General features: G+C 45.5%; 193 protein-coding genes, 9 tRNA genes, 1 rRNA gene, 1 other RNA gene and 7 pseudogenes (2 of these 211 cut by a window edge). 47 read left to right on the top strand and 164 right to left on the bottom strand.

Translation table 11 applies throughout. The features are described 5' to 3' along the window. Positions 1 to 969 carry the 5' portion of an ABC transporter substrate-binding protein gene (locus tag ACBP55_RS02275; RefSeq protein ID WP_464649452.1) on the bottom strand. The gene continues 375 nt to the left of window position 1, outside the view, so 969 of the gene's 1,344 nt are visible here — the first part of the coding sequence; the start codon lies at positions 967 to 969; its stop codon lies off the left edge, out of view. A 434-nt stretch (positions 970 to 1,403) separates the two neighbouring features. Beyond that, positions 1,404 to 2,795 carry a class II fumarate hydratase gene (gene fumC, locus ACBP55_RS02270; protein ID WP_464649450.1) on the bottom strand — a complete coding sequence of 464 codons (1,392 nt, stop codon included), beginning with the start codon at positions 2,793 to 2,795 and terminating at the stop codon, positions 1,404 to 1,406. Between the two features lie 204 nt (positions 2,796 to 2,999). Between fumC and ACBP55_RS02265 the strand changes: the two genes are divergently transcribed. Further along, entirely contained in the window at positions 3,000 to 3,392 is a 393-nt protein-coding gene (locus tag ACBP55_RS02265) for an acyl-CoA thioesterase (RefSeq protein WP_464649448.1), read from the top strand. Between the two features lie 12 nt (positions 3,393 to 3,404). Here ACBP55_RS02265 and ACBP55_RS02260 read toward each other — a convergent pair whose 3' ends face one another. Then, entirely contained in the window at positions 3,405 to 3,974 is a 570-nt protein-coding gene (locus ACBP55_RS02260) for a pyridoxamine 5'-phosphate oxidase family protein (RefSeq protein WP_464649446.1), read from the bottom strand. Positions 3,975 to 4,269: 295 nt separating this feature from the next. Here ACBP55_RS02260 and ACBP55_RS02255 point away from each other — a divergent pair, with 295 nt between their 5' ends. Together ACBP55_RS02255 and ACBP55_RS02250 are read left to right on the top strand one after the other, a co-directional pair. Further along, complete coding sequence (locus ACBP55_RS02255) at positions 4,270 to 4,437, top strand: hypothetical protein (protein WP_154669594.1); 168 nt, start codon at positions 4,270 to 4,272, stop codon at positions 4,435 to 4,437. Positions 4,438 to 5,500: 1,063 nt separating this feature from the next. Continuing rightward, positions 5,501 to 6,121 carry a DUF3298 and DUF4163 domain-containing protein gene (locus ACBP55_RS02250; RefSeq protein ID WP_464649444.1) on the top strand — a complete coding sequence of 207 codons (621 nt, stop codon included), beginning with the start codon at positions 5,501 to 5,503 and terminating at the stop codon, positions 6,119 to 6,121. A 2-nt stretch (positions 6,122 to 6,123) separates the two neighbouring features. Here the strand turns inward: ACBP55_RS02250 and ACBP55_RS02245 are convergent, their stop codons facing one another. Further along, entirely contained in the window at positions 6,124 to 7,110 is a 987-nt protein-coding gene (locus tag ACBP55_RS02245) for a TRM11 family SAM-dependent methyltransferase (RefSeq protein ID WP_464649442.1), read from the bottom strand. Positions 7,111 to 7,163: 53 nt separating this feature from the next. After that, positions 7,164 to 8,033, bottom strand: coding sequence for a LysR family transcriptional regulator (locus tag ACBP55_RS02240; RefSeq protein ID WP_464649440.1), 870 nt, complete (start codon positions 8,031 to 8,033; stop codon positions 7,164 to 7,166). A 127-nt stretch (positions 8,034 to 8,160) separates the two neighbouring features. Here ACBP55_RS02240 and ACBP55_RS02235 point away from each other — a divergent pair, with 127 nt between their 5' ends. The 3 genes from ACBP55_RS02235 to ACBP55_RS02225 all read left to right on the top strand — a co-directional run bounded on the left by ACBP55_RS02235 (position 8,161) and on the right by ACBP55_RS02225 (position 10,597). Beyond that, positions 8,161 to 9,228 (top strand): branched-chain amino acid aminotransferase, encoded by a 1,068-nt coding sequence (locus tag ACBP55_RS02235; RefSeq protein WP_464649438.1) that lies wholly within the window; start codon positions 8,161 to 8,163, stop codon positions 9,226 to 9,228. Between the two features lie 317 nt (positions 9,229 to 9,545). Next, positions 9,546 to 10,199 carry a lysoplasmalogenase gene (locus tag ACBP55_RS02230; RefSeq protein WP_464649436.1) on the top strand — a complete coding sequence of 218 codons (654 nt, stop codon included), beginning with the start codon at positions 9,546 to 9,548 and terminating at the stop codon, positions 10,197 to 10,199. Positions 10,200 to 10,201: 2 nt separating this feature from the next. After that, positions 10,202 to 10,597: a hypothetical protein gene (locus ACBP55_RS02225; RefSeq protein ID WP_464649434.1), complete on the top strand. Its 396-nt coding sequence runs from the start codon at positions 10,202 to 10,204 to the stop codon at positions 10,595 to 10,597. Between the two features lie 137 nt (positions 10,598 to 10,734). Here the strand turns inward: ACBP55_RS02225 and ACBP55_RS02220 are convergent, their stop codons facing one another. The 3 genes from ACBP55_RS02220 to ACBP55_RS02210 all read right to left on the bottom strand — a co-directional run bounded on the left by ACBP55_RS02220 (position 10,735) and on the right by ACBP55_RS02210 (position 13,419). Further along, a complete protein-coding gene (locus ACBP55_RS02220) occupies positions 10,735 to 11,151 on the bottom strand; it encodes a YkvA family protein (RefSeq protein WP_464649432.1) in 417 nt (138 codons plus the stop codon). 352 nt (positions 11,152 to 11,503) lie between these two features. Further along, positions 11,504 to 12,379 (bottom strand): N-carbamoylputrescine amidase, encoded by an 876-nt coding sequence (aguB, locus tag ACBP55_RS02215; RefSeq protein ID WP_464649430.1) that lies wholly within the window; start codon positions 12,377 to 12,379, stop codon positions 11,504 to 11,506. A 5-nt stretch (positions 12,380 to 12,384) separates the two neighbouring features. Beyond that, positions 12,385 to 13,419, bottom strand: coding sequence for an agmatine deiminase family protein (locus ACBP55_RS02210; RefSeq protein ID WP_464649429.1), 1,035 nt, complete (start codon positions 13,417 to 13,419; stop codon positions 12,385 to 12,387). Between the two features lie 232 nt (positions 13,420 to 13,651). On the opposite strand from ACBP55_RS02210, the gene ACBP55_RS02205 reads away from it, so the two are divergent. Continuing rightward, positions 13,652 to 14,287 (top strand): FMN-dependent NADH-azoreductase, encoded by a 636-nt coding sequence (locus tag ACBP55_RS02205; RefSeq protein WP_464649427.1) that lies wholly within the window; start codon positions 13,652 to 13,654, stop codon positions 14,285 to 14,287. Between the two features lie 418 nt (positions 14,288 to 14,705). Here ACBP55_RS02205 and ACBP55_RS02200 read toward each other — a convergent pair whose 3' ends face one another. From ACBP55_RS02200 to ACBP55_RS02185, 4 genes and pseudogenes are all read right to left on the bottom strand, one after another. Further along, positions 14,706 to 15,443, bottom strand: coding sequence for a metallophosphoesterase family protein (locus tag ACBP55_RS02200; protein ID WP_464653208.1), 738 nt, complete (start codon positions 15,441 to 15,443; stop codon positions 14,706 to 14,708). Positions 15,444 to 15,463: 20 nt separating this feature from the next. After that, on the bottom strand, positions 15,464 to 16,447 hold the full coding sequence (locus ACBP55_RS02195) for a hypothetical protein (protein ID WP_464653585.1): 984 nt from the start codon (positions 16,445 to 16,447) through the stop codon (positions 15,464 to 15,466). Between the two features lie 64 nt (positions 16,448 to 16,511). Further along, positions 16,512 to 16,619, bottom strand: a pseudogene (locus ACBP55_RS02190) (hypothetical protein); the annotation flags it as partial. An 11-nt stretch (positions 16,620 to 16,630) separates the two neighbouring features. Next, complete coding sequence (locus ACBP55_RS02185) at positions 16,631 to 17,302, bottom strand: hypothetical protein (RefSeq protein ID WP_464649425.1); 672 nt, start codon at positions 17,300 to 17,302, stop codon at positions 16,631 to 16,633. A 303-nt stretch (positions 17,303 to 17,605) separates the two neighbouring features. Here ACBP55_RS02185 and tnpB point away from each other — a divergent pair, with 303 nt between their 5' ends. Together tnpB and hmpA are read left to right on the top strand one after the other, a co-directional pair. Next, positions 17,606 to 18,739 carry an IS200/IS605 family element RNA-guided endonuclease TnpB gene (gene tnpB / locus ACBP55_RS02180; protein WP_464649423.1) on the top strand — a complete coding sequence of 378 codons (1,134 nt, stop codon included), beginning with the start codon at positions 17,606 to 17,608 and terminating at the stop codon, positions 18,737 to 18,739. Positions 18,740 to 18,953: 214 nt separating this feature from the next. Next, positions 18,954 to 20,168, top strand: a complete 1,215-nt coding sequence (hmpA, locus tag ACBP55_RS02175; protein ID WP_464649421.1) for an NO-inducible flavohemoprotein — start codon at positions 18,954 to 18,956, stop codon at positions 20,166 to 20,168. Positions 20,169 to 20,193: 25 nt separating this feature from the next. On the opposite strand, the gene ACBP55_RS02170 is transcribed toward hmpA, so the two are convergent. The 3 genes from ACBP55_RS02170 to ACBP55_RS02160 form a co-directional block, all read right to left on the bottom strand. Continuing rightward, complete coding sequence (locus ACBP55_RS02170) at positions 20,194 to 20,697, bottom strand: Crp/Fnr family transcriptional regulator (RefSeq protein ID WP_464649420.1); 504 nt, start codon at positions 20,695 to 20,697, stop codon at positions 20,194 to 20,196. A gap of 83 nt (positions 20,698 to 20,780) precedes the next feature. Further along, positions 20,781 to 21,275: a hypothetical protein gene (locus ACBP55_RS02165; RefSeq protein WP_464649418.1), complete on the bottom strand. Its 495-nt coding sequence runs from the start codon at positions 21,273 to 21,275 to the stop codon at positions 20,781 to 20,783. Positions 21,276 to 21,373: 98 nt separating this feature from the next. Next, a complete protein-coding gene (locus ACBP55_RS02160) occupies positions 21,374 to 22,552 on the bottom strand; it encodes an ROK family protein (RefSeq protein ID WP_464649416.1) in 1,179 nt (392 codons plus the stop codon). 172 nt (positions 22,553 to 22,724) lie between these two features. Here ACBP55_RS02160 and xylA point away from each other — a divergent pair. Beyond that, positions 22,725 to 24,043 (top strand): annotated as a pseudogene (gene xylA, locus ACBP55_RS02155) (xylose isomerase). Between the two features lie 555 nt (positions 24,044 to 24,598). Here xylA and ACBP55_RS02150 read toward each other — a convergent pair. The 35 genes and pseudogenes from ACBP55_RS02150 to ACBP55_RS01980 all read right to left on the bottom strand — a co-directional run bounded on the left by ACBP55_RS02150 (position 24,599) and on the right by ACBP55_RS01980 (position 74,727). Further along, a complete protein-coding gene (locus tag ACBP55_RS02150) occupies positions 24,599 to 25,369 on the bottom strand; it encodes an MgtC/SapB family protein (RefSeq protein WP_464649414.1) in 771 nt (256 codons plus the stop codon). Then, positions 25,366 to 27,618, bottom strand: coding sequence for a glycoside hydrolase family 88/105 protein (locus ACBP55_RS02145; protein WP_464649412.1), 2,253 nt, complete (start codon positions 27,616 to 27,618; stop codon positions 25,366 to 25,368). The genes ACBP55_RS02150 and ACBP55_RS02145 overlap by 4 nt, the downstream gene beginning before the upstream one ends. Before the next feature lie 14 nt (positions 27,619 to 27,632). After that, entirely contained in the window at positions 27,633 to 29,369 is a 1,737-nt protein-coding gene (locus ACBP55_RS02140; RefSeq protein ID WP_464649411.1) for a hypothetical protein, read from the bottom strand. Positions 29,370 to 29,381: 12 nt separating this feature from the next. Continuing rightward, positions 29,382 to 30,329 carry a sugar phosphate isomerase/epimerase family protein gene (locus ACBP55_RS02135; protein ID WP_464649409.1) on the bottom strand — a complete coding sequence of 316 codons (948 nt, stop codon included), beginning with the start codon at positions 30,327 to 30,329 and terminating at the stop codon, positions 29,382 to 29,384. Between the two features lie 110 nt (positions 30,330 to 30,439). After that, positions 30,440 to 31,462, bottom strand: coding sequence for a Gfo/Idh/MocA family protein (locus tag ACBP55_RS02130; RefSeq protein WP_464649407.1), 1,023 nt, complete (start codon positions 31,460 to 31,462; stop codon positions 30,440 to 30,442). A 27-nt stretch (positions 31,463 to 31,489) separates the two neighbouring features. Continuing rightward, the gene (locus ACBP55_RS02125) at positions 31,490 to 32,569 is read right to left on the bottom strand and encodes a Gfo/Idh/MocA family protein (protein WP_464649405.1); all 1,080 of its coding nucleotides are present in this window, start codon (positions 32,567 to 32,569) and stop codon (positions 31,490 to 31,492) included. Positions 32,570 to 32,697: 128 nt separating this feature from the next. Continuing rightward, on the bottom strand, positions 32,698 to 34,377 hold the full coding sequence (locus ACBP55_RS02120; protein ID WP_464649403.1) for a type 2 periplasmic-binding domain-containing protein: 1,680 nt from the start codon (positions 34,375 to 34,377) through the stop codon (positions 32,698 to 32,700). Between the two features lie 57 nt (positions 34,378 to 34,434). Next, entirely contained in the window at positions 34,435 to 35,307 is an 873-nt protein-coding gene (locus tag ACBP55_RS02115; protein ID WP_464649401.1) for a carbohydrate ABC transporter permease, read from the bottom strand. 20 nt (positions 35,308 to 35,327) lie between these two features. Next, positions 35,328 to 36,182: an ABC transporter permease gene (locus ACBP55_RS02110; protein WP_464653207.1), complete on the bottom strand. Its 855-nt coding sequence runs from the start codon at positions 36,180 to 36,182 to the stop codon at positions 35,328 to 35,330. A gap of 389 nt (positions 36,183 to 36,571) precedes the next feature. Next, positions 36,572 to 39,341 (bottom strand): annotated as a pseudogene (locus ACBP55_RS02105) (alpha-mannosidase). A 26-nt stretch (positions 39,342 to 39,367) separates the two neighbouring features. Beyond that, positions 39,368 to 40,417 carry a family 20 glycosylhydrolase gene (locus ACBP55_RS02100; RefSeq protein ID WP_464649399.1) on the bottom strand — a complete coding sequence of 350 codons (1,050 nt, stop codon included), beginning with the start codon at positions 40,415 to 40,417 and terminating at the stop codon, positions 39,368 to 39,370. A 36-nt stretch (positions 40,418 to 40,453) separates the two neighbouring features. Beyond that, entirely contained in the window at positions 40,454 to 41,407 is a 954-nt protein-coding gene (locus tag ACBP55_RS02095; RefSeq protein WP_464649397.1) for a carbohydrate ABC transporter permease, read from the bottom strand. A gap of 15 nt (positions 41,408 to 41,422) precedes the next feature. Then, positions 41,423 to 42,319: a carbohydrate ABC transporter permease gene (locus tag ACBP55_RS02090; protein WP_464649395.1), complete on the bottom strand. Its 897-nt coding sequence runs from the start codon at positions 42,317 to 42,319 to the stop codon at positions 41,423 to 41,425. A 1-nt stretch (position 42,320) separates the two neighbouring features. Further along, complete coding sequence (locus ACBP55_RS02085; RefSeq protein WP_464649394.1) at positions 42,321 to 44,921, bottom strand: DUF5696 domain-containing protein; 2,601 nt, start codon at positions 44,919 to 44,921, stop codon at positions 42,321 to 42,323. Positions 44,922 to 44,996: 75 nt separating this feature from the next. Beyond that, positions 44,997 to 47,060, bottom strand: coding sequence for a YIP1 family protein (locus tag ACBP55_RS02080; protein WP_464649393.1), 2,064 nt, complete (start codon positions 47,058 to 47,060; stop codon positions 44,997 to 44,999). Positions 47,061 to 47,075: 15 nt separating this feature from the next. Continuing rightward, the gene (locus ACBP55_RS02075; RefSeq protein ID WP_464649391.1) at positions 47,076 to 47,948 is read right to left on the bottom strand and encodes a carbohydrate ABC transporter permease; all 873 of its coding nucleotides are present in this window, start codon (positions 47,946 to 47,948) and stop codon (positions 47,076 to 47,078) included. A gap of 6 nt (positions 47,949 to 47,954) precedes the next feature. After that, positions 47,955 to 48,878 (bottom strand): carbohydrate ABC transporter permease, encoded by a 924-nt coding sequence (locus tag ACBP55_RS02070; RefSeq protein WP_464653206.1) that lies wholly within the window; start codon positions 48,876 to 48,878, stop codon positions 47,955 to 47,957. Positions 48,879 to 48,944: 66 nt separating this feature from the next. Continuing rightward, positions 48,945 to 51,896 carry an extracellular solute-binding protein gene (locus ACBP55_RS02065; protein ID WP_464649389.1) on the bottom strand — a complete coding sequence of 984 codons (2,952 nt, stop codon included), beginning with the start codon at positions 51,894 to 51,896 and terminating at the stop codon, positions 48,945 to 48,947. Between the two features lie 75 nt (positions 51,897 to 51,971). Next, entirely contained in the window at positions 51,972 to 53,360 is a 1,389-nt protein-coding gene (locus ACBP55_RS02060) for an ABC transporter substrate-binding protein (protein ID WP_464649387.1), read from the bottom strand. Positions 53,361 to 54,230: 870 nt separating this feature from the next. Then, the gene (locus ACBP55_RS02055; RefSeq protein WP_464649385.1) at positions 54,231 to 55,379 is read right to left on the bottom strand and encodes a GntR family transcriptional regulator; all 1,149 of its coding nucleotides are present in this window, start codon (positions 55,377 to 55,379) and stop codon (positions 54,231 to 54,233) included. 110 nt (positions 55,380 to 55,489) lie between these two features. Continuing rightward, positions 55,490 to 58,102, bottom strand: a complete 2,613-nt coding sequence (locus tag ACBP55_RS02050) for a transglutaminase domain-containing protein (protein ID WP_464649383.1) — start codon at positions 58,100 to 58,102, stop codon at positions 55,490 to 55,492. 824 nt (positions 58,103 to 58,926) lie between these two features. Beyond that, positions 58,927 to 59,946 (bottom strand): LacI family DNA-binding transcriptional regulator, encoded by a 1,020-nt coding sequence (locus tag ACBP55_RS02045; RefSeq protein ID WP_464649381.1) that lies wholly within the window; start codon positions 59,944 to 59,946, stop codon positions 58,927 to 58,929. 77 nt (positions 59,947 to 60,023) lie between these two features. Continuing rightward, a complete protein-coding gene (gene iolB, locus ACBP55_RS02040; protein WP_464649379.1) occupies positions 60,024 to 60,848 on the bottom strand; it encodes a 5-deoxy-glucuronate isomerase in 825 nt (274 codons plus the stop codon). Between the two features lie 17 nt (positions 60,849 to 60,865). Continuing rightward, positions 60,866 to 61,909 (bottom strand): inositol 2-dehydrogenase, encoded by a 1,044-nt coding sequence (gene iolG / locus ACBP55_RS02035; protein ID WP_173187876.1) that lies wholly within the window; start codon positions 61,907 to 61,909, stop codon positions 60,866 to 60,868. Beyond that, positions 61,909 to 62,778 (bottom strand): class II fructose-1,6-bisphosphate aldolase, encoded by an 870-nt coding sequence (gene fba / locus ACBP55_RS02030; protein ID WP_464649377.1) that lies wholly within the window; start codon positions 62,776 to 62,778, stop codon positions 61,909 to 61,911. Before fba ends, iolG begins: the two co-directional genes overlap by 1 nt. A gap of 27 nt (positions 62,779 to 62,805) precedes the next feature. Next, on the bottom strand, positions 62,806 to 64,251 hold the full coding sequence (locus ACBP55_RS02025) for a CoA-acylating methylmalonate-semialdehyde dehydrogenase (RefSeq protein ID WP_464649375.1): 1,446 nt from the start codon (positions 64,249 to 64,251) through the stop codon (positions 62,806 to 62,808). A gap of 30 nt (positions 64,252 to 64,281) precedes the next feature. Continuing rightward, positions 64,282 to 65,293: pseudogene (iolC, locus tag ACBP55_RS02020) on the bottom strand (5-dehydro-2-deoxygluconokinase). Positions 65,294 to 65,300: 7 nt separating this feature from the next. After that, complete coding sequence (gene iolE / locus ACBP55_RS02015; RefSeq protein ID WP_464649373.1) at positions 65,301 to 66,209, bottom strand: myo-inosose-2 dehydratase; 909 nt, start codon at positions 66,207 to 66,209, stop codon at positions 65,301 to 65,303. Between the two features lie 24 nt (positions 66,210 to 66,233). Further along, positions 66,234 to 68,099 (bottom strand): 3D-(3,5/4)-trihydroxycyclohexane-1,2-dione acylhydrolase (decyclizing), encoded by a 1,866-nt coding sequence (iolD, locus tag ACBP55_RS02010; RefSeq protein ID WP_464649371.1) that lies wholly within the window; start codon positions 68,097 to 68,099, stop codon positions 66,234 to 66,236. Between the two features lie 184 nt (positions 68,100 to 68,283). Further along, positions 68,284 to 69,840: a response regulator transcription factor gene (locus ACBP55_RS02005; protein WP_464649369.1), complete on the bottom strand. Its 1,557-nt coding sequence runs from the start codon at positions 69,838 to 69,840 to the stop codon at positions 68,284 to 68,286. Beyond that, positions 69,837 to 71,639, bottom strand: coding sequence for a sensor histidine kinase (locus ACBP55_RS02000; RefSeq protein WP_464649368.1), 1,803 nt, complete (start codon positions 71,637 to 71,639; stop codon positions 69,837 to 69,839). Before ACBP55_RS02000 ends, ACBP55_RS02005 begins: the two co-directional genes overlap by 4 nt. 154 nt (positions 71,640 to 71,793) lie before the next feature. Beyond that, positions 71,794 to 72,009 (bottom strand): YiaA/YiaB family inner membrane protein, encoded by a 216-nt coding sequence (locus ACBP55_RS01995; protein WP_268633527.1) that lies wholly within the window; start codon positions 72,007 to 72,009, stop codon positions 71,794 to 71,796. 42 nt (positions 72,010 to 72,051) lie between these two features. After that, a pseudogene (locus ACBP55_RS01990) lies at positions 72,052 to 72,252 on the bottom strand (YiaA/YiaB family inner membrane protein); the annotation flags it as partial. Between the two features lie 1,229 nt (positions 72,253 to 73,481). Continuing rightward, a complete protein-coding gene (locus ACBP55_RS01985) occupies positions 73,482 to 73,943 on the bottom strand; it encodes a hypothetical protein (protein ID WP_464649366.1) in 462 nt (153 codons plus the stop codon). A gap of 10 nt (positions 73,944 to 73,953) precedes the next feature. Continuing rightward, positions 73,954 to 74,727 carry a hypothetical protein gene (locus ACBP55_RS01980; protein WP_464649365.1) on the bottom strand — a complete coding sequence of 258 codons (774 nt, stop codon included), beginning with the start codon at positions 74,725 to 74,727 and terminating at the stop codon, positions 73,954 to 73,956. A gap of 109 nt (positions 74,728 to 74,836) precedes the next feature. On the opposite strand from ACBP55_RS01980, the gene ACBP55_RS01975 reads away from it, so the two are divergent. The 8 genes from ACBP55_RS01975 (at position 74,837) to ACBP55_RS01940 (ending at position 84,674) form a co-directional block, all read left to right on the top strand. Beyond that, positions 74,837 to 75,418 carry a TetR/AcrR family transcriptional regulator gene (locus ACBP55_RS01975; RefSeq protein ID WP_464649363.1) on the top strand — a complete coding sequence of 194 codons (582 nt, stop codon included), beginning with the start codon at positions 74,837 to 74,839 and terminating at the stop codon, positions 75,416 to 75,418. A 61-nt stretch (positions 75,419 to 75,479) separates the two neighbouring features. After that, positions 75,480 to 77,354, top strand: a complete 1,875-nt coding sequence (locus ACBP55_RS01970; protein ID WP_464649361.1) for an alpha/beta fold hydrolase — start codon at positions 75,480 to 75,482, stop codon at positions 77,352 to 77,354. A gap of 164 nt (positions 77,355 to 77,518) precedes the next feature. Further along, a complete protein-coding gene (locus ACBP55_RS01965) occupies positions 77,519 to 78,811 on the top strand; it encodes a glycosyl hydrolase family 18 protein (RefSeq protein ID WP_464649360.1) in 1,293 nt (430 codons plus the stop codon). A gap of 549 nt (positions 78,812 to 79,360) precedes the next feature. After that, positions 79,361 to 80,524, top strand: a complete 1,164-nt coding sequence (locus ACBP55_RS01960; protein WP_464649358.1) for an Ig-like domain-containing protein — start codon at positions 79,361 to 79,363, stop codon at positions 80,522 to 80,524. 59 nt (positions 80,525 to 80,583) lie between these two features. Further along, positions 80,584 to 81,957, top strand: a complete 1,374-nt coding sequence (locus tag ACBP55_RS01955; RefSeq protein ID WP_464649357.1) for an Ig-like domain-containing protein — start codon at positions 80,584 to 80,586, stop codon at positions 81,955 to 81,957. Between the two features lie 144 nt (positions 81,958 to 82,101). Continuing rightward, a complete protein-coding gene (locus ACBP55_RS01950) occupies positions 82,102 to 82,491 on the top strand; it encodes a hypothetical protein (RefSeq protein ID WP_464649356.1) in 390 nt (129 codons plus the stop codon). A 159-nt stretch (positions 82,492 to 82,650) separates the two neighbouring features. Continuing rightward, the gene (locus tag ACBP55_RS01945) at positions 82,651 to 83,751 is read left to right on the top strand and encodes a carbohydrate kinase (protein ID WP_464649354.1); all 1,101 of its coding nucleotides are present in this window, start codon (positions 82,651 to 82,653) and stop codon (positions 83,749 to 83,751) included. 8 nt (positions 83,752 to 83,759) lie between these two features. Further along, positions 83,760 to 84,674, top strand: a complete 915-nt coding sequence (locus ACBP55_RS01940) for a pseudouridine-5'-phosphate glycosidase (protein WP_036633519.1) — start codon at positions 83,760 to 83,762, stop codon at positions 84,672 to 84,674. Between the two features lie 621 nt (positions 84,675 to 85,295). On the opposite strand, the gene ACBP55_RS01935 is transcribed toward ACBP55_RS01940, so the two are convergent. The 8 genes from ACBP55_RS01935 to ACBP55_RS01900 all read right to left on the bottom strand — a co-directional run bounded on the left by ACBP55_RS01935 (position 85,296) and on the right by ACBP55_RS01900 (position 93,818). After that, positions 85,296 to 86,561, bottom strand: a complete 1,266-nt coding sequence (locus ACBP55_RS01935) for a CehA/McbA family metallohydrolase (RefSeq protein ID WP_464649352.1) — start codon at positions 86,559 to 86,561, stop codon at positions 85,296 to 85,298. Positions 86,562 to 86,570: 9 nt separating this feature from the next. After that, a complete protein-coding gene (locus ACBP55_RS01930; RefSeq protein WP_464649350.1) occupies positions 86,571 to 87,431 on the bottom strand; it encodes a carbohydrate ABC transporter permease in 861 nt (286 codons plus the stop codon). A 9-nt stretch (positions 87,432 to 87,440) separates the two neighbouring features. Further along, positions 87,441 to 88,316: an ABC transporter permease subunit gene (locus ACBP55_RS01925; RefSeq protein WP_464649348.1), complete on the bottom strand. Its 876-nt coding sequence runs from the start codon at positions 88,314 to 88,316 to the stop codon at positions 87,441 to 87,443. 73 nt (positions 88,317 to 88,389) lie between these two features. Next, on the bottom strand, positions 88,390 to 89,808 hold the full coding sequence (locus ACBP55_RS01920; protein ID WP_464649346.1) for an extracellular solute-binding protein: 1,419 nt from the start codon (positions 89,806 to 89,808) through the stop codon (positions 88,390 to 88,392). Between the two features lie 26 nt (positions 89,809 to 89,834). Beyond that, positions 89,835 to 90,881, bottom strand: a complete 1,047-nt coding sequence (locus ACBP55_RS01915) for a LacI family DNA-binding transcriptional regulator (RefSeq protein WP_464649344.1) — start codon at positions 90,879 to 90,881, stop codon at positions 89,835 to 89,837. Between the two features lie 251 nt (positions 90,882 to 91,132). Continuing rightward, entirely contained in the window at positions 91,133 to 91,708 is a 576-nt protein-coding gene (locus ACBP55_RS01910; protein ID WP_464649342.1) for a nitroreductase family protein, read from the bottom strand. 114 nt (positions 91,709 to 91,822) lie between these two features. Beyond that, positions 91,823 to 93,052, bottom strand: coding sequence for an MFS transporter (locus tag ACBP55_RS01905; protein WP_464649340.1), 1,230 nt, complete (start codon positions 93,050 to 93,052; stop codon positions 91,823 to 91,825). A 58-nt stretch (positions 93,053 to 93,110) separates the two neighbouring features. Then, positions 93,111 to 93,818: a FadR/GntR family transcriptional regulator gene (locus ACBP55_RS01900; protein ID WP_464649338.1), complete on the bottom strand. Its 708-nt coding sequence runs from the start codon at positions 93,816 to 93,818 to the stop codon at positions 93,111 to 93,113. A gap of 800 nt (positions 93,819 to 94,618) precedes the next feature. Here ACBP55_RS01900 and ACBP55_RS01895 point away from each other — a divergent pair. Then, entirely contained in the window at positions 94,619 to 96,226 is a 1,608-nt protein-coding gene (locus ACBP55_RS01895) for an S-layer homology domain-containing protein (protein WP_464649336.1), read from the top strand. A gap of 116 nt (positions 96,227 to 96,342) precedes the next feature. Beyond that, positions 96,343 to 96,738: a hypothetical protein gene (locus ACBP55_RS01890; RefSeq protein ID WP_464649334.1), complete on the top strand. Its 396-nt coding sequence runs from the start codon at positions 96,343 to 96,345 to the stop codon at positions 96,736 to 96,738. A 60-nt stretch (positions 96,739 to 96,798) separates the two neighbouring features. Here ACBP55_RS01890 and ACBP55_RS01885 read toward each other — a convergent pair whose 3' ends face one another. Genes ACBP55_RS01885 through ACBP55_RS01875 form a run of 3 tightly spaced genes read right to left on the bottom strand, consistent with a single transcriptional unit; the run spans position 96,799 to position 99,660 of the window. Then, positions 96,799 to 97,593, bottom strand: coding sequence for an energy-coupling factor transporter transmembrane component T family protein (locus ACBP55_RS01885; protein ID WP_464649333.1), 795 nt, complete (start codon positions 97,591 to 97,593; stop codon positions 96,799 to 96,801). Then, entirely contained in the window at positions 97,584 to 99,059 is a 1,476-nt protein-coding gene (locus ACBP55_RS01880; RefSeq protein WP_464649331.1) for an ABC transporter ATP-binding protein, read from the bottom strand. Before ACBP55_RS01880 ends, ACBP55_RS01885 begins: the two co-directional genes overlap by 10 nt. A 4-nt stretch (positions 99,060 to 99,063) precedes the next feature. After that, positions 99,064 to 99,660: an ECF transporter S component gene (locus ACBP55_RS01875; RefSeq protein ID WP_029198521.1), complete on the bottom strand. Its 597-nt coding sequence runs from the start codon at positions 99,658 to 99,660 to the stop codon at positions 99,064 to 99,066. 469 nt (positions 99,661 to 100,129) lie between these two features. On the opposite strand from ACBP55_RS01875, the gene ACBP55_RS01870 reads away from it, so the two are divergent. Beyond that, complete coding sequence (locus ACBP55_RS01870) at positions 100,130 to 100,861, top strand: DUF3105 domain-containing protein (RefSeq protein WP_464649329.1); 732 nt, start codon at positions 100,130 to 100,132, stop codon at positions 100,859 to 100,861. Positions 100,862 to 100,868: 7 nt separating this feature from the next. Here the strand turns inward: ACBP55_RS01870 and ACBP55_RS01865 are convergent, their stop codons facing one another. Next, positions 100,869 to 101,651 (bottom strand): AraC family transcriptional regulator, encoded by a 783-nt coding sequence (locus ACBP55_RS01865; RefSeq protein WP_464649326.1) that lies wholly within the window; start codon positions 101,649 to 101,651, stop codon positions 100,869 to 100,871. A 123-nt stretch (positions 101,652 to 101,774) separates the two neighbouring features. Here ACBP55_RS01865 and pyk point away from each other — a divergent pair, with 123 nt between their 5' ends. Further along, the gene (pyk, locus tag ACBP55_RS01860; RefSeq protein ID WP_464649324.1) at positions 101,775 to 103,187 is read left to right on the top strand and encodes a pyruvate kinase; all 1,413 of its coding nucleotides are present in this window, start codon (positions 101,775 to 101,777) and stop codon (positions 103,185 to 103,187) included. A gap of 691 nt (positions 103,188 to 103,878) precedes the next feature. Here the strand turns inward: pyk and ACBP55_RS01855 are convergent. Beyond that, positions 103,879 to 104,742 carry a YihY/virulence factor BrkB family protein gene (locus tag ACBP55_RS01855; protein ID WP_464649322.1) on the bottom strand — a complete coding sequence of 288 codons (864 nt, stop codon included), beginning with the start codon at positions 104,740 to 104,742 and terminating at the stop codon, positions 103,879 to 103,881. Between the two features lie 72 nt (positions 104,743 to 104,814). Between ACBP55_RS01855 and ACBP55_RS01850 the strand changes: the two genes are divergently transcribed. Further along, positions 104,815 to 107,133, top strand: coding sequence for a UvrD-helicase domain-containing protein (locus tag ACBP55_RS01850; RefSeq protein WP_464653205.1), 2,319 nt, complete (start codon positions 104,815 to 104,817; stop codon positions 107,131 to 107,133). Between the two features lie 614 nt (positions 107,134 to 107,747). On the opposite strand, the gene tpx is transcribed toward ACBP55_RS01850, so the two are convergent. The 3 genes from tpx to trxB (ACBP55_RS01835) form a co-directional block, all read right to left on the bottom strand. Beyond that, a complete protein-coding gene (gene tpx / locus ACBP55_RS01845; RefSeq protein ID WP_464649320.1) occupies positions 107,748 to 108,272 on the bottom strand; it encodes a thiol peroxidase in 525 nt (174 codons plus the stop codon). Between the two features lie 74 nt (positions 108,273 to 108,346). Continuing rightward, positions 108,347 to 108,658 carry a thioredoxin gene (gene trxA, locus ACBP55_RS01840; protein WP_464649318.1) on the bottom strand — a complete coding sequence of 104 codons (312 nt, stop codon included), beginning with the start codon at positions 108,656 to 108,658 and terminating at the stop codon, positions 108,347 to 108,349. Between the two features lie 113 nt (positions 108,659 to 108,771). Further along, a complete protein-coding gene (gene trxB / locus ACBP55_RS01835; protein ID WP_464649316.1) occupies positions 108,772 to 109,701 on the bottom strand; it encodes a thioredoxin-disulfide reductase in 930 nt (309 codons plus the stop codon). Between the two features lie 280 nt (positions 109,702 to 109,981). Between trxB (ACBP55_RS01835) and ACBP55_RS01830 the strand changes: the two genes are divergently transcribed. Beyond that, positions 109,982 to 110,902 (top strand): peptidyl-prolyl cis-trans isomerase, encoded by a 921-nt coding sequence (locus ACBP55_RS01830; protein WP_464649314.1) that lies wholly within the window; start codon positions 109,982 to 109,984, stop codon positions 110,900 to 110,902. Between the two features lie 51 nt (positions 110,903 to 110,953). Here ACBP55_RS01830 and pdaA read toward each other — a convergent pair whose 3' ends face one another. The 4 genes from pdaA to ACBP55_RS01810 form a co-directional block, all read right to left on the bottom strand. After that, the gene (pdaA, locus tag ACBP55_RS01825) at positions 110,954 to 111,688 is read right to left on the bottom strand and encodes a delta-lactam-biosynthetic de-N-acetylase (protein ID WP_464653204.1); all 735 of its coding nucleotides are present in this window, start codon (positions 111,686 to 111,688) and stop codon (positions 110,954 to 110,956) included. 132 nt (positions 111,689 to 111,820) lie between these two features. Continuing rightward, positions 111,821 to 112,939 (bottom strand): HD-GYP domain-containing protein, encoded by a 1,119-nt coding sequence (locus ACBP55_RS01820; RefSeq protein WP_464649312.1) that lies wholly within the window; start codon positions 112,937 to 112,939, stop codon positions 111,821 to 111,823. Then, positions 112,939 to 113,367, bottom strand: a complete 429-nt coding sequence (locus ACBP55_RS01815; protein ID WP_464649310.1) for a response regulator — start codon at positions 113,365 to 113,367, stop codon at positions 112,939 to 112,941. Before ACBP55_RS01815 ends, ACBP55_RS01820 begins: the two co-directional genes overlap by 1 nt. Beyond that, positions 113,360 to 114,910 (bottom strand): sensor histidine kinase, encoded by a 1,551-nt coding sequence (locus ACBP55_RS01810; protein ID WP_464649308.1) that lies wholly within the window; start codon positions 114,908 to 114,910, stop codon positions 113,360 to 113,362. Before ACBP55_RS01810 ends, ACBP55_RS01815 begins: the two co-directional genes overlap by 8 nt. Positions 114,911 to 115,071: 161 nt before the next feature. On the opposite strand from ACBP55_RS01810, the gene ACBP55_RS01805 reads away from it, so the two are divergent. Next, a complete protein-coding gene (locus tag ACBP55_RS01805) occupies positions 115,072 to 115,707 on the top strand; it encodes a response regulator (RefSeq protein WP_464653203.1) in 636 nt (211 codons plus the stop codon). A gap of 48 nt (positions 115,708 to 115,755) precedes the next feature. On the opposite strand, the gene lepB is transcribed toward ACBP55_RS01805, so the two are convergent. From lepB to ACBP55_RS01785, 4 genes are all read right to left on the bottom strand, one after another. Beyond that, positions 115,756 to 116,313, bottom strand: coding sequence for a signal peptidase I (lepB, locus tag ACBP55_RS01800; protein ID WP_464649306.1), 558 nt, complete (start codon positions 116,311 to 116,313; stop codon positions 115,756 to 115,758). Between the two features lie 35 nt (positions 116,314 to 116,348). Next, the gene (locus ACBP55_RS01795) at positions 116,349 to 117,020 is read right to left on the bottom strand and encodes a hypothetical protein (RefSeq protein ID WP_464649304.1); all 672 of its coding nucleotides are present in this window, start codon (positions 117,018 to 117,020) and stop codon (positions 116,349 to 116,351) included. 76 nt (positions 117,021 to 117,096) lie between these two features. Continuing rightward, positions 117,097 to 117,870, bottom strand: a complete 774-nt coding sequence (locus ACBP55_RS01790; protein WP_029196983.1) for a hypothetical protein — start codon at positions 117,868 to 117,870, stop codon at positions 117,097 to 117,099. A gap of 75 nt (positions 117,871 to 117,945) precedes the next feature. Beyond that, positions 117,946 to 118,404 (bottom strand): hypothetical protein, encoded by a 459-nt coding sequence (locus tag ACBP55_RS01785; RefSeq protein WP_464649302.1) that lies wholly within the window; start codon positions 118,402 to 118,404, stop codon positions 117,946 to 117,948. Between the two features lie 229 nt (positions 118,405 to 118,633). Between ACBP55_RS01785 and ACBP55_RS01780 the strand changes: the two genes are divergently transcribed. The 3 genes from ACBP55_RS01780 to ACBP55_RS01770 all read left to right on the top strand — a co-directional run bounded on the left by ACBP55_RS01780 (position 118,634) and on the right by ACBP55_RS01770 (position 119,989). Beyond that, entirely contained in the window at positions 118,634 to 119,041 is a 408-nt protein-coding gene (locus tag ACBP55_RS01780; protein ID WP_464649300.1) for a DUF1761 domain-containing protein, read from the top strand. A gap of 169 nt (positions 119,042 to 119,210) precedes the next feature. Next, positions 119,211 to 119,570 carry a hypothetical protein gene (locus ACBP55_RS01775; protein ID WP_464649298.1) on the top strand — a complete coding sequence of 120 codons (360 nt, stop codon included), beginning with the start codon at positions 119,211 to 119,213 and terminating at the stop codon, positions 119,568 to 119,570. A gap of 41 nt (positions 119,571 to 119,611) precedes the next feature. After that, the gene (locus ACBP55_RS01770; protein ID WP_464649297.1) at positions 119,612 to 119,989 is read left to right on the top strand and encodes a hypothetical protein; all 378 of its coding nucleotides are present in this window, start codon (positions 119,612 to 119,614) and stop codon (positions 119,987 to 119,989) included. A 438-nt stretch (positions 119,990 to 120,427) separates the two neighbouring features. Here the strand turns inward: ACBP55_RS01770 and ACBP55_RS01765 are convergent, their stop codons facing one another. From ACBP55_RS01765 to ACBP55_RS01750, 4 genes are all read right to left on the bottom strand, one after another. Next, positions 120,428 to 123,985 (bottom strand): Npt1/Npt2 family nucleotide transporter, encoded by a 3,558-nt coding sequence (locus ACBP55_RS01765; protein WP_464649295.1) that lies wholly within the window; start codon positions 123,983 to 123,985, stop codon positions 120,428 to 120,430. Positions 123,986 to 124,122: 137 nt separating this feature from the next. After that, a complete protein-coding gene (locus ACBP55_RS01760; protein WP_464649293.1) occupies positions 124,123 to 124,563 on the bottom strand; it encodes a DUF6526 family protein in 441 nt (146 codons plus the stop codon). Beyond that, a complete protein-coding gene (locus ACBP55_RS01755; protein WP_029196992.1) occupies positions 124,560 to 124,787 on the bottom strand; it encodes a hypothetical protein in 228 nt (75 codons plus the stop codon). Before ACBP55_RS01755 ends, ACBP55_RS01760 begins: the two co-directional genes overlap by 4 nt. Before the next feature lie 76 nt (positions 124,788 to 124,863). Then, positions 124,864 to 125,619 carry a GTP pyrophosphokinase gene (locus ACBP55_RS01750; RefSeq protein ID WP_036633739.1) on the bottom strand — a complete coding sequence of 252 codons (756 nt, stop codon included), beginning with the start codon at positions 125,617 to 125,619 and terminating at the stop codon, positions 124,864 to 124,866. A gap of 248 nt (positions 125,620 to 125,867) precedes the next feature. Between ACBP55_RS01750 and ACBP55_RS01745 the strand changes: the two genes are divergently transcribed. Beyond that, the gene (locus tag ACBP55_RS01745) at positions 125,868 to 126,674 is read left to right on the top strand and encodes a hypothetical protein (RefSeq protein ID WP_464649291.1); all 807 of its coding nucleotides are present in this window, start codon (positions 125,868 to 125,870) and stop codon (positions 126,672 to 126,674) included. 153 nt (positions 126,675 to 126,827) lie between these two features. On the opposite strand, the gene ACBP55_RS01740 is transcribed toward ACBP55_RS01745, so the two are convergent. The 6 genes from ACBP55_RS01740 to ACBP55_RS01715 form a co-directional block, all read right to left on the bottom strand. After that, positions 126,828 to 127,370, bottom strand: a complete 543-nt coding sequence (locus tag ACBP55_RS01740; protein WP_464649290.1) for a DUF3231 family protein — start codon at positions 127,368 to 127,370, stop codon at positions 126,828 to 126,830. Positions 127,371 to 127,514: 144 nt separating this feature from the next. Continuing rightward, positions 127,515 to 128,450 (bottom strand): DMT family transporter, encoded by a 936-nt coding sequence (locus ACBP55_RS01735; RefSeq protein ID WP_029196998.1) that lies wholly within the window; start codon positions 128,448 to 128,450, stop codon positions 127,515 to 127,517. A gap of 112 nt (positions 128,451 to 128,562) precedes the next feature. Next, complete coding sequence (locus tag ACBP55_RS01730; protein ID WP_464649287.1) at positions 128,563 to 128,742, bottom strand: hypothetical protein; 180 nt, start codon at positions 128,740 to 128,742, stop codon at positions 128,563 to 128,565. Between the two features lie 247 nt (positions 128,743 to 128,989). After that, positions 128,990 to 129,412: a DUF6526 family protein gene (locus ACBP55_RS01725; RefSeq protein ID WP_464649285.1), complete on the bottom strand. Its 423-nt coding sequence runs from the start codon at positions 129,410 to 129,412 to the stop codon at positions 128,990 to 128,992. 24 nt (positions 129,413 to 129,436) lie between these two features. Beyond that, positions 129,437 to 129,901 (bottom strand): SRPBCC family protein, encoded by a 465-nt coding sequence (locus ACBP55_RS01720; protein ID WP_464649283.1) that lies wholly within the window; start codon positions 129,899 to 129,901, stop codon positions 129,437 to 129,439. Between the two features lie 14 nt (positions 129,902 to 129,915). Then, positions 129,916 to 130,323 (bottom strand): ArsR/SmtB family transcription factor, encoded by a 408-nt coding sequence (locus ACBP55_RS01715; protein ID WP_464649281.1) that lies wholly within the window; start codon positions 130,321 to 130,323, stop codon positions 129,916 to 129,918. 148 nt (positions 130,324 to 130,471) lie between these two features. On the opposite strand from ACBP55_RS01715, the gene ACBP55_RS01710 reads away from it, so the two are divergent. Next, positions 130,472 to 131,122, top strand: a complete 651-nt coding sequence (locus ACBP55_RS01710) for a transmembrane-type terpene cyclase (protein ID WP_464649279.1) — start codon at positions 130,472 to 130,474, stop codon at positions 131,120 to 131,122. Positions 131,123 to 131,266: 144 nt separating this feature from the next. Then, the gene (locus ACBP55_RS01705) at positions 131,267 to 131,440 is read left to right on the top strand and encodes a hypothetical protein (RefSeq protein ID WP_154669612.1); all 174 of its coding nucleotides are present in this window, start codon (positions 131,267 to 131,269) and stop codon (positions 131,438 to 131,440) included. A 101-nt stretch (positions 131,441 to 131,541) separates the two neighbouring features. On the opposite strand, the gene ACBP55_RS01700 is transcribed toward ACBP55_RS01705, so the two are convergent. After that, on the bottom strand, positions 131,542 to 132,186 hold the full coding sequence (locus ACBP55_RS01700; protein ID WP_464649277.1) for a GGDEF domain-containing protein: 645 nt from the start codon (positions 132,184 to 132,186) through the stop codon (positions 131,542 to 131,544). 237 nt (positions 132,187 to 132,423) lie between these two features. Between ACBP55_RS01700 and ACBP55_RS01695 the strand changes: the two genes are divergently transcribed. Together ACBP55_RS01695 and ACBP55_RS01690 are read left to right on the top strand one after the other, a co-directional pair. Continuing rightward, positions 132,424 to 133,575, top strand: a complete 1,152-nt coding sequence (locus ACBP55_RS01695) for a glycosyltransferase (RefSeq protein WP_464649275.1) — start codon at positions 132,424 to 132,426, stop codon at positions 133,573 to 133,575. A gap of 54 nt (positions 133,576 to 133,629) precedes the next feature. Then, positions 133,630 to 134,274 carry an SGNH/GDSL hydrolase family protein gene (locus ACBP55_RS01690; protein WP_464649273.1) on the top strand — a complete coding sequence of 215 codons (645 nt, stop codon included), beginning with the start codon at positions 133,630 to 133,632 and terminating at the stop codon, positions 134,272 to 134,274. A gap of 798 nt (positions 134,275 to 135,072) precedes the next feature. Here the strand turns inward: ACBP55_RS01690 and ACBP55_RS01685 are convergent. From ACBP55_RS01685 to ACBP55_RS01660, 6 genes are all read right to left on the bottom strand, one after another. After that, positions 135,073 to 135,180 carry an IS3 family transposase gene (locus ACBP55_RS01685; protein WP_464649271.1) on the bottom strand — a complete coding sequence of 36 codons (108 nt, stop codon included), beginning with the start codon at positions 135,178 to 135,180 and terminating at the stop codon, positions 135,073 to 135,075. Between the two features lie 95 nt (positions 135,181 to 135,275). Continuing rightward, positions 135,276 to 136,454, bottom strand: a complete 1,179-nt coding sequence (locus tag ACBP55_RS01680) for a phospholipase D family protein (protein WP_464649269.1) — start codon at positions 136,452 to 136,454, stop codon at positions 135,276 to 135,278. Between the two features lie 1,098 nt (positions 136,455 to 137,552). Then, a complete protein-coding gene (locus ACBP55_RS01675; RefSeq protein ID WP_464649267.1) occupies positions 137,553 to 138,395 on the bottom strand; it encodes a hypothetical protein in 843 nt (280 codons plus the stop codon). Then, positions 138,388 to 139,209 (bottom strand): hypothetical protein, encoded by an 822-nt coding sequence (locus ACBP55_RS01670; protein WP_464649265.1) that lies wholly within the window; start codon positions 139,207 to 139,209, stop codon positions 138,388 to 138,390. Before ACBP55_RS01670 ends, ACBP55_RS01675 begins: the two co-directional genes overlap by 8 nt. A 64-nt stretch (positions 139,210 to 139,273) precedes the next feature. Further along, the gene (locus ACBP55_RS01665; RefSeq protein WP_464649263.1) at positions 139,274 to 139,645 is read right to left on the bottom strand and encodes a helix-turn-helix domain-containing protein; all 372 of its coding nucleotides are present in this window, start codon (positions 139,643 to 139,645) and stop codon (positions 139,274 to 139,276) included. 626 nt (positions 139,646 to 140,271) lie between these two features. After that, positions 140,272 to 140,793 (bottom strand): AAA family ATPase, encoded by a 522-nt coding sequence (locus ACBP55_RS01660; RefSeq protein ID WP_464653202.1) that lies wholly within the window; start codon positions 140,791 to 140,793, stop codon positions 140,272 to 140,274. 567 nt (positions 140,794 to 141,360) lie between these two features. Between ACBP55_RS01660 and ACBP55_RS01655 the strand changes: the two genes are divergently transcribed. Further along, positions 141,361 to 141,933 (top strand): recombinase family protein, encoded by a 573-nt coding sequence (locus ACBP55_RS01655; protein WP_464649261.1) that lies wholly within the window; start codon positions 141,361 to 141,363, stop codon positions 141,931 to 141,933. A gap of 284 nt (positions 141,934 to 142,217) precedes the next feature. Here the strand turns inward: ACBP55_RS01655 and ACBP55_RS01650 are convergent, their stop codons facing one another. Both ACBP55_RS01650 and ACBP55_RS01645 read right to left on the bottom strand, forming a co-directional pair. Next, complete coding sequence (locus ACBP55_RS01650) at positions 142,218 to 143,117, bottom strand: DUF6994 family protein (RefSeq protein WP_464649259.1); 900 nt, start codon at positions 143,115 to 143,117, stop codon at positions 142,218 to 142,220. Positions 143,118 to 143,346: 229 nt separating this feature from the next. After that, on the bottom strand, positions 143,347 to 144,165 hold the full coding sequence (locus ACBP55_RS01645; protein WP_464649257.1) for a hypothetical protein: 819 nt from the start codon (positions 144,163 to 144,165) through the stop codon (positions 143,347 to 143,349). A gap of 170 nt (positions 144,166 to 144,335) precedes the next feature. Here ACBP55_RS01645 and ACBP55_RS01640 point away from each other — a divergent pair, with 170 nt between their 5' ends. Both ACBP55_RS01640 and ACBP55_RS01635 read left to right on the top strand, forming a co-directional pair. Then, on the top strand, positions 144,336 to 144,701 hold the full coding sequence (locus tag ACBP55_RS01640; protein ID WP_464649255.1) for a hypothetical protein: 366 nt from the start codon (positions 144,336 to 144,338) through the stop codon (positions 144,699 to 144,701). An 18-nt stretch (positions 144,702 to 144,719) separates the two neighbouring features. Beyond that, positions 144,720 to 144,848: pseudogene (locus ACBP55_RS01635) on the top strand (IS630 family transposase); the annotation flags it as partial. Positions 144,849 to 145,128: 280 nt separating this feature from the next. Here ACBP55_RS01635 and dpdD read toward each other — a convergent pair. From dpdD to ACBP55_RS01580, 11 genes are all read right to left on the bottom strand, one after another. Next, the gene (gene dpdD, locus ACBP55_RS01630) at positions 145,129 to 147,366 is read right to left on the bottom strand and encodes a protein DpdD (RefSeq protein ID WP_464649253.1); all 2,238 of its coding nucleotides are present in this window, start codon (positions 147,364 to 147,366) and stop codon (positions 145,129 to 145,131) included. After that, a complete protein-coding gene (dpdK, locus tag ACBP55_RS01625; protein WP_464649251.1) occupies positions 147,363 to 147,869 on the bottom strand; it encodes a phospholipase D-like domain-containing protein DpdK in 507 nt (168 codons plus the stop codon). Before dpdK ends, dpdD begins: the two co-directional genes overlap by 4 nt. Then, positions 147,862 to 152,328, bottom strand: coding sequence for a protein DpdJ (dpdJ, locus tag ACBP55_RS01620; protein ID WP_464649249.1), 4,467 nt, complete (start codon positions 152,326 to 152,328; stop codon positions 147,862 to 147,864). Before dpdJ ends, dpdK begins: the two co-directional genes overlap by 8 nt. A 10-nt stretch (positions 152,329 to 152,338) precedes the next feature. Further along, positions 152,339 to 152,992 (bottom strand): hypothetical protein, encoded by a 654-nt coding sequence (locus ACBP55_RS01615; protein ID WP_464649247.1) that lies wholly within the window; start codon positions 152,990 to 152,992, stop codon positions 152,339 to 152,341. Beyond that, positions 152,979 to 156,233, bottom strand: a complete 3,255-nt coding sequence (locus ACBP55_RS01610; protein WP_464649245.1) for a hypothetical protein — start codon at positions 156,231 to 156,233, stop codon at positions 152,979 to 152,981. The genes ACBP55_RS01615 and ACBP55_RS01610 overlap by 14 nt, the downstream gene beginning before the upstream one ends. Beyond that, positions 156,233 to 157,054, bottom strand: coding sequence for a hypothetical protein (locus ACBP55_RS01605; RefSeq protein WP_464649243.1), 822 nt, complete (start codon positions 157,052 to 157,054; stop codon positions 156,233 to 156,235). The genes ACBP55_RS01610 and ACBP55_RS01605 overlap by 1 nt, the downstream gene beginning before the upstream one ends. A gap of 20 nt (positions 157,055 to 157,074) precedes the next feature. Continuing rightward, on the bottom strand, positions 157,075 to 159,675 hold the full coding sequence (gene dpdF, locus ACBP55_RS01600; RefSeq protein WP_464649241.1) for a protein DpdF: 2,601 nt from the start codon (positions 159,673 to 159,675) through the stop codon (positions 157,075 to 157,077). Further along, a complete protein-coding gene (locus tag ACBP55_RS01595; RefSeq protein ID WP_464649239.1) occupies positions 159,659 to 162,967 on the bottom strand; it encodes an SNF2-related protein in 3,309 nt (1,102 codons plus the stop codon). Before ACBP55_RS01595 ends, dpdF begins: the two co-directional genes overlap by 17 nt. A 615-nt stretch (positions 162,968 to 163,582) precedes the next feature. After that, the gene (locus ACBP55_RS01590; RefSeq protein WP_464649237.1) at positions 163,583 to 166,762 is read right to left on the bottom strand and encodes a hypothetical protein; all 3,180 of its coding nucleotides are present in this window, start codon (positions 166,760 to 166,762) and stop codon (positions 163,583 to 163,585) included. Continuing rightward, positions 166,759 to 167,496, bottom strand: a complete 738-nt coding sequence (locus ACBP55_RS01585; protein WP_464649236.1) for a hypothetical protein — start codon at positions 167,494 to 167,496, stop codon at positions 166,759 to 166,761. The genes ACBP55_RS01590 and ACBP55_RS01585 overlap by 4 nt, the downstream gene beginning before the upstream one ends. Continuing rightward, positions 167,462 to 168,400 carry a queuine tRNA-ribosyltransferase gene (locus tag ACBP55_RS01580; protein ID WP_464649235.1) on the bottom strand — a complete coding sequence of 313 codons (939 nt, stop codon included), beginning with the start codon at positions 168,398 to 168,400 and terminating at the stop codon, positions 167,462 to 167,464. Before ACBP55_RS01580 ends, ACBP55_RS01585 begins: the two co-directional genes overlap by 35 nt. Before the next feature lie 392 nt (positions 168,401 to 168,792). Between ACBP55_RS01580 and ACBP55_RS01575 the strand changes: the two genes are divergently transcribed. Next, positions 168,793 to 169,086 carry a hypothetical protein gene (locus ACBP55_RS01575; RefSeq protein ID WP_464649233.1) on the top strand — a complete coding sequence of 98 codons (294 nt, stop codon included), beginning with the start codon at positions 168,793 to 168,795 and terminating at the stop codon, positions 169,084 to 169,086. Between the two features lie 75 nt (positions 169,087 to 169,161). On the opposite strand, the gene queE is transcribed toward ACBP55_RS01575, so the two are convergent. From queE to dpdA, 5 genes are all read right to left on the bottom strand, one after another. Further along, entirely contained in the window at positions 169,162 to 169,890 is a 729-nt protein-coding gene (queE, locus tag ACBP55_RS01570) for a 7-carboxy-7-deazaguanine synthase QueE (RefSeq protein ID WP_464649232.1), read from the bottom strand. Further along, entirely contained in the window at positions 169,887 to 170,327 is a 441-nt protein-coding gene (locus ACBP55_RS01565; protein ID WP_464649231.1) for a 6-carboxytetrahydropterin synthase, read from the bottom strand. The genes queE and ACBP55_RS01565 overlap by 4 nt, the downstream gene beginning before the upstream one ends. Positions 170,328 to 170,332: 5 nt before the next feature. Then, on the bottom strand, positions 170,333 to 170,992 hold the full coding sequence (queC, locus tag ACBP55_RS01560) for a 7-cyano-7-deazaguanine synthase QueC (protein ID WP_464653201.1): 660 nt from the start codon (positions 170,990 to 170,992) through the stop codon (positions 170,333 to 170,335). Positions 170,993 to 171,129: 137 nt separating this feature from the next. Continuing rightward, positions 171,130 to 171,939: a hypothetical protein gene (locus ACBP55_RS01555; RefSeq protein WP_464649230.1), complete on the bottom strand. Its 810-nt coding sequence runs from the start codon at positions 171,937 to 171,939 to the stop codon at positions 171,130 to 171,132. Positions 171,940 to 172,000: 61 nt separating this feature from the next. After that, complete coding sequence (gene dpdA, locus ACBP55_RS01550) at positions 172,001 to 174,010, bottom strand: tRNA-guanine transglycosylase DpdA (RefSeq protein WP_464649228.1); 2,010 nt, start codon at positions 174,008 to 174,010, stop codon at positions 172,001 to 172,003. 411 nt (positions 174,011 to 174,421) lie between these two features. On the opposite strand from dpdA, the gene ACBP55_RS01545 reads away from it, so the two are divergent. Continuing rightward, positions 174,422 to 174,832 carry a DUF6979 family protein gene (locus ACBP55_RS01545; RefSeq protein ID WP_464649227.1) on the top strand — a complete coding sequence of 137 codons (411 nt, stop codon included), beginning with the start codon at positions 174,422 to 174,424 and terminating at the stop codon, positions 174,830 to 174,832. A gap of 312 nt (positions 174,833 to 175,144) precedes the next feature. Here ACBP55_RS01545 and ACBP55_RS01540 read toward each other — a convergent pair whose 3' ends face one another. The 6 genes from ACBP55_RS01540 to ACBP55_RS01515 all read right to left on the bottom strand — a co-directional run bounded on the left by ACBP55_RS01540 (position 175,145) and on the right by ACBP55_RS01515 (position 180,405). Beyond that, positions 175,145 to 176,332 (bottom strand): replication-relaxation family protein, encoded by a 1,188-nt coding sequence (locus ACBP55_RS01540; protein WP_464649225.1) that lies wholly within the window; start codon positions 176,330 to 176,332, stop codon positions 175,145 to 175,147. 1,637 nt (positions 176,333 to 177,969) lie between these two features. Beyond that, positions 177,970 to 178,272: a hypothetical protein gene (locus tag ACBP55_RS01535; protein WP_464649223.1), complete on the bottom strand. Its 303-nt coding sequence runs from the start codon at positions 178,270 to 178,272 to the stop codon at positions 177,970 to 177,972. A gap of 27 nt (positions 178,273 to 178,299) precedes the next feature. Then, positions 178,300 to 178,494 carry a DUF7695 domain-containing protein gene (locus ACBP55_RS01530; protein WP_464649221.1) on the bottom strand — a complete coding sequence of 65 codons (195 nt, stop codon included), beginning with the start codon at positions 178,492 to 178,494 and terminating at the stop codon, positions 178,300 to 178,302. Between the two features lie 89 nt (positions 178,495 to 178,583). After that, positions 178,584 to 179,069 (bottom strand): hypothetical protein, encoded by a 486-nt coding sequence (locus ACBP55_RS01525; protein WP_464649220.1) that lies wholly within the window; start codon positions 179,067 to 179,069, stop codon positions 178,584 to 178,586. A 16-nt stretch (positions 179,070 to 179,085) separates the two neighbouring features. Then, positions 179,086 to 179,718, bottom strand: a complete 633-nt coding sequence (locus tag ACBP55_RS01520) for a hypothetical protein (RefSeq protein WP_464649218.1) — start codon at positions 179,716 to 179,718, stop codon at positions 179,086 to 179,088. 240 nt (positions 179,719 to 179,958) lie between these two features. Then, positions 179,959 to 180,405, bottom strand: coding sequence for a hypothetical protein (locus tag ACBP55_RS01515; RefSeq protein WP_464649216.1), 447 nt, complete (start codon positions 180,403 to 180,405; stop codon positions 179,959 to 179,961). 278 nt (positions 180,406 to 180,683) lie between these two features. On the opposite strand from ACBP55_RS01515, the gene ACBP55_RS01510 reads away from it, so the two are divergent. Further along, positions 180,684 to 180,905 (top strand): helix-turn-helix domain-containing protein, encoded by a 222-nt coding sequence (locus tag ACBP55_RS01510; RefSeq protein ID WP_464649215.1) that lies wholly within the window; start codon positions 180,684 to 180,686, stop codon positions 180,903 to 180,905. A 76-nt stretch (positions 180,906 to 180,981) separates the two neighbouring features. Here the strand turns inward: ACBP55_RS01510 and ACBP55_RS01505 are convergent, their stop codons facing one another. Beyond that, positions 180,982 to 181,809 (bottom strand): hypothetical protein, encoded by an 828-nt coding sequence (locus ACBP55_RS01505; protein ID WP_464649213.1) that lies wholly within the window; start codon positions 181,807 to 181,809, stop codon positions 180,982 to 180,984. A gap of 231 nt (positions 181,810 to 182,040) precedes the next feature. Here ACBP55_RS01505 and ACBP55_RS01500 point away from each other — a divergent pair, with 231 nt between their 5' ends. After that, complete coding sequence (locus tag ACBP55_RS01500; RefSeq protein ID WP_464649211.1) at positions 182,041 to 182,214, top strand: helix-turn-helix domain-containing protein; 174 nt, start codon at positions 182,041 to 182,043, stop codon at positions 182,212 to 182,214. Positions 182,215 to 182,405: 191 nt separating this feature from the next. Here ACBP55_RS01500 and ACBP55_RS01495 read toward each other — a convergent pair whose 3' ends face one another. Beyond that, positions 182,406 to 182,708: a hypothetical protein gene (locus tag ACBP55_RS01495; RefSeq protein ID WP_464649209.1), complete on the bottom strand. Its 303-nt coding sequence runs from the start codon at positions 182,706 to 182,708 to the stop codon at positions 182,406 to 182,408. 264 nt (positions 182,709 to 182,972) lie between these two features. On the opposite strand from ACBP55_RS01495, the gene ACBP55_RS01490 reads away from it, so the two are divergent. Beyond that, on the top strand, positions 182,973 to 183,422 hold the full coding sequence (locus ACBP55_RS01490; RefSeq protein WP_464649207.1) for a JAB domain-containing protein: 450 nt from the start codon (positions 182,973 to 182,975) through the stop codon (positions 183,420 to 183,422). A 206-nt stretch (positions 183,423 to 183,628) separates the two neighbouring features. After that, a complete protein-coding gene (locus tag ACBP55_RS01485; RefSeq protein ID WP_464649205.1) occupies positions 183,629 to 183,913 on the top strand; it encodes a hypothetical protein in 285 nt (94 codons plus the stop codon). A gap of 234 nt (positions 183,914 to 184,147) precedes the next feature. On the opposite strand, the gene ACBP55_RS01480 is transcribed toward ACBP55_RS01485, so the two are convergent. The 15 genes from ACBP55_RS01480 to ACBP55_RS01410 form a co-directional block, all read right to left on the bottom strand. Further along, positions 184,148 to 184,528, bottom strand: coding sequence for a hypothetical protein (locus ACBP55_RS01480; protein ID WP_464649204.1), 381 nt, complete (start codon positions 184,526 to 184,528; stop codon positions 184,148 to 184,150). A 235-nt stretch (positions 184,529 to 184,763) separates the two neighbouring features. Beyond that, positions 184,764 to 185,069, bottom strand: a complete 306-nt coding sequence (locus ACBP55_RS01475) for a hypothetical protein (protein WP_464649202.1) — start codon at positions 185,067 to 185,069, stop codon at positions 184,764 to 184,766. Positions 185,070 to 185,097: 28 nt separating this feature from the next. After that, positions 185,098 to 186,219, bottom strand: a complete 1,122-nt coding sequence (locus ACBP55_RS01470) for a site-specific integrase (RefSeq protein WP_464649200.1) — start codon at positions 186,217 to 186,219, stop codon at positions 185,098 to 185,100. 212 nt (positions 186,220 to 186,431) lie between these two features. Continuing rightward, positions 186,432 to 186,795, bottom strand: a transfer-messenger RNA (tmRNA) gene (gene ssrA, locus ACBP55_RS01465). Between the two features lie 166 nt (positions 186,796 to 186,961). Then, on the bottom strand, positions 186,962 to 187,444 hold the full coding sequence (gene smpB / locus ACBP55_RS01460; protein ID WP_047679001.1) for an SsrA-binding protein SmpB: 483 nt from the start codon (positions 187,442 to 187,444) through the stop codon (positions 186,962 to 186,964). 95 nt (positions 187,445 to 187,539) lie between these two features. Next, positions 187,540 to 190,440, bottom strand: coding sequence for a ribonuclease R (gene rnr / locus ACBP55_RS01455; protein WP_464649198.1), 2,901 nt, complete (start codon positions 190,438 to 190,440; stop codon positions 187,540 to 187,542). 38 nt (positions 190,441 to 190,478) lie between these two features. After that, complete coding sequence (locus ACBP55_RS01450; RefSeq protein ID WP_173187740.1) at positions 190,479 to 191,195, bottom strand: alpha/beta hydrolase; 717 nt, start codon at positions 191,193 to 191,195, stop codon at positions 190,479 to 190,481. Positions 191,196 to 191,352: 157 nt separating this feature from the next. Continuing rightward, positions 191,353 to 191,589, bottom strand: a complete 237-nt coding sequence (gene secG, locus ACBP55_RS01445; RefSeq protein WP_464649195.1) for a preprotein translocase subunit SecG — start codon at positions 191,587 to 191,589, stop codon at positions 191,353 to 191,355. A 106-nt stretch (positions 191,590 to 191,695) separates the two neighbouring features. Then, positions 191,696 to 192,406 (bottom strand): M50 family metallopeptidase, encoded by a 711-nt coding sequence (locus ACBP55_RS01440; protein WP_464649193.1) that lies wholly within the window; start codon positions 192,404 to 192,406, stop codon positions 191,696 to 191,698. Positions 192,407 to 192,434: 28 nt separating this feature from the next. Then, positions 192,435 to 193,727 (bottom strand): phosphopyruvate hydratase, encoded by a 1,293-nt coding sequence (gene eno / locus ACBP55_RS01435; RefSeq protein WP_056833536.1) that lies wholly within the window; start codon positions 193,725 to 193,727, stop codon positions 192,435 to 192,437. A 35-nt stretch (positions 193,728 to 193,762) separates the two neighbouring features. Further along, complete coding sequence (gene gpmI, locus ACBP55_RS01430; protein WP_464649191.1) at positions 193,763 to 195,301, bottom strand: 2,3-bisphosphoglycerate-independent phosphoglycerate mutase; 1,539 nt, start codon at positions 195,299 to 195,301, stop codon at positions 193,763 to 193,765. Position 195,302: 1 nt separating this feature from the next. Continuing rightward, the gene (gene tpiA, locus ACBP55_RS01425; protein WP_029196000.1) at positions 195,303 to 196,055 is read right to left on the bottom strand and encodes a triose-phosphate isomerase; all 753 of its coding nucleotides are present in this window, start codon (positions 196,053 to 196,055) and stop codon (positions 195,303 to 195,305) included. Between the two features lie 68 nt (positions 196,056 to 196,123). Beyond that, a complete protein-coding gene (locus tag ACBP55_RS01420) occupies positions 196,124 to 197,305 on the bottom strand; it encodes a phosphoglycerate kinase (protein WP_029195999.1) in 1,182 nt (393 codons plus the stop codon). 122 nt (positions 197,306 to 197,427) lie between these two features. Continuing rightward, positions 197,428 to 198,435 carry a type I glyceraldehyde-3-phosphate dehydrogenase gene (gene gap, locus ACBP55_RS01415; RefSeq protein WP_029195998.1) on the bottom strand — a complete coding sequence of 336 codons (1,008 nt, stop codon included), beginning with the start codon at positions 198,433 to 198,435 and terminating at the stop codon, positions 197,428 to 197,430. Positions 198,436 to 198,522: 87 nt separating this feature from the next. Beyond that, complete coding sequence (locus tag ACBP55_RS01410; protein WP_464649189.1) at positions 198,523 to 199,545, bottom strand: sugar-binding transcriptional regulator; 1,023 nt, start codon at positions 199,543 to 199,545, stop codon at positions 198,523 to 198,525. A 305-nt stretch (positions 199,546 to 199,850) separates the two neighbouring features. On the opposite strand from ACBP55_RS01410, the gene ACBP55_RS01405 reads away from it, so the two are divergent. Further along, positions 199,851 to 199,922, top strand: a tRNA-Arg gene (locus ACBP55_RS01405). 285 nt (positions 199,923 to 200,207) lie between these two features. Further along, entirely contained in the window at positions 200,208 to 200,789 is a 582-nt protein-coding gene (gene clpP / locus ACBP55_RS01400; RefSeq protein ID WP_029195996.1) for an ATP-dependent Clp endopeptidase proteolytic subunit ClpP, read from the top strand. A gap of 728 nt (positions 200,790 to 201,517) precedes the next feature. On the opposite strand, the gene ACBP55_RS01395 is transcribed toward clpP, so the two are convergent. The 23 genes from ACBP55_RS01395 to ACBP55_RS01285 form a co-directional block, all read right to left on the bottom strand. Next, positions 201,518 to 203,287 carry a stalk domain-containing protein gene (locus ACBP55_RS01395; protein WP_464649187.1) on the bottom strand — a complete coding sequence of 590 codons (1,770 nt, stop codon included), beginning with the start codon at positions 203,285 to 203,287 and terminating at the stop codon, positions 201,518 to 201,520. Between the two features lie 208 nt (positions 203,288 to 203,495). After that, positions 203,496 to 203,765: an HPr family phosphocarrier protein gene (locus ACBP55_RS01390; RefSeq protein ID WP_028555561.1), complete on the bottom strand. Its 270-nt coding sequence runs from the start codon at positions 203,763 to 203,765 to the stop codon at positions 203,496 to 203,498. Between the two features lie 149 nt (positions 203,766 to 203,914). Next, positions 203,915 to 204,847, bottom strand: coding sequence for a DNA-binding protein WhiA (gene whiA / locus ACBP55_RS01385; protein ID WP_029195994.1), 933 nt, complete (start codon positions 204,845 to 204,847; stop codon positions 203,915 to 203,917). 5 nt (positions 204,848 to 204,852) lie between these two features. Beyond that, positions 204,853 to 205,836, bottom strand: coding sequence for a gluconeogenesis factor YvcK family protein (locus ACBP55_RS01380; RefSeq protein WP_464649184.1), 984 nt, complete (start codon positions 205,834 to 205,836; stop codon positions 204,853 to 204,855). Positions 205,837 to 205,867: 31 nt separating this feature from the next. Then, positions 205,868 to 206,755 carry an RNase adapter RapZ gene (gene rapZ, locus ACBP55_RS01375; RefSeq protein WP_029195992.1) on the bottom strand — a complete coding sequence of 296 codons (888 nt, stop codon included), beginning with the start codon at positions 206,753 to 206,755 and terminating at the stop codon, positions 205,868 to 205,870. 76 nt (positions 206,756 to 206,831) lie between these two features. Then, a complete protein-coding gene (locus tag ACBP55_RS01370) occupies positions 206,832 to 207,779 on the bottom strand; it encodes an ROK family glucokinase (protein ID WP_029195991.1) in 948 nt (315 codons plus the stop codon). 230 nt (positions 207,780 to 208,009) lie between these two features. Beyond that, complete coding sequence (gene trxB, locus ACBP55_RS01365; protein ID WP_029195990.1) at positions 208,010 to 208,957, bottom strand: thioredoxin-disulfide reductase; 948 nt, start codon at positions 208,955 to 208,957, stop codon at positions 208,010 to 208,012. A 180-nt stretch (positions 208,958 to 209,137) separates the two neighbouring features. After that, positions 209,138 to 210,874 carry a tetratricopeptide repeat protein gene (locus tag ACBP55_RS01360; protein WP_029195989.1) on the bottom strand — a complete coding sequence of 579 codons (1,737 nt, stop codon included), beginning with the start codon at positions 210,872 to 210,874 and terminating at the stop codon, positions 209,138 to 209,140. A 309-nt stretch (positions 210,875 to 211,183) separates the two neighbouring features. Beyond that, positions 211,184 to 212,134, bottom strand: coding sequence for a ribose-phosphate diphosphokinase (locus tag ACBP55_RS01355; protein WP_464649180.1), 951 nt, complete (start codon positions 212,132 to 212,134; stop codon positions 211,184 to 211,186). A gap of 75 nt (positions 212,135 to 212,209) precedes the next feature. Continuing rightward, positions 212,210 to 213,016: a histidinol-phosphatase HisJ gene (gene hisJ, locus ACBP55_RS01350; RefSeq protein ID WP_464649178.1), complete on the bottom strand. Its 807-nt coding sequence runs from the start codon at positions 213,014 to 213,016 to the stop codon at positions 212,210 to 212,212. Positions 213,017 to 213,042: 26 nt separating this feature from the next. Further along, positions 213,043 to 213,696 carry a bifunctional phosphoribosyl-AMP cyclohydrolase/phosphoribosyl-ATP diphosphatase HisIE gene (hisIE, locus tag ACBP55_RS01345; protein ID WP_056833522.1) on the bottom strand — a complete coding sequence of 218 codons (654 nt, stop codon included), beginning with the start codon at positions 213,694 to 213,696 and terminating at the stop codon, positions 213,043 to 213,045. Further along, a complete protein-coding gene (gene hisF / locus ACBP55_RS01340) occupies positions 213,693 to 214,451 on the bottom strand; it encodes an imidazole glycerol phosphate synthase subunit HisF (RefSeq protein ID WP_029195985.1) in 759 nt (252 codons plus the stop codon). Before hisF ends, hisIE begins: the two co-directional genes overlap by 4 nt. Positions 214,452 to 214,732: 281 nt before the next feature. Continuing rightward, entirely contained in the window at positions 214,733 to 215,344 is a 612-nt protein-coding gene (gene hisH, locus ACBP55_RS01335) for an imidazole glycerol phosphate synthase subunit HisH (protein WP_464649176.1), read from the bottom strand. 2 nt (positions 215,345 to 215,346) lie between these two features. Continuing rightward, positions 215,347 to 215,955, bottom strand: coding sequence for an imidazoleglycerol-phosphate dehydratase HisB (gene hisB / locus ACBP55_RS01330; protein WP_464649174.1), 609 nt, complete (start codon positions 215,953 to 215,955; stop codon positions 215,347 to 215,349). Then, positions 215,955 to 217,241: a histidinol dehydrogenase gene (gene hisD / locus ACBP55_RS01325; RefSeq protein WP_464653200.1), complete on the bottom strand. Its 1,287-nt coding sequence runs from the start codon at positions 217,239 to 217,241 to the stop codon at positions 215,955 to 215,957. Before hisD ends, hisB begins: the two co-directional genes overlap by 1 nt. Positions 217,242 to 217,387: 146 nt before the next feature. Next, positions 217,388 to 218,023, bottom strand: a complete 636-nt coding sequence (gene hisG / locus ACBP55_RS01320) for an ATP phosphoribosyltransferase (protein WP_464649172.1) — start codon at positions 218,021 to 218,023, stop codon at positions 217,388 to 217,390. 114 nt (positions 218,024 to 218,137) lie between these two features. Beyond that, positions 218,138 to 219,355, bottom strand: a complete 1,218-nt coding sequence (locus tag ACBP55_RS01315; protein WP_464649170.1) for an ATP phosphoribosyltransferase regulatory subunit — start codon at positions 219,353 to 219,355, stop codon at positions 218,138 to 218,140. Between the two features lie 208 nt (positions 219,356 to 219,563). Beyond that, positions 219,564 to 220,058, bottom strand: a complete 495-nt coding sequence (locus ACBP55_RS01310) for an acyltransferase (RefSeq protein WP_464649168.1) — start codon at positions 220,056 to 220,058, stop codon at positions 219,564 to 219,566. Further along, positions 220,055 to 220,714 carry a pyrophosphatase PpaX gene (gene ppaX, locus ACBP55_RS01305; protein ID WP_464649166.1) on the bottom strand — a complete coding sequence of 220 codons (660 nt, stop codon included), beginning with the start codon at positions 220,712 to 220,714 and terminating at the stop codon, positions 220,055 to 220,057. Before ppaX ends, ACBP55_RS01310 begins: the two co-directional genes overlap by 4 nt. Further along, complete coding sequence (lgt, locus tag ACBP55_RS01300) at positions 220,692 to 221,663, bottom strand: prolipoprotein diacylglyceryl transferase (protein WP_464649164.1); 972 nt, start codon at positions 221,661 to 221,663, stop codon at positions 220,692 to 220,694. Before lgt ends, ppaX begins: the two co-directional genes overlap by 23 nt. A gap of 47 nt (positions 221,664 to 221,710) precedes the next feature. After that, positions 221,711 to 222,652, bottom strand: coding sequence for an HPr(Ser) kinase/phosphatase (gene hprK / locus ACBP55_RS01295; protein WP_029199454.1), 942 nt, complete (start codon positions 222,650 to 222,652; stop codon positions 221,711 to 221,713). A 175-nt stretch (positions 222,653 to 222,827) separates the two neighbouring features. Then, positions 222,828 to 223,958 (bottom strand): ABC transporter ATP-binding protein, encoded by a 1,131-nt coding sequence (locus ACBP55_RS01290; RefSeq protein ID WP_029199455.1) that lies wholly within the window; start codon positions 223,956 to 223,958, stop codon positions 222,828 to 222,830. A gap of 111 nt (positions 223,959 to 224,069) precedes the next feature. Beyond that, entirely contained in the window at positions 224,070 to 225,185 is a 1,116-nt protein-coding gene (locus tag ACBP55_RS01285; protein ID WP_464649162.1) for a PucR family transcriptional regulator, read from the bottom strand. Positions 225,186 to 225,626: 441 nt separating this feature from the next. On the opposite strand from ACBP55_RS01285, the gene ACBP55_RS01280 reads away from it, so the two are divergent. From ACBP55_RS01280 to ACBP55_RS01270, 3 genes and pseudogenes are all read left to right on the top strand, one after another. Then, positions 225,627 to 226,223, top strand: a complete 597-nt coding sequence (locus ACBP55_RS01280) for a gluconate 2-dehydrogenase subunit 3 family protein (RefSeq protein WP_464649160.1) — start codon at positions 225,627 to 225,629, stop codon at positions 226,221 to 226,223. Continuing rightward, positions 226,220 to 227,783 (top strand): annotated as a pseudogene (locus tag ACBP55_RS01275) (GMC family oxidoreductase). Before ACBP55_RS01280 ends, ACBP55_RS01275 begins: the two are co-directional and overlap by 4 nt. 93 nt (positions 227,784 to 227,876) lie before the next feature. Next, entirely contained in the window at positions 227,877 to 228,179 is a 303-nt protein-coding gene (locus ACBP55_RS01270; RefSeq protein ID WP_047678943.1) for an MTH1187 family thiamine-binding protein, read from the top strand. A 116-nt stretch (positions 228,180 to 228,295) separates the two neighbouring features. Here the strand turns inward: ACBP55_RS01270 and ACBP55_RS01265 are convergent. The 9 genes from ACBP55_RS01265 to ACBP55_RS01225 all read right to left on the bottom strand — a co-directional run. Next, positions 228,296 to 228,368: transfer RNA gene (locus ACBP55_RS01265), tRNA-Lys, on the bottom strand. Between the two features lie 9 nt (positions 228,369 to 228,377). Then, positions 228,378 to 228,459: transfer RNA gene (locus ACBP55_RS01260), tRNA-Tyr, on the bottom strand. A 46-nt stretch (positions 228,460 to 228,505) separates the two neighbouring features. Further along, a tRNA-Phe gene (locus ACBP55_RS01255) sits at positions 228,506 to 228,578 on the bottom strand. A gap of 45 nt (positions 228,579 to 228,623) precedes the next feature. Further along, positions 228,624 to 228,700 (bottom strand) — tRNA-Asp (locus ACBP55_RS01250). Positions 228,701 to 228,726: 26 nt separating this feature from the next. Then, positions 228,727 to 228,802, bottom strand: a tRNA-Thr gene (locus ACBP55_RS01245). Between the two features lie 13 nt (positions 228,803 to 228,815). Further along, positions 228,816 to 228,891: transfer RNA gene (locus ACBP55_RS01240), tRNA-Val, on the bottom strand. 16 nt (positions 228,892 to 228,907) lie between these two features. Continuing rightward, positions 228,908 to 228,984 (bottom strand) — tRNA-Met (locus tag ACBP55_RS01235). 27 nt (positions 228,985 to 229,011) lie between these two features. Next, positions 229,012 to 229,103 (bottom strand) — tRNA-Ser (locus ACBP55_RS01230). Positions 229,104 to 229,179: 76 nt separating this feature from the next. Beyond that, positions 229,180 to 230,686: ribosomal RNA gene (locus tag ACBP55_RS01225) — 23S ribosomal RNA — on the bottom strand; it runs 1,409 nt beyond the window's last position.

Raw genomic sequence — 230,686 nt, 5'->3', positions numbered from 1 at the left:
ACTGTAAGGCTTAGATCCTGCTTTACCTGCTGGCATAACAGCAAAACCAACCTTATCGGAGACTTGGGACTTCGCTGGATCTATCGCATTTTGGTACAGCGAGTTCGCATCCGTCAAGAAAGCAACTTTCCCTTGAGCGAAAATACCGAAAGCTTGCGGCCAAGACATATTGAGTACGCCTGGTGGCGCATAATCTTTAAGCAGAGTGCCGTATGTTGTGAATGCTTTGATCGCTTCTGGCGTGTTAATCGTCGCCTTATCGCCATTCGTGAAGTCTGCACCTTCGGAATATAAGAAGGAAGATACTTGCGTAACAAGCGGTGAACGTTGGCCCCTAGCCACAAAGCCGTACATTTCGTTTTTCGGATCATGCAGCTTCTTCACAGCAGCTTGCAGCTCATCTAATGTTTTAGGTACAGCAATGCCGGCTTTTTGCAGCAGATCCTTGCGATAGTACAAAATTTCTTGCTCCGTGATGATCGGAATACCAGCTAGCTTCGCATCAACTGTTGTGGAACCAACAGCGGATTTAGCGAAATCGGCAAAGTCATAATTCTTCGCTTTTTGAGCGTAATCATCGAGCGGTTGAAGCCAACCGTTTTTATAGAATAATTTGCCTTCTTGCAGCGGACGATACATGAAAACGTCTGGTGTTGCAGAACCGGATGTAAATTGTACCGTTAATTTTTGTGTCAGCTGATCCTCGAAGAAGCTCTCCACGTTAACCTTGATGCCCGTTTCCTTCTCGAAGTCAGGAAGCAAAGGCTTGATTGCCTCCGCCCAAGGATGGTTCGCTGCTACTAAAGAAATCGTCTTTCCTGCAAAAGGCTTCGCATTAGCGGCGGTTGCGCCTGGTGAAGCTGCTGGCTGTTTCGATGTCTCCGGCGTGCTTCCGCACCCTGCAACAACCGTTGCTGCCATGATAACTGTCGTTCCGACACCGACCCATTGTTTCAATGATTTTTTCATCTGATATGTGACCTCCCGTAAATCTGAAATGTATGTGCTTACATCTCTAAGATTACTTGATTTGTATATTCTGTTGATATAACGAAAATTAAACATGCATAACTACATGTGAAGGGAAAAGGTGGAGAAATGGATATGGCCCTTTAACGAACCTAGCCGCGCTTATGGGCGAGCAAATCACTGCTTTTTGAATCCAACGAATTCCAGCGACGTTATTGGTGTAAAGATCAGGGAGATCGTGCTTCTTTGTTGTAAATAACGCTCCTGGGGTTCGTAAAAACTTTAAATCCATCCGTTTTGTTCAAATAAGCCTTTTTCAGTTCGTAAGCCACACGTCGGTTCATGCTGCAAGCCACTGACAACAAACTGTAAAAAGGCTGCGCAGCAGTTTTTACACTGCTGCCCAACCTCTTAATAACACCAATCGGAACCGCTCATGTTGCTTTCGGATGCACCATGTCTTCCGGACGTACATAGCTGTCAAACTGCTCAGCCGTTAAGTAGCCGCTGCGCACGGCTGACTCTTTCAGCGTCAGCCCTTCTTTGTGGGCTTGCTTCGCGATGCTGGCCGCTTTCTCATACCCGATATACGGGTTGAGCGCTGTGACCAGCATAAGGGACTGCTCGAGGTTGCGCTGAATCACCTCGCGATTCGGCTCCATGCCAACGAGACAGTTATTGTTGAAGGAACGCATGCTATCAGCCAGCAGCCGCACGGACTGCAGGAAGTTGTGTATGATCACGGGCTTGAACACGTTCAGCTCGAAGTTGCCCTGGCTGGCGGCGAAGCCGATGGCCGCATCGTTGCCCATCACTTGGCAAACGACCATCGTCATCGCTTCGCTCTGCGTGGGGTTGACCTTGCCCGGCATGATCGAGCTGCCGGGCTCGTTCTCCGGGATCGTGATTTCACCGATCCCGCAGCGGGGACCGCTCGATAGCCACCGCACGTCGTTGGCTATCTTCATTAAGTTCGCCGCCAACGCCTTCAGCGCGCCGTGGGCGTAAACGATCTGATCATGGCTGGTCAGCGCATGATATTTGTTCTCGGCCGAGACGAAGCGCGTGCCCGTCTCGCGAGACAAAGCCTCGGCGACGCGCGCGCCGAACTCGGGATGCGCGTTCAGCCCGGTGCCGACGGCGGTGCCGCCGATCGCCAGCTCGCGCATCGTATCAACGCTGCTGCGCACCATGCGCGCCGTCTGCTCCAGCATCGCCCACCAGCCGCTAATCTCCTGTCCCAGCGTCAGCGGGGTGGCGTCCTGCAGGTGGGTGCGGCCGATCTTCACGATGTCAGCGAAGGCCGTCATCTTGCTGTCGAGCGTAGCCTGCAAAAGCTCCAGCGCAGGCAAAAGCTCCTCCTCCACCGCGATAACGCCAGCGACATGCATCGCGGTAGGGAATGTATCGTTCGAGCTTTGCGAACGATTCACATCATCGTTGGGATGTATGCGTTCCCCGCCATCCCCCAGCAGTTCGCTACCTCGGTGAGCAATCACCTCGTTGACGTTCATGTTCGACTGCGTCCCGCTGCCCGTCTGCCAGACGACGAGCGGGAACTCGTCGTTCCAGCGGCCTTCCACGATTTCATCGGCCGCCCGCGAAATCGCCTCCGCCTTCTCCGGCGTTAACCCGGCAAGCTCGCGGTTCACCTGCGCGGCTGCCTTTTTCAACAAGGCAAAAGCCCCAATCAACCGCACCGGCATCCGCTCCGTGCCAATCTTGAAATTCTCAAAGCTCCGCTGCGTCTGAGCCCCCCACAACTTATCCACAGGTACTCTGATTTCACCCATCGTATCCTTTTCAACGCGATAATCTTGCGCCATTATGTACCGCCTCCTGGTCCTAGCTTCATATGCAAATGCAGATAAAATAAATTAACCAATCTACTGACATCATCAAACACGCAAGCCATAGTTTACCCACATTATGGTGCAGTATGAGCCATTTGCTGGTTTTCACACCCCTAGACGAGCTATAATGAACAAAAACACCTGCCCATGTCAGGTGGAAAGAAGGAGCTCATTTTCTTGGAATCCAAACTGGATATTATCGTCAGATCAACGGAAATTGATGTGAATGGACACGTCAATAATGCCAAATATTTGGAGTACCTGGAATGGGGGCGCGAGGAATGGTATGAGCAGTCCCAGCTATCCTATGAAACCTTTGGCGCGATGGGAATTCAAACCGTCACCGTGAACATCTCCATCAATTATAAAAAAGAATGCAAACAAGGAGATCAACTCACCGTCACCTGCCGCCCTGACAAAATGGGACGCTCCAGCTTTGTGCTGAAGCAAGAGATTTTCAACAAGCAAGGCGAGCTCTGTGCTGACGCCCTTGTGACCAGCGTAACGATGGATAGCGTGACGCGTAAAAGCCGAGAAGCGCCGGAAGCGTTGCGGAAGCATTTTGCATAAATAAATGCGATCTTAGACAGTGTCTGTGGATAACTTTTGACCGATTGTCGTCAGCAGTCCGTCCATGCTTGTTACGTTTTTTTCTTGCCAATAGTCATTCAGCCCTTGCTCGCCTTGTTTCGTCGCCCAATTCTGCAGGGTATTCCGCTCTCCTTCATAGGTATAAAAGGGAACACTGTAACCGCATGATGTTTTGACTTCATGGACCTGGACGACGATGATTTGCCGAGCTCCAGGCAGCAGCGTAAAGCGCGGAGACAGTTTCTCCCACTCTGGGGTCCCCGGCAAAACAACTTGCCCCTTCCCGTACAGGCGCAGTATCATTGGAGGTCCTTCCACGGCCGTGAACATCAACGTAATTCGTCCATTCTCCTCTAGATGCGCACTTGTCTCATTCCCGCTCCCCGTTAAGTCCAAATAAGCCACTTCATTCACTGACAAAATACGCAGCACATCATGACCCTTCGGAGAAAGATTAACGTGTCCCTCCGCCGATAGCGGTGCCGACCCCACAAAGAAAATGTGCTGCTTCGCGATAAATGCTTCATGCTCCGGCAGCAGCGATTCGAAAGATTTCCCCATACGCGACTCATCGCCTTTCCATTTTCTTCTATTATGCGCTCCCTTACGATATTTGTGAAATAGTTAAAATAGACATTCTTTATAGTCTTTACCTATGATTGTTAGCTTCAGTATTCTAATATTAAATAAACGGCCTGTATGTTTACTGGAAAATTGAGACATACTTAGTTAGTCAAAGATAAACGGCCAACGCTGTCCTTCCGGACGAGTACGTTTGTCAGGGTTGATGCCGAGTAAGCTAAGTTGCCAACTTATCCTTACCTAATCAACTGAAACTTAGAGGAGGTGATTTCAAATGTCAACGACCAACAGCAGTGATGATGTGGTGAGCCATGGCATTAATGCCGCACAGGCCAACGCGGAAGATAGCGAATCTAAACAAAAATTGGAGGAGTTAAACTCCATGCTCCAAGGTACAGCAACAAACTCCAGTGCCAATGAAGAGACGTCCTCACAGGAGTAGTCTGCCGCTAATCACTTTAGATGGTTAAGAATTAACATCGTTTGATAAGTACTATAAAAAGAGCTATTCCTGCTGGTCTATTGAGACCGAGGAAGAGCTCTTTTTTGGTATTAAAGGAGGCTAGGCGGATGAACTGAGTGAACCCTGCTGCTAATTTCGAGCCTTAGGGTGCTTTAGCTACTCCACTTCGCCACACTTGTGCAGCCCATACTTCTAGCCTTCAACTTCTGCACTCCACCTTGGGATACACCACTTCGTCAAACTTCTGCTGATCTACTCCACATTTGCAATACACTTCTACACACTTTTACTTTTCCATCTGCCCTCAGACAGCTGAATTCCTGCATCCTTCTACTTTATTACTCCCACTGCTTCCGATTATCTCTTCCACTACTCCTCAACCTCTACCTCTCCGCGATCCATTTTTCACTACTCACTTCGAACACAACTACTTTCCCACTTCCCTAATGCAGCTATATACCTCCATCCTTCTACATCTCTACTCCCTCTTGTACCGCCTATATCTCCTCCATTCCTTCACTCTTCTACTTCACTCTTCTACTTCACTCCTCCACATTTGCGCTACTCACTCCTGCACACAACTATTTTCAATTACCAGCTACCTTCCTTCATCCTTCTACTTCTCCACTCCACGTTGCACTACTTACTTCTACACACCCCTATATCTCCGCTTCCCAAGTACAGCTACACTCGTCCATCCTTCTACATCTCTATTCCTTTTTGTACTATTCCTCGCTTCCTCTACTCCTCTATATCTCTACTCCACCTGATTCTCTCCTCCAATAAGAGTCTCTAGGGACTGCTATTTCTACATTTTCATCTTCTTTAATCGAAATAACAGCCTTGAAAGACTCTTATTATCGAATAAAAGTGAGTTTTAGTTGAGAAATAGGGGAAATAGAAGTCTTCTAGGGCTTCTATTCTTCTGATCGTTGTATTTTATTCATCAATAGGAGCCTTTAGAGGCTCTTATTCTCCAACATACCTGAGAACATAGAACCAAACGCCCATGGGCCGAATAAATTGTAGGAAAAATGTTGGGATGGATGATGGAATGGTCGGATTGGATCAACCCGTTAGTATACAGACGAATCAAGTGCTTCGTCATCAATTGCAGCTGAAGTACCCATCTGTTGTGCATCACACGCCATACAAGGCGGAGCATGCCATGAACACAGCGATTGTTTACGCCGTTAATAAGCTGCTTCACGAGCAAGGCTATCCGCAAAATCCATTGGCAGACGTCACGGCTTACTATGAGCTAAAGACGAATGAACGGAACGTTCTCAGTCTGACTTTATGGAATTATACGTTTGCGGGAGGTGCTCATGGACTTACGGTCCAAAAAGGATTGACCTTTAACACAGAAACAGGCAAAGCCTATGCGCTCAAAGATCTGTTTAAGCCCGGCAGCGATTACGTCGCTAAGCTTAGTGCCATCATTAAAGCTGAGCTTAAAACGCGGGATATTCCTTTGTTGGTCGAATTTAATAGTATTAAACCAGATCAGGATTTTTATATTGCCGATAAATCTTTGGTCATCTACTTCCAAGTTTATGAATTGGCCGCTTACGTCTACGGGTTTCTGTATTTCCCTATTTCTGTGTATGCCATTCAAGATATCATTGACGAAGATGGCCCGCTTGGCAAAATGCTTTCATAACGTTACATGCAGACGATAATTTGTCTGCTGAAGTTGCCTTTATGGACGGCACAGCGCTCGACAATGCGGAAGCCAGCTTCCGCAAGAAGCGGATCGATCTGCTCCGTCGTAATGATCACTGCGCGCTCAGCTAGCCTGCGGGCGGATTGCAGCATTTGCAGCTGCTCATCTTCCGGCAGCTTGGAGCAGAGATTATACGGCATGTCCAGGATGAGCGCATCATAGCGACCCTGGTCCTGCGGGCTTTTCGGGGACACTGGCTGCGCCGCCCCCATCTCCTGCTCGCCCGCTGGGCTCAGGGTCCGCATGTCCGCGAGTCTGACAACATTCGGCATGCCGAAGTGGTCGAGATTCACCCGCGCGCCGCGAACAGCCAGCGGGTTGATGTCGCAGCCCACGATGTCGATCCCCATCGACATCGCCTCCACCAGCACCGTGCCGATGCCGCAGCACGGGTCAATGACTCGCGTGCCCACGACATCGGGCACGGCAATGTTCACCACCGCCCGCGCTACGCGCGTACCTAGGGCGGTGGAGTAATTCTGTGGCTTCTGCTGATGCTGAAGCCACACGGCTTCGCCGTAGCTGCAGTGGCCGAACAACCATCGGCCTCCCAGCTCCGTCACGGCGAACCATTGCTCCGGCCGTCGCATCTCGGCTTTGCCGCGAAGATGCCGGCCTATTTCGCGAGCGACCTCGCGCTGGCGGTCCGTACTGACCGCAGCGTCCGTCTCCGCGAACGCAACCTTGAACGTTGACTCCAGCACGGTCAACGTTGCCACTTGCGAGGCCAGCTCCGGCAAGCTGCCGGCCTCGAACAGCACATCCAGCCGCAGCTTCAGGAACGGGCTGCGGCTTGGCTCTACCCTTCGCGCGCTTACGGCGTAGCGCGCGCCCAGCACGGCCTCTGCGCCCAGTAAGGTGCGCAGCTCCAATTGACACAGCGCCTGCTCGTCTTCGTGGCAGGCGTATACGTATATATGCTTCATGGTTCATCCCTCATTTTTTACAAGTAAGCACTTTAGCTCCATCACTTTATATCTTATAAGCCTGCATCAACTGCTTCATAAACGTATCCATCGTCTTGCAAAGAAACATATCTTTCCGATAAACAATCCCAACGTCCTTCTGAGGGGCCAGGAGCTATGATGGGAATACTTCGAATGGCGCTGCTGCGGATACTGTCCACGTAGGACCCCGGCAAAATAGCGCCTCCCACATTGTTTATAGCCATCTGAAGCAGAGACTCCAAGGTAGAGAGCTCTAGCGCCGGCTTCCATTCAAATCCAGACTGGTCACAGGCATCATCCATCATCTGCCGAACATAAAACTTTTTCTGGAGCATGGCGACCGGCAGTTGAGCCAGTTCCGCTAAACGGATCGCCTTCAACTCGGCAAGCGGATGCTTGTCAGAGATCACGAGAGACAGCTTTTCATTGTACAAAGGAATACACCGAAGCTGCTCATCTTCATCAGGCAGAAAAACAACACCGATATCAAGCTGATTGCTCAGCAGCCCCTCCTTCGTCTCCTCGGTAGCGAGTTCGATCACGGATAGCTCAATTTTCGGATATAGCGCATGGAAGGCCATGATGGTCTCCGTGAGCAAGTGATTGCCGGAACAGCCTATACGCAGCCGTCCCCGCTGCATGCCTTGTATTTCATCAATAGCTGCCTTGGCCTGATCTAACTCGTGGAACATGTTCCTGCTGTGTTTGTGAAGAATCTCGCCTGCTTCGGTTACGTAGACTTTCTTCCCGATTCGCTGAAAAAGCGGCGACCCTACCTGATGCTCTAACAAACGAATCTGCTGGCTCAGTGTAGGTTGGCTAATACCCAGCTTTTCTGCGGCCTTCGTGAAGTGAAGTTCCTCGCAAACGGCTAAAAAATAGGTCAATAAGCGATGCTCCATCTTGATACGCCCCCGATCATAGCTACTGACTATGATGGTAATTGAAAATTCGCAATTGATCAATGATTGTTATTTTTCTATAGTAAAGGATAACAATAATGATTGTAACGAAAGGTGGTTGAAGGCGATGCATGGACAAATTCGAATCGAACGCAATCCGAACGGGAAAACAAAGCCTGACTTGGAGGATCTCGGGTTCGGGCGTTATTTTACCGATCATATGTTTATGATGGATTACGAGGAAGGAAGCGGCTGGCAGGACCCGCGTATTGTTCCTTATGGACCGATATCCCACGATCCGGCAGCGATGGTTTTTCATTATGGGCAAGCTGTGTTCGAAGGGCTGAAGGCTTTTCGTACGGAAAAGGATGAGATCGTTTTATTTCGACCTGATCAAAATGCAAAGCGGCTAAACCGTTCCAGCGACCGGCTGCAAATGCCCCTAATGGATGAAGAATTCGTCGTAGACGCTATTCGAACCCTCGTTCGTTTGGATGCCGATTGGGTGCCTCGAAAGAAGGGCTCCTCTTTATATATTCGTCCTTTTGTGATTGCCACCGAAGTCGGGTTAGGCGTGCGCGCCTCTTCGCGCTATTCGTTCGTTATCATTATGTCGCCGGTTGGCGCCTATTATGAGGAAGGTCTTCACCCCGTCAACATCCTTGTAGAAAGCCATTATGCCAGGGCCGTTCGAGGGGGTACAGGCAATGCCAAAACAGCTGGCAATTACGCTGCAACGCTCAAAGCACAAGCCCTCGCCAAGGAACATAACTGCGCTCAAGTGCTCTGGTTGGATGCCATCGATAAGATGTATATCGAAGAAGCGGGCAGCATGAATGTCTTTTTCAAAATCAACGGGGAAGTTGTGACTCCAAGTCTCAGCGGCAGTATTCTGGAGGGGATCACTCGGAACAGTATCATTCACTTGTTAAAAGAGTGGGGTATTCCGGTTTCGGAGCGGAAAATTTCCATCCATGACATTGTCAAGGCTTTTGAAAATGGGACACTCGAGGAAGCCTTCGGCACCGGTACCGCAGCGGTCGTCTCGCCGATTGGCAGTCTGCTTTGGAACGGAATGCTTATGAGCATTAATCAAGGAAATATCGGCGAGCTGGTTGCGCGGCTTTACGATACGATTACGGGTATTCAGTACGGAAGAATTGAAGATTCTAACAATTGGATGATCTCTTGTTGAGCACCAATTTGTTGATGGAGTAACCTTTTGTCAAGGATAAGCTGCTATAATTAGTAAGCCTCTCCTCCCCCATTACTCGAAACACAAAATTTCTTTTTTATAAGCCGTCCCGTGGTCATTGAACCATGGGATGGCTTTTTGTTATCTAACGAAGGGATGCAGCTTCGGCTTGCGTGCAGATAAGTCGACAATTTGTCCTTTTTTTCTCTTATTTTCGAGTAAATTTCCACTTCTATACCCTTTGATATATGTGCATTTTGTCACTTTGAACTATACTCCTCAAGTAGATAATCGATAATTGGAAAGGTGGTTTGGATATGAATCGAAAGCTTTTATTTGCCGCTATTATTTGTTCAGGCGCAGGTTACCTTTTCGCATTAGCAGGTGAAAATATGACAGCTCGCTGGATCTTAAAGCCTGGCACTATCATTCTCATGATCTTATTCGCAACAACCATACGAAACGTAACTACAACCTATAAGAATTTAATCATTTCAGGATTATTTCTCTCCGCCATTGGCGATAGTTTCTTATTACTTTCAGGAAACTCATGGTTTACGTTCGGATTGGTCGCTTTTTTGATCGCCCATCTCGTGTATGTCAGTGCTTTTATGACGCGCTCTCGATTTTCTCCTTTTCACTTGCTTGCTCTTATTCCAATATCCATCTACGCCTTCTTGCTCTTGCGCGGGCTGCATGGAGGCATTTTTGCAAGCGGAAATAACGGATTATGGATACCGGTATTGGTCTATGTCATCGTAATTTCAATCATGATTTGGAGTGCTGTTATTAGCAGAAACCGTGTTGCCATCGCAGGCGCCATTCTATTCTTCCTCTCCGATTCGCTGCTTGCATGGAATATGTTTGTCACGTCGGTTTCGTGGGCGGGTTACGGGGTGATGATCTTGTATTATACGGCTCAATTTCTGATTGCTAAAAGTATTGGTCAAGGGAGAGATGGAGAAACATGACGATGAGGAAAACCAAAGGATTCATAAGCAGGAAGCTCACTGCTGGAGGGATTGCCGCAGTGATGGCGTTATCATCATTGACGGTACTTCCGGGTGTGGTGAGTGCTGGGACGACTGGAAATGCACAAATTACACTTACGGACTTTGTCGACGGCAGCAGGGTTCAAAATATTACGGCCATCAACGGAATGGTTACGGACCCGGACGGAACCGATACGATCGGCAATGTAGCTTTTACTCTAAAACGGGTCAAAGATGATAATTATATGTGGTTTAACGCGAATCATTGGGAATGGAAATCAGGCTGGATTTCTCCACTCATTGCCGTAATTAATGGTCCCTCCGGAATGACCATGCAACCCGTGCAGAGGCAGTCACTACAATTGTTAACAGCATGAAATAAAAATCATATTAATTATCTGGTCAATGGGGCTGTCTACTCGGAAGAGAAGGCAGCCCCTTTAGGTATTTCGACCTTCTCGGACACTCGGAATGACGATCGATTGGGCAGCCCCCTCCTTTTACACCTTATCCATCATTCTGTCTCCTTCTCTTTCTCCTCCACGAGCTGTCCATCGATATCGATAATATCTTTGCTATTAACAACGTCATCACCGAGTAGATCCCTCAGCTTGTTCTTCGCTTTGAGCTTCACATCGGCATCAATACTCTTTGCGACAGCTGCCAAAGCAAGCCCCAAAACGCTCAAATCATCCACATACCCAACAATAGGCAGCAAATCAGGGATGATATCTAAAGGCAGAATGAGATAGCCTAACGCGCCGTAGATTTGAACTTTGGCTTTAAGAGGCGTTCTTGGACTTTCTACTGCGTAAAAGAGCAGCAGGCCGGTGTAAATAACTTTACTGCCTGCCTTTTTTGTGCCCTTTTTCAGCTTTGACCAGAAGCCGTCGGTTGAGAAATATTTTTCATACTTGGTAGGGTCCATCATCCTGTCACTCCAATCACCTTTTTTTCATAAACACCTATAACGCCAACATCATTTCCCACTTCAACTAACTCCTTCTTTGAATATATCCTAACTTTCCAGATAAATCGAATTATAACGAACTTGATCAAAATCCCCATTTCATCTCGCTCGATTCTTCCAACGGGTCAGCTGCAAACAACCCAGGAAGAGTTCGATTTAAACAAATAAAACCCCTTCTCACTGAGAGGGGTTCTTTGCTTTTAGTGACTTGGAAGTATCCACGTAAAAAAGGACTACTCCCCGAGGAGCAGCCCTAACAATGCTACCTAGCCAAACACTACTAAAATCCCCTTCAACAATGGCAAAAGCACGATTACAGTACCTGCTCACCATCGTAAGTAGCAATTTTCTTGTAAAGATCCGGACGGCGGTCGCGGAAAATACCCCACTCGATACGCTGAACTTCCAGCTGATCAAGGTCGAATTCGGCAACAAGCACAGTCTCTTCGTCGCGGCCAGCTTCCTCAATCATATTGCCCTGCGGGCCTGCGATGAATGATGAACCATAGAAGTTGATGCTGGATTCCTCATCTTCTTCCTTACCGATCCGATTCGATGCGATAACCGGCATCAAGTTTGCCGCGGCATGGCCGCGCATGCACATTTGCCAGTGATCCTTAGAATCGATCGAACCATCCTGCGGCTCGGAGCCGATAGCGGTTGGGTAGAACAGCAGCTCTGCACCCATCAAAGCCATAACCCTTGCGGCTTCTGGGTACCATTGATCCCAACATACGCCTACACCGATTTTGGCATAGCGTGTTTTCCAAACCTTGAACCCGGTATCGCCAGGGTTAAAATAGAACTTCTCTTCATACCCTGGACCGTCAGGGATATGACTTTTGCGATAAAGGCCAAGCACTTCGCCATCGGCATCGATAACCGCTAACGAATTATAGCGCGCGTAATTCTTTTTCTCATAAAAGCTTATTGGCAGTACGACCTGAAGCTCTTTGGCAATTTCACGAAAATGCTTGATTGCTTTGTTGTTCTCCAGCTCCGTCGCGTAATGATAGTAGTCGGACTTCTCTTTTTGGCAGAAATAAGGTGTCTCAAACAGCTCTTGGATCAAAATAATTTGAGCGCCTTTCGCGGCTGCTTGGCGAACCAAGGTCTCTGCTTTGCGAATGTTTGCTTCTATATTATCGGAACAGCTCATTTGCGTTGCTGCTACTGTGACTTTTCTCAATGAAATCACCCTTTCTTGCTAGCTGGCATTTGCTGCGTCGTGCAGTGAACGTTGCCGCCTTCTTTGATAATGGACATGCCGTTAATGGTGCGGATTCTGCGATCTGGGAAAGCTGCGCTTAGCACCTCTGCCGCCTTACGATCTGTCTCTTCTGCAGTTCCGCCGAACACCGGCAAAATAATGCCGCCGTTTACGAAATAAAAGTTCAAATAGCTTAGCGTCAGACGCTGTTCTTCAAAGAACGTTAAAGGAGGCTGCTCAATCTGGATAATTTCAAAAGAACGTCCCTTAGCATCCGTCGTATTGCGCAGAATTTCCAAATTCTCTTGTGTAATCGCATAGTTGGCATCCGATGGATCGTTGCAGACCTGCAAAATGATTTTGCCTGGAGCCGCGAAGCAAGCAATATTGTCGACATGACCGTCCGTTTCATCGCCGTCCAACCCTTTATTCAGCCAGATAATCTTCTCGACGTTGACGAAGTCTTTCACATACGCTTCGATTTGTTCACGGCTTAGGTCTGGATTGCGGTTCGTGTTCAGGAGACATTCCTCCGTTGTCAAAAGCGTCCCTTCTCCATCCACATGAATGGAACCGCCTTCCATGACGAGTGGAGCGTCAAAACGCTTCACACCGTGATGCTCCAGAATTTGCGGAGCCACGTTATCATCAAGATCCCACGGCTCATATTTGCCGCCCCACGCGTTGAATTTCCAATTCACAGCCGCGATTTCCTGCTGTTCATTTAACAAGAACGTCGGCCCGTTATCACGAAACCAAGCATCGTTATGCGGAATGATCAGAAAATCAACGTTCGTCTCGTCGAACATAGCCTTTACATCCTCAGCATCCGCCGGGTTCACGATCACTGTCACTGGCTCGAACTCAGCAATGGCCTTGGCCAAATCTGCATAGCCTTTTGACACAACCGCATGATCCTCTGGATAAACCATCGAAGATTGAACCGGCCAAGAAATAAATGTACGTTCGTGTGTTGTCCACTCTGCTGGCATTCTATAGTGTAAATCCTTAGGTTTCATCTCATCCATCTCACTTTATATAAATTTGTTGGCAGCCATATGAAGAGCTAATATTAAAGTAAAATTGCACCGTCTTTCATCATATACCAAAAGGAGCTTAGGCTCAATGTACATAGGTTTACAAATTTAGCAATCGTTAAAAACCAATTTGCTCTGCCCTGCATATTTTGATTGCTTTTAATGAACATTATATATGGCTTTAACATGCAACCAAATGAAAGGGCGGATTACATTGGCAACTGTTTTACACATCACAGCACATCCCCATGACCACCAAACATCATTCAGTATGGCTGTAGGAAAAGCCTTTATTGATACCTATCGGGAAGCCAATCCTAATGATGAAGTCATCCAACTGGACTTGTACAGCATTCAAGTGCCTCACATTGATGCCGACGTATTCAGCGGGTGGGGAAAATTGCGAGGCGGTCAACAATTCTCAGATTTGAGCAAGGAAGAACAGTCAAAAGTAGGTCGACTCGGTGAAATAACGGATCAGTTTGTAGCAGCGGATAAATATGTATTCGTTACGCCAATGTGGAATTTTTCTTTCCCACCGCTTATGAAAGCCTATATCGATGCGATTTGTATTGCCGGAAAAACGTTTAAGTACACAGAAACGGGCCCTGTAGGCTTGCTGCCTGACAAAAAAGCGCTGCATATCCAAGCAAGCGGCGGCGTTTATTCGGAAGGACCTGCTGCCGCTATGGAAATGGGACATCGTTATATAAGTACCATCATGTCATTCTTCGGCATTACGGATTTCCAAGGAATTTTTGTTGAGGGGATGGCTCAGACACCCGACAAGGCTCCGCAAATTAAAGAGGAAGCGATTAGCCGCGCGCAAGCATTAGCTAAAACGTTCTAACAAACAAGGATAAACGACTCCGTCGTCCCACTGGGACGAGCGCGTTTGTCAAGGTAGATGCGAAGCAAAAGTATAAAACTTATACTTTCTTATCTACTGATAAAAGGGGCTGTCCCATAGGGTGTTCATCTTTGGGCTGCCTCTCCTTTCACTGTTGTAATACATGGAAAACCTACCGTTAATTTGGTTTTTTCCTAAAAAAAGTTTAGTTTACATGGAAAATCTCCCGTTATTTCTGATGTTTTCTCGAGGAATAGCGATTCCCCTAAAAATTAGAGGGAGGTTTTCCAGTTATATGACCGTTTAGAACAATTAACGCCAAATTAACGGGAGGAATTCCTGTTAGATTTCGCTCCGTATCGAAACAACAAAGAGGCTGCTCGCTAGGTTTTAACCTTTTGAGTAAGCCTCTTCTTTTTTACTCTTTCGTCTTTTTGCCGCGATATTGTCCTGTCCGCAATTCCAAGATATAAGCATCCGAATCCGGCATCCGCTCATCCTTCGCTTGCTGGACAGCGAGTTCAATGTCGTAAGGCACTCTCACATGCTGGATATTGAACGCTGCGGGCTGTTGGCTATGGTAGTTTCCTTCTAAAAGAACATAAGAAGCTTGTGTCAAATCCAGTGGATTCCCTACGCTTCCTGTATTGAAAAGCATTTTACCCCTAAGAACCTGCAAATAGGCGTTGTGAACATCACCATAGCCTGCCACGTCGGCTTGCAAAGGCTCCCTGCACAGGTCCGAGGACTCGAACATCGACATTCGGCTTTCCATCGGGTCCCATGGCTGAATACGTTCATACACGCTTCTAGGCGAAGCATGGAATAACCTCACGAATTTCCCGCTCATCCAGAACTCATAGCAAAAAGGCAGCCCTTTCAAATATGTCAACCGTTCGCGCCCAAGCCTAGTCTGCGTCCAAAGTAAAACCGGATCTTCGGTAGGATTACCGATGAAATCATCCCAGTTTCCCATAATAACCGTTTGGCAAACTTCCCGCACGTGATCAACAACGAGATCCGAGTGCGGTCCCTTCCCTACTAAATCCCCTAGACAAATGATCTCTGTAACATGTCGATGCTGAATATCCTTCATAACCGCTTCGAATGCAGGCATATTACCATGGATATCTGAAATAATGGCTAATTTCTCCACCAACCCACCTGCCCCTCGTGTCAATAGTTTTCATTGCGTGAAACAGATATTTCCCTCCCGCTCGCTCTGCCCACTAAAAACGGATACATGAGGTACAACCCAACCACATATAACAGGGCCGCTATATAAACAGGAAGTAAATGAACAAAGTCTATGTAGCCAATGTGAAAATGCACTAGCAAACCGGCAGCAAATCCGGGTAGTCCTCCCCAGAGAAACGTCCACCACAACCAACTCTCGCCTTGGTTGATTCCCCATAAAGCGGAGGCTGTAATCGCTACCGCGAGTGAAAAGAGCGCTCCGCCAAATCCTGCCCGGTCATGGGCAATGAGCGGAATGATGTGATCGTTCCAAGCAGCAAACTGCTGGACAGTCAGGCCGAGATAAGCTAAATCTGTTGGTACGAACACGGTAGTGATACCGACGAAAGATATCGTCAAACCTCCTATGGCTAAACCAAATCCGAGTACAACGAAACAGCATTGCCCCCACTGCGCTCTGCGCCAAACAGAATCATTCAGCATGCCTGGCTTCTTCCGGGAGGGATGATCTTTCAAGCCGCGCAAGGTCAGCAGCAACATTGGCAGAAGCACGGCCGCTGCCGCGGCATGAAGAGGATCAAAATAGCCATAGCCGAGGTAAAGAAAGAAGCTGCTGAAACCTACGGCACACGAAGTCATTACGGCCGTTCGCGCCCAGTGAAGCCCGCTTCGCAGGCCATGATGAGCCAGTTGATAATAAAAGATACCTATTGAAATCATCGTTCCCGCTAAGGTAATGCGATCATGGGACATGAAATGTATAATATGCCCATTAAAATGGTTTATGACACTTCGGCTCACGCCAAGAAAAGTTTCGTCGTAAGGCAAGAGGACGCTTGTGGACGCAATGAGCCATGCAAGTACACCACCAATGATCATGCCGATACCCAGCAGGCTCATCCAGCCCCAATTGGCCCAGAATGAAGGCGGTCTGGGGCTCAGGTGTTTGCTTGATGCGATCATAAATGATCGCTTCGTTGACTCGCTTGGGCAGCCCTGGCCCCGCGTACACAAGCCCGCTGTGCAGCTGGACGCTATTCGCTCCAGCTGCCAATAGCTCTAGCGCGTCCTGCGGCTGATGAACGCCGCCGGCAGCAACAATCGTGCTCCGCTCGCCGAGCGACTCCCGGAGCAGCCGGACCTGGCTCAGCTGCGCCCCGAGCGCCTCCGCACCGCCGCCGACGCGTTCGCGGCGGGTGCCCGGCTCGCGCAGCGCTTCGCCGACGACGACACCGCTGAAGCTCGCGGCGGTGTCGGTGAGTTCACGCAGCATCCCGATGGGAGCTGGCTGCGGCAGGTAGAGCAGCAGCGGCTTCCCCGGGCCGCTGCTAGTGCTATAAGGCGTACCTCGCGGAGGTACGCCATGGCTTCCTCCGATGGCCAGCCTTCGGCGAGGCCATCGATGTAGAACCCCGCCGCGTACGGCGCCAGCTTCGAGAGCAGCTCCTGCTGCTCGAGCAGCGCCTCGCGCGGCGAACTGCCCGGCATCGGCCGCAGCCGCACGAAGTGCGGCAGGCGATGCCCCGTGCCCTTGCGCAGGCGCTGGACGATCGCGTCCGCGCCGTCATTGACATAGCCATCGGGGTAGACGATGGCTTCACACACAGCGTCGCGCTCGATCGGCGCGTCATTGAGCACTTCTCGGACCGTCACAGGTCCGATCTCGATGAAGCCGAACCCGAACTGGGCCAGCGCTTTGTGCGCAGTCCCGTGCGGATCAAGCGTGCCGCTCAGGCCGATGGGACACTGAATCAGCACCCCCGTCAATTCATCCTCGAGGATTGGCGACAGCTCCATGTGGCCCATCGTTTTGATCACGAATGTCCCTCCTGGGACATGGCTTAATCCGCCTATGGCATGAAGGGTCAAGTTCCGGGCTATGCGTCCCGGCAGTTGAAATAGCAACGGACGAAATATCGCGTGATAAGACCAATCAGGCATCGATATGTACTCCTGTATTTGTTTATTTTATTAATATTATACTAGAATGCCCCTTCCTCTGCAGGGAGGAAATAAATCGATATCGATAAGGGCAACTTTCTAATATACGACTATTCATAAGAACGTATGTTTGCTATATTGATAGTATAACAATAATAGGAAGAAATGAGGTGAGGTGACTTGCTCATCCATAAGGCATTTAAGTTTCGTCTGTATCCGACTGGTGAGCAGGCTGCACTCATCAACAAAACTATTGGCTGTTCAAGGTTTATATTCAATCGGTTTCTGGCTCTGTGGAACGACACCTACCATGCAACGGGGAAAGGTATGTCTTACCGTACTTGCTCAGCAGAACTACCTATGCTCAAACAAGAGTTAGCATGGCTTAAAGAAGTCGATACTATCTCACTTCAATCGGCAATTCGTCATCTTGCTGATGCTTATGAACGGTTTTTTAAAAGGCAGAATGCTGCTCCTATCTTCAAAAGTAAAAGGAATCGGGTTCAGTCTTATCAGACAAGGCATACGAACGGAAATATAGCGGTGATGGACAACCACATCAAGCTGCCCAAGCTTGGACTTGTGAAGTTTGCCAAAAGCCGTGAGGTCGAAGGGCGATTGCTGAATGCCACGGTTCGACGTGTGCCGAGTGGCAAGTATTTTGTATCTCTCCTTACCGAGGTTATGGTTCAGGAATTTCCTAAGACAGGGCAACAAGTTGGTGTCGACGTGGGCTTGAAACATTTTGCCGTTCTCTCTAATGGGGAAGTTTTTACGAATCCAAGGTTTTTCCGCACCTTGGATGGGAAGCTTGCCCAAGCGGGGCGGAAGCTGTCAAGGATGGTAAAAGGAAGTTCGAATTGGAACAAGCAACGAATCAAGCTTGCTTTTATTCACGAGAAGATAAGCCATGCAAGAAAGGACTACTTGGATAAAATCTCCACGCATCTTGTCAAAAACCACGACCTAATTGCGATTGAAGATTTACAAGTAAGTCATATGATTCAGAATGGGAAGTTAGCCAAAGCCATTAGCGACGTATCTTGGTCTATGTTTCGCAGCATGCTAGAATACAAAGCGAAATGGTATGGACGCACGGTAATCGCTGTGGGCAAAACCTTCGCCTCCTCACAGCTATGCTCTTGCTGTGGATACCGAAATAAAGAAGTCAAGAGTCTTAACATACGTGAATGGTACTGTCCTGCATGTGGAATACATCATGACAGAGATGGTAACGCTAGCCGCAATATCTTAGCTGAGGGGAAAAGACTTGTAAACCATACACAAACCGTAGGAACTACGGGGTTAGCCTAATCCATTAGAATCCAGTAGGATTCCGTACTTAGGAATCTCCTTCCTCTAAGCTTGGCGTAGGGAGGAGAGGTTCAACCAGTATACCTCGGATTCAGCATCATGCCTATGACACAGATTGTTGCTATTCCCTGTGATTATAATCACACAGGCTTCATCGTCTTGTTCACTATACTTAAGGCATCAAGTTAATCAAAGTGAAGTGAGGCGATCCTTTATGTTAACCGAGCAAACCATCCGCATTATTAAATCCACAGTGCCCGTACTGGAAGTTCACGGTGTTACCATAACTAAACGTTTCTATGACAGGTTGTTCACAGCTCATCCTGAGCTGCTGAATCTATTCAATCATGCGAACCAAAAACAAGGCCGGCAGCAAACCGCTCTAGCCAACGCCGTGTATGCGGCAGCCCTCCATATTGATCGGCTCGAAGCCATTTTGCCTGCAGTGAAACAAATTGCCCACAAGCATCGCAGCCTGGGCGTCAAGGCGGAGCATTATCCGATTGTCGGCCAACATTTGCTTGCAGCCATCAAAGAAGTGCTTGGCGATGCAGCAACCGACGAAATTCTTCAAGCTTGGGCTGAAGCCTATGGGGTCATAGCGGATGCTTTTATCAGTATTGAAGCCGAGATGTATGATACGTCTGAGCAACAACCCGGTGGTTGGAAAGATTTCAGACCGTTCCGAGTCGAACGCAAAAACAAAGAAAGCGACGTCATCACTTCCTTCTACCTGGCACCCCAAGATGGGGGCGCACTCGCAGCATTTGAACCGGGGCAGTATGTAAGTATCCGAATTCAGATTCCTGGGGAAGAACATACTCATATTCGGCAGTACAGCCTTTCGTATGCGCCTGGTGAGATTTACTATCGGATCTCTGTAAAACGCGAGGACAACAATCCTGCTGTTCCTGCGGGCAAAGCTTCGGTTTATCTGCACAGTCAGGTGCAGGAGGGCGATGTGCTGTGGTTGTCCGCGCCTGCTGGCGATTTTACACTGGATCAAAAGGATACTCGTCCTGTCGTACTGATCAGCGGCGGTGTTGGGCTTACGCCAATGGTCAGCATGCTTCATACTCTTGCAACCACGTCACCGAATCGTCAGGTTACCTTTATCCATGCGGCTCAGAACGGTCAGCACCACGCGCTTCGCAGGGAAGTTGAAGAACTCGCCTTGCAGCATCCGCAAGTGGCTGTTGCCTGGTGCTATCAGCAACCGACGGAAGCCGACGCAGCCGAGCAAGCTTTTCATAAAGAAGGATATATCGATTTGCCATGGCTCCAAAGCATTGTACCGACTGTGGATGCTAGCTTCTATTTCTGCGGACCCGTACCGTTTATGAAAGCAGTGAACCAAATGCTCCGTGAATGGGGTGTTCCCGACTCGGACCGCCACTATGAATTTTTTGGTCCTGCGGGCACTCTGTAAAACGAGCGATCTGATTTCTCATAAATTAAGGTTTTACATTCTCCCTAAGTAGACGATTCACGGTCTCCCGGCGAAGCCCGATGAACTGACCGATTTCCTCCTGCGTTAGCACATCTGTCAGCTTCAAGTCTCCCAGATAATGCTGGAACCAGCGTTCGAGCTTCATCAGCTTGGCAGCGGGAGTCACTTCTGTCAGTTGATCAATACGCTGCTGCATCATGCGCAGTTTATCCTGTAATTGTCGCGCAATCGTGCGGAATTGCTCCGGGCTGCGATCCAGCTCCTCGTACCACTGCGCAGCAGGAAGCACATCTATGTCACAAGTGACAAGCGCTATCGCAGTACCGTAGTAAGGACTCGGACTAATGAGCGAATGATGTGGAATCGTCTCGCCTGGCACAATGATATTCACGAGTGTCGTATTACCGTCCTCGTGAGCACGGACAATTTTCAACAGTCCGGTTTGGAGTTGGTACAGTGGACCCGTGTCCCCTTGACGGAATAGGATTTCTCCTTTGTGCAGTTTCATTTTTATTCTCCTTTATTATGAAAAAAAGCGACAGCATTCACCTGCTGATCGCTTTTTGTTTATGATTGCTAGCTGCTAACCAGCTATAGCTCTTTTTTTAACGGCTCCAGCTTCGTGCGAAGCGGCGAAAGTGCCAGTGACAATCTGGCAACCCAATTCAACTGCTCAACCTTGCCAATGAGCCAAATCGATCCCACCAGCCCTAAGAGAGAAACGAGGACAGCTGCAGGCAGTGCCCAGAATGAGACTGCATGCGCAAAATAGGGAATGAACGAAACGGACAGAATCGGGGCCGCGTTCCATTTGAACCACTGAATGAGAAAGATGGTAAGGATAGCTGTTATGAAAAATGATATGGCGCCGTGGCTTATCGCATACATGGTGCTGCCTAAAGTTACTGATATGATAGCGCCCATTGTGATGCGTCCAATGTCCTTAATTTGGTCCACCCTATGCATAAAAAGGAAGCTGAATGCCCCGAGTGTCGGATAAAACACCATCTTCATCGATGGGAAATGGTAGGAAGCCCAGTATGCTCCCATGAGGTAGCAGCACATCACTAGTGAACGTAGAAACATCGTTGGTTCCCGTCCTTTGTTCTCGAATTTTTGGCACTTTTCTCATTGTACAAAAGTGCCATCCTTCGGTCAACCATATGGAAGGAATCCCCTCTAGCTTAGTTCCGATCAACCGAAACCGTTGTCTCCACGAAAAATGTGGCCACCGCAAAAGATGCCGCCCCGAGCACCGTCGACCGATCGCTCAGCTCGCTGAACGCCACTTTCAGCTGCTTGCGCGGATGCGGCAGGGAACGCTTTTCAAGCAAGGCCAGCAGCGGTTTCATCAGCCAGTTCTCGGCACTTGCCAAGCGGCCGCCGAGAATAATATATTCGGGATTGTATCCGTTGATAATATTAACAACGCCAACACCGAGATAATAACCAAGGCGCTCAAAAAGCGCGATCACTTTAGGATCTCCCGCTTCGGCTTTGCTCAGCAAAGTCTCCAGATCCACAGCGTCATCGTTAAGCTCACGTCGTGCCTGCGTGAGGAGCGCGTGCTCGGACGCATACAGCTCCCAACAGCCCAAGCTGCCGCAGCTGCATTTGGGCCCGTCGTGCTGGATCGAGATGTGCCCGATCTCACCGGAGAAGCCAGTCGCCCCGCGGTACAGCTCGCCCTTAATGATGATCCCGGCACCGATCCCGATGCCGATCGACACATACACCAGATTCGCCGTGTCTTTACCGGCTCCGAATTGTTTCTCCCCCACAGCTCCTGCGTTCGCTTCGTTATCAATAACAACCGGAATATTGAACGTCTCCTCAATTTGCTGCTGCAAAGGCACGTTCTCCCAGCCCAGATTCGGCGCGAACAGCAGATTGCCGTTCTCATCACAAATACCCGGCACTCCGATGCCGATTCCTATAATCCCGTAGACGCTCTCCGGTGCGCTTTCGATCAGCCCGCGGATGGTCGTTGTCAACAGCTGGACGACCTTCTCAACGGAAGCATTGTCATGCTGCACTCTTACCTCGCGGATGATCTTACCGCTTAAATCCGTCAGTACCGCGAGAATATCAGTAACCCCTAGGTCTACCCCGATGGCATAACCAGCCGTCCCATTAAAAAGCAGCATCATCGGCTTGCGCCCGCCGCTTGATTCACCAACGCCAATCTCTTCGACGACGCTGCTCTCGATCAATTCGTTCACAAGACTCGACACCGTCGCCTTGGTCAGCCCTGTAATTTCTGCAATCCGTGCGCGGGATATTGGAGAATTCGTGCGAATATGATGTAGTACGATGGATTTATTTATTTTTTTCACGAGATTCAAATCGCCTGTTTGCTTCATGTTTGCCCCCATATTACTCTAATGGCTTGTCGCTCTTTTCTAATGAACTGATTTTAACATGAAAGAGATTTTCATGCATTAACTAAGTTTGTTTAATGAATTTACAAACTATTCATTTGGTGCTATGATGACTGCATAAGCATTTATTCCTTAATTTATGGAGGCTGAATTCATGAGCTATTTTGACAACATTCAACCGATTAAGTACGAAGGCCGCACATCGACGAACCCGCTTTCTTTTAAATTTTATAATCCTGATCAAGTTATTTTAGGCAAAACCATGCGTGAACATATGCGTTTTGCAATCGCTTACTGGCACTCTTTTTCCGCCAATGGCTCCGACCCTTTTGGCAGTGGCACAGCGATCCGCGCTTGGGACCAATACTCGGCCTGGAGCTGGCCAAAGCTCGCGTTGACGCTTGTTTTGAGCTGCTGAACATTCTGGATGTCGACTACTTCGCATTCCATGACCGCGATATCGCGCCTGAAGGCAGCACGCTGCAAGAAACGAATAAGAACCTCGACGAAATCGTTGCCCTGATCAAGGATAAAATGACATCCAGCGGCAAGAAACTACTCTGGAATACTGCTAATATGTTCACTAACCCGCGTTTCGTTCATGGCGCTGCTACGACGAATAATGCGGACGTATTTGCTTACGCTGCTGCCCAAGTGAAGAAAGCCTTAGATCATGCCAAAGAGCTTGGCTCGGAAAACTACGTTTTCTGGGGCGGACGCGAAGGCTACGAGACTTTGCTTAATACGGACCTTGGCCTGGAGCTTGATAACCTTGCTCGCTTCCTGCACATGGCGGTTGATTATGCCAAAGAAATCGGCTACGACGGTCAATTCCTGATCGAGCCTAAACCAAAAGAGCCATCCAAGCACCAATACGACTTCGATGCGGCTACGACGCTATCTTTCTTGCAAAAATACGACTTGCTGCCGTATTTCAAATTAAACCTGGAAGCCAACCATGCTACGCTTGCTGGTCATACCTTTGAGCACGAGCTTCGAGTCGCGCGCATCAACGGTGTTCTTGGTTCCATTGATGCGAACCAAGGTGATCTGCTGCTCGGTTGGGATACCGACGAGTTCCCGACAGATCTGTACTCGACGACACTCGCGATGTACGAAATCCTCCTGAACGAAGGCGGCATCGGACGCGGCGGCGTGAACTTCGACGCCAAGGTTCGCCGTACTTCCTTCGAGCCTATCGATGTCGTCTACGCACACATCGCAGGCATGGACGCCTTCGCTCGCGGCTTAGAAGTCGCTGCCAAATTGATCGAAGACCGCGTATTCGATAACATCCTCGACACGCGCTATGCTTCCTTCAAGTCCGGCATCGGCGCCGACATCGTATCCGGCAAAGCGGATTTCAAATCGCTTGAAGCTTATGCGCTTGAGAACAACAGCACCATCGTGAATCAATCCGGCCGTTTGGAATTGATTAAGGCGACGGTTAACCAGTACCTGATTAACTCTTAATTGTCGAAAATCTCGCTCCAGCCGTTAGGCGTGAGCGGGATTTTTTTGTCTGACTGATACCTTGTGTGGATAACTCCTCTTCTCTCTGCAATGATGTTTTCCATCGCTAACGTTATAGGGAACGCGGAAACTTGCCTCCTTAGCGTTATAAAACACGCTTAAACTCGAGGGAAATGACCATTTCACTCCTAGCTTCTCTCTGTAACGATGTTTTTCATCGCTAACAGATGGGCAACGCGGAAAATTCCCTCCTTAACGATATAAAACACGCTTATAGTCGAGGAAAATGACCATTTCACTCCTAGCTTCTCTCTATAACGATGTTTTTCATTGCTAACAGATGGGCAACGCGGAATCTTGCCTCCTTAACGATATAAAACACGCTTATAGTCGAGGGGAATGATCAATCGGGGCAGGAGGCAACTCGCAAAATAGCCCTCGAGCGCGTGAATTGTTGTAAAATTTGCAACATTGGTAACCGCTAACCTCAGATTATCCCTCGTAAAAATGGAAAAGATCTCTGATCGAAGAGATCAGAGACCCATAATGCTAGAATCACAAGCCTACCTTTTCCCAGGCCACCTTTTTATGAAAAATAAAGTTCGCAGCTTCCATCCTAACAACGATATCCAGAGCGGCAATTTGTTCGTATGCGGCAAGCAGCTTCTCGTGCTTCGGACATCTTAAGCTGAAGATCAAGTGCATCATTGGGGTATTCGCGGTATTCCCTGATACAAGGGAAGATTCACTTCCTGGCATCATCTTTAGATTGGTGACTTGGATACCCTGTTCACCAAAACGGGAGGTAACCAAGCTGAGAAAGCCGGGATGTTCATTGATCATGATCTCTATTTCGTGAGTTCGACGATGCCTTAGGAAATGCTTCTCCCACTTATTCAGGAGATACAGACTAATGAGTACTAAAAAGGTGCATACCAACGCCCCAGTAATAAAACCTGCACCTACGCTCAAACCGATAGCCGCTACCAACCAAACGGAAGCCGCGGTAGTCAACCCTTTAATAACACTGCCGTTTCGCAATATCGCGCCTGCGCCAAGAAAGCCGATGCCGCTGACAACCTGTGCAGCCAAGCGGGACGGGTCTATGCGGACGTTGGGTTCATTTACAAAGTCAGAGAATCCGTACTCCGATAGCAGCATGATGGTGGCGGAGCCTAAACAAACTAAGATGTGAGTACGAAAGCCCGCTGCATGATTGTTCAATTCCCGTTCAAGACCAATCAAACCACCCAGAACGACCGCCAATACCATTCTTACGATCAAATCCAAATGACTAATTTGCCACACGCTGCTTACAGTCGTCATTTATGCATCATTTCAAGCGGATGCGACAGCCATCGCTTCAGCTTCACGACTTCTGTCCCAGCCAGCATCATAATGCCAACCCCGTGGTTGTCATTGGTTACGGTGAGCAGGTCCTTTTTATAATAATCAGCGGTAAAGGCATACCGCGAGCCGCTGCAAACGCCATGCACGTTGCCCTGAGCGTCGATGGCCAGCCGGGTCAAACCGTCCCATGCCTTCAGCGAGGCATGGATGAACCGATCAGGCTGCTCCAACCAGCCGAATCGCACGCCTCTCGCAAAGGCATAAGCGAACATTGCCGTACACGATGCTTCCTGATAGGCGTCGGGATCGTTCAACACCTGATGCCACAACCCGCTTTTAGCTTGCAGATCGGCATATCCCGAACACAGCTCGTTAAAGAAATGCACTAACTCTGGGCGAGCTTCATGCTCTGCGGGCAGAACCTCCAGCACTTCTGTCAGCGAGAAGAGTGTCCATCCATTCCCACGCCCCCAAGGAATACCGGTAGCCATGCCGTATTTGAAATCAAATACATGCGACATAATGCGCTGATCCGGCATGTACAAATACTTGCGGAATAACAGAAATTGCTTCGCTGCTTCATCCAGTGCCTCACTGTTACCGGTTATCCCCGCATATCGGCACAGGAACGGCGTGCTCATGTAGAGGTCATCGGCCCACATCGTATTTTCCGAATATTCATCCTGACATATCCGATAAAAGGCACCGTCTTCCTTACGCTCCAACCTCACGAGTATGAAGTCGGCAATTCGCTGCGCTATCGGCATGAAGCCCGGATCCTTGTCTTCCTGATAGGCTTCTAACATCGCGGAACCAAAGGAGCCGCAGTTATCCAGCATTTTCATCATGACTAACTGTTGATTGATTGCTGGGAACCCGTACTTCTCTCGATCCCATAAAGAGTATTCGAACATGTCTGTGCAGCTTTGAACATGATCGAGGGCATACCCGATAATATCAGGCCGCTCCAGCAACCGACCTGCTTGCAGAAGCCCATAAATGGTAACGCCAAGCGGATAATCCCAGCGGGCATAATTCGTGACGTTGCCGACGGTCCACTTATTGCTCAGCATGGCATTCTCATAATAAGGACGTATCCAGGCGTCTGGACGGTCTAACTGCCAGTACGTCTTATCGCCTGCAGCAACTGAATCTGAACCTTTCGCATAGACGCGATCAGTTCGGACCAAATCCTCATACGCAAGCGCAACACTTGCGTCCAGTGGCCCCACATAGAACCACGGCTCAGCGGAACCGTGAACCTTCCGAGGAGCATTAAAGGGGACAACTTCCCCTCTAACGTAGGCATGCAGCGTCAAGCCCCAAGCGTTATTTCCACAAATACTGCGAATCAACAGATCATGTTTGCCAAAAGAAAGCGGCACCTCCACCTGAAAGCTGCCTTCTTTTGCGAGCTCTACTACCTGCTTCCCATCCAGCCAAACGGTTAACGGACCTGTCGTATGCCCCTTCAACAGGCAGGGTTCTTCACCTAAGCCCACCTTGTCCAATTTGGTCCAAGCATACGCTTGCTTACCGGGTTGTAAGCCGAATAAGCGCTCGCAGACAGGCTTCTCAAGCTCATCTTCACTCCACTCACAGGACGGCAACCAACGCAGTCCGTGCTCTTTCTCTGACGCCAAACCATCTGGCAGCGGACTACCCTCGAATAGATCCGTGTCGACTGGTGCAGAGTACACCCATCCCGCCTGACCACTTCTTTCGGCAAACGGGGTAAGCACATTCAAGATCCGTACCTTGGCTTCATCAGACCCGAATAAGCAGCCAAAGCCTGCCGCCGTATGCTTAGCTTTGATAAAAAGTCGGTTCCAGCCTTTCACAAAGTTCAGATTAAGTTTAACGCTGGCATCTGGCTTAATTTCATCGATCACGTTGGAGCGATAGGCGCGCTCATCATTGAAATAGAACTCAATCGGCCCCAAACAGCGGAACAACACATCCAGATTTCGTTCACCATCACTCCATACTAAACCAAACGCATACGCAAATTGGCCTGGTCTTGCTTCGGGAAATCTCTGCCCCAGATTTAAATCAAACATCCCATCCTCGTTTTGCAAAACGCCAGATCGGTAAAAGGTCCTAAAAGCAAATGGAACGGGCGGATTAGCCCCAATGTAGCGGTCCGCAAGCACCTTCAATGTTCGGTTAACATCGTCTCCTAAGCGGGACTGTATACTCTCTTGTTCATTAAAATAAGTCGTCATATCGGCCTTCCTTTCTACAGTAGTCGTACCGTAAATGTCCGGTCGAACGGCGTCACGAGGTTCACATGGACGTATTTGCAACCGGTCGGATGTTGATCTTCACGAAGCACAGGCAGCAAATGCTCGTAGGCGCCTGTTGAAATCTCAATCGCATCTTCATCCACCGCATATTTCATAGATCCACTTTTCAAGAAATATTTTCCTGCCTCGTCTTGGGCGAGATCACTGCCGCTAACCGTACCCTCATCTCCAAAAATAAAGGATAACTGCGTGAAAACATCTTCTCGCTCATCAGAAAGGATACGAATCTTCCATTCCGCGTCTCCTTGTGTAATTTCCGCTTGAAACTCAAGGGTTTGCAGATGTGTCATCGGCCGATGCTGATGCGGAAGCAAGTACCAAGGACTGAGTGTCGATCTCTCCGCGGACTCCGGCAGAAATTGTCGCGGAATCGGTCCGTTGTATCCTTTTTCCAATACGATTCCTAGCTTATAAACGCCTTCCTCCGCAGTTAGATGTGCGAACTTCACAATCCCAGGTGAGAAAGATGTAGACAACTTAATGCCCAGCAGCCTAACTTTTCCATGGCGAAGGGAGAAGAATGACGGCGTTTGCGGCATAATCGTCACGCTCTGATCAAGATCTCGAATGCGCACAAGCGGAGCGCCGAAGGCTAAGTGCATGCTGCTGTGTTCAATTCTCATATGGTGACCCACGCCATCGATCTGCGTTAAATGCTCATTGATCGGATGGTGCTCATTGATTACTTGGACATAACGATCAGGAAGCGGAGTACGCTCCAAATCGGAAATATCTGCTTCGGGATACAGCAATAAACCCAAGAGCGCATTGTTATTTACCGCTTCCGCACGCTTTATAAAGGTACCTGCATAGTCTGACATCGCAGCGAACAAAGGATCTTTATCATGCGCAGCCATTAAACGATAAATCAGCAAGTAAGTCGCCATATCAAACGTCTGTCCGAAATCCTGGCGTCCTGAATAATCGGTTACCACCTCACCGGATGGATGGATCAAATAGACCATCATGCGCAGATTGCGACGCACACATTCTAATAATTCTGGACGGTTTAGCACACGCCCCGTGTGGTATAAAGCAATATCGCTGACGGCATTATAGATGCCATTGCTGCGCTCCGTCCATTCGCCGTCATGTGTGATATCCATACCTTCTGCCAACCATTCATCCGCTCTTGCTACCAGCTCAGGCATTTGGAAAATCTCATACAGCAGCGAAAGTGCCGCAGTAATAACCCAGCGATGGTTCGGTGTATGACATCCGCCTGTCAGCATAGCAGGGATCGTACGCTCCAAAAAGAGCTTCAACTTTGCGGAGGAAGGCTTCACAGCCGCCCAGTCATGCGCCTCAAGAAGTTGATAAATTTGCGTAATCCCGCCTACAACAAAAGCTGTATCTGGTGGAGAGTTATAGTTTGTTGAACCTAACGAGATCGTACCGTCGGCATGCTGGCGGTTCAAAATAAAATCCGCTGCTTTGTCGAAAGCGGCCAAAAGTGTCTCATCATGATAGTAACGTGAATCTGGATTAACGATAGCCGAAGCCCATACAGCCAAAACGTTTGGCGTGCTGAGATGATTAACACGCGCAATGCCCGTTTCGTCGATGATGCCGCCGTAATATTTGGATGTAGGATCAAGCACCTGCCGCTGCAGCGTAGCTGCTGTATGTTCGTCATAAATGTGTACTAACTGTTTATAAGTAGCGTCCATGCTGATCACCTTTTAACCTTTCATAGCTGCAATTTTATTTGTAATAAGCCTGTGGCTTTCATCAATCTCATCTGGCCGGCAAACAGCCTTCAGTTCATATACCTTGACTTTGGCAAAATCAATTGCCTCCAAAAAATGATCAAAATATTGCAGATCCTTGCTGTGTACATAAGGACACCAGTGATCGGAAAGCTCTAGCGTTTCATGGATGTGTACGCCATAAATATAGCGTTTCACTTCCTGCAGCTCCTTGAGATTATCGTACAAGCCCATCCGATCCATCATCATGGCGTGACCGATGTCGTACCATAAGTAAACCGGACTGCCTTTCAGGTTATCGCAAATGGTTTTCGCCTCCATCAAGGTCGGCATCTGATAGGACCTTGAGCGTGTTTCGATGCCAATGGCTACTGACCATCCTTGTTTGGCTGCATGCTCGCTTACTTCCTCCAGACTGTCTTGAATCCGCTTGGTGTAGAGCGGGCTCAACCGCTCCCGTCTTTCGGACATGTCCTTCCAAAGCTTTTGATATTCCGGTGAATCCTTTCCGTGATCCCTGTACAGCTTTTTCAAATCCGAATCAATGTTATATTCAAAAGGCACTTCACCTGGATGTACGACAACGGCCTTCGCTCCATAGCGGTTCGCATAGTCCATAGACCGGATCAACAGTTCCACGGATCGCTTGCGCTTCACCTCATCATCGAAACCCAGCATAACCGAGTCCGTATCGTAATCCTTATCATTGATGAAAGGAAACACATTGTGGACACTGGATACGCCAATCTCCCCTTTATCGATCATCGGCTCAATCGTCTTCATCATCTCTTCCGTCACGTTATAATTCAGTTCAACATTGTGAAAGCCGAGCTCTTTGATCTCCTCTATCATGTTCCTTCCAATCGTATGCTTCTTAATATTCCAGCAGGTAGAAAATGAGTATTCCCCTTTATCCAGCATGTCTGTTCCTCCTTAGAGCTTTGTTGTCATCATTTCCTTAAAAAAAGAAAAGCCAGATTACCCTTATTTCTTTGCAGGGAATGATCTGGCCTTTCCTCAAGAAAGTCTCTTTATTCCGCCAGGTCACTCAGCCTACATACAGCACCTGAGCGTGCCGATAAAGTCGAAGCTTCCATTAAACGGGTCAAATCAAGGGCTATTTGTATATTTTCAGAAGCCGTCGTTCCATTTCGAATATGTGCCACCCATTGTTCAAAGGGAGAAGGGAGATTCGCCGGCAAATTCGTGACCTCTTGCCACCCTTTTGTTGCTTCACCTTCCAGCTTATGGCTTCGGACTAACAGCTTGTCATCCGTTCTCGTATACATAAGGCTGCCTTCCGTTCCTTGCACCTCAATATCAAATTGGGAGTAGTTATTCACGAAACCCGCTTCAACAATGCCTATAGCCCCATTTGAATAACGTAAAGTCGCTACCGCACTATCCTCTACCTCTCGCTCCGTGATATAACCGAAGCTTGCACTGACACTTTCCGGTAAGCCCAGGAATAAGCGCGTCAAGTACATCGGATGGCAGCCAAGGTCCATCAATGCCCCTCCCCCACTCTCCTCCAAATTGAAGAAATGAGATGGGAGTGAACCATTCGGATTTTTCTCTGTTCGCAAAGCGCCGTTATGAGCAAGCCGTATACGAACCGTCGTTACAGTGCCAAGCTGACCACCCCGAATGAAGTTATGTGCAGTTTGTGTGAACCAGGTATATAGCCGGGGGAGAGAAACTGTTAGTTTGACCCCAGCGGTCTCAACAGCAGCCAATATCTCATTACATTCCTTCGACGTGGTAGCTATAACTTTCTCAGTGAAGATATGCTTTCCCGCTTTGGCTGCTGCGATGATGACATCCCGGTGCCGATTCGTCGGCGTATCCACAATAACGGCATCGATATCCGGATTGGCCAAAAGCGCATGCAGATCCTCATAAAAGCTAACACCAAGCTCCTCTGCCTGTTGCCTTCCTCGTTCGGGAACTTCATCCCATACAGCCACGATTTCGGTACCCGGGTGCTCGGCGGCTAGCCGTGCATAATCCTTGGCATGCACATGCCAAAAGCTCAACATCGCAACTCTAATCATGAAAGAATGGCCCCATTTCCGGTTATTTTAGTCAAAATAAACCGCTTTTCCCGTTCTATTGGATTCGTAAATGGCTTCAAGAATTTCAGAAACGACACACGATTGTTCTGGCGTTACAACAGGATCCTTATCGTTCATTACAGCGTCAATCCACATGCGGATTTCTTTATCCTGCATACTCTCTTTTTTGCCATCGTAGAAGTCTGCGCCTTTGGCTTCGAACTGGAGTTGGTTGACGTATAAACGACTGTGGTTTTCACCATTTATGCGTAAACCATCCTGCATGTCGGCACCGCCTTCAGTACCGCAAAGCGTACATTTCGCTTCCTTCGTATCCAATGTATTTAAGGCCCAACTCGCCTCCACCATCACCGTCGCGCCATTTTTCATCACGATCATCGCAAAGGCGGAGTCTTCCACTTTGAATTTCTCAGGATCCCAGGGACCCCAGGAATTAGCGGCATTTTCTTTCCGGGAAAGCTTATGATAAGCGGTGCCAAGCACCACCTTAGGTTCGTAGTTATTCATCATCCACAGCGTCAAATCGAGCGCATGCGTTCCAATATCGATTAGCGGGCCTCCGCCTTGTTTGTCTTCATCCAGAAATACACCCCAAGTGGGAACTCCACGTCTACGAACAGCATGCGCCTTGGCAAAATAGATCTCGCCCAGATCGCCGTCTTCTATCACCTTTTTCAAATACTGACTGTCCGCACGGAAGCGGTTGTTGTAGCCAATAGTTAGCTTCTTACCTGTACGTTTAGCAACTTCAACCATTCGCCGAGCATCAGCGGCGGTTTTGGCCATCGGCTTTTCACACATGACGTGTTTGCCTGCTTCCATAGCTGCGATCGATATCTCTGCGTGCGTATCATTCGGGGTACAGATATGAACGACGTCAATCGAAGAATCAGCAAGAAGCTCATAATAGTTCTCAAATACCTTCGCTCCGGGAGCACCAAACTTCTCGGCCGCTTGGTGCGCACTTGCAGGATTGACATCAAAAAAACCAATAATTTCTACTTGCTCAATTTTACTTAAGCTGGGTAAATGTTTACCTGTTGCAATGCCGCCACAGCCAATGATAGCTACCTTAACCTTATTCATTCCTAGTTCCCCCCATAATGCGATCACCGACTCTAAGCTGACGAATAATGAATGAAGCTGGACATCTTAGCGATGTCTGCATGGGCAGGCACTCGCATATCCATGTCCAGCTCCCTCATTTAAATCAGTTACTTCACTTGCTCCATTTGCTGTCTCGCAATTGCCATAATATCCTTAGCAAGGAACGCTTTATCTTTATTTTCCGCATACCATTTGTTCATAAAGTCTTCAAGCTGCTTGCCGCCGGCTTTATCCCATGCCGCTTGTGCGTCTTTAATCGCTTGTTCCGGGCTGTATTTCGCACCGCTGATGATGGCCTTAACAAAAATGTCGTTTTGCTCTTTAAGAATTGTTGTATTAAGAGTTTGGAGATCAGCAGGATAGACCGGCATATGTTCCCCATGAGTCATTCCAGGGTATTGTCTTTGCGAATCGAAATAAATTTTCTGAAGTTCTTTATACATGTCCGAACCGGCTTTCTGTTCTGGTACTGCAGTATTAAATCCGTTTATCGTAAAGTTGCACTTATCTGTTCCTGAAGAGTAGAACATTTCGTAGTCTAAAGCGTAGCCGACTTCATTTTTCGATTTCGTTGGATCGATGGTCTCACGGCAGCCATTGGCGCTCTTCTTCCAATGTGTCCCTTCGTCTCCGTTAATAATCTTCAAAGCGGTTTCCGGTTTCATCATGAAGTCAAGATAGCGGCCGACAGCTTCCGGCTCCTTCGCCTTGGCGCTCACAACAGTCGTCATTTGCACAGGATTATCAACACCGCCGGTAAATGTTCCAAGCGGCGATTGCGGGTAGCCTAACGGAGCAATTTCCGCGCCTGCCACATTTTTCTTCAGAGTAGCAAAGTCGTTCATAACAAGATCATACATGCCACCGGAAAATTTAACGTAAATGCCGATTTTACCATTCAGGAAGTCTTGTCTTGCCTTTGCACCGTCTTTATCATTGATGTAATCTTTATCGATAATGCCATCGTCATAGAGCTTCTTCTTGAAGGTCAGGGAGGCCAACTGATTGTCCCACAGAGGGATTACTTTTCCATCCTTAGTTCCCCAGGCAATCAAATCTTTTGACGAATTTTCACCGAAAATCTCGTTGATGGCTTGTTCAGAATAGTAGCTCATATTCATCCCGTACGTATCTTTCTTGCCATTGCCGTCAGGATCTTGCTCAGCAAATGCTTTGGCTACTTTCATAAGTTCTTCCGTTGTTGTCGGCATGCTCAAATTCAGCTTTTTCAACCAGTCGGTACGAATCAATAACATGTGCTGTATGACTGCTTCTTTTACTTTACCGACTTCATACAGCTTGCCGTCCGGTTTCGTCCCCGCTTTCTTCAACTGAGGATACTGGTCCAGCAACTTCTGGTACTCAGGCATGTATTTTAAGATGTCGTCAATGGGAAGCAGCTGCTTTTGATCGTATAGGCTGTTACGAAACGGCGTACTGTACTCGTTCACAATATCAGGCGCAGAACCGGAGGCAAAAAGAACATTCAATTTTTTCGTAGACTCGCTTCGGAGGACAGAAATGTATTTCACATTCACAGGACCGTTTTGATTGATCCATTTGCTCCAACGATTTTCCTCGTAGTTCCCCTCTGACGCAGGAACCCCTCCCCGATCATACATGGAAACGGTAACATTTCCGCGTTTGGCAGCTGCTGACTCCTTCGGAGCATTCGTAGCTGTAGTACCGGCTGCCGCTCCTTCTTTCTTGTCGCTGCTGCAACCTACAAGCGTTGCTCCTAATGCTACAACCCCTATTGTCATTCCCATCCACAGCTTTCTTTTCATGCGCAAACCCTCCTGTTTATATTGAAAAGTTTTGGTAAACGTGGAACCCCATTTGGTTTAACCCTTAACAGAACCAAGCATAACGCCTTTGACAAAATATCTTTGCAGAAACGGATAAACGATCAGCATCGGGACCACCATAACGACAACGCCGACAGATTTGACCATTTCCGTAGCAACCATTTGCTGCTCCTCTGATACCAGGGAAGGTGAATTCAAGATATCGTTCTTTTGCAGCATCGCTTGGACAACGACCGTCAAATTCTGCATGTCACTATTATTGATGTACATCAGAACGCTCATAAATGCATTCCAATAGTTAATTCCATAGAACAAGGCTAAAGTAGCCAGCATCGGAAGCGATAGCGGCAATACGATTCGAATGAGGAGCGACACGTCGCTGCATCCGTCAATTCGCGCTGCTTCTTCCACTTCATGCGGTATATTCTCAAAGTAGCTTTTCATGAGCAGCATATTATAGGTGCTGATAAACCCGGTGAGCCACAGAGACCAATAGGAGTCGATTAAAGATAGGTTCTTTACAACGAGATAGGTAGGGATCAACCCTCCTGAGAACAACATTGTAAACACCATGGCAAGCACAAATTTGCGTCGTCCTATCAAATAGCTTCTCGACAACGGATAGGCTGCCAATACCGTTCCCGCCATACTAAGTGCAACACCGATAATTGTAATGATAATGCTATTTTTAAAAGCAGAGAAAGCCGGACTTGTTAGAAAGAAAACCTTATATGCCGTAAACTGCAAGCCTACCGGCCAGAAGAAGACATGTCCAGAATCTACGGCCGAACGCTCACTCATTGATAGCGCTATGATATGAATAAATGGCAGTAAACAGGTTAAGGCAATTGCCCCGAGTACAACATAATTAACTGCGTAGAAAACTTTTTCACCTTTTGTCGCTTTCATGCGGACGCCCCTCCTCGTTATCAGAATAAAGCTTGGTCAAACTTGCGGGCGATCCTGTTAGCTACCAGTACGAGCGTACAGCCAATGACGGATTCGAACAGCCCCATCGCCGTAGTTACGCTAAATTGCGCATTTCCCAAACCTATTTTATAAATATAAGTACTTATGACTTCCGACACGTCAGCAACCGCTGAGTTCTGTAGATTATAAATCTGGTCAAAGCCGACCTCCATCAATTGACCCATAGCCAAAATGAGCAGCAGGATGATCGTGTGACGAATGCCTGGAATCGTAATGTGCCAAATTTGCCGCCACTTCGTAGCGCCGTCCATACCTGCTGACTCGTAAAGGGCAGGATCTATGTTCGTCAGAGCGGCCAAATAAATAATTGTGCTAAACCCCATTTCCTTCCAAACCCCCGAACCAACGAATACGGCAATCCAGGATTTCGACTCGTAAAGGAAAGTTATAGGCTCAATATTGAATAGCTTGAGCACCTTATTGATCGAGCCGTAGTCGGTTGCAAATAAGGACAACACGAGACCTGCGACAATGACCCAAGAGAAAAAGTGCGGCAGATAGACGATCGTTTGAACCCATTTTTTAAACCATGTCTTTCTTACTTCATTGAGCAGAATGGCCAGGAAGATGGGAACGGGGAAGCCAACCGCCAAATTCAAAAAGCTGAGCCAAAAGGTGTTCCATATAATTTGGAGCGTACTGGCGCTGGAAAACAAAACTTTAAAATTTTTCAGGCCAACCCATGGACTGTGCAAAATACCATCTGCAAAATTGTAATTTTTGAAAGCAATAACAAGTCCGCCCATCGGCCAATATTTGAACAGAATGTAGTAAGCAATGACAGGGAAAAGCATGATAAAAAGCGGAATGTTTTGTTTCAATCTTCTTCTTCGTCTCAATTGCAAAGCTTTATGCTCGCTTGTCGTTAAAGGTAGTCTAGGACTTCATTGATATTTCCGTTCAAGGCTGCTTCACTCCTTACTTCAATGTAATAAACCTATCATAAAAGTTTTGATCCAAAAAACCCTTAAAAAATTATAGAAGAATCTATAATTTCATTGGGTATGACTTTCGTTTGTTAATCCGTTCCGTGTATCTAATGTTGTACATTCTACAACTTGCCTACCCAATTCTCTCAAAAACCCGAAAACAAAACACCAGGAAAATACAGTAAAGTAAAAAAAGACTATTTCATGTACGGACTCGGCATCCGCTTCTGAAACAGTCTTTTCTCTTATCATTTTCATGATCGCTCAAAACTAATCGTAACGATTTCTGCTGGACGAACGGCAACAGATAGACGCTCCGATCCCTCCTGCTGCAGACGATCCAAACGCCGTTCCAGAATATCGCTCTTATACGCATGATGGAACTTCTCAGGGAGATCTAACTTCAGAGCTCTTTCTTGTGCAGAGATGTTATACCAACGTACAATCAGATCTCCTGTCTCCTCGGAAACTTTCATTGTGGAGAAGACCATAGCTTGACCTTCCCAGCCCGCCAAAAGCGTAAACCGACGGCAGTTCTCCGGTATGAACCTCGGTTTGCTTGACCGACCAAGGAATTTGATATTGATGGGCAGCCTGTATAGCACCCAAGCCATGAACTCGCGGATCTTCTTCAGTCGTCTCGACAGGCACTGCATAAGGGATAACCGATAGGTGCACGGTATGCTCACCGATACACTGCGCTTCTGGCGTTGGGAAGTATCCCCAGTCTCCTAATTCACCTACCGCTCGAAGCAGGGTAACCGCGATGGTTTGGCCGCTATCTTCTCGAACGATCTCGTATTCGTTCAACCCGCGGTTGGCGATTGCAAGCCCCTGCCGCGCCCTCGCCACGGTTACGAATGCCTGCTGGTGATGACAGTTGCTCGGATTTTTCCATTCGGCTGTCGTTGTATTGCTCCGCTCCGGCACTTCAAAGATGGAGTCAGCAAAATGGGTGTCTGCTTCCAATCCAGTAGGAAACAGCATTCGCAAACGGTGATCTTTGGCTTGATTGTTAAAGGTTGAGGCAATATCAACGCGCTTTCCGTCTCTATCTAAGGATACGACGGTCGTGATTTTCAAAACAATCTTTGCATCAGATCGCGCCGACTTGCGCCCAGTAAACCAGACCAGTTCTTTCCTTTCCGTTTCCAGCAATTCCTCTGCAGATGCTGGTATATCCAGCTCGTGAACGATCTCTATGCTAGCTCGGTAAGGCGCGTCTTCCTGAATACGAATGGATGCCGGCACACCTCGTGTAGTCAAGGCCGTGTCTCCGTTTGCTTGGCGATACATATACTCATTGCCGATATCTCCCGTATTCTCGTAAACGCCCAAGCCTTTGTAGACCGTTCCTTCAAGCTTCTCCGTTACCGTAAACGAGCCGTCGTCAGCGACTTGGACACTTATATAGTCATTTTCCATCGCGTGTGTACCAACGATTAATGAAGTCGGCGAAAGATGCTGCTTTAATGAGGCATCGCAAGTCAACGCATACGTTTTGTAGCCCAAAGCAGGCACATTAGCCGCTTCGAAGGTCACACGGACGGCGCGGGCGAAATAAGGTTGCCTGAACTTATCGTCAGGTAAATCATATCCAAAGTGAATGCCCCTATCCTCTAATCCAAAAGGAATAGGATTACCCTCCACATCGACCAACACAACATCGTCCAAGCTCTTCTGCTTCACGTCCTGTCTCATATCCCGGAAATCCCTGCCATCACGGAAGTAAATCCTGTTTAACTCCAACTGCACGGTTACTGTGCCACTGCGTTCCCACCCTGTCGTATTCGTTACCAGAAAAGGCGCCGCTTCTTTACCGTAACGGGCAAACACAGACGTATCCACTTGTTCTGCCAACCAAGTCAGGCTGTCCAGAACGATCGATTCGGCTACATGCTTGCTTTTCTCAAAACGGGTCATCATTTCGGCATGTACTTCGTCGACACTGCACCCGCAAATACTGTCATGCGGATGGTTCTGCATCAACGTTTTCCAAGCATAGGTAAACAGATGATGGGGGTATGGACACCCTGCTTGGTAAGCAAAGGCAGCCAAAGGCTCCGCCACTTTTTCCAAGAGTGTCTGGCCTTCTTGATTTTTCTGCTTAATATAAACGCGGGAAGATGCCGTATTTACGAGCGTAGACCAGCCGTCGGTATGCTGGCTTCTCAGCTCTCCGCGAATGACGGATAGATCACTCGGAATCGTCCGATTCACATCACTTAAATAATCTTCAAAATTGGAATGGATGAATCGGATGTCCGGGTACAGCTTCTCGGCAGATCTGATCGCAGCGGCCAAATCGGCCTGCACAGGCTGATGATCGCAACCGTTCATGAACAACCAATGCGGCGTAGAAGCATATCGGGATACTTCTGTTAGTTTACGATCCCAATACTTGGCTGCCGCTTCTGGATTCACAGGGATTTCATTCCCGTTGCTGTACCAATTGGCAAATAAAATACCCAGCACCTTGGAGCCGTCAGGCGCTTCCCAAAACATCTCTGAATACGGCGATTCATACGCCTGCGTTTCTGATACTTCGTTGTTAAATCCCGTCGGCTTCACACCGCGTCCGAACACGGCGTTCTCGATGTCTGCTTGCCGCAGCAGTTGCGGTGCCTGCCCCATGTTGCCGAAGGAATCCGGGAAATAACCCAACTTCGAAATGACCCCATAAGCTTTGGCATCGCGGTGGCCAATTAACAGATTACGCACATTCGCTTCACTGCTCGTTAGAAATTCATCCTGCAGTACATACCACGGGCCGATGCGGATACGTCCTCCGCGAATCAATTGCTCTAGCGTCTCCTTCATTTCCGGCCGTACCTGCAAATAATCCTCTAAGATGATCGTTTGTCCGTCCAGATGAAAGCTGCGGTATTCCTCATCTTGACTAAGCGTTTGAATCAGCGTATCCATTAACTTGATCAACAATACGTGATGCTTTTCATAGGGCAAATACCATTCCCTGTCCCAATGTGTATGCGAAATGATATGTACAGTTTTGGACTGTGTCATGGCACTGTCTCCATTTCTATTTAATATCAGCTCTTTGCTTCAAGATGCTCTGTCCGTTGTCGGAGCGCCTCCATGACCGTTTTCAGTGTAGCTGCAATGCCCCGAATATCGCCCGTATCTTCGCCTAAATCCCCATCTCCCAGCAGTGCCGTCACCAGCTTCTCGCCGTTGGCATTCCAGCCGGTTACCAGCATACCGGGCATACGATCAATCGCCCCCCGCTCTTCCGCTTGGCGGATAGACTGCTCGAGCAGATCAAGGGCCGCTTCCGGTGTTTTCCAACAGCTGGGCCAAACTTCAAATCCTTTGTCCAGCAAATGCCCAACAGAAGGATAAGCATCCAATTTATCGTAGTGCCAATCGCACAATATAATATCCTTCGGAATAAGATCCACAGCCGGCCAAATGCCGTAAATGTCGCCGTCCCACTCTGTATAGCCCATGCCACTCGCGTCAATCAACCGGTCCGCCCACATGAGCATCTGTACCTTCCGATTGCCGACCAAATGCTCGTAGTAATCGTTCGTCGATTTCGCAAACAATTCGGCCTTATTCTTCCCTCGGCACCGTGGGCACCCATCATCGGCGATGGCGAACACTTCGTCCATGCCAACGTGCAGCGCATCCGCTTCAAAAGCATCGATCAGCTCATCCATCAGATCGAACACGAGCGGATTAAGGTCCGGATGGGATGGACACCAGCTCGGGCAGTAGAAATCAGGCCACTTGGCATCCGTTGGTACATGCGGGGTTTCGTCGAATTCCGGATGCGCCCGCAAGAGCGAATTCCTCGCTCCTCCCCAACCTTGATGTCCCAAACAATCAAACAAAGGAATCAAACGGATACCGTGCCGCTTGCATAAGGCGGACAGCTCCCTCGCATCTTCCTTCGTCAAGCTGCCACCCGATACTTCCGGATGCGATTGGAATTGAAACGATGTGTTGCATTCCAATATCAATACATTAACGCCCATAGGCGCCAACGCTTCCTCAATCACTCGCTTTAAATTCCCAACATCCTCATGCGATCCGAAGCGCATATGGAATCCTTTGAGCTGCCATCCATTTTTTTGCATATGTTATCCTCCAGCCTATCCGTATCTTTATTTTTATTAACCGACTAAGCCTGTTCGCTCTACGCTTTCCACGAAATAACGCTGAACGAACAAATATAAGGCAATCAAAGGTCCCATCATCAGCAGTACGCCCGTATTAAGCAGCATAGACTGGTACACCGGATCCGGCTCTTTACCGAGGGCTGGCCCCATATCCGTCAGCTGTGTGGAAAGCACCTTCACTTTACTCAAAAACAGGGATACATAATAGCTGTCGTTCCACTGCCATACAAACGAGAACAAAACGACAGTAACAACCGCAGGAATGGCGTTAGGCAGCATAATGCTGTAGAAGGTTTTGAAAATTCCCGCTCCGTCCGCGAGGGCGGCTTCTTCGATTTCTTTGGGAATACCCCGGAAAAACTGACGGAATATATAAATATAAAGTCCGTTTTTCAGCCCCATCGCGGTGCCAGAAGAAATAAGAAACGGCCAGAACGTGTCGATCAGATTGATACTGCTCTTTCCTGAAAATAGCCCAACTAATCCGAAAAGATCAAAATACCGGTATGTTAAATAGAGCGGAATCATGATCGTTTGAGGCGGCACGACGATGGTGAAAATGACCAGACCAAACAACAGCCCGCTGCCTTTAAATTTCAATCTCGCAAAAGCGTATCCCGCCAACGCGCAAGAACACAGCTGAATCAATGTTGTCGTAGACGAGATAAGGAACGTATTCCATAGAGCTGACAAATAGTTGGTTGCTGAGATCGCAATCTGCAAATTTTCGAGTGTAAAATGCCGGGGAATCCACAGCACAGTTGGATCATAAATGTCGATTCGACCGCGAAAGGCAACCGATAGTCTTAAAAAGATGGGAAACAAAATAATATAGCAAAAGCCGAGCACCAAGACGGAGCGTATGATCTGCCATGTCCAATTTTTCGCCTTTTCCAGCGGATTGCGCCTGCTAATCCATCCGTCCATACGTACAGCCTGCGATTTCATAGTCCTATCCCTCCATCAGTCGTAATAAAATACTTTTCTTGAGACAAGCGCAGTGGAGATAACAAGGATGATAGCCACAACAATGAAGTACACCCAGGACATTGCCGCACTTAAACCGAAATCAAAGGTTTTGAACGCCGTTTGCGAAATGAGGGTATTGATTTTATTCCTGCTGAAAGAATCAATAATGGAATAGACCAGGTTCGTTAATATCAGCGGGGTCATCATCGGAAACGTCACTTTCCAAAAAATCTCGTATCCCGTTGCTCCTTCGATTTTCGATGCCTCGTACAAGGAAGGGGAGATCGATTGAAGCCCAGCCAAGAAAATCAAAATTTGCACACCAGAAGAGCTGATAATTTCATAAATCCGATCTACAGCGCCAGTGATGTAATTGACTATGAGTGGAGCCATGCCCGAATCCAGCAGCATTTTTTTGAGTTCGAAGCTTTGCAGCATATTAGAGCCTTCTCCGCTCCCGCTTCCACTGAGAACGGAACCTCCCACGAAGCTGCTGATATCCAAATTAGCAAGGGCGCTCGATGCCAGAATGACCGGCAAGAAGAAGATCGCGCGCGCAAGGGCGCGCCCTTTGAATTTCTGATTCAACAGCACCGCTGCAAACAAGCTGAAAATAATGATAATCGGCACATTCACAACCATGTTGACGACACCTTCCACCAATAATCGGGGATAATCCGGATTGGAGGTAAATAAGCTGGTGTAGTTGCTAATTCCTTTTGGCAGTACGGCAAAGCCGCCCTCTACCATTTGTATGGAACTTAAGCTGAATCGGAACGATTGAATGAGCGGCAGCAGAAAAAGCATGACCATCCCCAAGATGAGTGGAGATACGAACAAAACGCCGTACCACGCTTTCGTCTGTTCTAACGATAATCTTTTTTTCCGCAAATCACTCACCCCCTACCCAGTAGCTCATGGCCTCTAGCTGTTTATTGTTCACCTGTACCGCAGCGTTGTTGTAATTGATAATAATCTTCTTCCCATTCTCGAAGGTCGTTTGAACCACACCCTCTGCCAATTTACGGTGATCGGTAATCACATAGGACCGAACCTCGTTCAGCACTGTGCCAGCCTCTTTGTAGAAACCTGCCGCTTGATCCAGCCAATCCCCGTAATGCAGCGCATATAGCTCGTTATAATCCGAATCCTTAACCGCTGATGAATCGCTGTAGTACCACTGGTAATAAATATCGGATCCCGTCTCTAGCGCTTTCAACAGGGAAACGCGTGGATGAGTTGCGCTCTGCATATTAAACGGCTCTCCAGCAAGATCATAAAAACCATGGAGCACAATCTGATAAAAGGGTACGTCTTCATCGGTCAGATTCAGGCGACTGCTTTTGGTCGGAGCATTCACAATGACATTGGCATACGGTAGGCTGTAGGCATTGCCGCCATTTACCATTAGATTTTTGGCCTGCTGCTTCAGCTTATCGGTTCCGCCAACGGCCATGTTTAGCGCTTCCTGCCGGTTAATCGGATGATCCGGGTTAAAGTCTGAGTTCACTTCATTGCCTAAATCCCTAAGAGATAAGCCTGTAAGGCCAAGCTTCGCATAGTCGGAGACAAATCCGTCCACTGTTTTTGCCAGCGCAAACGGCGATAACAAGTAATGTGAAAACTTCGTTGAATCTTTGACATACATGACAGGGTCATACTTGTAAACTTTGGCCTTCTGTCTGTCTAGAAAGGAAACTGCATCTGAAGCTCCTTTATATTTTTCAAGAAAAGCTACATCCGGGAAAAAACGAATGTTTTCTTTTGACGCATAATCGATCAGCTTACTGAAACCCTTCTTACCGCCTAACTCACCGACCACTTTAACCTCTGATGGAGATGTATGCCGAATCCCGTCATTAAACCAGCCGACATAGCGGAGCCCGATATCCTTAACTCCTTTTTCTTTCAGAGCTGTTAACATCGTCTGCGTTTCATCAAAGGTCGTCAGCGCTTCTGTTGATTGATACGGAATACCGACAAAAGACGCTTGTTTCTGGAACGCCCCCTCTACCTCAAGCAGGAAAGGACTTGCCTTCGCAGGCTCCAGCTTTTTCAGACCGTGTTTATTCACCAAATACTCCCTGTACTTGCCTGCCATAGCCGTATAGTTGGATGCAGATCCTGACAAAAAGTCATATCGAATCTGATAATCTCCTTGAAACGGCTTCTGCCCGAACATCGGTACGGAGCTCTTTTTGGTTCCGGACGTTAACGTATAGAAGTCCATATCCATAACTCTAAACTTCCCGCCAACTGTGTTGTAGGAATCGTTTCTGCCGGCGATGTCTGCCGTGATATTGGCCATTGCATCTCCGCCTTCAATCATGCCGAGCATAGCGTGGTCGTTCTGCTTGATGCCGAAGACGGGCAGTCGCGTGATCTCGTTCGTTTGAACCTTTTCTTTGACGTCGAAAGTGCCATCGGAACCGTAGACCGGCAGGTTGTAGGCTTCTGCGCTCTTTTTGTTGTTATTCAGATGAATCAAGGCGCCAGACCCGTCAGGGACAAGCATGTAACCGTCCTTCTTCTCGTCCGCAGCCCCGAAATATTTGAACAGCTGAAGCATGGCAATCGGATAAGCATTCGTATATTGAAGCTCCTTGCCGGCTGTCTTCACAACAAGATGCTCTCCGTCCAAGGTGATCTCAAGCGGAACCGTAAATCTCGGACCTTCCTCTTGGGCACTAACTCCCGCCCCATTGTCCTTATTGTCCTTGACGGCTTCCTCGTTCGTATAACCGATTGCCTCTAGCTTCTTGGACAGCTCCTCCGCCACAAAATCCTGCAGCTTGCGCACTTCATATACTTGCTTCTGTTCATCCAATTTGAATTTGAAAGCGACATCCTCACGAGTGTCCTTATCCGGCAGCTTCCCCAGAATGCGCTCCTCAAACCGCTGTTTACCGATCACCTTAGGAATATTGCCGTAATCTTTCGGAATATTTCCCAGCTGGTATACGATTTTAATCCCTTTATCCACGCTGCTGATTTTAAATTGTTTCTTTTTTACGCTGTCGTCGTAGCTGTTGAACGTATTCAACTGCCCTTTTTCGTTGTAATAGGTAATTAACAGTTGAGAAGATAGCTCTGATTTATACAAAGGCGATGCCTTGGGATCCTTCTCTCGATCCACTGGATTGGAAAACCAGATATAGCCGTCTCTTTTGTCCTTGATAGCAATCTCGGCCGTCTCGCGTTTGACGTAAAGCATCAGAGTTTCGTTCTGAACCACCAGCTCCATGGCTTGAAGAGCCTTCTGCTCCTCGGCCGTATTGGACGATACAGCAGCCATTCCACTTGCAGCACGAACCTCCGCGCTTGCGGCAGTTACGGGATTTCCTTTACCTGCTTGATCTGGAAGAACCGATTTGACCTGGGATTGAGCTTCCGCCATGCTTACAGTTTGATCCTGCGAGTAAATCATGATCAAACTGCAGGCCACCAAACCGGCGCTCAGGATGCCAAGGGATATTTTCATCTTGCTGGACACCTTCATCCCTCCTTAGAGCTTTCCGAAGGAAAACTTTCTTCGTAAGCATAATCTTAGTTAACCTATCGTGTGCCGCTAAAATCTGAATGAGAGTTCGCGGTAAATGGATGTGATAAAATTAATCATTTGCTGAAGCATGCTGAAGAACAATACCCCAAGGAAGATGATGATACCAATGACAACAAGCGTCAGAATCATCGTGACCACCGTCTTGGAAGCTGAATATTGATGGACCGTCATGGTACCTACGAACAGCAGCCAGATGAACCAGATGATTGCAATCGCATCAAGCAAATAATAAAACGTGCTTTCGCTTCCAGTAATCACATTGCTGTAAAGCGTCTGCGGGAGATAGATCAGGACGAACGGCATCAGCGCATAGCCTGTAGCCATTACGATTTCTTTAAACTTGCCTTCCCCATCCATCAAAGTGGTCAATGACCAATTCGCAATACACCAAAGCAGAAACGGAAGAACGATGAATTTCAGCTCATTGAGACTGTTCAGTTCGAGCGGATTGTTCATATTAACGACAAAACCGCTGTACTGTCGCTTCAAAATGGTGAAGAGCACGAGGAGAAATAAGCAGACGATTACAACTTTTAACCTGCCTTTTTGATCGTACTTCATCTCCCAAAATCCGTTAAATGGATGCACCATCGTGTAAAAAGGATTTTTCAACACGCCGATTTCCGTGTAATGCTTACCGCGCATTCTTCGGCCTGCAATCTTAACCGTGGTATAACCAAGACCGAAGACAAGCGCAATACCGAGCACGATGGTACCGAAATGCGCGAAGACAACTTCTTTCCGGTATCGTTTGAAAGCTTCGGAATAATAGTCACGGTTATTTCCCAACTTGAAATAACTCATCGCCCCGCGGTTATCGCCATTTTTCAAAAGCGATTTACCGATCCCGATGTAGGCTACCTCAAAGTTGCCGTTCATTTGAAGCACCTGCCGCCATGAAGCAGTAGACGCATCCGTTTGCCCATTGTAGAGCGATGTCACTGCATCACGTATCAGGCTTCCATAGCGTGTAGGCTGGAATACGGACAAACGGTTATTGTCCTTATCGAGCACCAGCACCTTGTCCCCGAGCATCGAGATCGCCGAAGGCGTACGGAATTTCCCCTGTTCGCTGCCCAGCCCGCCGAATTGATATAACAGATTGCCATCTTTGTCGTAGGTGAAAATACGGCCCCTTTTTAAATCCAAAGCGCTGTACATGCCGCCCTCGTCCTTGGCAATATCGATGAAAATGGAGCTCCCAGGCGCGCTGCCAACGTCCAGTGTATGAATATCCCCTTTGGGCGGGAAATAGCCTTTATCCCGTAAAATATCCACACCAGACGGATTCAGACGTTTGATCGGGTGATCCGATTTCTCCTCCGAAGTCGTCGTATACATAAATCCGTCATCATCAATCGCCAAGTTATTAAATTCAAGCGGAATGAATAACTGCATCTGTTCGCGCTGCGCTTTGGTCGAGATCCGTTTCCAGAACAAATCTACGGGATTGAACTTCACGCGATTCGTGCCGATAAATCCATTGAAAACGCCATCGGTATCGAACTCCATTATCCCCTCATAGGATCCGCGACTAATAACATAGATCCGCTGGGACTTATCGATAGCCAGCTTGGTTGGCATGTAGGGGAATCCTTCACGCAGCAGGGAAGATTTCGGTTCCTTTATCACACGCACCAACGCTCCCGTGCTGGTCAATTCAACCAGCCTTTTGTTTTGCGTGTCGGCGATAAATAAATGATCATTGGTCCCGTTGTAGAATACGCCTTCCGGCTTATTGAATGTTTCCTTGCTGCCGTTATTATTGAACCCGGAAATCACCTGAACGGCCTGAAACTGATCATCCAAGACGACGATCCGATCATTCCCGGTATCCGCAAGATAGATGTGACGGTCGCTGCCGACGAATAGATCTTGAGGTGACGACAGATTGCCTGTCTGCAGGTCTGTGCCATACATAACTTTTTGCAGCTCATAGGGACTAGGAGCCGGAACGGTCTGTCCCCAAAAATTATAATTGTACGTATCGTTGTCAGGTGCGGCAATTACAGGAGCGGCCATACCGATGAAAAGCGCAACGGCAAACATCAGGATAAGTATTCTTTTCAAGTGGCTCCCCCCTGTTTACTCTTTCAGACCAGAAGTGGACATGGTTTGGATGATGTTGCTTTGCGTCACAATAAACACCGTGATCGGCACCGCCATCATAAGCAGCGTAACGGCTGAAACCGGCCCCGTCCGCACCAAACCGCCGCTGGCTATTTGCCCGAACACATAATCAACGGTCTTTAACTGCTCGCTGTAAATATATTTGTGGCTCGTCACGGAACCATTCGTCCATAAATTTTGCAGGGAAAAAATGACCAGCGTCAGCCACGCAGGCTTAACGATCGGCATAACAATCTGCCAAAAAATCCGATATTCGCTGGCACCATCGATTTTCGCCGCTTCTAGTAGAGAGTCTGGAACTTGCTCCATAAACTGCTTCATCAGATACAATCCAAGTGTCATGCCGAAGGAAGGCAAAATGATGGCCCAATAGGTATTAACCAAATGAAGCCAGGAAATGGTCATATAGTTTGGAACCTGTGTGACATAAGCCGTAAACATAAGCGACATAACGACCAGACTGAACAAGAAGTTTCTGCCTGGAAACTTGATTTTGGCCAGTGGATAAGCAGCTGCAGAAGCCAAAACTACATGCCCCACAGTACCAACAATGGCAATAAAAAATGTGTTGAACACATAGCGAGAGAACGGCACCCATGAATCGGAAAAAATGTTAACCAAATCCGTGAAGTTTTTGAGAGTCGGATTTCGCACTAACAGCTTAGGTGGAAACACGAAGATTTCGTCGATCGGTTTAAAAGCATTGCTTATGGTAAAAACCAGCGGCAGCGCCATAAAAAAGGCTATGCCGCCGAGCATCAGGAACAATAAAATATCAACCGCCCAAGAGCGGTTCAATCTCTTTGGCATTTTCAATGACAGCTTCATCCCGGATCATTCACCCACTTTTCCTAGCAGCTTACGCGTCAAGAAGTTTGTTGCAAGCATGATGGTAAACAAGACAGTCGCGATCGCGGAGGCGTACCCCATCTCGAAACGGATTGAGCCGTAATCGACTAAGTGGGTCACAATCGTATGTGCTGCGTAATCTACGCTAGGGAAGCCGATCATATAGATCGATATTTCCGCTACGGAGAAGGCAAGCGTGATTTGAATGACGGCGCCGAATAACAGCTGCGGCCGCATGGCTGGCAGCGTGATGAACCACAGCTCCTGCCAGCGGTTCCGCACCCCGTCGATAGCACCAGCTTCATAAAGCGTGAGATCCACGTTTTGCAGACCAGCGATAAAGGCTAGAAAGGATGTTCCCAAACTGAGCCACAGCTGTACGAGGATTAGAATCCCGAGTACGAACCTCGGATCCTGCAGCCACTGGATCGGCTCCAGGATCATCCCCCATTTGATCAAAAATGAATTGGCATACCCGTAAGAATCGCTGGCAAATAAGGTTTGCCAGATCAGGTACGTGTTACCTGAAATCGAAGGCGCATACAGGATTAGCGTGAGCAAAGCACGCAGCTTAGGCCGCAGCTCATTGATCAGCCAGGCGAACAGGAAGCAAGCCATGTAGCTGATCGGCCCTGTAATTAATGCAAACAGGAGCGTATTTTTGAGTGCGATCAAAAAGATGTCATCCTGGACGAACAACCTCGCGAAGTTTTGCCAGCCCACCCATTTGGGCGGTTCGAGCATATTGTAGCTAGTAAAGCTTAAACAAACGGACATTAATACGGGAAATACCGTAAATGTACAGAAAATTAGAAAATAAGGTGCTATTAGCGCATAGGCATGCTTATGCTTTTTGATATTACTGCCCAGTCGGCCGAGTTTACCTCGGAGCTCCGAATTGGATTTCATCACGGTTTTTCCAGTATCGCGTGGCATACTAGGGTTCACTGCAGACTGTTGTTTCATGGCGCCCCCTCATTTCTCGTAGGGAAGATTGAACTCTTTCCGTTTTAAAGCGATTTCGTCGTTGATGTAACGAACGTAATAATCCATCGTTTCGCGCGGATCGTCACCCTGCACGACGACTCTGCGAAAGGCATTATCAATGTTGCGCCCCGTCAAATAACCGCCCGAAACTTCGGGTATCCCTTTCACCCACTTCATTTGCTCCTTCAGTCTACTGAAATCTTTGGAAGGCCACGGCAAAGCGGCTAAAGCTTCCATATTGGCTGTCGGATACCTAGCCGAAGAACCCATGCGAATTTCCATTTGACGTCCAAAAGCGATTTGAGTCTCTTTGCTCGTCCACCATTCCATAAACTTCCAGGCTGCCTCTTTGTTTTTCGTACGTTTGAACATGACGACGCCCGATCCCCCGCTGCCGACATCACGACGAAGGGATCCGTCCGGCTTTTTCGTGCCTGGAACGGGTGCAAATTCCCACAACCCTTTAATTTCCGGGGCAAAGACTGACAGCTTGTTGTACATCGTGTAATCGGCGATGCCAATGGGCATTTCCCCTGTACGGAAACGGTTGGCGAAATCTGCTGCGATCGGAATTTTATAATTCACATAAAAATCGGTCCACCGCTTGAACTCTTTGATCGCCGTTTCCGAATCGAGTCCGCTGGAAGTGCCGTCTTTTTGATAAAACTGGCCGTCATGCTGGTACAAAAACATAGCTAAGGACGGGTTTGGCGGCAGCGTAATGATATTGGTCGTCTCCAAATCGTTACCAAACGTGTTCAACGGTTTTTGCGGCAGCCCGAACTGCAAGTTGTGCTTCTGCAGGATAGGCAGCAGATCGTACACGTCTTCCCAAGTTTGCGGAGGCTTCATCTTCAGTTCATCTTCCAATATATCTTTCCTATAGAAGAGGACTGGGAAGGTTTGCGTTTCCGGCAGCGCATAATAGCTTCCTGCATACTCGTACGGAACCATCGCACTCTCGCTAAAGCGTGATTTCACGCTGTTGAAATCTGGAAACACCGATAGATCCTGCATCGCGTTGCGGCTTGCATAATTGACAGGCAGATCATTGGGAGCCTGCAGCGCTACATCCGGTCCTTTACCGGCTACCGTAGAAGGCAGCAAAATATCAGATCCTACTAACTTCAAATTGATTTGTATCCCCGTCTTGGGCGTGAAGGTCTCATCAATCAATTTCTTGATGGTCTGCGCTTGGTCACGTGCTGAGGTCACCCAAACCGAAACCGAATTGGCTCCTTCTTTCGTATTCGATAACTGATCGTAATTTTCAAAAAAGGAAGCGAAGAACGCTGCTGAGCTGCTTTTGAATTTCTGCCATGCTGTGGCTTCCGGATTCGGCAGCTTGGCTTTCGGTGAGCTTAGCGTCAGGTAATCGATTGCGAGCGGTTGTTCATTCACCGAAAGCAGCCACGCCCCTAGTCCCCCTACATTGGTTTTGAACTGATCAATCCGAGATGGCACCGTATCCGGTCTGTCTGCCATATCACTGAGCTGATAAGCCAGCGTATTCAACATCGCGGTTCGCTCGTCGTTCTTTCCATCCTGCCCTTGAATCAACTTCGTAATTTTATGAAGCAAGTCGCTTTGTTTACGAAACTCCCCCGTCATTTCAGGAATTCTTTGCTCAAGCTGATAATCCCTGAACGAATCGGGTACCGTCCCCGTAAAGCTAATAATTTTACGATACATGGCATTCAAGTCCAAAATACTCGTTTCCACCGCATTCAAAATCGGTGCTAAATCCCCCAAGGTCACTTCGAGGCGGACTTTATGCTTGCCCTTCGTGAAATGAAACAAGTACGGATGCTCAGCATCTTGGCCGATCACCGTCATCTGCCACTGACTGTTGTATGGAAAACCAACCTGTTGAAGCTCTTGAAAGGGCACTTTGCCGTCGATGTACATCGTTCGAAGCGAGGCCATCCCGCGCAAATAGTTCTGATGATTTTTCACAGCTATTTGATATAACCCGTCATCCGGCACATCCAATTCCCATTCGATCCATTGGCCAGGAAGCCGCCAAGCCCACCCGCCCATGGCATTGTTCCGCAATTTCGATGCGTGATACGGCTCAACTGCGGGACTGGAGCGATCATTGTAAGGCAAAAGTGTTGGAGAGGATTTATATAAGGCGCGTTCACCTGGAACTTGCAGCATCACATCTTTCGCAAGCTGGTAACCTTTTTGCGTATATGTGCTCGCCAACGTATCATACGAAGGCGTTGTAGCCGAGTTTGTAAGTTTAAGTGAGTGAATAACGAGCGGTTCTCTTACCGAAGTAAACGTTAGGGTGTGCTTGCCTTTTGAAAAATAAAACAGGTACGGATCTTCATTAAATCCTGTCGCATCCTTTAATAACGATGTCTGCCACATCGGCTCTTCCACTTGCGTTGGTACCAAATCATTGCCCTGCTCGTCACGCTCGAACTCATTCTTATCGTTCTTCCAAATGCGTTGGAACGTCATGCTTTTCGCCTCGGCAAAAGGGACCGAACCGTCAATCCGCAATTCTCTTTCTATATCCGAATCTTTCCCGCTTACCGTGTAGTAATGGATGCCAATGTTGTACATACCCTCTTGCTCGACTGTAAATTGCCATTCAATGGAACCCGTATCCGAAGTCAGAATGGACTTCCCGTTTTCCCCTTGATAATTGTCTTGTACGGAAACGTTCATGCCTTGAGCTGCACTGAATTGTTCGGTAGGGATAATGGTTTCAGCGCTCGGACGCGCCGATTGTTTATATCTAGCCAAATATTCCGCATAGCTGCCTTTTTTATATGTATCTGCCAAAGCTGACAGCGCTGTACTGCTTATAGGACGCTCTTCCGCTGAAGCAATTTGGCGGGAACCGCCGCCGAGCCACTGATACGGTACGAACCCGGTTGCAAAAAACAAAACGAATATGAGGAACACTTTGGCGAATGCTCGGCGCATGGGTTTTCCCCCTTTATTTAAGCTTTGCCCCTAATCCCTGCTTGCATGGAATTAGGGGCATGACATCATGCATGTTTATTTGCTATCCTCAAGCAGTTTGCTGATCTTTGCTTCGAATTGCGGCTTCACTTTGTCTACCGCCGTTGCAGGGGATACTTTACCTTCGGTGATGTCCTTCACAATACCTTCGAACAGTTTCTCTCCATCAGGAATTCCATAGTAAGAAATGTAATTAATGTTATTACTCATTTGCTTACGAGTATCCATGGACTCTTTGTTCGGGTAGGACTGCTGCCAAGATTGCTCGGAAAGCTTTCTGCCTTCTTCATTCAAGCTGATTTCGTCCATAATATGTAGAGCAACTTCCGCATTCTTCGAATACTTGGATACCATCCACATGTTGCCGAATGGCGTGTAGGACACATATTTGTCGGCTTTAGGACCTTTCGGGAAGAAAACGTAACCTAGTTCTTGGCCCTTCATATTATCCTTCAAACCACCGAGTTCCCAGCTGAAACCCGCGTACATGACACCTTTGCCCGCTACGAACTCTTTGCTTGCATCTTCTGGAATCGGCTGTTCAATCGATTTATCCACGTTGAACAGATCCGATGCGTATTGCAGCGCTTGCATAGAATTTTCACTGTTCAATGAGAACTTGATGGCTCCGCTCGCATCTTTATCCACGGCCCCTTTGTTCGTGTAAACCAATTGCTCTGCGAAAGCCTTCACTTTGCCATAAGCGCCTGTGATGCCCCAAACATCGGTTTTACCATCACCATTCGTATCCTGCGTTGCTTTTTTGGAGAACTCACGGAACTTTTCCCAAGTCCATTGACCTTTTTGCTGCAGTTCATACGGATCTTCCAAACCAAGCTTCTGCACTAACGTTTTATTATAGAAGATACCGTATGGGGACGGAGAGGAATCAACCAAGCCATATTGATGGCCATTGTAGCTGCCGCCTACCCTCATCCAATCGATATATTTCGGATCGGATGGTTTGATCCATTGGTCGATCGGCTGAACAAATCCCTTGTTCACAAGCTGTGGGAACGACCAGAATAATTCCAGTCGTACGATATCCGCGAACGGCTGTCCAGAAAGCGAAGTGGTCGTGAAATTCTCCACGTATTTTTCGTAATCCCCGAATTTAACAAATTCGATTTTACAGTTGTATTTCTTTTCAGCAGCTTCAATTAATTTGATTTGCGCTTCTTCTGCTGGGCCTTTCTCTTTCACTGTTCTGGGGTCGGCTCCGTCATACCAGGCACCAATTTTAATGCTTTGACCTTTCAAATCGACTTTCTTTTCTTCCGGTTTCGCACTTTGCGGTGCCGCTGTTGCTTGTGCGGTTGCTTGTGGGGTCGGCGTGGTTTTGGTAGCTGTACTCTGAGAACAACCGACTACACCCGCGACCAACGTAAGAGCTGCTGGAATTGCAAGTAATTTAAACGCTTTCATTCGAACCCCTCACTATCCTTTGGATTTGAAAAAATTAAAACGCTTACAATACGATCTCTTTACAAGAACGAGTTGAATCTCATTGTGTACATCCGAGTTATGTATGCCAACCAAAATCGTTCAATGGATGTTTAATTCACCTAATTCAGGAAAATCGACACAATTAGATATATCTTTAACCTCGTTCTTTAATAAGATTATAGCGAAATGACCTATCTTTGTAAATAGTTAATATATCTTTTGTTAAAATAAACAACTTTGGTTATACTCAATTTGCCCAGTGCACAATAATGGGCTTATGCTGTCCTTGTTGCGCGTGTTTAGTTGATGCAAAATAAGCAGTGACTAAGTGACGTATGATTACTTTGATTGTGTATAGGCAAACTGCGCCAAAGTAATGTAAGGCTTGCTTTGGGCGTGTAATGTTGTACTTCGTACAACTTCAGGCTACGTAAGTTTCGACCTAGTGGCGTTATGCCTACTTTGGGCGTGTAAGTTGTACTTCGTACAACTTTAGACAACGCAAGCTTCGACCTAGTGGCGTTATGCCTACTTGCCTGTGTAATGTTGTACTTCGTACAACATTTTGCCATCTAATCTGCGTTTTCCACGCGATTGTTGTAAAAAATACAACAATTTCGGCCAAAAGCAGCTCATTAGCCTCTAAAACGAGCAAATTGTTGTACGACATACAACAATCCTTAGCTTGCCCAGAAGAAATGAACGAAATTGTTGTACGAAGTACAACTTCGTGAATCCTGGGCGCGCTTGACTTCCTAGCTCACCTTACCACCCCTGATCCATAAATTCCGGGCGTGTAAATATAAAACCTTCCCGTAGGCATACCTGACACCCGGGAAGGTTCGTTATTTAAAGCTGTACGGCTGGAAGATCAGTCGTATAAGGATTCGGGCGCGGCCCCGTGGAGTCGCGTTCTATCCACCGTACTGGAGTCTTAATTTTGTATTGTTCGGTATCCGCGTTCTCAATCCTCCGAATGATGATTTCCGCCGCTTGACGCCCAATCGAGTAATAATCTTGGCCGACCGAAGATAAGGGAACTTCGACATGCCTCGCAATTTCATGGTCGTCAAAGCCCGCTATGGATAGCTGTTCCGGAACTCCAATTCCCATTTCCAAGGCGATTTTGAGCAGATCGACAGCAAGATGATCATGCTCAACCTGAAGAGCGGTAACCTTCATCTGCCTCAATTTCGAAATCAACGATTTGTAAAATCCTTTCGCGTTTGCCCCACTCAACTCACGATAGAAATCCGTCAGCACGAGATCCGAATCGATTGACATCTTATGGTCTTTTAGCGCTTTGCAATAACCGAGATACCTGTCTCTGACAGAACTGCGGTATTCAATGCTGACGCTGGAAACAAAAGCGATCCGTTCGTGTCCGAGTTCAATCAATCTTTTGGCCGTCATATACCCACCTTCAAAGTTGTCGGATACGACACTGCTGATAGGCAAGCTATCGAAATATTGATCGATCGTCACAATCGGATAATCATTCCAATAAAGTGCATTGATTACATCGATGTTACTGATCGTGCTAATTGGATACACAATGATACCGCTCAGGCCGCTTTTCGGCACCTTGGCCAGTATCTCTTTTTCTTTTTCTTTTTTCCAGTTGCTGTTGTGTATGCTCAAATAATAGCCTTTGGAGTCCAAGTAATCATGGGCTCCTTTGATATAATCAAGCTCACTTGTAGCCATATATGGCAAAATCATCGCGATGATGGGGTGCGTTGCGTTAGGAATCCCCGTATCAACGGCATCTTCCGGATATTTCACGTAGCTTCCGCTGCCACGCTTGCGGTATATCATGCCTTCCCGCTCCAGCTCGATCAGGGCGCGTTTGGATGTAATCCGGCTGACGCCGTACTGCATCGCAAGCTCAACTTCGGTCGGAAACTGCTGCTCAGGCACATACTCCCCGGATCTTATCTTTTCTTTCAAATCGCTCAAAATCTTCATATAAAGCGGCTTACTATCCAATTCCAACACATCACTTCCAGTTGTCCAGACATCTCTTAGACAATTTGATATAAAAATATATACCAACATTGTAAATTAAATATACCAAATTATCAAGCATGCTTATTAGGCCCAAGGAACTATTCATCCAACTGCCTTACAACTTGCAGCGCCTCTTTACCGATACCCAGCTTATAGCCGGCAGACAGATACCGAATGCGGCACTCGCGGTCCACCACAAAAACAAGCGGAAGATTGGATTGAAGCTCCGTCTGGATACCAGACAACACGGTTTGCAGGCCTTTGCTTGAGACGTCTTTTGCAAAATGTGTTTCGGCAGGTAAGCCTTCGTAAGCGTTCGGTTGAAACGCAGCAGTCACTTTATCATCCTCAACAACCAGACAAATGGATCCACTCCAATCGTCATACTCCTTAGAAAGCTCTCGGAGTTCCCGGATCAAATGCTTCGTAGGTTCCCTATCCGGATCGATCCAAGCCATGAGTAGACCGCGCCCTCCGGCCAATTCGCCTAGCGCACTTCTTTTACCATTGAAAAATGAGAAAGACAAATCCGGATCAACCTCACCTAATACAGGTGCTTGCACGGATTCTTTGGTAAAAGCAGGTATAACTTCCGTAGTTCTATCTGGCCATACAGTAAACATCGCGAATTGGACCCTAGCCGTCCCATCCGGCAATCGCGTACCTGTCGTTAACCGGTAACTGCCGGACTTCACAACAAGCGGCTCCTCATAGAAGTCCTTTTTACCTGCGGTGAATTGAAGCGTCTTGTACTGGCCATTTTCAAAGCGCGCCAAAGAAAAGTTCCGGAAATATTCCAAGTCATTATCGGCTGCGGCATTTGCCATGAACTTGATGCTCCCTATTTCCTTGTTATCTGACAAGTCTGTCGGTTCCTGGTCACACTGCTGTGCAAATGCAACGTCCTTCCACGTCTCACCAACTAGAAATTGAGGACTCCGTTCGCTCGGTTCAAGACGCGCAGGGATCCCTAAGCTTCGAGCCAACGCTACGAAAAGAATATCTCGGCTCAAACGGTCTCCTTTTTGCAAGCGGAAGCTCCCGGTGGGTGTTGCCATTCCCTGATAATAATTCAAATCTTCCACAATCTCAAAGTGCTCCGAAAGCCAATCAACCAACTTGACTGGATCCTCCCGGAAACTTCGTTGCTCCGAATCTGTGAATTGTTCTTGAAAGAAATTTCTATAAGGCCTTATCATTTCAAAATGAACTCTTGGACAAAGGATGTAACGCATAAACGTCTCTTCCTCATATGCATCTTTAAAAACAGCGGACTGGATAAGATGATCGGCTAACGTTGACCCGAAGGTATCCGTCAAATCTTTAACGTTCAAACTCTCCAGCAGTTTCAAAGTCCATTCGCCGTATTTCGGCGTATATTCTTGTAAAAAAGCAGCGATTTCTTGACTATTACCACGCGCCTTCTCCAATATGTCCCTGACCCTGCTCGCAGGCAAGGACAACTTTTTCGCCAACTCATCTCCCTGAAGGGCATCTACGAAGGAAGCTTCATATTTTTTCCTGATGCTCGCGCCCTCCTGAATACGACGGTTGTTCTCTTGTTTTTCGGCTTCGGTGATAACGTCTTCCGCTGCATCCGGCAGTTCCGGCGGGGGAACCATGTCGAAGACGCTGGTCCCATCCTGCGGCAGTTTATCAGACAATTGAATGTCGAACATATCGGCATCCTTCACACTAATCTTTTTCGTCGCCCAAAGGTTACTCGAAACCGAGTGAATCAACAAATCACCAAGGCCAGCGGTTAAGAAAGCTTCCCCTCGCTCGTCTGCCGGTATTGTAGCAATAGGAGAAAAATCAGCATAGTTGTACACTTGGAAAATGACAGTGGCCCCAGGCACTGGGTTTCCCTTCTCGTCTTTGACCCTGATCGTAATCTTTTTGCTTGGAGCGTAAGGTCTCAGTAAATTGATTTCAGAGTACCAAGGATGTGCTAATGTAAGCTCCTCCGGACCTGGATAGTTGGCTGCAACGCGAGTATTGACGAGCATCGCCCGCTTAGCCGGCCCCCGAAACCACCCCTCATTCAGCCGAGGCTCCGGCTCGCACGCGCCAAGGAAATACCATTTCCCGTCAGCCCACGCCTCCACCCAAGCATGATTGGAATCGCAATGCGCCCATCGCGGTGTATAACACTGGCGAGCAGGAATACACAAACTTCTTAGCGCTGCCACCAGTAGAGTCGACTGTTCTCCGCACCTTCCCAGCGTATTGCGAACCATCGTCAGCGGGGAAACCGTTCGCGGGTCGCATCCGACATAGGTTGCTTTCTCATGGCACCAGTGGTTGATTTCCAATATGGCCTGTTCCATCGAAAGATTCTTAACCCGATCATGCAATTGCCCGAAGAACCATCCCCGGCTGTCCTCGATGTTTTCATTATTGACTCGGTATGGAAGCACAAAATGCAGAAACTCGTGATCGGGCACACGTCTTCCCCATTCCACATCTTCACGGATTTCAAGCGTAGTTCGCACATGGTTTAAAAAGAGACATCCCTCATAATCCGCCAAATCGTTCAGCGGCATGTACGCATATAAAAATTTAAGAGCCCACGCTTCTTCTTCATTCATCGGCTTCTCAAAAATGTCAAAAAGCTCCTTCTCCCTGGCTTGCGCCAACCCCCGCTTGAATCGCATTTTTTCTTCGATTCTCGTGATCGTAGTGCTGTCTAACGAAAAAACATTCGTCATCGTTGTGCCCACTCCCTTAGTCGTTTTATAAGTGCCACATTCATAATGATATATCTTTTTAAATATATACTACAATATAGTATATCTAATTTGTATAATTTTTTTATGTCACACTCTGAGGTTTATTTGGGAGCCTGCTGCTGAGTTCTGTGACTCTGCCAGCTCAAACGTGATTATTGGTGGGAGTGGTCTCCCAAGTAGATATATCTGGTTGCCTGATAATACGAAAAGGCTGCTTCAGCCGTCCTTGGGCGTGTGAGTTTTGACCATTGCCATGCGGCGACACACAACGCGCTCCCAAGATTCGCGTAGGCTGCTCGCAAGACGCATTCGCGTGCTAATCCGTGTAATGTTGTATTTCGTACAACAATAGGCAAGCTAATCTGCGTTTTCCTCTCGATTGTTGCAAAAAATACAACATCTTTAACCAAAAGTAGCTCTATGGCACGGAAATAGGCTAAATTGTTGTACAGCATACAACATCTCAAGCTTTCACAGAAGAAATCGAGGAAATTGTTGTACGTTATACAACTTCGCGAATCTTGGGCGCGACTGACTTGCTAATTCTCCATATAGCCACCTACCCAAACAAATGCTTATGCATACAACCACATTCTCACTCAAACAACAAACAACACCAAGAAAACATAGTTACTTATCTAACCGATTAGGCATGTTCCCACAATCTCCCTCATCTCAGCATTATCCACAACTAACCATGCATGCCAAAATAGGACGAAGCTTAAGCCTCCTCCTAGCCCAACTTAAAATACAAAAAAAGCCGCCTCCCACAAAGGGAAGCAGCTTAATAAGCTACAAATATACTACTCACAAGCCATTGGAGCCGCAGTTGATTGCCTAACAATCAGCTCTGGGGGCATCACAACACGCTGCTTGGCTTTCGCTTCTTTCTTCAATTCCTGGATTAGCAAATCCACGACCATTTTCCCCATCGGCTCAATCGGCTGAGCGACAGTTGTAAGCGGCGGATCTGTGACGGAAGCCAGAATCGTGTTATCAAAACCGATCACGGACAGCTCCTCTGGCACGCGCAAGCCAAGCTGTTTAGCCGCCTGAAGCGCACCAATAGCGAGCAAATCGTTACAACAGAACAGCGCGGTCGGCCGATCAGGGCTCGATTGTCCCAGCAGTTCAAGTGCTTCACGCTTTCCATCCGCTACAACGTAGTGGCAATTACGTACACTGTTTGCCGGCAGCTGAATCCCTGCTTCTTCCAGCTTGCTCTTGAAGCCGCGCACCCTTTCGCGGCTGCTGCTTACTTTCGAGTGCTCAGCCAGAATGGCCATGCGTCGATGACCCAAATCGAGTAGATGCGTTGCTGACAACGCACCTCCGACAAAGTCATCCACCACGACAGTATGAACGTCGAGATCAGGCATTTCCCTCGCGATCATAGCAATGGGGATCGCTCTCTCCATCAATGGAGTCAGCATGTCTTTATTATCCATCCCCGTACCGATGATCATGGCATCCACGCTTTTTTGCTGGAGCAAATTCAGATATCGCTCCACCCGTTCATCTTTATTGTCGCTGCTGCAAATGACCAAACTATAGCCCATATGATGGCCTTGGTCCTCTACTGCTCGAGCAATTTCAGCAAAAAAAGGATTGGAAATATCAGGAACAAGCAGACCTAATGTATAGGTCTTTTTACCAGTCAGCGCTGACGCGATAACGCTAGGCTGATAATTGAGCCGTTCCATAATTTTTATGATTTCACCGCGTCGTTCTTCGCTTATTTTTCCTTTGCCGTTCATGACCTGCGAGACCGCCGCAATGGACACACCGGCCTCTCTTGCCACATCATAGATGGTTGCCTTCATCCTACTACCCCATTTTTCTTGAAGGATACTGTTTTTTCTTCCATTATGAAGGGGCTGACGAGAACTTGCAAACCGGCTTACGCTTCGCGCGGCTTCGTCATAATCCAAGCATGTTCCGGATCATTATGAAACTTCCATGTTCGGGTAGGTCCCGCCATAACATTCAGGTAATACACATCATAACCTGGAGGCGCCGAAACAGGGTGATAGCCACGCGGAACGAGCACAGTTTCGCCATTCTTAACAATCAGCGTCTCATCAAGCGACCGGTCGTCCGTGTACACTCGTTGAACCGCAAAGCCATGCCCCGGATCGACGCGATAATAATACGTTTCTTCCAGAAACGATTCGTCCGGAAGCGCATCGCGATCATGCTTATGGGGCGGGTAGCTCGACCAGTGCCCATTCGGTGTGAAGACTTCAACCACAAGCAAGCTATCCGCAGGCTCCTGCTCTGGCAATATGTTATGGATTTGGCGCTCAATATTGCCATAACCGCGCGTTTCAACCCCTACCTGGTCAGGTGCAATCAGACGTGCCTGATGGTTGCCAGCGCCAGGAGCGGAGCAAATAGCAAGCTCCACCGCTGTCAGCGCGATGACTTCGTAGCGATCATCATTTGGTACATAGACGGAATATGGCGGGATTTTCTCAAATACGCTCATCCGCTGCCCAATATTTTTCCACTCTGCTTGCTTGGTAAGCACATCGGCTTTACCAGTGAGCAAGACCAGACAAACTTCCAACCCAGCTGTCTCACGGCTCAAGATTTGCCCCTCCGCAAGCTGCACAACTTCGAAACCAACATACTTCCATCCGGCTGATTCCGGAGTCACTTTTAAAAGGCTGCCTTCTTCATTCGGGGAGGAGGCAGGCGTTACGATCAGTTTGGACCTGTTCATGTTAACGTCTCCCTCCCTTATTGAGATACCGAGGTCTGTTTAAGCAAATCTAATGCCTCGCTCACTTTCACCGGCCGGCCCAAACGGGAAGACAGCTTAGCAGCTAACGCGATCCGCTCAGCCTGCATACCGTCATAACCGCTCACAGGCACAGGCTTATCATTCAACAGACAATCGATGAAAATCTGTGTTTCTTCCATATAGGCAGCTTGATAGCGTTCCAGGAAGAAATGCAGCGGCTTTTCGCTAACAATAGCATCCGCCGTACTAATTACAGCCGTGTTAGGGTGATCGTTAGCAACAGCTACACTACCTTTGGAGCCAAATACTTCAACTCGTTGGTCATAGCCGTATACCGCTTGACGGCTGTTATCAATGACACCGAGAGCACCATTCTGGAACTTCAGCGTTACGATGGCGGTATCGACATCGCCGTGCTCGGCGAATACCGGGTTAATAAGCACATTGCCCTGCGCATATACTTCCTCAACCTCGCTTCCCGCTACATAGCGGGCCATGTCGAAGTCATGGATCATCATATCCATGAAAATGCCGCCCGACACCTTGATGTAATCAGCGTGTGGTGGATTCGGATCACGGGACGTGATTTTCACGATATGCGGATCGCCGATTGTTCCTCCTTGAACAACCTCGCGAACGCGCTTGAAGTTGTGGTCAAATCTGCGATTGAAGCCGATTTGCAGCTTCACACCTGCCTGATTAACCGCTGCAATAGCCGCTTCGGTTTGGGTGATATCCATGCTGATTGGCTTTTCGCAGAAAATATGTTTACCCGCCAGTGCTGCCAGTTGAATGAGCGGGACATGTGTATCCGTGGATGAGCAAATAAAGATGGCGTCGATGTCAGGGTTATCAATAAGCTCATGACTATCCTTTGTAACCGTCTTAATCTGACGTGAAGCAGCCCATGCCTCTAACTCAGGACCGGCAAACAAATCACTCACCGCGATGATTTCAACTTGAGGTATTCTCAGCAGATTGTCTGCGTGGATTTTACCAATTCTGCCTGCACCAATGATGCCGATTTTAATTTTATTCATTATGCGTTCCCTCCCGCTTTGCCTGTTGAACCGAATAATTGAATTTTAGCTCTAACGGAGGCGATGATCGCTTCCCGTGCTGGCACTAAATAGTTCCTTGGATCGTATGCCTCCGGATGCTCATTCAAGAACGAACGGATAGCGGCTGTACAAGCGATTTGATTATCGGTATTCACATTGATTTTGGCCGTACCGCAAGCGATCGCTTGACGGATCTCTTCATCTGGCAGACCGCTTCCGCCATGAAGCACAAGCGGCAGTCCAGTCAGCGTTCTAATTTCCGCCATACGATCGAAACCGAGCTTTGGCTGTCCCCGATAAGGACCGTGAACTGATCCAAGAGCAGGAGCTAAACAATCGATCCCTGTCTCCCTCACTAAACGAACACAGTCCTCGGCAACAGCGTACATGCCTTCGGCTTCGTCTACGACTAAGTCATCCTCGCGTCCGGTAATCCGACCCAGCTCCGACTCCACCGATACACCCAGCACATGAGCGGCTTGTGTTACTTGACGAGTAACCTCAATATTGTGCTCTAACGTATGATGTGAAGCATCGATCATGACAGAGGTAAATCCGGCATGGATCGCACGGATACATAGGTCATAGCTGGTTCCGTGGTCTAGATGAAGGGCTACTGGCACGGTTACCCCATAGTGCTCAATCAGCGATTTCACCATTCCTACAATACAGTTCAGTCCGCCCATATAAGGGATATAAGCCTCACTTACGCCTAGAATGACAGGCGCTTGTTCCTGCTGAGCAGCCTGTAAGATCGCTTGTGTAAATTCTAGGTTATTCAAATTAAACTGTCCGACCGCATATTTGCCTGCCAAAGCCTGCTGCAGCATCTCTTTCATTGACACCATGAAGTTCACCTCTCCCCGAACCCGCTATTACCAGCGAGCTGTGACCATTTTCTTACGCGTATAGAACTCCACGCCGTCCGTCCCATTCGCGTGCAAATCGCCGTAGAACGATTTTTTCCAGCCAGAGAAAGGGAAGAAAGCCATCGGTGCAGGAACGCCTAAGTTAATGCCGAGCATACCGGCATCGATATTTTCACGGAATTGGCGTACATTGCTGCCATCCTTAGTGAAGAGACATGCGCCGTTGGCAAAATCGGAGCGATTGGAAAGCTCGATCGCTTCCTCGAGAGTAGCCACTCTAATGATGGAGAGAACAGGAGCAAAAATCTCGTCCTCCCAAATTTTCATCCCGCACTCGACTTGGTCAAAGATCGTAGGTCCCACGAAATAACCTTGCCCCTCAGAAGCGGCGTCCTTACGTCCATCGCGAACCAGAAGCGCTCCTTCGGTTTCGCCGATTTCGATATATTTTAGCGTTCTTTCTTTATGCTGACCGCGGATAACAGGCCCCAAGAAAATGCCTTCCTCCAAACCATTTCCAATCGTAATCTTATCAGCAGCTTCAAGCAGCTTGCCGACTAGCGTATCGCCCACTTCTCCAACCGCCACCACGACGGAACAAGCCATACAGCGCTCGCCCGCAGAACCAAAGGCTGCATTAACGATTTCTTTCACTGCAATGTCCAAATCGGCATCCGGCATAACGATCGAGTGGTTTTTAGCTCCTGCGAGTGCTTGAACGCGTTTGCCATTGGCAGAAGCTGTTTTGTAAATATATTCGGCTACTGGCTGGGAGCCAACGAACGAAATGGCTTTAACTTCTTTATGTTCAAGTAGGCCATTAACCACGTCATGAGCGCCATGAACGATATTGAGCACACCAGCTGGTAAGCCCGCTTCATGGAACAGCTCAGCCAAGCGGTTTGCCAGATGAGGTGTGCGTTCGGATGGCTTCAGCACGAAGGTATTACCGCAGGCAATCGCAAGCGGGAACATCCAGCAAGGCACCATCATTGGAAAATTGAAAGGCGTGATACCGCCGATAACACCGATCGGATAACGGTACATACCGGATTCAAGATTGGACGCGATGTCTGGAAGCTGTTTGCCCATCATTAGCGATGGAGCCCCAGCGGCGAATTCTACGCACTCGATGCCGCGAAGCACTTCTCCGTAAGCTTCGTTGTAGCTTTTGCCATTTTCTTGCGTAACGATCCGCGCCAGCTCTTCCCAATGCTCCACCAGAAGCTGTTGGTATTTGAATAATACACGTGCTCTACGCGGTACAGGTGTGCGGCTCCAGGTCTGGAATGCTTCTTGAGCCGTACGAACCGCATGATCCACATCATCTTTCGTAGAAATTGGAATATGTGCAAGAATCTCTTCTGTTGCAGGGTTATATACCGGTTCTGTTTGTGTGGCTGTTGAAGCGATCCATTCGCCGCCGATCCAGTTTTTCAAAGTTGTTGTCATATGTGGACTCTCCTTAGTGGTTCGAATTAGTTAAGATGCTGTAATTTCACCGCGGTTGCAGCGCTCGATGTAGTCATTTACTCGATCCGTTGTCGGCATCGCATCAGAGCAGCTGTGACTGGAGATCACGATACAAGCTGCGGCACTGCCGTATTCCATACTTTTCTCAATCGTCCAGCCTTGCATGATGCCATAAATATAGCCAGTCTGCATAAGAATCACCTGCGCCAAACGTTTTGACCACCTTAGCCGGGAAGCTCTTGGCACGATGACCTACACCGTCTTGCGTATAAGCGATAGAACCTTCTTTGCCATGTTTGATAATGACAATTTTCGCTGAATAGTCGAACCATTTAGCAGCCGTGATACGGTCATTTTTCTCTGGATTATTTTCAAAACGTTCCATCATATCGAATTCTTCACGGGTACCCAGAATAATGTCACATTTCTCGGCCGCCAGATTGTAGTAAGCGGCTGTCTCTTCTGATGTCTTCCATGTGTATGGACGGTAATCCAGATCAAAAATGATGACGGCTCCATGCTTCTTCGCGTATTCCAGCGCCTGAAAGACAGCTTCGCGGGACGGGCTTTGCGCAAGTGCTGTACCAGAGATAAGCAATACCTTCGCTTCAGCAATCAGCGATTCTTGCACTTCCGAAGGTGTCAGCAGCAGGTCAGCCACATTGTCGCGATACATAAGGATGCTGCATTCCGTTGGGCTTTTGATTTCTGTAAAAGCTAGTCCGGTAACCGCTCCGGTATGATCAGTCACGACATTCGTTGTTTCGATGTTGTTCCGCTCTAAATAATCAGCGATGAAACGTCCCATTTGATCGTTGGCGATTTTGCCAATAAAAGCCGTTTTCATGCCCAATCTCGCCATGCCAATCGTAATGTTAGCGGGTGAACCCCCCACATATTTAGTAAAAGTCATGGTCTCTTCCATGGGACGATTAATTTCATTCGCATTCAAATCTATGCATAGTCTACCAATGGCTACAAAATCCAGCGGCTTCGACTGCGGAAAGGAAACATAGGTCATCAGATCGTTACCTTCTTTCTTGTGGAATGAGGGATTCTATATGTTGAAGTGCTTTCTTAGCGTATTCATAAGGGTTGTGTGCAGCCGGATCCTGCTCGCCTTCCAACATCGCCCATCCCACATATCCTTGAGATAGCAGCTCCTCAAATATAGGAGCAAAGTCGATACAGCCGTCACCAGGAACTGTGAACACCCCTTTGCGGATACAAGTCACGAAGTCGACCTTCTCGGCGCGCGCTTCATCTAACACGGCTTGCCGAATATCCTTCAAGTGGATATAAGCAATTCGCTTCTCGTGCTTGCGCAGCACAGTAAGCGGGTCTGCCCCGCCATAATAGGCATGACCGGTATCAAAGAGCAGGTGCACCAGAGAAGGATCCGTGAGCTCCATCAGCTTATCGATTTCCTCCGGACTTTCAACAACCGTTCCGCCATGATGGTGATACGTCAGTTTCAGACCGTACTCCTGCGCGATGGCTCCCGCAAGGTTCAGTCCTTCCGCTAAGCTTTGCCAGCCGGCTTCATCCAGACGAAGAACTTCCTTCTCGTTCGGGGAGCGGCGCGGGTCGAAATGGAGCGAGCCTCCGACTTCCGCTGTGCTGATGACCGTACTGCCCATTTCTTTGAGAAACTCTACATGTTTCCTATAGGCTTTCAGTTCCTCGTCCCTGTAAGCAGGATCAGAGAATAGCACGGATTTCCACTGTGACACTAGGCGTATTCCCCGCTTTTCCAGCTCCTGCTTCAGAACTGCAATATCGGTCGGATATTTGCGGCCCATCTCGGTACCTGTCAGCCCTAACGCCTGAATATCATCTAAAATCTGTTCATATGTGGTATCAGCGCCATGTTCTTTGACGTCTTCTCCCACCCAGTTGATGGGATGAATACCTAGCTTAAATGGCAGATCTATCATAGAAATGTTCCCTCCCCGTTATCGTTAAATGGGTCTCGCCGCTTGTATGTTTTTCTTCATCTCTTCGTGCGCTGCAATCACTTTCTCGCTCTCGGAAACTTCAGGAACACCTACCTGCCACCAGGATTCATAACCCTGTGTGTTGGTTCCGGGAACAACAGGAATTTCGATCAGCGTCGTGACCGTTTCTTCCTTCGCTTTAAGCAGCGCTTCCTTTAGTTCTTCAGGTGTGTTTGCTTTGTACGCCTTCGCGCCTAAACTGCGAGCATGTGCTGCGAAATCGATTGGCATATATTCGCCTGTCAACTTGCCCGAAGCGGCTTCACGATATCGAAACTCATTCCCGAAACCGTCGCTGCCGTGACCTCTTTGCAGATTATGGATGCATTGGAAGCCATGATTATCGAACAGCAGCACGGTAAATTTCCGGCCTTCTTGGAGGCTCGTGACCATCTCGGAGTGCAGCATCAAGTAGCTTCCATCACCGACCACGGCATAGACCTCGCGATTCGGCTCAGCCAACGCCGCCCCGAAAGCGCCGCTAACTTCATAGCCCATGCAGGAGAAACCATACTCCATGTGATAGGTTTTAGGCTCCGATGAACGCCATAAACGGTGTAAATCCCCCGGCAGGCTCCCCGCTGCGCATACAATGACAGCTGAAGGATCAATCGTTTGATTAATCACCCCAAGCGCGCGGGTTTGGGCAAAGCCCTCTTCACATTCCGCATTGTATAAACGGTCAACCTCGCCATCCCATTCCGCCTTCAAAGAACCTATGTAACCGGTCTCGTAACCGCTAACAAAGCGCTGCGCCGTCAAAGCATCTTTCAGTGCACTTAACGCTTCCTTCGCATCAGCCGTAATGCCGATCCCGCTCAATTTCGAAGAATCAAACCCGCTGACATTTATATTAATAAACTGCACCTTCGGATTTGCAAAAGCCGATTTAGATGCCGTTGTAAAGTCGGAATACCGCGTCCCTATGCCGATAATCAGGTCCGCTTGCTTCGCCAGCACATTCGCTGCGAGTGCACCTGTAACACCAATAGCACCAACATTCAGCGAGTGGTTCCAAGGCAACGAGCTTTTACCTGCCTGCGTTTCTGCTACAGGAATCCCAAAGGCAGCTGCAAATTCCATTAGTTCTTTCGTCGCGTCCGCATAAAGGACTCCGCCGCCTGCAATAATCAACGGACGCTGTTTGCCTACCATGCAGGCCACAGCACGATTCACTGCTTCTCTTGCTGGTGGACGTCTATCTAGATAGTGAACTTTCTTATCGAAAAAGGCTTCCGGATAATCGTACGCCTCTGCCTGCACATCTTGAGGTAAAGCTAGCGTAACCGCTCCTGTTTCTGCAGGATCTGTTAACACTCGCATCGCCTGTACAGCCGCGCTCATCAACTGCTCTGGGCGAACAATTCGGTCCCAATATTTACTGACGGATTTGAAAGGATCGGTGGCCGACACCGTATAATCACCCACAACCTCTAGCTGCTGGAGCACTGGATCCGGCTGTCTTGAGGCAAAATTGTCTCCTGGCAGCAGCAGCACCGGAATCCGATTGACTGTCGCTGTTGCCGCGGCGGTCACCATATTCAGAGCACCTGGTCCAATCGAAGTCGTGCAGGCATAGATTTGCCGACGGTTTTGCTGCTTGGCGTAAGCCGCCGCGGCATGGACCATCCCTTGCTCATTCTTGCCTTGTATATAAGTAAGGTCGCCTGCGCTCCGTTCCAAGGCTTCTCCAAGTCCTGTCACATTGCCATGACCGAAAATCCCCATGACACCACGTACAAACTTGGTCTCTTGTCCATCCACAGACACGTACTGTTGGTCCAGAAAACGCAGCAGCGCTTGTGCCATCGTTAGTCGAATCGTACTCATGACCATCTTCCTTTCACGATAAAGGTTAAGCGCTTAATCTCTCAAGGTTAAGCGCTTAATCCGATAGTACAACATATTGATTTCGACCGCAATGCCTTTTACAAAAAAAACTCTTGGGCGAAGGATTGATGTTGTGCCTTACAGATTTGTCCACCCTATTTAACCTTGGATTTAGCGCTTAACCTTATGGCATAGCTCGGCTATTCCTGTATTCCTTGGGTGACATTTGGAACTGCTGTTTGAAGACATTCGTAAAATAGTTCGGCTCGTCAAACCCGATGGCAGAAGCGATCTCGAATATTTTCATATCGGTATTTCGGAGCAGCAATGCCGCCTTATCCATACGGAAACGGGTAACGAAGCGCGTAAAGCTTTCACCTGTTGCCTTTTTAAACACGACGCTAAAATAGCTTGGATTTAAATGAATATGCGAGGCCACATCGGTCAAGCGGCATTCTTCATTGTAGTGCTCCTCAATGTACTTGACGGCTCTCTCGATCAGATTGTCACTTTTGGCCGCCTGCCAGTTGTTAAATTGCTGCTGGAAGCTCTTCACTTGCTCCGCAGCCCAATGGAGGACTTCTTCAGAGGTCCAATGCGTCTGCGGCATTTCGTTAGGAATCCTGGCTAGCGCATTGTTATCGTCGGGATCAAATTGCTTCTGAATCGTCCCAAGCATAGCAATGGAGAGAGATAACGCCCCTATTCGCATTTCCTCTGGCGATGAATGGGTCAGCTCCGCCAGCACCCGATCCAAAAGAAGCTGAAGACTGTCCTCCTGACCAACCAGGATGGCAGACATCAGTTGAACTTCCATCTCTCTAACCCTCGCTTGGTTTAGTGATAGCATGATTCCCGATCCTATCTCACTTCCACTCTCAGGAAGACTGTCAACAGATCCGTAGACAATTCCTTTGGTCAAATTATACAAATCCGCTAACTCATTAGCAGAAGGAGCGAGCCCCATTGAAATCATATGCAAACGAATTTTCAAATACTCGAAGGAAGCTCTTTGAATGGCTTCTTGCAAACTCTCTTCGACACCATGATGTGCCGAAACCAGTACAAAGCTGTCATGCTCCACCAAAAGAAGCTGAGCCTCCAGCCCCGCTCCATTCAGCAGCTCTAGGGCGATATTGGAGAACGCAAATTGCACCAGACTCATGTCGCTTTTCCCATACGCTTTATTTGCCAAATCCTCACTGTTCATTTGCAGAAGCCACAGCTCCTTACCAGCCAGACCCTCCGTTAACCTTGCTGCTATGTTCTTCTCATAAGGCAAGTCCAGCAAAGCCGCTCGAAGCTCCTGATCTTGCTGGAGCCGCAGCTGCACTTGCTGCTGCTGCTTCTGCGCATATTTTACATAGAACCGCTCGGATGCCTTATTCATCACCTGACGAACATCCTGTTCCGTGCATGGTTTGGTCAGAAAATCCAACGCACCATGTCGAACGGCCGCTTGTGCATACTCAAAATTTTTGTAGCCCGTCAAAATGATGACAAGCATGTCGGGATAGTTCTGCCGCAAATGCCCTACGAATTCGATCCCGTCCATGATGGGCATTCGGATATCGGTCAACACCAAGTCAGGCTTAAGCTCGTCCAGCATCGCTAAGGCATCCTGCCCGTTGCTAGCTTCGCCAACCACTTCCCAACCCAATTCTCTGCCCTCTAACATCTTCATCAGCCCTTTTCGAAAATTCGGCTGGTCTTCCACAATCAATACTTTCCCGATTCTCATGCTGCTGAACCTCCTGTCTCGACATTGTTTACAAAAGGCAAAACAAGGCGCATAGTGGTACCGCTTTCAATCACGCTATTGATCTCCAAACGATAAGGCGTCCCGTACACCAGCTCGATTCTCCTTACAACACTGCGAACCCCGAGACTTTCTCGCCCATCTGAACGCTGTGGCAAAGACGAGCCCTCGAAGCCAAGTATTTGCGAAATGGCCACTTCGTCCATACCGCAGCCATTATCCGTTACTTCTATCTCCAGAAAGCCATCGCGACTGCTCGCTTTAATCAACAACACTTTATGCGACACTTTGTTGCGAAAGGCATGCATAAACACGTTTTCTACCAATGGCTGGAGAAGTGACCGCATAACCTGGCCATTCAGAACGTCATCATCCGCTTGAATAATCGTCTCCAAGTCCGTTTCAAACAGCTCTTTCTGCACCTTCAAATAGTTACGGATCTGCTGAAATTCTTCCCTCACAGTGGTTAGCGTACGCACAGGCATCAACGAATATTTGAGCATCTCCGATATAGCCGCGATTAAGGCTGCCGTTTCGATCTCGTCTTGCAGATAAAGCTTCCAATAAATTTCGTTAAACATATTATGCAGAAAATGTGGATTCAGTTGGGCCTGCAGCGCTTTAAGCTCCGCCTCCTTCTCACTTAACTGCGTCAAATACACTTCCTTGATCAGCCTTCCGACTTGTTCGGCCATTGCGTTGAAGCTCTCTCCGATATAAGCCAGTTCATCTTTGGTTCGAATCTCGATGCGCGTATCGAAATCGCCCGATCTTACCTTGCGCAGACCCTGCAGCAAATCCTTGAGCGGCCGCAGCAGATTGCCCGTGGAGAGTACGATCAACACACTAGTGAGAAGGATGCTTATTAGGCCAGAGTAAACAATTTTCTGGAATAAATCTCGATTCTTGCTTTGAATAGCCGTAAGCGATGTTCCGCTGACCAGCTTGAAGGAAGTCACCTCGGACTGTCCTTGAACGAACAAATGCTGATCCATGATCTGAGTTTGACTCAAATTTTTCAGCCGTTCCCGTTTATCTACCGAGCTTTCCGGCGTATTACTAAATAACAGCTCATTATTCTTATTGTACAAATAGACTTCGCCCTCTCCATTCTTCGTCAGTTCCTTGAGAGAACCTGAGAAGAACGACTCGTCAAAAGCCATCACGAGCACACCGTACGTGTTCAAAGCGCTATTTTTCATCCAACGAGCCACAATGATTGTGTTTCTGAACCCGCTTGGTTCCACAGAGGATGATAATGGCATATTGATCCATACTAGGTCCCCGTAAGTGTCGTTGATTTTGGATCGGATTGTACTGAATACGCTCTCACTCGGGATATTAATGGCCGAGGTGGTATAGCTGAAATAAGAAGGATTCCCTTTGAGGTCATACAAGTACATACCTGTAATATATGGCGCATCGGATTTGATCTGGAAAATCTGTTCTTCGATTTGCTTTTTGTTGTAATACAAATTAAATGGATCGGAATCTTCGCTCGAATTGATCCGTGTGATGACCTTTTCGATTTCAGGGTTAAATACGACCGTTTGGGAGATCCGTATAACCTCCTGTACTTTCAGGTCCATCTTCGCCAGTGCCTCTTCGTTCGTACTCGAAAACTGCTTGCTGATTTCTTCCTCAAAAAGCGACAAATTATAGCGATACGTTAAATAGCCCGTTACGCCGAAGGCAAGCAAAATGATGACGGATAAGCTGAGAATCAGTTTTACCCTGAAGCTCCGGTTAATGCTTAGTAAAAGTCGACTCCATGATCTCATCTCATTTACCCCTATATCTTCGTATTGACCAATCCCTTGACGACATTATAGCAACATCATTCGTGTTCCTGCCATCCTTTTTGACTTGTAGGAAAAAATTGAAAAAAGCTTAATTCATCGATCATGAACTAAACTTCTTGGCAAAGCGCTGTTTCTACAGCTCTTCGAATTTATTTTCTAATTTAGTATCAACCGGCTGCAGGAGCTCATCATCGTTATTGTCACGCACTGTTTTCTGGAGAACAAAGGAGGACATCGTCAGGAACAAGGCCGTAACAGCGTAATAGCCTTTGACAGAAAGCAGCTGCTCTAGATTAATAATGCCGATAAACATACCCAGAAGTGCTAGAGCAAACGAGCTCCAGGCCAAAAAGGTGAAAGCCGCTGTATTGCGTTTGCGTGAACCGTAGCCATCCTCCAAATTATCACGAATAACCTTCTGCAAGACAAAAGCCGACATCGTGAGGAATAACGCGCATACGGCGAAATAACCCTTAACACTCAGTGATTCTTCCAACGTATAAATCCCGATGAACATCGCCAGGAATGCCCCAATGAAAGATGCCCATGCCATAAAAGTAAATGCTGTCGTATTCCGTCTCCGCTGATCCATCATCTCAAAAAGCCCCCTGTGGTTGCTGTGCAACGCTTTAATGTCTTGCTCTTGCTTCTCAGTATAGGAGAAATTTCCCATTCCAGATAGTACTATTTACCAATAGTACCCAAAAGCTCTGGCATACTAAAACGCGGTTAATATGGTTCTTGTGCGGTGCTAAACGCGTTACACCGCTCAAGACGTATATGTTTGAGCATTCGTTAGCTTGGTACGGGTAATGTTGTACGTTGTACAATATTTTGCAAGCTAATCGACATTTTTCACGCAAATGTTGCAGAAAAGAGTCGATTTCATAATAATAGTCCGATTTTTCCACAAGGGATCAATTCGGGAGAAATGCGAAGTTGGATAAGAGCCTTTAGAGACTGCTATTTCTTCATTTCCACCGTATTTCGTAAAAATAAGAGTCCCTAGAGACTCTTATCCGTCAAGTAAAGTGTGAAATCGAGAGAAAAGCAATCGGATAAGAGCCTTTAGAGACTGCTATTTCTTCATTTCCACCGTATTATGTAAAAATAGGAGTCCCTAGAGACTTTTAACGTTCAAGTAAGGAGCTAATTGCACAATAAAGCCCAATTTTCCTACAAGGCGCCTTAAAAATCGTACAAGCTATTGACATTCAAATGAAAAGAATTTATCCACTAAATGCCCTGATTTGTAGTACTTAAACGGAGAATAACAAGATATCTTGGCACCCAATGGATATCTTGGGTAGGTGACTGTTTTTTGTACGTTGTACAACTTGGCTGCTTAATTTCCTATTTCTACTAGAAACAACCCAACACAAAACAAAACAAATCAAACAGACAAGACAACAAAACAAACCACCTGCACCAAGAAAGGCATGGTCGCTTACTGAATGATTATGCATGTCTATTATCTCACTCAAACCACAAGCAGCACTAAGAACGCATAGACACCTACTGAATGATTGCACATGCACTTGCACATGCAACCACAGTCTCATTCCAAAAAAACAAACCAAGAACACATAGTCACTTACCGAATGATTATGAATGTCTCCACAGTCTCACTCAAACAAACAACACCAAGAAAACATAGTCACTCATCAAAAATTTACGCATTCCCCCACATTCTCACTCAACTCAGCAACAACGCAAAACAGGGATAAGCTTCCGCCCCTCCTCTAACCCCAACACATCAAAAATAACCCGTTCGAGCGTTCACTCACCTCGGGGCTTATCTGGTTTCTGCACAGCAAAAATTCATTCACATATGGCTACTCCAAAGGCATGATGCTCCCAGAAGACATCCTGAATTTGCTCGGTTGCCTCTTTATCACAAGCGACGAGCACAACAACTTCCGTCATCTTGTTTCGAGATGGGAGATTCGTTTTCGCTTTCTTCTTTTTTTTATGAGCGATATCAATAAAGACCCCAATCGTGAAGCCCGCAGCTGCGCCAATAAGGCCCCAAAGAATGGCCCCTCCTTTTAAAATAAAGCCATAGGTAGAGCCAACTACCGTGAGCGCCGTCGCTAGGGCAGTCCCCGCATCAAATAAACTTACGCCATCGGAGCGATGGATCGTGTCGAACATCTTCGGTTTGTTAGGCTTCCCCTGTAATGAAACGGCATAAATGTGTTCCTTTGGAATGCCCGCCTCTTCAAGAGCAGTAATCGCCAGCTCCAAATAGATCGAATGTTCAAATGATGCTATTACATGCATGGTGTCACCCTCATTTTCGAAGCGAAGATTTAGGAAATGGAAATTGCGGATGCTGATAGCCCTCTTGCAGCATGCAAGCCTGCTCGTGATCAAACAGCTTGTTATATTCAACCGTATTTACATACGCATCGTAGACGGAAAAACCGTAAAGTGAAGGTAAAAATAAGAGCCAATGCATATTCACCACACTAGCTGACTGTGTTAAGTCCCACATGAGTAAATAGTGAATTCCTTCGAGCAAATGAGAGAAATAGCAAAGCATAATCCAGTTCACTAATATAAAAAAAGCATTGATAATCCGATGGGAGTAAAGCTGTCCCACTCCCGGCATTAACAGGGACCAGACCATCGCTAACCATGGCGAGCGTTTATCCAGATAGTTAATTTCCATACCGCCCATTTTGAAACAATCCATGGGGGCCTTTTCCCTCTTGGCCAAAATATACTGATGATTCATATCCACGGACGTTCGATAACTGTCGTAGATTGCAAATAAATAAACAGGCGCATAAAGCGACATCCACCGAATATTCAGCACCTCATTGGCTTTCTCGAATTGACCAGTGAAGGTGTATACAATTGCTTCGTTCAAATGCATCTGTGAATTAATCAACATTTCCCAGCCAATGAGAATAAAGCCGCGGAAATACTTGGATAGCAGTAAATGACCAAAGCCCGGAAAGGCTGCGGCCCACCATGCAATAATGAGTGGATTGCGCAAATGCAATTGGGTAATCCCTAATAAACCGACATAGGCAATTTGACGGCGTGGCTTGGTTCTCATGTGCAGCATCCTTATGAATCAGTTTCCAATAATGCTATTATCTTCTTTCAAATGTAAGATATACATTTCGGATTTGACAATTGATTTTTAGTACCGTATAGTACTATTTATGAAAAAACAAAAAAAAATAACCAACCGTGATCTTGTGATGCAGGCGGCAACGGACTTGTTCCTGACAAAAGGCTACTTAGCAACCAGCATGGACGAAATCGTTGCCGTGAGCAAAGTGTCCAAAACGAACATTTATTATTATTTCAAAAGTAAAGAAGACTTGCTGACCGCAATTATCGAACAACTTATTCACACCTACAACGAGATGATCCAGAAGACCGTGTCACGTTCGGAATTAAGTGTGCAGGAGCGCTTCACTGCTCTCCTACAAGTGCTGACAGGGCTTGAATGGACTTCCATAGCCGGATGCCCGTTTCTCACCCTGTACACACAGATGCCTCAAGATGCAGATGTATTGCGGGAAAAAGTGAGCGCTTTTTTCCGGGAACAAATGCTTACGGTGGAAGCCCTGCTCATCGAGGGCGTTCATAATAAGGAGTTTTCATCCACCCTGCCGACAAAAGCCACGGCTCAATTGATCGTTTCGACGATTGAAGGCGGACTGTTCCTGCAGCATGCAAGCCAAGATCCAGCCATGTTGGATCAAACTCTTTCTACTTTAGCCTTGTTGCTAAAGTAATTTTTTTAATCCTAATTAGTACTATTTAGTACTAAAAATAACGAGAGGCAGGTCTATTTAGATGACACATATTTTCATCACAGGCGGTACAGGGTTCATAGGAACACAAACGTTAGCGCAGCTATCCCGTGAGGTTCATACCGTTTCGGTGCTCGTTCGTTCCAAAGCTCGATGGGAGCAGATCCGCAAGCAGCTGGATGGGCTCATCGGTAATGGTCAGAGGGAAACTAACGCGGGAAATGAGCGAATTTCCCCGGTTATCGGAGATTTAAGCTTGCCGGGCTTTGGATTAAGCGAAACGGACAGGGCGTTGGTACTGACGGCAGATGTGATCATTCACGCGGGTGGACCGATGGATATTCGGATCGGGGAGTCCGAGGCCCGTGCGGTTTTCGTGCAAGCCGCCGAGGAAATGCTAAGTTTGGCTTCGCAAATTCAAACGAGCAAGGGGTTGCAGCATTTCATCCATATTGTCGGCTTCAAAAGTCCCTATACCGATGATAATATCCACAATCCAGCACCGATCATCGCTAGTTTAGAGCAGGAATCCCCTTACGAAGCCATGAAATTCCTAGCTGATTTGCGCATTCGCCAAGGAGCGAAGCAGCTAAGCTTCCCTCTATCTGTCGTCCATCCAAGCGTACTGATTGGCAGCTCAGAGCACGGGGATACCCCGCAAACCGGCGGACTCGGTATTCTCGTACGGGCCACAGCGCGTAAGTTGATGAGCATCACACCCGGCGGTCACTCCCATTGGCTGCCCCTCTTTCATGTTGATCACGCCGCTGAATTCATTAGCGCTCTGGCGATGGAATCGAATCCCGTTAACCAAACCTACTACTTGCTGGATGAAAAAAAGCAAAGTCCATCGATGACAGAGCTTGTATCGGGCATAGCCAAGGAACTTCGTGTCAGTAAACCATGGGGAGCCATCTCCCCCAAATTGTTGTCGAAGGTTCTTGGGAGTCCACTTGGACAGAAAATCGGAATTCCCAAGGAATCCCTCGATTTCATCGTGGATGTCAATCAGGACTATCCCCTAACTGCGGCACAAGACATGCAGCGAAAATACGGATTGGAGCACGCGATAAACGCCTCGATTATGCCGCACACCATCTCGGATCTCGACTTTCGTCTCGTTCACTCCCACCCTCAGGCAGAAGGATATATGCGGGGTAAAAGAGGGCCTTTGGCTACGCTGGAACGGGCGGGATCAGAGAAAGGGAAGGCTCCGATCTTGTTCGTTCATGGCACTCTAAGCGGAGCTGACTGCTTGCTCCCGTTGGCCGAGCAATTCCCTGAGTCTGCCGTCTGCCTGGTCGATCTCCCAGGCTTCGGCCGTTCGCCCTATCACCACCGTCCCGATGTGATAGAAGGACATATCGAATCGCTTGTCCAAGCGATTCGGTCGTTCGAGACCCCGGTTACGCTCGTGGGGCACTCGCTGGGCGGCCTGCTCGCCGCCCATGCCTACGCCCGCGTACCGGAACAGATCCACAGGCTGCATCTGCTGCAGCCTGCTCTGCACAGCGCGGCGCGGAGGTACCGCAGCGCGCGAATCAACGAAGCCGCGCTGCGCATGCTGCGCGCGGCTAGCTTGCGGAAGCAACTGCTGGCGCAAAGCTGCTTCACGGACATAAGTGACATACCGCCTGCGTATGTCACTTATGTCCTGGCCGAGCTGCAGTCGCCGCGTGTGCGGAAGACGACTGCGGAGACCCTCTCTGCGCTGACGCGCGCAGAGAGCTTCACCCAGCTGCAGCAAGGTGCGCAGCTGCTGGGTGTGGCATCGATCCTGTGGGGAACCCAGGATCGGACGTACCAGCTGCCGGAGCGCTTTCGCTCCGCGCGCACGGTGGAGATAGCGGCTGCTCACCACTTCCCCATCTCGCATCCAGCGCTGACCGCTCAGCTTCTGAGGCAGCAAGGTCTATAATCGCAAGAACTCGATTCTCTCTGCCGCAGAACGGCATGGATCTCAATCGAGTTCTTCGCTTTTTTCCAGTAGACATACACCCATCTCCTTCCCTTCGAATAAGGTAAAGAAAAAAGTAGGCTCGGAAGTAACGCCTTTGCTTACGAAGAAAGGGAGGAATCCTTATGCAAATCCACGTTGTCCAGAAGGGACAGACGTTATACCGCATTGCGCAAACGTATGGCGTGTCGGTAGATACAATCGCAACAGCCAATGAGATGACCCCCAGCCAATCCCTGGTCATCGGACAGGCATTGGTCATTCCGATTGCTGGCTCGTACTACTGGGTACAGCCGGGTGAAGGGCTTTATATGATTGCCCGAAAGCTAGGAATCGATCTGCATACCCTTGCCTCCGTCAATGGACTAACCATGTATCAATCTTTACCTGTGGGCTTTCGCCTTTATATCCCGCCAACCCCGCGTAAACAGGCAGAAGTGAATGCCTATTTAGAACCTCGCGGGACTGACGTCTCGCCCGTCCTCATTCAATCCGCCAAGGAAGCAGCCCCTCATCTGACCTACTTAGCTCCATTCAGCTTCCGTATTAAACGGGACGGCACTCTCCAAGCCCCGCAGCTGGACGATCTTAGCGGGATTGCCTCGCAGAATGGCGTCACCATGATGATGGTTGTGACCAATCTCGAAAAGGACCAATTCAGCGCTGAGCTCGGACATATCATCCTCACGGACGAAACCGTTCAGAATCATCTGCTTCAGAACATTAAAAGCACTGCCAAACAATATGGATTCCGCGATATCCATTTCGACATTGAGCATCTGTTCCCCGATGATCGTGATGCCTACAATCGCTTTCTTCGTAAAGCGGCGGAACAAATCCATCAAGAAGGCTACTTAATGTCAACGGCGCTCGCGCCAAAAACGAGCGCCGCTCAAGCCGGCGCCTGGTACTCTGCGCACGATTACAAAGCGCATGGCCAGATCGCCGATTTCGTCGTCATCATGACGTACGAGTGGGGCTACAGCGGCGGCCCGCCTATGGCCGTTTCCCCCATCGGTCCCGTGCGCAAAGTGCTGGAGTACGCCATAAGCGAGATGCCCGCTTCCAAAGTCATGATGGGCCAAAATCTGTACGGCTACGATTGGACGCTGCCCTATGTCAAAGGCGGTCCCTTTGCAAAGGCTGTCTCTCCGCAAGCGGCTATTGATCTGGCCCGCAAGTATCATGCGCAGATCCTATACGATTACACGGCGCAAGCTCCGCACTTCAACTACTGGGACGATGCTGGTAAAGAGCACACGGTCTGGTTCGAGGATGCTCGCTCCATTCAAGCGAAATTCCGCTTGTTGAAAGAGCTTGGCTTACGAGGCATTAGTTACTGGAAGCTTGGTCTTAAATTTCCGCAAAACTGGCTGCTGCTTGAGGAAAATTTTAAAGTCGTGAAGCGCACTACTTAAATGTAATAGGAGAAATACAATTATGCCAAGAGGCTGACTCAAAAGGTTAATAACCTAGCGAGCAGCCTCTATTTTGTTTCGATACGGAGCGTAATCTAACAGGAATTCCATGTAGTGCAACAGTGAAAACAGAGGCGCCTAAAGATGAACGCCTTATGGGACAGCCCCTTTTGCTCATTCTCGGAATCGGACAAGCGCTTACTGAAGCTGATTCAAAGGTCTGTGATTTGCACTTCCGCGAAAAATGTCGATTGATTGCAACTTTTGTCCAAAGTCAACCGTCTTAGGTAAAGTAAATTCTACCAATAGGTCTAACAATATAATAGATTTGTAAAATATATATTAAACGCACGTAAGAAAATTGTTTTTTAGTTTATTTAATTGTTTTTACGTTGCACTCGAAGGAGCTTGACCATTATTAACCGCCGATGAATTCGGGTATATTTTGTGACTACTATTCAAATTCCCGATGTTTATTCCGATAATAGTCAAGTTCCATAATTTTCATATACATAATCATTGAGGAACTTAATCGGAGGGAAACAGAGCATGAAGTCCAGACAAAGCAAGTGGTTATCCTTGGTATTCATTTTCATTCTAGCTGCGCAATCTTTATTGACAGGAACCGCCTTTGCAGCTGATGAGATTTCTAAACTCGTCCTGAATAAAAACGAACTTGCCATGCAAGTCGGAGATACAGCCAATCTGACGGCAACCGCTATTTTCGTAAGCGGCTCTACGGAGAATGCAACCGTCAAAACCGATTGGAACTCAGGTTCGACTGATGTTGCCTCCGTCTATGCAGGTGTGGTAACAGCCAAAAAAGAAGGCAAGGCCGTAATAACAGCCACGTATATGGGTAAGACCGTAATTGTTAATGTTGATGTCAGCAAAAAAGTAAAATCGTTAACCAAAGATAAACAGTCCCTGGCTCTTCGCCTGAATGCGACTGATCAAGTTAAGATTACAGCTTTTTACGATGACGGCACGTCCGAAGATGTAACGAGCAAGGCTGATTACACTGTGGATACGAGCTCCATTGTGACGGTAACGAACGGTTTAGTGAAGGGACAAAATCCCGGCAGTGCCTCGATTACGATTAAATACATGAATCAATCTCTGACATTGCCAGTCGATGTTGAAGTTGTAAGACGTATTGATGCTCAGAAATCAAGTGTATCTTTGTTGTTAAACGGAACAGAGAAAATTAAACTGATGGCAACCTACCCAGACGGTACCATCGACGATGTTTCCGACAAAGCCGTATGGACAACAGATAAAGCGAACGTAGCTGATGCGATTAAAGGTACAGTTACCGGTTACAGTGTCGGTACAGCTAACCTGACTGCAACGTATGGTACCAAGTCGACAACGATTAAAGTCGATGTGGATAGCACAGTTAAACTTTCCTTAGATAAACCAAATATCTTATTAAAGAAAAATGCGACAGAAACTCTCAAACTAGAAGCTACTTATGCCGACGGAACTACGGCTGATTTTACAGACCGGGCCGAATGGGCTTCGAGTGATGCAGATATCGTACAAGTGACAAAAGGTAAGCTGTCCGCCGTATCCATCGGTGAGGCAACGATTTATGCCAAGTACGGCGATAAAGTGGTCACAGCTAACGTAGACGTTGAAGTTCCTCGCCGTTTAGTTGTTAGTACGGACCTTCTCTCCTTGCAAACAGGTCAGGAGTTCCCCTTATTCTGACTGCCACTTATGCCGATGGTACAAGCGACAATACCATCGCAGCAAACGCGACTTGGAGCGTGGATAACGACGCCGTTGCATTTGTCAGTAAAGGTTTAGTTAAAGGTTATAAATCCGGTGAAGCTATAGTAACCGCTGAATACGGCGGCAAAAAAACGACAACGAAAATCGAAGTCGATATCCCTACCATCATCAAACCAAGTAAGAAAATCGTTAATTTACAAAAAGGCGGGTCTGATAAGGTCACGTTGACTGCTTATTTTAAAGACGGAAGAGAATTAGATGTTACTTCCAAAGCAGAATGGACGACCAGCTCCAAAGATATCGCTGAAGCTCGCGGCGGAGACATAACAGGGATCTCTACCGGCACAGCAATGATCACAGCGAAATACGGTACACGCACTACAAGCATTCAAGTTTCGGTTGGCGTACTAAAAAGTCTAACGGTCAGCCAAGAAAAACTAGTGATGAAAAAAGGCGATTCCGTTACTTTAACAGCAGAAGCCATCTATACCGATGATACAAAAAACAGCAACGCAGCCGCAGATGTCATCTGGACAAGCAGTAATGTCAAAACAGCCACTGTTGACGGGGGTAAAGTCAAAGCTTTAGCTTCAGGAGAAGCGACCCTGACCGCGCAGCTGGATAGCAAAACAGTGACCATAACCGTCCAAGTCGATATGGCCAGTGATCTATCAGCGAGTGTCGCCAATCTAGTTTTTGACATGAATGAAACAAGATCTATCGTACTAACGGCTACAGATGCTAGCGGCGCAGCCCGCACTGTAACTAATGAGGCTGAGTGGAAATCAAGCAGCCCTACCATCGCGTCTGTATCCAAAGGTGTTGTAACGCCGGTTTCCCGAGGTAAAGCAACCATCACGGCAACTTATGGCGGTAAAAGTGTCTCCATTCCAGTCGAAATCGGCGTGATTCAGACACTAGTCGCTGACAAATCTTTCATCGTCACCAAAAGCGGCGAGCAAGTACAAGTGAAGTTAACCGCTACTTTAGCGGATGGCACTACCAAAGATGTTACGGAAACAGCAACCTGGAAAGTCATGGCCTATAAACTGGGTACCGTTACAAATGGGCTTTTCACCGCTACGGGTTCAGGTAAAACAACGATCACCGGGTCTTTCGGCGGCAAAATGGTCGCTATTCCCGTGGAAATCGATTCACTGAAATATTTGAAAACCGACGTCGTCAAAATCGAGCTGCAAGAAGGCAAAACGGCGCAGATTGAGGCGTTGGCTACCTACACAGACGGGTCCGAAGAAGATGTAACCAAACCTGCCCTATGGACATCGTCAAACATCATGATTGCTGATGTGAAGGATGGTATCATCCGAGCAACCGGCAAAGGTTCAGCTAGAATTACAGTCACGTATTCCAACATGAGAACGACTGTACAAGTGACAGTCACGAAGTAATACCAAAGAAACCGTTGTTTCCCGCATTGGGGGACAGCGGTTTTTCTCAATTTCAAAGAAAGATGCATAAGTTCTTGCATTTAGGGGAATATATCCATACCTGCACTTACAGAACCAATTCAACAAGTCTTGGAGGTATGGATCATGGTTTCCAGATTTCTGAAGCTGGGTATGATTTCTTTTTTGTCAATCTCGGCTCTCCTTGGGGCGCATCACTATCGTACGCATTCCCCTAGCCAGCAAATGATTTCGCAAGTCGATAGTAGGGAAGCCGCCAAGCAAGGCTCACCGACTTTCTTTGACACGAATCCGTTCGGCATGCCTGGCGCGGATGCTAATTTGCGTAAAATGGGCAGCATGAACAGTCATGCAGCTGGTTATGGGCTTACACCCCCAACGTCGATGAAGGCTTTAAAGATCCATACCCAAGAAGCAATTGGAGCAAATGACAAAGCGTCGCCTTGGTGGAATTACCTAGGACTGCTCGGTTTAATCGGACTGCTCGGACTCGGCAAACGTTCCCCGACTTCTTAGTGTGAAATGTGAAGGTTGGTTAAAGAGGCCTTGTTCCCGGTTTAGGGGAAGGCTTTTTTCTGTTTCGTTATATCGTTTACGGACATTTGTTTATACTATAGACATTTGTTTTAAAATGCGATAAACTAAAGATGTTATTCGTTTGAAAGGAGGCTTTTCATGGATCGTGAACAGCAAATTTTAGCACTGATACGTCAAAACCCATTCATTTCCCAAATTGAAATAGCTAGTGCCGTTGGCATTTCCCGATCTGCTGTTGCCGGCTATATCGCAGCGTTGACCAAGAAAGGTACGATCCGAGGCCGAGCTTATGTCACATCTGAAGAGCAAACCGTCATGTGTATCGGCGGCGCGAACCTCGACAGTAAAGCAACCAGCAAGACGGCCATTCGACTGGCCTCCTCGAATCCGGTAACGGTCACCGAGTCCTGCGGCGGTGTGGCGCGCAATATCGCGGATACATTAGCTGGGTTATCCTGCCGGACTTCACTCGTAACCGTTGTCGGTGACGATAAGGCTGGCAAGTGGGTGCTTGAAGAAACACGAAAGAGCGGTGTCGACGTCAGCCAAACGATTGTCCTGCAGGGTGAGAACACGGGGACTTACACGGCGCTGCTCGATGCCACGGGCGAGATGTTTTTGGCTTTTGCCAACATGGAAATATACGATAAATGTACACCACAGCTTTTGATGGACAAATGGTCCCATATTGCCGCTTCACAGCTCGTCATTGCTGATACGAATTTGCCTGCGGATACGCTCCAAGAATTAATTAAGCGCTGTAAAGAAGAAGGCATCACGCTATTCATTGACCCTGTCTCTTCCGAAAAAGCGAAAAAGCTCCCGCAGGAGCTTCATGGCGTTACAGCCATTTTCCCAAACCTAGAAGAAGCCCGTCTGCTTGCTGGTTCCTCCCTAGAAACAGACCAAGACTATGGCAAGCTGGCTAGAGCTATTCAGGCACGGGGTGTGAAACACGTATTCATTACACTTGGCAGCGCGGGTGTCATGTATGTTGGCGAGGAAGGCGAGCAGCTCTTCCCTCCTATTCCTACCAAAGTGGTGGAAGTAACCGGCGCAGGCGATGCTCTCGTCGCAGGTATCGCTTATGGTGTGATGCATCAGTATACCTATATGGAGGCCTGCTCCTATGGTTTGGCTGCGGCACATATTACGCTTCAAACCGATCAATCCGTAGCCAGTGAGCTAACCGAAGAACGACTGTTACAAACTATACAATCGATAACTAAAGGAGACTGATCCCTATGATGAACACATCCTACCTAACATTTACCGACGAAGTGAAAGATGCCCTCGCGAACAATAAACCAATCGTAGCCTTGGAAACAACGATTATTTCCCACGGGATGCCTTACCCGCAGAACATTGAAATGGCCAAAAAGGTTGAGCAAATCATCCGCGACAACGGTGCTGTTCCAGCAACGATTGGGATTATGGATGGCAAAATCAAGATCGGCTTAAACGAGCAGGAGCTTGAGGCTTTCGCGACAACGGCCAATGTGGAAAAAGTTAGCCGTCGGGACTTCCCTTACATCCTGTCGTCCGGCAAAATCGGCGCGACGACCGTAGCCGCAACGATGATCGGCGCGGCGCTTGCCGGCATCGAAGTGTTCGCTACCGGCGGTATCGGCGGCGTTCACCGCGAAGGTGAAGTGACGATGGACGTCTCCGCCGACTTGACGGAGCTGGCTCAAACGAACGTCGCTGTCGTCTGCGCAGGCGTGAAGTCGATCCTCGATATTGGCCGTACGCTCGAGTATTTGGAAACCCACGGCGTACCCGTGGTTGGTTTCAAAACGAGCGAGTTCCCGTCCTTCTACGCCCGCGAAAGTGGCTACGGCGTTGACTTCCGCCTCGATGAGGCAGCCGAGGTTGCGGCTATGCTGCGCACCAAGTGGGAGCTGGGCCTAGCCGGCGGCGCCATCATCGCCAATCCGGTCCCCGCGGAATCCGCGATGGCCCATAACGAGATCGAAGGCGTCATCCAGCAAGCGCTGGCTGAGGCCAAAGATCAAAACGTGACCGGCAAGAAGGTCACGCCTTTCCTGCTAGCGCGCATCAAACAGCTGACCGAAGGTCGCAGCTTGGAGACGAACATCGCGCTCGTTTACCACAATGCGCAAACGGCCGCGCAAGTTGCGGTTGCCCTTAAAAACAAATAAGCCCTCGCTTACAAGGATAAACGACTCCGTCGTCCCACTGGGACGAGCGCGTTTGTCAAGACTGATGACGCGAAGTGTAATAAAACTTATACTTTCTTATCTACTAAAGAAAGACCTGAGGCTTTGCCTCAGGTTCTTTGTGTGCTAATCCATATGTTTGAGCTTGGGCAGGGAATTGGATATAGGGCTCCAACCGCCAATATCCGCTTTCTCCATGATCATCTTCTTTTCTCTGCAGACCGATTTTGGAAGCTGTCGCAGAGCTAACGAACCGTGCACACGCAATTGTCCTCATCATGCGCATACTCGAATGGCTAACGAATCGCAGCCTCGTTACGTTAGCGAAAAAGCGTGATTTGGGGCTGTCTTTCCTGCAATAGCGTTTTCTCGATTCGTTAGACTATCAAAAGCCCGCTTTTGGGCTTCATAACGTTTTCTGAGTTCGTTAGCGTTTGTCCACAATGAATCGACAGCCGACTTTGCACAATTTGCAGAAGTTTTTGAATGGCCACCTTAGAAAGAGGATACCCTTAAGCTCTACCTCGAAACTTATACTTTCTACTCAAAAAACGAGCCCCCAGAAATTCTGGCGGCTCGTTTTTTTACGTATGATGGCTAGTCTTAATCCAAATACAGCGCATTGCTTACAGAGGCAAGAAGCATTTCATGCACCTCAACAAAATACCGCCATACCTCTGCCCGATAAAAGCTTCGGTCTGCCAGTTCACCAAATAACTCAAGTGAATGCTCGTTGTAAACGACACATGAACGCTCGACACCTTGATTCGAGATAAGCTTTACCTCATCCCCTGCAAGCAGACCCGACACTACAAGCTTTACATTTCCCTTACGCTCTGGTGCGTCCATCGGCACCACATCGCCCATATGATACTTCCCTAAACTCAACTCCATGACCGGACCTTCTGGGGAGTAGCTTAGAAAAACGCGCCCTGTATCGATCCCATCCAGAATGCCGTCCACGGTACGAGAGGATCCATACACCCAGGTTGTAGGAGAACTGTGACTGACGTAGCCTCCAAACCGGTGCATATCACTGCCGCCTACGGCGATGAGGCGTTTGCCCATGCAAAGCTGCCCATGCCACCAATCAAGTGTCTTACGGTTGGCTTCCCGCCAAGGCCCATTCCAGATTTCCACCCAATCATAATCGACCATCCAGTCCCATTCCCAGCCGCAGTTCGGACAATGGGGATGGTTCAGCACAACACGCGCGCCATTTGATCTTGCCTCACGTATACGTGCCTGCACCTGCTCCGAGCTAGTCGCACGGAAATCTCCCACAGGCTTAACAACACCTAAGAAGTTCGCATGACCGTGATTGGTCGTCAATTCCATACCGGGAATTAAAACAACGCCCGTTTCATGCGGATAAGCAAGGTTTTGACTGTACGTATTATGATCTGTCATCGCTAGAAAATCACAGCCCAGCTCTTCCATAATCCGTGCATTCTCGGATAATGTCAGCGCTCCGTCACTATGGACGGTATGCATATGCAGATCGCCTTTCAGCCAGCGCCCTTCCTTGGGTGTGCAGGCAACCTTCACAGTTACAGTGCATCCTGCCGGTGGAATCCGGTACGTGCCGAGCAGCACACACCACTCCCCATCCATCAAGTACCCAGGTACATATCCGGGAGTCGCCTTTTCAAGCCCAACATAAAACTCCGTTCGGGCTCCCCCGCTCCAGCCTCTTACTTGATCCGTATCCTTTACACCGAGATCAATGACGCAGTCGCCGGGTCCATGCGCTTCCACTTCTACACTAACGTGAATACGTTCCATGCCTGAGGCTACTTGAAAAGGAACCTCCAAATAACGATCGGCTTCCTCACTTGTAATGAAACGAGATATCGTCACGATGCTCATTGGCTCCTCCTATTCTTTCGTAGCGCCGACCATAAGGCCTGTTACGAAATATTTTTGCACAAATGGATAAATAACTACCAATGGAATCAAGGCCAGCATGACACCTGCCATCCGAACATTAGGCGTCATAAACAAGTTGCTGCTGGTTGAGTCGGACTGAATGACGAGCGAGCGCAGCGCTACCTGCAAAGTAAACTTTTTCTGATCGGTGATATAGAGCAGTCCAGGCGTTAATTGATTCCAACGGGAGACGAATTCGAACAAAGCTACGGTAGCCAGTCCCGGTTTAGCAAGCGGCACATACATCGTGGAAAAAATGCGAAACTCACCAGCTCCGTCGATTTTAGCGGATTCCGCCATTTCGTACGAAACAGCTCCAAAGAAATTTCTCATTAGCAAAATACTGAAACCTGAAACCAAACTATATAAAATCAACGCATTTACGGAATTCAATAAGCCCAACTCTTTATTTACAACGTAAAGGGGGATCATCACGGCTTCATTCGGAACCATCATGGTTAGCAAAATAAAGCTAGTGATCAGCTTGCGCCCAGGCAGCCCCTTGTGCAGCAGCACATACCCGGCCATTGCACATAGCAGCACGTGGACAAACGTACCCACCAACGTCACCAGCACATTCAAACCGAAAGGTCTCCACAGCTCAATGCGCTGCCACACTGTGCGGTATCCTTCTAGGCTCGGCTCAGAAGGCCATAACCGAATACCGCCATGCATGGATGAAATGTTAGAGGATATGGAGATGACAAAGGTGTTCCATATAGGCAGGATCATCGTCGCTACAAGCAGCAGCAGGAAGAGGCTGTTTACTACATGGAAGGACAAGTCCCTGCTGTTCAACGATTTATTCATAACACGACTTCACTCCTCGTCATAACGAATCAATTTGCGGGTTGCGAATACTAAGATCAGCGTTGCCAATACAACGAGAAAGCCAGCGGCTGAAGCGACGCCCATTTTGAACTCCAGAATTCCTTTTTGATACGTATACGTCATCAGGACATCCACTTTTCGGGCAATAACAGGATTACTAAGTATGATCATTTGGTCGAACATCCGGAGCATCCCGATCATATTCAGCAAGGTCACAACCTTCATCGTCGGAATGAGCTGAGGCAAGGTTACATAGCGAATCTGCTGCCAGCGTCCAGCTCCATCCATACGCGCGGCTTCATACAAAGAAGGGGAAATCGTCACGATTGATGCCAAATAAAGAATACAGGTGAAACCCATTTCCTTCCAAGTGTTCGTTAAGACCATCAAAGCTTGAGCATAGTCGACTTCCGCAAAAAAATGAATCGGTTTCGCAGCACCCAGCAGCTTCAACAAATCATTAACAAATCCTCCATCCGGAGACAGCATAATGATCCAGATGCCTCCTACAACAACCCAGGAGAATAAATGTGGCAAGTAAATAACCATTTGCGTCAGCTTCTTAAACCACGTTTTAAGCACTTCATTTAAAGAAAGAGCTGTAATAATCGGGGCAAAAAAGCCTACAATCAGCATCCCGATTCCAATCACTAAGGTATTCTCCAAGACGCGCCAGAATACCGGATCGTTCCAAACCACAATGTAATTCTGAAGACCAACGAACGGGCGAGTTCCAATAATCCGAAAATTTTGCATGGAGATTTGCAAGCCCTTGATGAGCGGGTAATAAGAGAAAATTAAAAAATAAATCACAACGGGAATCATCATGAGATACATTACCCGATAACGTGCCCATGCGGTCACTAGACGTCCCCCCTTATCCATGAAAAGTAAAGCGGCAGCTTAGGGAGTTACTCCCCGCCTCCGCTCACTCAATTTAGTCAATTAGTTTAGCTGCTTTAAGCTCATCATTCATTTTTTTCACAGCGTCTGCTGCCGGCAATTTGCCCATCATCGCTTGGAAAGCGTAATTGGTTACGATTTTTTCAGCGCTCGGCCAGTCTTTCGTGGAGTTTTCAATCGTTGCATTATTGTCGAAAATAACTTGGCGGCCTTCAAGCGCGCCTGGCAGCGTACCAATCGGATTCTTAAAGTTCGTGTTGTTCGGGAACGGAGCACCATGATCCATACCATGCTTAACTCCCTCATCCGTTAGCGTGTATTTCCCGTCTTTAACGGTGTAATCATCGCCTTCAATCCCTAATGTGCTAAGGATGTTACCCTTCTCGGAGTGCCAGAATTCTAAGAATTTCATCGCTGTATCTGCATGCTCGGCATTCACTGGAATTCCCCAAACACTTGGGTCGCCGCGGCGAAGCATGACTTTGCCATCTGGACCTACGGCCCCAGCGATTGCTTTGGCTTTAAAGTTAGGATCATCCGTTTTCTTCATATTATTGAACAAACCTACCCATGCATCCCAGTACGTGACCATCCCAACGCGATTCGTCAAGAAGAGCTCTCTCATTTTAGCAGAATCATTGGTCGCGAAGTTCGGGTCTAGAATCCCTTCCTTGTACAGCTTCGCAAACCACTCATAAATCGGAACTGCTGCTTCTGTTGCATAAGGAATCGAGCGCTTGCCACTAGCATCAATCACATATTTATATTTCACGCCTGCTGCGCTCATAAACCCTTGAATATCGTATAACCCAGCCGTGGACAAGCCATAAGTATCGTCCTTACCGTTGCCGTCTGGATCTTTTTCTTTGAATGCCTTCAGTACTTGGTAGAAATCCTCTAAGGACTTCGGCTGCTGCAGCTTCAGCTTGTCCATCCAATCTTGACGAACGGTAGGCAGCGTGCCGCCTTCTGATTTATTAAATACACTGAAGATCTGACCATTTTTATAAGTGATCATGTCCCATTCCTTGGTTGGAATGACTGTAGGATCGGATAAAATCTTGGAAGCTTTGATCTTATCGTTTAACGGCATCAGCGCGCCTTGATCAACAAGAACATCCATATTGCCTTTACCCATATAAATGAGGTCATATTTTTCGCCAGCAGAAATCGCTGCGTATAGTTTCTTATCATAGTCAGCTGCTGGCTTCTCGATGGTAACCTTTATACCAGTCAATCGTTCTACTTCCTTCTCAAACAGGACATTCTCTTCCGGCGTCTTGCCCCCAGCAACATTGCTCAGAATGCGAAGAGTTTCTTGTTTAGCCGGCTTGGCAGTTTCGCTACTAACGTTTGTTGCGGCTGTTTTATCGGTATTCGTACTGCAAGCAGTGGCTAGTATACTTGTCGATAATACGACGGCTGCGATCATTCCTGCTTTTTTATTGAACATGGGTAGGGCCTCCTATTGGTATCTATCTATTTGTGTGGTTTTATGGTGCTGAAATCTCTCGCCCGGGCACATGAGCCTCTATAAACTAAACTGGCAGGAATCAATATGCGTTTGGCGATGGCATTGGGCTGACGGCACTGTTCGATGAGCAGCTTGGCTGCCTCGCTTCCCAGTATCTCCCCATTGAGCCTGACTCCTGTAAGAGGTGGCTTGAATTCAGGCGCGAAGACGGAATCATCGCTGAAAGCAAAGACAGAAAGGTCTTGCGGTATTTGCAAATTGAGCTCCGCAGCCGCTTGGTATACCCCTAAAGCCACCTTATCTGTATCCGTAATGATGGCTGTAATATGCGGATATGCTGCTAATAGCTTCTTGGTCATCTGGTAGCCGTAGACAGTGGATGTTAGACTGCTATCTTTGTACACAATGAGCTTTGCATCAACGGACAGCTCGGCTTTATTGTAGGCTCTGTAGTAACCATGCTCGCGGTCTTGAGCGACCGTTCTTTTCTTCGGAGCATTGAGGAACGCGATATGAGTGTGACCTAATTGCAGCAGGTACTCGGTAACGATTTGTCCCATCCCAATATTGTCGTTATCCACATAAGAGACACTGGATTCGAACTCCTCCTGTGGTCTTCCTATCACGACTAGCGGCACGTTGCGCTTGATTCGCTCGGAAATTCTCTCATCATTGGAGGCGGGATCCAGAAGAATATCGCCATCTACCGGGTCTGTAGACAAGTGCTCCACTTGACTGGAGAATTCGGCAGACAGGGTGTTTACCAGCAAACGATAGCCCTGGTTATAACACTCTCTCAACACACCATTAAAGAGGCCAAGATGGAACTGACTGAATTTCACTTGCTCACCGGCCATATTTAACCCGATGATATTCGTTTTCTTATTAGCTAAACTGCGAGCCCAGTAATTGGGTCTATAATTTAAATCTAAAGCTGCCTCCAGTACTCGCTGCGACACTTCCTTGCTGATCGGCCTTTTTTTGCTAAACACATTGGAAACTGTACTCTTGGATACTCCAGCTACTTTTGCAACATCATCTATGTTGGCCATATGAGCTCGCCTCACTTCTCTTTCATATTAAACCGGTTTTATCAACAGAGTTTTAAATAGAGCTTAATGATTTGTAAAGGAAATAAGCGCTTTCGATGATTGTTTTAATCAAAAATCAAGGAAATTCAAGCATTTTCTTGCAAGCAATGCTGACAAATCATGAAACCGGTTCGACGATTTGTTTACACAAAAAGAGAAAACCGCCAGGGAATATCCCCTGACGGTTCTTTTAGGTTCGACAAAACTTTACCTTACTCGCTTACCCATGTCGTCTTCTGTTCAAACGGCACCCGCTGCGCCTTAGGAGGAGCCATGTCTGGATAGCCGATGTAGATGAATCCGACCAGCTCCTCTTTTCCTGCCAGACTGAACACCTCGCGCATCTTCGGATGATACGTAGGTGCGCCCGTCCGCCATATCGCCCCTAGGCCAAGTGCGTGCGCTGTAAGCAACATATTCTGCACGGCGGCATGCGCTGCCGCATATTCCTCTATCTCCGGAACTATAGGCTTCTCCGAAGGGGTTACGGCCACGGCAATAATAACAGGAGCACGGAACGCTTTCTTCTCCTGTGCGCTTTTCAGCTTGGATAACTCCTCCTCAGAAAGCGTCGGATCCGCTTCTGCGGCGGCAACCTCGGCGTAGCCTCGGCCCAACAAACCTCTGCCTTCACGGGTCATAACCCAGAACCTCCACGGCTCTGTGTGACCATGGTTAGGCGCCCATGTGCCTGCTTCAAGGATTTCTTCGATTAGCTGTTTGTCCACAGGATCCTGTTTGACCTTCCCGATACTGCGGCGCTGGCGAATCGCTTCTTTCATATCCATGAATCCCACTCCTATCCCTTTTGCTATTACTATCTCTATTGTTGCACGACCCAAGCTCCCTCTGCAAACCTGCACTGGAAGCATAGTACTTTTAGCTATTGCTACCTTAGTGGGTTATGCTTTCACTGCCGTTTGCGGCAGCTCAATATCATGCAAATTCAGCTTTTTATCTGTCGGAAGGAAAGCAGCCAACAACCCAATTAATGGTAAAAATGCGCAAAGCTTAATAACAAAAGAAATGCTTGTTGCATCCGCCAGCGTCCCCAGCACAGCGGACCCGATCCCGCCCAAACCAAAGGCCAATCCGAAAAACAATCCTGATACCGTACCTACTTTGCCTGGCAGCAGCTCTTGTGCATAAACGACAATAACGGAAAAACCGGATAACAAAATAAACCCGATACACGCACAAAGGACACCTGCCCAGAACAAATTGGCATATGGCAGAAGCAGCGAGAACGGCGCAGTGCCTAGAATAGAGAACCAGATCATATTGCGTCTCCCAAAACGATCCGCTAAAGGTCCACCCATGAACGTGCCTACAGCTCCGGCAGCAAGCAAGGTGAAAATGAAGAGCTGCGCTCTTTCGACCGAAAGATGGTCATGTTCAATCAAATAAAAGGCGTAGAACCCTGTCATACTGGCCACATAAACAAACTTGGAGAATAGCAGCATGATTAGAATAAATATCGCGTACGCCACCGTTTTACGAGGGAGTTTCTTTCGGACAACCCCAGTTTTGTTAGATGTGGATGGGCGGCTACCCGCCTTTCGATACCATTTGGCAACGAAAAACTGAACAATAATCCCCGCAGCCGCGACAAATGAAAACCAGATGATACCGAATTGGCCAAACGGTACAAAGATAAGGGCTGTAAAGACAGGAGCCAAAGCCTGCCCGATGTTACCGCCTGTTTGGAATATCGACTGCGCCAATCCTCTGCGAGGCCCAGCAGCCAAATAAGCTACACGCGATGCTTCCGGATGAAGGACAGAGGAACCCAGACCTACCAGGATAACGGCTAAAATAACCTGAGCGAACGAAGACGCCACAGCCAAGACAATCACGCCTATAAGAGAGAAAAACACACCTGCAGGCAGCAGAAATGGCTTCGGTTTCGCGTCTGTGTACAGACCAATCAAGGGTTGAAACATCGAGGCCGTCACATTCAGTGTGAAGGCAATCCAACCAATTTGTGTAAAACTGAGCTGCAGCGAATTATGAAGAATCGGAAACACAGCGGGGATAACGGATTGAATCGCATCATTCAACAAATGAACCAAGCTTATTGAAAATAAAATAGCATAAACGGTACTATTACGAGCATTGTTTGAAACGGACATGTGATCTCAAACCCCTTTCATCATATCATCTGACGTTTATAATTAAAGGAGAATAAAGCTACTCCTGGTTAAGATACTTTTTAAGCTGGCTGACCGTATCGTCTAGATTTTGCTTCGTCCAGTACTCGGCAGCCGATACATCCTTGGCTATAATTGCTTGATACATATTTTCGTGCTGGAGATTGTGGGGATCATGCGGACTCTCGACGCTCACCAATTTGTAAGACGTTTCTAGGAGAACGGTTGAGAAAGTCCGGTATAAGTCGATAGCAACGCTGTTTTTGCTCGCGATGGCGATGGACAGATGGAACTTCACATCAGAGTTCAAATAGGTGCTCGTATCGCCTTTCTCCAGCGCTTCCGACCGTTGATCCAGTGCGCTTCGCATCTGTTCGAGATCATATTCATCGCGGCGCTCCGCGGCTAATCGGGAGATTTCCAGCTCGAGCATCCTCCTTACCTCATAAACCTCCAGAATCTCGGCTCTGCGAAGCCTATGGTCAAGCGGCTCCTGCATACCCGTATTAGCCGTCAAAAAAGTGCCGAAGCCCTGCTTCTTTTCGAGCAGACCCGCGTGCACAAGCACCCTGACCGCTTCACGGACCGTCGACCGTCCGACACCGAATTGCTGCATCAGCTCGGGTTCAGTAGGAATCTTATCGCCGGGCTTCATTTCGCCTTCCGATATTTTCTTCTGCAATTGATTAACAACATCGTCAACCAATTTAGGCCGGTTTAACGGCTGGAATGACATTTTCGAATTCATCAGATCATCTCCTGTTTAAAAGAGTATAGCATAGCTGCTCTCGGATTTTCATCCTTTTTTTTTTACAATGTGACTCTGTAAAAAGACCTCGGCCTAGTAAGAGCGATTAGCGGATGCTGCATCGAAAAATGAGGAGCTACGGCCTATATGTTTACGCCTTCAATTGCTTATCCATGCTATTGTTGTATTTTGTGCAACTTTATGCAAGTTAATTGGCATTTTTCACCCAATTGTTGCAAAAAATACAACAATTTTCTTCAAAAGTAGCTCATTAGCCTCTAAAACGGATAAATTGTTGTACGATATACAACAATCCCTAACTTTTCAGAAGAAGTGAAGGAAATTGTTGTACGTTGTACAACTTTCCATCGAAGTAAACATTTGGGAGCCCCTTTTTTACCTATATGTATGAGACATATTTGTCTTTTTAGCGTGTGAAAACAATCGAAGTTACCTTAGGTGTTTTGGATGTTTCCTCATGCGTATTTGCGCACCATCGAAACTTCTACATTAATCAATCTCATTTTTCATTCTTTTCTATCATTTATCATTCTCTTCTATCATTCTCACGTATCATTCTCATCCATCATTCACATTATCGATCTCATCCTATCATTCTAGTTCTCATACTCATCCATCATTCACACTCCACCCAACCGAACCACCTTAGCACTCTCCTGTCGAGACTGCCAAGAATTTGACAATGACGTACTCTATCATGCAAGGTATAGTTATAGCAACACAACATGAACGATAGTTTGCTAGATTCAAAATAAAATAATTAACCCTTGGGAGGTACTATGAAATCCACGAAACTTACGATGATCGCGACGGCCGCTATGGCTTTCTCCTTATTTGCATCAGCTTCACTTTCGCTTCCAGCTTCCGCTGCAGCCAAAACTAGTGCTGATTTTACTGATTTGGCCGGTAGTGATGCCGCGCTGAAAACTAAGATTGATGCGATGATAGCAGCTGGTGTTTTTGAAGGCGTCTCGGACAGCACATTTGGCATTACGCAAAATATGACTCGTGCTCAATTTGCTAAAGTAGCCACATTGATTTACAACATCACTGTTGATCCTACAGTTAAGGTGTCCAGTTTCTCTGATGTTAATGCCAATGATACAGCCAACGGCTGGGCCATTCCTTATATTGAAGCAGCCAAAAAAGCAGGCCTCATAGACGGTGTTACAGATACCACTTTCCTTCCCGGCGATTCGGTAACGACAGCTCAGCTGGATACTGTATTGCTTAAAGGTTTAGGCAAAAAGATTTCCATGACTGGCTCACCTTGGTACGCAGATGCTGTGAAACAAGCAACAGAACTTGGCATTCACCCTGCTAGCAAATCTGGCGACCAGCCTGCCAATCGCGCTGACCTTGTTCTAAGCTCCTACACAGCTCAGCAAGTTTTTGGGAATCAAACACGTATTTCGATTACAAACACACAAGCCTCTTCTTCCGACAATAAGAAGGTTCAAGTTACTTTCAATAAAAAAGTGGATGCTAGCAAAGCAACACTCACTTTGAAAAATGGTACAACCGTAGTCCCTACGACAACTGAGTGGGCTAGCGATGGCCAATCGGCAACATTAACAGCCAACCTAGCGCTGGCTTCAGGTGACTACACGGTTACGCTTGGCGGACTCGACGCTTCCACAGTCCAAACAACAACTGGCAGCTTTAGCTTTACTGCTCCTAGCACAGGGAACATTTCGATTAACGGCACCTACACATTAGCCGGTGTGCTCGACAGCGGTCTAACAGATGCAGCCACAGGATCAAACGGTCTAGTTAGCAAAGCAACAGCTGAAGATCCAACACTAAGTAAATTAGCTAAAGAAATTGAAATTAAAGTGACATCGGCTGGTGGAGATCCTATTGCTATCCCTGGGGTTGTTCAATCCGTTCATTCCTCAGATCCTAGCATTGCTAAAGTTGGTCTTACCTCAGACCATCACGCTTACGTTCTTGGCAACAAGCCGGGAACTGCTGACATCAGTGTCATTGTCCAAATTGGAAATGGCGACGCTAAGCAATTACACGTAACTGTCACGGTTAAAAACGACCCGATCACTACCAAGGAAATAAAAGCAGGACAGACCTCCATTGAAAAGACGGTAACAGGAAGCGTTTATACCTTCAATGCTTATACGGAAATGGATCTATCCATCACTGATAACTACGGTATTAAGTATAAAAGCGCGGACATTAGTGGCTATAATTTCGCACTAGGCACCCTTTTCATCACGAATGATATTAAAGGAAATGCCGGTGGAACTGTAGGAACCGTAGCAGTTGACGCGGCTGGAAACGTTACTGTAACTGGTAATGTGACTTCCTTCGAATTAACCGCCGTAACTCCAACAGGTGAAAAAGCAACAAGCTTCGTCAACCTCACTCACTAAGAATACCTAATAGAGCAAAAGGCTCCCCACTCGGGGAGCTTTTTTGTGCTGCACATTCGCCTACATTCCACATATATTGCTAGTGCTCATTATTTTTCAGAAAAGGGGACCTCGAGATGTACAACGACTCATCCTTTTACCCCCATCCCTATCCTCACTATCAAAGTTATCCTGTACAACCCTACCAATATGCACCCTATTGGGTATGGGATCGAGATTATCCGCATGTAGATACGAAGGTACTCTCACATTCAGCTGCAACCTCTCAGACCCTCCTTCGAGACGCCTCTCTCTTAGTCCAAAAGCTGGCGGACCCAGCTATAGCCGGCCAATTGATGAGCAATGCCCAGAAAGGCAATCAGAAGGAAGTGGATCGTCTTATCCACACTCTGGGTATTGAGTCCATCATACTGACTAAATTTACACCAAGTGTTGTTCATTTCACTATCGATCCTCGCGTACCGGATAAACAGTGCTGTGAAATAGTATTGTCCCTTAAATGGGGCAAATGACAAAAACAAAGAGCAATCGAAACCAATATGTTCGTTGGCTTGGATTGCTCTTCATAGTTCTTATCGGACGTCCGCTGCGTTCAACAATGGCCATACTCTCCCCAGCCAATTAGCTAGAATGACAAGCAAAATCCAATAAAAGATATAATAAAGATCTAGCATCGAATAGGAAGATACATAATAATAAGTCCGTTTTTTTTGTGATGAAAAACGCTTCGCTTCCATGGCCACAGCCGTCCGGTGGGCACGGCGAATGCTCTGGGCAAGAAGGGGAATGGCGTACATTCGCAGCGTCGTATACCATCCGGTGATGGGATTACGCTTCTTCTTGCCCCGAACCTTCAGCGCATAGCGGAGGGTTTGGAATTCTTCGAGCACGAGCGGCAGCATGCGCATTGCTGCGAGGAAGCTGTACGCATATTTCGGCGCGACTTTCCACTGCTGCATCATGGCATAAAATAGGGCAACCGGCCGTGTGGTCAAGCTGAACAGCAGCCCGACTGCGGCAACCTGAAGGCCCCGGAAGCCAAGGTGGATGCCGCGGTAGAAGCTTTCTTCAGTGATTCGGATGAAGCCCAGCTGGTACCACAGCGTATCTCCGCTGCCGAACATCATCATCCCCGTGGAAGAGGATAGGAAGATAAGTAGGAACGGTGAAGCATACAACAGCAGCCGCTTCATAGGATGGCCGGAGAACAAGAAGAGCGGCACAAGTGCGCCCAAGGTCAAATACATCATAGCATTCAGATTATGCGTGAACACGACAACTATAAACAGAAAGATGGACAGGATAAGCTTCACACCTGGATTCACCCGGTGCAGCCAGGTTTCACGGTACGCGAATGTTATTTGCATAGCATCGCTGCTCCTTCCGGAGCATGTGCGGCGGAGGCCAGCAGCTTCTCAACTGGCCATTCCTTCACATGCCCATCTTCAACCCGCCAAACGCGCGTGGCGCAGCGTTTCACAATCTCCGGATCGTGCGTGACCATCACGATCACGGTTCCACTCGCCCGCAGCCGCTCCAGCTGCTGCAAGATGCGCAGCGTGCCGCGCGCATCAAGCCCGAAGGTGGGCTCATCGAGCAGCAGAATGCGTGGGCCGCGCACCATCGCGGACGCCACGCTTAAGCGCCGCTTCTGGCCCATCGACAGCTGGAACGGATGCCTCTTGCGCAGCGCGAGCAGGTCGTACTCCCTAAGCAGTCGCTCTATAGCCGCCTGCTGCACATCCCGCCCCTGCTCCGCCTCTGGCAAGGAGTAGGCCAGCTCTTCCTCCACCGAATTCGTGACGAATTGGAATTCGGGGTTCTGGAACACAAAGCCGACTTGCTCCGCAAGCTGCTCGACTTTGCTGCCCTTAACTCCCTCGATCCAGCAGCTGCCGTGGGTCGGGATGAGCCGCATGATCGCTAGCAGCAGCGAGCTTTTGCCCGCGCCGTTGGGGCCGACAAAGGTAATCCAGTCGCCAGGATAGACGCTCAAGTTATCCACAGAGGTCTTGATCTGCCCTCCGCGCAGCCCTACATAATCGCGAAGGATCATGACCGGCCCCGCAGTCTGAACGACGGAGGTTGTTTTTAGCTCCATCTCATTATCGTCCCAAACCCCAGGGTACCAAATCCCGTACTCGATCATTTGCTGTTTACAATCTACGAACACCTCTTGAGGCGGACCATCTGCTAAAAGCCCTCCCTCGGGTGACATGACGATCAAGCGGTCGATGAATCCCAGGATGCCGCTTATTTTATGCTCCACGATAACCAGTGTCTTCTCAGCACTAATCCTTCGAATCGTTTCCCAAACCTGCTCAGTGCCTTCTTCATCCAGAAGCGCCGTAGGCTCGTCAAGGAACAGCACTTCCGGCTCTAGCGCGAGCACGCTCGCAATAGCCAACCGTTGTTTCATCCCTTGCGACAAATTCCCAATCAAGGTATGGGTATCCTCTAATTGAAGCCCCACCAACTCCAGATAATACGCGATAAGATCAGGCATCTCCTCACGAGGGACTTGTAAATTTTCCAAGACGAATGCAATTTCCTCATCCACATAAGGCATGCAGAACTGTGTCTCCGGATCTTGAAAGACATAACCAGAGCGGCTTGGTGTGTGAATGCCATCTGCCTTGAGCGGAATCTCTACAATGTCAGGCACTATACCGCTTAGCACTTGAAGCAGTGTCGATTTGCCACAGCCACTCGGCCCTAGAAGCAGTACCTTCTCCCCGGGCTCAATTGAAAAGGAAACCCCCTGAAATAACAGGGGGGCGTCCTCTCCGGGATATTTTAACCTCAGATTCGTAACGCTCATTCCTTCGCTCATCACGTTACCCCAATACGTCGTAGTCTTTCTTTGAAACAGGACGAACTAGACTAAGCACACCTGTACGAGCCAATGCACCCGCTAAGTAGTACGCGAATACGCCGGCGATCAAAGCGCTGCCCAACAGACGAAGTCCAATAAACAGACAGTAGTTCCAGAACGTGAGCTGATCAATATAGCCATAGTAATTGTCCACGAGCAAGGAAAGCACTGCGGATGCGAAGGACGCTAGGATCGTCACGCCCACATTGGCACGGCGGTACAGGAATAGCGCAAAAATGAGTTCAGCGCCAAGCCCCTGCAGCAACCCATAGACAAGCGTCGAGACACCCCATGAGCCGCCAAAGAGAGCCTCAATCGTCGCAGCCGCAACTTCAGCCAATAAAGCAACGCCGGGCTTGCGAATAACTAGAAATGCGAAGGTTGCTGCCATAAACCACATGCCATAACTCAGCTGCTCCGCGTGAAGTCCGAAAGGTTTCAAAATATCATACATCGGCCCCCATACGCGATAAATCACCCCAAACACCGCTGCGATCACAATGGTGATCAAAATATCCGTCAATTTCAAACCCTTTGCTGCTGTTTCTTTTTGTGCCATCTGTTTGTTCGACTCCTTTTCATTTATAGATGTGTAAAATGAGATAGGCGAACACGAAAAAAAGCCCACCGGGTAGCGGCAGGCATAAAATTAGTGCAAAAAGGCACTTCATTCTCTACGCTGGCATTACCCAGATCAGATTAACGGTCAGTGGCATAGGGCCACTATCTCAGCCTGACTTCATCAAGCACCCGTGTTGCTATTCATTTGGCTTAACTGTAGCGGATTGCCAACTTTTTGGCAATCCTTTTTTTGGGGCATTCGCTCTATTTATCAATTAAATGCTGCAAATCATGTGTCAATCCGTTCAGCTGGCGAATTATTACATCATTCAACATGGGTCTGAATAATCCTCTATTTCAAATGATAAAGGACATGATCTTTACGCAAAAATTGACTTCTAGCCATCAGTATAACTACAATATGTAGTGTGATATTTTAAAATTTATCTAAAAGGGGATCATTTATCATGGATCATTCAACTATGCAGCACGGACCTGATTTTATGGCTATTTTGCTCTACATAGGATTGGCTATATTTGTTTTGTCGATTATTGGCTATGTGTTGGCCGCGCAAGCGCACAAACAGAACTCTAGTCGATTGAAAAAGGCGGAGAAACAGGTTCTGAAAAAAAAGCAAAAGACCTTGCTGCTTCTCTCTCACACTCTTGTTATTATCGCGATATGTTGTGTGGGGACATCACTTATTCAGCAAAATTCCAGCAAATACAGTGTAGAAAAATTGAATTTTAATGCTCCTATTCAGGTTGTGACCGACAAAGATTACGGGCGAGGACATGCAGACGGGACACTCTCTTATGAAATGAAAATCCCAACTTCTGGTACACACAGTCCTCATGACTTAAAGTTCGGCTTTTATAAGGAAAGACCCTCCTATGAAATGCTTGTTCATAATTTAGAGCACGGCGATATCATTATTCATTACCACCCTGATGCTCCTAAAGAACTGCTGGATCGTCTCGACTATTTGACGCATTTCAAGAAAGCCGGCGCCGGTGTACTAGCTGTTCCGAATCCAGATGTACCCAGCGATCAGGAGGTCGTCGTGACAGCATGGACGAAAACGATGCAGCTTACAAAGTTTGATGAAGCAAGTGTAGGAACGTTCATCTACCAGAACATTGATAAAGGACCTGAACAAATCCCTTCGGAAGTACGCCGGGGCGGCGGTACGATGTAAGTAAATACTACTTGCGAATCGTTTCACGGTCGGATACTAAATCCGTTGGCACTAAGCCGGTTAGACGCCTGAATACACGGTAAAAATAAGACGGGTCATTGTACCCGATGAACTCGGAGATCTCGGTCACTGACAGCGCAGAATGTCTAAGCATGTAGATGCCTGTTTTGATCCTAGTCGCATGGACGAACTCGCTGATTGTTTGACCTGTCACTTTGCGAAAAAGCGTCGCCGTGTAGTTCGGAGATCGGCATATGCACGCGGCAAGCTCGTCTTTGGTCACGCGCTCGCGATAATGGTTCTGAATGTAGCCTTTCATTTGTTCCACTAGTTGCGCAGTAGCGGTCGTTGTTGTATCTTGGTCCCACTCTCTATGGAGATGGACAAACAGCTCTTTGAGCAGTGCTTCACACAACGTTTGGTAATAGGCTTGCTTATCTTGCCACTGCTGATGAATAAGGCGCAAACGATCAACAATCAACTCGTATTTACCCGTTAATCGACTAGTATAATGCGGCAGTTGGAGAAGTGGGAACAGCTCATCTGCTGCATCAGCGTTGAATTGAACCACGTACTTTTCATGGATCTGGGTCGGTACACTTCTTCCGTAAAAGGGAACTTGGCTCGGAATGAGCAGCCATTGCCCTTTCTCAACTACCTGCTTCTTCTCATTGATCCAATAGACACATCGGCCATAGGTAACGAGAATGAGCGTCCAATTGAGGCATCCCTCCAGCTCTTCCTTGTACCAATTGCTGCTCTTGTCATACGTAAAGGCTATCACCTGCATTATGGCACCTTCCTACATACTATAGTACATATATCATACTATAGTTCATAGAACTTCGGCTCATTTAGGCATATAATGAAGCCAAAATTCATTCGTTACTATCGAAAGGAAGTCCTAAACACCATGCGTAAAACAAAAATCATTTGTACCATGGGACCCGCTTGTGATTCCGTCCCTACTCTTAAAGAATTAATTCGTGCGGGCATGAGCGTCGCCAGATTGAATATGGCTCACGGCGATTTAGATGAGCATCGGGGACGCATTCAGCGCGTACGTCAAGCAGCTGCCGAGCTTGGTGTCATCATCCCTATTCTGATGGATATTAAAGGTCCGGAAATCCGCATTGGTCAATTGAAGGATGCTTCCTATGATTTGCAAAGCGGCGATCACATTGTGCTTACGACTGAGCAAATTATCGGCGATTCCAAACGTGTTTCTGTGAATTACCCTGGCCTTCCGCAGGATGTTAAGCCCGGGAATCTGATTCTTATCGATGACGGCTCTATCGAGCTACGTGTAGAAATGATTGACGGTACTGAAGTTACTTGCAGCGTCTTGAATCAAAGTGTCTTGAAGCAGCGTAAAGGTGTTAATTTGCCGGGCGTGCGCACCTCCCTACCGGGTGTAACTGAGCGCGATGTGATGCATATTAAGTTCGGAATTGAAGAGAATATTTCCATCATCGCGATGTCTTTCGTTCGTAACGGAAACGATGTTAGAGAAGTTCGCGGGATTTTGGAACAGCATGGCGCAGCGTTTACGCCGATTATTTCGAAGATTGAGAACGAAGAAGGCATGACGAACTTCGCTTCGATTCTTGAAGCTTCCGACGGCATCATGGTCGCGCGGGGCGATCTCGGCGTTGAGATTCCAACGGAGGAAGTTCCGATTGCGCAGAAAGACATGATTCGCGCGTGTAATTTAGCAGGCAAACCTGTTATTACGGCAACGCAAATGTTGGATTCCATGCAGCGCAACCCTCGTCCAACACGCGCAGAAGTGAGTGATGTGGCGAATGCGGTGCTTGACGGCAGCGACGTTGTCATGCTTTCAGGCGAGACAGCCGCAGGCAAGTATCCCGTCGAGTCCGTGACGATGATGGCGACGATCGCCGAGCGCGTCGAGCAAACCATGGAGCGCAGCTCCTTAATCGACGCGCAGCTTCAGTCGAACAACGAAGTGACTGAGGTGCTGTGCCAAGCGGTCGTGTCATCCGCTAACAAGCTGCACGCTGCAGCGATCTTGACGCCAACGGAGAGCGGCTTCACCGCTCGGATGATCGCGAAGTACCGCCCGGAAGCGCCGATTATCGCGGTGACTTCCAATGAATATGCGATCAACTACCTGAGCATGGTGCAGGGCGTGATCCCGATCCTTGGCGAATTCTGCGACTCCACCGACGCGATGATCCGCTCTGCCATCGGGCAAGCTGAGACGCTCGGCTACGTGAAGAAAGGCGACCTAACCGTTGTCTCGGCCGGTATCCCTGTGGGGAAATCAGGCACAACGAATCTGTTGAAGGTTGAACGGGTTTAAAATAATCGTCTGGTGTGTCTTTCACCAGACTTTCTGTTAAAGACACCTAAAAGGTGTCTTTTTTATTGAGCAGCTTGGCGTGCATCTTCCGCGAAATTCGCCATGATGAGAATTATTCGCTGCCACGGGGAGATTTTTCATCTTCAAACTTATTCGCCATAGTGCCTCCATAAGAATATGTACAAGACAAAGGTCTCCGGGACCATCATGGCAAACGCTAAGGTCTAAAGTAACATAACCTGCACTTTGTACATCAAAATGATTGTTAAACGCCTTTGGAGGGAATTACCTGCAAAATGTGCAGCTAATTTCGCCCAAAAGGCTGAAAACCCTCGTTTTCGGGAGAATTTGATGTAGGAAATGCAGGTAATCTACGCAGTAAGTAAAGTTGACGTGGAATTTGATGTAGGTTTTACAGCAAATTTGTTTGAACAATCTCCATTTGGTTTTTACCAGTGAAAGAACCCAGCCAGAGCCTTATTGAGCTCTTAATCTTTTTCCCTCTGATCTTCCCTTTCACGCTCGATACTTGCTCACTTTGGCCTCCCCCGAATCGAAGTCATGATAGAAGCTAAAATAAAGGACATAACCTTGTTCCGGCTCGCTGAGCAGCTTGGAAATATTCGCGGCGTGAAACGTTGAATGGCGGCGTTTTGACGTGGCAGTACAAAAAAACCGTTTCTGACGAACATCAGGAGCGGTTTTTATTCGTTGTCGTCTCATTTTTATCCAATGGAACCGTATGTATCTGATTCTTCACATGCCTTATCGCATTAATTTCACCGCCGATGATAATGATGAGCGCCGAAATATAGAACCACGTCATGAGCACGATGATCCCCCCGACACTGCCATAAGTGGCGCTGTAGTTGGTGAAGTTGTTGACATAGAAGGAGAAGCCGAGGGATGTTAATTGCCATCCAACTGCCGCGAATATCGCTCCAGGAAGGACGCTTTTGCAGGTCAGACATGTATTAGGCGCTATATAGTAAATGCCGATGAAAACCACAAATACGATGATGAAGTTCACAATCCAGCGGAGGTTGTTCCACAAAGCCACTTGTTTCGTTGATATCGGAATGTTGGCAAGCGTCCAATCCCCGATCCAATGCCCAAACACGCTGAGCAGCAGCGCTGAAGCGATGACAATAAGCATGCCTAAGGTCAGCATCACAGCAAGAAAACGCGAGTGTATGAAGCTTTTGCGCTCCGGCAGCCCGTACGCTTTGTTGACGGCAATGACGATCGCATTCATCGCGGCGCTGGCACTCACCAAGGCGAATATTAATCCGAAGGAAAGTGCGCCTCCTCTTTTTACATCAAGCAGATTGCTAAGCATTTCCTCGATCCAGCCGGCTACTGCCCCCGGAATATAGTCTTTAATGAGCCCCATAACATCATCCGAAGAGAACGGCAAATACCCCAATAAACTCAGAATAAAGAGCAGAAAAGGGAACAGCGATAGTAGAAAATAGTAGGCGCATTGGGCAGCAAGTCCCGTGGCATCGTGCTTTTCGAACTGAGTCCAAAGCAATTTTAAGTAAGATATCCCCATATGTATATAGGTCCTTTCATCGGTCTATAAATGTGATAGAATAGGTAGTCCAGTATTGCTATGAAACAGGTGATGATTTTGACTTCTCTTTCAATTTACCCTACACCATTAGGTACGAAACAAACCACAGAGCGACCTATCCCGCATGCGCGTATGGCGCTTTTAACGAATAGTGCCGATTTTGTGTCCGATGCCGATCGCGACGCTTACTTTTTTCGCGATTTGGAAAGCCATCAGATTCTGCTGAATAAAGCGCAGGTTCAGGCTGTGCGCCATTTCAAAGGTCCTTTGCTTACACTAGCGGGTGCAGGTTCCGGAAAGACAACTGTTCTGGTATGCCGAGTGGCTTATTTACTGCGTGTCCACCGGGTCCATCCGTCGAATTTGTTGTTGATTACTTTTTCGAAAAAGGCCGCCGAAGAGATGCGGGAACGCCTCACGTCCATGCCAGGTCTTGATCATAGTATGACCAATACGATGCAGGTGCGGACATTTCACGCTTTTTGCCTAAGATTACTGCGAATGAACGGATTGCAACAAGAAATTCTGAGTGATAGCCGCTATCAGCAAATTGTCTTTAAGCGCATCATGCTAGGCATGGGGCTGCAGGATACATACCAACCCGAAGTGCTCATTTCCTTGCTTTCCTCTTATAAAATGCAGCTGATCGAGGTCGAAGACCTTCCTGAAGGATCGGAAGAAGATAAAGAAGTGAAGCGAATTTTCATGCAGTATGAGCAGTGGAAAATGGAGCAGCACAAGATTGATTTTGATGATATTTTAATCAAAGCCTACCACTTATTGCAGCAAAACGCCGATGTTCTGCGCTCGCTGCAGCGAAAATTCACTTATATCAGCGTCGATGAGTTTCAGGATACGAATACCGTGCAATACGAAATCATTCAAATGATTTCCAAGAACCACGAGAATTTGATGGTCGTTGGTGACGATGACCAGACGATCTATTCGTTTAATGGGGCGCGAAATGAATTTATTCTACAATTCCATGAGAAGTATCCTGCTGCCAAGACGGTCACTCTGGATATTAATTATCGTTCTACTTCAAGCATCGTCGGTCTGGGGAATGCCATTATCAAACACAACGTGCAGCGGAAGTCGAAGACCCTCCTCGCCACGAAGGAGAGTGATCTGAAGCCGCAATATGTGAAACCCATGAATAGTGATGATGAGGCTGATTGGTTAATTAACGATCTTCGGGTCAAAGTAGCCGAGGGTGGCAGTCAATATGGCGATTTCGCGGTTCTTTATCGGACAGCCAGCAACAGTCGGGCGATTATCGAGCAGTTGATTCTTCATAATTTGCCTTTTGTGGATTACGGAAGCAATGACTCCTTTTACGATCAGTGGATGGTGAAGCCGATTATCGATCATTTAAGGCTTGCCCATGAACGGCGCAATTTCGAAGCCATAGAAGGTGTCCTCCCTTCATTATATATAGGACGAGACCAGGGCATGCGGATTATTCAAGATCAGGAAGCGATTCAAGCGAAAAAGTGGCCGCTCATCCACCTGCTCGGTCTGCCGAACCTGAAAGATTTTCAGAAAGAAAAGCTCAAAAACCGCATCCGGCTTATCAAATCGCTTGCTGACATGAAGCCGCTCGCTGCCGTTCAGGCGATTCGCAAGGATTTCTACGATGCTTTCCTAGAGACGAACAAGCGCAGCAAGCTGACGCATCACAGAGAGATGCTGAAGGAAACGCTCGACGAACTGGAATCTTCGGCCAAGCGTTTTGATAGCGTGGAGCAATTTCTTTATTTTATCCATGAGGTCGCGGAAAAACGCACCGAAATGAGTGAAGCGAGAAAAGATCATACCGCGAATAAAATTTCGCTCATGACGATTCATAAATCGAAGGGACTGGAGTTCCCGATCGTGTACTTGCTCTGTGCGATTGAGGGCAATATGCCGCATAGCACGGCACTCGATGCCAGCCATCTGGACGATGTGAAGATGGCTGGCGTTGTTGGGCGCGACAAGGGAACCGCCGCGCTGGAGGAAGAACGGCGACTCGCTTACGTCGCCGTCACGCGCGCCAAGGCTGAGCTGCTGATCAGCTCGCCGGCGTTTTATCGCGGGAAGAAGGCGGAGCCTTCCCGCTTCCTGCTGTCCGCGTTCCCTGGCGCGGACCCTGTTGTCAGCCGCAAGCCTGCTGCGGCTGTGGGTTCTGCAGCGGCGCGGCGCCCGGCCGCTGCGGGGAAGCCCGCCGCCGCGACTGAGCGGGTCGCGGCGTGGATCTGCGAGCAGGCCGGCTGCAAGGCCTGGTCACGCATCTCTTCGCCGCAGGAAGCGAAGCTTGCGGCGAAGGCGTGCCCTTTGTGCGGCGCAGCGATGGTCAAGGGCAGCCGGATGGTTACGCTCAGCCGTTAGCCGGCCATGCCATACCTGCATGCTCCCTTCTTAGATGGGTAGAATTCCCCCATCTCTGTTGGAGGAAAGCGCACATGACTTCATAATGGAGGACTTCTCGCAAATAGCTTCGAGGCTCCAGCTATCATCTCGAATGTAAGTGCGCCTAAAACGTATATGTCGAAACATTCGTTTGCTCAGCCGTGTAAAGTTGTACAACGTACAACTTTTTGCAAGCTAATCCACGTTTTCCAAGCGATTGTTGCAAAAAATACAACATTTTCTGCCAAAAGTAGCTCTATAGGAGAGAAATAGGCTCAATTGTTGTACCAAATACAACAATCCTTAGCTTGCCCAGTAGAAATCAAGGGAATTGTTGTACGTTGTACAACTTTCCTTCCTAACCCCCATTCTTCTTAAGCACAGAAAACAAGACACCCCAATTTTCGGGTCCTTCGGTCCATTCGATTTCAAAGCAATAGCCTAGTCACTTACCCAGGCCGATAAATATGCAGACATCCCCATTCTCAACTCAGCCCAAACATGCTAAATAGGGGGTAAGATTCTAAGCTTCACCTTACCCCTAAATAAATAAGAGCAGCAATCCCCATAGGGAATGCTGCTCTCTTTATTTCTTACACAAGCTCACGCAAAGCCTCTAAAGCTGCATCATAATTCGGATGCTCCTTCATCTCCGTTAAATACTCCACATAACGAACGGTATTGTTCTCATCCAAGATGAAGATCGCACGCTGATCAAGCTGAATCTCTTTAATTAAAACGCCATACGCTTGGCCGAAAGCGCGGTTTTTATAATCAGACAAGGTTACGACTTTATCAATGCCAGCTGCCCCGCAGAAACGACTCAGTGCAAAAGGAAGATCCACCGAAATTGTCAAAATGGCGACGTTATCTCCTAGCTTATCTGCTTCCACATTAAAACGCCGTGTCTGTGCATCGCATGTACCTGTATCCACGGAAGGGACGACCGAAATCAGCTTCACTTTGCCTGCATAATCCGATAGGCTTACCTCTGTCATCAAATCCTTATTTACTGTAAAATCTGGCGCTTTATCCCCAACCTTAATCTCCGGTCCTAACAAAGTAACTGGATTTCCTCCAACTGTTGCTACCCCTGTGCGTTCTTGTATCTGTGTCATATTCGTATTCCTCCTGTGATTTTATATGTTTTAACCTATTAGACTCGTAGTGTTTCGTTATGATTTATTGTTTGTTAGGCTTTCTCAATAACCGCTTTAAGCTTCTCTTTGGGTTGTACCCCAACCAGTTGATCAACCAATTGGCCATCTTTGAAAACGAGCAATGTTGGGATACTCATAACGTTATATTTAGAAGCGGATTCTGGGTTGTCATCCACGTTGATTTTTACGATTTTGGCTGCATCACCGATCTCAGCAGACAGTTCATCTAGGATGGGAGCGATAATTTTACAAGGTCCGCACCAAGGGGCCCAAAAATCTACGAGGACAATACCCGCTTCAATCTCATTGTTAAAAGTGGCATCGGAAATTTGTTTAACTGACATGGCTAATTCCTCCTAAAGGTTCTTTTATACAAGGATCAATGACTCCGTCGTCCTTCAGGGACGAACGCGTTTGTCAAGGTAGATGCGCAGCAAAAGTATCTACTTAAAAAGCATTAAGCATGCTGTTCGGAAATATATCTCTCACAATCTAGTGCCGCCATACAACCGCTTCCTGCTGATGTAATCGCTTGGCGATAGATGCGATCCTGCACATCCCCACAGGCGAATACGCCGGGAACGGTCGTTTGTGAGGTTCCGGGAATAACCTGCAAATATCCGAGCTCATCTGTTGGCAGTTGTCCGCCTAGGAAGCCAGTATTCGGAGTATGCCCGATCGCTAGAAAAATACCATCAGCCTCCAGCAGTTCTTCCTCACCAGTTTCGTTGTTAAGCACCTTAAGTCCAGTGACTCCAAGAGGTCCAGCCACAACTTCAAGCGGTGTCCGGTTGAGGCTCCAAGCAACCTTTTGATTGCCGCGGGCGTGATCCTGCATGATTTTCGATGCTTTCAGATCGTTACGACGATGCACAACGCGCACTTCGGAAGCGAATCGAGTCAAGAACTGCGCCTCTTCCATCGCTGTATCCCCACCGCCGATCACGATAATCTTCTTATTCCTGAAGAAAAATCCATCGCAGGTTGCACAAGTGCTTACGCCTTTCCCAATATTATCGGATTCACCGGGGATACCCAGTTTCTTAGCCGTTGCCCCTGTGGAAATGATCAATGAGTCCGCTGTCAATTGCCCTCCATCCTCTAAGAACAAAGTGAATGGACGTTTGGACATATCGACTTCAGTGACCCGACCTGACTGAATCGTAGCACCGAAACGCAGCGCCTGTTTGCGCATATTGTCCATTAGCTCCGGCCCCGTGATGCCATCCGGGAATCCTGGGAAGTTGTCTACTTCTGTGGTGGTAGTTAACTGCCCTCCAGGCTGGATACCTTCTATAACTAAAGGCGACATGTTCGCCCTTGCCAGGTAAATCGCTGCGGTTAACCCCGCTGGTTCGGTTCCGATAATAATCGCTTTGTGATGCATAGGAACGCCTCCTTGGATGCTTCATGGTCATTTTATTTTATATTTGTTAGCAATTTAATTTGAAACAACTTTATGAATGAATCATACCAATTCCATTTAACATTGTCAACAATTAATTTGTGTACAATATAATTAAATGGAATGCCCCTTGTTAATGGCAGATTCAGCCTATCTATTCATCAAACTTTCAGTCAGCTTTCAAGTGGGCTTCAGTTTCAATCGGCATAATAGGCAACAGGTCAAGTCATTCCAATTACTGAAACCGAAGGGAGCATTCATATTGAATAAACATATATCAGCAAATCGTACAAGGAAATGGGTATCTTCTCTTCTGCTGCTCAGTCTTATCGCTTATCTCATCGTCTATCCTCCTCTTAAGAAAACCGATCAGGCATCAGCAGCATCATCAGCCGTAGCAAAGGTTAATGGCGTCAATATCAGCACGGACCAGCTCTATAAAGCCATGCTGGTAAGTGGCGGTCAGCAGACACTGGACTCTTTAATCTCTGATGAACTTATTAACCAAGAAGCACAGAAGACGGGCATTCAAATCACAGATGAAGATATTCAGAAAGAAATCTCATCTATTCAAAGTTCCTACGCTTCTAATGATGAGTTTCAGCAAGCACTCACCTCTTACGGTATGACATTAGACGATCTAAAGAAAAATATAAAGACTCAAGTTCTCTTGAAAAAAATTCTAGAACCTCAAATTACGATTTCGGATGATGAAATCAAACAATATTATGATGCAAATATCGAATCATTGAAGGTCCCTGAGCAAATTCAGGCTTCTCACATCTCGGTCACGACCAAAGAAGAAGCAGATGCCATTCTCGCTGAGTTGAAAAAAGGTACGGACTTTGCAACGCTTGCCAAAGACAAATCCCTAGACACTGCAACCAAAGATACAGCCGGAGCTCTTGGTTACATCTCTAGCGGTAAAATGGAAGCAACCTTCGACACCGCGGCCTTCGCCTTAGCTGTAGGTGAAACAAGCAGTGCCGTTCAGACAAGTACTGGTTACGACATTATTAAAGTAACGGACCGTAAAGCGGCCTACACACCTACACTAGAAGAGAAAAAGGAGGATATTAAAACAACATTAACCAACCAAAAGTTGTCTACCCTATCTACTACATGGCTGCAAGAGAAGAAATCTCAATCGACGATTGAGAACTACTTGAGTAAAAGTGCTTAAAATGTAGATATACAAAAGAAGGATGCCCTCCCTGGGCATCCTTCTTAGCTTTTATGGCGTCCGACTTTGCATCTCATCGAGACTCTTGAACTGGTATCCCTTACTCTTCGCATCGTCAATGATTCTCGCCAGCGCTTCCGTATTATCCTTGGACACCGAATGGAGCAAAATGACGGCACCTGGATGCAGTTGGGCCATCACATTTTTGTACGCATACTCCCAGCCCTTCTGGTGCTTCGGCTCCCAATCGCGGTAAGCGACGGACCAAAATACGTTCGTATAGCCAAGTCCCTGACTAACGGCTAACGATTGGCCGCTAAATATCCCCCGCGGCGCGCGCAGATATCGCATTTCCTTTTGCCCAGTAAGAGCGCTGACTTCGGTTTTCACTTGACTCAGTTCTTTCTGAATGCGCTCTGCCGATATTTGACTCATATCCGGATGACTCCAAGAATGGTTGCCGATCAAATGACCTTCCTGGGCCATTCGCTTTAACAGTTCTGGCTCTGTCTTGATATAATGTCCCGTCACGAAGAAAATCGCGGGTACCTGCTTCTCCTTCAGCACGTCCAGAATCTTACCGGTATAGCCCTGCTCATAACCATTATCGAAGGTTAAGTACAATTCCTTGACAGCTGGATCCCCTGTAAAAATAGCCCCTCGCTGCTTCAAAAGGCCTTTGAAGCCTTCTTCATCAATAGATGGAGGCTGTCCGTTTACGCTTTTCTTAAACCCAAAATGATAAGAACCATCAGCAGATGCCATCGTCGCTTGCCCGAGCAGCATGGCGAGCACGATCGTCAGAATTCGCATGTACTTCACGATTGAAGATTCACTCCTTGCCTTCTGTGGATTGGTACAGTCAACATAGACTGTTACTAATATGCCACATGTTAGACGGAGATTATGTGTTCTTTTTCAATCGATCACTTTCCCAAAGGCATCTACAATGTCAGCTCGAAAAGCATGTCCGACTAGCTTCTGAATTTCAGCGTACGCTTCTCTCGGCGACGTGGCCTGTCGATATGACCGCGGCGTCGTCATGGCGAGGAACACTTCCACCAAGCCGAGCATCTGCGACAGCAGCGGTATCTGATCGCCCGCGAGCCGATACGGATAGCCGGTGCCATCTACTTTTTCATGATGATAAAGGAACGCTTTCTCGACCTCTTGAAAATCAGGGATACCTTCGCACAATTCCTTCGCCATGAAGCAGTGCTCCTGCACCACTTCGAACTCAAACTCGGTCAATTTCCCTTCTTTTTCAAACATATAATCCGGCAGCTTGACCCTGCTTACAAAATGCAAAAGTGACAATAAATCAATCTCCCAATCTTGCACACGCAAGCTTCCATATTCATTCACTAGTGCTTTGAGGAGAACACTCATTTCACCGATTTCTTTACGCGACGTTTGTGTTTTCCGTTCTCCAACTGGGATGAAGCATTGCAAGATGTTGATCACTTGCTGTTTCTGCTGCTGGAAAGCGGCAGCTTCGACGCGCCATTTATGTTGATTAAAGGATGTAATAATAATCCCGCCTAAGATCACACAGCCTAATGCATAGACACCTTTTGTCGTCGCCATAATAATGGGAGAGAATCCGTCGTCATTCCCATACGTGGGACCAAAAATTTGAAAGAGTAAGAAATACAGTGAAAAAATGACAGAACCAACTACATACACCCTAAGTTCCACCAATAAACTGAGCATAATAGGGAAAAAGATAAGGGCAACCCACATCTGCTGCAAAGCTACAGGGTTGTACAGTGTGATAACAACAATCACCAAAAATAGTAAGGATGGGGTTATCAGATTCGTATATTGACTGTCTTTCGACATACTTTTCTGAATCGCATACATCCCCCAGGCAAAAAGGGAAACCGTAAACGAGGTCATCATATACAGCTTAGATTCCGCGTTGCCGCTAACCAACCAGTACGACAAGCCGCTCAGTGTACAGATAGAGGACATACTGCCAATGATCGCCATCAATAGCTGATGGACAGGCAGTTGGCCGAATCGTTGTAAATTCATTATAGTGAACTCCTTCTAGTATCTGGTTGATCGCTGTTGTTTTCCTTCGGGTGGAAAATAGAGGCACCTTTCATGACATCCTCAATGGTGGATAGAATCATTTCCGGACTCGTATCTTTCATCAAATATCCGTCAATCCCCGCGTTGAAAGCCCGATAGATATCCTCACTCTCATCAACAGCTGTTAAAATAATAATTTTCATTTGCGGATTCCTAATTTTAAGAGTCTTAGCCCCTTCAATAATCGAAGTACCAGGCATCTTCAAATCCGTCAATAGAAGATCGGGCACTAACGCTAATGATTGCGAAATGGCTTCATCTCCGTTCGCCGCCTCACCCGTAACCGCGTAATCCCCACAGCTTTTAAGCAAAATATGAAGACCTTCTCTTACGATACAATGGTCATCGGCAATGACTACTTTATACATAGGCAATGCTCCTCTCACGTGGAATGTAGGCTGTAACCGTCGTGCCCATGGCAGCTTCGGAATGAAAAGAAATCGCTCCATTCAAGGCTTTAATCCGATTCTCCATGCCACTCAGCCCAAATCTCCTCTGCACGTACACCTCGGATGTCTGCATTCCGATGCCATCATCCTTAATGGTAATCGACCATTGCACACTAGTGACTTCAATCCTCACATGAATATGTTTGGCTTTGGCATGTTTAATGACGTTGTTGGCTGCTTCCTCTACCAAGTGATAAATCGCTTCTTCGATATCAAGCTGCTCATGCGCTGCCCAACCGATGTTCTCGAAGGTTGGCACCACCTCGGTATGTTCAGTAATACGGTGCAGCAGCTTCTCAATGGCACTATGGAGATTGAATTTTCTCTTCTCATCCTTAAGCTCAATGATGAATTGTCGAATATCACGATGACTTTCTTTCACTTTTTTCTCAATCTCCATCACATAAGGAAGCGTCTCCTCGCGAACATTCGGGGGTAGCGCATTTTTCAATTGAAACAGCTGAATCGAGATAAAGAAAAGCTCCTGAGCGATACCATCGTGAATATTTTGAGCTATGACATCGCGTTCGAGGGCGACAGCCGTTTCTTGAGTATCCAGCAATTCCTCGTTGACGAAATGGAAAGCTTCCAGCTTCATGAGGATAAATTGAATATAAATTTTATGCAAAATAGACAATTCGTTCTTGCCTGATTTTACAAGCAGCCAGCCATACTTTTTCCCGCTACGATCCAGAAGGACTTGTATGTAGTAAGGCACAACTTCGCCTGTAGGCGATGGTAGTTGGGTGTAAATCTTCTGGCTATGCGGCCTATTTTGCTTCATATAATTCGTAAAATATGTATGCTTCCAACTTTGAACCTTTTCGTAACGAGAGGCTCTTTCCACGCAAAGGATAACTTCCCGATCATCTAAAATACGCTGCAGCAGCTCCTCTACATAGGAAATCATTCCTTGTTTCATTGCCTGTGAAGTCATCTGCCTGGAAGAATAGATCATGATTAGCTTACGAAATTGTTTTCGTACATCTTGCTGTACATAGTGTATTAGACTGACTAAGCAAAAGAATGCGAATACGATAAATCCGTAATTAAAATGAGCCAGCACATATTTATATATGAGAATGCCTGATGTCATAGCAAACAGAATCGGGATACCGGCTGCATAAAACAATAAGATCGGATAGTACTGTCTCCAGCTCACAAATGGTTTGACCATCAAGAGACCTGTAAAACTATAGATTAAGAACGGACTGGAAAGGCCGCCCGTCAACCCAAGCAAATAAATCCCAAAGATTAAATCCGCAATAGCGACCGTAATCGCCACTTTTCTACGAATTTTATTTAACTGTAATAGACTGTATATCGTCTGAAAAAGCACCGCGGCCAACAGCAGTTCGGGCGTTACACCGCCATCCTTTGAATAAAGGATGAGTCCAGACAGCAGTAACGCCCATCTGCAGCCAAAAAATAAATATAAGCTCGTTCGGTTATGTAAGGACATGCCCAACTTCTCCTAAACTTTATGAATTCTTAATGGTCTTTTGGCATATTTTGTTATACAATGGAGCCAATTGATAAACATAGGAAAATAGTAATAGGTATTTTGTACTATTTTAGTATAACATAGCTGAGATCTTTTTGGAGGGAACCCGCTTGGTTAATATGATTATCCTTGATGATCACCCGCTTGTTCGCAAAGGAATTCGCACGGTTGTATCATCCGGCCAATCGATGAATGTTGTTGGGGAAGCCGCGAATGCGAAGGAGGCTCTACGGCTCCTGGAGCAGACAAAGCCTGATCTTGTACTCGTTGATTTAAATTTGGGGAACGAAAATGGACTGGACTTGATTCGAGAAGCCAGGCGGTTGGGACATACTTGCAAATATATCATTTTAACCTCTTCGGTAACTCGAAGTGAGCTTCAATTAGCCCAATCTTTACAGGTTGAAGGCATCTGCTTGAAGGAAGCGTTTCCCGAAGACTTGTTATATGCGGTTGAAAGCGTTGCCCGTGGTCGTAAATACTATGATCCTGTCTTAATGGGATCTATGATGGGTAACAAATCCCACAGCGAAGAGCAGGAGCTCTCCGAACTAACACCCAAAGAGCTAGAAGTCCTGATGTCTCTTGGCAAAGGTCTTTCGAATAAGGAAATCGCCAGCTCCCTGTACATTACGGAATTTACGGTGAAAAAGCATGTGAGTCAGGTGTTAGCCAAATTAGCTTTGGCTGATCGCACGCAAGCCGCCTTATATGCCCTATCCAAAGGACTCGTACAGTTCGAAATGCAGCGATAAATACAAGGAAAGATCCGCCGGGATCATAACCCGCCGGATCTTTTTGCCTTATAGGTCAAGCGGCTTCGCGATCTTGTGCATAGGAAATAACGAGAAGACCGCATAACCCTTCACATCTTTGATATGAACAGGCCCTAATGAAGGATCCCGACTGTCCTTGCTCTCACCCAAATTCCGATTATCTCCGACAACGAACAGGTGTCCGCTCGGAATTGTCTGCATAGGCATATCCTCCGACTTCCCAGCTGTATACAGCTCCGGCAGCGGAGTTTCGTTCACGAAGATGACACCATCACGAATGAGTACGCGATCTCCTTGAACAGCGATAACACGTTTGATAATGCTAAAGCCTAGTCGCTCATCCTTAATAACGACGACATCTCCATATTTAGGCATTGAAAAGAACAACGATATTTTATTCATCAGCAGTATATTGCCGTTCTGTAAGGAAGGGTTCATGGAATTACCCGAAACTTTCGTAAGCCCAATCATGTTATTGATCAAAATAAAGGCCAAAGTCAGGAGTAGAATGAATCGAATCCAACCCCATACTTCACTTTTTTTCCTGACTGCAGGCTGTCTAAGCTCCAAGATTTCTTCCGTCATCACTGCTCGCACCTCAATCTCAGAAGTCTGTCCAATTATTGTTTGTTATACGTTACATTAACCACGGTTGCTGGTTTGGGTTGATGTCCATAGACATCATCCGTTACTGCTGGCGGCTGTGGCGCAGGAGCTGGTACAGGGACTGGGACTGGGACTGGTGGTTGAATAGGTCCTGCTGGTGCAGGCAGCGGTCCCGTTGCCCCTGGCGGCAGAACCAAGACAACCGGCGGGCTAGGCGTGAACACGAGCGCAGGCGGAACATAGCTGTTCGCTAATGTATCCATCGCCCCCTGTGCGCTATCCACAATCGCTTGAAGCTTATTCAAGATCTGCTGACGATCTTGTGCGGTCTTGATATCCGTACTGGCGAGCAAAGATTGCGCATACTGTCCAAGAGCCTGGAGACGAATTCGCTTCTGTTCCTCCGTGAATGATTCCAAGCTTCTGGAAGATGCTTCGAGTCGAAGCTGCAATTCTTTCTTCAACCGTTCCTTCTGCGTTTCGGTCTCTGACTTCATCGATTGATCCAAGCCTTGGATGACTTGCTCTGTTTTCTTATTGAACCAAGAAGCCATGGAGCCCGCAATATCAATGTCCGCATAGGAAATTCCGGCCGACGCCGTAAATACAACAGTTAAAGAAACAATTCCAGCTGCGACAATCCGTTTGGATTTCAGGTTGCGTTGCTTTTCATTTCTGGTGACCATTTTAATTCCTCCTTCTCCTCATAGTGAATAAAAGTAAGCTTGAGGCCCCGTCACCGGGGCCTGTTCGCCTATGTTATTATTTCAATCCGTTGATTACGATATTTTCCAATGCTGTTTTGCCAGCAGCTTCAAGGGAAACACCTTTTTCATTGATGCCTTTTTTGTTTGCTTCTTCCAAAGAATCAGCAAGAGCTTGAAGTTCTGCTAATTTAGCTGCGATTTTTGCTGCTAAGTTGTCCTTAATTTCTTGGGATGCAGCTGTTCTTTCAGCAGCAAGCAATGTGTTAAGTTCTGTTTTTGTAGCTTCGATTTTCGTAGTCAAAGCAGTTGCTGCTTGAGATTGAGTCGTACCTACAGCCGTAGTCAAGTTGTTTACGGATGTTTTACCTTGGTCATTAACATCTTTCGTAATGTCTAATTTGGCTACAAAACCAATACCGTCAACTACACCGTTGTTAATAGCGTTCGTACCATTAATAAAACGGTCGTACTCGCCTGGCATACTGCCTTTGATACTTCCATTTTGACTATCGATAGCAGCCGTGTAAGTGTTCAGTTGACCGTTGATGGAACCTTGTACACGCGTTGTTTCAGTTGTACCTGCTGTTTTCACGTCATTTACTGCGGAGTTATTGATATTTTTGTAATCAGTAACCATTTTTTCTTTGTTAGCAGCTACATAGCTTGCAACGTCTCCAGCGATTAATCCTTTGGTGATAGCTGATGCTGAGGAGTACCAGCTTTGAAGTTGGCCGCCAGCGTCTGTTGCTGCGAATGCTGTACCCATACCTGCTACTAAACCTGTTGCAATAACACCAATGGCTAATTTACTTTTCAATGCTTTCATCATTCATCAATCTCCCTTAGAATAGTATATTGTTTCATTGCATTCACCTGAGGTGAACCCATAACTCACCATGACTGACTAGTTGCCCAGCTTCGACGTTAATCCTTGAATCGTTTCCTGAGCCCATTGATCGACTTCACGGTCGTTCGCACTTTTCGAAGCACTTACATACTTGTCGAAATCTGCTGCAGCTCCCGTCTTAGCAAGCTCTGCCGCGCTTTCGATCTGACCCACATAGGATTGGCGAGCCGCCTCTATGCTGTCGATAGCCTTATGACTAGTGTCATCTGCCATCTTCTTCAAGTTGGCTTTTGCCTTGGATGCCGATTCATTCGCCGATACGCTCAAGGATTGAGAAGCTTTGTCCAACCCTTGTTGGACCATAGCATTCATTTCTTTCGATCCCTGCTGGAAACTTGCTTTGTACCAATTTTGCAGAGGCGCACTTACATCTGAGTAGGCGTAAGCTGTACCCATAATGAGGAAAGTCGAGAGGCTGAGTGAAACGATCATCACTTTGCTTTTCAAACGAATCATCGCGCTGCCCTGCCTCCTTCTTGTTCTGATCTTGCTTACAAACCTATTGTATCTCGCCATACGATTCGTGACTTCGTCCTTTAGAGTAATTTATATCTACTACCTTCGCAGGGTCTGATGGTATACTTTCGTACCAGATACATGCTAGTAAATAAGCTTTTACAAGCAAGAAACTACACGATACAATGCTCCTATACACTTAATTCACTTATTAATGGGGGCTGAAATCTTGAATCTATCAGAAATAAACTACCTTGCCGTACTTGTGGCGACGTTAAGCACCATGGTCCTTGGTTTCCTGTGGTATTCCCCGGTCTTATTCGGAAATGCATGGGTCAAGCTGCGCAATATGAAAATGGAAGAGATGAAAGTCGGAGGCCCCATCACTTACATCCTCACGGCACTAACAGCATTAGGGGGCTCCTTTATCTTGGCCTTTCTCTTAACGCTTGGCAGTGAGACAACTTGGTTGACTGGGCTTACGATTGGCCTGCTTATCGGGCTGAGCATTTCGCTGAAAATCGGGATGAATTATTTGTTTGAGAATAGCAAGCTGCAGTTGTATTTCATCACCATCGGTTACCACTTGGTATCCTATATGATTGCCGGCATTATCATTGGAGCCTGGCAGTCCTAATGTCAGTGGGATAGACACAGAAGAGCGCCTCCACGGGAGACGCTCTTTTTTTTATTGCCTCTAACGTGTTTAAAAATCGTCTAAATCGTTTATTCAGGTATATCCCCCCATTCCACTTGGCATTTACTCGAATATACTGAAACACAAAATGTTTGGGGGAGTTGAGATAGTGCTGCAACTTAATGGCATCGTAGGCGGTAACTCGCCAATCTCGGTTGGCGCTAGGAAAACGATACTGCTACAGCAAATACTTATTCGTGTGAAAAGTAAACAAAAGTTAATTTTGAGGGATATCAACTTCTTATTTAACAACGAGGCTTTTGCTATCAAAATAGAGGCCGAACCCTCGCCTGGCGTCTTTATAGCCCGAGGAGGGGCTGGTGATTTAACGCCTCGTAAAGTATTAGTCAATAATACAACTGGCGAGGATTTGCTTATTTTCCTACTCGTAAGTGCCGTAAATACAGCCAAGAACTCGCGATCCTTGAGTCGTTCAGATAGTTGGCACATGACTTTTGTGCGGCGTTAAACATGATAACCAAATGTTTTATCCCTAGAAAAGAGGAACCAATGAACAGGAAACAAATGCTCATGATCAGTACAATGGCCCTTACCTTAAGCATGGGTAGAACCACATGGATTGATCCTTTAAGAGCTAATCCAATTGCAAATAAACAGAATACTGTTCCTATAAAAGAAGATCTGCTGCATGTACTTGGGCTATCCTCGGAGGAAGATATTTACATCGCCCAGTATAATGGGCTATCTCTTGCAGATATCGCCCAAGCTAACAAGGTTGATGTTCAAAAAGTCATTGAGCTTCAATTAGCAGAGTTAACTGAACAATTGAACTTACGGCTGTCCAGCGGCAGCATTACGCCTGAGCAATATGAAGCACAACGCGCAGAATTGCCTGAAATTATTATCAAAAGTGTATACGCCATGTAGCACTGCATAGAGAGAAAAGTAAAAAGGATGCAAAACCGATTCACGGTTAGCATCCTTTTTTGCCTAGATTTTTTAGGGGTGAGTAAAAGCTTCTTCTTTTGCGCTTGCTCAGCTGAATGGGCTTATAAATGAGCTGCAGTTGTATAGCATACAACAATTTCGATGGTTTCTTCTTACAAAACTGACAATGTTGTATTTTGTGCAACAATTTAACCGTATTTCATTCTACAGAGCTACTTTTGGGAAAAATTGTTGTATGTTCTGCAACAATCGCAGGAAAAACGCGGATTTGCGAGCCAGATGTTGTACAAAATACAACTTTAATATGACTAGGAGTCCTCCGCTGCATGTTATGCATCAACCGTGACTAACACGGCTCATCGAAAAGATCAGCGTAAGCCATTTATCCTCCCCATTCCTGCGCATGTTACGGTTCCTCTAAACCATCCCACGCAGCCGATCCGCAATAACTCTCATCATGCTGCGCAGCACATCAATATTCTGAAAACAGAAGGTCAGCACCAGGTCCCGATGAAGCTGCAGCAGCACGGCAGCCTCCTTCGCCGTGCAGTCGGCCGAGCGAGGACCGCTGTCAATAATCGCCATCTCGCCGAAGAACGCACCTTCCTGTAAGACCGCGTACTCTTCACTGCCTCTATGCACACGGATGCTTCCTTCGATAATGCCATACATGGTATCTCCGAAATCACCTGCTCGGCAGATGACTTCTCCAGGTTCGTAGGCGACTTCTTCCACCCTTTGAGCGAGCCATATGAAATCCTCCGGGGCTAGATGAACGAACAATTCTATTTTTTGCAGCACGAGGATCCGCCGTAAAATGACTTCGTCCTTCGTCCAGCCTTCGGTTGGCCTGGTTTCAGGCAATTGCACCGTCGCTGCGACTTCTGCGTGCCTTTGGTCCAGTTCAGGCTTATCCGCTGCCTGTCCCCGCTCCAATTCGGATCGCAGCCTGCGGGATAGCAGCTTCATCATTTCAACCGCAATGCTGGTCTGATCGAACATCATATCGTAGAAAACGGAGGAATCCAGTCGCCACAGAAGAACATCTTCATCGGCTCGAATGGTAGCTGTTCGGACTCCCTGAGTCAGAATCGCCATTTCACCGAAGCAATCTCCCCGCTTCACCTCGCCTAGCGGCTGCCCGCTGCGGTAAACGCCTGCTCGGCCTTCATCCATAATCATCAGGGAATCTCCCATATCCCCCTCCTGAATGATGACAGCTCCCTTCTCAACACTCAGCTTATGTAATCTCCGTGCAATAACAGATAAATCTCTGCTTGTCATCCCTTGGAACAGAGATACATGACGGAGCAAGTGCACCCGATGCATCAGATCGGATAGATCCTCATTTGGTGAAGTTCCCAACTTGTTCTCGGTGTGATGCTGTATCGCTTGCTTGAGCCAGTCATCCCCTTGCGCGGATAGCCAGTTCAAATGTTCGCTGAGCGGCAAGTCCGTTACCGAATTCCTCACCATTTTGCTTGAGCCTGACATGAATGCCGTCATTTCCGTGCGCAGGCTTCCTCGCAGCGTTTGATCGATCACTTCTTCCGCATTGGCCTGCTGCCTGGAATCCCCTTCGGACCAGTCGAGATAGACAGCCTGCATCGTCTTCTCTTCATAGATGAGCGATAACAACTGGAAGATGCGTCGACTGATCGCTGTTCGAATTTCTCTAACGATATTCTCGATATCAGCGAAGCCTTCTACCCCAATCATACTCGCCCCGTGTTCAGCAAACTGTCCATGCAGCTTTAATTCATGGAAAATATAAGTCTCTACTTGCTGGCTGTCCACAAAAGGCAGTCGCTTATGCATGCGAAGCAGCGATTCCAAAATCCGATCCCGCATGTCATAGCGGGCAGCCTCGTAACAGTCGAAGAGCATATCGAAGGCTCTTTGCGTTGCAATTCGTTCGAATACGGCTGGCAGATACAAGCCAATCTCTATCTGGTTCAAATAAGGCGCTAACTGCGGCAAAATATCCTGCTCATCATAAGCAGCGAGAGCCTGGGTGGCGTAACGCCGGGTTTCGCTGTCTTTTAGCATGGCAATAATCGGTACAATTAATGGAGGTACATGAAGAATAGCCGCAGATTCCAAAGCACGTATTCGCACCAGCGGACTGCTGTCCTGTAGGAGAGAAATTAACGGTTTATAGAAGTTTTTCACCCGAATTTGTCCGAATAAAGCAGCCATCGCGATCCGTTCTTCTTCCTGCCCGCTTTCCATCATTTGCTTCAGTTTCCCGACGGCTCGAAACATCCCCTCAATGCTATAATATTTGACCAATCCAGCGATGGCAGCTGCTTGTACTTCCACCGACTGATCATCTAAATGAACGGTTATTTCATCCACATATTCCTCTTTGGCGTACGCCGCTAGCGCTAGAATGGCTTTTGCTTTCACCTGATTGTTGTCGATTGCCGCCAAGGATTGAAGAATAGGTTCAAATCCGCCTGGCACCTTTTGCTCCACATAGTCCAAGGCTTCTATACACATTCCAGGAGTTGAATGATGCAGCAGCCCGTCCAAATGAGGCGTTAAGTCGAAAGAGTCCATCTCTCGTAAAAGACCGAAAGCATACAAGGCTTGCTGCTTATCTGAGCTGGATAGCGCATCAATCAGGATTTGCCGACTGGCTGGGTCCATCAGATTGAGCTCAACCTTCTGAAGATCGTCTCCCCCTGTTTTGAGATTGGACAAGAGGGTATGCAGATAGGCTTTCTTCACTTTCACACCCGCCACAATACCAATCACAAGCAAAACCAACACAATATAACTCAGTTGTTCAGGAGCTAGCAGCCGCGTTACGACAAGTAAACAAATGGCCGCCAACCCTTTGGCCCCATTTCGGACTATGCCGTCCAGGAAGCTCTTCGCTCTGCCCCGCCATTCCGGCGGAACGGGAAACATGACTAATTGGCTCACGGACGAGTAAAGCGTATCTCCAACAACTTTATCGCTTCCCTTCACGATGACAGCCATAGCCAGAACAGGTAGAACTAGAATGCCGAAACTACCGGCAATTAAGGTAATAGGAAAGACAAGCAAGGCGGTCATCACGCCGAATCGCGTCAAAATGCGACTGGATATAAACAATTGTACAAATAAAGCAATCAACCCGGAGAAGCCATAGAAGCTGCCCATAAATCCAGCCAAAGCCTCATTCTGCAAAGTCCCTCTCAGGATCACCTTGAATTGATAATCGATTAATGTCAGTGATAATACAAGTGCTGCGGATAAAATGGCGACATATTTCAGATGAGGAACACTCGCGAATAAACCTGATTTCCGCTGTACAGCCTGCTTCGCCGTTGTTGTCCTAGGCTGTGCCGGTTTGGCCTCTATCGTTTCCTTAGCGAAGCTTAATATCAAATAAACGGCCACCAAACCGAGCAGCTGTAGACCCGCATAAAAATAAATCAGATTCGCCGTGCCTACGAGCGGAACGAGTGCTTTTAGCCCAAAACCGCTTAAAATCCCTCCCGTAATCCCGCCGCTTCCTACGATTCCAATCATCTGCTTCGCTTTCCTCTGGTTCATCACGGATGTGGCGAACTGCCAGAAACAAACGATCATCAGGAAATTAAACACATCAAAGCCGATATAGATAACGGGAAACACCCACCGCAGCTCAAGTCCCACACCAAACCTAGAAACTAGAACCAGTGTCGAGATAAGCGGAATTAAGATCTTCATAAGGCTTTCCAACCGCACCTTCGGTGAGTACCGCTGAAAAAGGATGCCCGCCGTGATCATAACCAGAGCCTGCGGCAAGTACATGAGGGACAAATAGGAATTATCAAATCGGCTTAAAAAAAGCGTATCTGCCGCAGTTCTCCCGATGGTCGATGCTGAAACGACACAAAATAAATAAGCGAATAAGAGAAAAACTTTCCCGTACTCTTGCTTATCTTCAGCGAATTTATGCAGAAAGTTCTGATAGGTTTTGCTAAACATCATACGGCCCATGATACACCTCATTTTAGAATCGGCGCTTCAAGGCGCCTAATGAAATTGTACCAGAAGTCCTAGGATTAAATAACTAATTTAAACAAAAAAAGACACAATCCGTCACGGATGTGTCTTTCTCTTTTCGAAAAAAAGCACTATATTCGGTAGGTATCGCTTCTCCAGCTCTTAATCGACTTCTTAATCGCGTCTGGTGACAACTGCTCTGCAGCAGCCTTCTTACAAAGTGTAGGAAACTCCTGATCGGAAGCAAAGCGCAAAGCGGTAATTTGCCCCATCGTGAGCTTAGTATCCAACAGCTTCTGGGTCAAGACATAGTGCCTTAGATTCTCTTCGGCCCGTATCGCACGATCCTGCGCTTTTAACGGGTAGGACCGGACCAGTAGGAATACAATGACTAAAATGATAGAAATGAGCAGAAAAATAACCGCGGGCAGAACGTCTGCCCCGGATTGCACTGACCTAACAAGCTGGATAAATGATAGAATCACTAAACCCAACGCCAGTACACTGTAAACGAAATGAAACGGCGGATGCATTCTACGATGATTCGCATAGTTTTGATTGTCGTTACTCATAATTTCCCCACAATCTCATCAATTTCACTTTTTAATAATAGGTAGCGATGAACACTTCTCATAATTGGCACTTTGGTTAACTTGTTTTTGTCCACATAGAGCTTCATCTGGTCCTTAGAAAGACCTAATGACTCTCCCGCTTCCATAACCGTTAATACGACTTCATTACTTGTAGCGTTGAACGTTGACTTTACTTTTTGATTCCAGTCTTCAAAAGTATTCATTTACTCGCACCCTTCTAATTCCGTTCCTTTGATTATACCACAGAAATGAAAAGGGGCGTCATCCAATTAGCGGATACTACTTCACCTCCTCATCATTTAAAAGCTCCAGCAAGGCTTGTGGCAGCGCAAATTGCTGATTGTTAATGATAATTCGATTCAACTTATCGTCCATGGATTCCGATTGCTCTTCTTTAATAACTTCAATTTCGGCATGCAAGCGTTCCATTTGCAGATCCAAAGCTGACGCGGCGGCAGCCGCTTGCTTTAATTCATCCAGAAGCCGCGCGGGTACAGCTTGATTGCCTTGATTGAACTTATAATAGATTTTATGCTCCAGACTAGCCCAAAAGTCCATCGCAATCGTTCGAATCTGAACTTCGATGCACACACTTTCTAGTCGATCCGATAAATGTACAGGAACTTCGATGATCAAATGAAGGCTTTGGTAGCCATTAGGCTTCGGATTCTTAATATAATCCTTCTCATCCAGTACTTTAAGGTCGCTTTGACTCTTCAGCATCTGGCTTATGACATAAATATCAGAGACAAACGAACACGTAATCCGCATCCCCGCGATGTCCTTAATACTCTCCTTAATCCCTGAGAATGAGAGATCGCCTCCCTTTCTGCTCAGCTTGTGAAAGATACTTTCCGGTGACTTCAAGCGAGATTTGGTATGTTCAATCGGGTTATATTCATGCAGCATTTCGAATTCCTGTACGAGAATTTCAATTCTGGTCTCTATTTCATCCAGTGCAAACTTATACGTCATCATAAATCTTGTCAGTTCGTTCTTGAACTGTTTTAAGTCATTGATCGAAAGTTGATTCATCATGGTTGTTCCATCCTTTGGTCGTGGTTATTTTACCAGTCCTAGCTAGTGTAATTCACATGTATCACTCGGTGCAAATTTGGTGTTCTTATTGACACCTGCCACGGCGGCTTGGTATAGTACTCCTATCATATTCATGTGAAATACTTACGACGGAAGCACCCGTAAGAGAAGGCCGATGGCCTTTCTTGCAGGTGCTTTTTTTGTTGTATTCACATCCCATTTTCAAACTTGAAGGAGGTTTTCTATTGAAAAATTTCACTGCTTTGCTCACCGCTTTAGCCCTCGCCTCAGCTATTCCAGCAGAATTGGCATCAGCCGCTTCGATCGAAATCACAACCACGATTCAAGCCTCTCTCGACAAAACGATTGCCGGCGCACCTCAAACACAAGCGAATAAAATCAGTTCACTTTACAGCGAGTTCCTTACTCTTCAGAAGCAAGAACAGGACTGGGACGCCAAGATCAACACCCTGCATAGCAGAAATAAGGATACATCGACTGAGCTGGGCAAGCAGGCCAAAGATATCGATTCCGCCAAATTGGCGAAATTGGAGGAGGAGATCACGCGAACGAGAGCTCGGCATCAACCATTATTATCTCAATATACCGCGCTAAACAAACAAATCGAAGCCGCCCGATTGCTGAACAGCAAAAGCTTGAACGCAATGCTAAGAATCCAAGCTGCTGCTATGAGAATCCCCGTACAACTAGCTCGGTTCGACATCAGCGCCAAAGTAAAAGCTTCCCAAGCCGCTAAAGACAAAGCATCCAAGGCAACGAAGAAAATTCGCAGCAGCCTGAATGATATAGACCCCATAAATGTTCAGATTAAAGCTAAGCAAGGTGCTATCAAAACGGTTCAAACCAGCCTCTCCCCGATATGGAGCGCTTTTAAACAAGGCGCAAAAAAAGAAGATACCAATGCCGTTCAAGGCTCACTCACCTCCATGATTTCCCTATCCCGTCAAATGAATGCAGAAAAAGAAAGCACTTTTAAGCTTGAAACGAAGATAAGTGAAGCACTTGCAGGGATTAAGGCTCAAATGCCGTAGGATTTAAGAGCAACACAAAAATTTTAGCCCATCATCGTTCATAAACTTTTCACGCTTCACTAACATACAAATCAAAAAGCACCCTCTCAGGTGCTTTTTGTGCGAGCTAACAAAGTTCCGATTTTACGTTTCCTTAACTTAACTTAACCTAACCTAACTTACATGACTTCCGATTTGAAATAGGGGGGGTGTTCTTAACCATCCTTTTCTCATCAATAAATCTTTTAACGTTATCGAATATGTAAACTTCTTTATCTGAAATTTGGCAAACATTGCTGCAACATCCGGCCGTACGGACTCTGTCATGCCCCGACAAGCATAATTTATGCCCAGTACAATATTGAAGGTGTGTAGACTCGCTATCTCCTCATCAGACAGTTTGGAGCCCTCCGGAATATTCCGAAAATCGCCAATCGGTTTATCCGGCGATGCCTCGGGCAGAGGGACGCCTTCTGCTTTTAAAAACTCTGTTAACTCTGCAAATATGGGACCATGAACATCGTTAATGACCTCTTTCAACTTTTCCTTAAGTTCAAGATCCTCAACAATATTATAAGATACCTGTTCGCCGCGCATGGTTTGTTCCGTTGCAGTCAAATAAAACCACAGATTCATGACTTCTCCGACGTTTAAAGGCGGCTTTTCACCATCTAGAAAGGGCTTAACCGCATCACTGATTACTTCCATGATATTCATGTTCGCAGCTCCTTTTTGCTAATTAGAGTTCCCATCTGCTTGGTTTTTATTTCAAAAATTTACTCCCATGGGTACTCCGTTACCAAATAGTCAGCGAACTTCTTGCTTTCCTCTCGGCGGTACTCCCCTCGCTTTCGCTTGGGTCTAGATTTCAACAGATTTTCCACCTACAGAAGAAAGCCTGCTCTCTCTTTTCTTTAAAGTCCCTATCACAATACCAACCGTAGTAAGAATAAAGGCCACAACGTGAATCCAACCGATTTTTTCATCCAAAAAAATAATTCCCCCAACCATACTGGCAAAAGGCAGCCCGTTCAGAAACATAGCTGTTTTGTTGGCACCTAGAAATTTAATGCCATGATTCCACCCTAGTGTACCTAGAGAAGATGCTCCCCAAGCTGACATCAACATAACAGCCCAAGCCGTGGCTGGCAAATGAATCTGAGTATATGACGAAGGGCCAAAGAAGGTCACTGTTCCCAGATTTAAAAGAACTCCCCCAATTAGTGTGGAATAGGCAGTGACGACTAAAGTTGGGATGGACGTTGTCGACAACTTCTTGATGAACAATGCGCCAACAACATAACCCAACATGGATAGAAGCATAATGAGATCTCCCCATCCAGATAAACCAACCGAACTATCAGCCGATTTGGAGGTTACGACCAGAACGACCCCTGAGAATCCAAACAGAATGCCAAGGCCTAATCTCATACTGAATTTTTCCCCAATAAAAATGGATGCAAGCAGAGCGGTAGTTAGCGGATTTAATCCTAGTATCAGTGATGCATTCGTAGCTGTAGTCGTTACAACCCCATAAGCTAAAAACAACTGATGAAAGAAGATCGACGTTAGCCCTATCAGAAAAAGAAGTCCCCACTGCTTTGCATTAGGTTTATAGAATCCAAACTTTTTAAATACAAACGGAAGCAACACAATTCCAGCAAGCGGCATCCTAATTGCGGCTACAAGCATGGGTGAAATAAACTGTGTAAGATATTTCACCATTACAATATTTAAGCCCCACGAAATGACCACCATAGCTAGGATGAAATAAATGGTTTTCTCAGACTTTACCAAGTTGATACACTCCTACTCTCTATCGATTATTGACTAATCTTATCTTGTTACACCACAAAAAGACACCTAAAACGGTGTCTTCTAGTACCTATCAACTTATTACATATAGAAACTATACTTGTTTCCTACTAGCGTGCAACTCATAGTTACTTCTATGAAACTTTTTAACCATATCTTTAAAACAGTTATTTTCTTGTTCACTCAAACCAAACTGATTATCCTTAATAATCAGATTTCCAATGATACGTCTCAAAATTTCGCTCCTGCGTCCTAACATCTCTGTATGATTCACTCCAGCCAACTCCTTACTTATTTTCATTCGTATCAGTCCTATTAATTATAACAAATAGCATTTTGAGTGAAAAACCGTCTATGGATACCTAATGCTAAATATTCCGCCCTAAGAATGGATTAGACCTAGCCGAGGCTATGTATTCGAAAACATCCTGCCTTATCCTCCCAATTAAGTCCCTCAGATAGTAAAAGACACCCTCTCGGGTGTCTTCATTTTGAATGTTTTGATCAGAGTTATGAGCCCCTTACACTCTATCAGTATCGCCTTTCCAATTCTTAATCCCTTTTTTAATATCATCTGAGCTTAAATTTTGCGATGCTGCCTTCTGGCATAACTCAAGAAACTCAGCATCGCTAGCAAAACGCAAGGCAGCAATTTGACCAAAAGTTAACCGAGAATCAAGCAATTTTCCTGTCATTACGTAATACCTGAGGTTCTGCTCCGCTTTAATGGCTCTGTCTTGTGCTTTTAACGGATAAGATCTCATTAAGAAGAAACTTACTGTTATATAGACGAAGATGAGCAAGATAACAATGGAGGAGAGGCTTAGTCCTTCTCTAATTAATAGAGCGGCAACTCCTACCAATATAGCTAGCAAGAGTAAGGGCAAAAAATAATGGTAAATCGGGTGGAATCTGCGATGATTTTTATAATTTTGACTAGTCAATGAAATAACCTCCAAATTGATTTATTAGACATGCTGCTCCAAATATTTCTTTAAGTTGCCTTCTAATGAACTGCTCCAACCATTGGTATGATTCTCTGCTTCTTCCTTTGTAGAGAAGTTCTCATGCGTAACTACAAGTTCAGTTCCTGTACCCTGCTGGATAAATTCGATGGTAACCACCGTATCCTCTTGTTCCTTGCCAGTGCCTTCATGCTCCCATTTCCAAGTAAAAACTAGCTTCTCATTAGGGATAATCGCCATATATTTGCCACCAATAATATGATTTGCTCCATTGGGAGCTTGCATAATGAATCGGTAACTTCCCCCTTCAACAACATCCATTCGATCAATGGTCGTGGTAAAGCCTTCTGGTCCCCACCATTGTTTCAGCAGTTCTTGTTTCGTCCATGCTTGAAATACTCTATCTTTGCTGGCCTTGTAGGTATGATTGAGCCCAAGTGTAAATTTGCCTGCTTCCATATGAATCATGTTTATTAACTCCTTTAGTCATTGTTTGTATTTTGGTCCAAAAAGTGTTCAAGTCTCGATAGTTGTGAAGTCCAGAATTGCCGTAAATCCGTTAGCCATTGATTTGCACAGTCAATTGATGCTGGATTTAAATAGTAATAGCGATACCTCCCTTCTTTCCGCACAGAAACCAAACCAGCCTTTTCCAGAACCTTTAGATGCTTGGACACCGCAGGTAATGACATTTTAAAAGGCTCAGCTAATTTCATAACCGTCATCTCGCCTTTGGCTAACCGCATAATCATCTCTCGTCTCGTAGGATCAGAAAGAACTGAAAAAACATCATTTAAAATATCTTCATCGCGATACTTAACCATGTGGTTAAATATAATGTTTTCTATTTCTATTGTCAAGTCGAATGAAATAATAGCCAAACTTAACAAAACACCAGTTCCGCCCTCCAAAATAGTACTTTTATAATAAATAAACCCGCCTTTCGCTTGGAAAGTCGGGCATTTCACAGGCATAGACGAGCTAAATGAATCATATTTATCAAAGAGAATTCCCTGAAAGGATGCGAATTAATTACATATGGAACACCTTTTACCACTTCAAATAGAACGTATTCTACAATTTTGCATCGTCTTTTTTTGGACAATCGCTTATATATGGGTCATTTATAAAGGGTTCCGAGATCGAACCTGTGGAATGCCTATAGTCGCTCTATGTGCCAATATTACTTGGGAATTTCTCTTTTCCCTCGTCATGCCCTACCACCCGCTCCAGCAAATCGTAACCCTACTATGGTTTTTATTAGACTGTATCATCCTGTTTCAATTTTTCTATTACTCAAAAAGCCTATCTCCAAAATGGCCAATAAAACCTATAGTCCTCTCCTTACTTGTCATTGCTTTGCTGCTGCACTACGGAATGGCTATCGAATTTCATGATCCTGAGGGCAAGTATTCCGCATTTGGAATCAATCTCATGATGTCCATCCTATTTATAAGAATGCTGCTGAAACAAGATCTGTATGGCCAATCCATCTTCATCGCCTACTCTAAAATGGTGGGTTCCCTGTGCGCATCGATTTGGTGCTATTCCCTGAACCCGAACTCAATCTTGTTAAATATGCTGTACATTCTTATATTTATTCTAGACGTCGTTTACATCCTGTTGGTTTATAGCAAGTCAGTAAAGATCATACATAGATCCACAATAACTCATCGTTCCCTCTATTAAGGGGCTATATTCTTCAATGATTTTTCGTATACCCGATAGGTTCCTACGACTCTTTTGTAAACAAGTTATTTACTCAGTGATAATACTCCAATAACATATGTCCCCTACAATTGAGGTATCCTATTGTGGCGGAGGCATCGAAATATGAGAACAAAAATAATTCTTGCGTTTGCCTGTATGTTATCCCTATCTGCGTTAGGTGCCAAAGCATCAGAGAATCATATTGTTCGTCCGTACTCACCAGAACTTTATAGCTCAACCGAACAATTTGAATATGAATTTGAGTGGCAAAATGGTAAAATCATAGCCAATCCTTAATACATACGTTTGCGGCGACTTCTTATAGGCACCCTGTTGGGTGCTTTTTGCCGTTTTGCAGCAAATAGCAAAAAGAGACACTTTTACAGTGTCTCTTTTTGCTATGATAATTTTCTATCAGATTTCAAAGAATACATATCTTGATCCGCCGCATGAAGTAAATCATCTAATGTTTGCGCCTCATCGGGATACACAGCCCTTCCAATAGAAACGGAAATCTCTAATTTGAACTCTTGAGAGGCTGCCTTTAATTCGTCCTGAATACGACTAATCCTCATCTCTTTTTGGCGAGTATCCGAACAAGTGGAAAGGATCAAAAATTCATCCCCTGCCCAACGAGCAATTTTATCCTTTTTTTCTGAATGAAGCATTAATACATTTGCAATCCTGTGCAGTACCTGATCACCGATTTTATGCCCACAGGTGTCGTTGATTATTTTAAAATTATCCACGTCAATAAAATATAAAATCAACTTCTCCTGGTTTCTATCCACCGAAGCGACGAGCTTAGGAAAAGTATCCAGTATAAATCTCCTGTTATACAGTGTGGTCAGACTATCTTTTTCCGAAAGAAACTTTAATTTATCATACTGAGTGCCTAGCAGCCAGCTAGCAAACACAACAAAAATTCCAAATAAGGGAAATTGAAGAGAGGGATAGTTATAATAAAGATTGCCATATATTCTTATGGCCAAGATCAATATTATTACGAACGATATAATAACGATTCTTCCTGAATATTTCATCCTAATTCACCATTATTCAAATGTGTCTATAATAAAATTCGTTTTGCGACAAACAATTTTGCTAGCCTATGTAGCTCCTATAGTGACACACTTGCTCTATACATTTCAAGCAATAAATCTCAATATTTCGAACCCTAAAGGATGTTTGTCTATACCATGCTAATGTCATTGAATATATTGTTATTATTTTATTTGTAATTGAAGGGTTTTCTAAAAAAATGGTCGGGGGAGATCACATTGGCTATCCGCTACAGCATCATCATTCCTACCTTTAATAGAGCCCAGCAGCTTTTGCTCACGCTCGTTTCATTTGAAACACAAACATATCCGAAGCATCTATTCGAAGTGATTGTGGCTGATGACGGTTCTACAGACGGAACGAAGGCAATGGTCGAAGGCTTCCAAGCATCCTACCCCCTTATCTATGTATCCCATCAGGAACAACGCGGTCGATCTGCCGTTAGAAACTTGGGGCTGCGCCATGCGAAAGGGCTGTACGTCATCTTCTGCGATGCTGACTTTTTGGTTTTACCTGAATTTATTAACATTGTGAGCCGATATCACCGCAAATATCCCAAAGCCGTGCTTTCAGGCATTCCTCACTCGTGGGATGACGCTTATACCCATTATTACCCTGACTTTTCCCCGGAGGAAAAAGAACATTTTCGCAATAGACTTATACAGTCCAATTTATGGGATCCAGACTTTGAAGCAGCGAATGAAATTATTCCGCTAGTAACGCCAGAAGATATCCTTTATCAAACCGAAGCCTTGTCCAAATTGATTATCCCCACAAGAGTACCCCCAAACGTCAAAAAGCAATTAGCCAAAACAGATGTAGCTCCTTGGATGTTATTAGTTACTCGTTGTGTATCGATTAGACGCAGCCAATTGACTCGTATTGGAGGATTCAATGAACGGTTTATACTCTATGGACTCGAAGACTGGGACCTTGGTTACAGGTTGCATCAATTAAAAATCCCTTTTTATTCCATCAAAGAGGTTGTCGGATATCACCAGGAACATCCAAACTACTTCAGAGGAAATATTATCAATACGGAAAATTTGAAAATCATGTTTGAAACCTACGGATTCAATGACTCCTCGTTAAATTTATTCACACTATTACCTCCATCAGAGGATTTCGAGGCTTACAAAAATACCCTAAGGGTATTGCGCAAGGGAATCCGATCTAAGTTAACACGTTCGTCCGCACTGTTGTTGAAGAAAACACTAAAAATTTCAGCCAAACAGTTCTTCCAACCAAATAATACCCATGCACACAAAAAGTCATTACGATGGATCAAAAAGAAAACAAAGAATAGGAAAAGTCGAGTCGCTACCGTTTTACGAGAAATGCTGCTGAGGTCTGAAAAGCTGGTAAAGTAGTGTAACTCGGTTTCAACGTTGTATGCATGATTAAAAGGGGGTTGGTGATATCTTATGATCTATACAGCTCTTGGAGACTCCATTACATTTGGGGAAGATGCCTCCTCTTTGAGAAAGGCCTATACGCAATTGACTGTATCTACTTTAAATTCACGCTCCCGTAGGGTAACTGGGTATGTTTTGGCTCGGCCTGGTTGGAGCAGTTATGATCTGTTGGATGCAGTCATATGGGAAGGGGCCTCAATGATTAGACATTCTGCTGTTGTTTCTATATGGATTGGGGGCGTGGATTTAGCAAACGCAGCGCTGTTTTCACTTAGAAGCCAGCAACCATTAAATGCAAAACAAATTGCAACCAGCTATAAGCGAAATTTAAGTGCTATTCTATCTCAAATAAAAAATTGCAGCCATGCCCGAATTATTTGCTGTACGCAGTACAATCCATTTCCGAACAGTCCTCTTGCGATCGAGTCGATAGACCGATTAAATCAGTTAACGAACGAGCTCGCCCAAAGTTACGATGCAGCTATCGCTCCCGCTCATACTTGGTTTGAAGGAAAACAAGCAGATCTTATTTATGGATATCAAAAAGGAAAGATTGAAGATGCGTTAAGCGGATCTTTGCCCATCCATCCCAATGATCGGGGGCATCAAGTCATTGCAATGGGATTGGCTCCCTATCTTATTCCTCGCAGGTAGCTACCTCCTGGTGAGGGGAGTATTGAAATGTCCATTTAACTTGCTAACGAAGCATAGCATCAGACGACAACCTTAGCGGTACATTTCAATGCCGTGCTCCCTCCGCTTACGCTCCAGTCCGCGCGGACTGAACCCTGAAGGGGTTCTCCTCCCTGCTCGCACCACCATAAAAACAAAAGACACCCGAAAGGGTGTCCTTTGTTTTTGTATGGAGGTGAGGGGAGTCGAACCCCTGTTCTGACCTCTTTAGTTGGTTTTAAGTTATATTTTTCAGTGCCGCGGAGCCTTATTTCATGCGGGTTACGGGGCTCGGTCCGTGTTAATTGATGTTAGATAATTTTAGATAAAATTAACGCTATTTAAAGCTTTTGGCTACACTTTGACTACAAAAAAACGAGGGGATTCTGGGGTAAAGTATTCGAAAATTTATTTCAAATTATTTATTATTAGAATGTTTTTTGAATGTCTAACCCTTACATTCACCGTTTGGGGTACATATTATCCTGAATTGTGTTCTGTAGCAATCGGCTGAAATAACTTACAATGTTTCCGCACTCCACATGGCTTGAGTGGTGATCGCAGACACTTAAAGATGTAGTGGTGTTTACCTTATAAAAGTTATCTTTTAATCAGATTAGCTTTCCAATTCCTATCCGATAAAACCGTTTCACGTACAATACAGCGACTCGACCTAAAGCCGCGTACGGTCAAGAAATACATGGCCACGACAAACTCGAAGCATACCATGCCGGTAGCAGAGAATCTGCTTAATCAATCCTTCAAGGCAGAAAAGCCAAATCAAGTCTGGAGGACCAATATCACTACCTGAAGCCCTTGCTGTTTCAGGATCTGCCATATTTTCGGGCTGCCGTACAACTGCCTGGAATCGGCAAAGATTCTGCGCATCCTTACCTCAACCCTCATGCAAATTAGAATAAGCCTTTGATGCATAAATTAATATTACTAAAAGTGTCAGCGGCTAACTGCAAAAAAATAAAATGTTATCCCAAAGCAATATCTCCATATTTATTAAATCGCTTATTTAGCTCATCGATTAGGAAATCATACGCCTCTTGGGTTATTCGAATATGCGAACGTCTAAAATGCATACTCTGCAAAGTCCCTTGACTAACATTTTTCCGTTTCCGTAATGACGGGAAGGTTGCCTTACCTACGCTGTTATAGAGGTCGACTAATCGGACACCATTTTTAATCGGTGCATTTATAACCTTACCACCTGTAAATTCTACATAGTACGGAAAGCGATGTTTCCAAGGACTATCCTTTACCTCTCCATCGTCTGCTACATTACTGCGATTAAATCCGTCTGTAATTGCATAACCAACAATCATCGGGGTGGGTCTGCCTTGTTCATCGTAGCTGACTATTGTTAAGAACATAGTGTCATCCTTTTGGATTCCACCTGGTTGCCGAGGAAAATATGTAGTATTTAGATCCCGTTTCCTGACTCCTTTCATGTGCTTGTAATCATAGTCGCTAGGTATACGATCTTCTCCAGTCCCTTCAAATTTTAACCAGATTCCCGTAACATCCTCTGATGAATCCGAGTTTTCAAGTATGGACTCAAACAAATCGGGTTGAACAATTTTCTTTAGCGTTACGCCTTTTTTGAAAATATTCGAATACGTAATATCCTTTTTTCGTTGGTTAGCTGCCATCTGAGGGACGTGCTTTTTCTCTTCATCAATCCACGCTTGGGTGACAACCCCTTCATCACCAGCTGCCTGGATCTGCTCAAGTAAGTCATAAAAGTACTCATTTGCCTTTTCAGCTATCTCAGGCTCGTCATCCATCAAGACGCAGATTTCATGATTGGACATGAATCCACCTTTTGTAAAGTTGGCTGAACCAATGATCGTAGAGTTGGTATCGAATAAATAGAGCTTTGAGTGTAGATCAACCAGAGCATATATATTCGCCATAGCTTCTAGAAGACGCTCAAGTCCGTAAATACTACTGACTCGCTCAACAAAGTCTTCCCGGTAAAACCTTGTGATGACATTGCATTTCACAGTAGGATTTTTGATTAACCAGTCAGATAGGAATGTTGCGGTCTGTGTTCCAATAAAAGGGGAGATGATATTCAACTCATCTTCAGTCTCATTTAACAAGTCTTTGAAGCGATCCATTAAATCATTGGAAATCAAGCTTACAGGCATTAGTTATCCCTCCTGTGATTGCAATTTCAGGTTCAACCGGGAATTTAGCGGAATTACCCCTAATAGTAATATAATTATTCCATATGTATAACCGCCACTTTTCATCACTTGAATAATTGAGTGTTTTCGCAGTGGATATTAAATTACGTAGCTCCTTGAAATCAACAAAGTAAATTTTGTTTCCTTCCAACCTCACTACTAAGATTGCTATGTCAGCCTTATCTAGTAATTCCACTTGCTTTGTGGTTAGATCGAACCAACCATGTCCTTTTACATGAAGCTTCGACTCGGGACTGCATAAGACCAATTTCTTCCCATTGCTCACCCCATGAAACATGATTTTCTTCCGTGTTATACTAAATAGAGAGCATTTATACTTTTTCGTAACTATATCGATTACCGTCTGTATATCTGGATTTTGCAATCTCATAACCCCCATTGCTAAGATTTACCTTTATCCTAGCACAAAGGTGCGTAACCTGTACTTAGCAATTGATCGGTTAGATATCGTCAACAATTGTCAGCGGCTAAACAGTGGTTACACAAACAGTTTTAACTGCAAAAATTCGAAACTAAAACAACCTGTACAATAGTGAGAGAGTCGAACTACTTCTAACAAAGGAGATAAGATAAGGGGAGTAACTGTCAAATGCGAATCTTGTAGCAATACTGATCGGTATGATAGCGGTGAAATATATGCTCATCGGAGAATGGGCTGTGAACTGTTCAAGGTGTGGCGGACCAGTTTTCGTAATGAGAGTCGACAAAGTTGGGCTACCCCAGGGCAGCTTCACTAAGAAGCGTAGTGTTGAAGAAGCAACCTGCCCTTACTGTGAACTTTGTCCGTATTTTGGAGAAGGTGGTGTCGAAGGCTGTCCCCCATAAAACCTATTACTTGTAAACGATAAAAATACCTTTCCCCATTGATTAATAGTGAATATTACCCATACGTTTATTCTATAAAGATTAATTGAACCAGGCTATATCTTGTATTAGTATTAATGAGCTATTTTAAAATTTCCACAATAAACGAAAAACTCCCAATGATTTAGGGAGTCATTTGTAGACGTTGATCTGTATCTTTAGATTTATTAACGATCAATAGACAATCGTATAATTCTGGTGATTCTGGCACATATTAATAAATGATGCCGTATCTACAACGATATCATGAATTGTTGAACTCATATCTGCGTGATGTTCAACATAAATAGATGATCGTGGTGTTGGACGTAATGTACTTATTCGATTCGGATCAAGGATCCCGCTTTTTACTGCATTGAACATTGATACTTCGGTTGTAAGAAAAGAAATCGGAGGTGCTTTATGTATGTTGAGTTCTAATGGAGACTGATTAGCCACAGATAAAACTTTTTCTTTCAATCTAATGCTTCCTTTATCGCTTGAGGCAAGTGTTATGCTTGCAATGTTGCTCTGGAAGTGCGATAGAAGAGAGAAGGCGAGAGTAATAATAGATATTTCCCCCGCATTTTTTCTTGTTAATAATGTTCCTTTTTGTTGCATAGGAAAACCATTGTTGTAAAATTGAACAATCCAATCATCAGGATAATCATCAACCTGTAATTTCTTCATTGGACCAAAAAATCTATATGCTTCTTCCGCAGTGGAACAAGTAGCGAAGAGTTCCATCAATTTCTTATCTGAATGCTCGAGCATTGGCAGATAGTCATTAACTTCGTCGATGTATAGTTTAGTGGTCGGTATATCGTTTTTGACATAGGAATCTTTGCCTGTATGATGCGAATACTCCGCATATACCCAACCAGGTATTAAAATAAGATCGTATGGAGCAAAGATGTGTGTTGCTGGCATTAACATTTGATGCTGATAATAGAATTGCAAATTGTTTGAATCTAAGATTAAGATTTTTGAGTCTGTTTTACCTTGTAATAATCCCGCCAAGTCACGATAGCTACTCATCCATACGCCCCTTTAGTTCCTTTTGGATCGCTCTATATTTCGCCTCCCATCCTAAGATCAAGTTCAAGTTGTCACGATACAATTCAACATCTGGATACTGGCGGATCTCTTTTTCAATTGATTCCTTTATTGGATTCAAATTGGTGAGATAGGAAGGTTTAATAAGGGAATCGTCCAAGGAGTAATCTTGGAAAATCATTGACCACTGTTCCGTTGTCCAAGTCTTATCGAAGTATATTTTGATTTGATGTTGTAATGGTTCATTGTGATTCTTTTTCGCTATTTGATATAATTCAATTAATACTGCCTTGTAAGGTGCTTTGAATGATTTCATGCAGTGAGCAATCTTTACGATGAAATCAGACTCTTTAATTGAATTGTAATAGTCATACAAATCAGAATAGCCAAAGATCATTTGACTTGCAAAATAATCAGCCTTACGTTCATTCATATCGAAATCAGTCGTAATATCATAGCTGTCTTCAGCGTGCTGATGCAGTTCATCATCTTCTGTTAAGTGGTATATTTCATGCCAGTATATAAAATATTGATACAAGCGAGCCTGTGCAGTGTTAATGATAGGAACTTTTCTTCCATTTGAAAATTTTCGAATAGCACCGCCCCAATTGTTATCGGGAATAGGAATCTCAATTAGATTATGCTCTTTTAAAATTTCCAATGCTTGCTGTTCAATAGGAAGTGATTGCCACTTAATAAGTCTTTTTGTGATGAATGTAATGTGTTCTTGTACTTCTTTTGCGATCTGTTCATTAAGTTGAACAGTCTGATCTAAATTTTCACTTGTAATTCGCAATGTGTGCTAACACCTCACTTCATCTAAAGTAATGGCAATGTCGTCTTATCGAGGAATTTACGAGTCATTTTTTTAGATACATCGAATATACGTCGAGTATACTATCCAATCCAAACAAGGCTTCTTTAGCTAAATCACTTTTCTCAAGTTCATTGCCATGATCCGAATAAGCATAAGCCAGTGGTGGGGGAGTGACTGCGATAGGAACAGCGGTTATGAAATAATCTTCTGGCAAACCAAAGGTTTCGTTTATTTTTGCGATTTGAGTATTGTAAATAGTTTGGTTAGGGCTTTCTCCTTTTAGGATTAGATCGATAGTTGGACGAGAAATTTCCGTTAATTTTGACAAACTCAATTTTGAATAACCTTTAGCACGAATAAACGCAAGCAAGTTATTCGAAATCGTTTCTCGATAGTCATAAAAATTCAAACTCATTCTTGACACCTCTTTCCTACATTTATTTTAATTATAACTTTCCGAACGGCAATTGTAAAACTCATTTTTACAATGTGTAAAAATAACTTCATTTAGTATATGCAGTTTCCGCAAAAATATACATGGAATCCCGTTTTTTCTTATAAGTCCTATTATAATAAACACTCATGAGTTTTCACTAATTCATCGACCATTAATTTATCTGGATTTCTGAACTGCAAAAGAACCTCTATATTCAAAACAAATATGGCCGCCGCGGCGGCCATTTCAATGGAAAAAATGAAAGATAAATTAAAGATCCTTTATCCCCTCCCCTACATTTTTCCGAAATGTCTTCTTTTCTCCATTTATCTAAGTAAAATCATTTCATAACCAATAAATCGTCTAAACTCCTTTATCCTATAAAATTACCCGTTTCGCTGGAGCAGAACTTATGTCCCATACTTTTTCAACGGAAATTGAGCCGCGGGAACCCATGAATATATACCTGATTTCGCATGGCTCTATTTAGGTTTTCCCTGTCCTACTGCAAACATAGTTGAAAAACTGTAATTTGATGAGTTTGTCCTAAAGTGAATTATTTAGCATACTCGCAACTCTTCTTAGACTGGCATCATTGTTTGATCCTAACGGCTTGGAAATGACTCTAACAGTTTACGTTCGACTTCCGCACGAAAGAAGTTTAGTAAAATAAGTCTTCGAACACCGCTCCCCCGTTTATTTATGGGTATCTGATCATCACTTGTCAAAGATAGTTTGAACAGTCCTTCCCATTTCGGTTCTGATTTAAAACGAGGGGCTAGCTCACTCGCTAAGGCTGGATCCATTTGCCTCAATTTATCAAGTGTTCTTGAAGCGACGGCAAGCACCTGATTATGTACAGTTTCTTTTATCCGCAGCAAGTCTGCTTCATCTGTCCTAATAGCCTCACTTATTGCATACTTCATAGGATCCTGGACTTCAGAATCCTCGTCATTACTCGGACGATCAGCTTGAAATAGTGCATATTGAGGGAGGATCTTCACAATACTTTCCCATACAGCCTTAGCATTCTCTTCGTTTAAGGGAACCATCTGTTCTTCTAACTGTAAATTACCCACCTGATTTCTAATTGCTTGGCGAAGTGCCGGGTTAGAACGTTGATCAATATTGCCTAAATCTACCCCGAGTGTGATCGCGCACGACTTTTGAGTTCAGCATTCTTTAATTTTATCAGATCTTTTGTTTCAGCAGTTGAAGGATGAGAAGCGAATGAAGACACCATTTCTTTAGGGGTTTTCAAGTTACAATTGTACACCTTACGGATTTCAAGCCCACCATTTGAGGGGCTTTTGACAAAATGGGTTGAGGACAGTATCCTCAACCCATTTTGTTTTATTTATCGAGTTTTAGTCTGGTTCGAAAGGACTTCTCATTCCCACGCTATCGCTTTGATCATTCGTTTTATATTTAGGGCCAACGCTGAAAAAGAAGCGTTACGGGTGCCCCGTTTATAGGTTTTTCTTAGATTGTGAGATTGTTTCATGATTTCCACCAAATACTCCGAAAACGTATGGAATTCCGATATTCTTCGCTGACTTGCTCATGCTAGAAATTGCGTAGTAGCGCCAACGGAATCATAACTTAAAAGTATTGACACCGACTTACTAGCAACGTAGAATCAAGTCATTAGTCGGTGTCATAACTTAGTGTCATATTCGAAAGGGGAAACCATAGTGAATTATGGTTATGCGCGTGTATCTGGTTTAGGTCAGGACTTAGAATTGCAGATAGAGCAACTTAAGGCGGCTGGTGCTGAATCGCTATACAGTGAGAAAATAACAGGTACTCATAAAGATCGCCCTGAACTGCAACGCTTGCTTACAGATCTCAAACGCGGTGATACCCTCATGGTAACAAAGCTAGACCGTTTTGCTAGGTCAGCGGTGGACGGTATGACCATGGTCAAGGAGCTTCTGAGAAAGGGGGTACGTATTCGAATACTAAACATGGGGCTATTAGAAGATACGCCTATTGGAAGGGCTATGCTCGCTGTATTCGCAGCAATGGCTGAATTCGAGAGGGACATGATCGTAGAACGTACTCAAGAAGGCAAGGCTGTTGCCAAGCTTAAGGAAGGGTTCAAAGAGGGCAGACCTAAACTTTATACTATACATCGTCTTAACGATGCTATGGAGAAGTTGCTTCGTGGTGATTCTTACAACCAGGTTGCAGCCAGTACTGGTATAAGCAAGTCTACGTTAATTCGCGAGGTGAACAAAAGGAAGGCGATGGCGCTTTCTAAGTAACTTGTGACAATAAAATAAACAATAAATTTAGGAATCCTGACGACGTGACAGATGGGAATAATGACGAATGTATCAGAGACGAATAAACAAAGGCGCTTGTCATTAAACAGTTCATAATAAGATGTAAAAGCTGCAACAACACTCGGGATCAAAAAAATAAGAATGAATACAAATCTTGCGGCTACAGCATTATTCTGACCATAATATGTCAGACACCATATGTTCACATGAAAAAACCTCCGCCGCGTAATGGGGGAGGTTAATGGCATCCAATAGTATATCTTTTACATCTTAACTGTGTTCTCTTTAGCCATCCGGTGATATAAAGCATTTCTCTCTTCAATTGCATATAAATTATTCTCTATGTACTTACTATAAGCATTTTTCAATTGATTTGCATAATGTTTATCCTTAAATTCATCTAATTTCATAATATCTTTATTCCGCAGATGTATATTATTGCCCGGAAAAATAGTTTCATTCTTTGTCACCAATAAGATTTCATTGTTTTTTAAGTCAGACTTTGCTAGAGAAATAACCTGATAATCGGAACCACTTACAAAAGGATTTAGCTTCCAATAATCAATAAATGTAGTAAATGCAAACAAACCATCTTTGGAGATATTCCGAAAATTGGATAGCCATGTTTCCTCTTTTTCAAATACAGTTCTCAATCCTTTAATGAACCAGAATGAGTCTCCGACAAAATAATTCCTTAGCTCAGCAAGTGTCAAATCAATTCTATCATAAAGACTATTTCCGCCTCCACGAGCAGTATTAATTGTTCTTGAAGTACCATTTAAAGGCCAGATCATATGACCACCAATTGTCCTTGCTTTTTCAAGGTATTTTCCTATTAGGAAATCCTCTATTAGAACATACTTTGCCCATGCTCTAGATGGCCCTATGAAATCACTGCTATATCTTCTTCCATATTGGTCAACTAAATTCATCATTGTGGCGTGTTTTTCAAACTTTAGTGGCAGTTGATCTGTTAAAGTTCTCGCAAGTATTTCACTATTCCACAAGTTTTTTAAATCATCATATAGTTTTTTACTTACTGCATCAGGATCTTTATATGTATGACATCCTATTGTGTTTTCTTTTGAATTATACAATTCGGGGTTAAATTTCATACCAATGGAATCTGACAAATAACAATATTTCGTATCAATCTTACTCATTGTTTTTCTCCTCGTAGCCTTGATAAAATAAAATTCAGTGATCAACTCGCCTTAATAATTAACTTATGTACTTGACTCTTGCGAAACATTTTTCACTTCATGCCAAAAGGATAGACGGGTAGCGTGAAGGGATTTAAGGAATAATGCGCCTATCTTCAATCCCCTTAATATTTCGAATATCGACTTCTTGTGGAGTGCTTGTTCATAACGTACATGAGCATTTGTTTTTTTATTCCTTTAATACTGCTTCTAGTATTTTCATTTTATTAATCTCGCTATTGTAATACATTTCATCGAACTCACTATGTTGCTTACTAAGCCAGTCTATAGTACGGTCATCAAGGTAATTCTGAATGTTTCTAATCATTTTTCCAAATGCGCCATAACATGCATCTTCTATAGATGGCTTCAGTTTTTCAAGCGTGTCGCGTCTCATTTCTTGCATTGTCTTTGTAGTTTCGTCAAGTTTGACTTTTTTTAGTGCTGATTCAATAGCCTTTATTTTTTTCTGTAAGTCCTGACCATCTAGAACCTTAGCACTATACATGAACCAATCCATAGGGATACTGTAAAAAGCTTGGTCTTCTAATAGCTTCGACCACCAAAGAGTCATCGAAAATACTTGAGGATCATCATCATAATTTTCAACTATATTAATTACCGCTTTCTCAGACAACCCAGTTTTTTCACAGATCTGACGAATGTCGAAATCATGACTTCTGACTTTCGTAATACCATACAAGTAGTCGATTGAACACTCAAATAGCTGGCTATACGCATACAAATACCTGCTATGTACGTTATACGCGTTCTCTTCATTCAGATGCATCTGAACAAATTTGATAATAGCCTTTATGTCATTTTCTTCGCTTTTTACAACCTTGCCATGCTTATTCTTTCTTTCACTCGGCTTTACTAATTCATAGCATCTCTCATATAAGGCCTGCGCTATTTCAGCCGGAGTCTCTTTATCATTCTCCCTGGCAAGTCCCATAAGTCTTTGCCCAAATTCCGGAAATTCTGCAAGTTTCAAATTCTTTAACGCCATATTAGCACTCTCCTTTTTAAAAGGATTATTTTATCTTTTTATTGTCTTAAATCCTAGTAAATAGATATATTTCGCGACTAATTTATCCTTTTCTATGTAATATCACAGTGTTATGATGAATACAAGACAAAAATAGAACCAACCAAACCAACCAAGAAAGGGTACTTAAAATGAATAATACTGTAATACAAATTACAAACTTAATAACAAGAAACGCAAAGACAGGTGCTGATATGACACGTGCACTCAAAGAGTTCGGCGGCGGTGATATGCAAAGAGGCCTTACAAGAATCGCTGAGTTTTTCCTTGCAGAATCGGCTCACTCACTCAAGATTGGAAGAATTCAGGGTGCTATTGGTGGAGCTGCTGGTATTGGGGTAATATACCTGGTCTACAAGTGTATCGAAGGTGCTGTTAAAAATTCAAAACACAATGAAGAAGGCAAGGCTATCCTCAACTGCTTAGAGAAAAACTTCCCTGAAAAGAAAGCCGATGATACTAAAGAATCGACGACTAAAGTAACTGAAGTTAGTTGACAAGCATAAATTCTCCACGGCGAAATTAATCATATTTTGTTTGAAGATGAGAGCATGATCCGTGATTATCAAGCTATTCAGAAGACTTGGTTTGCCAACGGGAAGCAACGGATCATTAAAACCACTGGCAAGCATCGTAGTATCAAACACGCAGAGACATTTTTTGGGTCAGCCCCTTCCTACAACGAGTAACGAGTCGGAGGGGTTTTTTCTGTTTTCAGGCAAAAGTGCCCGCTATACAAGTTTAGCTTGGTTCCCAACCGCTACTTTCCACGTAAAAAAAGGAAGAGCCCTGAACGTAAAGGGGTCTTCCTTCATTTAAATATCGTAATTTGTGTGATTTATTATTTGGTTCACCGTAACAAACCCAACACTCTTCTTTTATTATTCCAATTACACTACAATTCATGAGATGTACTACAAAGAATTACGAATCATATTTTTTCTTTACATATTCCTCTATTGCCGCCAGAATGCCCGACGTGCCTGAGCTACGAGGGTAAACTACATTCTCTCTTAGAAACGATTGAATACCGTAAAAAATAGCATGACTCAAGCAAGTCGTCACGATGACCACAATATCCGCTGATTTGACATGGGCCTTTGCTTCCGCTGTAAGTGCATCGTCGGTACAAAGTACGTATTTACATTGCGAGTTTCGGGCTAACAATTTTTCTACGGCGCGCTTTGCGGTATGCTCGCGAAGGGTAAAAATCGCTATTTTCATTGGCGGAAGACCAGTAAACACATCGGTCTCTACTTCGCCTTGCTGCTCCAAGTGTTGTCGCAACCAATGTAATAGATTATCATCGGCCCCCATGAGCTTTCCTAGTTCACACCAGTTCTCTAGCTCAAACGGTTCCATGGTTAAGAGTGATTCCCCTAGTGTGCCGCTCCAATCATTCCAAAGATTAACTAACTGCTGCTGCGAGATCCCGTAATCAAAATATAGCTCCAGCGCTGTTTGCAAATATGGTAACGCCATTTTACTTGGAGAAATATCAAACCAAGTTTGCATACGTTGAAACTGCGTTGAGGCTAACGTGAAGTCTAAATGTAAGAGTCCTTCTGACAATTTCTGAAAATAGACCATTGTGGCTTTATTCTTCTTCGATTGGGCCATCATGAGTTCTGAACAATAATCATATAAACTCAGCGCCTGGTCCTGCGGGAAGTGCTCGGGATCAGTTAACTCCGCCATAAACATGGATAAGCCTGTTTCTAGTAAACTTCTCGAGTTGCCAGTTAAAGACATCATGGCAAGTTCCGCAAACTGTTCTGCCATTTGAGAGAGCACATTATCTGTCCAAACCATGCCACCGCGCGTCGTGTCAATCGTTCGTAATTGCTGCTGCAATTGATCCGTCTTTTCAGAGTATTCAATGAATTGGGAAAACCATCCATGCCACGTTACTTCATGAATCGTGTCCGTGTTTTGTGGTTGTGCACTGACGATGGGTTGAGGACTCATTCGTGCCTGAACCAATAGAAGGTCCGCGCGACACTCTGGATCTTGCAACAGGAGTTGTCGTTCTCCCGCCGATAGACTTTCTAAGGCCGTCTTGGCCTCTTGATACACTAGGTCAGCATCAGTCATTGTCGCGATTTTGCATAAATACTTCACTTTGAAGGGTGACAATAAACTGGCTTTTACATCGTGATAAGCGTCATCATACCGCTGAGAAAAAAACGCCTGTTGCACTTTTTCTTCGATGGTGATCGTGACGTGCTGTGACGGAGAAAGTCGGTCCATTAAAAAGTGTATGAGCGAGATCGTAGTCTCGTCGGTAACCAACGTCAGCAATCGTTCCAAACCTTCGTGATCCGATTCTACAAACGCATTATAGGCTTTGAGTCGGCAAACGGGCTCTTCATTACTGGCAATGAATTTTTGGAGCAAGTTCCCCAGCCGGTATCTTGTTTGGGTAAATGCTTTCAATGAAATCAGGTATTGGTGATCCGCATCCGATCGTGCTAGCGTTGAATAGGCTGCCTTTAACAGAAAATGTTGAATGCGGGAAGGCACATAATCCAGATGGCTTATGATTTCAAAGTCCTTCGAGTACCAGACCTTCTCCCATTCATGCTGAGCCCCTAACCATTGAATTTTCAGAAAAAGGTAATTTTCCTCACTGACATAATGGCCTTGGCGAATGATCTCTAACGTGCTTTGTGCAGCATCCCACTGCTCCGTCGCCACTTGTTCTTGGAACATATTGCGAAGAGTGAATGCACTATATTCGGTGTCCATGGGAGATAATATGGGCCGTTTTTCATCCAACTCTAACCACAAGTTGAGCATGTCCCAAATCGACTGGTTTCGGTCAGAAGTCGACCGAAAGATGTAGTAACCACTTGGGTAACTGGAAACCCCGGTTTCGTGTAAAGCTGATTTACCCGTAACAAACATGCGATGATCAGCATGCCCTACTTTGCAGTAGTTACCGATAAAATGCTGAATTTCTTTCGCATGATCCCGACCTGTTTTCTTATCCGCTTGAAGGACTAACCAAAATACCTGATCGCCCGACTGAATGGGAAGTACAGCCGTCTGTTCGCTAAGCAGTCTCGACATCATCTTGTGATAGGCAACATGAGGCTGTGCTGGGCGGTAACTCTCCACATAAGCTTTGATAAATTGCTCTTTTGACGACACGATGCTCATATAATCTCCGCCTCCTCCCAGCGTCCGCGAGCAGCGATTAAATTTTGATGAACCTCAGATGGATGGAAGGTCGTTCGCACGCTCTCCAAATTTACGTAGACACCACGATATGTGAAATTCATCGAACCATGCAAATAGATTCGTTCGGTAAATAAGCCTTTTTCGTGATTGTCCTGTAGTTTTCGCATTTCGATTTGATCTCGCAGTTCAGCGATGATTCCTTGGGATTCTGGACGATCGGGATCACATATCACACGGACAGAAGAACCTTTCCAAGCCAGCGTTAGTAAGATGTCCGACAAGTAAATCCACCGGTTGCGAACCATCGGAAACAAATCCGAATAGGTCTCTAGTTGATTATCAATCATCGGAACATTGCTGAGGTACGGCGATATGAGGTAGACCTCCTCGCTGGGGTGCATCAGTTCCGTGACGAAGACTGAAATCAGGAGATCCTGTAGCGTATAATTACCGGTTTGAGAACGGATGGTTCGGCTATACATGGGACACCTCACGAATTCGAAGATCATAATGCCATTCCTGCCCATGGTTATGGACCGCCTCAATGTATGGGAAGAAGACTTCAAACGACGTTTCTACCGGTGAATGCACGATCGCTAACATATCCTGTTGCAGGTGCATTCGCTCTTCATAGGCACCGATCAATCTTACCCGTCTGCCTTTTTGCAGGGCTTCTTTGGTCAATTCTTTCCAACTCGCTTCACCATATCGAACCACGACGTGAGTTGGCCGAAGCATTTGCTCAACCAAGATCCTCGATGGCTTTATAAACTTCTGAAACGGTGAATAGATCTCTAAACATTCGGGACACGAGTCGTGACAATCAGCTAATAGTAAGGACTCTATTAACAGATATCGCTGCTTTTGCTGCTGGTCTTCACCCGCTTCGATACGATCTAGCAATTGATCGACTTGAAGCGCGATATAATCATACTTCAAGCAGGCAACCGCGAATTCACTGACACTAATTCGGCAACCAATTCGATGGCTTTCTTGGTGCCAAAGATCATGGAGTTCCTTCGTCAGTGCATCGAGTTGCGCAGAAGATTGGCCACGTAAATACTTGCTCGCCAAACTAATAATAAATTCTCGCTTCGGAGGTATCCCCACGCGGTCCAATTCCGTTTGTAAGCGAGTGAGAAGGTTCTGCTGATCTTCAACGCGGCGAGCCTGTCGAATCTCTTCTAGTAAAGACTGGAACTTTGATTCCTGTAATAAAGGTAATACGGCTTTCAAGGAAGAAGATACTTTGTGCCTTGAGCAACTACGCAAGCTTTGAATAACGTATTCTTCAAATCGACCTGCCGAGTGGTGGATTACACTTGCGACTTTGCTTATAATCCCTAACCCACCCGATTCGCCTTCCGATAAGTAAATGAAGTTATCTTGGATATCAATGATTAAGTCCTCGATATTTACATCCGGTAACATCTGACCTAAAGCGCGATAGACTGCAGCACCAATGGTAGTCGTCGCTGTTTGTTTCACCCAATCCGGAAAGTCTGCGTGATTCCGGATATCGTCACCTATGCTTGTTAGATTTAAAAGGAAACTTTTCATTAGATTGGTATCACGAATGAGCGAAAACAGATTACGAAATACTTTACTTTCGTCTGCTGGGTCCTGATCCTGATCTCCTGTCGCTACAATCGTCGAATGAAAAATGACTTCAAGGGTCCTCGTCGCGATGGCCGCGGCATGCTGCTTAAATTCTTCGATGGCTCCTTTTAAGTCATTTTGTCGACTTACCGCTGTTGCAATGACGGAAGAAAGGATAATTTGAGTGAGCCATTCGATTTCAAATGAGTTCAGTTGTGACACGATATTTGGGTCATGCTTGACCAAATGTGCGTAGAATGTCGGTTTCGACTCTTGAACGACCTGGTCCCAACGAGTGTTTTTGTAAAGTGATTCAAGATCGTAGGCTTGAACTTCAATAACCAGTGCATCGACGAATCGCTGGAACCCTAGAGCTGCAGGTTTGTCTTGAGCGGTAAACTCAAATGTTCTGCTCTCTGTACCCCGGTCCGACTTCTTAAACTTCAGCTCTGAAAGTACTCGAGGGGAAAAGCGAGTGAAAGCCACGTAATTATTTTCCTCACTCATGTACCAAGAAATCTGTTTTATCAACGGAGCCAGTGCAGAGTTCGGATGGAGAATCATCTCAAGATCGGTCGTCTCTGCAACCGTTTCGATGAACGTCCTCCAGTCATGGAAGCCTGTAGAGCGATCGGATACCTCGGATGGAATTTGAGTTAACTTTACTGCATACGGCTCATAAATAGGCAATAACCCGCTATCCGTAGGAACCTCAGTAATCCGTTTCGATTTGATATCCTCTCCGTTAACATCGATAACCCCTGTGTCACTGGATATCCAATGGGCTTCACTGATTCTCTCCGCGTTGACGAATCGTTTAGACACATTGCCTGGTGCAAATTCGATCATCCCAGGTACAATCGCCATGGGCTCCATTTTCTCATTCGGTAATTTCAAGGTAAGTTCGGAAACATCCAGTGCTGTAAATAGCGTGCGGGGTACATAACCGCGAAGCGGATATTCCTTCTGGTCTTCCCGGGCCAAAGAATACTGAGTTTGTAATTGCACAAATAAAGTTGGTAAGAGTTCAAGCCAGAATGAACGCGGAGGAGCCCAGAGTAACCGCGTCATATCCGCCTCAGATAACTGGAGTGAATCTTTAACATACTCCCTCCATTCGGCATCTTGCCCGTCAATGAGATTTCGGAGTTCCTTTAGGACGTAGTAATTCTCGTCAGGATATCGCTGTGATCCTGATTCCGTAAATAAGTCACGTACATCCACGCGGCTACCAAAATGAAATAATTTATGGGTGATATACTCCATAAATGCAAATGCCATCTGGATTCGTTGTACATACGTGTTACGAAGTGGTAACGATAGATCATTAAGATTCGGGCTAAACAACTGCTCTGGATAGTCATAGACATACCGGTCTCTCCCATACGCCGATGTGACGACAATGGTCCATGGTCGCATGCCTCGGGTACGTCCCGCACGTCCCTTTCTCTGTAAAAAGGAGGCGAGGTTACGGGGAGCCTTATGTTGGATGACAGCCCCCACCCTTGGATCGTTATACCCTACTTCGAGCGTACTCGTTGCAATCACGAGCTTAGCGGATTCATTCACTCCCTTATGCTGGGAAGACGTAATGTCCAAGGTGAGCGGTTGCCTCAAACTGTTTGCATCGATTAATTTCGGTATGTGCCAGATTTGCCCCAAAGCAACCTGAGCTTGTAACGTTGCTCTGTATTCATCTGAAAGCAGTTCGTGGTCTCGATACTTGCTCAGCGTCTTATATCTCTCTGCATCCACTTCAATATGATACCAACGGTTAATGACATCGAGTTTATCCGTAAATCCAAATAACTTCGATCCCACGGCGCCGCGGGAAACATCTTCAAATAGAGGATCTAATATACGTCCCACGAGCATGGCCGTTTGTACGGAAGTCGATAGTATCGACGTTGCCGAGAACGGATCCCCTCTCACGATGAGGTTGTACTCCATTCCTTCGGAGAACATCTCCTCCTCTTCTGGGGTCACATATGTAACGAGTTCCTGTTTCAGACCGGTGAGTTGCGAGAAAAACGCCTTCGGATTAGAAAGTGTCGCCGATAACCCAACGAAATGGGTGCCACGTTTTCGTCCCATCTGCTTACGCCAGCGACGTAGTAAATACGCCACGTGCGCCCCACTAACCCCCTCATAGATGTGCACTTCATCCATTAACACAAAGAGGGGAGGGGCGATGGCCTGAACACCGAATAAGTGGCGTTCATCGACACTCGTCAATTTCCGATTCAACATTTCAGTGGATGTAAACAATACATCCGGTGGTGTTCGGAGCATTCGTTCACGGGTGAGGACGATTTGATTGGAACTTAGGTGATAGCCGCAGTCCGAATCTTCACACGTAAGGCGCTCCTTTTCTCCACTCCCATGCTTGATTTCCCAATTGATGTCACTCTCTGCCCACAACATGGAAGAGCCGCATTCCGGACAAGTCAGTGACGGGCAGATGTATCCTGACCCTTGCTTCTTCCACTTTCGAAATTGACTTTTGATAACCTCTTGAGCATTTCGTGGAGTATCCCCGTAATAGCATCCAATCGTGACACTTCTCGTACCCGCCGCCTCAAAATAGGTCTTCAGTTCAATGATCTCACTAATCGCTTCACGGAACTGGTCCTTCAAGAGCTCTACGCGCGGGTAAATACCGATGACTTTTGCCCAATGCCTGGAATCCTGCTGGATTAGCGCAGCAAGATGACTGAATGCTGGTAAGTAAAATGCTTTCGTTTTGCCTGAGCCCGTACCTGCACCAATAATGGTGGCCTGATCTGTTGGACGCTGCGTCCACTCAAGAAGTTGGCGCAGAGAACGTACTTGAAAGGATGCCAGTTGAAAAAGGCCGTCACGAAGTAATGTACTCAATGCCTTCAACTGGTTTGGATGTATCTCAATTGCTTGCAGATCGAGGAGAATATCGTTGAGTGTTTGATCACGTTTCGGATATTTTCGATAGGCGAGCATCGGCTTCACATGGCTAACCAGATTTCGACCGGATTGCCAGTCCTTTTCACTAAACCGTTGTTTCAGCAAGAAAAGCAACCGAATTGCTTCTGCATATCGCGTTCGGTATCGACCGTCTTGCGTGCGAAACATCAATTTTCGTTCAACTAAATTGTCAATAATTGTTGGGATTGCTCCATGACCGATGGCTTGCTGCTCGATTAACGTCTCAAGCACTTTCGTCGGTGGATGGTCAAGGAGAGGAGCGATGACCGCCTCCGCGGTGATCGCTCCTCCTACAAACCCCCACTCCAACAACTGATTCTCTTTACGTTCCAATTGCGATAATATTTCCTCGCATAATATATCAAAGGATGGGCGTGCCACTTCTATCACCTCACTTGAACGTGATGTAAATATCCGACGTTAAATTTTGAGCTTCGAACCACTGAATGACTTCATCGTTCATATCTTTCAATGTAGCCTGACCAGTTGCCATCTTTTCCAAAAAAATCTGTACTTTGTTATTAGCCCCAAGAGAAGCAATCAGATCTTTGGCATCCGAGATGGACTTCTGATGATGGGTCAGACTCTTTTCCGTTACCGGCCACGTTTTCTCAATCGTATCGAACGTCTGAACCAATTGCTCTAAAACCGGGTCATTCTTTCGGACTCGCTGAAATACAAGGAGTGCCTTCTTGCTATCCATGTGCTGTTTCTTCGCAATGTCGGGCCACTGATTCTTGGCGTCAGACATAAAAGGCTCTAACGATCGTTGGATTTGTCCGAATTTCTCCTTGGGCTGATGCTCAATGTCATTGATCAATTCAGTAAGTAAGCGTATGGTTTGCCGAACATTCGGTAATTTCCATTGCATCGGATACGTGTCTTCCACCAAACGTACAGCGGTTACCGCTTTGATCGTGGCAGGAAGTTTGTCTTTCACCAGTTCAGATAAGTCTTTACTGCGTCTAAATCGCTCTTGAACCGATTGCGCGGCTTTCGTTTGCGCCATCAATTCTTTTGTTTGCTGGATTTTATTTCGTAGCATGGTGCACCCCCGCCTTCATAAGATCCAGTTCATTGTGTAAACTTTGCAGTGCTTTCTTGGTTTCTTCATTGACAGCATCCGTTTGGCCGGATTGATTGCCGAGATTCGTCAGGCGCTGTTGATACGTATGGTGTAAACGGTCAATCATATTGTGGAACTGCGCTAATGCTTCTTGATACGGCTGCAGCGGTAGGATGGGATCCTTCGATAAACTCATAAATTGGCCTGCTATACCTTGCAATTGCCCGATCGATGACAATACCGACAGATAAGCCACAACCTCATTGGGGTTACATGCATCGGATAGCATCCATTTAAATGGGGTAGGATCAATTTCCCGTTGTTCTTGTAACCACAGCACCAATTGTCTCATGTCTTCAAAAAGCAACTCTACCTCTTTGATATCTTCCCCGAGCAGACTTGTGACATGGGTCGCAAACTCATCCGTTTTCGTATATTCCGCTCGAATCGCTTCAGGTAATTGCTTTCTCGTATCATGAAGCAAGTTGATAGAACGATACCACGATAATTCCGACTTCTGTTTCGGTTTATTGGGAAGTACTACCTGCTCGAACGACCACGTCTCAGAAAGCAGTTTCTTAAGCACGGGTAAAATGCGGGCAGCATGTAGATAAAATGCTTCTGACTGTGCGCCCCTTCGAATATCTCCTTGTACCAAATTGAAATATCGAAGGTAATGTTCACTCAAATCTTTGGCATCCCCCGATACGATCCTTTGAAGTGCTTGCCATTTGTCGTTCCTTGTAGTGTTCACTTTCCCCTGTAAATCTAACTTGGCCATCTGCAAGTACACTTCTTCAACGGAAGTGCCGCAGCCTGTGAAGGCTTCGCTCAACGTTGTAACCACGACTTGCCCTGCCACCGTGATCTCATCGAATACACTTACTTCGGCACCCGTGCTGAAGGGATCACGGACAAATTGAATAATCCTTTGTTGTTCCTGATGTATCCAGTTATATAATACGAGAACATAGTCTTCCGCCCCAGAAAACTGCCATGATTTATTCCCCATCTCTCGCCATGCCGCAAGAGCGAGAAGGGCATATCGAAACGCTTCCTCTCGATGGAACACAAGCCTGTGCTCCGCACTAAGTGTCACACTACCGGTCTGACCTTCAATCTCAATGCGACGCGATGTCAAATAGTCCTTCACCATGATGGCCGGAATGCCAGCATCTTCCCACCGTATCGCGGAATCCAAGATGCTGAGAAGATCGTTAAGCAAGGTGGAAAAAGAAGCAAGACTCTCCCCATTCATCCACTTTTCGATATCGCGTTCAATCGCTCGAAAGCGTGTTTCCCTCGGATCATTGGGTACCGAAATACTAGGTCCGGGTACACGATCAGATGGAATTGGAACGGGTTCAGGTTCCTTGCTAGTTTTTTTGCCCTCCGCCGTGTCACCACCGCTTGGTGGTTCAGCAATGGGCTTCAAAATAGCATTCCCACCTACGGATGAACCGGGATTTGTGCCTACACCAATGGTTGTGGTTCCTCCCCTACCCATTGGTTCGGGAATATCGTTGCCCGATAATACGGATAAACCGAACGAGCGAAATACCTCTTCTTGAAGGCCACCTACCCATCGCTTACCATCTTGGGTATACGAGTCCAGCGTGCGATTCCCCCACACCCGGAATAACATCATATACCGGCCAACTTGGTTAGTTGGTGCTTGCCGTCTTAAGACGGCATCATCTTGCGGGTCAACCCAAGACACGTTAAGATTTGCCATAGTGTAATCTGGTGGGAACATTTCCGGGCCTTGTGTTAGCATGAGATGAACGAATTTCAACACGACATCTTGCAAGAAACGACGTGGTGTTTTGAGTTCTTTTTTGTTATGAAAATTTTGTATGGCCGTTACATTAAACGGGAATAACGTCATTGAATGACTGCCTACTGACAGTTTGGCCCACTTATGCTCACGGAATGCATCCGCTATTGGCAGTTCTTCTTGACGAGCACCCGACGTGAGCCAGTCATTCACTTTTTCTGGTTCAATATAAATGGCGTTCAAATACCGTGCTGTCATTTCTACCATGTCAGACACGTCACCGAAAGCGTCATCGACATGTAAGAGTGCTGTGACACGTTCTTTGAAGTTGTCGTTAATGGCATTATCATAGTACCAATTGGTCACACCGACGATCGAAATCAATCGGCATAGCGACTCATCATATTCCGTTCCTTCGTGCGTATACGCAAGTACATCGATGAGCGCTTTATCGATGCCGGTAAACGAGGTTATATCTTCTATCAATAAGGTTAAACTTTTGCCTTGTCTCCTTAATTCCTGGCGTAACAGTTTGAACGTTTCGGTTAGATCAGTTCCGCGAAACTGCGTACACTCCTGGATGACCTTATCGAGAAACAAATTCAAATACGTTGCGATGTCTTCACGCTTTTTCAGAATTTGTTGTTGTTCCACAGCGTTGGTGGAATCCGCGATCGATTCGATAAAGCGCAGTGCACGACGTCCTGTATCCGAGCGCTTGATCATCTCCAACTGGTCCATGGTAATGACAAAGTCACTGGCCTCAAACCAGGGATTGACATCCGTCATCACTTCATTTCTAGCTTCGGATGCAAGCTTCTTTTGAATTCTCTCGATAGGACCGCCTTCTGCGAGGAGAAATCGCTGAGTATCTTGTTCTACTAAAAAAGCATATAACTGACTTCGATCTCGCGAACTGACGTTAGACGAGGTATTGTCTTTATCTTCTTCAACGGCGATTGCAAAATGATGAATAATCCGTTGTTTCAGCCCATCTTTACTTAAATGTTCATTGGCTTGCACCAACTTGCGCAGTTTCTCGGTCATTTCACTTTGCTGGAACACCTTCGCATTAATGATTTGCTCCAAAGCCCCTCGAAGTGTGCTTTGTGCACGGGAAATGAACAGAATCGTTTCTTTTTCTAAATCCACAAGGGAATCATATTGAAGTCGTTCCTTTACCCAACGAATGAGGTGAGATTTCCCTGAACCGTTATCCCCTTTGACCATGATAAAGTGATGACGGTCTTTCTGAGTGAACACCGATTGAAAAAAGTGCTCTTCATCGATGAATCCGACCTCTTCTTTGGTCTTATTCCTTGGAACCAAGTGTAATTTTTCAAAAGGCTTGTGCGTCGCTAAGAAATACGCTTCACTTACATCTTTGGCCTCTACTTTAATGACTTGATGCAATCGTTCGGCAATCGCAGGATACTTCATCATTATCGCCCTCCGCGAATCGTAAACTCGGTTACTGCTGAAGAAACTTCATGCAGTTTGCTCGGCGTTAAATACCAGACATCAGAGGCATCTTTTACCGTGTTGAGACGGATGACTCCTTGCTGATGAAGCGTCCTCAGTCCCACAGACAATGCGTAGGACAAGCGTTGGTCTTGACGACTTGCGTATACTTGTTCGTGATAGGCCCCCCCATCCAATTCCGGAACCGAACGATTCAGCCACTGCATGAACTGACGGAAAGGCATCGACTTCTCTCTTTCCAGTGCCTCATCAAAAAATAGAGCTTCTTCTATGCGTAAAGCGGGATTGACTAGGAAATGCGAGTTATGTGAAAAACCGTATCCTAAATATCCGGCCCAATCCATCCACGCTGTAATATTGAATTTGTTATATTCCCTGTTAGTGGTCGACTTCCTGGAAACCTCGTCAAAAAACATAAGTTCCATTTGATCTGCTTTTGAGACCATGAGTTCCTGTCCCTTTCCGAGTGCCCACGCCGTAAACCGGTGGAATACGAGATCTGGTTGTTGATGCGCGTTTTGAATAATCGTTCTACGAAACAGTCGCGGGTCCTGCGCTGCTCCCGGTGGCAGGGCAGAATACAATTTTTTGTCTTGTTCGATCACTAGTTTGCCGCTTGTAGAAAACGTCAGGATTTGCTTTGTCGTTTCTCTTTTTGTGGAAAATGGTTGTAACAATTGGGCGACTTCCTCACGCGTATAGGCTGCGTATTCGACCAATTGACACAAAGCACGCACCCGCTCAGGCGTTTGATTATTTTTCAATGAATTATCAAATGGCATCCACAGATCCCCCGCTTACTTTAAAATAACGAAATGGTTTGTTGTTGTTGATGACCATCCAAGAAGGTATCTAACGACAGCGATAAATGATCAAGCGAGTCCCGTATAGCTCTTCCTTCGTGAGCAATCATCATTTGAGGATCGACCACATGAATGAGCTTATTTTCCGGCGATTTGGAAGCGATCTGGTTAGCCCACACATAGTAAGCATTTGCCCTGCTCGCGTCAAATGGATACAGTACAGCAATCGGTCCTCTGACCTGCTTGGTATACTGTTGTTGCAGTTCATCGTGCTGCAGGAGCATGTAAAACTTGTTGATTCGTTCATTGGGTGCTTGCTTCACGATCGTTGCAACGACATCCCTGTCCAGGGGGGGCAACACGATCGTACGGACATTCGTACGTATTAGAGCCTCCAGGAGTTTAGTGAGCACGGAAACATCTTGTAATTTTTGCATCTTCGTATCCATGATCAGATGCCTAAATCCACCGATGAAATAGGGCGACAGAATCGTCCCCATTTTTTCAACCTCCATCGGTTGGGAAGAACGGAATGGAAACTCGATATGCGAAACATTAAATCGCAAGTCTTTTTGATTCTCCTGACAATACGGACATCCCCCGCAGACAGCTTCACTATACGGATACGTCTCTACGAGATATTCGGATAGACAACTCTCTTTGGGATGAAAGACATAGTACTTCATCGTCTGGATTTCTTTTGTAATTCGTTCCCTCTCTCTGTCGCGATCAGGGTTCACATACGACAACATTGTAGTGGCATCATTCAGGATCCCATGCACCAGAATGCGCACTTTGATATAGGGGACATAGGGAGAGTCTTCTGGAGCCCGTTCAAATTCGAGCAATTCTAGTAACCCACTACGAACCATAAGCAATACGCTAGCTACGTTCCAGTTGGCATTTTGTTTCCCGGAGATCGTATGTTTCAAATGGTCGGGTTGAACGGTCATATCGAGCCACAATTCATCGGCTTGATCACCCCGCTCTGCTATTTCGTATAGCGCAGACCAGCGTGCCACTAGGAGTTCCGTGGTCAAAATCTGTCCGTCAATGAGACTATGAACGACATCCACGTCATCATTCACAGCACTCAATATACTCAAAGAAGCAAACCCGTCGCGTCCGCCGCGGCCTACTTCTTGATAATAGCGATTTAAACTCTCGGGAATACCACAGTGGATGATCGTCCGAATATCCGGTTTATCAACGCCCATCCCAAATGCACTCGTCGCTACCATGATATCGATTCGATCTTCATTCCACTCCTTAAGCAAAAATCGACGTTCTTTATCATCGGTGTCTCCAGTGAACATTCCTACACTGGAGTAGCCCGCAGCCTTAAGGAGTTCAACCCACTCCTTTGCATGATCCTTCTTGTTCACATATAAGATGAGCGGTCGTGGTAGGAACCCAATTCCACTTCTGATTTTTCCATTACGGACTTGTTCGTTTTCGGAATGATCGACGAGATAGGCTGGCTCATATCTCAAAGCGTCACAGCGGATCTCGGTATAAGCACCTTCCTCAGAAAACAGCTCTTTCAGCACCTTCGATGTCCATGGAGTTAAGGTGGCAGACATTAATAACGTTTTTAGTTTCCCATTGCTTCTCGCCAGCAATTGCTTTTGATAGGCGGAGAGCAATTGAAATCCCGTTCGAAAATGATTTCCCCAGTCGATGATAATATGCGCTTCATCAATGACGAAGCGGTTCACATGACCACGTCCTGCCGATTCCAAAATCACTTGCCCTAACGGACCAATTACCAAAGACTCCGGAGACGTAAACAAGATGGGAACCGTTCCCTCCTTGATACCTTCAAAAATGATGTCCTTTTCTGCTTGTGGCATTTCCGAACGGTATGCTTGTGGCCGATATTTTTCCTCTACCTTCAAGGAGAAATATTTGCTCGCTGCATTCTTCTGATCGATCGCCAGGCCCGTTGTGGGGACGATGACAATTGTCGTTCCTGCCGAAGCTATAATGCCTCCCTTAAGCGTCCCCCCTTGAGTGTCAAAAAAGGCTGGAAAGAGCCCGACTAGACTCTTCCCTCCACCGGTCGGAAGACAGATGGTCAGCGTATCCCCGGGTTGCATGCTCATAGCAGCATGAACGAGTTGTTTCTGTGCATGAGACTGGTAATGCGTAAATCCCGTCATTTTATGAAGGATCCCGTCCCCTACTGCCGGAACCCGTTGCTTCCGTACTTTAAGTTCATAGGCCTCTGTGACGGCTCGTGTATCACCAATCCAGAGAGGGTACCCCTCCTCAACGTCGATCTCCCCATCGGCTTGGATAACGAGCCCAAACCTCTCGAGCACCCTGGACAAACCGCTAGCGAGTTCAGAGCGAATCACTACTTTCCGACCATACATGAGAATAAACTGTCGTAGATGAGAAGCGATATCTACTGCAACATCTTGCCCCTGTTCTTGCTTTAAGAGCGCGTAAAAGAGCCGGATTAAACACGAAGAACGAGAACGAAATTCTACACCCGCCTGAGGATCTTTTCGCATCTCCTCCATTTTGTTGAGCCCCTCTTTAGGTGCCATCAAGCCTTGCAAAACAGCTTCAGCTAGTTCATAACTCCGTTTCAATCCGTTTCACCAACCTCACGTAGGCTACCGATTCCAAGCGGATTTCCGGTTCCGCCAGTCCTTCGAGTAAAGCTCGATAAATCTCCGATAATCGTTCAATGGCTGCTTTTGAATACTTCTCTTGCCTGTAATATAAATTGGCTGCCTTCATCGCATTAATTTTTCGAGTAAAGTCCTCTTTTGCTCTTTCCCAATCCACCCGCTTAGAGACAAATTCTTCAAATTTAGCTTTACTTTGCGTATAAGTACGCTGAACAATGGATGACCAGATGTCGGGAGGATAGGACTCCATGAACGAACCAACCCGATTGGATTCGCGCTCTCCCAAATGAATAGCCTTCGTCACACCGCTTTGCACAAGTCTAATGACATCACCAGAGAACACCTCATGACTTGTCTCGAAGGCTTCAGCGGTAATAAAGTGTTCTAACGGCGTGTATCCTTGGGCGTGCACCAAATGTTCGAGTGGTTCATTTCGTTCCATCAACGCGGTCGGATCTAACGAAACCGACCATGTGTATACAACGCCTTCCCAATCAAATTCGGCACCTCGAACTTCGAAAGCCGTCGATCGTCCCCAATCGGTCTCTTGAGCATTATCTACAATGGAATCAAATAGGCTGTTACCAGGTGCGTAGAAAGCTAACTTTTCCCTGGCTACCGCTATTTCCCGCATGAAAGTACCACGCACTTCCCCTACACGTCCAGCGCGTCTTAACATCTCACTGTTATCGGGCTGCAAGAAAAGGGTGCGAACCATCGATTTGATGACTGTGCTATCTTTATTAAAAGAAACGACTTTCCCACGATCAAGCGACTTCCCATGAAGTCCGGTCATTTTTGCCCATTGCAACATCGTTTCTGCCAATCGCAGACCCCCGTCAGCATCGAACTTTCGAATCAAACTCATAAGTTGCTCTTGCACATGGCGATCCAGTTGTCGGGCCATATCGAAATAACGCTCTTCCTGTACACGTTCCCTCATTTTATCTAAAGCATCCTGCATCGAAGGCATCACATCTTGTAAGCCAAACCGTAAGTTGCGTGTAAGGGCCTTGGTCATTTCATCTTGTATGTCTTGAATGGCGATCTCGATACCGCTCAGTGATTCACGGAAGATTTGAAGCCCCTCTTTCCAGATTTGGAGCAGTTGTTCTTCGATCGTTCCTTCGGAGTACACGACAACCGAAAGTACATCTCCTTTGCGGCCGATGCGGTCAAGACGCCCAATTCGTTGTTCGAGATGCGATGGATTCCACGGAAGGTCCAAATGGAGAATACGATCGGCCATCTGAAAATTCCGCCCCTCACCACCGAGCGGATCGCACAACATAAAGCGGCAACCCTCATTATTTTGGAAATCATCCACAGCCTCTTGCAATTCTTTATCTGATTTCCCAGCATAAAAGCCTTTGACGCCATCCTTCCCAAACTTCTCGGCAAGCACTTTTTCTAGCGGAAGCAGCGTCTCTTTCCAGGAAGAAAATACGACGACTTTTTCTTTATCGGTATTGGATAACAGGTGATCGATAGCCTTCATTAATCGCCCTTGAATTAAATCCGGATCATCGAAGCATTCATCCACCCGTTTAAGTTCTTGTTCAGTCGCTTTCATCCACCGCTCCACATAGGAACTCAGTACGTTTACATATTCTTGTTCGCTTGACTGATGCGGGATGTCCATGATAATTTCGGTGACATCTTCCGCGGCAGCACCGTGATCGCCTTTCAAAATGGCCTTACGTAAACGAACTAGTGACGCGAGTGCCCATGGTGAACTAAACATGGACGATAAAAATAAGCGTTTGAATTTTCCGACCTTCTCATCCGTAACGGAACTCTCGATGTACTCGAGGTAATCAATAAGCGCGTCGTAGGTATCACTTTCATAGTACTGAACGTCGGATCCTGCCATTAGGTAGGTTTCCTCATGAAGAGTACGCTTTCCCAATGAGGATTCGATCTGCTTTCGCCGATGACGTAAAATTTTCCGTTCGATTTGATAATGTTCACCGAGGTAAGCAAGGGCTAACTTTACCTGGGACAATCCTTCGTCCTCACTTTTGATGTCAATTGCTTCTACCAGGTTGTGAAAGTTTTGATCGCGTAGAACGTCCGCAATATCCATCAAATCTTCTTGGAAACCTTCTGCGAGTTCATCTTCGTAATAATCCGGCAAATCTTGCATCATGCGGTGAACTTTCCGCCTCAAAAATGCTTGTTTTTCTAACAAGTCGCCGAACTGCTCTTCGCCCATCTTCCCGTACTTTTGTGGATCCAGTAGTCGAACTAGCCGCAAAAACTCGGTTTGACGTGATTGAATAGGCGTTGCGCTGAGCAGTAATAAATGGGGCACTTTTTGACTAAAGGCATAGATCATATCATATTCGGTATCCAGTGTAAGCAACCGGTGGGTTTCATCCACGACACAAAGATCCCATGACTTGCGCAGCAACATCTGACCTGCACGTGTATTTATTTTTTCTAAGGGAAATAGGAGTAAATCTTTATCGAGATGATCTCTTTCACCATCATACGCAGTGAAATCCGTCCAGAACTTGTAAGACATTTCATTTCGCCATTGGTATAGTAACGATTCAGGTACAATAAGCAGGATCCGGATATGCCCTAACCGTTTCTGCAGTCCCCTCATAATGACGGCCGCTTCAATCGTTTTTCCCAGACCTACTTCATCGGCTAGCATGAAACGACACGGATCTTCGGAAATCGCGCGAACGATAGTATCCACCTGATGCTCCATCAGAAACACACGCGATCCAATTAAAGTTTCAAAGCCAAATGTAGCGTTGCGTAACGTATGTAGCGAATCCACGACAATTTGGCGATGCAAGTACCATCTGGGGTTATGAAATTCATAGTTTTCGAAGGAATCCAGCACATCGATATCCCCACGCGTAATTGGGACAAGCAATTCCGACTCTGGCAAGCAACCAATGGCAGAAACTTCTTCCATCTGAACAAAATAATGATGAAACCCGAATAAATCCACGTGGGAGAATGAAAGAATCTTGCCCTTTTGACACGATTTTGCATGGATAAATGGGCTCTGGGCTAATATTTTACTCCGGGTTACTTTTGGGATTGGGTACTTCTCTTTGGTCGGAATCCGATATACTTCATGCATGGTTTCTGCATCACGTGGTAGGAAGAAGGCAACCTCCACTTCCTGAATAGATGTATCTACTCGAACAATTCTACCAATCGCAAAACGGCGTGGTTTATCTGGATGTTCGAATTCGATTGAACAACGTACATACATGCCTGCTTTCATAGTAAAACCACCCTTTATTTACAGGAAGTAATAATTTTTAAAATTATGAATCACTAATTTATAATGAACCTTTAAACCAAATAATAGACCATATAATCCTCTGAGCATTTTCCAGGAATGGTGCATCTATACGACTTTGGTATCAATTCGACAAAACCTATTGGTTTCCCTCCCAACTTAGTTATGGGAACCCCCCAAAATGTTGGGGATGAAGAGCAATAAGCAAGATTCCCCCCCTCTTGATTAAACATAGGTTTTCTGACAGTCTATAGTGTTGTGATACTTTCGTTATTTTAAGTTTCTTTAATCCGGAGAGACCTCTAGCATTGCCCCTATTATGGATATAGTGCAGTAATTTCTCACCCTTGATTTTCGGGTTTATCTCCGCGGCCAATGGTTCTAATCTATCCTCAACCTATTTCCTAGCATATAAAAAAGCCCTACATACACTGTAGAGACAATTAAAGAATTTACTGTTTTTTCTTAGAAGGTAAGATCAAAATCAAAGAAGACATCTACCCCATTTATTTGAGGCGAGACGTCTTCTATTTAGGTCTTATTCGGGATTTACCTGTCAATAGAATGGACATAAAGAACTTTAACGCAAATTAAAATCTATACTTTGTTTTCTTTATTAAATACCAACTGCAATCTGACTGACTCAAATAATGTAGGGAATCGTTCAGCCAACTCTTCCACTAACTTTCTCCATTGAGATGGAGGTAAACTACTGTATCCCCTTTCCAACAAATTAATTAGTTGTCTCTTTACAGCAGGTCGAACCTGGGCATCATTATTTATACATTCAACTGCTTCTTCCAAACTCATAGCATTGTACGTCTCATAATCTTTGTTGATTTTATCCAATAGTGATCTGGTATCATTATCTCTTTTCGACTGTTCAATCCACTGCGCGTTGACTTTATAAAAGTCGGTAGTTTCCCATGTTGTAATACATTCCTTCAAGCCAGTATTTGGTTCTATTCCATATTGTAATTGCTCAACATATCCATATATCTGGCTCCATAACAACTTAATCTTCCTTATCTCCGGAGTGTGAACATCTACTTCCAAGAAACGCTTCACTACATTTCTGGGAGTGTTAGAGAGCGTATGTTGTAATTGTTCCATAGATTGCGTTACTGAAACCCACTTATGAATCTCCTGCTTTAAATTCACCCATCCAGGATCAAACTCGACTATCTTTGCGGGCAGTTGTGCACTCGTTATATCTTTGCAAAGAACCGTCACCTTCTTTTCTAATGCTTTAAATCGTTCAAACTCCTCTATTACCTGCTGTCTATTTAAACACAATTCTTCAAATTCAATCTTAAAACCATTCTTATCGATCAACTTATACCACTCATCAAGATAGCCTATTGCAATTAAGAGGTTTTGATAACTCACCTTGCTAGCTAAACTTTTGAGAATATCCTTACATCTTTGACTTTCGATACAGGACTTTGTATCAAGATAAATCAAATAGCCCATCTTTCTATCAACTTCCTGGTCGAATGCTTCAATAATTTGTCTCCTATAGTAGCGGAAATCCTCCTGTAATTTACTGAAAAATACGTATAGGGAAAGATTATTGGACTGATACTGCTCAAGAACTCGAGGGATCTTAAGATTCATAAACCATGACTCGAAATTAAAATGAGCATCCTTAGAGTACTGAATAGCGTTGTAATCCACCATATTGTCCCTCAATAAATACCAGTCTTGAAACATCTCCTCTGTGAGATCTAACATGTTTTTCGTAAATGGCGAGTTTATAGAAGATGCCCAGTTTGTTTCTCCTACCTGATGCCACTGTTTTACCCACGATTTTAATTCCAATGCTAGCTTAGGTAATGTTATACCTAACTCTAATTCTAAAAGTTTTCTCCACTCCCCATGCAACTCATCAGCTTGGTATACCCATTGTGCAACATTTAACTCATTGGATATTTGAAGAAACTTCCTTCCCTTATCGGCCGGTTTGAACGACTGAAAATTACTTATCTGTAATGCAGAGTAACTTCGACTAACACCTATATTTAGCTGATTGTCCTGCTCTTCAGAAAACACAATCGGGTAGCGGGAACGATTTTCAATTTCTTTTCTTTGTATGACAGCACTCGCGCGAGGAGTAAACCTTCTTGACATGAGAGTTGCTTTGACAACATCATTCACTAAGCAAGTTATGCCTAAGCGCACTGGTTCAAGCAGTTGCTTATTTATTACCTTACCTTCAACCCAATCTCTTATTGTCAGTTTTTGATCGTCATTGTGCAATACATCTTGATTATTTATTGTAATATCTTCTGTAATTAACCTTGTTTCTAAAGGATGAAGTTTCACAATAGTTTCTACATCATCGTACCCAAAATGTTTTAATAAGAGGGGAGATAGAGTTACTTCCGAAACCTCTTCTTCGCAGTACCATTCTGCCAGAGATTTAATTAAAGTGTCCTGGTGATCGGCAAAAACTTCTCTAGATACAAGGGGATGTATGCGATCTAGATATCGTTTATTTCCCTTCTGGAGAAAATGAACAAGCTCTTTAGCATTTAATATCATATAGCGCAATTTACTTTTTCCAATAGTGATTCCATCAAACATTCTTTTAATCAACGGTTTGTTTAATGGAAGTAGCGAGATCTCCTCATCTGCATTATTCTCTCCAACTGGTATATACTGTTTACAATTATTAAAGTGACCGCAACTTCGAGAACATTGAAATCCGCGTGAACTCTTTAGCTCTTTCATATAATTCGACATGTATGGGATTACCTGTAACCGATCTAGATTGTAAAAGGCTTTACCCGTTTCATCCGATAGCCAAAATTTCCTTACTCGATCGTCAAACGTATCTAAATTTTGAATTCTTTCTGTTAATTCTGATCCTCTCGCGTTATCCTGTAGCGCACCTGGGGTTAAACCAATAACAACGTCCCAGTTCCCTTCCTCTAACGTTATTAGATGGTCGAGAATCTCTGTAGCATATATATTAACCGATTGTACCAAATCATCAATCAGTAGCAGTGGTCGTATGTTTTGTTCCTTCAATATTTTTGATAGTTGCTTGAAAAGAGCACTAATCTCCCAACCCTCAAACAGAAATTGATCTAATTTATGTACCAATGTTTGTTCTAGCAATGAATACTCAACTGGGATTGAGACTGTAGTATTAGAGATTATTTCCTGAAATTGCTCAACTGAAATTATTTCAAGTGGCCTCTTTATGTTTCCTTTTTCGATTTGCTTTGTAAATGCAGTAATGTTTTTTTCAATTATCGGGCGTATCAAAAGTGCAGCAGGTACGATTTCCTCATCCGACTGTAAGCACTCGGCTAGCGTTGTCCAGACCATCTGATTAATAAGCGTTATGGGTTTCTTTAGTAAAAGGTCCCACCTAGTCTCATCAATTTTAACATTTAAAGTCACTCCTATGGATTCGTAGCACTTTTTAATTAATATTTGGGGATTCAATTCACTACGTGAAATTCTAATGACAGGACGGTCTACACCACTTGTCTCCCACTTATCTTTTAACCAGCAAAGGAGTTCTGATTTACCAGCACCAGTAGATCCAAAAATAAAATACACGCGATTACCTGACGAATCAACCTCTTTTAATTCGTACAATAACTCTTGCTCAGTTACTTCTGCAGTTAGATGGCTTTTATAATAGCGATGCATGATTTGTGGGAAGTGCGTCTTTCTAAAATATTCTGGGGAGTATTGAAACCTTTCATCAGCAGTCCCTACTAGCAATTTTAAAGCCTCTCTATCGATGCAAGGTATCATCATTGTGCTCCCTCAAATTTTGTAGTTATCCAATTCCAGTTATACTCTGGACCATATGATTTAAATGGTAGGTCCTGTTTATTTTTTATCTCGATAACCTTTTTCTCGTTAAGTGCGTTTAATCCATACAGCAAACCTCTAAAAACATTCCCTTCCGTTGTAATACAAGGTATTATCGGATTTATAAATTTCTCACAGTATTGATGCAATGGTCCCTCCCAGAATCCAACCTCACGAATAATTTCAATTAATAATTCAAACCGCGGCAATGCGTAAAACCCCGAATATACTCTTCTACCTAAACCATAGCACTCCATAATCCTCTTCCATGCATTTACTTTTTCATGTCCTACCATTGCTTTTCCATTTAGGCTATTAACTTGATAATGCAAATTACTTACAAATAACTTATCAGGCTTTACAAAGAATGTTTCATATAATGATGCAAACACATAATTTAGTGAATCAGGATTACCTTTTCTTGAAATCTCATTCAGTCTTCTAAACATATCCGATGTACTCCACTCAGAAGTCGTGACATAGTTCATCTCTTGTCTCTGTTCTATTAGACTTAATTCTTTAAGAAACACAACTACACTATCCACTAACGATTTAATATCACCATTATTCTGATATTGATATTTCTCTTTTAATTCTATTGCTGTCAATCCAGGTTCCTTAATTAAACACTCAAACATTGATCTAATTTCCGGTCCGTAACACATTTGAAAGAGCATTATTATTCCTCCCTCTATTCGCTTTCATTAATTCTAATGTTCTGACAAGATGATAATAATTATGAATGGATCTTAGTTTCATATAATCGCGCGGAGATGGAATTAAAATTTTACTTTCCTGATTCACACATACTGGACAATCGCATGGGAGCGGGTCGCTAATTCGGTTGGGCGCAGTAGGTTTCGCTCTAGAATCAGAGATATAATAAGTCCTAAATGGGTTACTGTAGAATACTTGGTAGAAGGCAGCAGCCATAGTAGGCCTAGACGAATCGATTGATTTTATTCCCATATCAAGCATAGCGGACATTTGAGGTACTCCTGTTACACCAAAAACATGGAGACTATTCGCACCAACTATATCAATTGCATACTGGATAAGTTCGATTTGTTGATTATGACCTTTAGCCAATAAAGAACCTATACCAAAATTTTTATAACCCATTTTGATTAACTCCAGAGCAGAATACCTGATACTCGCTCTATCATATCCCTGAATAACTCCCATACAACTGACTGGTCTATTTATTTCACTTTTACGTATTAGTTGTAAATATTCATATGCATTAAATAGGGTTCTTTCCATTGCTTCATAACGATTGGATAAGGTAATCTTATTTATCATCGGTTCGTCAAAATGAACTAAGGTAATATCACAATTATCGTTGCAATCCTCTACAAATGATTTCTGAATATCAATAATCTCTTTTACTGATGGGCGGTATCTCTGCTTTACGTAAAACACAGAACCACAATCAATAATCAATGTTTTAGGCTTTGAATTAAACCGCTTTAGTGCACCACGATTATCGGGTATTGCACTTATTAACATTGGAGTCTCAGGAAAATAATTACTGAATATCGCATCGCTATGAGACCAACTTATAAAAAATTTCAAACACACACCTCCATCTTCGTTTATTACGTGATCTTACGTGATAAATTGATGATAACATATATTTTTAATATCAGACCACTCCAAATTAAAAAAAGAAGAAGCCTTAAAAAAGACTTTCTCCTCAGTTTAGCCAAGTGTTTGTATATAAATAAGTTTTTATTTAAATTCAGATACGGTTACCGTTGAATTTTTATTTATTAAGTAAATTACCTTTACATTTCTAGGAATATTTCCGCTCCCACCTATGGTATACTGTGTGAACAGACTGCTTGTGTTTAATTAAAAAAAACCTACAGTATTATTTAAATTAAGTTAAGTTAACTTAACTTAATTTAACTTAGCAGACAATCATACGACCATTACAATTAAATTGCCAACTCATTAAAAGGGATGATTATATGGAAAACACTCAATGGACGGACTTAGAAAACAGTGCATGTATCTCGAAATTATACTTAATTAGAAAAGATAAGCGTAATAATCCTGAGATTAAAAAACTACATTCAGCATATACAAAGTACTCATCCATACTTATTGAAGAACATGAAGAATTATTCATTAACCGGACAGTAGAAGGCTTAGTAGCGCAACTTTGCTATTTAGATAGTTTAACAAATGGATTATTAGATAAGTTTCCGGAGAAAGACACTAAGTACAATGGGATATATATTGACTTTGAAAATGGGAAGTAACAATACATACAATCACCCCAAATAAAAAAACTAACCCAAATTGGATTAGTTTTTTATTTGGAATTAGTTAAATAACTAGACCCCTCGTTTATTCCCCCATAACCACGCATGCAATTGAGGTAGCACTCTCACTTGTTTAAGTTCATTTGACTTCATAACAGTATCAACTAACCATTCATAACGTTCTAGAAGTCTCGCAAGAAGTCGTTCGTTATTGGTCTCTTTAAGATCATCATTACCTATCTGTAGATACATCACTAAATTCGGATATCGTTGATGCACATGGATCGCATACTCTAAGTCAACTTCGTCAAATACTACAATTTTCAGGCTAAATTTTCTATTATGAATAACTAGTTTTTCAATTATTCCATCTAGAACAATCCAATCAGTCTTCATATTTGAGCTAGGAGGCTTTGGTGATAGAGTCAGATCATTTATCTTTAAAAACCAGTCCTGCCATCTACTGCCTTGCGTTTCTAAAGCAACTTCTATCCCTCTCTCATGCAATAAATCAATAAATTGATCTAATTGTCTAAGTAACGCTGGATTCCCACCTGAAATAGTTACGTGCTGAAATGTATCACGTCCTATTATTTCTAACTCTTTAAGTATTTCTTCACCTGTCATTAATTTAATCTCATCCTTAGCAGTTCCATCCCATGTAAAAGAGGAATCACACCAGGAGCAAGAATAATCACAACCTGCTGTACGTACAAACATCGTTTTTTGTCCAATTACCATTCCTTCACCTTGAACAGTAGGGCCAAAAATTTCAAGTACAGGAATTAACTTTTGATTCATTTCGTAATACCTACTTTCGGGCGATAAACAACATAGCTAGTAGGTGTTTCCCTTAGAAAAACTTGCAGACATTTCGGTTTATTGGTTTGAATGTCTAACTGGGATTGAACAATCTCCGCTATTGTCCTAGCTACAACTTCTGTTGTGGGAAATCGATCCGCCTCATTATCATTAAAACTATCTTTATCGTTATTCAAAAGAGTATGATCAAAACGATCATGAATCAGTTTTTTTATCATTGAAAAATTCACAAGGAATCCTGTTTCGTCCAACTCATCTCCAACGATCGTAATATTTGCAAAATAAGTATGACCATGTACGTACTGGCACTTTCCTGCATCATTACTTGGAATATAGTGTGCCGCGGCAAAATGAAGATCTTTATTCAGTTCATAGTGATAAGAATGATGAACAGATGGATAAATTTGTTGAATCACAACTATCACCCCCTACTTTTTCTTACGAGGTAGTCACTTAACCCCTTTGATCTTAATTTACAAGCGGGACAATCACCACAACCTTCGGCAATTACTCCGTTATAGCAGGTAAGTGTCTTATTTCTCACAAATTCGAATGCACCTAGTTGATCTGCAAGTTCCCACGTTTCTTCTTTGTTCAACCACATCAATGGTGTATCGATAACAAACTGGTAATCCATCGATAAATTTAATGTTACATTCAGTGACTTCACAAACACATCTCTGCAATCTGGATATCCACTGAAATCTGTCTCACATACACCAGTTACAATATGTTTAGCACTTATTTGTTTCGCTAGCACTGCTGCAAAGGATAAAAACAATAAATTTCGACCATCTACGAAAGTAGTAGGTAACTTACCGTCTTCTGCTTCAATTTCAATTTCATCTCTTGTTAAAGCATTTGGAGCAAGTTGATTCAATAGAGACATATCCAAAATATGGTGTTTTATTGATAGTTCCTTTGCAATATTCGCAGCACATTCAAGTTCTAAACTATGGCGCTGACCATAATTAAACGTAATTGCCTCAACTTCATCGAACTTCTCTAGTGCCCAAAATAAACAAGTTGTACTATCTTGGCCACCACTAAAAACAACCACAGCTTTTTTCTTCAAATTTATCCCTGCCCTTCTATTGTTAATCGAATTGTCTCGAATAATGTTGAAATATATTTCAAAAAGATATGATAGGTTTATGTTACCACATTTACTCTTTCCCAGCTACCCTTCATTAACCGGTTTTGCAACAAAAAAGGAACCTAATTGGGCTCCTCTAATAATTTAATCCAATATTTAAACGTAATTTCTTTTTGTTGAGTATTTAGCTTAAATCTCAGCCTTTCCCCTAATAAGTCCTTCCAAAACGGATTGTTCCTATTAAAGAAATTGCCCCTCCACCCATCTATCTCTAAATTTTTATTAAGATCAGGAATAACAATTGATTCTTTGTTTTGATCCCACTTTTCTAAGAAATATTGAAAATACAATTCCCAAGCAAAACTCAAATCAGAAACATAGTTCTCACGATGAACTAGTCTCTCTTGTATAGGCAAATATCCTAGATATGGATGGATTTCAATCAATTTATTAATGAAATTGATAAGAAGTTGGGAGAACATATCCCACTTTTCTGAAGGTTGATATGTGCCAAACACTTTTATCAATGAATTCTCTAACGATTTAAATGTAATCAATTTTGTTGAATGCTTACTTAAATTTGATCCCCTCTCAATAAGATCACCGAGAGCAGATTGTTCAAGTATCTCCACAACTAAATAATTAGGAAAATATCCTTGCTCTTCGCGAAATACTACAGGCCATTCATCTCCAACACTAGATATTGGGAGTTTATACAACAAAAAAGGAGATATCACACTCAAAGTATTCTTTTCATTACTATTCTCTTCATGCAGTTTGCCTAATACTATTATTAATTCGGTAGATACATCTTTTGAATTAGCCACTTCAAGGTTCCATTGCTTAATATTTTCAAATGTTTCTACTGAAATATATGAATTTCTATTTTCCCTAACTATCTTTTTATAGTAGTTTACACTAATAGAATTCAAGATTAATCTCCCTACAAGAAACCAGTGGATAAATAAAATATCCACGGATTCGACTATTTATTTAATTTGAGTTTCCAAAGATTTCAGAGCGAAGCTTTTTAAATTGATTATAATATACAAATGTATTATGAAATCCACGTCGTCTATTTCGATTATTTCCACGGAATATTACAACATCTAATCCGATTTCTTTACAAATAGAACAATCACAGTTTTCCCATGGACGATTGGCTAAAACCTCTCTATACATTTCTTCGTGTGCAGATCGATTTTCTCCAAGTAAATCATCGTATGCTAAAATTGCTGTTAGAGCATCTTCAAGCCCGACTGACTGATCTACATATCCTCTAAGTGCTACAAGGGCATCTTGCTCTAGTTTCTTAAACTGCGCAAACTCCCCTTTTCCCTCTAGGATCATTTTCTTTACTCTTCCTGCAGTTTCCTTTGCTTCCGGAATTCGAATTGCCGTGTAATGCCTTCCGCCTGCGGTATGATAGTTGTGTCCAGAACCCAACCAGGCCCTACGTAGTGGAGATGCCGAGTCAAATGATGTAACTCCAAGCTTATGAAATGCCTTCATTGTTCTCATATCACGTGCCACACCAAATAAATGAATTTTAAAATTTTCATTGGGTATAATAGGTGATATTTCCTTCATAATCTCATATATTTTTTCTGATTGTTCTCGGGCCAATCCACCTAAAGCAATATGCTGATAACCGTTACTTATAACATCTTGAACTGCTTTTTTAAAAGAAAGGGGATCCCATCCCTGAACTACACCTACAGGAGTAAATTCTCGTGGCATTTCATTATATTTAGTAATAAAGTCTTTAGCATTGGCTAATGTAAGTTCGTACCTTCTATCTCTTTCTACTTGATCCTTTTGAAAATCCCCAACTATTAAATGATCTACAGAAACTCCATAATCAAATCCAAGTTCCTGATAGTAATTAATTACATCTTCAGTAGAATACGGCGGTACTTCTTCAGTGATATAACTAAATGCGCCACAATCACCCATAATAGGGTAATCCTTAGGTAATCGTAAAAATTCCCTAATACCTTTTTCCTGAATCAGTTCTCTTTTCTTATGAGTCGCATTATCGATATTCACTTTTGATATTAGCATACCATCGTATTGTGGAGAGTGAAGTAACTCGTGTGCATAACGATCATTAATCAAGGGATCTCTGTTTTTTTCTGAGAAATCATTAAAAAAATCAAAATTCGGATCCACTCGATCATCATTTTCTGGCATAAAGAACCTGAACTCAGAACTATAGTTCTTACTAATAGTTTCTACAGGAAAAAGTTCTAGATAAAATTTCAGAAGTGAGTCAGTTGAATCCTCCGAAAACAATTCTATTTGTTTGTTAGACTCAAATGATTTCAATATTTTTTGTCTTATTAATTGAGGAGATTCAATAATCTCTTCCCAAGCGTATGACTGACTAGCAACTTGGCTTAATAATTTACTAAATAAAAATCCTTTTATACCAATCAATCCAAACCTAAATCGCTTGGCTTCTGCCTCGCCAATAGCCATCAAATGATAATTATCTTGGATTAGTACCCTTGATTTGCTTGATTCGCCCGCAAAAAAGACGAACTTTTGATTATTATTTATTGCTAAAGGCCATTCAATGGACTGCAAATATTTATCACCCAGCAGGAAAAAAACGAGGTCGTATCCCTTTATCCGCTCTTTAAGCGTCTCAGTTATCTTTTGCTTAGCCGACCAGTTTCTGATTGTAGTTGAGTCCATCGTATTAAATGTGACCTCATACGGAGCAATCGTTTGATTCTCACTTATTAATCCGTACCCCGCCGAAAGGATATTTAAATCAATTAGACCGCCAGTTTTTCTATATCCTTTAATGCCATCCATTAGTGCTATATGTTGACTACCAGTGTACATTTCGCTGGCCTCAGTTAAAAACGATTTAAGTTCAAGTTCTCTTTGTCCTAATCTTTCCTCATTTTCAAAATCAATCTTATATAGTTGATTCTCAGGTTTATGTAACTTTTCCCCGGTACAAGAAGTTATAACTAAAATGCGTTTGTCCATTAGAAAACTCTCCTTTATATATCTAATTATATACTAACACATGAATTAGTTGAGTTGATAGATCATTAATTTTGCACATTAGGCCAAAAAAAGGAACCTAAATCCACAACTCCCTAAACAATTACAAACTCACAGCATGCCCGTCCTTTCCTGTTCAATCCACGAAGTAACTGCCTTTCCTACTCTCTTAAATTGATGCATTTACATCCCCGTCCGAGTCATCCATAACTCAGGGTCTACCTTCTCTTTAATATACTGGTACAACTTACTATGTTACATAAAACGAAACAGATATCATCTGCAGCGTTATGCAGTACATTCCATTTATTTCCTTAAATTCTATATGCAATTCACATTTGATTTAGTAAAATAGTACTAGATTTAATATAACTAGAGTTGGAGGTTTTATTTTTGAAGAACTACGGAAAAACAGCAGTTCGTGCTGTGGAATTAATACATACTAACCAGGTTGCAACTACTAGTGATGCGTGGACTAGAGCCGCTGTCGAGATATTCGGAAATACCTCCACACGGCATAGAAAAGCTTGCCCCAGAAGCACGTTTTTGGGTCTTTGTGAAGAAGGGCTTATAAAAGGAGTTTCTGAAACTCACATTTCTAAAAAATTACGAAATCAAACCAATAAAGGTCATGCGATTGATGCAATTAACTTATTGCGGGATAACCCATTTTTATTTTCCAATCCACGTGAACTTTGGAAAATGCTTATGAACGGCGACCCTAAATCTCATAATTTTCAAATGGATGTTGTTACTGCACTATGGAATCATAAATTAATTGTCCCTCAACTCGTCACGGTATAAAAAAGATCGAACCCGTTGTAATTATCGGAGTTCGATCTTTTTTTCTGTGGCTATGCAACACAATGCCGTTGATTTTAGACTATAAAAAACCGCTCACGGTTTTTGATCTTATTGTATTCCTTTGGAATAATATTAGTACAATATCGTCTTCGGGATGTCCGGTTTGAAATATTTAGGCGCTTAATCGCAATGCGCTCCGCGGAAGCACAGGATAATTACTGCTTCCCCATTCGGTCATCTTAAAAGGGATAATACCCCAAAATGGCTAACGACATACTGCCTGTCTTTGGAGCGGGTGCACCAAAACATACTTCAATAAAGTCTCAAGTGCGAATCATAATATGTAACCAATCCATCATTAATCTCTACCCATTTTGCTTCTGCTAAAATGCTTCTCATTTTCTCATTTAAAAAATCAAGACCTGTAAAATTAAATTTGAACGGTTTAATAAATAAAGTATATAGAACAATTTGAATATTAATATTTTGAGAAATTGCTTGAGCACATAGTTTATAAAGGACTAAAAAAGTAGCGCTATCTACAAAATCACATCGTTGATGAATGATGATCTCATTATTATCATTTGTGTAAATTATATTCCACTTAATCTCTTTATGGGACTTATTTCTCAATCCTGCCAATGTGCGCATTGATTCAAATCTAGACTTCTTCTCATATTCTGATCTAACAAGATCTCTTACATGCTTTGGATCTTCAATGATTATTAAATTCACTTTATCCGTCCATTTTGATAAAACTTTATAAAAAGCATTTAGAATCGTATTGGATCTCATTCGAAAAGCCCATTGTTCTGTTGTTTTGTATATAAACAAAATTGTGCTAGGTAAAACTTGTCCTTCAGCCTGCAGATGCTCAAAATACTTCGAATACAGCGAGAACTTTTCAAATAAATCATTGCTATCTTCTGTTCCTCGATCGGCCTCGATAAAACCGTACCCATTTGGAGTACTAAATTCAGCATCGGCTTTTAAAGTCCACTGCCTACCTCCCACTTCAAATTTTCTAGAACAATACAAATTATGTCTCCACTTAATTTCATGGCAATATTCGTACTCGTCAGAAAGCCTTTCTAATTCCACCAATACTTCCGTGACCAGCATATGGTGGTCAATAAATTTTTGTGGTGGATAATAAATTTCATATTCAAAAAAACCTTCGCTCTTAAACCCGTCATTGAAATCACCTAATTTCAAATTTAGAATCCCATAAACATATTGAAGACCTTTATTTGTAAGGTAACAATATTTGCATACCGGAAAACTTCCAAAAGAGCTTGATTTTAGAAATCCCAATTTCTCTAGATTACTGACATTCTTATAAAGATTTATAGCGAAATAGCTACCTCTCATTGGTTTTACTGTTAGAAGTGACTTGACCAAAAGAGAGTGGCTTAATTGTCGAAAACGGAATACCGTCAGCAAGGTTTCCTCTTCCAGTAAAGTAATTTTCTTATGCGCTTTTGATTTTTTCAGGCTCATATTTACTGTTCACTCCCTTATATTTCCGTGATTTATTCAGGATCATCATGCTTCCAACTTTTCAATTAATATAAGGCCTGTAGCCTTTTATCTCTTACTAAATCGGCTACCACCATTAGTAGCAATAATAGTAGTACCTCTTAGTATTTGTAGGTAAGCATTAGTAGCAACCATTAGTAGCAATTATTGCACTCATTTAACCATGAAGTTTATGACCAAATGAAAGCAGTGGTTCATCATCAGAAATGCCCTGGTGTGTACCGGAAATTCTTCCGAATGATTTAGCACCAATCTCGATCATCAAATTGACTACAATTCTTCTTGAGAGAAGCAAAGAGGAGAAAGGATGATGAAGAGCATTGAGCAGATCCATCGAATCAAAGTGTTAACCGGCTAGCCCTGAAGAATCCTGTGTTCGACTGCTCTTACCCCATTGTCAATCGCTACGTTGCGCCCAAAGCAATAACGTAGGTCGAGCTAAAACGGATTTTTGGTGTTGCAGTGGCACCCAAGAGAAGCCAGTCTGGGCTTTCGTGAGTGCGATGATATTTAAACGGGCAAAAGCGGACATTTCACTTTCTCTTACTACTCTTTTCAACTAAACAACTCCGCGTTCGTACAGTGCTTCCTGAGGAAAACAGCGGAATGCCTCTCGCAAAGTCCGACTGAGGGCGCCCCAAACCGTTTAGTGCTGGATAACGCTAGGGAGCATTCAAAAAGAATGATCCTATCTGTACAGTATTTGAAGCGGATCATAAAGCCTTACTACCACTGCCTAAACTCGAATTCGAGGTTTGCCGTCATAAGCACGTAAAACCACTGCAATGGTAAATTTATTCTTGCGGGGTGCCACACGTATTACTCTTCACCGATGTACGCCGAGGGCGAAATCGTGGTACGCACAAATGCGTATTTTATCGAACCACTAGACGAGGCCGGCGCTACTATATTCCAGCATAACCTTGGATTTTGTAGCGAACGTACGGATACCTTGGACTGAAAGACTATGCTGGACCAGCTTATGGTGAGGCTAGCTGCATGGAAAAATAGCGTTATGCGTAGTCAATTGGCCGCCAAAAGTGGTCGAATAACTAAAATTTCACAGGAAATTCGTGATGCAACCATGGTACTTTTGCTTGATAAAGACAAAAAAATCGAGTTGCCCTGAGTAACAGGAACAAACTCGATTCAAAAAGTTAAACGTCAAAAAGACGAAATATTTCTCAAGTGAGAAATCCAAAGTAATGCGCATTAATAAAACTTAAACGCTCTTTCGTCTCGTGACCAGAGCCAAGGGAAAATAAATATAAGAATAGTATATCAGCAAAATATTTTCTTGTGAAGAGACATTCGTTTTTGTATCCACTTAGACTTGACTGTCTTTTGTATATCTATTAGAATAAGCTCATTCAAGCTCGTCGTAATGAGCAACTATTGAAATATGAACTTTTATAATCGAAAATGGATAGCTAGACCTGAATCTATGGTTCAGGTCTTTTAATTTTTATTTACTAGCTAGTACTATGGCATTTCAAAAAAGTTTACGTTAAGGCTCTTGAAAACTACGCGGGCTTGTTAAAATGGAGTGGCAAATAAAAACTGTACACTTAAGTTAAGTTAAATTAAGTTAACTTAACTTATCCACCAGTCATTACGCACTTCGTGAATTCCTCATAAATCATAGATTGCTCCATGGCACTATTACTGGAATTGTAAGCTTTATTGAGATCCATAATTTTATCCAACTTGCATACTTCTTGCAGTTCTTCAATGGACATTGCGGTCACCAAAGATGAAGTCTTATTCGATACATGATATAGCTTTTCCTCAACTTCAAGCCGCCCTTCTAATTGACTGCGGTAATAGTGCATCAACAAATTAGCTTGTAATCTCTTTAACTCAATAAATTTCTTACCGATATTCACTTTTCCCCCAAGCATAAGCCCCACCACCTTCGGCACAAATAGCTACTGATCAATTAGTACAGATAACTCCTCATAATCCTCAAGAGAGCCGACTCGACGCAGGTATTGGCGCCCTCCATCAACTCCGACTTTTCCACAAGTACATGTTATATAATCATGATTCTCAATAGATTCAACTATTTCTAGACAATGTTTACACCGTATGCTGTTTTTAACAATGCGAGGACGTTTATCCATATTGATCATCTCTCTAATAATTATTTCGCATGTCTAATTTATCATCAAGTGAAAAAGAAAGAAAACCCGCCAAAGAAGCGGGTTGAGAATTACCTTACGGAAATATTTGATCTTAACAGATCTATAAAGTCATGCTCAAATAGCCACTCTAAAAGGTCTAATGACTTGATCCCCAATGTTATAGCACTCGAGTTCCCACTTGCGTCGCTGGATAACATCACATTAAAAATGTTTCTGTGATAGTCTTCGTATCGCTCATTATTTTCAGAACAGACAACATCAATGCTAAAATGTGAAAAGCGGTGAAGAGCTTCTTCTAACAAAATTTCTGCTTCAGGGGCGTCAGTCAATAGTTCGTTTCTATCCAAAACACTTACAACTATTCCGCTAACTTCGCTTTTATCTCCGTATGACAAAATAGCCCGAAAAATCTCACGATCCATAGGTGAAAAATTATCACAATGAATCGTTACAAATACCTCTGTAAATAGTCCTACCTGCATCTTCTGAGGAACATATTCAGGACTAAACAATTCAAAAAAATCGATTTTCTTAACCTCCGGCCGTTGTCTCATCGCCTGCCCCTCCTCATTATAACCATTCCTTTGTCAGAACAAGTTGTCCAGATAGCACATGAAAAATAGAGTAATCAATTCGTTTAGGGCTGAACTCTCTTTCCCCATAGTCAGAGGCTTGCTGATAATTAATAAAGATTAGCTCCTGGCCGTCAACTACAATTTTGTGTACACCTGATGGCCCAGTATCAACATTTTTAAATAATAACTCAATGAATTCCTCATTAAAGTGCTTTTTCAGAGCAGCCAATTTGTTAATGGCGACTTCATATTCAACCGTCTTGCCGTTCTCTGACGAGTATTTCAACTGGCAAAAGCTATAGTCGGAGTCTCTTTCCTTAGAAAACTCCTCAATTTGAATTCTCATCAGCTTTCTCATTCTTTCAAGTAAAACACTATCAACTATACCCAGTCGTTTCATGAGAGTGTTTTTTCTAATGAAGCATAAAAGCGAATCATTTCTAAGCACTTTTCTACTTTCCTCTAAAATAACTATGATTAGTTTCTTGTCTAAACTATCCATTTGCGGACCCGTTATCTTTACACCAACTGCTTCGTGCGTCCCATCATCAAAAGTGTGCTCGAGAATTAATTTGTCGTACAGCTTAAAAAAATCAAGCTTTTTATACGTGGATTCCAATGGCTGCATATGTCACATCCCTTTAATTATTAACAAACTCAACAGGCTCAAACGTATTCAATTTAAGCGAATGAAACGTATTACTTAAATAATTAATCCAAAGGCATCTGCCTGGATCAACATGATGTATTGCCTTCATTTGCTCGGTCGGAATTGTGATGTTAGTCAGACGCGTATACTCATCCGAGTGTTTCTTGTCGAACAAGACATGATGATGATTTGGCAGCCGGCATAGAAGATTCGGATTATCTATTGATAAATTACTGGAAAATCATAGTTCCCCCAGTCGGCTCTCCATAATAAGTGGTGTAATGCTTCAACAAACCAAGCCTCGTATTTTTCATTTATTAAAGCCTCGTTAGGGATTTCGATATCAAAAATAAAGTGATGTCCTAATTTCAATAAACAAAACAATGCTGGAACATGATATATTTCCCATATCGTTTCAAATAGCAGAAGGGCTATTTCTTGAACAGTCAGATCTTTGGGAAACTCACGATAGTATCCCTGTTCTGTTTTTACCCATGGTTTAACTCCGAAACTACCGGTATAAAACTCTAAGAATTCACGACAAGGACTTGATTGCAGATTATTCGCATAGTCTTTAAGTGGGCTCTCAGTGTATGTGTTGTAGCTTGTACCGTTTGAAAACAGATCCTCTTTACTTATGCCCTTGATCTCTGCCAACATCTCCATATAAGTATCACAAAAGAATTATCTTGCCGCCGTGGTAACCTCGCCGATAAGATATAAGCCAGATAATGATTACTGCTCAGCCAAAAATGACAGAGAGTTGCAGTTTGCGTAGTGCATTAAAGCTATAATCTGTTTTCAAGTTAGACCCTCAATTATTTCTTTGTGTGTAAAAATTAAATAAAAATTGCTAGTTTTACACTGGTATCTGATTAGATACCACTTCATCAAAAATTATATGTTAGCTTTTGCGTAAAGTCAAAAGCTGGTGAAAATAATTTATGAGCAAACGGGTTCAAATTAATATAAAGGCCTTAACTACAAAGCACAACATTTCTCTTAGAGAGTTAGCTCGATTGTCGGACATCAACCACGCAACTTTGAGTAATTTATCGACCGGTAAGAGGAAGAACATACATTTTGCTCATATTGAACGAATTGCCGAGGCCCTAGGCATAAGTGATATTAGGGAGATTATTGAGTTAGATGAGGACAATAGTTAACAAATGTATAAGGCTCACATCTATTAGACTCCATTACAGGAGTTAACAGATATGAGCCTTTATCTTGAGGTCCGTTTTACCGTAAGGTTGAGTGTTTCTCTAAATACTCTTGCCAGTAATTTTGATCATCTCCTACTATGTCGTGTAGCCAATAATACATCATTACTATTTCAAGATATTGCTTCTTCCCTTTTAAGAAGGGTTTAGCCGATATTTTGGTGTAAAGCGAATCTAAATTAAATAGATTGCTCTTCTTCCTGTAGTCGTAATCATACTTCTCCCACTGGCTTGCACTCTTTTTTCTGTGATCGGCAGGCCACTTGTCTTTATTCTCATAGAAGCGATCTACCCAATCAAAACAGAAAAGTAAAATGTCTACTCTATACTTTTTCCAAGTGCTTTCAATCCATAAATCTATCTCGCTATAAAAAGAGACCCGACCGTTCTCTTCAGCTTTACTTTGGGTTAGCTGGTAATCCTTTAGAAACAAATACAACATCTCTGTTTGATCCTTAAGAAATGGATGTTTATTTATTAGTTTCGAGTAGCAAACATACGATAAGCTTCTAAATTCACTGTCTGAGCTATACAAGTAAAAAAGGTCCTCTTTTTTAATTACAGGTACTATGGATCGGTTTAACTGCCTGTTATGGGTGTCATAAATATCAATTAGCCACTCTTGTAATTCAGGCTCATATTGTGTGATTGTTTTTCTGTACTTATCCAGCTTTTCATCATTTAAGATCGTTTTCTCATCTATCTTGGTTACATCCAGGTATTGATTATAATATTCAAATACATAATCTACACAAGTCTTCAAGTTTTGTATACGATCCTGTATGTTGAACTCATTAAGTTGGTCTTCATTCTTCCGTTTAGCAATATAAGCTTCTATGGTAAGCATCAGTAAACACCTCATTATTCGTAATGTAAAAAGAATCTTACTTCCAGTGCACTAGCAGCACTTGAAAATGTGAACTGACTGAGGTATAATTATGTTAATTATTTAAGTGGGTTCCGTCACGCGACAATGAACCTTTACGGGTGTAGAGCACAATCAGCAACGGCTGATTTGTGCTCTTTTTTTATTTCGCATGCTTTTTTTTGCATGACACTATTTTAGGAGGCTTATTATATGGAAACAACCCTACTGACCATCGATGAAGCACGCGGCATCTTGAGAGTTGGACGTAACGTGATGTATGAGTTAACTAAGACGGGATTGCCTCATATCAAGGTAGGCAAGCAAATTCGCATTCCTAGAGAAGCATTACTGCAATGGATTCAGAGCCAAACCAATGTCTCCTAAACTCATTAGGATCAAAGGTATTGGCAAAAGATAAAATCTCGTCCCAAAAAACAGGGCGGGATTTTTTATTTTTACCAAAATATTTTGAAAGCACGATTGCAAAAGACACGTTCTCCATGTGGCCCTACAGAGGCCGGTGCGGTAATAACCATATAAACACGTTCCAATCCCTTATATAGGATACACGCTTATCATAACAGGCCTTCGCGTTCAAGAAGTGCAATCAACTCCAATTCACGTTCACGGGCGGCTTGCTTGTCTATCTCCTCGATTTGAAGCATACCTATTTGTTCGCGTACAAGGCGATCAAAAGCGTCCGGGATTTTAGAAGCGTCGATTGTCACTGCTGCTTTAGCTTCTTCTGGAATATACTTAACAATGTGCTCAACCAGCACTCCAACATGCAGACTTTCAAATTCTTCACCGTCAATGATCTCGCAAGGAAAATTGATGATTTCCACGCCATTGATAACCATCACTTTTACTTCCTTCACCTTTGTCGCCTCCTCCCATATATTCGTGCAACCTTACTCCATGGTCTTACTATAACTCATTTATCAACCTCAGGTAACTTAGAACTAGCATTCCATACCCCACCTTATTCGGAAAAATAAGCACAACGATGAAATATCAATTAGTTTGCTTTTCACATTTTATGACACTAGAATTTTTGAAAATAAATTTTCTTCTGAATTTTACGCCTTCGGAGTCCCTTGTTAAAGTGTAAGTATTATACACATAAGGGGATGCAGCATACCATGATTCATGTTAACTTCTATGCAGTTAAGCAAGTAATTGAGAAACGGCGAAAATTGAAAGAAAAGCCCTTGCCGGTTAAATCACCACAAGATGCCTATAATTTTATAAACAAATTTGTTGACTTGAGTAATTATGCTGCAGAGCGCTTCGGTATTCTTTGTTTGAATGCTCAATATGAGGTAATTGGCATACATGTACTCTCTATCGGTACTTTGCAAGCTACACTTGTATCACCAAGAGAAATTTTTCAGGCAGCCCTTCTAAACAGTGCAGCAACCATTGTCTTATATCATAACCATCCGTCAGGCGATCCCACTCCAAGTACAATGGATATTCAAATAACCAAAAGTATCGCATTAGCGGGAGAAATAATGGGAATAGAAGTAATTGATCACATCGTTGTCGGACATGAATGTTATAAAAGCCTTAAGGAGTCAGAGTTATTTTAGTGCAAATAGATAGGCTAAGAGTAGTCGTTAGGATAGACAGAATCTCATGATGTTCGGGGTATAAGTCTGGCCTCAGTTGTTAAACTGAGGAGAGGATACTATGGTAATATTAGGTATGTAAGTGTTTGTCCATTAAAGTAACGGGAGTTTAGTTGAATTTGTGATTGAATATAGGGTAAATAGCACTTACATATTGGTGGTGGGTTATGATGAGTAAGATATTAAAATTAAAATTTATTTTGCCAGGTATCCAAATAATTTTGACTATTGTGGCAGTATTAATAGACCAGAGTTTTAAACATGGGTTTGGCGAGGGAGTAAATCAAGTAAGAGCCAATCTTGTAAGCAATATTGAATTTTTTATTAAGTTCTTTCTTGGATACGATGATATCGTAAATTACAACTTTAGAATAATAACAGTGACATTGGCTATTGTATTCTGGGCTTTAGTTGGTTTAGCAATTGATAAGTTGATAAAACATTTCAAATAAAAACGTCGTTCAACTAACGAGAGAACGAGGGAGTTCACTATAATAGCAGCAGTACATGACTTGATTTTCTATTCCATGACTGCTGCTGTTCTTAATTAACGGGGCTGTCTATTACTTATTCTTTGTGAACTGACAAATTTGTAAATTCAAATAGCCGCGCTAGGTCAATGACTCTAGTCAAGACTTGTAAAACTGTCCATTTTATCTAACATGCATGAAATCTATTCATTCTTACTAATTTTTCCAGCTCAAAACTTTTTTCCATCTTCTAGCGATATCGACCTTTTGAACTCTTTCATTACGCCGATTAACTCTCTTGTGATAAGCTTCTCGCTCAGCGGGATTCAACGTTTTTAGTTCTTGAATTACCTCACTGACATACTTCTCACAGCCGCCAACATTTAACTCCTTCTGCTTTTGAAGAGATCCCCACAAAACACCTTCATCCCATGCGCTTTGGAGTTCGAACGCAACTTTGTCAGCGTACTCTTCAGTCGGTAATTCCATTATCGGAGCATTAAATATACCATCAGCAACTAGAACTATAAACTTACCATCTCTAATAACGGATCTGTACAATAGCTTCAGCCCCTTTTGAATCAATTGACCATCCATGTCCAGAAGGTACTCTTTACTCATGTATTTCAGTCTTTACGCCATCCGCTGACTTCTTCAAGAAACTCTTCCCCTCGTTCAGGCATAAAGAACGGACTGCTTCCAAAAGATTATCTACGGAGTAGTCTTCCCTTTTGAGCTTCAACCGTCGTCAGTAGCTTTAATATAAGGTATAACTATTCTCTGCACTCGATTGTAAAGAATGGATAGAAACCCATTCTAGTATTAAAGGGAGTTACAGCCGAATTAAAATTTGCAGAATCATTCTCCGTGATGTACCCAAGACAATAAAATCGGAAATCTTAGCATTTGTTATAAAATTTATAATATCATCCCTGGAGACATCCCAGTAAAATATAGCTCTCTTTGTAGATGAGTACAAATATTTCTCGCACTTAGCGGATACACCAGCCACATAAGTTTGATTCAGAATTAAAATGCCATCATCAATTAATGCATCTACTCCTAGTCTGCAAGCAAGAACTTGCGCCATATGACTTTTTCCTATGCCACTCTTGCCGTTTAAGCCGTAGATATTCATACTAATCTACCTTTCACGTAAAGTGCAATTATCTGCGACTCCTTAAAGCCTCACTCATGGCGTTGACCGTCTTTTTATGGGTTTTATCAAAACGGTGTGTATAGATCTTGTTCGTAGTCCCAAGGTCAGAGTGTCCTAGTGCTTCTGAGATTGCTTTAAGATCTACTCCCGCCTCGTAAAGGATACTAGCGAAGGTGTGTCTTAAATCATGCAATCGGATCTTCGGTAGGCCACTCTTCTCTAAAAAATTTTTAAACCGTGTGGTTACGTAATTTACACGATATAGCTGTCCGTTATCTTTGACAAAAACGTAATCACTTTTGTGATACTCATGTCCTAACATTTTTTCATACTCCAGCTGTTTCGACTTGGTTTTTAACAGAACTTCTAATAACTCGTCCGTGATGTAGAGTGTCCTTTTACTTTTATCCGTCTTAGGAGGCTTAACAACTTCTACGCTGCCCGCGCTTGTTCTGACTTCAGAGATATGTATGAGCCGGTTTTCTAAATCTATATACCTCCATCTGAGGCCTACAATCTCCTCACGCCTTAAGCCGAGATATCCCGCCAGATATACCGGCAACTCTAGATTCGTATCCCGAACTCCATCCAAAAGCGTATTTAGTTGGTCACTAGTATACGACTGTCCTGTAAATTTGTCTTTCCTAGGTAGCGTCACCGCGTCAGAAACATTACGATGGACGAATTGTTGCTTCAATCCATAATCTAACGCCTTGCGAATACAGGCATGATGTTTATGAACGGTGTTTGGAGATAAACCCTTTTCATCCATCAGGTATTTGTAGTATTGTTGAATGTGAACCGGCTGCAGTTTCTGCAGTTCGAAGTTTCCTATCTTAGGAATAATGTGATTGTCTATGATATTCTTATAGCCATATGTAGTCGTTTCTTCGCAGTTGTATTTGACGTAATTGTCCATCCAGTGGGATAGAAACTCTGCTAAGGTCATATCTGTTGTCTGAACTAAAAGATGCCGTTGTTGGTTATATTCAAACTCGTTTAAGAGCTTCTTTGCTTCTGTTTCGGTTGAGGCTGTTGCATATTCACGAATTCGTTTGCCGGCGCTGTCTCTCCCGAAGTCAAACGTAATTCTAAACTTAGTGCCTACTTTTGTGATGTTCCCTGGCATCTGTACCACCATCCTATCAAAATGAATCGTAGGGGATTCCCCTACCTCATATTAATCGTAACATGGCGAACTGACTTCGAGAAATACCCCCTCCTGTAGTCCAATGGACTACAGGACACTTTAAAAATCAGGGGTCCAAAAAGTTTTGGACTACATTTGGACTACATTTTTGCCCCTAAAATGGGAAAAACCCGCTCCAGGAGCGGGTTTCAAGATGGAGGTGAGGGGAGTCGAACCCCTGTCCGAAAATATCGCAACACAGGCATCTACGGGTGTAGTCACAGTTTTGATGTCACCCGAGCAGCGCCCCGTAACCGGCTATGCGTTGGGTCAGCCTGATTATCTTCTTACGTCGACCCCAGGCGGAGACCAAACGTCGTATCCCACTATAGTTGAGCCCCTATCCCAGTCACATGGGCGATGCTGAGGAGGAGCACGCTAACAGGTTATTAAGCTGCTAAAGCGTAGTTGTTTTGTGTTTTGCCATTTAATAGGCTTTAGCGTTTTATAGTGGACGCGGCCCCACTACCCGCAACCCGTGCCCAAACTATCCCCGTCGAATCCAAGAACACCCCCGGATTGCCTTCGTTACCGTCATCATAGACGGTGAAGGTAAAGACGTGCAGTTGAGCCAAATTGCTTTCAAATCTTTGCTGCTAAATTAGTATAACACATGCTGATGAAAAATGAACGACTAGGTTCATGGAAGTCGAGGAGTTGCCTTCCAGTATGGGCTGGCCACCTATCTAGCAATCTTCTGCTTCTCACGCAGGGCACGTTGAATGTCTCGCTGTGCATCCTTTTTCGCTGCAGATTCACGCTTGTCGAACTGCTTCTTCCCTTTGCCTATACCGACCAAAAGCTTGGCGTAACCATTTCGGATATACACCTTCAATGGAACAAGGGTATAACCTTCTTGTTTTGCTTGACCTAGCATCTTGGCAATCTGCGCCTTTTTTAATAGCAGCTTTCGCGTCCGTGTTGGATCTTCCGGATTGCTTCGGTTGCCTTGATCAAAAGGACTAATATGCATGTTGTGTACAAATGCTTCGCCATTGCGAATAGTCGAAAAGCTATCGCCTATGTTTGCTTTACCTGCCCGTAAGGATTTGATCTCCGTGCCGGTCAGGACAAGACCGCATTCATACGTTTCTTCAATAAAGTAGTCGTGTGAAGCCTTTTTGTTCTGGGCGAGCAATTTGCCATCTGCCTTTTTCGTTGCCACGTGAGATCCTCCTCCCGCACGTTCAATGCAGGTAAATACTGCTACAATGTGCATCCTATTGTAGCAAGTTCATGGCCGAAAAGCAAGAAGCGGCGTTATCTCCGCCGCTTCTTGCTACCATCGCCGTCGTCACTCCGGCGACGACCACCCTTGGCGAGCGCGTTCACGCCGCTCGCCCAATCACTGCCGCCTGTGCTGCGCTCAGCAGCAGGCGAACGACCACCCGCTTGGGTTTCGCCCCCAAGCGCAATCCCACCGCGGCCGCGCTTGCTTTCGCCGCGGGCAGCACCGCTCTCTGTCCGCCCCGCGCCGACAGATTCAAGCCTTGCGCTCAAGCTGCCGCCTTCGCTCAGCTTAGGACCGCCCGCTTTGCCGCGGCCAGCTCCACCCTTGCCGCGTTTCTCGCTCCACGGCGTGCCTCCAGCTTTCCCGCGCCGCGACTTGCCCTGGCCTGCACCGCCCTCTGCACGCCATACTCCACCTTCTGCGCGTCCAGAACCTTCGCCGCGCCCTTGCCCTGCTCCGCCTTCACCGCGCGCTGCGCGTGCTGCAGCCTCAATCCTGCGGGCTGCACCACCTTCAGCACGTCTAGCTCCAGCCTCACCGCTTTGCCCTACTCTTTCAGTTCTTTCCTTATCGCTTTTCCCTGCTCTTTCCTTACGCTCTCCACCAGCAGCACCAGCGCCCTGAGCCTTCGCACCGCCCTTGCCCTTAGCGGCAAATCCGCCCTTGCCTTTTTCAGGTTTGCCTCTATCGGATCCCCCTCGGAAACCTTTAAACCCAGCCGCACCCTTAAATGGTTTTCCACCGCGGTTTGAACTTCCGCCTCCGCGACTAAACCCGCCCTCTTTGCGAGGCTTCATATCGAGCAGTTCAAAATCAATCGTATGCTCATCCATATTGACACGAGCAACGCGAATCTTGATCTCATCGCCGATTCGATAGATCTTGGACGTACGTTCACCGATGAGAGCAAACTGCCTCTCATGGAAATTGTAATAATCGTCGGTCAAATCGCTAAGGCGAATCAAACCTTCAACCGTATTGTCGAGCTCAACGAACATACCAAAACCGGTAACACTGGAGATAATACCTTCGAATTCCTCACCGACTTTATCCAGCATGTACTGAGCTTTCTTCAATGCTTCCGTCTCACGTTCCGCATCTACGGCCACACGCTCACGTTCCGAAGATTGCTGAGCAATATCACTCATCCGCGACGATAAGTATTCATGACGCTTATCAGACAGCGTTCCGCCGCTTTCCAGAACCTCACGAATCACCCGATGAATAATTAAATCTGGGTAACGGCGAATTGGCGATGTAAAGTGGGAATAAAATTCCGCCGCCAAACCAAAATGTCCCAAACTCTGCGCATCATAGCGAGCTTGTTTCATGGAGCGAAGCATAATTTTACTAAGAACCGTCTCTTCGGGAGTCCCTTTAATCTCTTCCAAAAGCGCCTGCAAAGCCCGTGGATGTACGGAATTCCCTTTACCTTTAACCGAGTACCCGAAGTTCGTTACAAACTCCATGAAATTCATCAGCTTCTCAGAATCAGGGTCTTCATGAACACGGTATAAGAAAGGAACTTTCATCCATGAAAAATGCTCTGCAACTGTTTCATTCGCTGCTAACATGAACTCTTCGATCATCATTTCAGCGACTGAACGTTCTCTTTTCACAATATCCGTAGGTTTGCCTTCGGAATCAACGATAATTTTAGACTCCTCGAAGTCAAAATCAATCGCTCCGCGCTTCATCCGTCTGGAACGCAGCCTTGCAGCCAGCTCTTCCATTCGTTTGAAATCTTCCATTAAGTAGGCATATTTCTCGACAATCTCCGGCTCTGCTTCACCTGTCAGAAGCTTACGTACATTCGTATACGTCATGCGTTCACTAGTTTTAATAACACTCGTGAAAATCTCGTGGTTTACTACTTTTAAATTCTCATCGAACTCCATCTCGCAAGACATGGTTAAACGATCTACACGAGGATTGAGCGAGCATATCCCATTAGATAGTCTATGAGGCAGCATTGGAATAACACGATCGGTTAAATATACGGAGCAACCGCGATTATAGGCTTCAATATCCAGTGCAGTGCTTTCCCGCACATAATAGCTCACATCGGCAATATGCACGCCCAAACGGAAGTTGCCATTTTCCAAAAGCTCCACATTTACCGCGTCATCCAAATCCTTCGCATCTTCACCATCAATGGTTACAATGCGCTTCGAACGAAGATCGCGGCGCCCTTGACCAATAATTTCTTCTTCCGTAATGGAATCTGGAGCGGCATCTGCCTCCGCCAGTACGTTCTCTTGGAAAGCCTCTGGTAGTTGGTGTTTGCGTACGATAGCCAAAATATCAACACCTGGATCATCTTTGTGGCCAAGGATCTCAATAACTTCCCCTTCAGCCGCAGAACGGCCCTCTGGATAGTTAACAATCTTGACGACGACTTTTTGCCCCGTAACAGCGCCCATAAAGGCATGCTGAGGGATGAAAATATCCCGAGACACACGCTTATCATCCGCAATAACGAAACCAAACGTCTCCTGACTCTGAAAAACGCCAACAATTTGCGTATTCGCACGCGTAATAACTCGAACGACTTCGCCTTCCAACCGGCCTCCGCCCTGACTCCTCGCGGTTATCTTTACGAAGACAATGTCGCCATTCATCGCAGTATTTAGATCATGAGCATTAATATATACATCCGGGTGATCCCGATCATCTGGAATTAAGAACCCGAAGCCTTTGGCATGAGCTTGCAGTTTACCTCTCACCAAATTCATTCGTTCAGGAACGCCATAGCGGTCATTTCCGCCTCTGACAATGTGACCACTTTCCTCTAATTGATTTAACAATTTAATAAAATCCTTGAACTCATTCGCACTCTCAATTCCAAAATGCTTCTCAAGTTCTTTATAGGACATAGGCTTATAAGCCTCTTCTTGCATCAAACTTATGATTTCTTTATCTGTCAACATACTCTCTTCACCTTCTTGTTGTTGTTGAGCCTAGCTTTCTAATGCGCCGTACTTGTTTCCTTTACTCCATAGTATGCCACTTTCAGGGAAAGGATAAACGCAGTAATATCGGCATAGATAAGCTCTCTCTCTTGATCCAGCAGCAGTCCATGGGATGACTCTGGGTAATAACGAAGTTCTTTCACTTGTGAACTAGTGCGCTTATGTAAAAACGCTGCGCTTTCCTGATGGACCACGACGTCCTTGCTCCCTTGACCGATCCATATCGGGGCTTCAACCTCAGGCAGCAATCTTTTCACTTGTTTTAACAGCTTCAGTAGGCTTACTACGCAACGAATCGGCGTTTTGGTATATGCACATGACTCATCTAATAACGTGGAGACTTGTTTGGGCTTCTTGGCTACAAATTTGATAAAATATTGCAGCAATATGGCCAGCGCCAACTTTCTTGAAGTCAGAAAAATAGGCGTAGCCAGCGAAACAACCCCAGCCGCACGACGTTCCACAGCCAGCTTCAAGGCGAGCAGTCCGCCCATGGAATGTCCCATAACAACAACGCTTTTGCATATAGCTGCAAGTTCGTCATAACTCTCCAGCACATGCCCATACCAATCCGTCCATCCGGTTCGTATCATTTCTTCGGGTGAGGTACCGTGTCCTGGAAGTTTGACGGCATGGATCGTATATCCTTCATCTCTGAGTATATATCCAATCCGTCTAAATTCCGAGGGTGACCCGGTAAACCCATGGATCATCAGTATGCCTGTCTCTTGATTATCTCCACTTCCTACCCAAAAGAATGGTTCTGTCGACTTGTAAATTCTGCTCTCGATGGTAACCAGCTCCTAACACCCGTTTAAAATGAAAAAACAGCAGGAGTAGATTTCCCCTGCTGTTATCGTTTTATGTGTGTTAGGCCTTCACTACGTATGCTACGACAATGGAAAGAATGAAAAATGCAGCAGCAAGCCCCATCGTGAAACGGGACATAAATAGTTCCAAACCGCGTGCTTTTTGCTTACCAAATAAGTGTTCTGCACCACCGGAAATGGCACCGGACAAACCTGCGCTTTTACCTTTTTGTAAAAGTACAATCGCAATTAATCCAACCGAAGCTATGATTAACAAAATTTTCATAAAGATTACCATGTTATTAGCACCCCAATTGCCTGTTCTTTGCCTTATACAACTAGCATGAGTATTTTAACACAGTTCGTCCTAGAATACAACAAAGAGCCACCTGGCGGTTCCTCTTCTAGTCACGGTAGGATGGTGTTGGTGATTGTCGGTTGGAGCTCCTTGCACGCTTGTTTCGCCCAAGAAAAGCTTGCACAGCCTGCTTCGCACACCACAAAGCAAAGAGTGTAAATCCGATAGCCCATATGATTGCAGGAATACCGGTATGCAGTGCCAAATTGGTGGCGTCACCTGCTTGCCGTGCATTGCCCCAAGCATAGATGATTAAAGAAAATGGGCCAAACACAGACTCTTCTAAGCATAAGAAAGCGAGCAATAAGTAATAGAAATCACTTAACCACTTTGGCGTAAGCGCCAGAATAATGATCGTCAGAGCAATGAAGCCAACTAAGAACGTGATTCCAAAACTATTTCGTACAAATAAAATCAACGAAAGACCGGATAAGAGAATCATAACCTGCAAACCTAAACGCTGCTTGCCCCTCGAATAAGCTGAGAACAGGAACCAAGCAAAGAGTGATGCCGTTATATAACCAGCTAAGGCCACCGGAATGATCGCCCATTGCTTCGTAATGGAAGAGTAGGTTACTCCGCTATGATCCTGATAGAGCTCAATGTACATCACCTTTCCCGATAGGGCCAAAGTGACTACAGCATGCCCAAACTCATGAACCATCGTGTCTAAGTTGCGAAAAAAAGAAGAAGGGATCCAGTGCGTGAGCAACGCGGAACCTATCAGAAATAAAATAGTTTTCACCCAATTGCTCATACAGCAGACCCCTCCGGTATTTAATTAATTATTTAAAGTTTCTCAAGTTGTAGAATGCTTTTTTACCAGCGTATTGAGCAACTGTGAACAACTCGTCTTCGATACGAAGAAGTTGGTTGTATTTCGCAACGCGGTCCGTACGGGACGGAGCACCTGTTTTGATTTGACCAGCGTTTGTAGCAACAGCGATGTCAGCGATTGTGCTGTCTTCGCTCTCACCGGAACGGTGGGAGATAACCGCTGTGTAACCAGCGCGTTTTGCCATTTCGATCGCATCAAAAGTCTCAGTAAGTGTACCGATTTGGTTAACTTTAACCAAGATGGAGTTACCGATGTTTTGCTCGATACCTGTGGATAGACGCTCAGTGTTCGTAACGAACAGATCGTCACCAACGAGTTGTACTTTGCTGCCCAATTTCTCAGTAAGCAATTTCCAACCTTCCCAATCGTCTTCGGAACAGCCGTCTTCCACTGTGATGATTGGATATTTATCAACCCATGCAGCAAGGAAGTCAACCCACTCAGCGGATGTGAAGGATTTGCCTTCGCCTTCAAGGTGGTATTTACCATCTTTGAAGAACTCAGTGGAAGCAACGTCCATACCCAGGAATACATCAACACCTGGTTTGTAGCCAGCTTTTTCAATTGCTGTAAGGATAGTAGTGATTGCTTCTTCGTTGGAAGTGAAGTTAGGAGCAAATCCGCCTTCGTCGCCAACAGCTGTGTTAAGGCCTTTTTCTTTCAATACGGATTTCAAGCTATGGAAAATCTCAGCGCCAATGCGAAGAGCTTCTTTGAATGTAGGCGCGCCTACTGGCAGAACCATGAACTCTTGAACGTCAACGTTGTTGTCGGCATGTGCCCCGCCGTTGATGATGTTCATCATTGGAACTGGAAGCGTCTTAGCGTTGAATCCGCCAAGGTATACGTAAAGTGGAACATCCAAAGCGTCAGCAGCTGCACGAGCTACTGCCATGGAAACAGCTAGGATCGCGTTAGCGCCTAATTTTGCTTTGTTAGGTGTACCGTCAAGCTCGATCATTTTGTTGTCGATGCCAACTTGATCAAGAGCGTCTAAACCAATGATTTCTGGAGCGATGATTTCGTTCACGTTCTCAACGGCTTTCAGAACGCCTTTACCAAGGTAACGACCTTTATCACCATCACGAAGCTCAACAGCCTCGTATGCGCCTGTAGAAGCGCCTGAAGGAACGATAGCGCGGCCGAAAGCGCCGGACTCTAGATATACTTCTACCTCTACTGTTGGGTTACCGCGGGAATCCAATACTTCGCGTGCATAAACATCAGAAATAATCGTCATTGTTAGAAAACACTCCTTTAAATAGTATGTTTGAATTAACGCTTTATGATGGTTGTCCCGGTCATTTGTTCCGGTTGTGTAACCTCTAAGAAGTCTAGCATCGTTGGGGCAATATCTGCCAAAATTCCGCCGTCTCTTAGTGTAACAGATTTGTCCGTAACAATAAAAGGTACCGGATTTGTTGTATGGGCTGTGTTGCGTGATCCGTCTGCGTTCGTAACCACATCTGCATTTCCGTGATCTGCTGTGATGCACACCACGCCGCCTTTGGCGAGGATCGCTTCTACAACTTGACCTAGACAAGCATCGGTTGCTTCGATGGCTTTCACTGTAGGCTCCAGCAAACCGGAGTGACCTACCATGTCAGGGTTAGCGAAGTTGAGAATGATCACGTCATGACGCTCCGCTTCGACTTCCTTAACCACAGCAGCTGCCAACTCATATGCACTCATTTCTGGTTGCAAATCATACGTAGCTACTTTCGGTGATGGAATGAGAAGACGCGTTTCGCCTGGCAATTCCGCATCACGCCCGCCGCTGAAGAAGAACGTAACGTGTGGGTATTTCTCAGTCTCTGCTGCGCGAAGCTGCTTCAGACCATTCTGAGCCAGCACCTCACCCAGTGTGTTGTCGAGATCTTTAGGCTTGTAGGCAACGAAGCCGTCTACCGACTCACTGAACAGTGTCAGACATACGTAGTACAGGTTCTTAGCAGCTTTAGGACCACGGTCAAAACCGCGGAAATCTTCATTCGTGAAGACTTGTGAAAGCTGAATCGCACGGTCAGGGCGGAAGTTGAAGAAGATTACCGCATCCCCTGATTCTACAAGACCTACCGGCTTGCCGTCATCGCCAACGATAACTGTTGGCATAACGAATTCGTCGAAGATCGATTTCTCATACGATTCAATGATGGCTTTCATTGGATCTGTATACGTAGGGCCCTCGCCATAAACCATGGCACGGTAGGATTTCTCCGTCCGCTCCCAACGTTTATCGCGATCCATCGCATAATAGCGGCCTTGGACGGTCGCAATATGCCCTACGCCGACTTCCATGATTTTGTGCTGCAAGCTGGCCATATAACTCTTTGCAGAATCGGGAGCCACGTCGCGGCCATCAAGGAAGGCGTGGATGTATACATCGTTGAATTGTTCTTTTTTAGCCAAGTCCAGCAAAGCGAACAAATGCTGAATGTGACTATGCACGCCGCCATCGGAGAGCAGCCCGTAGAGATGCAGCTTCTTTCCGTTTTCTTTTGCATGTCGAAATGCGCCTAGAATCGTTTCATTATCGTAAAATTCACCATCACGAATCGATTTGGAAATCCGCGTCAGATCCTGATAAACGATACGGCCTGCGCCGATGTTCAGGTGTCCCACTTCAGAATTCCCCATCTGGCCTTCCGGCAAACCTACGGCCTCACCGCAAGCGGTAAGGGTTGTATGTGGATAACTCGACCAGTAACGGTCGTAGTTAGGCTTTTTGGCGTGAGCAACCGCATTCCCCTGCTCTTCTGAGCGGAGTCCGAAGCCATCGAGAATAATGAGTGCTACCGGTTTCGGTCTGGACATGTTACTTCGCCCCCTGGACGAGCTGGATGTAGGAAGCTGGCTCTAAGCTCGCTCCGCCAACAAGTGCGCCATCAATGTCTGGCTGTGCCATATACTCAGCAATGTTGTTCGGCTTCACGCTGCCGCCGTATTGAATGCGAACCGCATCAGCTACGGATGCGCCGTATAGACCGCTCACAAGCTGACGGATGTAGCCGATAACGTCTTGTGCATCTTCAGCAGTGGAAGATTTGCCTGTACCAATAGCCCAGATTGGCTCATAAGCGATAACAACTTGCGCTGCTTGCTCTGCGCTAAGACCAGCAAAAGCTGCTTCTGTTTGCACTTTACAAACATCTTTCGTTTGACCCGCTTCGCGCTCTTCCAACTTCTCACCTACGCAAAGGATTGGCGTTAAACCATGTTTGAAAGCCGCAACGACTTTCTTGTTCACGATTTCATCTGTCTCAGCGAAGTAAGCTCTACGCTCGGAGTGACCGATAATAACATACTCCACACCAAGATCTTTCAGCATAACGCCGCTGATTTCGCCTGTGAATGCGCCATTGTCTTCAAAATGCAGGTTTTGCGCGCCTACGTGAACGTCTGTACCTTTCACAGCTTCAACCAGAGCAGGCAGATTCGTGAATGGGGAGCAAATTACGCTCTCAACGCCTTCTACCGTGCTGCCTTTTACTTCATTCACGAAGCTAACAGCTTCGGAAACAGTTTTGAACATTTTCCAGTTACCCGCGATAATCGGTTTTCTACTCATTGGATATGCTCTCCTTCAAGTTTATTGCCAGAAAAACTGGCTTCGTAAGCATTTGCTTTACCATTCAATTATTTATCGTTCAATGCTACTACGCCTGGCAATGCTTTACCTTCCATAAATTCCAAGGAAGCTCCGCCACCTGTGGACATATGGTTCATTTGATCAGCCAAATGGAATTTCTCTGTTGCTGCAGCAGAATCGCCACCACCGATAACGGTGTAACCGGAAGTTGTTGCGCAAGCCTGAGCTACAGCGCGAGTACCGTGAGAGAAAGGCTCGATTTCGAAAACGCCCATCGGTCCGTTCCAAACAACCAGTTTGGATTTCGCGATAACGTCTGCGTATAGTTCACGTGTTTTCGGTCCGATGTCAATGCCTTCCCAATCCGCAGGAATGCCATCAACGCCAACGATTTGTGTGTTCGCATCTGCGCCGAATTTATCAGCGACAACGATATCAACGGGAATCAAGAAGTTAACGCCTTTTTCTTTCGCTTTTTCAATAAAGCTAAGCGCTAGGTCAAGTTTCTCGTTATCCACGAGGGATTTACCGATTTCGTAACCTTGTGCTTTCAGGAATGTATAGGACAGACCACCGCCAATAAGCACGTTATCTGCAATGTTCAGGAGATTGTTAATCACAGCGATTTTGTCTTTCACTTTGGATCCGCCAACGATGGCTGTGAAAGGACGCTCTGGGTTGTTCAGCGCTTTACCTAGAACATCAAGCTCCTTCTCCATCAATAGACCGGATACCGCTGGAATGAAGTGTGCGATTCCTTCTGTTGAAGCGTGTGCACGGTGAGCAGCGCCGAATGCATCATTCACGAACAGGTCTGCAAGCTCAGCAAAAGCTTTTGCGAGTTCAGGATCGTTCTTCTCTTCGCCTTCATTGAAACGAACGTTTTCAAGCAAGAGAACGTCACCATTTTCAAGAGCATCCACTTGTGCTTTCACGATTTCGCCAACGGATTCATTCGCTTTAATCACCGATTGACCAAGCAATTCAGCCAATTTTGCAGCAACTGGTGTCAAACGAAGCTCTTCAACCACTTGTCCGTTTGGACGACCAAAATGGGCAGCGAGAATAACTTTAGCGCCTTTTTCTATTAAAAATTTAATCGTAGGCAGCGTTTCTCTGATCCGTGTATCGTCGGTAATTTGACCATTCTCTACAGGTACGTTGAAATCAACGCGAACAAATACTCTTTTACCAGCTACTTCAACATCGCGAACACTTTTCTTATTCATAGGTCACGGCCTCCTGAACGGGTATGGTTTACTTCTATTCTAGCTGAAACAGGGGTAAATCGCACATAAAGAGGAGAATCTCTTCTCCCCTTCATGTGGTTTTTCATTGATGATCTATGAAATTACAGACCTTTTTTAGCGATGAAAGCAACCAAGTCAACTACACGGTTGGAGTAGCCCCACTCGTTGTCGTACCAGGAAACCACTTTCAGCATGTTGTCGCCAACTACCATTGTGGAAAGAGCATCGATTGTGGAGGAAGCAGGATCGCCATTGAAATCGCTGGAAACCAAAGCATCTTCTGTGTAGTTCAGAATGCCTTTAAGAGGGCCTTCGGAAGCTGCTTTCAAAGCTGCGTTTACTTCATCAACAGTTACGTTAACTTTCAACTCAACAACCAAGTCAGTTACGGAAACGTTAGGCGTAGGGACACGCATAGCCATACCGTTCAATTTGCCTTTAAGCTCAGGAAGAACTAGGCCGATTGCTTTTGCTGCACCAGTGCTGGAAGGAATGATGTTCTCAGCTGCTGCGCGAGCACGACGAAGGTCTTTGTGAGGAACGTCAAGCACGGATTGGTCATTTGTGTAGGAGTGAACAGTTGTCATCATCCCTTTTACGATTCCGAAGCTATCGTTGATAACTTTCGCGAAAGGAGCCAGACAGTTTGTAGTACAAGAAGCATTAGAGATAATTGTGTGAGCTGCTGGATCGTATTTATCTTCGTTAACACCAAGTACAATTGTGATATCTTCGTCGGAAGCTGGAGCGGAAATGATAACTTTCTTAGCTCCGCCTTTCAAGTGAAGGGCTGCTTTTTCTTTAGCTGTGAAAATACCAGTAGATTCGATAACGATTTCTGCGCCTACAGATGCCCAAGGCAGGTTCCCAGGGTCACGCTCAGCAAAAACTTTGATGGAACGACCGTTAACGATCAATTCACCTTCACCAGCTTCAACTGTAGCGTCTAGTTTACCGTGAGTTGTGTCATATTTGAGCAAATGAGCCAATGTTTTTACGTCTGTCAAATCGTTAACTGCTACGATCTGTACTTCTGAATTGTTCAAAGCTGCGCGAAACACGTTACGACCAATACGTCCGAAACCGTTAATACCTACTTTTGTTGTCATAGCCAATTCCTCCTAAGATTAAAAAAATAATTATATATTTCAAAACGCAGCTGATGAAGGCATACGTTATGATGTCTTTCGTTTTCGTTAAACATGCTTCATAATTTCCAAAGCTGCTGCTTCATCTGTCACAAGAACATCTTCTTGTCCGTGACGAAGTACGGAAGCGATCGCTTCCCCTTTGCTCTTCCCGCCGGCTACACCAATGACGACTTCAATGCGCTGCAGATCCTCCAGACGAAGTCCTACGGTCGGCATCTTGTGAACCACATTTCCTTGGCGGTCAAAATAGTACCCTAACGCCTCTGCGAGAGCACCCTCGGCTTCCAAACTGCGTGTCGTCTCGGCGTCGACCTTACGTCTGCGCGCCATGACCATAGCATCCCCGATACCGTGTACAACGATGCGACAACTGCGAACAGCGTCAACAACTTCTTGAATTTGCGGATCTTGGATCAGCGATTGGTACGCTTCCTCCCCGAGATGATCCGGTACATGCAGCAATCGGTATTTACCGCCTGTTTTCTTGGCCATAATAGAAGCAATGGTGTTCGCCTGCATATCCACACTTTCACCAAGTCCACCGCGAGCAGGCACGAACCAGCTGCCTTTCATCGATGAGGATATCGCCAGGTTATTGGCAATCTGCGCCATCGTAGAACCACCGGTTACAGCGATGATATCATCCTTGGACACATACTTGCGGAGAACTGCTGCACCTGCACGCCCTAGCTCCTTCTTCGTAAATACCGAAGTGTCGGAGTCTCCTGGGACGACAATCACTTGCGAGATGCCGTATGACTTAGCAATGCTTTCCTCCAAGTCCGTTAATCCAAAAGCCATCTTAATGATGGGCTGCATGTCCTCAAGCAATTGACGACCCGATTCACTAATCTTCATCCCTGTTGCATCCGATTCGAGAAGTCCAAGCTCCTTAAGGAAATCAACTTCCCCGCGCAGCACGCGTTCAGTCATATCGAGCGAAGAAGCTAACGTTCTACGTCCGACAACACCGGAGACTAAGATGTGATGTAGAATCGAGTACCGCTTCTTCATGATGTCCATGAGATCCGGCAAGAGCTGTTTCTGAATGTCAAGAATTTCTCTCATATGACGACTTTTAACGCTCCTGATCCGTTGATGGACGTTTTATGTCCCGGGTATACATTTTGCGTCCCACCCGGGCGAAAAAAAAGTTCCTTACTCAATTCCCAAATCAGAAAGATGAATTCACTGAAAATTGTTATGCTTGAATTCTTTCTGATAGCTTACTTTTTCATTATAACCAATTCTCTTTCCAGATTCAACATTTGTTCAAACATTTTTCACCAATATGGGCTGAAAGGGCTTACTGTCTTGCTTTTTCCGGGCGGCTGACATATAATAACCCTTGCTTCACTTTTTTAACTTTTTATGCGCCCGTGGTCCAATGGATATGACGTAGGCCTCCGAAGCCTGAGATAAAGGTTCGATTCCTTTCGGGCGCGTTCCTAAGAATTGCAGCAGAATCAACTTCAAATCAACACTTGATCAACAACAAATCATCAACAGATCGACAACAAATTGACACTAGAATGGCCAAAATCAGCATCCTTGCTGATTTTTTTTGATCTTAGTTTGACCTTTCTTGACCTTCAGAGGTTTTTTCGTTATCATACTTGTAGATACTGTAAACAGTATGTACAAAAGAGATCAATTTCATTATCCAATGATGAGATTGACTCCACGCATCAATATTTTAAACCAGTACCCACCCCAAGGAGGTCATTCTCATGAGTTTTATTCCTATGGTCGTCGAACAGGACGCGCGCGGTGAAAGAGGGTATGACATCTACTCTCGCTTACTGAAGGACCGCATTATTTTCTTAGGCACGGGTGTCAACGATGTTGTGGCTAACTCCATCATTGCTCAGCTACTTTTCTTGGCCGCACAAGATCCTGATAAAGATATCTCGCTTTACATCAACAGCCCTGGCGGTTCCATTACAGCCGGTATGGCCATCTTTGACACGATGCAGTTCATTAAGCCAGACGTATCCACGATCTGCGTTGGTATGGCTGCTTCTATGGGCGCATTCCTGCTCACAGCTGGCGCCAAAGGCAAACGTTACGCTTTGCCTAACAGTGAAGTCATGATTCACCAACCACTGGGTGGCGCTGAAGGTCAAGCTTCAGACATCGAAATCCGCGCTAAGCGTATTTTGAAAATGAGAGACAACCTGAACAAAATCCTAGCCGAGCGTACAGGCCAAACTTTTGAGCGCATCGAAAAGGATACAGACCGCGATAATTTCATGAGCGCTGCGGAAGCGGCCGAATACGGACTCATCGATAAAGTCATCGAGCGCGTCTAATTTGTAACATAAGAACCAGCCTGCAATGACTGCTCATACGAGCGGCCGTGCGGCTGGTTTTTTATTGGCTAATCAAAGTGCTACTTTCTCAATTTCCCCTTCACTTAACAATGAAAAACATCCTCTCCACCCACATCGCATGCGAACCAACCCTGATCCTGCTTACTTAAGAATGTTCTTCATCGTTAAAGTGCTACTTTCTCACTTCCCCCTCCACTTAACGATGAAAAACATCCTCTCAGCTCACTTCACATGCGAACAAACCCCGATCCTGCTTACTTAAGCATGTTTTTCATCGTTAAAGTGCTACTTTCTCACTTTCCCCTCCACTTAACAATGAAAAACACCCTCTCAGCTCACAACACATGCGAATCAACCCTGATCCTGCTTACTTAAGCATGTTTTTCATCGTTAAAGTGCTACTTTCTCACTTTCCCCTCCACTTAACAATGATTAACATCCTCTCAGCTCACTTCACATGCGAATCAACCCAGATTCCGCTTACTTAAGCATGTTCTTCATCGTTAAAGTGCTACTTTCTCACTTCCCCCTCCACTTAACGATGAAAAACATCCTCTCAGCCCATTTCACAATGCGAATCAGTCGATTTCCGAGCTTATTCCCCATCTCTCACCGCCGCCACAAGTTCGCAAAAAAAAGAGCCTCCTGAGACCCCAGTGTTATGCTGAATGCATCACTTGGATCTCAAAGGCTCTTATCTTTTCATCTTACTTCTTCTCATCCAACGGATAGAAAATCAGGTCAATCGGGAATGCCGAACCTGCCGGAGGCGTGAACTCGATATCCAGCGCATCTTCCGTACCCGTTGTACGTGCCAGCACTTCCATTCCGTCAAATGCCGTAATGACACCGGAATAAGGAACCGGAATGATCTCACCGTTTATTTTGAACGGCCCTTTGAAAACGCCGCCTTTGGCCATAATCATAACAGCCATCTTGCGCGGCTTATCCGCATGGATTTTATAGACCACGCCATAATTGCCGCCGTTCTCCACATTTTGCTTACGCATCACATCATACCCTTTAACGAACGGATCCGTCTTGTTATCACCAATCGTAAGTACCGACGTTTTCGTGAAGCTTGTGGCGTCTACATCCCATTTAATCTCCGATACCGGGAACGTCCCGCGTACGTGTCCTGTGAAGCCCAATAACGGAAACTCCTGCGCTATCGTCGGCGTCAGCATGCGATCTGTCACACCGAATGAGATTTGCATCTCGCCGTCTGTTTCCACATCGTAAAATAAGTTCACACCCTGCCCCGGATAGAAATCCGGAAGCTTCGCATACACGTAAGTCTCATGAGGAGGCACCGTTAGTTCGTCCGTGTACACATTGTTTAGAAGGAAGTCTACGGACGCTTCGCTACCGATCAAATTCGCATAAACGGAAGGATACACCTCTCCTTTATTCGTTGTCTTGATCTTAACCGGTTTATCCGAGTTATTCGTTGCGAATATGGCCATGGTCATCTTCTGCTTCGTACCGTTGATATGATCGGCATACAGACGAGCCTTGCCATTGATGTTATCGCGGTAAAGAATACCACTCTCTGTAAATTCCTCCGGACTGTCGCTCACAAGCAGCGTGCGTCCTGGAACTTCCGTTACTTTTTTAGGCAATGGAGCCATTTCATTGAAGTGCGCCCAAATGGTGCCCCAGTCCGACTTAATAAAACCGCCAACCGGCTTCATATAAATCGGGTATTCCACTTCAGTCAAATAAGGTTCATTTACCACCGTTACAAAGCTTTTGAACAATTTACTAACATGTCCGTGACCATCTTTAACCGTCAAAGTAACCGGATATTTACCTGGCTTGAAAAAGGCTTCCTGATTGCCTGCCCAATCATAGGACGCAATACCTTCCGCATCGGGATCATAGCTAAGATCGAGATACTTCACAGGCTCTCCAAGACGGTATGTAGGCTTTGCTGTTGTAAACTTAGCTACAGGTCTAGAGTTGCTATCCTGGTCAATGTAGATGCCCTCAGGCGACTTAAAATGCACGATTTCTACTCGGCGAAGCTCGTTGTTATATTTATACTTCGCTCCCATATAGTCTGCTAACCAAGTCAGCTTCACTAGAAGCTTTCCATTTACAATCGCAGCAACTGTGTTAAAAGGCGTATCTACCCCATTGGTCGTCACGGTCTTATGATCAGAATCGAGAACGATGTTGTAACCCGGAGGAGTCATCTGAATGGTCCGCGATGCATCATTCCACTCCACATTGAAGCCCATTGTATCCCCAAGAAACTTGGCTGGGACGAACGTGCTGCCGTTGATAATGGTAGATGGAGACTCCAAATGGATTTGCTGATCATTAACGAATGCTTCTGACTTATCGATATAAAGTAAAATGAAGGACGAGCTTGTCGATACCGCGTAAGCTGCCGGTGCTGTTATCGTACTAGCAAGAAATACGATGAACGCAAGCAGGAGGGTAACCTCTTTTTTTAGCGAATTCAATTTCATTCTCTTCTCTGGCTCCTTTAACATTTGAATGCAGTTTGGCAGAAATGGCAAATAGCCCTTTCCTTCATTGACCACGTTCATTAGACGTCGCCAAGAGAAAAAGGTTGCTAATTCCCCTAATTGTTAACAAATTTGACACTTATTGAACCTGCACTGTATGGCCGCTTCACTCGCAAAAAAGCCTCCTCGAAAGGAAGCTTTTGAAGGATTATTGGTTTTCCAATTCTTCCTTGCTGACTAATGTGACTAAAGCGTTTACAGCCTGCTCGGCATCCGAACCTTCTGCACTTATGAAGACTTCGGTCCCTGTACTGATCGCAAGACTCATAATTCCCATGATGCTTTTCGCATTCACTTTCTTTTCATCCTTCTCAACAAAGATCTCGGATGAAAATTTATTCGCCTCTTGAACAAACAATGCCGCAGGTCTGGCATGAAGTCCTGTTCTCAACTTCACAACGACTGGACGTCTGGACATGGAACTAATTCCCCCTAATATGGAGCTTATATGAATTACTATTGATAACAGTGCTAATACCCTATGTTTTAACATTATAGCATTTTTCCCTGAAGTACACTAGAAAAAATGAGAAAAACTTATAGATGCGCTGTACAGGGGCTTCTTATCTACGAATTTCGCTGTTTTTCAGCCAATTCGTCGATTTTTCGCAGACGATGATTGACGCCGGATTTGCTCACGCTTCCCTTAAGCATGTCGCCAACTTCCTTGAGATTTAGATCAGGATGCTGAAGTCTAATTTCGGCAACCTCTCTAAGCTTCTCAGGCAAGCTATCCAGTCCGACCTCTCTTTGCAGGAGTCGGATATTTTCGATCTGTCTAACTGCTGCACCAATCGTCTTGTTAAGGTTCGCTGTTTCACAATTGACAATGCGATTCACCGAGTTGCGCATATCCTTCATGATCCGGACATCCTCAAAGCGCAGCAGCGCCTGATGTGCCCCAATGATACTTAGAAACTCGATAATCTTCTCGCCTTCTTTGATATACAAGACGAAACCTTTTTTGCGTTCGATGCAGCGGGCATTCAAATCGAATTTGTTCGCAAGCTGCGACAGCGCCTTGCAATGCTCCTCGTAAATCGAGGCAATCTCGAGATGATAAGAAGAACCCTCGGGGTTATTCACCGAGCCTCCAGCCATGAATGCCCCACGAAGATATGCCCTTTTGCAGCAATTGCCTCGAATGATCTCTTTGTTAATTCCCGTGGTGAATATGAACCCTTCGGAAACAATTTTCAGATCACTGAGCAGCTCCTGAACTTGACCAGGAACTCTAACAATGTACACGTTATTCTTCTTTAAACGCATTTTTTTACGCACGAGAAGCTCGGTGTGCAATTTGTACGTTTTTTTGATGAGCGTGTAGATCCGCCTTGCAATAGCTGCATTTTCGGTGGAAATATCAAGTACGACACGTTGGCTGGTTAACTGTACAGATCCATTCATTCGAATCAAAGCTGACAGCTCCGCTTTTTCACAACATGCTTCCGCATCTGTAATTAACGTTAATTCTTTTTTGGTTGTTGCCGCAAAGGACAAGGGACTCACTTCTTCCTTAACATCCAGCTTTCGACGAGCTGATAAATATGGTCACTCAATTTCTCTGCATCATGACGAAGGTAGGTACGAAATAGCACGAGTCGATCAGCAATAATCCGATAGCCTCTCTTCGTGACTTCTTCTAGGTCCAAATGCACCGCTTTCGAACCCTTTTCCGCATATTTCGCCTGGACTTGCGGAGGGATTTCCCCATTGTTCACAATCACATAGTCAAACAAATGTTGACCCAGGTGATCATAAATGGCATCCAGATGATCGCTGACCGAATAGTCGTCGGTTTCGCCTGGCTGTGTCATCACATTGCAGATAAACAACTTTACAGCATTCGATTTCACAATCTCTTCCGCGATCCCAGGGACAAGTAGATTTGGCAGCAAGCTTGTATATAAACTGCCCGGGCCGCATAATATGGCATCCGCTTCGCGTATAGCTTGAACAGCTTCAGCTAGAGGTGTCACGTTAGCCGGCTCGATGAATACACGCTTGATGCGTCCATCCGCTTTTGGAATCTTAGACTCGCCTACGACTAAGGTACCATCTTCCATGATCGCTTTCAATACGATAGCTTGATTCGATGCGGGAAGCACCCGACCTCGAACAGCAAATACGCGATTCATTTCTTGAACCGCAGTGACAAAGTCACCAGTAATATCCGTAATTGCCGCTAGTATTAGATTTCCCAGACTGTGTCCAGCTAAACCTGTACCCACTTGAAATCTATATTGCAAAATAAGCGACAGCAAAGGCTCGACATCCGCAAGAGCCGTTAGCACACTGCGAATGTCGCCTGGAGGCGGCATCTGTAATTCATTTCGGAGAATCCCAGAGCTTCCTCCATCATCCGCTACCGTCACAATGGCTGTAATATCAACCGGTTTCTCCTTCAATCCTCTAAGCATAACCGAAAGACCTGTTCCACCGCCGATAACGACTATTCTGGGCTTGCGTTGTAATTCCACATGTTCCATACTTCTTTCACCCTCTTAATCGTAGGACTGCTTATACACGGTCCCGCTCGGCATCACGATGACTCAAACGCACGGTTTCGGTTTCGCTATTGCCCATCACTTTGCCGAGATATTCCGTGATGGCGACGGATCGGTGTTTACCTCCAGTGCAGCCTATTCCTACAACAACCTGACTCTTGCCTTCTTTCTTATACTGAGGCATTAAGAAATGGAGCATATCGAGCAGCTTATTCAGAAACTCTTGCGTCTCAGTCCACTTCATAACGTAGTCATATACATCGGGATCTTGACCAGTCTGTGGACGAAGCTGTTCCACATAATGTGGATTCGGTAAGAAGCGAACATCGAAGATTAAATCAGCATCAATTGGGACACCATACTTAAATCCGAAGGAGATTACATTTATAGATATGCGGTTTGTTTCCAAATTGGTAAACCTGGAAATAATTCTTTCTTTGAGCTGCACCGGCTTAAGCGTGCTTGTGTCAATAACCTGTGTGGCTAAGCCTTTCAGCTCTTCCAACAGTTTACGCTCAAGACCAATACCTTCAAGCGGCGCTCCATCGGGAGCTAGCGGGTGTCGGCGACGGCTTTCCTTATAACGCTGTACTAGCGTCGCATCGGTAGCATCTAGGAATAGAATTTCATAACTAAGCGTGTAATTCTCTTGGATATAACGAAGCGACTCCTGAAGTGCAGTGAAAAATTCACGCCCTCGCAAATCAATCACCAGTGCCACTTTGCCGATTTTCCCCATCGACTGCTCGATCAACTCAGCAAATTTAGGAATCAATACAGGAGGTAAATTATCGACGCAAAAGAATCCTAGATCCTCAAGACTCTGTACGGCAATCGTCTTACCTGCACCTGACATTCCTGTAATTATGACCAGTTTCGCTAAAGGGTGGTTTTCTTCCATGAATGACACCTTCCTTTGGAGTGCTTCTCGCAGGCCAACTCAGATCCGCTAACCATACGAACAGTACGTAATACGTCTATCTTAAATTCAAACCAGCAGCACCTACGATGCCTGCATCGTTACCCAGCGTTGCAGCAACGATCTCAACACCTTCTGAAGCTGTCTCTGGCGTGTATTTCTTAAAGGTTTCACGAATCGGTTGGAATAAAATTTCCCCTGCTTTCGAAACACCGCCACCGATAATGAATCGTTTCGGGTTAATAATAACGGCCATCGCAGCCATGGAACGTCCAATATAATAGGCAGCCCGGTTCACGATGCGCAGGGATACTTCATCTCCGCTCTTGGCCGCATCGAAGACATGCTTCGCTTCAATCTTCTCGTGAAGAGCTAATGACGTTTTCTCGCCGCGCTCAACGGCTTCATTAGCCATACGAACGATGCCTGTCGCCGACGAAACTGTTTCTAGACAACCCATTTGTCCACATCCACACTGAATTGCTTCAATGTCTGGCACAACGGACATATGACCAAGCTCTCCAGCCATACCCGCAGAACCTTGATAAATTTTCCCGTTAATAATAATCCCGCCGCCAACACCTGTTCCAAGCGTATAGCAAACCACATTTGGAATTCCCGCTCCGCTGCCCGCCCAAGCTTCGCCTAAAGCAGCTACATTGGCGTCGTTGTCAATCTTAACCGTTTTACCCAGAAATCCTTCCAGCATTTTCTTCGCAGGGACATTATGCCATTGCAAATTTGGAGAGAATTTAACGAAGCCTTCCGGAATATCCATGAATCCGGCTAAACCTGCGCCAATACCAGCCACTTGCTCCCATTCAAACGGAGACTCTTCGACAATTTGGCGTACATACTGGGCAATTCGCTCAATTACAAAATCAGCACCATTCTCCGCGCCTGTAGGGCCTTCAAACGTTTGCAGCAGTTTTCCCTGCTCGTCGCAGATACCCACTTTGATATTCGTACCGCCTAAATCTACACCGATATAAATCTGATCTGACATTGCAAGGTCACCTCATGAATAGTCATAATAATTTTCGGATATTTCCGGGGTCCCCGCAAAGTAATTGGAATAAGCTTCGAAGGCTATGCGTCACTTTGTGGGGTTTACTTATGCTCCTGTTCCAACTATAAGTCAAGCCTGTAAACTGGTCAAGATTCAACAGTTCCCATTGAAACGAGAAAACGTGGAGAGATTAGCCCTCCACGTTTGCTGTAAAGACTCCAGACCGCTTACAGCGACTGGCTCCAATCGTGTACGATGTTGCCTTCTAGGAACTTTTCAGCTTCCAGAGCAGCTGCGCATCCACTTCCTGCCGCTGTAATCGCTTGGCGATATTTCGTGTCTTGCACATCACCACAAGCAAATACGCCAGGGATATTCGTCTCTGTCGTGCCCGGCTTCACAATAATGTAGCCGTGCTCATCCGTATCGATTTGTCCGCCTAAGAACTTCGTATTCGGTGTATGGCCGATAGCTACAAAGATACCGTCCGTTTCGATGATTTCATCTTCACCGGTTTCGTTATTTTTGACCTTCAGGCCTGTAACACCTTTTTCACCAGCTATAACTTCAAGTGGAGTATTATTAAGTGCCCATTTCACTTTTTCGTTGCCGCGAGCGCGATCCTGCATGATTTTCGAAGCGCGAAGCTCATCGCGACGGTGGACTAAGCGGACTTCCGAAGCAAAGCGAGTAAGGAAATTTGCCTCTTCCATAGCGGAGTCACCGCCACCAACGACAACAATCTTTTTGCCGCGGAAAAAGAATCCGTCACACGTTGCGCAAGTACTTACGCCGCGTCCGATGTTTTCTCTCTCATTCGTAATTCCAAGCAATCTGGCAGAAGCACCCGTGGAGATAATCAGTGTTTCTGTCTCGATCTCGCCAAGACCTTCAACTTGCAGTTTAAATGGACGATTCGTCAGCTCAACAGAGTTCACCCAACCGGTTTTGAATTCGGCGCCGAAACGTTCTGCTTGCTTCCGCATATTCTCCATTAATTCAGGACCCATAATCCCTTCAGGGAAGCCGGGGAAGTTCTCTACTTCAGTAGTAGTGGTAAGCTGTCCGCCTGGCTCTGGCCCTTCAATAACGAGTGGGCTAAGGTTGGCGCGCGCTAAATAAATGGCTGCTGTTAGACCGGATGGTCCTGTTCCTACAACGACTGATTTGTACATATGGTTTCCCTCCTAGGTGCTTTCCTCAGGAAAGCTATCTACGTAAGCATCGCCTGCGTTTTGCTTCAGCAAGACAGTCTTCGTATGCTTCGTTTTATTGTGCTTCCATGCGAGCAGTTGAAACCGCCGCTTTATTTATGTATGAAAGCCAGGTCTTTCGACAAGGCAAAAGACTGGCTATCAAATACTCGTGAATTTGTTAAAAATAGCTTCCATTTTCTCACGTAAACCACACGTGTCATCAATCAGCTTGACGTTGCGGCTTACGGTTGAGACTGTAACACCGTAGCGTGTAGATACTTCCTGATAGGAAATAGCTCGGCGATGCATTTTGGCGATCAAATACTCTAACGCTGCTGCCCAGCCCTCGGATTTATGAATCTTAGGCACAGCCGGGTAGATCTTCGTTAGAAATTCAACCCATAGGATTTCCAAATCATACTGCTGAACCATATCATAGCGCTTGTGCATATGCGACAGCGCAGTTTCCATTACACTTTGCCATTTGGCATCCCAAATCGGCAAATGCGGCGAGTAAGGAGAGGCTTCTACCGTTATCTCTTGGTTCTCCAGATAGGCGGGAAGTGACTCTCGGATCCCCATGCTGCGAAGCACAAAAATCGCGACTCTCTTCAAATAGTCATCTTCTTGACGATCCAGGATGAAATCCTGCAAAGCATCTCTCACTTCATTATCAGCGATTAAGCCGAACGCTTGGATCACCTGCAGCTTCGTCTCGATATCACCATGGCGCAAAGCCCAGAAGAAGGAGGATCGCACTAGCGGATCTTTCTTCAGTTGGTCCGGGATTCCTTGCGTGGACTTCTCCAACACCCTAAACTGCTCTTCGAAGGGCAGATGGTAGTGATAACTCCAGGTTAGCGGCCCTTCGGCCTTCTCGCGTGAGCGCAGCTGCTCCAAGTAAAACTTGGAGATTTCGGCACCGGGATCAAGCTTCTCGGCTTGCTTCCAATAACGGTAAGCTTCGCCGAATCGACCGATATGGCTGGCTGCTACCGCTGCGTAATGATAGAGGCAAGGGTCTGCTGTCCCGTCTCCTGCTTTAAGCAGGCGCTTAAACAAGTGGTATGCCTTCTCATGCTCAGAAAGGATACCCATGGTTGTAGCAAGCTTGAACACATGATCCTGTTGAAAAGGAAACGTCTTGCACAATAGAGAGGTTAGCTCAGCTAACTCCTCTTTGTTACCGAAATGCTGGTGGAAAATGGCCATGTTACATAGCGCATGCAAATTTCCGGCATCGATGTCGAGCACTGCACGAATCGTTTCCATCGCCTTCTCAAACTGACCCATATAGTAATAAGCAAGGGCCAGATTGTTGCGGGCAGCTGTGAAATCAGGCTGATTCTTCACCAATTTCTCTAACTGCCTCACAGCTTCAGCGAACTTGCCCTCTTCGAGAAGCGCACGGGCTTTATCATGCTCGAAGAGCCCTTCTCGACTCTTGATGCTAGTGAGAGGGGCGGGACGTTCGAGCTCGTAGCTCAACATTTCCATCATTTCTTCAGACTCATCCATGAATTGACCTGTGGGGTCAGTCTCCAAATATCGAACCAACGCTTGTTCAGCCTGCTCGAAATTTTCCATGTTGGCATAGTTGTTTGCCATATAAAAGTGACATTCCGTCATCTCGGGATCGATCGTATCAAGGACATGCTGCAGAATTTGGTTCGACTCGTCATAATTGCCCATTTCGGAGAGAACTCCTGCGAGATTACAGTGATTCACAGGGTTATCCTGTTCATACTCTGCAGCTCGCCGGAAATATTTCAATGCCTTATCATAATGAAACCGATCCAACGATTGAACCGCTCTCTCGAAAAAGAATGCGGCATCCATGTTAATTGAAATAACTTTAGGCTTTGGCGCTTCGGACACACGCTTAATCTTTTCCATAGCAAGACACCTCCGGCAATTTGATTACACTCAAATTATACCATAGATCGCTTGGAAGCCAAAAACATAATCCGAAGGTAAGATCTGGTCTTGAAGTTGCTCTTGAACTCTGCCCTTGATCCTTATACAACCGAGGCTTTACAAGTCGGCTTTCAAAACCGAGAAGGTTGAACGAAATTCGGAGAAGGAGGAACGGAGCGTAGGTAAGCCTACGTGAGTACCGGACTTCCCGAATTTCGTTCAAGATTCGACGCCGAATCCACTTCCTGCATCCACATCGTTTTCAAAGTCGTCTTGTAAAGCTTCCGCTTATACGCCGCCGTATTTGAAGAGGGAGGATAGGGATCCGCCGTCATTAATAATGCGAATCGCATCAGACAACAGCGGAGCTACGGAAAGTACATTGAATTTATCGGAATGTCCTTCTGGAATCGCAATGGAGTCCGTAATGATGACTTCCTTAATGCTAGGGTGATCTAGGCGCTGCAGGGCAGGTCCGGAGAACACAGGATGTGTCGCACAAATATAAACGTCATGCGCTCCTCTTTCCTTCAAGCTCTCAACAACGTTAACAATCGTCGTACCCGTATCGATAAGATCCTCGATAATAATCGGCGTACGGCCGGCTACATCACCAATGACATGGGTAATCACCGATTCATTATGTTCTGGGCGCTTCTTGATCATCATTGCGAATGGCGCATCAAGAATGTTCGCCATTTTCTCAGCGGTTGTCGCACGTCCTGCATCTGGAGATACGATAACTGGGTTAGGCAAATTTCTCTTTTTAATGTTATCGCTGATAAGATCAAGCGCCGTTAAGTGGTCCACCGGAATATTGAAGAAGCCTTGAATCGCAGGCGCATGAAGGTCAATCGTTACTACACGAGTTGCACCTGCTGCACTGAACAAGTCAGCTACTAATTTAGCAGAAATCGGCTCACGCGGAGCAGCTTTACGTTCTTGACGAGAGTAACCATAGTAAGGGATGACAAGGTTGATCGTTCTTGCAGAAGCTCTTTTCGCCGCATCCATCATGACCAGAAGTTCCATCATGTGCTCATTAATCGGATGGGAAAAAGTTTGTACCAGGAATACGTCACAGTTACGAATCGTTTCTTCGTAAAGACAGTAAATTTCTCCGCTTTTAAAACGGGAAAGCTTAATTTGTCCAAGCGGCTGGCCGAGCTCTTTACAAATACGTTCCGCAAGCTTCGGATTCGAAGATCCGGAAAAGATTTTAACATTGTCGCTATGCATGGTTAATGGTTACCTCCGAAGGTTCATTAAATAGATTATACAGTTCCTCTTCATTATACATGAAACATGTCGAATTTAAAAAGTCACAAGATGTCGTTTTCGGGCAGAAAATGTGGCTATTTCGTTAAATCCAACGGATTTCAAGAGTTCCCTGGCTTCGTCCAAATTCTGGGACAACCGATCCGGCTGGTGCGCATCCGAACCTAGCGTCAATGGAATTCCCACCTTATGACAATATTCCAGCATTCGGCGGCTCGGGAACATCTCTTTACAAGGATGGCGCAAGCCCGAAGCATTCAGCTCGATCGCAAGATCACATTCTTTCACAGTGTCCAGTGCCGCCTTCTCCAGCTCCCACGTATCACGATCCGGGACATAACCAAATCGTTTAATCATATCGATATGACCGATATAGTCATACAGTCCGGTTCGGACTGCTTTCTTCACTGCCTCGTAGTATTGGGTATAAACTTCATAAATATCCTTGCCTTCCCAACCTGCGAGCTGCCTAAAATCAGAAATATCCCACTCGCCAAGGAAATGAACAGAACCGATAACATAGTCCCATGGATACGCTTTGATGATTGCGGCAATCTGTGTCTCATATCCTTCGATATAATCGCCCTCTAGCCCAACACGGATGTCAATCTGATCTTTGTACTTTTCTTTAAGATGCAGACACTCCTCAACATAGCGAGGCAGTTCTTCCATCGGCATGGCCATTTCCGGCCAATAAGTCGCAGGGTCCACATGCAAAAGCGGCATATGATCCGAAAGCCCCAACTGTGTGAGCCCGATCTCGATGCCGCGTTTGACGTATTCCTCCAGTTCCCCAGAGGCGTGACCGCAGCGCACATGATGTGTATGATAATCAATCAACATCGTGAATTCACTCCAGGTCGTTTTATTTATTTTTTGACGTGCCGATTAGCCAGCTCTTTCATAATATCATCCAAAGGCAACTTATTATTACGCAAAAGGACCATTAAGTGAAAAATAAGATCACTCGCTTCATAGCGAAGCTCATCATTATCTTTGTTTTTGGCTGCGATAATGACTTCGGCTGTTTCTTCGCCGACTTTTTTGAGAATCTTATCGACGCCTTTTTCGAAAAGATACGTTGTATAAGCGCCCTCAGGACGCTCAGCGTCACGCGAAGCAATAACGGCTTCCAACTCGCCAAGGATCGCGAAACGATTGCCCTCTGCGGCAGGTGCGGCTTCTTGAGCGGCCCCATCCACAGGGATACTTTCTGTGAAACAAGTATACGTGCCGTTATGGCAAGCAGGTCCCACTTGTTCCACGAGAACCAGCAGCGTGTCTGCATCGCAGTCGTAACGCAGTGATTTTACCTTTTGAGTATGACCGGAAGTTGCCCCCTTATTCCACAACTCCCCGCGGGAACGGCTCCAGAACCAAGTATCACCCGTTTGAATCGTACGCTGCAATGACTCGCTATTCATGTAAGCAAGCATGAGCACTTCTTTGCTGACTGCGTCCTGTACGATGGCAGGTACAAGACCCTGTGCATCATAAGTAATCTGATCTATTGAAAATGTCATCGGATTTCAACCCCTTTACCTTTAAGGTCGTCTTTGACCCCTTGAATCGTTAACTCTTTATAGTGAAAAATGGTTGCCGCCAACCCCGCATCGGCTTTGCCTTCGGTAAATACATCATAGAAATGCTCCGCTTTGCCCGCTCCGCCGGAAGCAATCACGGGAATCGTGAGCAGCCCGGATACGGCACGTGTTAGCTTCAAATCAAAACCGTCCTTCGTCCCGTCTGCATCCATGCTGGTAAGCAAAATTTCTCCAGCGCCAAGCTCTTCCATACGCTTCGCCCACTCTAACGTCTTGATACCAGTAGCGTTGCGACCGCCATGCGTGAACACTTCCCACTCGCCCCACTCGCTATTGAACTTCGCATCAATGGCAACGACAATACACTGGGAACCGAACTTCCGTGCTCCATCAGAAACAAGCTGAGGATTTCGAACCGCCGCTGTGTTGATACCGATCTTATCCGCTCCGGCGCGAAGCAGGCGTTTCATGTCGTCCACACTAGAGATGCCGCCGCCAACGGTGAAAGGGATCGTAATCTCTCCTGCCGTTTGACGGACAACCTCCACCATCGTCGCCCTTCCTTCCACCGAAGCCGAAATATCGAGGAACACCAGCTCATCCGCGCCCTCTTTATCGTAAATCGCTGCCAGCTCCACCGGATCGCCTGCATCGCGCAAATTAACGAAATTAACGCCCTTGACCACCCTGCCATCCTTGACGTCTAGGCAAGGTATAATTCTTTTGGCTAACATGATGGGCACCTCCTTCCTAAGCTAAAACTTCTATTTATGCAAAAACAGCTGGATTGCTTATCCTCCACAATAAAGCTCCATGGCTTTTGCATCGAATAAGAGTCTCTAAAAGCTTCTATTTCTGCAAAACCGGCTAAATTAGTCCAAATAAGAGTCTTTGCAGACTTCTATTTCCCCGAAAACAATCCTTTTCAAACTTTTCACACGGAATAAGAGTCCCTAGAAGCTTCTATTTGTGTCTAACCCGCCCCATCGCACCAAATAAGAGACGAGAGAGATTGTTATTTTTTATTGCACATTTTCAAAAAATTATTAAGCAGCTGCATGCCGATATCCCCACTTTTTTCGGGGTGAAACTGCATGCCGTATACGTTATCTCTGCCTACAATAGCCGTCACTGGCTGATGGTAATCCGTTACCGCCAGCAGGTCGCCTTCGCGCTCCGGCTTCGCATGATAGGAGTGAACGAAATACACATGCCCATCTTCGATACCTTGGAAAATCGGACTCGCATTTTGCTTGTAGACTAATCGGTTCCACCCCATATGCGGCACTTTATAGTCACCGCGGAAGCGGACAACCGAGCCAGGCAAAAGGGCCAGCCCCTCATGGTCCCCATGCTCCTCGCTGCTGGCGAACAACAACTGCATACCAAGGCAAATACCCAATAGCGGCTTACCCGATTCCGCATAACGAGTGACGACATCATTCAGCCCCGACTCGCGCAGCTGCTCCATCGCATCTCCGAATGCGCCTACGCCTGGCAGAATAGCACCCTCAGCTGCAAGAATCTGCTCAGCATCCCCTGTTACAACAGCTTCGTAACCCAGACGCTCGACAGCCTTGCTTACACTGTGTAAATTACCCATTCCATAATCAATAATGGCGATCATTCCTACAGCACTCCCTTCGTCGAAGGAACCCCCTGCACACGAGGATCAATCGATGTCGCTTCATCCAGCGCACGGCCTAATGCTTTAAATACAGCTTCAATCATATGATGCGTGTTCTGTCCGTAATGCGCGATAACATGCAGCGTAATACGGGATTCCAGAGCAAACTTCCACAGAAACTCTTGTACAAGCTGCGTATCAAAGCTGCCCACATTTTGTGAAGGATACTGCGCACGATATTCGAAATGCGGTCGGTTACTAATGTCGATGACAACTTGAGCAAGGGCTTCATCCATAGGAACGAATACGCTGGCATAGCGTTTAATCCCTTTTTTATCGCCAAGTGCTTCACGCAGGGTTTGACCTAAACAAATACCGATATCTTCAACCGTATGATGATCATCGATTTCAATATCGCCTTTTGCGACGACGTTCAGATCGAACTGTCCGTGTTTCGTGAACAAATCAAGCATATGGTTCAAGAAAGGAACATCGGTTTGGAGCTCAGAAACCCCTGTTCCATCTACTTGGAAAGCCAGGGCAATATCAGTCTCATTTGTTTTGCGGGCTACACGCGCTGAGCGAGCGATCCCTTTATCTTGTTCAGCCATTATTTCAACTTCCCTTCCTTTTTGAGTCGGATCTCTACCGCTCTTGCATGACCTTCCAACCCTTCGTTACGAGCCAGCGTCATAATCATTTCGCCGTTTGCGATCAGCGCTTCCTTGCTATAGTGAATAACGCTTGATTTTTTGAGGAAATCGTCCACATTCAGTGGCGATGAAAAGCGGGCTGTGCCATTCGTTGGCAGCACATGATTAGGTCCAGCGAAATAATCGCCGACAGGTTCCGTGCTGTAGGCGCCGAGGAAAATAGCTCCAGCATTCTCAATGCGAGGCAGCAGGTTAAAAGGCTCCTGTACCAACAGCTCGCAATGCTCCGGCGCCAAGCGATTGACAACGTCAACGCCCTCGTCCAAGTTATCCACAAGGAGTATAGCTCCTTTGGTCGCTGTGGACACAGAGGCGATCGCTTTCTTCGGCAGCACATCCAGCTGCCGCCACAGCTCTTGCCGAACCGCTTCGGCAAGCTCTCTCGAAGGTGTCACCAGAATCGACGGTGACATCTCGTCATGCTCGGCCTGCGCCAGCAAATCGGCCGCGACGTATTCAGGATCGGCGTGCTCATCAGCTAGCACGACGATGTCCGTTGGTCCGGCGATCATGTCGATATCGACGACGCCGAACACGAAGCGCTTCGCCAGCGCGACGTAGATGTTGCCGGGCCCGACGATCTTATCGACCGGCGGGATCGATTCCGTGCCGTAGGCCAGCGCGGCTACCGCCTGCGCCCCGCCTACGCGGTAGATCTCTTTCACACCCGCTTCGGCTGCTGCCACGAGGATATGCGGGTTGATGCCCTCTTCCCCCGCGGTAGCCGGAGGCGTCACCATCGCGATCTCAGGCACCCCCGCGACGATCGCGGGGATGGCGTTCATGAGCACGGAGGAAGGGTACGCCGCCTTCCCTCCGGGCACGTACAATCCGACCCGCTTCAGCGGTCGGATGATTTGGCCCAGCAGGCTGCCATTGGCCTGCAGGTCCATCCACGACGTGCGTTTCTGCTTCTCATGAAACGCACGAATGTTGGCGGCGGCTTGCCGCAGCGCCGCCAGGAAATCGGCGTCGACCTGCGCGTACGCCGCTTGGATCTCCTCGTCGCTGACGCGAAGCTCAGCGACGGTGACGCGGTCGAACTGCTGCGCCATGCGCCGCAGCGCGGCATCTCCGTCCTGCCGCACCTCATCGATGATGCGGCGGACGGTCTCATTTTGCTCGGGTGAGCCGTATTCGACCTCGCGGTTCAATTGAAATTCCGAGGCGGGAAGTATCCGCATCTTCATCATCCTCTCTTGATCTTGTTCCTTATCTATATCGATTGCACCATAGCTACAAACTAATTTGTCCTACGTTCCGCTAATTAGAATTTCTATCCATTTTCGTTCAAATAGAGGATCGTCGTTCCTCTAAAGCACTTCTCGCGCTACACCTTCATCACAGGCAAAACAGCCTGGAGCATATCACACAACCGCTGAATAGAATCATTCTTCATGCGGTAACTAACCCGATTCGCAATTAAGCGGCTCGTAATTTGAAAAATCTCCTCTTGCTCCACAAGTCCATTCTCCCGGAGCGTCTCTCCCGTTTCAACCATATCCACGATCCGGTCAGCAAGACCAATTAGCGGCGCAAGCTCGATAGAGCCGTTTAGCTTGATAACCTCAACCTGCTGCCCCCGCTCACGAAAATACTGAGAAGCGACGTTCGGATACTTCGTCGCGACGCGCGGATTAATCTCTTGCTTCCAATCTGGCAGTCCAATAACCGACATCCGGCAGCGTGCTATGCCCAGATCCAGCAGCTCATACACGTTGCGGTTCTCCTCCATCAGGACATCCTTGCCAACTACTCCGATATCCGCTACACCATATTCGACATAGGTAGGAACATCCACCGGTTTCGCCAAAATGAATTCCATTCTTGCTTCATGAACAGGAATGATTAACCGGCGCCCTTCTTCCAGATCCTCTGGAATCGGCAGACCCGCTTTATGAAAAAGCTTCGCTGCTTGTTTATAAATACGGCCTTTCGGCATTGCTACTTTTAAAATATCATCCACCGTTCCAACCTCCTTCAAGCTTCCAATCAACCGAGCGAGACCCATCATGCATTTGATTCTGCTCTTGCTCCTGAACTTACTCTCACTCCTGCTCTTCACTTTCACTTGCTCGTATCAAACCGCCGAATCAATCATCGTAATAACATCGCTATAAACCGTTCCGCGAAGCTCGTACTGGCCGTCTCCCTTGTTCAACAACTCGTTCGACCAAGCTTCATACTCGCTCACCAACTGCGTGATAATGATAACCTCATCATCACTACTGCGCATAGCTTTCGCCAGCTGCAGCGCTTCTTCACGATGCTCTGCATTGTAAGCAATCAGCACGCGACCTGGCTGCTCCACTTTCTCTTTGGCTGTAACCTCTAGGATTCGGTTCGTTTTAAGCGCAAACCCCGTCGCCGGAGCCGGACGCCCAAACTGACTCAGCAGATTATCGTATCTGCCGCCGCTGCAAACCGGGAAGCCTAAATCGGCTGCGTAGCCCTCAAACGTCATGCCTGTATAGTAGGAGAAATCTCCAATCATTGTTAAATCAATGACTACATGCTCACTAACTCCATAGGCTTTCAGTACATCCCATACTTCGCATAAATGACGAATCGCATCCTGCGCGATTGGGTGCTGAGATACCATACGAGCTTGCTCGCAAATTTCATCTCCGCCTCTAAGTCGCAGCACGCCAATAAGCTCACGCTCCACCTCCGGTGTAAGAGCCAACGTCTTAATGGCTTCGCGGTACCCCACATAATCGCGACTGAGCAAATGCTCTTTCAGTGCGAGCTGTGCATCACTGCGTCCTTCCAGCGTTTCCTGGAATAAACCGTTCAGGAAGCCTACATGGCCGAGCGCAATCTTGAATGCGCCTACGCCAGCCGCCTGCAATGAAGCAATCGCTAACGCTACTACCTCAGCATCCGCTTCGGATGAAGCATCTCCAATAAGCTCGACGCCCGTTTGGAAAAACTCGGAATCCCGTCCAGCTTCCTCTTCAATCGAACGAAAGACATTCGAATGATAAGATAAGCGCAATGGGAACGCATGTTCCTTGAGCAAGGAAGAAGCTACACGCGCTATTGGCGCTGTCAATTCAGACCGCAAAACAAGCGTCTTTCCCTTACGGTCGAGCAGCTTGAACAGCTTTTTATCTTCTGTGGAGCTCGCAACACCAACGGTATCGTAATATTCGAGTGTAGGCGTAATGATCTGGTTATAACCCCAGCGTTCCATACAGGCCAATACACGGAATTCAATATTTCGCAGCTTCGTAACCGCCTCGGGCAAATAATCTTTAACCCCTAACGGTTTTTCAAATACTTTTGGCTTTGACACCGTCTCACCTCAACATGTAGGAATTCAATTTCCTTTTTATTCACTTTAACACAGTAACGTGCTACCATACTACCAAAATAAAGAATGTACGGCTATTTTATCACGGAAGCTTAGGACCGTCAATCGTCTTTACCTTGAATATCGACTCTTCATATCCGCATTCACACACGCAAAAAAAAGAGCTGTACGGCTCAATAGCATACAACTCTCATTTCTCATTCATTCTTTCACGAATCGTCTGAAGCGGATTCCCTGCCACAAAGCTATGCGGTGCCACGTCCTTATGCACAACCGAACCCGCTCCAATAATGGCATAGTCTCCAATCGTCACACCGGGCAGAATCGTCGTATTGGCACCTACCATCACATGCGATCCAATATTTACATCTCCGAGTCTATACTCATTAGTTAAATATTCATGGGCCAATATCGTCGTGTTATACCCAATAATCGTATTGCTCCCAATATGAATCTTCTCTGGAAAAAAGACATCCACCATCACCATCAAAGCAAAAGCGGTATGTTCACCAACCTTCATCCCCAATATGTGCCGGTAGATCCAATTTTTCATACGCAGCGAAGGCGAGTACCGCGTTATTTGTATGAATACGAAATTCCGCATCGCCTTCCATTTGCTAACGGTATGATAGATTTGCCATAAAGCATTAGGTCCATCTACCGGATACTTATCCGTTTTTCTCAAACAGCATCCACATCCGACGTCAGCCCCACAATAGGAAGCAGGTCAAGCATATCGTCGATCAAATGATCCGGGTTATACTGCTCTAAGTAGGAGCGCCCTTTCCACGACCAGGATACGCCAACTGATATAACACCCGCATTTTTGGCTGCCTCAATGTCATAATGGCTATCTCCAACCATCATCGCTTGGTCCGCTGTACTTCCTAACACCTTAAGGGCTGCAATTATGCCTTCTGGATGTGGTTTCGGCTCTTTCACATCTTCAACCGTCACGATAGTACTAACAAAAGTATCCAACCCACACAGCTTTAGACCCATCAGAGTGGTTTGTCGAATTTTGCTCGTTACGATTCCGATTTTAATCCCGTTTGCATGCAGCTTAGCCATCGTCGTGTGTACATTCGGGAATTCTTTGACCAGTTCATCATGCTTGGATAAGTTGAAGGTCCGATACTTCTTAATGATCTCTTCAACCTCTTTCCTGCCTGTAAAAAATTCCATTTGTTCCACAAGCGGACGCCCCATATTCGGAATGATGAGTTCCCTGCTAATAGGCTCTGCCGTCTCGCCTTCCAAGCTATGCAAAAAAGATTGCACAATAAGCTCGTTCGTATCAACAATCGTTCCATCCAGATCAAATAGTACGGTTTGAATCATAGTCTGCTCCTTTATCTACTTCTTGATCTTTCAATACTTTGCTTTTATCAGCTTTCGTGGAAACAATAGGATCAGCATAGCGCACATTCGCGTATCCTTTTTTCCTTCTTACGATAATAACAATAACCATCCCTATCACGATCAGAAGCGCTAACAGCTGCGAGAATCTTATATTTCCGCCATATGTCAGTACGCCCGGTTCAAATACAACTCTCATTGGTGACCACAGTGCATTCAAGAGCGACGCAAGCCACGTGGGGCCAGTGAAATCAAGACTATCTGTACGCACACCTTCGATAAAGAAACGACCAATGGAATACCAGATAAAATAACTGAAAAATAGTTCCCCTGCCCGAAGGAAAGGCCTGCGACGAAGCCAGAGTAGAACTAACAGCCCTAAGATATTCCAGACAGATTCATACAGGAAAGCCGGGTGATAAAAAGTACCCTCAATGTTCATTTGATTCACGATAAAATTAGGTAAATGCAAAGTATTACGTAGGAATGACTCCGTAACAGGGCCTCCATGGGCTTCCTGATTCATGAAGTTGCCCCAACGTCCTATCGCTTGACCCACAATTAAACCTGGCGCACATATATCGGCGATTCTCAAAAATGAGTACCCTTTGGCTCTTACGTAGAAAAAAGTACCGATAATCGCACCAATTAGCGCTCCATAAATGGCAATACCGCCGTGCCAGATCATAAAAATTTCAGCTAAATTATTCTTATAATCGGACCATTGGAAGGCTACATAGTAAAGTCTAGCGCCAACAATCGCTGAAGGTACCCCAATTAACAATAGATCCATGAAAAAGTCAGGAACGATTCGGAACCGTTTCCCTTCTCGAATTGCCAGTAACAAACCAATTAACGCGGCTGTACCTAAAATAATGCCATACCACCGCACGTGTATCGGTCCTAAGGAAAACGCAACACTTTCGAGCATAGTTTCACTCCTTCATTATATTTATATAAATTGCTGCTTAATCAATATCAATCGAAATCCTCAAAATCTTCGTTCAGCGACTCCGTAAGCTTATTCGTAAACTGAAGTGCCGCGTTATATCCCATTCGTTTTAAACGATAGTTCATCGCTGCCACTTCGACGATAACTGCTAAGTTTCGTCCTGGGCGAACAGGAATCGTGACGAGCGGCAGATCCGTATCAATGATGCGTGTCAATTCTTCATCGAGGCCCAATCGGTCATATTGCTTGTCCTGCTGCCAATTTTCCAATTTAACCACAACCGAAATCTTCTTCACATTACGGATAGCACCAGCTCCGAATAAAGTCATTACATTAATGATACCCACACCGCGGATTTCAAGCAAATGACGAATTAGCTCAGGAGCATTTCCTGTCAGCACCTTATCGCCATTTTGACGAATTTCTACGGCGTCATCCGCAATAAGCCGATGACCTCTTTTTACAAGTTCAAGCGCTGTTTCGCTTTTCCCGATGCCGCTGCTCCCTGTAATGAGCATACCTATTCCGTATACATCGACAAGTACACCATGAATTGTCGTACTTGGAGCTAGTTTATTCTCTAGAAACCCTGTTAAACGGCTTGCAAAAATCGTCGTAGACATTTGACTGCGAAGTACGGGGAGATCACGCTTCGTCGCTTCTTCCAATAATTCAACAGGAACATCTAGTCCTCTTGTCACGATGATACAAGGCGTTTCTTCCGGCGAGCATAGCTGCTCTACACGATTGCGCCTGACACCCGTCGTTAACATTTCCATGAAGGTGACTTCCGTCTTCCCTAGCACCTGGATACGTTCTCTCGGATGGTAATTAAAATATCCGGCCATCTCGAGACCTGGACGGTATAGATCACCGGTTGTTATGGGACGTTTCAGTCCAGACTCACCTGCAAGAACCTCCATATGGAGTTGTTCTACCAATTCGGAAACCTTCACTTTTTTGGCCATCGTCCTGTCTCCTCCGAGTTTTGCCTGTGCAAAACGTGCTTCATCTGCTATTATTCATTCTTTTCAATAGTTTCATCGTAATGGAATAGTTAGGTGAAATCAACTAAAGTGTTCGTGAAGCCGTATAAACAGACAAAAAAGGCCAGCCGATAACGGCTGGCCTTTCTGTTAAAGCTTATAGATTAGGGTTAACCAAGATGGACAATGTTGTATCTTTATCGAAGAAATGAACTTTGTTCATATCAAGTGCCAATTTAACGTTTGTGCCTTCTTTGATTCCTGAACGACCGTCAACACGTGCGATTACTGTGTTAGCGCCGATACCATTCAGGTACAAGTACATTTCGTGACCCAAGTTCTCAGTCAACTCAACGTTAACGTTGAATACTGTGTTCGGGGATGCTTCCAAGAATACAGGCTCTTCGTGGATATCTTCTGGACGAACACCCAGAATAACTTCTTTACCAACGAAACCTTTGTCTTTCAATACTTGTGCTTTTCCAGCTGGAACTTCAACGTTCACAGTACCTGCTTTGAAGAAAACACCACTGCCTTCTTGTGTCAATGAACCTGTCATGAAGTTCATGGATGGGGATCCAATGAAGCCCGCAACGAAGATGTTCACTGGGAAGTTGTAGATTTCTTCAGGTGTAGCTGCTTGTTGAATGATACCTTTATCCATAACAACGATGCGATCGCCCATTGTCATTGCTTCGATTTGGTCATGCGTTACGTAGATCGTTGTAACACCAAGACGTTTTGTTAATTTTGTGATTTCCGCACGCATTTGTACACGAAGTTTCGCATCCAAGTTGGAAAGCGGCTCATCCATTAAGAATACTTGTGGCTCACGAACAATCGCACGACCCAAGGCAACACGTTGACGTTGACCACCGGAAAGAGCTTTTGGTTTGCGATCAAGCAAATGAACGATATCCAAGATTTTCGCTGCTTCACGAACGCGAGCATCGATATCTGCTTTTTTGAATTTACGAAGTTTCAAGCCGAATGCCATGTTTTGATAAACAGTCATATGTGGATAAAGGGCGTAAGATTGGAAAACCATCGCGATATCGCGGTCTTTTGGAGCTACATCATTTACAAGGCGGTCGCCGATGTAAAGTTCACCTTCAGTAATTTCCTCTAATCCTGCGATCATACGAAGAGTTGTGGATTTTCCGCAACCGGATGCTCCAACCAATACAACGAACTCTTTATCTTCAACTTCAAGATGGAAATCTTTAACTGTGGATTCTTCTGCACCAGAATATCTTTTCACGATATGATTTAAACGTACGCCTGCCATGGTTTCATTCCCCCTACGATTTATCGATCATATGCTTGCTGATCAACTTTTCAATATACTCATCTTACCCTACGAAGTCCGGACTGACTATGCACAATCCCTACAAAAAAATCACTTTCTTTTCGTTACTTTGTACAATAGTAATGCAAGTCTCACTAAAACCGCATGATTGAACGTTCTAACATCCAGTCCAGTCTCATTTTTAAACTTGTCCAAACGATAGAGCAAGGTATTACGGTGTATATATAACTTCTTCGCCGTTTCACTAACGTTGCAGTCCAGTGTGAAGAAATGTTCCAACGTGATTACCGTCTCGGCATCCAGCACATGGTCTATGCCGCGAAGCACCTGCTCTAAGAATTCAGCCTTTTCCTCTTCATCAATCAAATGCAGCAGCTTCTCCAAACGAAGCTCCCAACGAAGATGAATAAAGCTGCCTACATGAAAGGAGCGCCCTAACATGATGGTCTCCCTTAGCTTAAGAATCGTGGCGAACAGCGATTTTGAAGGTTTTACCGGATAATCGATGGCCAGGTGGCATTCGCCAACCCACTCATTAGCAAGCATTTCATACAGCCCAGAACCGAGAGCGTCGAGAATCTGCTCTACGCTTTCTTCCTCATCCCCTTCTCGCTCTTCGCTGCCACTGGTGAGTAGACCTTCGGGTGCTAGAATCAACCACTCTTTTTCTAGTAAAGGAATCAGGATGATCTCCGATTCAAAAAAGGACTCCAACAGCTTCTTCAGCTCCGCATAGGAAACGCGCTGATTTTGAGAATAATCTCCGTACAACAACAGCGGAATTTTCGTTGAATACAGGGAGGATTGTGAAGCTAGCGCATCCGGGAGCTCGGCATGGGTTGAGCCGCGTTCCATCTGCAGCAGCAGCCAATCTCTTAATTGGTGCGCTTTTCTTTCATCTTCAGATAAAAAGATTCCCCACTGTTTCTTTTCTGATGTCATCTTAGAATCTACAGTTAGCTCCACGAGCTTACGCTCTGAAGCGGTTAGTTTGGCTTTGGAAACCTGCAAAACGCGAATATCTTTATGTTCTTTGGATAAATAAAAAAGCACATCCTGTCCGCGGACAACACTTCTACTAAAGCTCTCCAGATTCTCTGCCTGCTCTTCCGCCAAATGTTCCCAATCTGCCTCGGGTATCAAACTAATCTGCATAGGTGACTGTAAAACCGCTTCCAAACGCTCTTTTACACGCTCCCAATCCATCTGCCTCTCTCCTTACTCCCTTATATCTTCTATATCTATCTCCTTATTGTAACATATGTGCCCCCCCTCATGTGAATGTGAAAGCCCCCTCCTGCAGCAACGGCAAAAGGGATCTGTTTAATTCGTGATTTAGTTTAATACTCGACGAGCCATTACATAATGATCCGGCAACCATTCTTTATTGATGGAAGTGAATTTTACGCCACCTTCACCTTCAATCGTACAATTGGTAAGCGTGCCAAATATATCATTAGGTTTTGGAAGCTTGGTAAATATGGCTATTTAAAACCAACTCATAATCTTTGTTAATTTGGAAATAATTGTACTAGGGTGATTTCATCCTATATTTAGTTTCGTCTCCCTCATCAGCCGATGATGCCTTTATTATTTTCAGCCATTAGCATTTTTGGACTTACTGCTATCTATGGAGGTTGACTTACCTTGAAGAATCATACCTATTATCCAAACTACAACGTCCTAGATGAGCAAAAAGAATGGGATTCCCATACTCGGTCCATAGTGACCTCCCGACTGGTGCGTGAACACTCTTATCATTTTCTAACACCGGTAGAAACGGAAACATTACGGGTTTGGTGCGCTTTGCTCATGGATGATCATCGGGGAGATATTATTCAATCGATCCTTACCCATATCGATCGAACGTTGGCAGAAAATAAAGGGGAAGGACAGCGCAAAGTCAATGTACCCCCCATTCAAAACCTCCTGCGTCAGGGACTTAAAGCGATTGACGAGGCTGGATGGATAGCCGATAGCCGACCTTTCTTCGAATTAGACGAAGCTGCACAAAAGCACATCATGCTCCAAATCAGCGATGCCAGCTACCCTCCAACGGAAGCTTGGGATGATGTTCCACAAAAAGCACTGTTTCTTAAACTCCTTCAGTTAAGTGTAGAGGCCTATTACTCACATCCATTAGTTTGGTCGGAAATCGGTTTTGGCGGCCCAGCCTATCCTCGCGGATATGTACGAGCAGAACCTGGCCAACTTGACCCTTGGGAGGCAGTGAGGGAGCCATGAAGTGGAGACATGGAAATGATGCTGTCGATATTGTAATTGTAGGTGCAGGTGCAGCAGGAGGTTTGCTGGCCAAAGAGTTGAGTGAAGCCGGCCTGAGTGTTGTTGTGCTCGATGCGGGACCTTGGCGGGATCCTCAGAAGGATTTCGCTAGTGACGAGCTGAGCATGCGGAGTTTGGCATGGGAAGATACACGTATCGTCGATGGGACGGAACCATTTGGAGTGGGAAGGCATAATTCGGGTAAGGGCATAGGTGGCGGAACGCAGAACTTTACCGGTGTTTTTTTGCGGTTTCATGAATCAGATTTCAAAACAAAGTCTATTGACGGCGTTGGTGAAGATTGGCCCATTCACTACAAAGATCTGGAACCATACTACAGTAGAATTGAAAAAGAAATTGCAGTTTCCGGCCCGAGGCATTTCCCCTGGGGAAATTTCAAGGGCCCTTACCCTTATCCAGAGCGTGACCCCCTAAGTCCTAATGCTTATTTATTTCAAAAAGGCTGCGAAGCACTTGGCATTCAATCCGCGGTTACACCGCTTGCTATTCTCTCTACTCCTTTTGAAGGGCGTCCTCCCTGCACCAATCGCGGCTTCTGTATCGAAGGCTGTATACCGAATGCCAAGTTTAGCACCTTGATCGTTCATATTCCAAAAGCCGTACAAGCCGGGGCTGAAATTCTCCCTAATTGTATGGTTACCCAGATCGAAGTCGATAAAGAGGGGCATGTCAGTGGTGTTCTCTTTGTTAACCAAGGAAAGACCTATCGCCAACGCGCCAAAACTGTGATTATAAGCGCACATGTTGTCGAGACCCCTCGCCTGCTGCTTCACTCTGCTACGCCTCAATTTCCAGACGGTCTGGCGAATTCCAGCGGTCTGGGTTGGCCGCGCGATTATGACGCATAGCAGCAATGATGTTTACGCCAAATTTGAGCAAGAGGTTCGATTATACAAAGGCACGCCTGTTTTAGCCTCCACACAAGATTTCTATGAAACGGATCCGCGCAGAGGTTTTGCTCGTGGTTATACCATTCATTCACACGGCTCAAGACCTATAGATATGGCTCAGGGTATCAGCAAATCGTCTCACGAGCCCATCTGGGGGCCGCAGCTCAGGCAAATCATGCTTGATTACAACTACTATGGACGTTTAACCATGGTTGGTGAAGTTCTTCCGCAATGGGGCAACCATATCTCCTTATCTGATGAAAAAGATGAAAATGGCATGCCTCGTGCCTCCGTGAACTTTCATTATGGGGGTAACGATCTTAAATTAATCGATCACGCTGTAGAGAATATGAAACTCATCCTCAAAGCAGCCGGAGGCGAGGTTGCCCACGTAGTATCAGACACACAGCATCTCATGGGCGGTTGCCGTATGGGTAATGACCCAGCTACCTCCGTTGTCAATTCATATGGTCAAAGCCACGACATTCCAAACTTGTTCATCTGCGATGCGAGTCTCTTCGTAACCTCAAGCGGAGGGAATCCAACAAACACCGTCATGGCGATTGCAGCAAGAACAGCCGATTATATTATTGACCTTGCCTGCTCTTAATTGACGGAGTAGCTTCACGTTGAATTGCATTGCCTGTAGTCACTCATCTACAATAAAAGAGAGCTTTACAATATGAAAGGAGAAGTGACCTCCATGGCTATCGCAGAATTCACCATTATCCCTATAGGAACAGCCACTACAAGCCTTAGCGGCTATGTCGCAGATCTGCATAAAGAACTAGAAAAACATGCTGATATCGCTTTTGAAATGACACCTATGGGTACCATTCTAGAGGGTCCATTAGACCGACTGCTTGAAGTCATTCGTGCCGTCCACGAAGTCCCATTTACGAATGGAGCAGAACGAGTCTCCACCTCCATCAAAATCGACGATCGCCGTGATAAACCGGCCTCTATGAAGCAAAAAATGAAGTCTGTTGCCGACAAGTTGAAATAGAAAAAAAGCATCCGGCTTATGGATGCTTTTTCTTTATGTAAGGGCGAACTAACTTTGCCCATTGGTTATATAAAACAAAAAAAGACCTCACGGCCTTCAACGTTTACTTATAAAAGTGAGTCATGTAGGATTCGAACCTACGACACCCTGATTAAAAGTCAGGTGCTCTACCAACTGAGCTAATGACTCAAGGTAAAATGGAGGCTGATGGATTCGAACCACCGAACTCGAAGAGAGCAGATTTACAGTCTGCCGTGTTTAGCCACTTCACTAAGCCTCCAGATGAGAGATAACCATGCTGCATTGTTGCAGCACAACCATCTCAATGGCTCGGGACGGAATCGAACCGCCGACACGAGGATTTTCAGTCCTCTGCTCTACCGACTGAGCTACCGAGCCTTATGTAATTGTCTTTAGCTTGTCCAAATTCACTAAAAAAATAAATGGCGGAGCTGACGGGATTCGAACCCGCGGTCTCCTGCGTGACAGGCAGGCATGTTAGGCCACTACACCACAGCTCCATGCTACAAAAGTTAAACCATGAAAATGGTGCCGTCGAGAGGACTTGAACCCCCAACCTACTGATTACAAGTCAGTTGCTCTACCAGTTGAGCTACAACGGCAAGAAGATAAAAATGGTGGAGGCTGACGGGATCGAACCGCCGACCCTCTGCTTGTAAGGCAGATGCTCTCCCAGCTGAGCTAAGCCTCCGACTTGATTGGTTTTATGGTAGCGGCAGAGGGGCTCGAACCCCCGACCTTACGGGTATGAACCGTACGCTCTAGCCAGCTGAGCTACGCCGCCACATAAAAGGTATATATATTTGGAAACTGGCGGAGAGAGAGGGATTCGAACCCTCGCACCACTTACGCAGTCTAACCCCTTAGCAGAGGGTCCCCTTATAGCCACTTGGGTATCTCTCCAAGATATATATACAGTCAGGAAATATTATTCCCTGAAAACTAGATACGAAACTTACGTAAAGTAACATTCAGGGTTTAGGTTAAGCCCTCGACCGATTAGTATTCGTCAGCTGCATGCATTGCTGCACTTCCACCTCGAACCTATCAACCTCGTCGTCTACAAGGGGTCTTACATACTGGGAAATCTCATCTTGAGGGGGGCTTCGCGCTTAGATGCTTTCAGCGCTTATCCCCTCCGTACATAGCTACCCAGCGATGCCTCTGGCGAGACAACTGGTACACCAGCGGTACGTCCATCCCGGTCCTCTCGTACTAAGGACAGCTCCTCTCAAATTTCCTACGCCCGCGACAGATAGGGACCGAACTGTCTCACGACGTTCTGAACCCAGCTCGCGTACCGCTTTAATGGGCGAACAGCCCAACCCTTGGGACCTACTTCAGCCCCAGGATGCGATGAGCCGACATCGAGGTGCCAAACCTCCCCGTCGATGTGGACTCTTGGGGGAGATAAGCCTGTTATCCCCAGGGTAGCTTTTATCCGTTGAGCGATGGCCCTTCCATTCGGTACCACCGGATCACTAAGTCCGACTTTCGTCCCTGCTCGACTTGTAGGTCTCGCAGTCAAGCTCCCTTATGCCTTTGCACTCTGCGAATGATTTCCAACCATTCTGAGGGAACCTTTAAACGCCTCCGTTACATTTTAGGAGGCGACCGCCCCAGTCAAACTGCCCACCTGACACTGTCCCCATACCGGTTCACGGTACCAGGTTAGAACTCCGATACGATCAGGGTGGTATCCCAACGGCGCCTCCACCCAAGCTGGCGCTCAGGCTTCAAAGGCTCCCACCTATCCTGTACAGATCGTACCAAAGTCCAATATCAAGCTGCAGTAAAGCTCCATGGGGTCTTTCCGTCTTGTCGCGGGTAACCTGCATCTTCACAGGTATTAAAATTTCACCGGATCTCTCGTTGAGACAGCGCCCAAGTCGTTACGCCATTCGTGCGGGTCAGAATTTACCTGACAAGGAATTTCGCTACCTTAGGACCGTTATAGTTACGGCCGCCGTTTACTGGGGCTTCAATTCATAGCTTCGGGTTGCCCCTAACCACTCCTCTTAACCTTCCAGCACCGGGCAGGCGTCAGCCCGTATACTTCGCCTTGCGGCTTCGCACAGACCTGTGTTTTTGCTAAACAGTCGCTTGGGCCTTTTCACTGCGGCCCCCTCGGGCTATTCACCCTACCGAGGCACCCCTTCTCCCGAAGTTACGGGGTCATTTTGCCGAGTTCCTTAACGAGAGTTCTTCCGCGCGCCTTAGAATTCTCTTCTCACCCACCTGTGTCGGTTTGCGGTACGGGCACCTTCGCCTGGCTAGAAGCTTTTCTTGGCAGTGTGAACTCATGACCTTCGGTACTTAAAGTTTCCCTCCCCATCACAGCCCAGCCTTAACGGTTAGCGGATTTGCCTACTAACCAGCCTCACTGCTTGGACGAGCATCCATCAGCTCGCGTCACTATCCTTCTGCGTCACTCCATCGCTCATAACGGCTACGGTGGTACAGGAATTTCCACCTGTTGTCCATCG

It is taken from the genome of Paenibacillus sp. WG02 (genome assembly GCF_055396115.1).
This window is presented reverse-complemented; position numbering and strand designations above follow the sequence as displayed.

Bases quoted from the DNA above. Each gene is read 5' to 3' on its own strand.
- ACBP55_RS01510 (WP_464649215.1), top strand. From the start codon at position 180,684: ATGAGCAAACGGGTTCAAATTAATATAAAGGCCTTAACTACAAAGCAC.
- ACBP55_RS02240 (WP_464649440.1), bottom strand. From the start codon at position 8,033: ATGGAGCATCGCTTATTGACCTATTTTTTAGCCGTTTGCGAGGAACTT.
- ACBP55_RS01880 (WP_464649331.1), bottom strand. From the start codon at position 99,059: ATGAGCGAAGGAATGAGCGTTACGAATCTGAGGTTAAAATATCCCGGA.
- ACBP55_RS01470 (WP_464649200.1), bottom strand. From the start codon at position 186,219: ATGCCAGGGAACATCACAAAAGTAGGCACTAAGTTTAGAATTACGTTT.
- ACBP55_RS02260 (WP_464649446.1), bottom strand. From the start codon at position 3,974: ATGGGGAAATCTTTCGAATCGCTGCTGCCGGAGCATGAAGCATTTATC.
- ACBP55_RS02045 (WP_464649381.1), bottom strand. From the start codon at position 59,946: ATGAAGGCAACCATCTATGATGTGGCAAGAGAGGCCGGTGTGTCCATT.
- fumC (WP_464649450.1), bottom strand. From the start codon at position 2,795: ATGGCGCAAGATTATCGCGTTGAAAAGGATACGATGGGTGAAATCAGA.
- ACBP55_RS02095 (WP_464649397.1), bottom strand. From the start codon at position 41,407: ATGAAATCGCAGGCTGTACGTATGGACGGATGGATTAGCAGGCGCAAT.
- hisH (WP_464649176.1), bottom strand. From the start codon at position 215,344: ATGATCGCCATTATTGATTATGGAATGGGTAATTTACACAGTGTAAGC.
- ACBP55_RS02170 (WP_464649420.1), bottom strand. From the start codon at position 20,697: ATGAAACTGCACAAAGGAGAAATCCTATTCCGTCAAGGGGACACGGGT.
- ACBP55_RS01285 (WP_464649162.1), bottom strand. From the start codon at position 225,185: ATGGATTGGGAGCGTGTAAAAGAGCGTTTGGAAGCGGTTTTACAGTCA.
- ACBP55_RS02050 (WP_464649383.1), bottom strand. From the start codon at position 58,102: ATGACGAATGTTTTTTCGTTAGACAGCACTACGATCACGAGAATCGAA.
- ACBP55_RS01530 (WP_464649221.1), bottom strand. From the start codon at position 178,494: ATGGATAAACGTCCTCGCATTGTTAAAAACAGCATACGGTGTAAACAT.
- ACBP55_RS01535 (WP_464649223.1), bottom strand. From the start codon at position 178,272: ATGCTTGGGGGAAAAGTGAATATCGGTAAGAAATTTATTGAGTTAAAG.
- hisIE (WP_056833522.1), bottom strand. From the start codon at position 213,696: ATGACATTTTCAATAGATCAGATTACTTATGATGCACAGGGTCTTGTA.
- ACBP55_RS01515 (WP_464649216.1), bottom strand. From the start codon at position 180,405: ATGGAGATGTTGGCAGAGATCAAGGGCATAAGTAAAGAGGATCTGTTT.
- ACBP55_RS01525 (WP_464649220.1), bottom strand. From the start codon at position 179,069: ATGAGACAACGGCCGGAGGTTAAGAAAATCGATTTTTTTGAATTGTTT.
- ACBP55_RS02065 (WP_464649389.1), bottom strand. From the start codon at position 51,896: ATGCGCCGAGCATTCGCCAAAGTGTTCCTCATATTCGTTTTGTTTTTT.
- ACBP55_RS01540 (WP_464649225.1), bottom strand. From the start codon at position 176,332: ATGAGCCTGAAAAAATCAAAAGCGCATAAGAAAATTACTTTACTGGAA.
- ACBP55_RS01965 (WP_464649360.1), top strand. From the start codon at position 77,519: ATGCAAATCCACGTTGTCCAGAAGGGACAGACGTTATACCGCATTGCG.
- tpiA (WP_029196000.1), bottom strand. From the start codon at position 196,055: ATGAGTAGAAAACCGATTATCGCGGGTAACTGGAAAATGTTCAAAACT.
- ACBP55_RS01410 (WP_464649189.1), bottom strand. From the start codon at position 199,545: ATGAGAGAAATTCTTGACATTCAGAAACAGCTCTTGCCGGATCTCATG.
- ACBP55_RS02150 (WP_464649414.1), bottom strand. From the start codon at position 25,369: ATGACGACTGTAAGCAGCGTGTGGCAAATTAGTCATTTGGATTTGATC.
- ACBP55_RS01895 (WP_464649336.1), top strand. From the start codon at position 94,619: ATGAAATCCACGAAACTTACGATGATCGCGACGGCCGCTATGGCTTTC.
- ACBP55_RS01700 (WP_464649277.1), bottom strand. From the start codon at position 132,186: ATGAAATATTCAGGAAGAATCGTTATTATATCGTTCGTAATAATATTG.
- ACBP55_RS01480 (WP_464649204.1), bottom strand. From the start codon at position 184,528: ATGGATGGTCAATTGATTCAAAAGGGGCTGAAGCTATTGTACAGATCC.
- ACBP55_RS01915 (WP_464649344.1), bottom strand. From the start codon at position 90,881: ATGGCCAACATAGATGATGTTGCAAAAGTAGCTGGAGTATCCAAGAGT.
- ACBP55_RS01855 (WP_464649322.1), bottom strand. From the start codon at position 104,742: ATGGGGATATCTTACTTAAAATTGCTTTGGACTCAGTTCGAAAAGCAC.
- ACBP55_RS01975 (WP_464649363.1), top strand. From the start codon at position 74,837: ATGAAAAAACAAAAAAAAATAACCAACCGTGATCTTGTGATGCAGGCG.
- gpmI (WP_464649191.1), bottom strand. From the start codon at position 195,301: ATGTCCAGACCGAAACCGGTAGCACTCATTATTCTCGATGGCTTCGGA.
- ACBP55_RS01785 (WP_464649302.1), bottom strand. From the start codon at position 118,404: ATGATTCGTTTGAAAAGCAAAGTGATGATCGTTTCACTCAGCCTCTCG.
- trxB (WP_029195990.1), bottom strand. From the start codon at position 208,957: ATGTACAAATCAGTCGTTGTAGGAACAGGACCATCCGGTCTAACAGCA.
- ACBP55_RS02000 (WP_464649368.1), bottom strand. From the start codon at position 71,639: ATGAGATCATGGAGTCGACTTTTACTAAGCATTAACCGGAGCTTCAGG.
- ACBP55_RS01575 (WP_464649233.1), top strand. From the start codon at position 168,793: ATGGAAAACACTCAATGGACGGACTTAGAAAACAGTGCATGTATCTCG.
- lgt (WP_464649164.1), bottom strand. From the start codon at position 221,663: ATGCTCGAAAGTGTTGCGTTTTCCTTAGGACCGATACACGTGCGGTGG.
- ACBP55_RS02110 (WP_464653207.1), bottom strand. From the start codon at position 36,182: ATGCTTTTCCCTGTCATTGCTTACTACATTCTGTTCAAATATTGGCCG.
- ACBP55_RS01950 (WP_464649356.1), top strand. From the start codon at position 82,102: ATGGTTTCCAGATTTCTGAAGCTGGGTATGATTTCTTTTTTGTCAATC.
- dpdD (WP_464649253.1), bottom strand. From the start codon at position 147,366: ATGAGCATCGTGTCGTCAAAAGAGCAATTTATCAAAGCTTATGTGGAG.
- ACBP55_RS01595 (WP_464649239.1), bottom strand. From the start codon at position 162,967: ATGAAAGCAGGCATGTATGTACGTTGTTCAATCGAATTCGAACATCCA.
- ACBP55_RS01940 (WP_036633519.1), top strand. From the start codon at position 83,760: ATGAACACATCCTACCTAACATTTACCGACGAAGTGAAAGATGCCCTC.
- trxA (WP_464649318.1), bottom strand. From the start codon at position 108,658: ATGTCAGTTAAACAAATTTCCGATGCCACTTTTAACAATGAGATTGAA.
- clpP (WP_029195996.1), top strand. From the start codon at position 200,208: ATGAGTTTTATTCCTATGGTCGTCGAACAGGACGCGCGCGGTGAAAGA.
- ACBP55_RS02140 (WP_464649411.1), bottom strand. From the start codon at position 29,369: ATGGACGCTACTTATAAACAGTTAGTACACATTTATGACGAACATACA.
- ACBP55_RS02235 (WP_464649438.1), top strand. From the start codon at position 8,161: ATGCATGGACAAATTCGAATCGAACGCAATCCGAACGGGAAAACAAAG.
- ACBP55_RS01930 (WP_464649350.1), bottom strand. From the start codon at position 87,431: ATGAATAAATCGTTGAACAGCAGGGACTTGTCCTTCCATGTAGTAAAC.
- ACBP55_RS01610 (WP_464649245.1), bottom strand. From the start codon at position 156,233: ATGATGAAGTATCCTGCGATTGCCGAACGATTGCATCAAGTCATTAAA.
- ACBP55_RS01760 (WP_464649293.1), bottom strand. From the start codon at position 124,563: ATGAGTAACGACAATCAAAACTATGCGAATCATCGTAGAATGCATCCG.
- rnr (WP_464649198.1), bottom strand. From the start codon at position 190,440: ATGTTGACAGATAAAGAAATCATAAGTTTGATGCAAGAAGAGGCTTAT.
- ACBP55_RS02060 (WP_464649387.1), bottom strand. From the start codon at position 53,360: ATGAAAGCGTTTAAATTACTTGCAATTCCAGCAGCTCTTACGTTGGTC.
- ACBP55_RS02125 (WP_464649405.1), bottom strand. From the start codon at position 32,569: ATGAATAAGGTTAAGGTAGCTATCATTGGCTGTGGCGGCATTGCAACA.
- ACBP55_RS01505 (WP_464649213.1), bottom strand. From the start codon at position 181,809: ATGCTTACCATAGAAGCTTATATTGCTAAACGGAAGAATGAAGACCAA.
- dpdK (WP_464649251.1), bottom strand. From the start codon at position 147,869: ATGTATAGCCGAACCATCCGTTCTCAAACCGGTAATTATACGCTACAG.
- ACBP55_RS01795 (WP_464649304.1), bottom strand. From the start codon at position 117,020: ATGGTCACCAGAAATGAAAAGCAACGCAACCTGAAATCCAAACGGATT.
- dpdA (WP_464649228.1), bottom strand. From the start codon at position 174,010: ATGGACAAACGCATTTTAGTTATAACTTCTTGTACCGGGGAAAAGTTA.
- ACBP55_RS01865 (WP_464649326.1), bottom strand. From the start codon at position 101,651: ATGCAGGTGATAGCCTTTACGTATGACAAGAGCAGCAATTGGTACAAG.
- ACBP55_RS02160 (WP_464649416.1), bottom strand. From the start codon at position 22,552: ATGAAGCAAACAGGCGATTTGAATCTCGTGAAAAAAATAAATAAATCC.
- pdaA (WP_464653204.1), bottom strand. From the start codon at position 111,688: ATGCTGCTCGGGCAAGCGACGATGGCATCTGCTGATGGTTCTTATCAT.
- ACBP55_RS02250 (WP_464649444.1), top strand. From the start codon at position 5,501: ATGGATGATGGAATGGTCGGATTGGATCAACCCGTTAGTATACAGACG.
- ACBP55_RS01500 (WP_464649211.1), top strand. From the start codon at position 182,041: ATGGAAACAACCCTACTGACCATCGATGAAGCACGCGGCATCTTGAGA.
- ACBP55_RS01885 (WP_464649333.1), bottom strand. From the start codon at position 97,593: ATGCAAATAACATTCGCGTACCGTGAAACCTGGCTGCACCGGGTGAAT.
- ACBP55_RS02120 (WP_464649403.1), bottom strand. From the start codon at position 34,377: ATGAAAAGAAAGCTGTGGATGGGAATGACAATAGGGGTTGTAGCATTA.
- ACBP55_RS01675 (WP_464649267.1), bottom strand. From the start codon at position 138,395: ATGAGTAGCTATCGTGACTTGGCGGGATTATTACAAGGTAAAACAGAC.
- ACBP55_RS02130 (WP_464649407.1), bottom strand. From the start codon at position 31,462: ATGATTAGAGTTGCGATGTTGAGCTTTTGGCATGTGCATGCCAAGGAT.
- ACBP55_RS01850 (WP_464653205.1), top strand. From the start codon at position 104,815: ATGATTTTGACTTCTCTTTCAATTTACCCTACACCATTAGGTACGAAA.
- ACBP55_RS02145 (WP_464649412.1), bottom strand. From the start codon at position 27,618: ATGACGACTTATTTTAATGAACAAGAGAGTATACAGTCCCGCTTAGGA.
- hisD (WP_464653200.1), bottom strand. From the start codon at position 217,241: ATGCGGATACTTCCCGCCTCGGAATTTCAATTGAACCGCGAGGTCGAA.
- ACBP55_RS02195 (WP_464653585.1), bottom strand. From the start codon at position 16,447: ATGATCGCATCAAGCAAACACCTGAGCCCCAGACCGCCTTCATTCTGG.
- ACBP55_RS02220 (WP_464649432.1), bottom strand. From the start codon at position 11,151: ATGATGGACCCTACCAAGTATGAAAAATATTTCTCAACCGACGGCTTC.
- ACBP55_RS01420 (WP_029195999.1), bottom strand. From the start codon at position 197,305: ATGAATAAGAAAAGTGTTCGCGATGTTGAAGTAGCTGGTAAAAGAGTA.
- iolE (WP_464649373.1), bottom strand. From the start codon at position 66,209: ATGATAGATCTGCCATTTAAGCTAGGTATTCATCCCATCAACTGGGTG.
- ACBP55_RS01690 (WP_464649273.1), top strand. From the start codon at position 133,630: ATGATCTATACAGCTCTTGGAGACTCCATTACATTTGGGGAAGATGCC.
- ACBP55_RS01395 (WP_464649187.1), bottom strand. From the start codon at position 203,287: ATGAAATTGAATTCGCTAAAAAAAGAGGTTACCCTCCTGCTTGCGTTC.
- pyk (WP_464649324.1), top strand. From the start codon at position 101,775: ATGCGTAAAACAAAAATCATTTGTACCATGGGACCCGCTTGTGATTCC.
- eno (WP_056833536.1), bottom strand. From the start codon at position 193,727: ATGACGATTATTTCTGATGTTTATGCACGCGAAGTATTGGATTCCCGC.
- ACBP55_RS01960 (WP_464649358.1), top strand. From the start codon at position 79,361: ATGAAGTCCAGACAAAGCAAGTGGTTATCCTTGGTATTCATTTTCATT.
- fba (WP_464649377.1), bottom strand. From the start codon at position 62,778: ATGGTGTCAATGAAAGAGATGCTGCAGCAGGCTTTGGCAGGCAAATAT.
- ACBP55_RS01605 (WP_464649243.1), bottom strand. From the start codon at position 157,054: ATGCCATTTGATAATTCATTGAAAAATAATCAAACGCCTGAGCGGGTG.
- ACBP55_RS02070 (WP_464653206.1), bottom strand. From the start codon at position 48,878: ATGAAATCCAATTCGGAGCTCCGAGGTAAACTCGGCCGACTGGGCAGT.
- ACBP55_RS01905 (WP_464649340.1), bottom strand. From the start codon at position 93,052: ATGTCCGTTTCAAACAATGCTCGTAATAGTACCGTTTATGCTATTTTA.
- ACBP55_RS02230 (WP_464649436.1), top strand. From the start codon at position 9,546: ATGAATCGAAAGCTTTTATTTGCCGCTATTATTTGTTCAGGCGCAGGT.
- ACBP55_RS01585 (WP_464649236.1), bottom strand. From the start codon at position 167,496: ATGCTCTTTCAAATGTGTTACGGACCGGAAATTAGATCAATGTTTGAG.
- ACBP55_RS01755 (WP_029196992.1), bottom strand. From the start codon at position 124,787: ATGAATACTTTTGAAGACTGGAATCAAAAAGTAAAGTCAACGTTCAAC.
- ACBP55_RS01875 (WP_029198521.1), bottom strand. From the start codon at position 99,660: ATGGCACAAAAAGAAACAGCAGCAAAGGGTTTGAAATTGACGGATATT.
- secG (WP_464649195.1), bottom strand. From the start codon at position 191,589: ATGGTAATCTTTATGAAAATTTTGTTAATCATAGCTTCGGTTGGATTA.
- ACBP55_RS01910 (WP_464649342.1), bottom strand. From the start codon at position 91,708: ATGGATATGAAAGAAGCGATTCGCCAGCGCCGCAGTATCGGGAAGGTC.
- ACBP55_RS01520 (WP_464649218.1), bottom strand. From the start codon at position 179,718: ATGCAGCCATTGGAATCCACGTATAAAAAGCTTGATTTTTTTAAGCTG.
- ACBP55_RS02100 (WP_464649399.1), bottom strand. From the start codon at position 40,417: ATGCAAAAAAATGGATGGCAGCTCAAAGGATTCCATATGCGCTTCGGA.
- ACBP55_RS02025 (WP_464649375.1), bottom strand. From the start codon at position 64,251: ATGACAACAACTTTGAAAAACTGGATCGGCGGCGAATGGATCGCTTCA.
- ppaX (WP_464649166.1), bottom strand. From the start codon at position 220,714: ATGATTCAAACCGTACTATTTGATCTGGATGGAACGATTGTTGATACG.
- ACBP55_RS01890 (WP_464649334.1), top strand. From the start codon at position 96,343: ATGTACAACGACTCATCCTTTTACCCCCATCCCTATCCTCACTATCAA.
- tpx (WP_464649320.1), bottom strand. From the start codon at position 108,272: ATGACACAGATACAAGAACGCACAGGGGTAGCAACAGTTGGAGGAAAT.
- iolB (WP_464649379.1), bottom strand. From the start codon at position 60,848: ATGAACAGGTCCAAACTGATCGTAACGCCTGCCTCCTCCCCGAATGAA.
- ACBP55_RS01920 (WP_464649346.1), bottom strand. From the start codon at position 89,808: ATGTTCAATAAAAAAGCAGGAATGATCGCAGCCGTCGTATTATCGACA.
- ACBP55_RS02115 (WP_464649401.1), bottom strand. From the start codon at position 35,307: ATGAAAGCGACAAAAGGTGAAAAAGTTTTCTACGCAGTTAATTATGTT.
- ACBP55_RS01685 (WP_464649271.1), bottom strand. From the start codon at position 135,180: ATGCGCAGAATCTTTGCCGATTCCAGGCAGTTGTACGGCAGCCCGAAA.
- ACBP55_RS01705 (WP_154669612.1), top strand. From the start codon at position 131,267: ATGAGAACAAAAATAATTCTTGCGTTTGCCTGTATGTTATCCCTATCT.
- ACBP55_RS01645 (WP_464649257.1), bottom strand. From the start codon at position 144,165: ATGGCGTTAAAGAATTTGAAACTTGCAGAATTTCCGGAATTTGGGCAA.
- ACBP55_RS02255 (WP_154669594.1), top strand. From the start codon at position 4,270: ATGTCAACGACCAACAGCAGTGATGATGTGGTGAGCCATGGCATTAAT.
- ACBP55_RS01665 (WP_464649263.1), bottom strand. From the start codon at position 139,645: ATGAGTTTGAATTTTTATGACTATCGAGAAACGATTTCGAATAACTTG.
- ACBP55_RS01820 (WP_464649312.1), bottom strand. From the start codon at position 112,939: ATGAATTTACAACGATTCGGCCAACTGCCTGTCCATCAGCTATTGATG.
- hisF (WP_029195985.1), bottom strand. From the start codon at position 214,451: ATGTTAGCCAAAAGAATTATACCTTGCCTAGACGTCAAGGATGGCAGG.
- hprK (WP_029199454.1), bottom strand. From the start codon at position 222,652: ATGGCCAAAAAAGTGAAGGTTTCCGAATTGGTAGAACAACTCCATATG.
- ACBP55_RS01770 (WP_464649297.1), top strand. From the start codon at position 119,612: ATGAACAGGAAACAAATGCTCATGATCAGTACAATGGCCCTTACCTTA.
- ACBP55_RS01450 (WP_173187740.1), bottom strand. From the start codon at position 191,195: ATGATCCATGGGTTTACCGGGTCACCCTCGGAATTTAGACGGATTGGA.
- gap (WP_029195998.1), bottom strand. From the start codon at position 198,435: ATGACAACAAAAGTAGGTATTAACGGTTTCGGACGTATTGGTCGTAAC.
- ACBP55_RS01485 (WP_464649205.1), top strand. From the start codon at position 183,629: ATGATGAGTAAGATATTAAAATTAAAATTTATTTTGCCAGGTATCCAA.
- ACBP55_RS01980 (WP_464649365.1), bottom strand. From the start codon at position 74,727: ATGAGAACCAAGCCACGCCGTCAAATTGCCTATGTCGGTTTATTAGGG.
- hmpA (WP_464649421.1), top strand. From the start codon at position 18,954: ATGTTAACCGAGCAAACCATCCGCATTATTAAATCCACAGTGCCCGTA.
- iolD (WP_464649371.1), bottom strand. From the start codon at position 68,099: ATGAGTACGATTCGACTAACGATGGCACAAGCGCTGCTGCGTTTTCTG.
- ACBP55_RS01870 (WP_464649329.1), top strand. From the start codon at position 100,130: ATGGATCATTCAACTATGCAGCACGGACCTGATTTTATGGCTATTTTG.
- ACBP55_RS02005 (WP_464649369.1), bottom strand. From the start codon at position 69,840: ATGAGAATCGGGAAAGTATTGATTGTGGAAGACCAGCCGAATTTTCGA.
- ACBP55_RS02135 (WP_464649409.1), bottom strand. From the start codon at position 30,329: ATGCTGGATAAAGGGGAATACTCATTTTCTACCTGCTGGAATATTAAG.
- hisJ (WP_464649178.1), bottom strand. From the start codon at position 213,016: ATGTTGATTGATTATCATACACATCATGTGCGCTGCGGTCACGCCTCT.
- ACBP55_RS01390 (WP_028555561.1), bottom strand. From the start codon at position 203,765: ATGTCCAGACGTCCAGTCGTTGTGAAGTTGAGAACAGGACTTCATGCC.
- ACBP55_RS01615 (WP_464649247.1), bottom strand. From the start codon at position 152,992: ATGCTACGAAATAAAATCCAGCAAACAAAAGAATTGATGGCGCAAACG.
- ACBP55_RS01970 (WP_464649361.1), top strand. From the start codon at position 75,480: ATGACACATATTTTCATCACAGGCGGTACAGGGTTCATAGGAACACAA.
- ACBP55_RS01270 (WP_047678943.1), top strand. From the start codon at position 227,877: ATGGCTATCGCAGAATTCACCATTATCCCTATAGGAACAGCCACTACA.
- ACBP55_RS01815 (WP_464649310.1), bottom strand. From the start codon at position 113,367: ATGTATAAAGTAGTCATTGCCGATGACCATTGTATCGTAAGAGAAGGT.
- lepB (WP_464649306.1), bottom strand. From the start codon at position 116,313: ATGACGGAAGAAATCTTGGAGCTTAGACAGCCTGCAGTCAGGAAAAAA.
- hisB (WP_464649174.1), bottom strand. From the start codon at position 215,955: ATGGCTGAACAAGATAAAGGGATCGCTCGCTCAGCGCGTGTAGCCCGC.
- ACBP55_RS01590 (WP_464649237.1), bottom strand. From the start codon at position 166,762: ATGATGATACCTTGCATCGATAGAGAGGCTTTAAAATTGCTAGTAGGG.
- ACBP55_RS02225 (WP_464649434.1), top strand. From the start codon at position 10,202: ATGAGGAAAACCAAAGGATTCATAAGCAGGAAGCTCACTGCTGGAGGG.
- queE (WP_464649232.1), bottom strand. From the start codon at position 169,890: ATGAATCAAAAGTTAATTCCTGTACTTGAAATTTTTGGCCCTACTGTT.
- ACBP55_RS01650 (WP_464649259.1), bottom strand. From the start codon at position 143,117: ATGAGTAAGATTGATACGAAATATTGTTATTTGTCAGATTCCATTGGT.
- ACBP55_RS01945 (WP_464649354.1), top strand. From the start codon at position 82,651: ATGGATCGTGAACAGCAAATTTTAGCACTGATACGTCAAAACCCATTC.
- ACBP55_RS01710 (WP_464649279.1), top strand. From the start codon at position 130,472: ATGGAACACCTTTTACCACTTCAAATAGAACGTATTCTACAATTTTGC.
- iolG (WP_173187876.1), bottom strand. From the start codon at position 61,909: ATGAATAAAATTAAAATCGGCATCATTGGTGCAGGCAGAATTGGTAAA.
- ACBP55_RS01640 (WP_464649255.1), top strand. From the start codon at position 144,336: ATGAATAATACTGTAATACAAATTACAAACTTAATAACAAGAAACGCA.
- trxB (WP_464649316.1), bottom strand. From the start codon at position 109,701: ATGCATCACAAAGCGATTATTATCGGAACCGAACCAGCGGGGTTAACC.
- ACBP55_RS01355 (WP_464649180.1), bottom strand. From the start codon at position 212,134: ATGCATAGCGACAATGTTAAAATCTTTTCCGGATCTTCGAATCCGAAG.
- ACBP55_RS01370 (WP_029195991.1), bottom strand. From the start codon at position 207,779: ATGTCAGATCAGATTTATATCGGTGTAGATTTAGGCGGTACGAATATC.
- ACBP55_RS01475 (WP_464649202.1), bottom strand. From the start codon at position 185,069: ATGAATATCTACGGCTTAAACGGCAAGAGTGGCATAGGAAAAAGTCAT.
- ACBP55_RS01740 (WP_464649290.1), bottom strand. From the start codon at position 127,370: ATGAATATCATGGAAGTAATCAGTGATGCGGTTAAGCCCTTTCTAGAT.
- ACBP55_RS02075 (WP_464649391.1), bottom strand. From the start codon at position 47,948: ATGAAGCTGTCATTGAAAATGCCAAAGAGATTGAACCGCTCTTGGGCG.
- ACBP55_RS01290 (WP_029199455.1), bottom strand. From the start codon at position 223,958: ATGGCAGGCGTACGTTTAAATCATATCGTGAAAAGATATTCTGGTGCA.
- ACBP55_RS02245 (WP_464649442.1), bottom strand. From the start codon at position 7,110: ATGAAGCATATATACGTATACGCCTGCCACGAAGACGAGCAGGCGCTG.
- ACBP55_RS01440 (WP_464649193.1), bottom strand. From the start codon at position 192,406: ATGAGCAATTGGGTGAAAACTATTTTATTTCTGATAGGTTCCGCGTTG.
- ACBP55_RS01805 (WP_464653203.1), top strand. From the start codon at position 115,072: ATGATTATCCTTGATGATCACCCGCTTGTTCGCAAAGGAATTCGCACG.
- ACBP55_RS01765 (WP_464649295.1), bottom strand. From the start codon at position 123,985: ATGGGCCGTATGATGTTTAGCAAAACCTATCAGAACTTTCTGCATAAA.
- ACBP55_RS01935 (WP_464649352.1), bottom strand. From the start codon at position 86,561: ATGAGCATCGTGACGATATCTCGTTTCATTACAAGTGAGGAAGCCGAT.
- rapZ (WP_029195992.1), bottom strand. From the start codon at position 206,755: ATGGAAGAAAACCACCCTTTAGCGAAACTGGTCATAATTACAGGAATG.
- ACBP55_RS01985 (WP_464649366.1), bottom strand. From the start codon at position 73,943: ATGCATGTAATAGCATCATTTGAACATTCGATCTATTTGGAGCTGGCG.
- ACBP55_RS01750 (WP_036633739.1), bottom strand. From the start codon at position 125,619: ATGAATCAACTTTCGATCAATGACTTAAAACAGTTCAAGAACGAACTG.
- ACBP55_RS01380 (WP_464649184.1), bottom strand. From the start codon at position 205,836: ATGGAACATGTGGAATTACAACGCAAGCCCAGAATAGTCGTTATCGGC.
- ACBP55_RS01810 (WP_464649308.1), bottom strand. From the start codon at position 114,910: ATGTCCTTACATAACCGAACGAGCTTATATTTATTTTTTGGCTGCAGA.
- ACBP55_RS01790 (WP_029196983.1), bottom strand. From the start codon at position 117,870: ATGATGAAAGCATTGAAAAGTAAATTAGCCATTGGTGTTATTGCAACA.
- ACBP55_RS01720 (WP_464649283.1), bottom strand. From the start codon at position 129,901: ATGATTCATATGGAAGCAGGCAAATTTACACTTGGGCTCAATCATACC.
- ACBP55_RS01360 (WP_029195989.1), bottom strand. From the start codon at position 210,874: ATGGAAAAGATTAAGCGTGTGTCCGAAGCGCCAAAGCCTAAAGTTATT.
- ACBP55_RS02210 (WP_464649429.1), bottom strand. From the start codon at position 13,419: ATGAAACCTAAGGATTTACACTATAGAATGCCAGCAGAGTGGACAACA.
- ACBP55_RS01490 (WP_464649207.1), top strand. From the start codon at position 182,973: ATGATTCATGTTAACTTCTATGCAGTTAAGCAAGTAATTGAGAAACGG.
- ACBP55_RS01900 (WP_464649338.1), bottom strand. From the start codon at position 93,818: ATGAATTCGAAAATGTCATTCCAGCCGTTAAACCGGCCTAAATTGGTT.
- ACBP55_RS02165 (WP_464649418.1), bottom strand. From the start codon at position 21,275: ATGTTTCTACGTTCACTAGTGATGTGCTGCTACCTCATGGGAGCATAC.
- ACBP55_RS01680 (WP_464649269.1), bottom strand. From the start codon at position 136,454: ATGCCTGTAAGCTTGATTTCCAATGATTTAATGGATCGCTTCAAAGAC.